This is a genomic window from Streptomyces capillispiralis (assembly GCF_007829875.1).
In the GTDB taxonomy this organism is placed as follows: Bacteria; Actinomycetota; Actinomycetes; order Streptomycetales; family Streptomycetaceae; genus Streptomyces; species Streptomyces capillispiralis.
Window position 1 is genome coordinate 4,934,404 of the sequence record NZ_VIWV01000001.1, and the last position, 230,686, is coordinate 5,165,089.

Here is a 230,686-nt window from a genome sequence, read left to right on the forward strand (position 1 = left end):
GCATAGTCAGCCGCTGGCCCGTGCGGTAGACACCTCTTGTGGATCAAGGACTGGCAGCGTTACTCGGGGCGACGGTGGGAGTGGCGGGTACCGTTCTCGCGTCGGCGATCACGGGGTGGTCGACCCGGCAACAGGTGCAGGCACAGGCCAGGGCCGAGCACGCGCACTGGCGCAGACAGGTGCGCCGCGACGCGTACGGTGCCTTCCTCTCCCCGGCGAGTGAGTCGCAGAAGGCTCTGAAGATGGCCGGCCGTGCGTTCATCGGGGAGAGGGACACGGAGGAAGTCGATCGCCGACTGCAACAGGCGCAAGACCAACTGGCGCTGGCGCAGGCCGCCTGGGCCAATCTCGCCGTCGAGGGACCCGACGCAGTGGAGCGGGCCGCCCGGAGCGTCTACACGACCCTCAAGTCGATGCACACGACGCTCCTCGCGTTGCGTGACACCCCGCCGGACGCCCCCGACGGCAACGTCCGCTTCGTGGAGCGCCATGCCGTCGAGGTGGCCCGCCTCTCGGAACGCATCGGCGAGTTCACCGTGGCGGCGCGCTCGGCCCTGGATGACATCGGGGACTGACATCGGGGACTGAGCCGGTGTGCTGCGCTCAGAGGAACGCCCCCACCCCCATGGCCACCCCGAACAGCACGAAGAAGATCCCCCAGGTCATGTTGGCCGTAGCGGAGTACGAGACCATGCCCGGCCTGCCGTCCTTCGTGTGGACGACCACCACCCTCCTCGGGTCCCGCGGGTCGTAGCGCAGGACGACCGGGATGCCGGCGTTCAGGGGGTGGGACTCGTGGTTGAGGGGGGTGCGGCGGTAGGTCTGGGTGGCGGGGGCGTCGGGGCGGTCGACGGGCGGGGCCTGGTAGCGGACTTGGGGCGGGTGGGTCGTGGGCCCCTCGCGGCGGGGGCCGCGGGCCACCTCGCCCCGGGTGCGGACGCCCCGGACACCGAGGCGGCCGAGGGCCCGGCGCTGGCGTAGGGCACCGCGCAGGATCGCGATGCCCAGGGCCGTCGCCCCGGCGGCCATGACGAGCGTGATCGTGAGCCACGGCTGGTCCACGTGGCCTCCCCCCCCGGAGCCGACGTCACCTACCCAGGGAGACGGGAGGCGTCACGCGTCGGTTCCGTGGCACTCCCCGTACGCCCGTCCCGATCCGCACCAGCACGCCGCTGCCCGCTCCGGCGGCCACGCCACCGCCCGCCCCCGCGCCGCCAGCGTCGTCGCGTACTGCGGGAGCAGGGTCGCGTCGGCCGGGGCGGCGCCCTCCGAGGCCGCGAAGGCCTCGTACGACGGGACCGTGCCCGTGACGATGCCCAGGTTCGGGGTGCCGGAGCCGGCCAGTTCGCGCAGGGCCACCTCTATCGACGCCAGGTGCTCACCGTGCGACGGGTACTCCGCCTCCAGTGTCGGGTACGCCGACAGCAGTTCCGCCAGTTCGCCGGCCGGCCAGTGGAGCACCGCCACCGGGAACGGGCGGGACAACGCCTCCCGGTAGGCGCCCAGTTCCGCGCGCAGGCGCGTGATCTCGGCCTCCAGCTCCGCCGGGTTCTCCGAGCCCAGGGACCACACCCGCTTCGGGTCGTGGAGTTCGTCGAGGGTGATCGGGAGGGTGTGGACGGTGTCCGCGAGGGCGTCCCACTCGTCGTGGGTGGCGCCGAGCATCCTGCGGACGCGGTGGCGGCCGAAGAGGAGGGGATGCGTGGCGTACGGGGGCTCCTGGACGTCGGTCAGGAGGAGGCGTACCGCCTGTGTGAACGTCTCGTGCGCCTGTTCCAGCTCGTCGTGGGACTCCAGGGCCTCCGCGACGATCACCCAGGGGGCGGGGTCGCGCGGGGACGCCGTGCGGATGCCGTCGATGATCGCGCGGGCCTCCGCCTCGTGGCCGTACTCCCAGAGGTTGGAGGCCTTGAGGGCGCGGACCAGGAACGGGCTGTCCAGGTCCGCTCCCGAGGTCAGCAGGCGGTCGTAAAGGGCGGTCGCGGCGGGGCGGTCGCCGGAGAGTTCCCGGTGGGCGGCGGCCCGCAGCAGCAGGGCCTCGGCGTCCTCGGGATACAGGCCGGCGGTCCGCTCCCAGCGGGCGGCTTCGGCGGTGTGGTCGACGTTTTCGGCAGGCGTGTCGGGGCGCATGGGGGACACCGTACTGCCGGTGGGTGACAAAAGGAGAGACAGCCGCAGGTCGCGGGCCGCCTCGCGGGAGGGCGGGGTGTCCGCCGGTAGGGGCGTGCGGGAGGGGATCGGATCGGCTTCGGCGGGCCTACGCTTCCGGGAGCGGATGGGGGGACCCACGTGTCGGTGCGGGTGACTGGGGGCGGGGGCGTGCGCAGGGGTGTGACCATCGGGTGTCTGGTGCTGCTGATGATTCCCTTCGTGCTGGTGGGCTACTTCTGGTTCACGTTCTGGCACGCGGGGCGCGAGAACGAGCGGCGCGAGCAGGCCGCGTTCGAGGCGCTCCTGCGCCGGGCCCATGACGCGGCGGACCGGACCGCCGACGCGCTGACCCGGAGCCGCGACACCGGGGCCGACGCGTTGATGGGCGTGATCTGGGAGCACACCGGGAGTCCCGTCATCTCCCATGACGAGGAACGGCGCGCGTTCACCGCCGTCGCCGACCGGTCGACGCTGGTCGAGCAGGAACCCGTCCCGCTGGTCAGCGGTCCGGTGATGGTCCAGCGCTGCTTCACCTACACCTACGTACGCCGTCCCGACGCGGAGTGGACCTGGCGGGTCACGGAGCGGGACCGCGAAGCCTGCCGGGCGAGCGGGGAGATCGGTGACTCGGTGTTCTTCGCGCGGGTGCGCATGAGGGCCATGGAGGTGGGTTCGCTGACGCGTGCCGGTCTGCAGCGCGTCCTCGAGCCCGACGGCCGACCGTTCGAGGAGCGCCGGTTCGTCGTACGGCGCGTCGACCGGGCGGGGCAGACGGTGGTCGCGCTCGTGCTGGCCCGCTACGTGGACCGGTACGGGACCTCGGGCGACGAGCCGGGGGTGGTCGAACAGTGCTACCGCTTCACCCGGGCCGTCGATTCCGACGGTGGCGTGGAAGGGCGGGTCACGGCTGCTCCCGTAGCGGCGGCGGGCTGCTGAGAGCGGTCGTCCTGCTGCGCCCGGCAGCGTTCCTCCCGGGCCGGGGCGGTTCGTGCCCGGCCGGTCCGTGCCGGTCCGTGCCGGTCCGTGCCGGTCCGTTCCGGTCCGTGCCGTGCCGTGCCGCGTCGTGCCGGTCCGCGTCGTGCCGGTCCGTGCCGGGCCGGGACATCGGCCCCCGGCTCACGTCCGCTCCCGCAGTCCCGCCACCGCCACCGCCGCCACCAGCGCCAGGGCCGCCGAGACGACCATCGCCACGTCCGTGCCCCGTGCCATCCCCCCGCTCGACGACGTCGCGACGGCGATGGTCAGGGCGACGCCGGCGCAGGAGCCGATGTAGCGGAAGGTCTGCTGGGCGCCCGAGCCCATGGCGGCCCGGGCCGGCGGGACCGATGCGACGGCGAGCAGGGGGAGCGCCGCGTTGAGGAGGCCGCTGCCGATGCCCGCCACGATCATCCCCGGCACGAAGCGGGCCGTGGAGCCCGCGCCGACCGCGCCCAGCATGGTCAGGACACCGGCCGCGTGCAGGACGAAGGCGAGGGACAGCTGGACGCGGGTCGGTACGCGGCCGGCCAGGCGGCGGGCCTGGAGGGCGACCGCGAAGGCGGGGCCCGCCCACAGCAGCGTCAGCCATGCCGTGTCCAGGGCGGACATGCCGAGGCTGCGCTGGAGCACCGCCGGCAGGAAGCTGAACAGGCCGATCACCGACAGGCCGGTGAACAGGCCGCCGAGGGAGGAGGCGAGGAAGTCCGGGCGGCGCAGCAGGGACAGGTCGATCATGGGGGTCCTCGTGCGGCGCTCCACCAGCGCGAACACGGCCAGGAGCAGCACCGTGGCCGCCAGCAGCAGCCACACCGGTGTGCGCAGCCAGCCGTCCCGGCCCAGGGTGAGGGCCGCCACCAGGGAGACGAGGGCCAGGCCGAAGGTCACCGCCCCGGCGAAGTCCGGCCGTCCCCCGCGCGGGGAGCGCGACTCCGTGAGGGCGCGGGTGCCCAGGGCGGCGACGATCAGCGCGGCGGCGCCCAGGACGCCGTACACCGCGCGCCAGCCGGGTATCCCGGCGGCGATGAGCGGGCCCACCGCGATACCGCCGGTGACGAACGCGCCCCACACCCCCGTCGCCCGCAGCCGGCCGCCCGGTGTCGGGAAGGCGTGCACGATCAGGCCGAGGCTGCTGGCCAGCAGGGCCGCACCGGCCGCGCCCTGGGCGATACGGGCCAGGGTGAACAGCCAGGTGGTGGTGGCCAGGGCGCCCAGGGCCGTGGTGACGCCGAGCGCCAGGGTGCCGGAGACGAAGACGCGGCGGCGGCCGTAGTCGTCGGCGAGGCTGCCGGCGACCAGGAGCAGGGCGGCCAGGCCCAGCGGGGTGCCGTTGAGCAGCCAGGCCTGGGCGGACAGCGGGGTGTGCAAGGCGGCCGCGGTGTCGGGGAGCGTGACGATCGGCGCGGTGTACGTCATCAGCGCCACGGCGGTGGCGGCGCTGGTCAGCGCCAGGGTGGCCCCGGGGCGCGGGGGCGGGTCCCGACGGGGGGCCGCGTCCGGTGGTACGTCCGTGGGAGCGATGGTCCCCGTGGTCGCGGGGGAGGGGTCGGTGCCGGTCATGTCGGTCGGGCGTCCTCTACGGGATCGACGGGGGGTGGGAGGGCAGCGGCGGGCTGCTCCGCGGGAGCGGCACGGCAGGCTGCGGCGAGGGCTCCCGAGCCCTCGGGTTCGTTCATTGAACTTACTGGGGCGGCTCACCGTAACATCATCGGTTCGGTGATTGAACCGTCATGGCGGGAAGTGGCTACAGTGGACGGCATGGCACTGGGCAAGGACTACGCGACGCAGGAGTGCTCGATCGCGAGCGCGCTCGAGGTGATCGGGGAGCGCTGGACGCTGCTCGTCATCCGTGACGCGTTCTACGGCGTGCGGCGCTACAACGACTTCCTCGTCCACCTGGGCATCCCGCGCGCGGTCCTCGCCGCCCGCCTCCAGGCGCTGACCGCTCAGGGGATCCTGGAGAAGCGCCGGTACCAGGAGTCGCCGCCCCGGGACGAGTACGTCCTCACCGACCGCGGGATCGCGCTGTGGCCCACCCTGCGGGCGCTCGGACTGTGGGGCCGCGAGCACCTCACGCACGTCCGGCTGCGCTTCTTCCGGCACGCCGACTGCGGTACCGAACTCGGCCCGTACGGCGAATGCCCGGCCTGCGGAACCGTCGTACCCGTGCCGGACGTTGAGGTGTTGCCGGGGCCCGGACTCAATCCGGACCCGGCGGATCCGGTCAGTCGGGCGCTGCTCAAGCCGAAGCGGCTCCTGGAGCCCGTCACGATCGATCCGGTATAACCAGGACGCGAGAACACGAGAACACGAGGACACCAGGACACCAGGACACGAGGACGAGGCTCGGCGGACACCGTGTTTCGTGACGCCGTGTTTCGTGACACCGTGTTTCGGGACGCCGTTCATCGGGGACGGCGAGGGGGACGGGGGAGGGGTGGCGAGTGAACCGTAGCCGGGCCCGCGCGCGCCCTGTCCTCGCCGCGCTCCTGCCGCTGCTCCCGGTCGTCCTGCTCCTCCTGTCGGCCGCCGGCGGCCTCTCCGCGGTCCACGTGGTGCATGTCGCGCTCGCCGCGACCGCCGCCGCCGGTGCCGCGCTCGCCCTCTGCGCCCTGGCCGCCGCCCGCTGCGCGCCCGCCGTGCCGCCCACCCGGGTGCGTACGGCCATCCGCGACCGTGACCGGCGTACGGCCTTCCTACCCCAGCGCGACCCCGACGCCAGGGGGCGCACCCGGCCCCGGGCACCGGGGCACGCCCTCCCGGCGACCGCCGCGTAGGGCGACTGTTCCCCTCCGTCCGCCCCGCCCGCGCGGGTCGTCATGCCGTCCTTCCTTCCTCCCGTCCCGGTGCGCCCGGGACGTCCGGCACGACGAGACCCCTCGGAGGGCTCACCCATGTCCGTCTTCGCCAGCCTGGTCGAGCGCCTGGCCGACCTGCTCCAGCCCCTGTTCGGCGCCTCCGCGGCGGCCGCCGCGATCGTCCTGTTCACCGCGCTCGTACGGCTCCTCGTCCACCCCCTGTCCCGGGCCGCCGCGCGCGGCCAGAAGGCGCGGGCCGCGCTCCAGCCGCGCATCGCCGAACTGCGGCGCAGACACGGCCGCGACCCCGAGAAGCTGCAGCGGGCCGTGCTGGAGCTGCACGCCCGGGAGAAGGTGTCGCCGCTGTCCGGATGCCTGCCGAGCCTGTTCCAACTCCCCGCGTTCTTCCTGCTGTACCACCTGTTCTCCAGCGAGACGATCGGCGGGCGGGCCAACGAGCTGCTCGGGCACCGGCTGTTCGCCGCGCCGCTCGGCGGACGGTGGACGGACGCGCTCGGGAACGGCGGGGTGTTCGGCGGCCCCGGCCTCGTCTACGCCGGGCTGTTCGCGGTCGTCGCCGTGGTCGCCTGGTTCGGCTACCGGCTGTCCCGGCGGATGATGGCCGCCCAGCCCGCGCTGACCGCCGCCGGTGAGGGCGAGCAGGTTCCGGGGATGGCCGCCGTGACCAAGGTGATGCCGTTCATGTCCTTCTTCACGCTCGTCACCGTCGCCGTGATGCCGCTGGCCGCCGCGCTGTACATGGTCACCAGCACGACGTGGAGCGTGGTGGAGCGGGCCGTGCTGTACCGGTGAGAGACCCGGGGGCGGTCCAGTACGTGAACGGGGTATTGCGGACTGCACCGTCCCCTTGGAGGATCGACCAGTCCTCCGATGGTTGCGCCCGCCGCATCCGGGTCGTGCGCGTCGGTCGGGCCCGCGATCGAGGGAGACAAGATCATGAAGCTGCTGCGAGTCGGTACGGCGGGACAGGAGCGGCCCGCGCTGCTCGACGACGAAGGCACCCTGCGGGACCTGTCGGGTCTCGTCGCGGACATCGACGGCGCGCTGCTCGCCGACGAGGCGGCGCTCGCCCGGATCCGGGCCGCCGCCGACCGCGGTGAACTGCTCGCGCTGGACGAGGCGGGGCTGCGGATCGGGCCGCCGGTGGCGCGCATCGGCAAGATCGTCTGCATCGGGCTCAACTACCACGACCACGCCCGGGAGACGGGCGCCGAGCCGCCCGCCGAGCCGGTCATCTTCTTCAAGGCGGCGGACACCGTCGTCGGGCCGCACGACACGGTGCTGGTGCCGCGCGGCTCGGTGAAGACCGACTGGGAGGTGGAGCTGGCGGTCGTGATCGGGCGTACGGCGCGGTACCTGGAGTCGGCGGAGGAAGGGCTCGCGTGCGTCGCCGGGTACGCCGTCGCGCACGACGTGTCCGAGCGGGAGTTCCAGATCGAGCGCGGCGGGACCTGGGACAAGGGCAAGAACTGCGAGACGTTCAACCCGCTGGGGCCGTGGCTGGTGACCTCCGACGAGGTGCCCGACCCGCAGCGGCTGTCGCTGCGGCTGTGGGTGAACGGGGAGCTGAAGCAGGACGGGACGACCGCCGAGCAGATCTTCCCGGTGGGCGAGGTCGTCCGGTACGTCAGCCGGTTCATGACGCTGTACCCCGGTGACGTCATCAACACCGGGACGCCCGCGGGGGTGGCGATGGGGCGGCCCGAGCCGAAGCCGTACCTGCGCGCCGGGGATGTCGTAGAGCTGGAGATCGAAGGGCTCGGCCGGCAGCGGCAGGAGCTGAAGGACGCCTGAGCAGGGGCCGGGCAGCGGGCCGGAACGGCCCGGTGCCCGGCCCCCGCCGGTGGTGGGCACGGACGCGGCGGGCGGGGGCGGCCTGCGAGACCGCGGCCTACGTCACCGGCTCAGCCCAGCAGCGCGGCGAGCCGGCGCCAGCCCTCCCTCGGGAGGGTGCCGGCGGGGGCGTCCTCCACCACCTGGAGGGCCACGTGGTCGGCGCCCGCGTCGAGGAAGGCGGTGACGCGGGCGCGGATCGTGTCCTCGTCGCCCCAGGCGAAGACGGCGTCGACCAGCCGGTCGCTGCCGCCGCCGGCGAGGTCGTCCTCGCCGAAGCCGAGGCGGAGGAAGTTCTTGGTGTAGTTCGGGAACTCCAGGTACCGGGCGAGGTACGCGCGGGCCGTGGCCCGGGCACGGGACGGATCGGCGTCGAGCACGACCTTGAACTCCGGCGCCAGCAGCGGGCCTTCGCCGAGGGTCTCGCGGGCCCGCGCGGTGTGCTCCGGGGTGACCAGGTACGGGATCGCGCCGGCCGCCCGGTCCCGGGACAGCTCCAGCATCTTCGGGCCGAGCGCGGCCAGCACCCGGCGGCCGGCCCGCACGCCCGCCGCGTCCAGGTCGTCGAGGTAGCCGACCATCGTCGAGTACGGGCGTCGGTAGCCGTCCACCATCGGGCCGTGGCTCACGCCGAGTCCGAGCAGGAACCGCCCGGGGTGGGCCGCCTCCAGCGTGGCGAAGCCGGCCGCGGCGGCGGGGGCCTCGTGGTCCCAGATGCTCTGGATGCTGGTGGCGACGACGAGGCGCGAGGTCGCCTCGATCAGCGGGGCGGCGTGCCGGGCGGCGCTGTTGCCGCCCAGCCATACGGCGCCGTACCCGAGCCGCTCCAACTCGGCGGCGGCCTCCGCCCGTTCGGCGGCGCCGTCCGGGTCCTCGGAGCGCAGCTGCACGCTCCAGATGCCGTACCGTCCGAGCGCTTCCCGCAGTGGAGCCGTTGTGTCGTTCATCGGCCGCGATCCCTCCGGTGGTGCGTGGTGATCGTGCGTGGTGATCGTTCTTCGTCCACCGCGTGCCAACCGGAGGGACCGGGCAGTGATTCCCGGAACGCGGCGGTGAGCGCTGACCGGGGGCGCCGGCCGTGAGTACCGGCCAGCGCTGACCGCGCGCGCCGGCCGTGGGCGCTACGCGCCGTACCGCTCGCCCAGGAACCGCTCCAGCGCCTCCACCACGAGCCGGTGGTCCGCCAGCTGCGGCAGGCCCGAGACCGTCACCGCGCCGATGACGCCGACACCCTCGACGGTGAGGGGGAACGAACCGCCGTGCGCCGCGTAGGTGTCCGGGTCGAGCCGCGAGGACTCCTCGAACGTCGTGCCCTTGGCCCGGTGGCGGGCGCCCACCAGGTAGGACGCGGAGCCGTAGCGCTCGACGACCCGGCGCTTGCGGGCGATCCAGGCGTCGTTGTCGGGGGTGGAGCCGGGCAGCGCGGCGTGGAACAGCTGCTGGCCCGCGCGGTGGATGTCGATGGCGACGGGGGCCTGGCGCTCGCGCGCCATCTCCACCAGCAGGGAGCCGAGCGCCCACGCGTCGTCGTACGTGAACCGGGGGAGGACCAGGCGGCGTTCCTGCGCCTCCAGCGCCTCCACGCTCGGGGTCGGTTCCGTGGTCTGCTTCGGGGTGGTCACAGCGTCACCGTCACCTTCTCCAGGGCCGACCGGCGGGCGGCCTCCAGTACGTCCAGGGCGGCGGCCGCCTCCCGCGCGGTCACCGGGTTGGGGGCGCCCTCCAGCAGGGCCTCCGCCACGGCCGCGTAGTAGGCGGGGTAGTCGCCCGGGACGGTCGGCACGGGGTGCCCGCCGCCGGTCACCGGGGACTCGCCGGAGCCGATGCGGCCCCACAGCTCCTCGGGTTCCGTGCCCCAGCCGGTGCCGGGGCGCAGGCCGTCGCGCAGGGCGGCCTCCTGCGGGTCGAGGCCGTGCTTGACGTAGCCGGCCTTCGAGCCCAGGACGCGGAACCGCGGGCCGAGCTGGGCCGTGGTCGCCGAGACGTAGAGGTGGGAGCGGACACCGCCGGCGTGCGTGAGCGCGAGGAACGTGTCGTCGTCGGTCCGCGCGCCCTCGCGGCGGATGTCCGTCTCGGCGTACACGGAGGTCACCGGGCCGAAGAGGACCAGCGCCTGGTCGACGACATGGCTGCCGAGGTCGTAGAGCAGACCTCCGATCTCTGCCGGGTCGCCGGACTCCCGCCAGCCGCCCTTGAGCTGCGGGCGCCAGCGCTCGAAGCGCGACTCGAACCGGTGGACGTCACCGAGCGCGCCCTCGGCGATGAGGCCGCGCAGGGTGAGGAAGTCGTTGTCCCAGCGGCGGTTCTGGAAGACCGAGAGGAGCAGGCCGCGCTCCTCGGCGAGCGCCGCCAGCTCGCGCGCCTCGGCCGCCGTGCCGGCGACGGGCTTGTCCACGACGACCGGCAGACCGGCCTCCAGCGCGGCGGTGGCGAGCGGGACGTGGGTCTTGTTCGGGGACGCGATGACGACGAGGTCCAGTTCGCCGGCGCGGGCGAACAGCTCGTCCGGGGTCGCGGCGACGCGTACGTCCGGGAACCCGGCGCGGGCCTGTTGCTGCCGCTCAGGGTTCGAGGTGACCACCGTGTCGAGGGCGAGGCCCTCGGTCGCGGCGATCAGCGGGGCGTGGAACACGGAGCCCGCGAGGCCGTAGCCGACGAGGCCGACGCGGAGGGGAGTGCCAGTCATGCCTCCTACTTTCGCAACGCTGTTGCCAAAGTGCAAGCAGGAGGGAGAATGGGCGGGTGAACAGGACGAACGGCGGCATCGGTGACGCCCACGGTGCACAGGGGGCCCCCGGGCCGCACGGCCTGCACGGGGCGCATGGGCCGCATGGGCCGCACCTCGGGGTGAATCTCCCCACCCTGCGCAGCCACAACACCGCGCTCGTGCTCGACCTGCTGCGGACCGCCGGCGCGGAGGGCATCAGCCGGCTGGAGCTCGCCGAGCGGACCGGGCTCACCCCCCAGGCGGTCAGCAAGATCACGGCCCGGCTGCGGGAGGACGGGCTCGCGGCGGAGGCGGGGCGCCGGGCGTCCACGGGCGGCAAACCGCGCACGGTGCTGCGGCTGGTCCCGGAGGCGGGGCACGCGGTGGGCGTGCACCTGGACCGGGACAGGATGCGGGCGGTGCTGGTCGACCTCGACGGCACGGTGGTGGCGGAACGGAACGCCCCGCTGGACCTGGGCGCGGGGGCGGAGGCGGTACTGACCGGGGTCGCCGAAGCCGTCGGGGCGCTGCGCCCGGAACGGTCCGGGGCGCCCCGCTCCCCGCTGGGCGTGGGGGTCGCACTGCCCGGCCCGCTGGACCACGAGCGGGGCGTGCTGCACCGGGTGACGGGGTTCCCCGAATGGGACGGCTTCCCGCTGCGGGACGCGCTGGCGGAGCGGCTGGGGCTGCCGGTCGTCGTCGACAAGGACACCAACGCGGCGGCGCTGGGCCTCGCGGTCGGCGGCGAGGGCGGCTCCTTCGCCTATCTCCACCTCGGTACGGGACTGGGGGCGGGGCTGGTGATCGGGGGGAGCGTGCACCGGGGGCCGCGGACCGGGGCGGGGGAGTTCGGGCACCAGGTGGTGCAGCTGGACGGGCCGCCGTGCGGATGCGGTGACCGCGGCTGCGTCGAGGCGCTCTGCCTGGGCGCGGTCGCGCGGGGCGAGACGGACGAGGCGGCGCGGGTGCTGGGCGCCGGCGCGGCGAACCTCGTGGGCCTGCTGGACATCGACCGCGTCCTGCTCGGCGGCCGCACCGTCGAGACGGCCCCGGAGACCTTCGTACGGGGCGTACGGGCCGTACTGGACGCCCGCTCCCGGCGCACCGGCGACACGGCGGTACCGGTCCGGATCGCCTCCGGCGCCGGGCGCGGGATCGCGGAGGGCGCGGCCCAACTGGTGCTGGCGCCGGTGTTCGGACGGGGGGACGGATAGCGGCGGACGGACGGAGGGGACACCGGCCGGGCGGGCGGACGGACGCGTGCCCCGGACAGGCGGATACGTGCCCCGGACGGGCGGATACGTGCCCCGGACGGGCGGATACGTGCCCCGGACGGGCGGACGCGACCGGGTGCCGGCGGGCGCGGGCGCCGGGCGTGCGGCAGGGTCATGTGATCATGCGACTCTGCACGCGCGCGTCCCTGACGAGTCTGACGGCGGCGGTGGTGGTGGCCCTCCTCCCGGGCGCCGCACCGGCGTACGCGGTGACCCCGCTGCCCGCCTGCATGCCCGAAGAGGACCACAGCTTCCCCCTCACCGTCCGGATCCACGGCGGCCCCGCCTCCTACCCCGCCGGCGGCGGCTTCGGCACCTGGCGGCTGGAGCTGACCAACACCACGAGGCGCCCCTGCACCGGCGTCCACCCCGTCGTGGTCCTCGTCGACGAGAAACGGGCGCTGGAGCCCGCACAGCCGCAACTGGAGTTCTACGACACCGCCGGGCGGCCCCACCCCGTCCGCTTCGAGGCGACCGACCGGGACGAACTCGTCGGGGCCTTCGCCGACGAGGACGCCGGATTCGGCGGGTTCACCGTCGGCCCGGGCAGGACCGTCACGGTGAAGGTCCGCCTCGCGCTCACCTCGGACGCCGTGGCCAACGAGGTCACCGCCAACGCGGCCGTCGTCCAGCGCCGCGACGACGACGGAGACTGGGTCGGCCAGTCGAACGACTACCGGTTCCGCATCGACGACGCCACGCACCCGGCCCAGAAGCCCGACCCCGACCCCGACCCCGACCCCGAGCCCGATCCCGAGCCGGAACCGGAGTCGAAGCGGGAGCCGGATCCGCGGTCCCCCTCGCCGTCCCCATCGACCCCCCAGCCGGATGCGGATCCGACCGCGGACCCGGACCCGACCCCGGACCCGGACCCGGACCGCGGGACCGGCCAGTTCCCCTTCCCCGACGAACTCGCCCGCACCGGAAGCGGCGCCCGGATCCTCGCCGTGGCCGCGGCGGCGCTGGTCACCGGTGCCCTGGCCATGCTGCTCGCCCGCCGCCGCCCGTGACCGCCCGACGCACACCACGGGGTATCGGCCATTCCCTCAAGATCCGGGTCTGTTTAGGCTGAGGCGCACGCAGGACCGCGTACGGCAGGAGATCCCGCACATGGCAGACCGCAAGCCCATCGAATCGTGGCTCACCGACATGGACGGGGTGCTGATCCACGAGGGCGTACCGATCCCCGGCGCCGACGCCTTCATCAAGAAGCTCCGCGAGTCGGGCCGGCCCTTCCTGGTGCTGACCAACAACTCGATCTACACCCCGCGTGACCTGCACGCCCGGCTGCGCCGCATGGGCCTGGAGGTGCCGATCGAGAACATCTGGACCTCCGCGCTGGCCACCGCCAAGTTCCTGGACGACCAGCGTCCGAACGGCTCGGCGTACGTCATCGGCGAGGCCGGCCTGACCACTGCCCTCCACGACATCGGCTACATCCTCACCGACCACGAGCCCGACTACGTCGTGCTCGGCGAGACCCGGACGTACTCCTTCGAGGCCATGACGAAGGCGGTGCGGCTGATCAACGACGGCGCCCGCTTCATCTGCACCAACCCCGACGAGACCGGCCCCTCCGCCGAGGGACCGCTCCCGGCGACCGGCGCGGTGGCCGCGCTGATCACCAAGGCGACCGGCAGGCAGCCGTACTTCGCGGGCAAGCCGAACCCGCTGATGATGCGCACAGGGCTCAACACCCTCGGGGCCCACTCCGAGAGCAGCGCGATGATCGGCGACCGCATGGACACCGACGTGCTGGCCGGCATCGAGGCCGGGATGCAGACGTTCCTGGTGCTCACCGGCCTGACCAGGCCCGAGCAGGTGGAGAACTTCCCGTACCGGCCGTCCAAGGTCGTCGACTCCATCGCGGACCTGGTCGACCTGGTCTGACGTCGTCCACCCCCACGGAACAGCAGCCGCCGCACGGAACAGCGGCAACCGCCGCACGGAACAGCGGCAACCGCCGCACGGAACAGCAGCAGCAGCCGCCGCACGCAGCGGCGGCAGCTGCCGCGCGGAGTGCGTCGCACCCTCACGCTCCCCCTCGCCCGGCCCGGCCGACGGCCCGCTCCCCGGAGGCCGCCGACCGGGCCGGTCCTCGACCGCGCGGGCACGGGCCGCGGGAGTGACCCGGCGAGCCGCGCGGGAGGCCCTGATGGCCCTGGGCGCGTGGGCGCGTGCGGGAGCACCGGCCGGGACGGGCCCCGGCCGGGGTCGGTGGGACACGACTCCATGGGGAGGAACGGGCCGGGCGCAGGGATGATTGACGCTAAGTCCCCGCGTGCTCGCGGCCCGTGACCACCGCAGGTGACCCGGCCCGGCGGCCTGCGCGGCGGGCCCGCGCCCGCGCGGGGCACCGGGCTGTAACAGCTGGACGCAGAAGGCGGGTTCGGCCTCGTGGGCGTCCCGGGACGTATGTCAGGATTGGGGCTCGGAACACTTGGCACAAGTGCACCCAAGGGGGGTTGGATGTACGGCAGCAGGGGGGTCGGGGCGTTCGCCGGGGGGCGGGCGTCCGCAGTGGTGCTGGGGGCGGCACTGCTGATCACGGGGTGTTCCTCCTCCGGCGACGGCAAAGGGGAGGACCAGGGGGACACGGCCGGCGCGGTGATCACGCAACAGCCGAAGGAGACCGACCCGTTCTGGGTCAACCCCGACGGCATCGCCGCGCGGAAGGTCGCCGAACTGCGCGAGGACGGGGAGAAGGCGGAGGCCGAGCAGATCCGCAAGATCGCCGAGCAGCCCGTCGGTGAGTGGATCAGCCCGGAGAACCCGGAGGAGCAGGCGCGCGGCTTCACCGAGGCCGCCGACAAGGCGGGCCGCACCGCGCTGCTCGTCCTCTACAACGTTCCGCACCGCGACTGCGGCCAGTACTCGCAGGGCGGCGCCGCCGACGGCAACGCCTACCGGGCCTTCGTCGACGGGGTCGCCAAGGGCATCGGGGACCGGCCGGCGACGGTGATCCTGGAGCCCGACGCGGTGCTGCACCTGGTCGACGGGTGCACTCCGGAGCAGTTCCACGAGGAGCGCTACGACCTCCTCAAGGGCGCCGTCGCCCAGCTGAAGGGCCTGAAGAACACCAAGGTCTACCTGGACGCGGGCAACGCCGGCTGGGGCAACCCCGACCAGATCTTCGAGCCGCTGAAGTGGGCGGGCATCGACCAGGCCGACGGGTTCGCGGTCAACGTCTCCAACTTCTACTCCACCGAGGACTCCATCGCCTACGGCAAGCGGCTCTCCGCCAAGGTCGGCGGCAAGCCCTTCGTCATCGACACCAGCCGCAACGGCAACGGGCCGTACACGGAGGGCGCCGCGGACGAGCGCTGGTGCAACCCGCCCGGCCGCGCCCTGGGCGAGACCCCGACGGTGAAGACCGCCGACCCGCTGGTCGACGCCTACCTGTGGGTCAAGCGCCCGGGCGAGTCGGACGGGGAGTGCAAGGGCGGCCCGAAGGCGGGCCAATGGTGGCCCGAGTACGCCCTGAAGCTGGCCCAGGGGTCAACTCCCTAGGGGCGCGGGGAACCTCGCGACACGCCACAGCGCTCCCGCGCCGCACGACCACCCGCGGGAGCGCTACGGCACCCTCACCCACTGCGCCTTGCTGGGCACACCCTCCCCGTCGTTGACGAAGAGCATGTACCAGCCGGACTGCACCAGGTTCTTGTTCTCCGGCACCGTCACCGTGATCTCGTCCCCGTCGGCCTTGAAGTCCAGCGCGATGGACCGCTGGTCCACGTCCGTGACGTGCGTGGACGCGCTCGGCCGGATCAGGCGCACGCTCTTGACGGACGCGGCGTCCTTCGAGGTGAACGTGCCGGACGCACCGCGCGCGATGGTCTTCGGCCCGCCCGACAGATCGGGCTGCTCGTTGTCGCCGTACAGGTAGGGCGGGGTGTAGATCTCGATGCGCTGCTCGAACTCGCCCGGCTTGGTGTTGGCCTTGTCGGCGTAGAGCGAGTCGGAGCCGAAGAACATCAGGCGCCCGTCGGGCAGCAGGATCGAACCCGAGTGGTAGTTGCGGCCCACCAGCGGGTCGGCGACCCGCTGGAACTCGTTCTTCTCCGTGTCGTAGATCCGCGCCTCGAGGATGTCGGAGTCGCTGCGGCCGCGGTAGTCCTCGGAGCCGCCGGACACCAGCACGTCGTCGTTGGGCAGGATCGAGGCCTGCGGGTAGCGGGTGCCCTTGTCCAGCGAGGGACCGTCCACGAACTTCGGGTCGTCCGCCTTGAGGTCGACGATCCGGGTCTTCTCACTGGACAGCTGGGACTCGCCGACCCCGCCGCCGCCGATCACCATGTACTTCTCGTCCTGCGCCGGCGGCAGCAGCACCGTGCCGGACGTCTCCATCATGTTCGGGTCGCTCAGCCCGGGGACCTTGGTGAACTTGTTGGTCTCCACGTCCCAGACGCCCGGCTCGCGGCCCACGTCGTCCGGCCCGTAGCCCGCGTTAGAACCCGAGTAGAAGACCTTGCCGTTCTGCATCAGGAACAGCGCCGGGTACGTCGGGAACTGGCGGACCTTGTCGGTGTAGGTCCACTCCTTGGTCTCCGGGTCGTAGATCTCGTTCTTGCCCGGGACCAGCTGACCGATGTCGTCGAGGCCGGAGACGCTGAGGATCTTCCCGTCGCTCAGGGTGGTGAGCGTCGGATACCAGCGGGCCTCCTTCATCGGGTCGACCTTGATGTACTTCTCGGCGACCGGGTCGAACTCGTAGGCGTCCCGGATGCCCTGGAAGTCCTTCTTGTCCAGGGCGAGTTTCTCGGCGATGCCGTACGTGTTGCGCGCGTCGGCGCCGGTCAGGCCCCGCACCTTGTAGTTGTCCTGCGTGCCCGTCTCGTACCTGGCGCCTTCCTTCTGCGCCTCGACGTAGATGCGGCCGACGCCCGGGGTGTTGCCCAGGAACTCGCCGGTCGCCGGGTCGAAGTTCTTCTTGGCGCGCGGGACGAGCACCGGGTCCTTCGAGACGAAGGTCTTGCCGTTCTCCTTGCCGGTGAACCTCGTTCCCGCGGGCAGGGTGATCGGCTTGTCCGGGTTCTCGTTGTGGACGATCATCAGGCCGCCGGCCTTCTTCACGTCACCCTTGAGCTTCTCGTACCGCTTGGTGCCGCCCGCGATCAGCAGATTGCCGTTGGCGAGCTGGGTGTGGCCGGTGCAGAACAGGTCGGTGGGCGTCGGCACCTTCTTGATGGTCCCCTTGACCGGGTCCCAGATCCGGGTGTCGTACCGCTTCGCGTCGAAGTTGTCCTGGTCGTTGCCCGACCCCGCGACGAGCAGCACCTTGCCGGTGCGCAGCAGCGCCGCGTGAATGGTGTTCTGCCGGTACTCCTCGGGGAACTCGACGATCTCCCACTTGCCGTTGGCGGCTTTGTACTCGGGCTGGTTGATCTTGTACTGGTGGTATTTCTCGGTCCCGAAGCGGTACAGCCACGGCCCGTTCATTCCGGCCAGCGCGAGCACCACCGCCGTGCCGATCGCGATCCGACGGGCGCGACGGCGGCCTGCACGGTCCTTCATTCCTTACGTCCCCCAAGTCCACCAAGGGCGATCTGCATGGTCTGGTCGTCCCCGGGGGCGCCGCCCCCGGGGTCACCCGCCGGCCCGCCGTGCGAGCCGGCCCAGCTGGGCCGGTCCTGCGGGGCGTGCGGGGCGTACTGCTGCTGCGGCATCTGCGGCAGCTCCCGCGTCCGGGCCTCGTCCGCGGCCTCCGGCTGCCGGCCTCCGGCGTGGGCGCCGGGCTTCCTGCGGTCCTGCCGCATGCCGTGCCGCCAGGCGAACATCGGCGCGGCGGTGATCAGCAGGGCGAACGTCGCCCAGATCACCATCGCCGGATGGGAGTTGCCGTAGACGAAGCCCGCGGCGATGGAGCCCGCGAAGATCAGGATGAAGTACCAGTGGTACCGGAACGTCCCGAACCAGGTGTCCGGGCTGGCCGAGTCGCCCTTGGGGGTGACCACGAACTTGCTCTTCTTGCGCAGCACCGAGTCGATCAGCGCCTTCGCGTACAGCGGCGCCGACAGCGCGGACATCACCATGCCGGCCACACCGCCGGAGCCCTCCGGCTCGTGCGGCGAGACGTTGTGCCGGCGGTTCCAGACGTACAGGCCGATCTGCAGGGCGGAGGCGTTGCCGTAGAGCATCAGCCACACCGCCGGGTCGATGTTCACACCCGAGGCGCCCAGGCCCAGGAACAGCGCACAACTCAGCGCCGCCAGGATCCAGTTCAGGGCCGACATCGGATAGAAGATGATCATCATGGTGTAGTTGAAGAGCTTGCTCGGCGGCAGCGAGTACCAGCCCTTCCAGTACTGCTTGAGGATCGTCTCGTACGTACCGCGCGACCAGCGCATCTGCTGGGTGAAGAAGTCCGTCCAGGCGTTCGGGCCCTCCCCGACCGCGAGCACGTCCGGGGTGTAGACCGAGCGCCACTTCCGGCCCGTCGCCGGGTTCTTGGCGCGGTGCATCTCGAAGCCGGTCGCCATGTCCTCGGTGATCGAGTCGTACAGACCGCCGATCTGCTTCAGCGCCTTGATGCGCACGGCGTTGGAGGTGCCCACGAACATCGGCGAGCCGTAGCGGTTGCCGGCCCGCTGGATCAGCGCGTGGAAGAGGAACTGCTGCGACTCGGCGGCCTTGGTGACGAAGTTGTCGTAGTTGCCGTACACCTGGGGGCCGATGACGAAGCCGACGTCCGGGTCGCGGAAGAAGCCGAGCATCCGCTCCAGGTAGTTGGGCAGCGGCACGTGGTCGGTGTCGACGGAGGCGAAGAAGTCGTAGTCGTCGCCGTGCGCGTCGAGCCAGGCGTTGTAGTTGCCGTGCTTGGTCTTGGCGCGGTGCGGGCCCTTCTTCTGGTTCCACTTCGCGACGCCCTTGCGGGAGAAGTGGCGCACACCCAGGCGCGCGCAGACCTCCTTCACCTCGGGGTCGTCGCCCTCGTCGAGCAGCCAGACGTGCATCAGACCCCGGTGGCGGATCTTGACCGCCGCCTCCAGGGTCTTCGTCACCATCTCCAGCGGCTCCTTGCCGGGCACGAAGGAGGTGAGGAAGGCGACCCGGGTGCCGGTCTCGGGCACCACCGGGACCGGGTCCCGGGCGACCAGCGTCGCGTGCGCGTTCGACAGCACGTTCATGCAGCGGAAGAACTCGATCAGGCCGATCGAGACGAGCATGACGACGTCGAGGGCGGGCAGCCACGCGAACTCCACGTAGTCCCGCTCGGTCCAGTGCGAGGGCTGGAGCAGCCACACCAGCAGCACCAGCGACAGCACCGGCGCGGCGGCCAGCATCAGGGCGATGCGGATGCGGTGCGGCTCCTGCCCGATCAGCGAGCGGTACTGCACCTTGTACGGCTTGTTCGGATCGGGCTGGGTGAGGGGACCCGCCAGCCGGCTGTAGTGCTCGTAGTCGTATCTGGGCAGCGTCTTCTTGATCCGGCGGAACGCCCCCGTGTTCCCTGTCCGATGGGCCGGCACCCTGAGCTGGGTGGTCTGGGACGGGTCGAAGTCCTGCCCGGCGCCCGACGGCGTCGACGTCATGAGTCATCCCCCCACACACGGCTCCGCCGCGTGTTTCGTCGCTTCCTTCCGCCCGCGCCGGTCCCCCTAGACCTTCACGGACGTGTCAGTGGTCGACCGCTGTCACCACGTCACCCACACCTTATAGACACGGCACAGCGCTCATTCCGGTTGCATGATGCCCCCCTCGGCATCGCCTCGTGGACGGGATCCCTCGTCCCGTCCCGGCGGCAACCGGTTCCTAGCCCCCCAACGGCCGCGTGTCCGCGGCATCCTGAAGAACCCAGGTTCTCCCGTGTTCATCATGATCGCAAGGTGTGAAAACGGGGTGCGCACCGGTCATACGCGCCCATTGTGACGGCCGAGGGGGACCCGTGTGACCACAGTTCCATACGTGCGGGGAGGGGATTGCGCTCAACGGGCGCGAGGGGGTATCCGGCCAAAAACCGACGGGCCCCTCGTGTGACACGAGGAGCCCGTCCTGTCGGTGCGCCGCCAGGGACTCGAACCCCGGACCCGCTGATTAAGAGTCAGCTGCTCTAACCAACTGAGCTAGCGGCGCGCGCTGACGGAGCAACTCTACAGGACCCCGGACGCTGCCCGTGACCACGCCGGTCCACCGCACCCGGGCGGCGCCGGCCGGGTCCGCCGCCTTTACATCATTCGGACCGTCAACATGCGCGCCGGAAACACAGTTGCGAAACTGACCGTCGTGCACGGACGTGGCGGAACGGACCGGAAGTGTGAGGGGAATCGCATGGAGTCTCCGGTATTCGAGGAATTCGATCCGGCGGGCGACTGCGACTGCCCCGGTTGCGCGCACTGGCGGCGCGTGCTGCCGCACGCCCCGGCCGGCCGTTTCCCGGGCCATCCGGCGGCGCACCGGGCCGCCGTCGTCGTGGCCGCCGTGACGTCGGCCACCGCGATCGGCGGCCCCGCGGCCCCGTCCCACGCGGTCGCCGCCACCGCGGTCCCGCACCCCCAGGACCCGGCCGCCCCGTACGTTCCCGCAGGTGAGGGGCCTACTACGCCCCAGGGGGCGAAGGCCCCGCTGCACGGTCCCGGCGGTCAGGCGGCCCCGCCCGCGAGCTCCGCGCGGGCGCCCTCGACCAGCCGCGCGGAGATCATGGAGCGGGCCCTGAGCTGGGTCACCCAGAGGGTCCCGTACCGGGTCACGTCGTACTGGGCCGACGGTTACCGGCAGGACTGTTCGGGCTATGTGTCGATGGCCTGGAATCTCCCGGGCAACGAATGGACCGGCAGCCTCGCGCAATACGGGGAGAGAATCACCAAGGAAGAACTCCGGCCCGGTGACATGCTGCTCTTCCACAACGCGTCCGACCCGCACGCCGGGTCCCATGTCGTCCTTTTCGGCGGCTGGACGAACTCCGCGCGCTCCCACTACGTGGCCTATGAGCAGACGCGCCCGCACACCCGCCGGGCGACCACTCCGTACGCCTATTGGAGCAACTCCGCGCGCTATGTGCCGTACCGCTACAAGGGCGTGAGCGACGGTACGGCGGGGTCCGGGACGGACGCGGCCGGGGCACCCGCCGGACCGGCCCGTACGCCGTTCCCCGGAACGGCGTATTTCGGCCCCGGCGCGCACAACAGGTACGTCACCGAACTCGGCCGCATGCTGGTCCGCCGCGGTGCGGGGCGTTTCTACTCCGCCCCGCCGGGTCCGCGCTGGACGGAGGCGGACCGCAGGGCGACCCGGGCGTTCCAGGAGGCGCAGGGATGGCGGGGGGCGGCCGCGGACGGGCTGCCCGGGCCACTGACCTGGGAGCTGCTGGTGATGGGGGAGGGCCGCGACATTCCCGGAGCTTCCGCTTCCGGCCCGCCCGGCCGGGCCTCCTCCCCGCACGGGGTGCCGGGATATCCCGGGCGGGCGTCCTTCCGCCCGGGCGCCTCCAACGAGCACGTCACCCGGCTGGGGAGGCAGTTGGTGGAGAAGGGGTTCGGCCGCTCCTACACGTCGGGGCCGGGGCCGCGCTGGGGCGAGGCGGACCGCCGCAACGTGGAGGCCTTCCAGCGCGCCCAGGGCTGGCGCGGCGGTGCGGCGGACGGCTACCCGGGCCCCGAGACCTGGCGCCGCCTCTTCTCCTGACCCGCCCCGGGCCGGGCACGGACCCGTCGGTCCCGCCCGGCCCACCGGATCCGCACGACCCACCCGGGCGCGAGGCATCCGCCGACGCCCGTCCCCCCGATGTGACGCATCTGGCGCGGAGGCTGGAGGCACGCATGACCACCACGACGTCCCCTATCCCCGACACCCCCGGTATCCCCGACACTCCCGATGTCCCTGACACCCCGGCCGTCCCCGGCACCCCCGACCACGGACACGTTCCCGAGCCCAAGCTTGTACCCGAGCCCAAGCCCGTACACGAGCCCGTAACCCGACCCGCCCCCACCCCCGCGGCGCCCCCGGACGGTGCCGTGGCGGGCGGGCGGCCGGTTCGGCTCATCCACACCGAGTCCACCACCGAGATCCCCGTCCACCTGCTGTTCCGCGACGCCTCTCAGCCGGCGCCGGTACGGCTGCGCCCCGCCGTCGTCGCCCGCCGGCCGGGTGCGGGGCGGCAGGACGCCGGGGAGCGGCCCCGCCCCGCCGCCCCCCGGGTCGATCCAGACCTGGTGGAGCGGCCCGCCCGGGTGCTGCCCGGTGCCGTGGGGGTGCTGGCCGGGATGTGCGGGGCGGTCGGCTGTCTGGCCGCCTCGTGGTGGACGGGCGCACTGCCGCCGCTCGCCGCGGAGGCGCTCGGGCTCTCGGCGCGCGCCGGGGCGGGCGCGCTCGGCCCCGGGCAGTGGGCCGCGTACGCGGGGTCCGGGGCCCTCGGGCTGTTCGGGTTCGGCGGGCTGGCCCGGGGGCGGACCGGGCGGGCCTGGGTGCTCGGCCTGTTCGGCCGCTACCGGGGGACCGTGCGGCGGACCGGGCTGCTGTGGGTGAACCCACTGCTCCTGCGCCGCCGGGTCGACGTGCGGCTGCGGCACTGGCGCGGTGAGCCGATGCAGGCCGCCGACCGCAGCGGGGTGCCGCTGCGGGTGGCGGTGCTGGTGGTGTGGCGGGTGCGCGACACCGCGCGGGCGACGCTGGGCGTGGAGGATCACGAGGGGTATCTGCGTGCCTGTGTGGAGGCGGCGCTGCTGCGGGTGCCGATGACCGCGCCGGGTGCGGGGCGGGACGCGACGCAGGCGGCACAGGACGCGCTGACCCGGCTGGTGGCGGCGGACTGCGCGCCGGTGGGGGTGGAGGTGTTCACGGTGCGGCCGGTCCGGGTGGAGTACGCGCCCGAGGTGGCCGCCGCGATGCACCGGCGCCGGATCGCCGCCCTGGACGCCCAGCACCGGGCGAGCGTGCTCAGCTCGGTCGTCGACTCGGTGGAGGACACGGTCACCCGGCTGACCGTGCGCGGGCTGGTGGAGCTGGACGACTACGAACGCAAGGCGCTGGTGAAGGACCTGACGGTGGCGTTCTGCGCGGGGCGGGGGGAGCCGGGTCCGTGACCGGCACCGGGGTCGGGTCCCGCGAGCCGGGAACAGGTCCTGCGATTGGTATGGACATGCTCAATGTCTGCCCATAATCTCGGACTTGGTCTAGACCTACCTGCACGGCTCACTGAAACTCCCCCACGTTCTCCAGGAGCGGCAGCATGCGCACACGGACCAAGATGTACGCAGCCGCGGTGGGACTGGCCACGACCGGAGCCCTCGTGCTCTCCTCCGGTGGTGCCAGCGGCCACGGCTACACCGATCTGCCGATCAGCCGGCAGAAGCTCTGCCAGAACGGCACGGTGACCAACTGCGGTTCCATCCAGTGGGAGCCGCAGAGCGTCGAGGGCCCGAAGGGCTTCCCCGCCTCCGGTCCCGCCGAAGGCCGGCTCTGCTCGGCCAACAACGCGCCGTTCGCCCAGCTCGACAGCCCGAAGACCCCGTCGGGCGGGGACTGGCCCACCACCCGGGTGACCGGCGGCCAGGACTACACCTTCCGGTGGCAGTTCACCGCCATGCACGCCACCACGGACTTCAAGTACTACGTCACCAAGCCGGGCTGGAACCAGAACCACAACCTGGCCAGGTCCGACCTCAACCTGACCCCGTTCCTCACGGTGCCCTACAACGGCCAGCGCCCGCCGCAGACCCTCTCGCACAGCGGCCGCCTGCCCACCGGGCTCAGCGGACACCACGTGATCCTCGCGGTCTGGACGGTCCACGACACGGGCAACGCGTTCTACGCCTGCTCGGACGTCACCTTCTGAGGACCGGCCCGGGACCGGTGATCCCGGTGTCCGTGCACGACAAAGGGCCTCTCGCTCCCACGAGAGGCCCTTCCAGGTGCGCCGCCAGGGACTCGAACCCCGGACCCGCTGATTAAGAGTCAGCTGCTCTAACCAACTGAGCTAGCGGCGCATGACTCCCGCCGTCCGCTTTCGCGGGCGGCGACGAAGTAAATATTACCCGGTGCCCGGGGGTGCTTCCGACCACCGCCCGCGGACCCTAGATCGTCAGCGAGAGCAGCACCGGGGCCGCGCTGCGGTTGAGGGTGTCCGCGGCCCGGCGCAGGCGGTGGGCGTGCTCGACCGGCAGGGACAGGGCCAGACAGCCCACCGAGGAACCGGCCGTGATCGGCACGGCCGCGCACACCGTGCCGACGGCGTACTCCTGAAGGTCCAGCACCGGCACGGTCGGCGGCTGCGACGCCAGCCGGGAGAGCAGCAGCCGGTCGCTGGTGATGGTGCGCGAGGTGAGCCGGGCCATCCGGTGCCGGGCGAGGTGGTCGCGCCGGCCGTTGTGGTCGAGCTGGGTGAGCAGGCTCTTGCCGACCGCGGTGGCGTGCGCCGAGCAGCGGAAGTCCACCCACTCGTTCACCTTCGGGGTGGCCGGGCTGTCGGCGTACTGGGTGACCCGGACCTCGCCGTCGATGTACCGGCTGATGTAGACGGCGGCCCCGACGCTGTCGCGGAGCCGGTCCAGGGTGTGCTGGAGCTTCTCGCGCAGCGCCTCCTGGTGCCCCTCGGCGGATCCGAGGCGGGCGAAGGCCGCTCCGGTGACGTACGCGCCGTCGGCGGTCTGCTGGACGTAGGCCTCGCGGCGCAGCATCCGCAGGAGCGTGGTCAGTCGCTCCGTGCGCAGGCCGGTCTCGCGGGCGATGTCGGTGTCGGTGACTCCTGTGGTGTGCCGCGCCACCGTCTCCAGGACGCGCAGGGCGTCCTGGACCGAGTGGTACGGCGCGGTCGGCTCGTGCCTCAGCGCCACGGTTTCCCCCTGCGCTCGCTCGTCAGGACCTGGGGCCGCAATCCGGTCGGCGAATCCCCTCCACGATAGCCGTCAAACGGCTCCCGGGAAGCGGGTGTTGACCAGATTGCGGCCCCCTCGACTGCGGCGGCGGCCCCCCTCAACTGCGGCGGCGATCCTCTGGCACATGCCGCAGGCATGAGCCACGGCGTGGACCTCGGGTGTTTCCCCGCGTACGGCGCGTGGTCACAGGACCGCGCTGAGGAACTCCCGCGTGCGGTCGTGCTCCGGCTCGCTGAAGATCTTCTCCGGCGGACCGGCCTCGATGATCCGGCCCGAGTCGAACATCAGCACCTGGTCGGAGATGTCCCGGGCGAAGTTCATCTCGTGGGTCACGCAGAGCATGGTGATGTCGGTGGAGCGGGCGATGTCCCGCAGCACGTCCAGCACGCCCGCGACCAGCTCCGGGTCGAGCGCCGAGGTCACCTCGTCCAGCAGCAGCACCTGCGGCCGCATCGCCAGCGCCCGCGCGATTGCCACCCGCTGCTGCTGCCCGCCGGACAGCTGCGAGGGGTGCTTGCCGATGTGCTCGGTCAGCCCGACCATCTCCAGCAGCTCCCGCGCCCGCTCCTCGGCGGCGTCCTTGGACATGCCGAGCACGGTGACCGGGGCCTCGGTGATGTTCTTGAGCACGGTCATGTTCGGGAACAGGTTGAACTGCTGGAACACCATCCCGATCTTCTTGCGGACCTCGCGGACCTGCTTCTCGGGCGCCGGGAACAGCTGCTCGCCGTCGACGGTGATCGTGCCCTCGTCCGGCTTCAGCAGCGTCATCAGCAGCCGCAGGATCGTCGTCTTGCCCGAACCGGACGGCCCGATCAGGGTGACGTGCTTGCCGGCGTCCACGGAGAAGTCCAGGTGGTCCAGGACCGTGTGGTCCCCGAACCGCTTGGTGACCTGCTCCAGGCGGATCAGCTCGCCGGTGCTCCGCCGCGGGTCGGGCTTGCTGTCGGTGGGGTGGATCTCAGTGGACAAGGCGTCGCTCCAGGGCTCGCAGGGCAAGGGAGGCCAGGTAGGAGATGACGATGAAGGCGAAGCCGATCACCGTCAGGGGCTCGGTGAACTGGAAGTGCTGCTGGGAGAAGAGCCGCGCCTCGCCGAGCATCTCCAGCACGGTGATCGCCATCAGCATCGGCGTGTCCTTCAGCATCGAGATGACGTAGTTGCCGAGCGCGGGCACCACCCGGCGCACGGCCTGCGGCAGGATCACCGCGGTCCACGTCCGGCGCAGCGGCAGGTTCAGCGCCGTCGCCGCCTCCCACTGGCCCGCCGGCACGGCCTCGATACCGGCCCGGTAGACCTGCATGGTGTACGTCGAGTAGTGCAGCCCGATGGCGAAGACGCCGGTGGTCAGGGCCGAGAAGGTCAGGCCCCACTCGGGCAGCACGTAGAACAGGAAGAACAGCTGCACCAGCAGCGGGGTGTTGCGGACGAACTCCGTCACCGCGCCGACCGGCCAGGTCACCCAGCGCGTCGGCACCCGCATCAGCAGCGCCCACACCAGGCCCAGGACGAACGAGATCACCGAGCCGAGGACGAGCGCCTGGAGGGTGACGATCAGCCCGTCCCAGAAGTGCGGCATGAAGTCGGAGACCGCGCTCCATTCCCACGTCACGCGACACCACTTCCCTCGGGCACCCGCACGGCGGCCGGCTTCTTCTTCCTGGACGCCTTGCCGACCCCGGCCTTCAGCTTCTTCTCCAGCCCGCGCATGAGCCGGGTCAGCAGGAAGGCGATCACGAAGTAGATCAGCAGGATGTACGTGTAGATCTCCGCGCTCTCCTGCAACGCCAGGCGCACCAGGTTGCCGCTGAACGCCAGGTCGCCCATGCCCATGATCGACACCAGGGCGGTGCCCTTGAGCAGCTCGATCAGCAGGTTGGAGAACGGCGGGATCATCTCCGGCACCGCCTGCGGCAGCAGGATCAGCTTCATCCGCTGCCACGGGGTGAAGCTGAGCGCGATACCGCCCTCACGCTGGGCCGGGTCCACCGCGGCGAGCGCGCCGCGCACGATCTCCGACCCGTACGCCCCGTAGGTCAGCCCGAGCGCCAGGGTGCCCGCCCACAGCGGCACCAGCTGCCAGCCGAAGGCGGGGGGCAGCACGAAGAACACCCAGAAGATCATCACCAGCGCGGAGGTGCCGCGGAACACCTCGGTGTAGACGCCCGCCAGGAAGCGGACGATCCACAGCCGGTGGGTGCGCGCGACACCGACCACGAACGACACCGCCGTCGCCAGCAGCGCGCTGAGCACGAGCAGCTGGACCGTGACCCAGACGCCGTTCAGTACGAGTTCCCAGAGTCCCGATGTCATCCGCCGCACAACTCCTTCGCGGTCAGATCCGTCATCTCGTCCTCGGTGAAACCGAAGGGCTTGAGGATGCGGAGCAGCTCGCCGCTCTCCTTGAGCTTGTGCAGCTCGACGTTGAAGGCGTCCCGCAGCCCGGTCTCGGTCGGCCGGAAGGCGAAGGCGCCGCCGTCGACGTGCGGCTTGCCGTCGACGATCGGCTTGAAGGGCTCCGTGACCTCGGCCTTCGCGGACTTCTTCACCACCTCGCGGGTGGTGAGCGCGGTCCCGGCGAAGACGTCGACGCGTCCGGCCTCGACGGCGTTCAGGCCGGCGACCTGATCGGGGACGATCAGCATGTCGCCCTCCTCGTACCCGGCCTCGACGGCGTACGCGATCTCCGCGTACCCGGTGCCGGTGGCGAACCTCGCCTTCTTCTCGACGACGTCCGCGTAGCTGCGCAGCCCCAGCGGGTTGCCCTTGCGCACGATGAACGAGTCGAGCATCTGGTAGTCGGGGTCGGAGAAGATGACCTGCTCACAGCGCTCGGGATTGACGTACATCCCGGCGGCCACGACGTCGAACTGCTGGGAGTTGAGTCCCGGGATCAGGGAACCGAACTCGGTGGGCACGGGCTGCACCCGGTCCACCCCCAGCCGCTTGAAGATGACCTTCGCGAGCTCCGGCGCCTCCCCGGTCAGCTCGCCGTTCCTGTCGATGTAGCCGAACGGGATCTCACCGGCGATGCCCAGGCGGACGACGCCCGCCGCCTTGAGCCGGTCCAGCAGGTCACCGCCGTCCGTGGTGGAGGCGGTGGGCACCCGCGAACAGCCCGCGGCCCCCAGTGCGCCGAGCGCCGCGACCCCCGCGAGCAGCGACCGGCGTGAGGGTCCGGAGGTCTCCCGGAGTCGTCTCAGTGGTTGTAGTGGTGGAGCCATGGCGGCGCGGCTACCCGAACGGATGCGAGTTATTCCGGCCAGATTCGGTCCCGTTCGGCGGTCGGGCGGTCGTGACCGGCGCGGGACGATGGAGAACATGGCAGAGCGATATCTCGAGATCTCCCTGGTCAAACGCGGCATCACCTGCACGGCCCGCCTCCCCGACGACCGGGCCCCGATCACCTGCGACACCGTCTGGAAATCTCAGGCCAGGGCCGATGGCCACGACCGCGAGGTCCGCCCCGGCACCACCGTCGTGGACCTGGCCCTCTTCTACGAGCGCAACAACCTCCTCCTCAACGGCGACGTCGGCTGGGTCCCCGGCATCGTCTGGGGTCAGGTGGCGGAGGGCCCCGACGCCATGGCGGAGGGCTGCACCGACCTGTGGCGCACGGGGGCGGCGGGGGAGAGCCTCAGCTTCCGGCGCGCGTGACGCCCGCGCCCACCCCCGCCTCGTACAGCGCGTGCGCCGCCCGCAGGACCAGCGCGTCCCGGTGCCGGGCGGCCACCAGTTGCAGGCCGACGGGCAGCCCGTCGGCGTCGGTGCCCACGGGCACCGTCGCGGCGGGCTGCTGGGTCATGTTGAAGGGGTAGGTGAACGGGGTCCAGCCCGTCCAGCGCCGGTGGCCCGACCCCTTCGGCACCTCCGCGCCCGCCTCGAACGCCGTGATCGGCAGGGTCGGGGTGACCAGCAGGTCGTAGGTGTCGTGGAAACGGCCCATCCGGCGGCCCAGGTCCATCCGGACGTCCACCGCGGCCAGGTAGTCCAGCGCCGAGAGCCGGGCACCGGCCGCGCAGATCTCCCGCAGCCCGGGGTCGAGCATCTCCCGCCGGTCGCGGGGGAGGCGCTGGGTCACCCGGGCCGCACCGGCGAACCACAGGGTGTGGAAGGCCTCCACCGGCTCGCTGAAGTCGGGGTCGGCCTCCTCGACGTAGGCGCCGAGCCCGGCCAGCCGCTCCACCGCCCGCCGCACCGCGGCCGCGACCCCGGGCCGCACCCGCACCTGCCCGCCCAGCGACGACGAGTACGCCACCCGGAGCCCCCGCACCCCGCCCGCCGACCCCTCGCGGAACGAGCCCGGTGCCGGTCCGAGCGCCGACCAGTCACGGGAGTCCGGCGCCCCGATCACCTCCATCAGCAGCGCCGCGTCCGCCGCGTCCCGGGTCATCGGACCGACGTGCGCCAGCGTGCCGAACGCGCTCGCCGGATACAGCGGCACCCTCCCGTACGTCGGTTTCAGCGCGAAGATCCCGCAGAACGCCGCCGGGATGCGCACGCTGCCCCCGCCGTCCGTCCCGAGCGCCAGCGGTCCCGCGCCCAGCGCCACGGCCGCCGCCGCGCCCCCGCTGGACCCGCCCGCCGTGCGCCCCGGATCGTGCGGGTTGCGCGTGACGCCGGTGAGCGGCGAGTCCGTCACCCCCTTCCAGCCGAACTCGGGGGTCGTCGTCTTGCCGAGGAACACGGCGCCGTGCTCCCGCAGCCGGGCCACCGAGGGCGCGTCCTCCTCCCACGGGCCCGCCGGGTCGACGGTCCGCGAGCCCTTCAGGGTCGGGGCGCCGCGCAGCAGCAGGATGTCCTTCACCGTGACCGGCACCCCGTCCAGCAGCCCGCATGGCTCACCGCGCCGCCACCGCTCCCGGGACGCGGCCGCCCGCTCCAGCGCGTCCTCGGCGAGCAGCCGCACGAACGCGTTCACCTCCGGCTGGATCTCCTCGGCCCGCTCCAGCGCCGCCCGGGTCACCTCCACGGGCGAGAACTCACCCCTGCGGTACCCCTCGACCAGTCGTACGGCGGTCAGCTCGGTGAGCTCGGACATCCGGCCTCCCAGGAACGTCAGTGACCCGGTACATACCCGCGCTGCTTGTCGACCACGTTCACCAGCGGCCTGCCCGCCGCCCACCGCTCGAACAACTCCACGAACTGGGCGCCGAGTTCGTCCCGCCAGCCGGCCGTGTCCCCGCTCATGTGGGGGGAGACGACCACCCCCGGGAGGTGCCAGAGGGGGCTGTCCGGCGCGAGCGGCTCGGTGGCGAAGACGTCCAGCGCGGCCCCCGCGATCCCCCGCTCCCGCACCGCCCCGGCCAGCGCCTCCTCCACGACCAGCTGCCCCCGGCCGACGTTGACGAAGTACGCGGACGGCTGCATCACCGCGAACCGGCGGGCGTCGAACATGCCGCGCGTCGCCCCGGTCAGCGGCGCCGCCGCGATCACCCAGTCCGCGCGGGCGAGCAGCCGGTCCAGGTCCTCGGGGCCGTGCACGCCGTCGCGCGCGGCGCGGCCGACCAGGGCGGTGGTGACGCCGAGCGCCCCCAGGGTGCCGGCGACCGCCCGGCCGATCGGCCCGGAGCCGACCACGCAGGCACGGGTCCCGGCGAGCCTGCGCGTCTCGCGGTGCCGCCAGGTCCGCTCCCGCTGGAGCTCCAGCGTCCGCGGCAGGTCCTTGGCGAAGGCGAGGACGAGGGCCGCGACGTACTCGGCGATCGGCTGGTCGAAGACGCCGCGCGCATTGGTGACCACGGTGTCGGAGGCGGCCAGTTCGGGGCAGAGCAGGTGGTCCACGCCCGCGCTCGCCGTGTGCACCCACCGCGGGCGCGGGCCGTCGCCGGGCCACGCCTCGCGCACCGCGTGCGAGGTGAAGTCCCACACCAGCAGCACGTCCGCGGACGGCAGCCGGGCGGCGAGCGTCGACGCGTCCGCGTGTTCCACCCGCACGCGACCGGTGAGCCGGCCGAGGCGGGGGAGCGGGTCGGTGCCCAGCACGAGGAGCGTGGGGGTGGTCATGGGCCGCCGTTCCTCCGGCCGGGGCCGGATCCGGGAGGGGAAGAAGTACGGGAGTCCGAGATGTGCGGATTGACCACGCTCGCACCCGAACCTACCGTCGTCAACACGGGCGTTCCCGCGATCCGTTGTGTGCTCGTCTCCCAGCGTGAGGCCGGTGCTGCCATGGACGTCTCCTTCCTCGGCGGTCCGGGCCCGCAGCGCGGTGTCGGTGTCGTCAGCGAGCACGAGACCCTCGGCGACGCGGTGCGCACCCTCACCGCGGTCGCCCCCGAGGTCGTCGCCTACGCCTGCGCGTCGGGCAGCTTCGTCGGCGGGACCGTCGGCGAGCGGGCGATGTGCGAGGCGATGAGCCGGGCCGGTGCGGTCCCGGCCGTCACCACGTCGGGCGCGCTGCTGGAGGCGCTGGTGGAGCTCGACGGGCGCCGGGTGGCGCTGGTGACGCCGTACACCGTGCCGGTGACGCGGGTGTTGGAGAGCTGTGTCGCGTCGGCCGGGGTCACGGTCACCGGGTGCGCGTACATGAACCTGACCCGGCACATCTGGAAGGTCACCTACCGCGAGGTGGTGGACATGGCCAGGCGGGCGGCGGTGCGCGGCCGGCTCGGCGCGGCGGACGCGCTGTTCCTCTCCCGCACCGACCTGCCGACGTACGACGTGATCCCCCAGCTGGAGGCAGAACTGCGCATACCGGTCATCTCGGCCAACCAGGTGACCATGTGGGCGGCGCTGCGCCGATTGGGTACCCGGGCGGTGGGACCGTATCAGGCGCTGATCGACGCGTCGGCGCGCTCCGGGACCGTACTGCCGGGCCAGACGTCCGGGGCCGTACTGCCGGGCCACGCGTCCGGCGCCGTACTGCCGGAAGTGCCGGAAGAGAAGCAGCAGGAAGGCTGGACATGACCGCACTGGGATTCCTCTACCCGGGCCACTCCGCCGAGGACGACTATCCGCGCATCGAGCAGTTGCTGGGCAGCGACATCCGGGTGGACCTGGTGCACACCGACATCGGTGAGGACGCGCACCGGGTGGACGCGCTGCGGGAGATGGGCTCGCCCGAGCGGCTGGCGGCCGGCCTCCAGCAGCTGCGCCTCTCGGGCGCCGAGGCGGTGGTGTGGGCCTGCACCAGCGGCAGCTTCGTGCACGGCTGGGACGGCGCGCACGAGCAGGTGCGCGACCTGGCGCGGGCGGCGGGCATGCCCGCGTCGTCCACCTCCTTCGCCTTCGTGCACGCGCTGCGCGAGATCGAGGCGCGGCGGGTCGCCGTCGGCGCGACCTATCCGGACGACGTGGCCGCGCTCTTCGCCGGGTTCCTGCGGGCCGGCGGGGTGGAGGTGGCCGGGGTGCGCGGCTCCGGGAGCGTCACGGCGGCGGAGGTCGGCCGCTGGCGCGAGGACGAGCTGTTCGCGCTGGCCCGCGCGGCCGACACCCCCGACGCCGACGCCCTGCTGCTGCCGAACACGGCGCTGCACACGGTCGCCCACATCCCCGCCCTGGAGAAGGAGCTGGGCAAGCCGGTGCTCACCGCCAACCAGGTCACGGCCTGGGAGTGCCTGCGCCTGACCGACCGGCGGGTGAACGCCCCGGAGCTGGGCGCCCTGTTCACCCGGGAGCCGATCGTCCAGGTCTGAGGCCGACAACGGGAGAACCCCGGTCCCGCTACGAGCGGGCCGGGGTTCTGATCGAGCGCCGGGCAGGCCTTGCACCTGCATTTCCCCGCAGGAAGCGGGGCGTCTTTCCTTGGACCACCAACGCGTGGACGCTGTCGGGGGTGCGCCCCGAAGCGTGCAGGATGATCATACCGCAGATTCTCCGTGCCTCCCGCCGCCTCGGGCCGGAGGCCCTCTTGCGGGGGCGCGGGACAATGGACGGTGGCCCACCCCCCTGGGGGGCCGACCGCGACGTACGCGAAGGAGACGCACATGGCGGAGCACACGCCGCGCCAGGAGCAGCCGCGGCTACGCCCCGCGCCCCTGCTGTTCGAGCCCGCGGAGGCGGCCTCGGATCCCGAGCACTTCTTCGACCTGGAGTCGATCGAGGATCCCCGTGCGCTGCTGGAGCGGGCGACCGAGCTGACGCTCGCGTTCCGTGCCGCGGCGGACCGGGCGACGGAGTTCCAGGCGCTGGCGGCGGCCCAGCTGGCCGACCCCCGGCGCTTCGACCGGCTGACGCCGGCGGACATCGCCGAGCGCGCCGAATGGACCGAGGACTACGCGAAGAAGATGGTCGAGTTCGGGCGGGACCTGATGCGCGGAGGCGAGGGCCGCGACCACGCCGACCCGGGGTGAGCCGGGCGCCCGCCGGGGGAGAAACACGGACGTGAGCCGGGCGCCCACCCGGGCCGAACAGGTGTGGCATATGCCGGGTGGGCAAGATACCTCCCTCGCCGCCCCCGTGTCCCCGGTTCGCGCAACTCTGCGGAATCGTTCCCTCACGGCGGGTAGACCTGTCCGTCATGAGCAGCACACGGAATGCCTCCGACGTCGGTGACGTCACCCCGGACGGCGCCGCCTGGCTCGCCTCGGCCGGAACCTGTCCGCGTGGCACGCTCGCGCACGGGGAGGAGCGCCCGCACGCCCCGGTCGTCCTGCCCTGCGGCACGGTCTTCGACGTGGTGAGCGTGCCCGCGATCTTCGGGCGCCGGATGCTGGACCGGATGTGGGAGGAGGGGCCGGGCTCCGGGCCGGTGGCGGAGTTCCGCGGCCGCATGCTGCTCTTCGCCGCTCCGGGCACCGCGCAGCGGCTCCCGGTGCTGATGGAGTGGGAGGAGTGGTCGGCGCACGGCCAGGACCCCGGGCGGACCGGCCGCACCGGCGCGGTCCCGCCGCTGCTGTGCCACGGCACCGGCGACGCGGTCACGGTCCCCGCCCCCGTCGCCCGGGCGCGCGCCGGCGAGGCCGCCCCCGCCGCCCGCTGGCTCGTCGCCCCCGACACCCGTCACCCCTGGCTGCCGGGCCCCGAGGTACTGCTCTGGGCGGCGGTGCGGGCGGCCCGCGAGGCCGTGCGGATATCGATTTTTCCTCCCGCCGATCGTGGTGCTAATGTCTACGACGTCAGCAGGCGCCGCTAGCTCAGTTGGTTAGAGCAGCTGACTCTTAATCAGCGGGTCCGGGGTTCGAGTCCCTGGCGGCGCACGACACGCAGAAGGCCCCTCGCGCGAGCGGGGGGCCTTCTCCGCGTCCGCCCCGTCCGCCCGCCTACCCCGTGCTGATCTTCACCGTCCAGGCCCCCGACGCCGTGCGTCCCTCCACCTCCACCCGTACGGACTCCCCCGGCACGGTGAAGCTCTCGCCCAGGGCGACCGGCGCGTCGGCGAGCGGCGGGTAGACCGAGTCCTCCCAGCAGGCCGCGGAGCGCGGATGGGCGTCGACGACCTCGACGGGGCCGCGCCCGGACCGGGTGCCGCTGCTCACCCGGTAGACCAGCACCCCCTGCCGGCAGGCCGCCGCGTCGACGCCGACCTGGCCGCGCGCCTCGAAGGCGAGCACGCTGTCCGGGCCGGTGCGCACGACCGCCAGCTTGGTTCCGCGCCCCAGCCCGAAGGACGGCGCCCCGGCCGCACCCGTCACCGGGGTCCCCGGCCCCGCCCCCAGCGGCTCCAGGGTCAGCCGCGCCGGCCCCGCGTCCTGCACGCACCGCACCTGCCGCGGTTCCAGCCAGCCCAGCTTCCACTTGTGCCAGCCGAACAGGTCGGGGGCGAGCGCGAACTGGCTGCCCATCAGGTCCCAGTCCCCGACATGGGTGTCCCAGTCCCCCTTGCCGTCCACGGGCCGGTGGTAGAGGTCGGGCAGGTCGAAGACGTGGCCGGTCTCGTGGGCGAGGACCAGCCGGTCCGGGGGGTGGTTCTCGAACACGGTGACGACCCGGCGGATGTCCGTGCCGTCGGCGCGCAGCGGACGGTCCAGGTTGACGACCTTCGTGGCGTCGGAGTCCACGCCCGGCGCGTCCGGGTCGGCGACGAAGTAGACGACGTCGTGGCGCGAGAAGTCCACGTGCGGGTCGGCCGCGGCGAGCGCGTCGCGCAGATAGGCCGCGCGGTGGGCGACGGTCCAGTCGCGCTGTATGGCGTACGCGGTGGAGGGGCGCGGCATGCGGATCCACTGCCGCAGGGCGTGCGGGCGCAGGGTGAACCGGCCGTAGGAGGCCCGCTGGAAGAAGCGGCTGGTGGCCGGGAAGTGGTCGGCGACGAGTTCGCCGGGCGTGGTCAGGGGGTGCGAGTCGGGGAAGGACAGGAACACCATCACCGCGTCGAGCCGGCCGGCCGGGCGGGGGTAGGCGGCGTTCCAGGTGTCCAGGCCCTCGGAGTGGTGGGCGTCGGTGCGGGTGAGGGCGCAGGGCGCGGCGGAGAAGGGCTCGGCGACGGAGGGGACGCTCACCAGCGAGGTCGCCGCGAGCGCCGACATGGTGGTGCACATCGCCGCCGTACTGCGCAGCCGGGGCCGTACACCCGATCGGCCCAGCCGTCCGCGCGGAGTCTCACGGCCGAGTCGTCCCGGGGTGAGCTGACGCGGCACGGGGACCTCCGGGAGACGGTTCACGGGACACCGCACCCAGATTGTGATGACTTGTCGTACTACGCCCTGTTCGGTTGCGTCGGACGAGTGAGAAGAGCGGACATTCGAGCGGGGCCGACACCCCGTTCACTCACGGAACGTCACAACCGGTCGTGGGGCTGAAGAAGCCGTCCACCCTTGAGCAGAAACGATCTGGCGGGGATGCGGGCCGGTCCTGGACACTGGACAGTGGCTGGAAGGCCCGGACACGGGCCTCTATGATCGGCACACTTTCCTGAGACTTCCCTGCACGAACAGATCGAGGGCACTGCGGGAGCGAGCGGTGAGCGGAACGTCCGAAGGGCCGGCGCCCGCAACGGAACTCGACCGGTCGGTCGTCACAGAGAGTGAGATCATCACGTCTCCCGGTACCGAACCACCGCCCCCCGAGCCCCCCGAGTCCGCCGCGCCCCCGCCGTACCGCTCGGTCTTCACGGCCGCGCCGCACGCCATGGCCGTGGTCGACCGCGAGGGCATGGTGACCGGCGCCAACGCCGCCCTCGCCACCCTGCTGGGCCGCGACCCGGACACCCTCACCGGTGCCGTCGCCGCCGACCTGGTGGACCTCTCCAGCGACGCCCGCACCTGGCACGCCTACCGGGAACTGCTGCGCGGACAGCGGGCCAGACTGCGCTGCACCCGCCGGCTGAAGCACCCCGAGGGACACGCCCTGTGGGTGCGGGTGACCGTCACCCCGCTGCCCGACCGCGACGGGGGCGTGCTGCTGTCGGTCGCCGACATCGGCGACCACCGCGAACTCCAGGCCCAGCTGCGCCACCTGCGGATGCACGACCCGGTCACCCGGCTGCCCAACCGCACCCTGTTCTTCGAACGGCTGACGGCGGCGCTGGAGGCGGAGTCGTACGAGGAGAGCGGCACCGGCCGGATCGGGCTGTGCTACCTCGACCTGGACGGCTTCAAGGCCGTCAACGACACCCTCGGCCACCGCGTCGGCGACCGGCTGCTGGCCGCCGTCGCCGACCGGCTCACCCGCTGCGCCCAGGAGGCGGGCCGGACCAGGGCGGGCACCCCGCTGGTCGCCCGGCTCGGCGGGGACGAGTTCGCGCTGCTGGTCGAGGACTCCACCGGCACCGAACAGCTCGCCGACCTCGCCGAGTCGCTGCTCGAGGCGATCCAGGCCCCCTTCGACCTCTCCGGCCGGCGGCTGTCCGTCTCCGCGTCGATCGGGGTGGTCGAGCGGCACGCCGCCGGGACCACGCCGACCGCGCTGATGCAGGCCGCCGACACCACGCTGTACTGGGCGAAGGCCGACGGCAAGGCCCGCTGGACCCTGTTCGACCCCGAGCGCAACGCCCACCGGGTGACCCGCCAGGCCCTCGCCTCCACGCTCCGCCCCGCCATCGACCGGGGCGAGTTCGCGCTGGAGTACCAGCCGCTGGTGGGCATGGAGGACGACCGGGTGCACGGCGTGGAGGCCCTGATCCGCTGGCACCACCCGAAATTCGGCACGTTGACGCCGAATCGGTTCATCTCACTGGCCGAGGAGGACGGCTCGATCGTGCCGCTCGGCCGCTGGGTGCTGCGCACCGCCTGCCGGCAGGCCCGCGACTGGCAGACGGAGCACCCCGACGAGCCGCCGATCTTCGTCAGCGTCAACGTGGCGGTCCGTCAGGTGTGGGACTCCGACCTGGTGGCGGACGTCGCCGAGACCCTCGCGGAGACCGGCCTGCCGCCCCACCTGCTCCAGCTGGAGCTGACCGAGTCGGCGGTGATGGGCTCCTCCGGGCGGCCGATCGAGACCCTGAAGGCGCTCAGCGACATGGGCGTGCGCATCGCCATCGACGACTTCGGCACCGGCTACTCCAACCTGGCCTACCTCAGCCGGCTGCCCGTGTCGGTGCTGAAGCTCGACGGCTCCTTCGTGCGCGGCTTCCAGATCGAGGACCGCGCCGCCCGGCCGAGCCCGGCCGACGAGGTCATCGTCGAGGCGATGGTGCAGCTCGCCCACCGGCTCGGCCTCACGGTCACCGCGGAGTGCGTGGAGACCTCGGCGCAGGCCACCCGGCTGCGCCGGATCGGGTGCGACACCGGTCAGGGCTGGCTGTACTCCCGCCCGGTGTCGCCGGACCGCATCTCCGAACTGCTGGGCACCCCCGGCCTTCAGGCGGGCGTCGGCAAACCGTAGGCGTCCGCGACCAGTTCGTAGGAGCGCAGGCGTACGTCACCGCCGTGCGCGTTGGCGGTGAGCATCAGCTCGTCGGCGCCGGTGCGCTTGTGCAGATCGTCCAGGCCGGCGCGGACCTCGTCCGCGGTGCCGTGGATGACGTTGGCGTTCCAGGAGTCGACGAACTCCCGCTCCATCGGGCTGAAGTCGTACGCCTCCGCCTCCTCGGGCGTGGGCACGAGCCCCGGACGGCCGGTGCGCAGCCGCACCATGCTCAGCGCCGCGGCGAGCACCTGGCGGCGGGCCTCCTTCTCGTCGTCCGCCGCGAGCGCCGAGACACCGATCAGGGCGTAGGGCGCGTCCAGCACCTCGCTCGGCCGGAACGTCTCGCGGTAGAGGTCCAGCGCGGGGACGGTGTTCTGCGCCGAGAAGTGGTGGGCGAAGGCGAAGGGCAGCCCGAGCATGCCGGCCAGCCGGGCGCTGAAGCCGGACGAGCCGAGCAGCCAGAGCGGCGGGCGGTGCGGGGACTGCACGCCGCCCGGCGACGTCGCCTGCACCGGGCCCGGCACGGCGTGGATCCGCCGGTAGGGGTGCCCGTCGGGGAAGTCGTCGTCCAGGAAGCGGGTCAGCTCGGCGAGCTGCTGGGGGAAGTCGTCGGCGCCCTCGTTCAGCCGGTCGGTGCGGCGCAGGGCGGCCGCCGTGGCCCCGTCGGTGCCGGGCGCGCGGCCGAGACCGAGGTCGACCCGGCCCGGGGCCATGGCCTCCAGGGTGCCGAACTGCTCGGCGATGACCAGCGGCGCGTGGTTGGGCAGCATCACACCGCCGGAGCCCAGGCGGATGCGCTCGGTGTGGGCGGCGAGGTACGCCAGGATCACGGCGGGCGAGGAGGAGGCCACGCCCGGCATGGAGTGGTGCTCGGCGACCCAGTAGCGGTGGTAACCGCGGGACTCGGCGAGGCGCGCGATGTCCACGCTGGTCCGCAGCGCGTCGGAGGCGGTGCGCCCGGCCCCCACGGTGACCAGGTCCAGGACGGAGAGGGGCACGGGGGCGGTGCCGTCGGCTGTGCCCCGGATCTCGTCTGCGGCCACGGTGGGGTGCCTCCTGTAAGTGCGTGACGGGTGCGGTCCCTCTTAACAGGAGGCAGTCCCCGTTTATTCCGGCAGGGACGCGCGCGGGGGGCCGACGGGCGGCGGACGCGGAGGAGCGGCCCGCACGCGGCGGGCTCAGACCGTGCCCGCCTCGATGGCCCGCTCCAGGTCGACGTCGACGCAGAACAACCGGACGGCGGCCTCCGGCGCCACCTCCCGCACGGCCACCTCCAGCCCCCGCTCGAACGCCGGCTCCCAGTGCCGGACACCCGAGACGACGACCGGGTAGTGACCCGTACGCCCCAGCACCATGTGCTCCCCGTCGCGCTCCAGCAGCGACAGGGTCACCTCGTCGTCGATGCGCTCGTCACGGATCACCCCGTGGACCGCTCGCCGCACCTCCTCGGCCTGCTCACGGGAGACGAGTCCCCGGACGTCCAGCTCGATGCGAAGGTTCACGGACATGGCGGGCACCCTACTGGCGTCGCCGGCCGGCAGCCGCACGGGGTGTCAGGGCCGCCAGGCCACCCGGTGTTCCGCCAGGTGGGCCAGCACCGCGTGGTTCGCCTCCCAGCCGTCCGGGAACTTCACCAGCGTGCCCAGCTGGACCGGTTCCGTGGACGGATAGTCGTCCAGCAGGTCCCCCACCCCCGCGCGGCACACCACGATGCACGCGTGCCGGTGCCGGGAGGCGAGCACGCACAGGCGGCCCGTCTCCAGGTGGAAGGCGGTGGCGTCGGGGCGGCCGGAGAGCGGGTGCAGGACGACCGTGACGTCGTACTCGCGGCCCTGGAGCCGGTTCGCCGTGTCGACGGTGACGTCCGCCACGCCCAGCTCCGCGAGCGCCGCCCGCACCGCCGCCGCCTGGTCGCGGTGCGCGGTGCCGACGGCGATCCGGTCGGCGGTCAGCGGGACCGGGTCCGGTGAGCGTTCGGAGACGGCCGCGCCGCCCCGGTCCAGCAGGCGCCGCACCACCAGCGCCACCGCCCGCACCGCCTCCGGGTCCGTGCGCGGGGTGTGCCGGGCGGGCAGCTCCAGCAGGCCCCAGCCGGACTCGGCCGCCTCGTCGATGACCCGGTCCGGGCCCGAACCGTCCGACGCGACCCCCAGCGCGAGCCGCCGGTCGCCGTGACCGGTGCCGCTGCGGAACGGCGTGTACGGGTAGAAGGCGTCCGACACCAGGGGCGCCGCCGACGCCGGGAGCCGCCACGACACCGGCAGCCGGTGCTGCGGCAGCCCGGGATTGTGGGCGAGCAGCGTGGTCACCGCGGACGCCGACGGGTCGTACGACAGGCCCGCCCACTGCTCGCTGCCCACGATGGAGAACGGGTCCAGCTGCCCAGGGTCGCCCACGAACAGCGCCCGCTCGAACAGGTTCGCCACGGCGAGCAGGGCGTCCGAGCGCATCTGGTATGCCTCGTCCACGATCGCGTGCTCCCACGGCTCGACGCCCTTGACGTGCGCCCACTTCGCGGCCGTCGAGAGGACCACGCCGAGTCCGGCGAGATCGGCGGCCTTCGCCGACTTGCGGACGTTGTCCAGCGCGTCGAGGGCCTTGTCGTAGGGGTCGGTGTCGTTGCTGTGCAGCCGGCCCACCGGCAGGTCGGGGTTCTTCTCCGCGAGCCGCAGCACCAGGTCGTCGACCTGTGCGTTGGTCTGCGCCACGACCATCAGCGGACGGCCCGCCTCCGCCAGTTCCAGGGCCGCCCGCACCACCAGCGTGGACTTGCCGGCGCCGGGCGGGGAGTCGACGACGACACCGCGCGCGGCGCCGCGCAGCGTGTCCCTCAGGATCGCGTCGGTGGCGCGCCCGGCCGCCGCCCCGGGATCGAACACGGCCGCTTCGGCAGGGGCGGTCACAGCACGTCCTCCTCGGTCACCGGGTCCGCGGCCTCCGGTACGGCCTCACCGGGCGGACCGCCATGGGTCCACGGGGTCTCCTCCGGGTCGGGCAGCTTCGCCCCGCCGCGCGGTTCGTGCTCGAACAGCGTGAAGCACAGGCGGTCGCCCTTCTCCGGGACCGAGCCCGCCTCCGGCTCCTTGCCCCGGCCCATCCTGTCCAGGACGCGCAGCACGAGGAGACCGCCCTCCGGACCCTCCTCGTGGCCCACGAACTCCACCGTCTGCGGCTTCCCGCCCAGCGAGCGGTACGCCCTGGCCCGCTCGCCCAGGTGCGGACTGTCGTCCGTGCGGACGGTGACCAGCGGGCGCGGGCTGGGCCGCTTGCTCTCGCTGTACGCCATCACCACGTCGACCACCTCCCCCGCGAACGCCTCCCCGGCCAGCCGCCGGCCCGCCATCACCAGCGGGTCGTCCAGCGCCTCCTGCGCCTCCAGCCGGGCCTGCTCCCGCTCGCGCACGGCGAGCTTGTTCGCCGCGGTGACCGCGTCGTCGCGGCGCGGCTGCGGCGGCTCACCGGCCAGCACCCGGTCCCGGTGACCGGTGAACGACCAGCGGTCGCGCGTCCACCGCTCCTCGACCCGCGCGCCCTCCGGCAGCTCCCGCAGCAGGTCGAGCCCCCGCCACACCGCGTCCCAGGCCGGCCGGGTACGGCTCTCCACCAGCGCGCGGATCTCCCGCTCGGCCGCGGTCAGCGCGCCGAGGCGCTCGTCGGCCTCCAGGCCGTCCTCCGCGGCGGCCAGCGCGGTGCGGGCCCGGTCGTAGCGCTCGATCGCCGGGGCCAGCAGCCTGTTGTCGAACGCCGGGTCGGTCGCCGGGCCCGCGGGCGGGCACACCAACTGGCCGTCGTCGTCCCGCGCCAGCTCGGCCTCCTGAGCGGCCTCCGCCCCCGAACGCCCCTCGGGCGGGTCGATCCAGGCGAGCAGCGCCCCCAGGTGCTGGTCCTCCAGCGTGGACTGCCCGGTCGCCCAGTGCCGGGACAGGACGTCCGTCATCGCCAGCAGCAGCGAGGAGCCGGGCACCCGGGCCCGCTCCCCGAAGTGCGTCAGCCACCGCCCGAGCAGCGGCACCCGCGGCGGCGCAGGGAACGGGGCCTCCGGGTCCTGCTCCGCCGTGCGCCGGAACCGCATGGAGCGCCCCAGCAGCCGCACCAGGTCGATGCCGGCCCGGGACGGCACGATCAGCTGGGGCGCGTCCGCGCACAGCTCGACCTCGACCTTGACCCGCTTGCCGGTCTCCGGGTCGGTCTCCGCACGCTCGGCGGCCTCCACGGCACCGGCGAAGCCGTCGACGTACGGCAGGACCACGTCGGCCAGTTCGGACAGGAACGCGAACCGCAGGTCGCGGTCGCGCGGCTGCGGCACGGCCAGCAGCCGCGGCGCGTCCCGGTCGGTGCCCACCAGCGCGCCCAGCGGGGCGCCCGCCTCACCGGCGGTGGTGAGCGGCACGAACACCAGGGGCCGCCCGGACAGATGGCGGTGCCGGACGGTGGCGGCGGGCTGGGCGCGGCCGGTGCTGACCGCCTCGAGGCGGGCGAGGGTGGCGATCAGCGACAAGGGGCCACCTCCCGCGCGGCGGCGCCCGCCAGCGCCTCCGCGCGCAGGGCGGCCGCCCTGCGCAGCGCCGCCACCGCCGGGTCGTCGGGGTCCCCGGCCTCCCCGCGGGCCGCCGCGAGCACGTCCTCGACCGTGGTCAGGGCGCCCAGCTCCGCGCGGACCGGACGGCCCAGCCGGGTCACCGCGCCCTCCGCGCGGGAGCGGTCCCGGCAGTGGAACGCCAGCTCGCACGCCGACAGGCACTCCGGCGCGTACGTCGCCGGGACCGACTCCACGGCCGCCGTCAGACGGTCGGCGGGCAGCTCCGGCGAGAAGCAGGCGCCCTCGGGAAGCGTGTCGGCGATCTCCTCGATGCGGGTGAGCCGGTCCAGCTGGCGGGCGGTCACCGCGCGCTGCTTGCGCACGTCCACGGCGGACGCGGTGGGCAGGTTGGAGAAGTCCTTGGGGCACACCAGCAGGATCCGGTGCCGTACCCGCGGGGCCGGGTCCAGCCGCGCGGCGGCCCGCTCCAGGGCCAGCACGTACACCGCCGCCTGGCGGGCCGCGGCGCCGACCTTCGCCGGGTCCGCGGCGCCGTCCAGCATCGGGAACGACTTGATCTCCACGACCGTCCAGCTGCCGTCCGGGTGCACCACCACCGCGTCCGGCTCCAGGAACGCCGGGGAGCCCGCCACGTCGAGCGCGAGCATCGGGTGGTCGAGCAGCGTCCAGGTGCCCGGGGCGGCGGCGGCCGCCTCCGTGGCCTCGCGCAGCGCCAGTTCGGTGCGCGCGGTGCGGCCCTCGGGGCCCTGCGCGGTGAGATCGGGCACCCGCGCGGCGGCGGGCGGTTCGGCCGCGCGGTCCAGCTTCTCGTGGGCCAGCCGCAGCAGCTCCGTACCGCCGTCCGCCTTGACCTTCGCCTCGAACGCGTTGCCCCGCACGAACGCGAACTGGGACTGGCCGAAGGCCGACGGCGAGCCCAGCGCGCTCGCCAGCGCCGCCTTGTCCACCCCGGCGCCGTCGAGGATCGCGCGCCGTCTGCAGCCCGGGTTGGCGGCGAGGGCGGCCAGGGCGCGCGCGTCCAGCGCCTTCGCCGGGACCTCCGGGCCGCGCAGCTCAGCGAGCCGGTGCCGGAGCGCCTTCTCCCGCGTCCGAGGGGGAGGCACCCGGTTCGGTCCCTGACCGGTACCGCGACTCGGGGTGCCGCTGCCGTGGAAATCGCTCACCCGCGGAAGTCTGGCATCCGGCACTGACAATCGGGGAACGCGAGTCGGCCGAGTCCGCCGCGACCGGCGCGGTGCGGGGCAGCAGCCGGGCCCTCGCCCGGTCCGCGTACCGCGTCACGACCGGGGCCAGCAGGAAGCCGGCGCCCATCACGGCGGCGCCCGCGGCGGCGTCGAGGAAGTAGTGGTTCGCGGTGCCCATCACCACGATCGTGGTGATCAGCGGATAGCCGACGGCGGCCGCGCGGGTCCAGCGGGTGCGCCCGTACCGCCACAGGATCACCCCGCACCACAGCGCCCAGCCGACGTGCAGGCTCGGCATCGCCGCGTACTGGTTGGTCATGCCGCCGAGCCCGCGCGGGGCGCTCGCCTCGCCGCCCCACCAGCCGTACGAGCTGTAGTGCGCCATGGTGTCGACGAAGCCGTGGCCCGCGTCGAGCAGCCGGGGCGGGCAGGTGGGCAGCAGCGAGAAGCCGATCAGGCCGATGAAGGTGGACGTCATCAGCCAGGTGCGAGCGGCGCGGTAGTGCGCCGCGTGGGAGCGGAACAGCCAGACGAGGAGCGCCGGGGTCAGCAGGTAGTGCAGCGAGGCGTACCAGAAGTCGGCGGGTATGCCGAGCCACGGTTCCCGGGTGAAGAGACGGTTCAGCGGATGCTCGGCGTTGAGGTACAGCGTCTTCTCGATGCGCAGGATCGCCAGCCCGTGGTCCACGGCGTCGGAGACGTCGCCCCGGACGATCAGCCGGCCCGCCGAGTAGCAGGCGTACACCACGAGGATGATCGGCAGCTCGGACCACCAGCGCAGCCGGGCCGTCCCGGTGCCCGGTGTCTCGGTGTGCGGCATCCGATCGCTCCCCCTGTGTGTCCTCGCGCGGCGCTCCGTCGGCGGCGAGCCACTTTACGGTGTGCGCGTCCCCCCGCGAGACGCCCTCGGCCCTGATAGACGCGGAGATCGCCCCGCGGGTTGCCCGCTATGAGGGTGCGCGATGATGGGGAAGTTACGCCTGCGAATTTCACCCGAGAGGTCTCCCATGGCACCGCGCATCCTGCTGGCACGGCACGGACAGACGCAGTGGTCGCTGTCCGGCAAGCACACCGGCAGGACCGACGTACCGCTCCTGGAGGAGGGCCGGCGGGGTGCCAAGCTGCTCGGCGAGCGCCTGCACCGGGCGCCGTACGACGGGCTGTCCGGTGTCGAGGTGCGCACCAGCCCGCTCTCCCGCGCGCGGGAGACCTGCGAACTCGCCGGCTTCGGCGAGCGCGCGCAGCCCTGGGACACGCTCATGGAGTGGGACTACGGGGACTACGAGGGCATGACCCCGGCCGAGATACAGGCGGCCCGCCCCGGCTGGCTGATCTGGCGCGACGGCGTCCCCGGCGGCGAGAGCCTGGACGCGATGACGGCCCGCGCGGACGAGGTCGTGGACTGGGCCCGCTCCGCCGACCGGGACGTGCTGGTCTTCGCGCACGGGCACATCCTGCGCTCCATCGGCGCCCGCTGGCTGGGCCTGCCCCTCGACTTCGCCGCCCGCGTCCGCCTCAACCCGACCTCCCTGTCGGTCCTGGGCTGGGCCTACGGGGAACCGGCGATCGAGACCTGGAACGACCAGGGCCACCTGACGCCCTGAGCCCCGGCCGGCCCCCGCGCGGCGGGCCGGCCCCGCTCCGTCACACCGCGCGGGGCAGCGAGGCGTGACGGTCCAGGAAGGCCGAGACGCCCGAGGCGTGGCGGTGGGGGAGCAGGACGCGGGACGTGCCCGCCAGCAGGGTGCGCACCCGGGAGGACTGGACCTCCGCGAGCAGGTCCAGGACCCGCATGCCGGCCTGGGCCGCCTCGTCGGGGCGGCCGCCGCGGGCCAGGTCGTCCGCCAGCTCCGCCGTGTAGAGGGCGATGTTGCGGGTGAAGTGCGGGTCCTGCAGCTCCGCCGCGCGCCGCGCGTGCCGGGCCGCGCGCGGCCAGTCGCCCAGGGTCGACCAGCACTGCGCCTCCAGGCCCTCCAGCTCCGCCTCCCCGTAGAAGCTCATCCACTCGGGGTCCGCCTCCGAGGGGCCCCGCTCGAAGTAGGCCTGCGCCCGGGCCAGCGCCTGCTCGCAGCCGGTGCGGTCGGCGAGCCCGGCCCAGCCGCCCGCCTCGCGCAGCGCCAGCAGCGACATCAGCCGGGGCGAGCCCAGCGGCCGCGCCACCCGCTGGGCGGCCTGCGCCGCCCGCACCGCCTCCCGGGGCCGGCCCGCGTCCCGCGCGAGGAACGCCGTGTTGCAGAAGGCGTGCGCCTCCAGGCCCGGGTCGCCGGTCACCCGCGACGTCGCCAGCGCCTCCGCGTAGTGCGAGCGGGCGTCGTCGAAGCGGCCCGAGTCGTGCGCCAGCCAGCCCACCGAGATGGCCAGTTCACCGGCGCCCGAGTACAGCCGGTCCGCGGTGCGCTGCCGGGTCGCCCCGGCGTCCAGCAGCGCGTAGGCGGCCCGCAGCGGGGCCGCCGCGCGGCGGTAGAGCCCGTCCGCCCCGTGCCGGTCGTCCAGCAGCCGGATGCGGCGGACGGCGTCCTCGAGAGCGCCCGCGTCGCTCGCCCCGGGACGGCGCACGGCGCGCTGCGCGGCCGAGGCCTCGGGGGCGAGCCCGTACGGGCTCAGTGAGGCGGCGGCCACCGTGGCGCCCCCGCCGGTCATGAATGCGCGACGCAGCACGTCGCTCTCCTCGTGGTCGTGCGTGTCGTACGTGTCGTACCGGTCCTGCGTCTCATACGGATCGTGCGTCCCGCCGTGCTCACCCGTGGCTCCCGCCGGGTCCGCGGGGGCGTCCCCGGCGGTCCGGGCCCGGCGCCCGCGGACCGAGGAGCGGGGCGCGAACCCCAGGTCGGTCAGCGTGCGGCCGGGGAACATGTGCAGGAACACCCGTTCGTAGGCGTAGTTGGGGCAGCGGATCTCGCCCGCCTCCACCCGGTGCACGTAGCGCGCGTCACAGCTGACCCGCTCGCCGATCTCGCGGGCGGCCCGCCGGACCGCCGCGGCGAACTCGGCCGGTGAGCGCGCGCCGCGCGCCTGCCGGAAGACGAGGTTCGGCCGCGGGGGCCGGTCGGGCTGGGACGAGGGCACCGTTGACGACGCCATGGCCGGGTCCTCTCTGCGAACCGTCGAACCATGCCGGAATCAGGGTGACTTGCCGTGTGCTGCCCTGTTTCCGGCGGGCATGAACGTACCTGCTGTGACGGAGTCACCACGCGAAGTTTGGCTACAAAGCGGATATGTCATCCACGATCTGCCATGAAGTGCCATCCTTTGCGGCGGACTTCCGCCGTAGCCGTTGACGGCCCCGCTCGTTGAAGTCTGTGGACCGGGAGCCCCCCGACTCCCGACCCGCTCGTCCAAGCAGGGATTTGTGTGGTGGAGGCCGGGATGATGACCAGCCGGAGCAACGATCCTTTACACCGGCCGCGCGCGGACTGCGACGTGGTCACGGTTCCGGCCCGGCAGGGCCTGGAGGCGGTCGACATCCTGCGGCGCGGTGCCGGGGACGCGGTGGGCCCGGTGCTCCACGACGGCGGTGACACGCTCGGCTTCCTGGTGCCGCCGGGCACCGCCGCCGCGTGGGACGTACCGGGCAGCACCTGCACGGGGACCGACGGCCGCGGGCTGCGGCTCGCCCCCGAGCCGCCGGTCGAGGGCTCGGACTGGCTGCTGCCGCCCGGCGAGGCGGACCTGGCGACGGATCCCGCGGTGCTGCGCGAGGCGCTGGGCGAGGCACAGCGGATGATCGACGCGGCGGACGGCCGCACCTGACGAGGCGCCCGCCGCCCGACTGCCCGACTGCCCGCCGCCCGAGCGACCGGGAACGGGCAGGTGAGGGGGCCGCGACCGGGGCCGGGGCGCTTGCGACAATGGGCGCATGGGAAGGTCCAGGAGCAGCGGGCGCGGTCAGGGCGGCGCGGAGGCGGTCGTCGAGCGTGTCGACGGGGGGCTCGCCGAGCTCGTCCCCGACCGGGACCGGCCGCGGGCCCGGACCCTGCTGATCGACGGGGCCCCGCAGTCCCACGTCGACCTCGACGACCCGGCGCACCTCTCCTTCGAGTACCAGCGGCGGTTCGGCCACGTCGTCGACCTCGCCGCCCCGCCCGGCAGGCCCCTCCAGGCGGTGCACCTCGGCGGCGGCGCGTTCACCCTCGCCCGGTACGTCGCGGCCACCCGCCCCCGCTCCACCCAGCAGGTCGTCGAGCGGGACGCGGCGCTGGTGCGACTGGTGCGGCGGGAACTGCCCCTGGACCCCAGGGCCCGCGTCCGGGTGCGCTCGGTGGACGCCCGCGAAGGGCTCGCCAAGGTGCCCGACGGCTGGGCCGGGCTCGTCGTCGCCGACGTCTTCAGCGGGGCCCGCACCCCGGCCCACCTGACCTCCACCGAGTTCCTCGACGACGTCCGCAGGGCGCTCGCCCCCGGCGGGATCTACACCGCCAACCTCGCCGACGGGCCCCCGCTCACGCACCTGCGCGGCCAGATCGCCACCGCCGCCGCCCGGTTCGCCGAACTCGCGCTGATCGCCGACCCGGCGGTGCTGCGCGGCAAACGCTTCGGCAACGCGGTCCTGGTCGCCTCCGACGCGCCCCTGCCCCTCGCCGAACTGACCCGCCGGGCCGCCTCCGACCCGCAGCCGGCCCGCGTCCAGCACGGCCGCGACCTCGTCGACTTCACCGGCGGAGCCGCCCCCGTGACGGATCTGGCGGCAGTCGACTCACCGGCCCCGCCCGCGTCCGTCTTCCACTGAACCGGACGGGCGGCGGCGGGGCGTCCGGCACGACTGCGTGCACCGACGGCGCGGACCGTTCAGTACGTGCCGACCTCCACCCGGGGCGGCCCGTCGTGCCAGGTGCAGAACACCGACACCCGGTCCGCGCCCGAGGTGAACTCCACCCGGATCCACGACTCCGTCTTCCACACCTGCATCGACCAGCCGGCCCCCGGGGTCGCCGACACCAGCGACGCGGACGTCTCGCCGAGGTCGAACACCGCCCGGCCGCCCTTGGTGTCGTACCCCTCCACCCGGCCGGTCGCGGACGGGGCGGCCGGGGAGGAGGAGGGCGTGGGCGCCGCGGTCCGGGGCGGCTCCGGGTCCGGCGCGCGGGACGGCGCCTCGGGCTCCGCCGACGGCTTCCGCGACACCTCGGCGTCCCGGGAACGCTCCGCGCCGGACGGCCGCCGCGTCGACGACGACACCGGATCCGACTGCTCCCCGGCCGGGTCGTCCTCGCCGGCCGCTGCGATGGGCAGGGCGCGCGGCGGGTCGTAGGCGGTGCCCGTCATCACCGTGCTGACACCCCACCACGACAGCGTGACCGCCGCGCCCGTGGCGAGCAGCCAGGCCAGTACGTGTACGAGTCCTCTGCGCATCGTCGGCCCATACTGCCCCACCCGCCCCACGGGTGTCCCGCCCGCGGGCGGATCCGGAGTTGTCCACAGGCCCGCACGCCGTCCGCCGGCCATGGCGTACGGTGCGGCGCATGGCAAGTGTTCTCGTGGTCGAGGACGACCAGTTCGTACGCTCGGCGCTGATCCGGCAGTTGACCGACGCCTCGCACACCGTGCGCAGCGTGGGCACGGCGCTGGAGGCGCTGCGCGAGGTCGCCCATTTCCGCTTCGACGTGGTGGTCCTGGACCTCGGACTGCCCGACCTCGACGGCTCCGAGGCCCTGAAGATGCTGCGCGGCATCACCGACGTACCGGTGATCATCGCCACCGCCCGGGACGACGAGACGGAGATCGTGCGCCTGCTCAACGCCGGCGCGGACGACTACCTGACCAAACCCTTCTCGGTGGAGCACCTCTCGGCCCGGATGGCGGCCGTGCTGCGCCGCTCCCGGTCCGGCGCGGGGGAGACCGCGCCCTCTCCCGTGATCCGGGTCGGCGGGCTGACCGTCGACCCGCTGCGCCGCCAGGCCGAACTCGACGGCGCACGCCTCGACCTGACCCGGCGCGAGTTCGACCTGCTCGCCTTCCTCGCCGGACGGCCCGGCGTGGTCGTCCCCCGCAAGGAACTGCTCGCCGAGGTGTGGCAGCAGTCCTACGGCGACGACCAGACCATCGACGTCCATCTGTCCTGGCTGCGCCGCAAGCTGGGGGAGACCGCCGCGCGGCCCCGCTATCTGCACACCCTGCGGGGCGTCGGCGTGAAGCTGGAGCCGCCCGCCGAGCAGACGCCGCACGCGCCCGGGGCGGAGCCGCCGCGATGAGGTGGGCCCTGGTGAAGGTGTCGCTGGCGGTGACCGCCATGGTCGTGGTCGCCTTCGCGGTGCCGCTCGGCCTGGTCGTCCGGGAGATGGCCCGCGACCGGGCCTTCGCGGGCGCCGAGCGGGTGGCGGCGGCCGTCGCCCCCGCCCTGTCCATCACCACCGACCGCGACCAGCTCGAACGGGTCGTCGCCTCCGCCGGCTCCGACGCCGCGATGGCCGTGCACATCCCGGCGGGCGACGGCGCCGAGGACCTCGGCATAGGGCAGCGGCGGGCCGCCACCGGGGACATCGCCGCCGTGCGGGACCTGGGCCGCGCCTCCACATCCACAGTCTCCGGCGGCTCGGCGCTGCTCCAGCCGGTCGCGCTCAGCACCGGCGAGATAGCCGTCGTCGAGGTGTTCGTCCCCGAGTCCGAGGTCACCAACGGCGTCGGCACGGCCTGGGCGGTCCTCGCCGCCGTCGGCATCGCGCTGATCCTCGGCTCGGTCGCGGTCGCCGACCGGCTGGGCGTACGAATGGTGCGGCCCGCGCAGCGGCTGGTGGAGGGCGCGCGCGAACTGGGGGAGGGCAAGCTGGGCGCCCGGGTGCCGGAGGGGGGCCCGACCGAACTGCGGCTGGCCGCGGTCGCGTTCAACTCCATGGCCGACCAGGTCGTCCAACTGCTCGCCAACGAGCGGGAGCTGGCCGCCGACCTGTCCCACCGGCTGCGCACCCCGCTGACCGTGCTGCGGCTCAACGCCGCCTCCCTCGGCGACGGCCCGGCCGCCGAGCAGACCCGCGCGGCGGTCGAACAGCTGGAGCGCGAGGTCGACACCATCATCCGCACCGCCCGCGACGCCAAGCCGCAGACGGCCGCGGCCGGGCCCGGCGCCGGATGCGACGCGGCCGAAGTGGTCCGCGAGCGGATGGCGTTCTGGTCGGCGCTCGCCGAGGACGAGGGCCGCACATGGCGGGTGGCCGGCGCCGACCGCCCGGTGCGCATCCCCGTGGCCCGCGCCGATCTGGCCGCCGCCCTCGACGCGCTCCTGGGCAACGTCTTCCGGCACACCGCCGAGGGCACCGCGTTCGCCGTCGACGTGCACAACGGCGAGGACGCGGTGATCGTGCTCGTCTCCGACGCGGGCCCCGGCATACCCGACCCCGAGGCGGCGATGGCCCGCGGCCGCGGCTCGGGCAGCGACGGCTCGACCGGCCTCGGCCTGGACATCGTGCGCCGGCTCGCGGAGTCCACCGGCGGGGACGTACGGATCGGCTCGTCGGTGCTCGGCGGGACCGAGGTGCGAATCTGGATCCAGCTCGACGGACGCGAGCGGGCTCCCCGGCGGCTCGGGCACCGGGGGAGCGTGCGCCGCCGTCGCCTGCCGGGCCGCCTGGCCGGGTCCTTTAACCGGTCCCGATCCCTTCCTTAAGCGCACCCTAAGATCCTCACCGGCCGCCCGGATCAGGAGTTTTGCCCGGATCAGGCTCGCTAGCGTGCTGCCGCACCCCCCGATCGGCAACGAAGGCAGGCACGCGATGAGCACGCACCGGCGCAGGGTCAGCGGCAGGAACAAGGCCATCGGCGGCGTGGTCGCCGCGGCCGTGGCCGGCGGCGGCGCGTTCCTGTTCACCGGCACCGCCCAGGCGGCCGGTGTCGGCGCGGCGTACACCAGGACCAGCGAGTGGTCGACCGGGTACACCGCCCAGTACGTGGTGACCAACACCAGCGGCGAGCGAGACGAGGACTGGACGCTGGAGTTCGACCTGCCCGCCGGCACCGAACTCGGCTCGCTGTGGAACGCCGAGTCCGAGGTGAACGGCCGGCACGTCACCGTGCGGCCGCCCCGGTGGGACACCGACGGCCTGGCCGCCGGCGAGTCCGTCACCGTCGGCTTCGTCGTCAAGGGCACCGCGGCCCCGACCGGTTGTGTGGTCGACGGCGCCGAGTGCGGCACGGACGGCGGACCCGCCCCGCAGCCCAGCGGCCGTCCCACCGAGGCGCCCGCCCCCACGGGACAGCCGACGCCCACCGAGGAACCCACGGCGACCGGGGAACCCGAGCCGACCGGCAGCACCGGCACAGGCACGGCGGGCGACGCCGGCTTCGCACCGTACGTCGACACCTCGCTCCTCCCCGCCTTCGACCTGGCCGCGAGCGCCGAGGCGACCGGTGTGAAGCACTACACCCTCGCCTTCATCACCGACGGCGGCGGCTGCACCCCCACCTGGGGCGGTACCGGCGACCTCGCGTCCAACCCGGTCGCCGGGCAGATCGGCGCGCTGCGCGCCCAAGGGGGCGACGTCCGGGTCTCCTTCGGCGGCGCGGCCGGCTCCGAACTCGGCACCACCTGCGCCTCGGCGGACGCGCTGGCCGCCGCCTACGGCAAGGTCGTGGACGCCTACGGGCTCACCAAGGTCGACTTCGACGTCGAGGGCGGAGCGCTGCCCGACGCTGCGGCCAACACCCGCCGCGCCCAGGCGATCGCCCGGCTCCAGGAGGCCCACCCGGACCTGGACGTCTCCTTCACCCTCCCGGTCATGCCGGAGGGCCTCACCCAGGACGGTGTCGACCTGCTCGCCGACGCCGAGAGGAACGGCGTACGGATCGACGCCGTCAACATCATGGCGATGGACTACGGACCGGCGTACAGCGGCGACATGGGCACCTACGCCGAGCAGGCCGCCACCGCCACCCAGGCCCAGCTCAAGGGCGTCCTCGGACTGAGCGACGCCGAGGCCTGGCGGACGGTCGCCGTCACGCCCATGATCGGCGTCAACGACGTCGTCACCGAGATCTTCGAGGTGGACGACGCCACCCAGCTCGTGGACTTCGCCAAGTCCAAGGGCATCGGCCGGCTGTCCATGTGGTCCGGCACCCGCGACCGGCAGTGCCCCGGCGGCACCAAGCCGTCCGCCGACGCCACGTGCAGCTCGATCCTCCAGGAGCGGTTCGCCTTCACCAAGGCGTTCGCGGCGTACCGGTAGCCCTCACGGACCACGGGGAGGCGTGTGTCCCGGCCGGACCCCCACCCGGCCGGGCCACACGCGCGCACGGGGCGGCCACGAGCCCGGTGGCAGGTCCGGACGCGCGAACGGGGCGCGGCACCCCCCTGGCGTGCCGCGCCCCGCCCCCCGTCTCCCGGAGCCGGAACCGGTCAGATGTGCTCCGCCTCCGGAAGCGTCCCCGACTTCGCCGCCCGCGCGTACCACAGGGCGCTGGACTTCGGGGTCCGCTGCTGGGTGACGTAGTCGACGTAGACCGCGCCGAAGCGCTTGTCGTAGCCGTACGCCCACTCGAAGTTGTCCATCAGGGACCACAGGTAGTAGCCGCGCACGTCCGCGCCGTCGGCGATGGCCCGGCGCACCTCCGTGAGGTGCCCGTGCAGGTAGGAGACGCGCTCCGGGTCGTGCACCCGGCCGTCGGCGTCCGGCTTGTCGTCGTAGGCGGCGCCGTTCTCGGTGACGTAGAGCGGCAGCCCGGGCGCCTCACGGGTGTAGCGCATGATCAGCTCGTGCAGGCCCGTCGGGTCGACGGACCAGCCCATCTCGGTCTGCTCGCCCGGCGACTGGTGGAAGGCGACGTCGTCCGCGGCGGGCCACGGCGAGTGCTCGCTCGCCCCGTGACCGTCGGCCCGCGGCCCCTTGGCGTCCGGGTCCGCCGCCGACACCAGGGTGGGCGTGTAGTAGTTGAGGCCGAGCGCGTCCAGCGGCTGGTGGATCAGCTCCAGGTCGCCGTCGAGGACGAACGACCAGTCGGTGAGCGACGAGGTCGCCTCCAGCAGCGTCCGCGGGTAGGCACCGTGCAGGATCGGGCCGTGGAAGATGCCGCTGGACAGGTCGTCGATCTTGCGCGCGGCCGCCTGGTCCGCCGGGTCGCTCGGCGAGAGCGGGCGCACCACCGAGGAGTTGAGGCTGAGCGCGACCTGGTTGCGGGCCGGCATCACCGAGCGCAGCGCCTTGGCGCCCAGGCCGTGCGCCAGGTTGAGGTGGTGGGCGGCCTTCAGCGCGGCCGCCGGGTCGGTGCGGCCGGGGGCGTGCACCCCGGAGGCGTAGCCCAGGAAGGCGCTGCACCACGGCTCGTTGAGCGTGATCCACTGCTCCACCCGGTCGCCGAGCGCCTCGCCGACGATCTGCGCGTACTCGGCGAAGCGGTAGGCGGTGTCGCGCTCCGGCCAGCCGCCCGCGTCCTCCAGCTCCTGCGGCAGGTCCCAGTGGTAGAGGGTGACGGCCGGCTTGATGCCCTTGGCCAGCAGCTCGTCCACCAGCCGGCGGTAGAAGTCCAGACCGCGCTGCACGGCGGGGCCGCGGCCGGTCGGCTGCACCCGCGACCAGGAGACGGAGAAGCGGTAGGCGTTCAGGTTGAGGTCCGCCATCATCGCCACGTCGTCGCGGTAGCGGTGGTAGTGGTCGACCGCGATGTCACCGGTCTCGCCGCCGGCCGTCTTGCCCGGCGTGTGGCTGAAGGTGTCCCAGATGGACGGGGTCCGTCCGTCCTCCCGCACCGCCCCCTCGATCTGGTACGCGGAGGTCGCGGCGCCCCAGAGGAAGGCGGGAGGAAAGGTCACCGGGGTCGCCGGCGTTGCGGAGTCAGACATGGAAGCGCTCCCATAGGAGGTCGTGGAAGACCGACGAGTGAGAAGAGAGAGGGGGGAAGAGGGGGGAAGAGGGGGGCCGAGGCGGCGGTGACCCGGCCCCCGGGACAGTGCGGACGGGTCCGGGCGTCAGCCCTTGACCGCGCCCTGCATGATGCCGCCCACGATCTGCTTGCCGAAGATCGCGAAGACGAGGAGCAGGGGCAGCGTACCCAGCAGCGCGCCCGCCATGATCAGGGACTGGTCGGGGGTGTACCCGCGGCCCAGGCCCGCCACCGCGACCTGCACCGTGGGGTTGCCGGTCTGGGTCAGCACCAGGAACGGCCACAGGAAGTCGTTCCAGGTCTGCACGAACGTCAGCATGCCGAGCACCGCCATGGCCGGCCGCGCGGCCGGGAACACCACGTGCCACACCACGCGCCAGCTGCTGGCGCCGTCCACCCGGGCGGCCTCGATGACCTCGTCCGGCAGCGCCTGCAGCAGGTACTGCCGCATGAAGAACACGCCGAACGCGCTCACCAGCGACGGGAAGATGACCGCCTGCAGCTGGTCCGTCCAGTCCAGCTTCGCGACCATCATGTACAGCGGGATCACACTGAGCTGCGGCGGCACCATCATCGTGCCGATGACGATCAGCATCAGCGCGTTGCGGCCCTTGAAGCGCAGCTTGGCGAAGGCGAACCCGGCGATCGTCGACAGCACCACGATGGTCGCCGCCGAGACACCCGCCACGATGGTCGTGTTGAGGAACGCCTCACCGAGGTTGGCGTCCTCCCAGGCGATCTCCAGGTTCTTGAACAGGTTGGAGCCGAACCAGAACGGCGGAGGGTTCTCCGCCAGGCGCTGGTTGTCCCGGGACGCGGCGATCGCGGTCCAGACCAGCGGGAACAGCGACACGATGGTGAACACGATCAGGATCGCGTACGCGATCGGACCGCCGTGCAGCGTGCCACCCGCCCGCGCGGACTTCGGCAGGCGCGAACGCTTCGGCGCCTCGGCGGGAGATGTCTCGGGGGGCGTCACAGTCGTCGTCACGGCCACAACTCCTTAACTGCTGGCGCGCAGCCGGCGCGAGATGAGCTGGTTGATGATGCCGATGACGATCAGGATCGCGAACATCGTCCAGGCGATCGCCGAGGCACGGCCCAGGTGCTGGTTCACCCAGCCCTGTTCGTACAGGTACAGGCCGAGCGTCTGGAACTGGTGCTCCGCGCCGCCGGACGCGCCCTTGTTGGCGTCGAACAGCAGTGGCTCGCCGAAGATCTGGCTGGCGCCGATGGTGGAGACCACCACGGTGAACAGGATCGTCGGGCGCAGCGAGGGCAACGTCACGTGGATGAACTGCCGCCAGCGGCTGGCGCCGTCCAGCGCCGCCGACTCGTACAGGTCCTGCGGGATGGCCTGCATGGCGGCGAGGTAGATCAGCGCGTTGTAACCGGTCCAGCGCCAGATGATGATCGTCGACACGGCGAACTGCGAGGGCCACTTCTCGCCCTGCCAGTCGACCGGGTCGATGCCGACGACGTCGAGCGCCCAGTTGATCATTCCGTAGTCGCGGCCGAAGAGCAGCACGAAGACCAGGGAGGCGGCGGCGATCGAGGTGGCGTACGGGGCGAGCATAGCGACCCGGTAGAAGGTCGAGGCCCGCAGCTTGTAGTTGAGGAGGTGCGCGATGCCCATCGCCATCAGCAGCTGCGGCACGGTCGAGATGATGCCGATGGTCAGGGTGTTCTTCGCCGCGTTCCAGAAGAAGTCGTCGTCGAAGATCCGCGTGTAGTTCTTCAGCCCGACCCAGTTCATGTCGGTCGGGGCGGTCAGCTCCACCTGGTGCAGCGAGGCCCAGCCCGTGTAGATCAGCGGGAACAGGCCGAAGGCGAGGAAGAGCAGGAAGAACGGGGCGACGAACGCGTACGGGCTCCAGCGCATGTCCCGCTGCCAGCGCCGGGACAGTTTCGCCCGGCGTCGCTTGTCCTGGTCCGAGGGTGCGGAGCTGCCGGGCGGACGGCCCGGGGCCGCGCCCCCCTTGGAGGGGAGCGCGGCGGTGTCGGGGCGGGTGGCCATGCCGGTCACTTGTCCAGGTTGTTGTCGATGGTCTTGGTGGCCGTCTCCCAGGCCTCCTCGGCCGACTTGCCCTTCGTCACCAGGATGACGCCGTTGTCGGTCAGACCCTGCTGGATGATCTGGTCCTTCGGGCCGATGATCTGGACCGGGATCTGCTTGGCGGCCTCGGAGAAGATCTCGCCGATCGGGGCGTCACCGGTCATCTCGTTCTTCGCGCCGGTCACCTCCGGGCTGTCGTACGCGCCCGGGGCGCTCGGGAAGCTGCCCTGCACCTTGAACAGCTTCGCCTGCTGCTCGGGCGCGGTCAGCCAGGCCACCAGCTTCTGCGCCTCCTCGACGTTCTTGCCGCTCTTCGGCACGCCGAGGAAGGAGCCGCCCCAGTTGCCGGACTTCGGCGCGACGGCCACGTCCCACTTGCCGGCGGCCTCCGGCTGCGACTTGCCCTTGATGTAGCCGAGCATCCACGGCGGGCAGGCGACGGTGGCGAACTTGCTGTTGGCGATCGTCGTGTCCCAGGCCGGCTGGAACTGCGTCTGCGACTGCACCAGGCCCTTCTCGGCCGCCGCGGCGGTCAGGTCGAAGGCGTCCTTGACGACCGGGTTCGACTTGTAGATCACCTCGCCGGAGGCGTCGTAGAACTTCTCCTTCTCGCTGCTCAGGACGGCGTTGAGCAGCCCGCCGGGGGAGTCCATGAAGAAGGTGTCCTTGCCGGCCTTCTTCTTGTACGCCTCACCGGTCTCGATGAACTTGTTCCAGTCACCGGCCCACAGCTTGCCGACCTCCTCGCGGTCGGCCGGCAGCCCGGCCTTCTCGAAGAGGTCCTTGCGGTAGCAGATCGCCATCGGGCCGACGTCCGTGCCGAGACCGATCGTCTGGCCGTCCTTGGTGGTGGCCTGCTCCCACTTCCAGGGCAGCCAGCCGTCCTTCTTCACACCCTCGACCTTGGCCATGTCCGCGAACTTGTCGGCCTGGGTGCCGACGACCTCGGCGATGTTGGCGACCTCGATGGCCTGGACGTCCATCAGACCGCTGTTGGTGGTGAGGTGGTTGACGAGCGCGGGATAGTAGTTCTCGTTCCGCTCGACGACGTTCTCGGCGATCTTGATGTCCGGGTTCAGCTTCTCGTACTCGGCGTAGAGACCGGCTTCCTTGAAGCCCATGGTGCCGAACAGACCCAGGGTGATCGTGGTCTTGCCCTCGCCGCCCGACGAGGAGTCGGAGTCGTCGTCTCCGCCGTCGTCGGCACAGCCGGCCAGCAGCCCCGTGCCCAGCGACACCACGGCCGCGATGGCCAGTGCCTTGCGGGCGATGGGCTTCCCCCCGCCCGACCGCTGCCGAGAGAGGGGGAGGGTACGTGCTCGCATTGCGTCCTCCTGTTGCCCTGACGTGCCGACCCCCCGGCCAACGGCGTTGTTGGGCCCGTATCTTGCTCGTTGCGGCTCGGGCGGGGAACGTGCGGGTTGTGTATGTGTCAGGTACTGTGGGAGCGCTCCCACAAGTGATGTGTTGAAGAGTCGCGGGTCCGGGCGAGGGTGTCAAGGGAACAGACGCGGCAAAGTGCGTTCAGTTATCTGCCTGTTAACTGGCCCCCTGGGACCCGCCCGTGGAAGCCCTGCGTCCGCGAGCCGCCCTCCCGGCGGTGGCCGGTGCCGCCTGCGGGGCTGTTACATTCCAGGCCAGCGTGACATACGAAGGAGGCGGAGCCGATGGCAAGCCACGCGGCGCGGGGCAGGAGCGGCGGTCGGCCCACCCTCGAAGAGGTGGCAGCGCGCGCCGGAGTGGGCCGCGGCACGGTCTCCCGGGTGATCAACGGGTCGCCCCGGGTGAGCGACGCCACCCGCGCCGCCGTCGAGGCGGCGGTCGCCGAGCTCGGTTACGTCCCGAACACGGCCGCCCGCGCCCTGGCCGCCAACCGCACGGACGCCATCGCCCTCGTCGTGCCGGAGCCGGAGACCCGGTTCTTCGCCGAGCCGTACTTCTCGGACATGCTCCGGGGTGTCGGCGCGGCCCTGTCCGACACCGCGATGCAGCTGCTGCTGATCTTCGCGGGCAGTGACCGGGAGCGGCAGCGGCTGGCCCAGTACCTGGCCGCGCACCGCGTGGACGGTGTGCTGCTGGTCTCGGTGCACGCCGACGACCCGCTGCCCGACATGCTGGCCCAGCTGGAGATCCCCGCGGTGATCAGTGGCCCCCGCTCGGCCGCGGAGACGCTCACCTCGGTGGACTCGGACAACTACGGCGGCGCCCGCCAGGCCGTGGAGCACCTGATCGGCCGGGGCCGGCGCACCATAGCCCACATCACCGGCCGCCTCGACGTGTACGGCGCGGAGCGGCGCATCGACGGCTACCGCGACGCCCTGCGCGACGCGGGGCACGCGGTGGACGAGCTGCTGATCGAGTCGGGCGACTTCTCCGAGGACGGCGGCCGGCGCGCGATGGCGGCGCTGCTGGAGCGCCGCCCCGACCTGGACGCCGTCTTCGCGGCCTCGGACGTCACCGCGGCCGGCGCCCGGCACGCGCTGCGCGAGGCGGGCCGGCGCATCCCCGATGACGTGGCGCTGGTCGGCTACGACGACTCGGCGATCGCCCGACACATGGATCCGCCGCTGACGAGTGTGCGCCAGCCGATCGAGGAGATGGGCCGCGCGATGATCGACCTGCTGCTCGCGGAGGTCGCCGACCGCCGCCCGCCGGTGTCCCGGGAGCTGGGGCGGCGCCAGATGGTCCTGGCGACGGAACTGGTGGCCCGCGCCTCGTCGTGACGCCTCAGCGCTCCGCGCCGTCGGGGTCCGGGGCCTTCATGACCCCGCCGGTGTGGAACGCACCGGCGGGGACGCGGTGCGCCCCGCGCTCCCACCACCGGGGGTCGGTGGCCCGCTCGTAGTCCCTGCGCGGGCCGGCCGGGATCAGGCCCGGACGCCGGTCCGGCAGTGGTCGGCCGTTGGCCCCGGCCCACGCGCTGATCTCCCCTAAGTCGTCCGCCGGTGAACCCATGACCGCGTACCCGGGGAGGCGGTCCTCGGCGAGCACGGTGCGGGCTGGGCCGGCCCGCTGACATCCCGGCGCCGGAAACGAGTTCAGCCGGTGACCTTGTCGCAAGGTCACCGGCTGACTACTCAGGGTGAGTGACGGGACTCGAACCCGCGGCATCCTGGACCACAACCAGGTGCTCTACCAGCTGAGCTACACCCACCATGGCCTTGTCGGTTGAGGTCAGTGACTTCTCCGACCGGCCGAGAAAAAGTGTACAGGGTCCGAAGGGGTGCTCGCGCACGCTTTCCGCGGCGGCCCCCGACGACCCCCCGATCCGCCTACTGAGCAGGCAGGACGTGCTTCGCGGCGATCTTCTTCGCGGTGTCCGAGTCGGGGCCCGGCTGCGGGACGAAGACGGCCTCGCGGTAGTAGCGCAGTTCCGCGATGGACTCGCGGATGTCGGCGAGCGCGCGGTGGTTGCCGTTCTTCTCGGGGCTGTTGAAGTACGCCCGCGGGTACCAGCGGCGGGCCAGCTCCTTGATGCTGGACACGTCCACGATGCGGTAGTGCAGGTAGTCCTCCAGGATCGGCATGTCCCGCAGCAGGAAACCGCGGTCGGTGCCGACGGAGTTGCCGCACAGGGGGGCCTTGCCCGGATCCTTGACGTGCTCCCTCACATACGCGAGGACGCGCTGTTCGGCGTCCTCCAGCGTCGTGCCGTTGTCCAGCTCGGCGAGCAGCCCGGACGCGGTGTGCATCGCGCGCACCACCTCCGGCATCGTCTCCAGGGCCCGCTCCGGCGGGCGGATGACGATGTCCACGCCCTCGCCGAGCACGTTCAGCTCGGAGTCGGTGACGAGGGCGGCCACTTCGATGAGCGCGTCGTCCGACAGCGAGAGGCCGGTCATCTCGCAGTCGATCCACACCATGCGATCGTTCATGTGTCTAACCTTACGGGGCGCCGAGCCCGGCGGGACCGGCCCGCGGTGCGCGGGGCGCCGGTGTGAACGTCACAGGGGCGGCCGTCTTCGGGGCCGGAGCGGCCGGGAACGGCCGAAGGGCCGGAGGCGGTGCCTCCGGCCCTTCGGTCCGCGGTCGTCTCAGGGTGCGCTGCGCTGGCCCGGGACGCCCGGGGCCGATGCCGTCAGGGACGGGCCCAGGGCGCTCGCCGCGGTGCGGCGGGACTGGTGCGGCAGCGGACTGTCCGGGTGCAGGGACGGCGGGAGCTGGTGCCCCGCGTGGCCCGGCTGGCCGGACGAGAGCGCTCCCGGGCCGCCCTGGCCGGCCTCGGTGTCCTGGCCCCGTTCGGCCTGCGGGCGCCGCGCTCGGTACGCGGCCCGGTAGGCGGCCGGGGACGAACCCAGCTGACGCCGGAAGTGCCCGCGCAGGGCGACCGGCGAGCGGAAGCCGCAGCGGCCGGCGACCTCGTCCACCGAGTAGTCCGACGTCTCCAGCAGGCGCTGCGCCTGGAGCACCCGTTGCGTGATCAGCCATTGCAGCGGCGCGCTGCCGGTCAGCGAGCGGAAGCGGCGGTCGAACGTACGACGGCTCATGTACGCGCGTGCCGCCAGCGTCTCCACGTCGAACTGTTCGTGGAGGTGCTCCAGCGCCCAGGCGACGACCTCGGCGAGCGGGTCGGCGCCGATCTCCTCCGGTAAAGACCGGTCGAGGTAGCGCTCCTGGCCTCCGGAGCGGCGCGGCGGGACGACCAGGCGCCGGGCGAGTGCCCCCGCCGCCTCGTTGCCGTGATCGGTGCGCACGATGTGCAGGCACAGATCGATGCCGGCCGCCGTACCCGCCGACGTCAGCACGTCGCCGTCGTCCACGAAGAGTTCGCGCGGGTCGACGTGCACCGACGGATAGCGTTTCGCCAGCGTCGGCGCGTACATCCAGTGGGTGGTCGCGGGCCGGCCGTCCAGCAGGCCCGCCGCCGCCAGCACGAAGGCGCCGGTGCACAGCCCGACGATGCGGGCGCCCTCCTCGTGGGCCCGGCGCAGCGCGTCGAGCGCCTCCTCCGGCGGTGGCGAGGTGATCGAACGCCAGGCCGGCACCACGACGGTGCCCGCCCGGGATATCGCCTCCAGGCCATGTGGCGCGGTGAGTTCCAGGCCCCCCGTGGTCCGCAGCGGGCCCTCCTCGCCGCCGCACACCAGCAGCCGGTAGCGCGGCACGCCGGCGTCCTGGCGGTCAACCCCGAACACCGACAGCGGTATGGAACTCTCGAAGATGGGGCCGCCGCTGAACAGCAGCACCGCGACGATCTCCTTGCGGCGGCGCCCGGAGAGTTTCCGGGCCGCGGTTTCCGGCGCGGCAGTGGAGTCGTGGCTCATACTGCTAAGCCCCCCTCGGTGGTCGCGGCTCCTCGGTTGTGTCGCTCCTGCACGTTTCCCCTCGGTCCTGCACGAGTCCCCCGCCGTAAGACATCAAGATCGAATCTACTGTGTCCCGTCGTGCACCGGTGGCCAGTTCGGCACGCGGTGCATTGTCGACTTGGCAACTTGGCGTGAAGCATTCGATCACGAAGGGTTGCACTCGTGGGCCGTGCAGGGAAGTGCGCCTCGTCGCGGTGGCCAATCCCCGTAGGGTGCGCAGGGCCCGCGAGGCCCTTTCCGTGCAGGTCGAACGAGGGGTGAGGGGTGGTTACGGCAGGGGACGCACACCGGCCAGAAGTTGGCTGAAAAGTTGCGGGGGCGTGTATGGAAACCGGTCAACCGACCGGTGTACCCGCGTGATCGCGCCGAGGGTGCCCGCCTACCCCGGTTCCGGCCCGCCGAACGCCGGCCCGGTGAGAACTCCCGCGGAACGGACGATGGCGGGCGCTTCCGTCCCCCCGCCCGCTCCCGCCCGGCCCCGCTCGGCGCGGGGCCGATCCGGGCGCGACGCGGGGCGTCTGTGGTCCGGCTCACGCGAGGGTTCACGCGAGGGTTCCCGCGAGAGCCACTGTCGCGGCCCAGTGAATCCCGTGCAAACCGCCTGTACGGGGCAGCAACCATTGCGTGACGGGCGGACCCTCGTGCATGCTCCGGGGAACCCGCCGGAGACCAGGTGCGGGATATGGGCTTAGGAGGCGTGCCGCCGTACCCTTGAGGGTATGGGGTTGGGAAGGTATTTCCCGGACACAGCTCCGCCGCACACTGTCGTCCCATCAAAAGGATCACAACCCCGAGACAGCCATGGCCGGTCACGAATTCTTCGAACCCGCGGACCGCAAGCGGCCGGTCGCCGATCCCACGGCGGCCGAACCCCTGGCGGCGGAGGAGTCGCGTCACCCCTGCGACCCCGCGTTCCGGCACGGTGTGGTCGTCGGCTTCGACGGCTCCACCTCCAGTGAACGGGCCCTCGCGTACGCCATCGGCATGGCGCGGCGCTCCGGCTCGGGACTGATCATCGTCCACGTCGCCAACCGGCTGCCCACCACGGTGTGGGCGGGCTGCGAGCCGCCGGTCTTCGTCGACGTCCCGGACCACCGCACGGAGGTGCTCGGCCTGGAGCTGGCCTGTGCGGACTACCTCGCCGAGGTGCCCTGGATCCTGGTCGAGCGCGGCGGGGACATCTGCCACGAACTCGAAGAGGTGGGGCGGGAGTACTCCGCCGACGCGATCGTCGTGGGGTCCACCCACGGTCTCGTCGGGCGGCTCTTCGGGTCCGTCGCCGGAAGGCTGGCCAAGCGGGCACAGCGCCCGGTCGTGGTCATCCCGTAAGTCGGCAACGGCCCCCGCGTGCCGGATGGCAGCGTGGGGGCCGTCCTGTGGTGCGGGCCCGTGCGGGCGCGCGAGGTGCCGGGCCGGTACTACTCGACCGTTACCGACTTCGCCAGGTTCCTCGGCTTGTCGATGTCCCGGCCCAGGGCCAAAGCCGTGTGGTAGGCGAGGAGTTGGAGCGGGATGCCCATGAGGATCGGGTCCAGCTCGTCCTCGTTCTTGGGGACGAGGATCGTGTGGTCGGCCTTCTCCTGCTCCTGGTGGGCCACCGCGAGGATCTTGCCGCTGCGGGCCTTGATCTCCTCCATCGCCGCGCGGTTCTTCTCCAGCAGGTCGTCGTCCGGGACGATCGCCACCGTCGGCATGGCGGGCTCGATCAGCGCCAGCGGGCCGTGCTTCAGCTCCGAGGCCGGGTAGGCCTCGGCGTGGATGTAGGAGACCTCCTTGAGCTTCAGGGAGGCCTCGCGGGCCACCGGGTAACCTCGGACGCGGCCGATGAAGAGCATCGAGCGGGCCTCGGCGTACTCCAGGGCCAGCTTCCTGACCTCCTCCTCCTGCTCCATGATCCCGGCGATCTGCTCCGGCAGCCGGCGCAGGCCCTCGATGATCCGCTTGCCGTCGCGCACCGACAGGTCGCGGGTGCGGCCCAGGTGCAGGGCGAGCAGGGCGAAGGCGACGCAGGTGTTGGTGAAGCACTTGGTGGAGACCACGCACACCTCGGGCCCGGCGTGCACGTAGACGCCGCCGTCCGCCTCGCGGGCGATCGCGGAGCCGACGACGTTGACCACGCCCAGCACCCGCGCGCCCTTGCGCTTCAGCTCCTGCACCGCCGCCAGCACGTCGTACGTCTCACCGGACTGGGAGACCGCGATGTACAGGGTGTCGGGGTCCACGACCGCGTTGCGGTAGCGGAACTCGGAGGCCGGCTCGGCGTCGGCGGGGATGCGGGCCAGCTCCTCGATCATCTGCGCGCCGATCATGCCCGCGTGGTACGAGGTGCCGCAGCCGAGGATCTTCACGCGGCGGATCCGGCGCGCCTCGCGGGCGTCCAGGTTGAGGCCGCCCAGGTGCACGGTGGAGAAGCGGTCGTCGATCCGGCCGCGCAGCACGCGGTCCACGGCCTCCGCCTGCTCGTGGATCTCCTTGTGCATGTAGGTGTCGTGGCCGCCCATGTCGTAGGAGGCCGCCTCCCACTCCACGGTGGTCGGCTCGGCGGTGGTGCGGGTGCCCTCGGTGGTGTAGGTGCGGAAGTCGTCCGCCTTGAGGGTGGCCATCTCGCCGTCGTCGAGGGTGACGATCTGCCGGGTGTGCGCGACCAGCGCCGCTATGTCGGAGGCGACGAACATCTCCTTCTCGCCGATGCCGAGGACGACCGGCGAGCCGTTGCGGGCCACGACGATGCGGTCCGGGAAGTCGGCGTGCAGCACGGCGATGCCGTAGGTGCCCTCGATCAGCCGGACGGTCTCGCGGACCTTGTCCTCCAGCTTCTCCGCCTGGGAACGGGCGATGAGGTGGGTGAGGACCTCGGTGTCCGTCTCGGAGAGGAACTCCACCCCGTCCGCCTCCAGCTTGCGGCGCAGGTCGGAGGCGTTGTCGATGATGCCGTTGTGGACGACGGCGACCTTGCCCTCGGCGTCCAGGTGCGGGTGGGCGTTCACGTCGGAGGGGGCGCCGTGGGTGGCCCAGCGGGTGTGGGCGATGCCCGTGGTGCCCTTGAAGCGCGCCGGGACCTTGGCCTCCAGGTCGCGCACCCGGCCCTTGGCCTTGACCATCTTCAGGCCGGAGGCCTTCGGCGACGTGACGGCGATGCCCGCCGAGTCGTAGCCGCGGTACTCCAGGCGCTGCAGGCCCTCCAGCAGCAGGGGAGCGACCTCACGCCTGCCGATGTATCCGACGATTCCGCACATAGGGGGTGTTCCTCGCTGTAGACGGTGGGCCGTAGGGATCAGCCGTAGACGATGCGGCGCAGCTGCCGGAGCGAGAGCTCGGGCGGGGCCACCGCGCGGTATCTCAGGTCCGCCTCGATCCGTTCGAAGATCGCCGCGTTCACCAGGCCCTGGGCCTGGAGCTCGCGGTGGCGGCGACGGACGTACTCCTCGGTCGTCTCGTCGAAGTAGGCGAGCACGTCCTGGACCACGCGCAGCGCCTCGCCCCGGCTGAGGGGCGTGGACCGCGTCAGATGATCAACAAGTTCGTCGTGCACCCGATGATCCTGGAGCACGGGCGGCCGTTTCGCAAGAAACCTGCCCGATATCGGGCAGGTGATGGCGGCTACGGCCTCATGCACTGCACATCGCGGTCACATGCGCTTCAGGACCGCCTGCTTGGCCAGGGTGAACTCCTCGTCCGTCAGCACCCCCGACCGGTGCAGCTCGCCCAGCTCCCGCAGCCGGCGCAGCAGGGCGTCGTGGCCGTCCTCGGCGGGCGTCGGTGTGGGTGCGGGCGCCGGGGCGAGGGCCGGTGGGCGGCCGGTCCCCGGCTCCCGGGGCGGGTCGTCGACGGGTGCGGCGGGGTGCGGCAGCCGGGCCTGGACGGCGGCGGCGACGAGCGCCATCAGCGGGTCCTTCTTGAAGCCCCACAGCTCCACCGAGTTGGGGTCGTACTTCGCCGGTGCCTTGGTGGGGGCGTTCCGCACGGTGAAACGGAGGTGGCCGTTCTCCAGGCCGGCCGCCGGCTGCCACTCCACCGCGGTCAGGTCCGCCACCGCGAGGGTGCGGGTGCCGGCGGCGGCCTTGGCGTCCTCCGTCTTCCAGTTCCACTCCAGCCGGACGCGCTCGCCGTCGAAGCTCACCGTGCCGTCCCCGGCGGAGACCGACAGCGGCACCGACGGGCCGGGCAGCAGGTACTCGGCGACCGGGTCGGCGGGGACCTGGTCCAGCAGCAGCGCGGTGCGGACCTCCTCCGCGAAGTACTCGGCGACGCCGTAGCGGTCGGAGTCGACGATCAGCTGGTAGGGGTCGTGCGGCTCGGTGAGCCGGCCGCCCGTCGCGTGCAGCAGCGGGTCGGCGCCGTCGCGCAGCCGCAGCCTGAGCCGCCCCGTCCTCTTGCCCTGTTCGAAGGAGATGCCCGCCAACGCCCTGAGGGGGAGCGCCAGTTCACCCAGGGTCCTGCGGAGCAGGCCGACGTTCTTGTCCCGTCCGGGCGTCAGTCGCAGGGCGTCCCCGTCGAAGGCCCATGTGCCGTCCTTCTGGATGATTTCCGCCATGGGGGGATTGTTTCACCGGATCTGCGGGAGAGTGGTCTATACCCCATCCTGCTTCCCTTGCGGAGCCACGGAGTTGACAGTTTTGAAGGGAGCGCGTGTGAGACGGCAACGACGGCACCACGGAACGACTCCCCGCACCGCCCGGCTGTTCGGGTCCCTGCTGCTGGTCATGGCGGCGGGTGCCTTCACCCTGGGGGCGGGCCCCGCCCCGGGCACGGACGCCGCCCCCGTCCCGCTGGACCGGGTGATCCCGGCCCCCGCCTCGGTGTCCCCGGGCGGATCCCCGTACCGCATCACCGAGGACACCCGGATCCGGGTCGACGGCTCCCCCGAGGCCCGTCGCGTCGGCGCGTACCTCGCCGAGGTGCTGCGACCCGCCACCGGCCACCCCCTGCCGGTCACCGAGCACGGCCGCGGCGGCATCCGGCTCCGCCTCGCCGACGGCCCGTACGGCGCGGAGGGCTACCGCCTCGACAGCGGCCGCTCCGGCGTCACCCTCACCGCCGCGAAGCCCGCCGGGCTCTTCCACGGCGTGCAGACCCTGCGCCAGCTGCTCCCGGCGGCCGTCGAGAAGGACTCCGTGCAGCCCGGCCCCTGGCTGGTGGCGGGCGGCACCATCGAGGACACCCCGCGCTACGGCTGGCGCGGCGCCATGCTCGACGTCTCCCGGCACTTCTTCTCCGTCGACGAGGTCAAGCGCTACATCGACCAGATCGCCCTCTACAAGCTCAACAAGCTGCACCTGCACCTCAGCGACGACCAGGGCTGGCGCATCGCCGTCGACTCCTGGCCGCGCCTGGCCACCCACGGCGGCTCCACCGAGGTCGGCGGCGGTCCCGGCGGGTACTACACCAAGGCCGACTACCGGGAGATCGTCCGCTACGCAGGCTCCCGCCACCTGGAGGTCGTCCCCGAGATCGACATGCCGGGCCACACCAACGCGGCCCTCGCCTCCTACGCCGACCTCAACTGCGACGGCGTGGCACCCCCGCTCTACACCGGCACCGCGGTCGGCTTCAGCTCGCTCTGCGTCGGCAAGGAGATCACGTACGACTTCGTGGACGACGTGGTGCGCGAGATCGCCGCGCTCACGCCCGGCCGCTACCTGCACATCGGCGGCGACGAGGCGCACTCCACCCCGCACGAGGACTTCGTGAAGTTCATGGACCGGGTGCAGCCGATCGTCGCCCGGTACGGGAAGACGGTCATCGGCTGGCACCAGCTCACCGGCGCCGACCCGGCGAAGGGCGCGCTCGCCCAGTACTGGGGGCTGGACCGCACCAGCGGCGCGGAGAAGGAACAGGTCGCCGAGGCCGCGCGGAACGGCACCGGGCTCGTCCTCTCCCCGGCGGACCGGGCGTACCTCGACATGAAGTACGACAAGGACACGCCGCTCGGGCTGTCCTGGGCGGGCCATGTCGAGGTGCGGCGGTCCTACGACTGGGACCCCGGGGCGTATCTGCCGGGCGTGCCGGAGTCCGCGGTGCGGGGCGTCGAGGCGCCGCTGTGGACGGAGACGCTGTCGGAGTCGGGGGAGCTGGAGTACATGGCCTTCCCCCGGCTGCCGGGGATCGCCGAGCTGGGCTGGTCACCGGCGGCCACGCACGACTGGGACGGCTACCGGGAGCGGCTCGCCGCGCAGGCGCCGCGGTGGGACGCGATGGGCGTGCGGTACTACAGGTCGCCGCAGGTGCCGTGGTCCTGACGGCCGCCGACCGGCCCCGGCGGTGCGGGGGCCGGTCGCCCGGTTCCCGCACCGGTAGGTGTGCGCACTGCTGACGGGCGTCCCGGAGGACCGTACTCCGGGACGCCCGTCCGTCGGTGGGTCAGAACTCCGCGAGGGGGTTCTTGAGGGTGCCGACCAGCTGGAGCGCGCCGGACGGGTCGGCGAGGTCGACCATCTGCCGGTTGTCGCGCAGCTGGAGCCGGTTGAGGCAGGACAGCGCGAACTCCGGCGCGAAGATGTCGTACCGCTCGAACTTGTCGGCGAGTTCGGGCACCGACGCCTGGTACTCGCGGGTGACCTCCGCGACCGTGCGCCAGAAGCCGTCCTCGTCGAGGATCCCCTCCCCGGCCAGGTCGGCGGCGAGGAAGCGGAAGAAGCAGTCGAAGACGTCCGTGAAGATCGACAGCAGCTTCTTGTCCTCCGGGACCTCCACGCGGATGCGGGCCACCTCCGGCGGCAGCACCGCGTCCGGGTCCATCACCGCGATCTCCTCGGCGATGTCCTTGTAGACCGCCCGCCGCACCACGCCGTCCTCCAGCACGAGGATCACGTTCTCCCCGTGCGGCATGTACACCAGGTCGTAGGCGTAGAAGCTGTGCAGCAGCGGGACGTAGTAGGCGCGCAGGTAGTGCCGCAGCCACTCGGCCGGGCCGAGTCCCGAACGCTCGATCAGCGCGCCCGCGAACGACCTGCCCTCGTGGTCGACGTGGACCAGCGACGCCATGGTGGCGAGCGTTTCGCCGTCCCCGAGCGACGGGACCGGGCTCTCCCGCCACAGCGCCGCCAGCATCTTGCGGTACGGCGAGTAGCGGTCCGTCGCCCGCTCGTACTCCAGGTGCCGGTAGCCGACCGCCGCCCGCTCCCGGATGACCGACAGTCCCGTGGAGCGCAGCACCGGGTCGCCGGCGATGAGCCGCGCCAGCCAGTCGTTGATCGCCGGGGTGGCCTCCATGTAGGCGGCCGACAGGCCCCGCATGAAGCCCATGTTGAGGACGGACAGGGCCGTCTTCACGTAGTGCTTCTCCGGGTGCGACCGGTTGAAGAAGGTGCGGATGGACTGCTGCGCCAGGTACTCGTCGTCGCCCTCGCCGAGGCAGACCAGGTGCCGGCGGGCCACCTCGGCGGCGAAGGTGACGGACAGCTTGTTCCACCACTGCCAGGGGTGGACGGGGATGAACAGGTAGTCGGCGGGGTCGAGGTCCTGCTCGCGCAGCACGCCGTGGAACCGTTCGACGGTCTCCGCGCCCAGCTCGTCCCGCAGGAACGACTCGTACTCGATGCCCGCGCCCGCGGTGAACGCGGCCCGTGAGCGGTGCGCGGCCAGCCACACCAGCTTCACCGGGTTCGCCGTCTCCGGCGCGTAGGCCAGGTACTCGTGGACGCCGAAGCCCAGCCGGCCGTTGTTGGCGACGAAGCAGGGGTGGCCCTCGGTCATCCCCGTCTCGATCGCCTGGAAGCCGGCGTCGGCCAGCTCCGCCACCGGGACCTGCGGCTTGGTCAGCTTGTAGCACGTGCCGGAGAGGGTGGAGGAGATCTCCTCCAGGTACACCGGCAGGATCTCCTCGCTCAGCCCCAGCGACTTCTGGAACTCGATGAAGAAGTCCAGCGCCGCGAGCGGCAGTTCGGCGTCGTCGCGGTGGCGGGTGATCGAGTCGGCGTCGACCTGCCAGTGGTCGAGCGCCCGGCGGGTCGCCGTGAAGGCGTACCGGGTCAGGCCGTCGTCGCTGGTGACGACGTACCCGCCGTCACCGGTGGCCTCCGGCGCGATGAGCCGCTCGTGGGCGAACTCGGCGAGTGCCTTGCGGATCAGCAGGCGGTTGGCCCGCGCCCAGCGGTGGGGGGAGAGGTGCGCCACGGCGTCGGACAGGGTCATACGGCAACTCCTCGTGCGGCCAGGAACTGTGCGCGGGTGCAGAAACTGAGCAGCGCGCGCTTCTCCGGCTTGTCGATCTCGCGCACCGCCTCGAAGCCGACGGCCTCGTTGAGCGCGTGCACGGCCTTGTTGGTCACGTCCGGCTCGACCACGACCCGCCGGGTGCGCGGGTCGGCGAACAGCTCCTCCATCACGGCGGTGATGACGGCCCGGGTGAAACCGTGGACCGGCCGGTCGGTGGGGGCGACCAGGAAGTGCATGCCGACGTCGCCGGGCTCGGGGTCGTACAGGCCGACCAGCTCGACGTACCGGGGGTCGTACTTCTCCATCAGGAACGCCGGTTCGCCGTCGTGCAGGCCCAGGTAGGCGTGGTGGTGCTCATGGGCGGCGATGCGCAGGTACTCGCGCTCGACGTCCCGCAGTCCCGCGTCCTGCATCATCCAGAACGCCGCCTTGGGGTCGGTGACCCAGCGGTGCAGCAGCTCGGCGTCCCTGAGCGGGTCGAGCGGGCGTACGGTGAAGGTGCCGATGCTCATACGGCGAACTCCTGGAACGCGATGGCCTTCTCGACCGGGTAGTACTCGGTGCCGAGCAGCTCGCGGATGATGGACGCGTTCCGGTACGGCCCCATGCCCAGGTCGGGGCTGGTGATGCTGTGCGTGTGGACGCCGGCGTTCTGCAGGAAGATTCCGCGGCCGGTGACGTCGATGGCGTAGTTGCGGCCGATGTCGAAGCGGCCGTGGCCGTCGAAGCGGAGCCGGTCGCGGACCGGGTCCAGGAAGGCCGGAGGCTCGTAGTGGTAGCCGGTGGCCAGCACCAGGCCCTCGGTGCGGATCTCGAAGTCCTTGTCCTGCTCGTCCTGGTGGAAGGCGAGCGTGTAGCCGCCGTCCTCGTACCGTGCGCCGGTCAGCGAGGAGTTGGTGAGCAGCCGGGTCGGCACCGGGCGGTCGCCGCTCGTCACGTTCTTCTGGTACAGCAGGTCGAAGATCGCGTCGATCAGCTCCGAGTTGATGCCCTTGAACAGGCCCTTCTGCTGCTTCTCCAGCCGGTAGCGGGTCTCCTCGGGCAGCGCGCGGAAGTAGTCGATGTAGTCCGGGGACGTCATCTCCAGGGTCAGCTTGGTGTACTCCAGCGGGAAGAACCGCGGGGAGCGGGTGACCCAGTTGAGCCGGTAGCCGTGGACGTCGATCTCGGAGAGCAGTTCGTAGTAGATCTCGGCGGCGCTCTGCCCGCTGCCGACGATCGTGATCGACTCCTTCTCCAGCAGCTCCGCCTTGCGGTGCGTGTACTGCGCGTTGTGGAAGAGGCCGCCGTCCAGGCCGCGGCACGGCTCGGGCACGAACGGCACGGTGCCGGTGCCGAGCACCAGGTGCCGGGCCCGGTACGTGCCACCGGCCGCCGTCGCCACGACGTACAGCCCGTCGCCCTCGTCGTACGTCACCCCGGTGACCGTCGTGCCGAAGCGGATGCTGGTCAGCTGCTCGGCGGCCCAGCGGCAGTAGTCGTCGTACTCGACGCGCAGCGGGTAGAAGTTCTCGCGGATGTAGAACGAGTACAGCCGGCCCTTCTGCTTGAGGTAGTTGAGGAAGGAGTACGGCGACGTCGGGTCGGCGAGGGTGACCAGGTCCGACATGAACGGCGTCTGGAGGTGGGCGCCGTCGAGGAACATCCCGGCGTGCCACTCGAAGTGCGGTTTGGACTCCAGGAAGACGCCGTTCAGCTCGTCGATGGGCTCGGTGAGACAGGCGAGGCCGAGGTTGAACGGGCCGAGCCCGATGCCCACGAAGTCGTAGGTCTCTTCCGTGGTGTCAGCAAGCGCGGTCAAGGGACTCTCCCAGGTACTGCTCGGCGTGGCCGGCGATCAGGTCGAGGACGGCGGCGATGTCGGCCGTCGTGGTCTCGGGGTTCAGCAGGGTGAACTTCAGGTAGTGGCGTCCGCCGACCTTGGTGCCCGCGACGACCGCGTCACCGGAGGCGAACAGGGCCTTGCGGGCGTAGAGGTTGGCCCGGTCGATCTCGGCGGGGTCGGTCACGGACGCCGGGATGTAGCGGAAGACCAGGGTGGACAGGGACGGCTCGACCACCACGTCGTAGCGGGGGTCGGCGGCCAGCAGCTTCCAGCCCTCGGCGGCCAGCTCGCAGACCTCGTCGAAGAGCTGCCCGATGCCGTCGGCGCCCATCACGCGCAGCGTCATCCACAGCTTGAGCGCGTCGAAACGGCGGGTGGTCTGCAGGGACTTGTCGACCTGGTTGGGGATGCGCTCCTGCACCATCCGGCGCGGGTTGAGGTACTCCGCGTGGTAGGTGGCGTGCCGCAGCGTGGCCGCGTCGCGGACCAGCACGGCCGAGGAACTGACCGGCTGGAAGAAGGACTTGTGGTAGTCGACGGTGACGGAGTCGGCGCGCTCGATGCCGTCGACGCGGTCCCGGTACTTCAGCGAGGCGAGCAGTCCGCAGCCGTAGGCGGCGTCCACGTGCATCCACGCGCCGAACCGCTCGCACAGCTCGGCGATCTCGGGCAGCGGGTCGATGGAGCCGAAGTCGGTGGTGCCGGCGGTGGCGACGACGGCCATGGGGACCAGGCCCGCCTCGGCGCAGCGCTCCAGCTCGCGGGCGAGGGCGACGGTCTGCAGCCGCTTGTCGTGGTCGACGGGGATCGCCACCACGGCGTCCGGTCCGAGGCCGAGCAGTTTCGCGGACTTCTTCACGCTGAAGTGGCTCACCTCGGAGGCGAAGACGCGCAGTTGCGCCAGGTCCTCGCTCTTGGCCTCCTCACGGGCGAGCAGCAGCGCCTGGAGGTTGGACTGGGTCCCGCCGGAGGTGAACACGCCGTCGGCGGCCGGGCCGAGGCCGATGCGGGCCGTCGTCCAGTCGATCAGTTTCCGCTCGATGAGGGTGCCGCCGGCCGACTGGTCCCAGGTGTCCAGGGAGGAGTTGACGGCGGAGAGCACCGCCTCGCCGAGCACCGCCGGGATGACGACGGGGCAGTTGAGGTGGGCGAGGTAGCGGGGGTGGTGGAAGTAGACCGCGTCGCGGAGGTAGACCTCCTCCAGCTCGTCCAGGGCGGCGGTGGTGTCGCCGAGCGGCCGGTCGAGGTCGATCGCGTCGATCAGGGGAGTGAGGGAGTCGACCGTGACGCCGGTGAACGGCCGGTCGGTGGTGGCGAGTTTGGCGGCCACCCGCTCGACTCCTTCGGTCACCGAGCGGCGGTACCGCTCCGCGGTGGTGTCGTTGAGCAGGTGCGAGCGCATGGGGGGTCCTCCGGTGGGGACGGTCCGGTGCGGGGCGGGGAGCGGACCCGCCGTGCGTTACTTAGGTTAGCCTAACCTAAGTAACGTGGCTCGGGTCCTGCCCCCTTCGTGACGGTGATCACTCCGGGGTCAGGGGGGACGGGGTGAACCGCGGTCGGTCTCACGCCTGTTCGCGCAGCTGCTCCTCGGTCATCCCGTGGCGCCAGTAGCCCACGAACGTCACGCGCCGGCGGTCGATGCCGCGCTCGCCCACGAAGTGCCGCCGCAGCCGCTTCACACAGCCGGACTCGCCGGCGATCCAGACGTACGGGCGTCCGTCGGTGGGGAGTTCGGCGGCGCGGACGGTGTCCAGGGCCATGGGGGAGCCCTGGTCGGAGCCGTTCCGGACGAACCAGGTGATCTCGGCGTCGGCCGCCGTGGTCAGGTCGTGGACGTCCCCGGCGTGCGGCACCTCCAGCCAGACCCGGGCGCGGGTGCCGGCCGGCAGGGCCTCCAGCACGGCCTCGGTGGCGGGCAGGGCGGTCTCGTCGGCCCAGATCAGGACGGGATCGGCGTCCTCGGGCGGACGGAAGCGGATCGCGCGGTTGTCGGCGACCGCGGGCCCGAGCAGCAGCACCCGGTCACCGGTGGCGGCCCGCGCCGCCCAGCGTGAGGCCGGGCCGGCCTCCAGGGAGGTGCCGGGGCCGATGCCGTGCAGCACGAAATCGATGTCGATCTCCGTGGTGCGCCCCTCGGCGTCCGCGCGCAGGCTCCGCAGCGTGTACGAGCGCATCACCGCCCGTACGTCGTCGGGCAGTTCGCGCCAGCCCTGCCACCAGGAGTCCCCGAGGTGCACCGGCACGACCGGCTCGCTCCGGCCCGGCTGCGGCAGGAACAGCGTCAGGGACTGGTCCAGCCCCCCGGAGCGGAACTCCCGGAGTTCGGGTCCCGTGAAGGTGACCCGGACGAGGGACGGGCCGAGCCGCCTCGTCCCTGCGACCCGGAGGGAGAAGAAGCGGAACGGGGCGGCTACGGCGGTGGTCACGGCGGGGCTCCGGAGCGCGGGGGTGGCGGTCAGCTGACCTTCTTGGCCTTCTCGATGGCCTCGGCGAGGTTGTCGAGCAGCGGGGTGCACTTGTCGTAGGACAGGATCGGCTCGGGGGAGCGGGAGATGACCTGGCCGGCCTTGACCGCGGGGAGCTTCTTCCAGGTCGCCTCGGTGACGTCGGCGGGCTGGATGGTCGAGGCGCGGTCGTCCATGATGATGACGTCGGCCGGGTACTTGTCGACGTTCTCCCAGCTCAGGGTCTCGAACCAGCCGCCGGTGGCCTTCTTGGCCGACTCGGGGGGCTCGACGAGGTTCACCCCGAGGGCCTTGAAGTACTCCAGGTCGACGGAGTAGTTCGAGCCGGAGACGTAGAAGACGTCCGGGGCGGCGGAGCCCGCCAGCACCTTGATCTCCGGCCGGGCCTTGGCGGCCTTGCGCAGCCGCTCGGCGGCGGCCTCGAACCTCTTCTTCGCCTCGACGACCTTCGCCGCCTTCATGTCCGCGCCCAGCGACTCGGCGAGTTCGGCCATGCGCCGCAGCGGCTCCGGCATCTGACGGTCGTAGACGGAGACGGCCACGCTCGGAGCGAGCTTGGCGATCTTGTCCTTGGAGGCCTCCGGGACGTACCAGAGCGTCCCGGCGTCGTCGAACGTCGTGCTGATGAGCACCTCGGGCTGGAAGGCCGCGTACTGCTCGACGTTGAAGCTGTCGAACTTGTTGCCGAAGATCGTCAGCTTGCTGACGTCCATGTCGCCGGCCTGGACGTCGGCCTTGCCGTCCGTGGTCCTGGTGGGCCCGAAGACGCCCTCCACCTCGATGCCGTAGTCGTGCAGCGCGGCGGCGACACCGGTGAACGCGACGATCCGCGTCGGCACCTTGTCGAGCTTCACGGTGGTGCCGCGGTCGTCCTTGAAGGACCACGGGCCGGACGCGGCCGCGCCGTCCCCCGCCGCGTCCGAACCGCCGCCGCTCGCGTCGTCGTTGCCGCAGGCGGTGAGCACGGCGCCGAGTCCGAGGGCGCCGCCGGCGGCGAGCAGTCCCCGGCGGGAGAAGCGGGCGGTGGTGGAGTGCGACATGGGAGGGTCTGCTTTCGTGCGTACGGAGCGGGCCTTGGCTGGAATCAGGCTTAGGTTAGCCTAACCTCATGATCTGTCCAGGGGGTGTTCGGTATCCATCCCCTCGCGGAGCGGCGACATGCGTGCCCTGTACCGTGATTCCAGTTACCCAAGGGGGCGGTCATGGGTCCGGTCCGACGATGGGGCCCCACCGTGGCCGTCAACCTGACCCTCGGGGTCTTCGCCATCGTGCCGCTGTGGCTGACGGCGCTCTTCGTGATGAGCCGCCCGCTGACGGCCCCGGGTCTCACTACCGGCGGGGACGTGGACGACGACCTGCTCTCCTGGCTGATGCTCCTGGCCCCGCCGTGGGCGGTCCTCCTCGGCCTGTGGATCCCCGCCAACATCCGGACCCGGCGCGGCACGGGCGTGTCACGGTGCCGCCACTGGGCCGTCGGATCGGCGTTGGTCCTGACACCGCTGCCGGCGCTGACGGCGCTGTTGGTCCTGGTCGAGGGCTGAGGGAACCAGCCGCGCGACGGCCGGCCCGCGCCCCGACGGACGCGGACCGGACCCCGGGGCTCAGCCCGCCAGCCCCAACTCCCGCGCGATCAGCATCCGCTGGACCTCGCTCGTGCCCTCGCCGATCTCCAGGATCTTCGAGTCGCGCCACATGCGGGCGACCGGATACTCGTTCATGAAGCCGTAGCCGCCGTGGACCTGCGTGGCGTCGCGCGCGTTGTCCACGGCCACCGTGGACGAGTACAGCTTCGCCAGCGCCGCCTCCTTCTTGAAGGGTTCGCCGGCCACCAGACGGCTCGCCGCGTCACGCCAGGCGAGCCGGGCCGTGTGCGCCTTCATCTCCATGTCGGCGATCTTGAACTGGATGGCCTGGTTGGCGCCGATCGGACGGCCGAACGCGTGCCGCTCCCTGGCGTACTTGACCGACTCGTCCACGCAGCCCTGCGCCAGACCGGTGGCCAGCGCCGCGATGGCGATCCGGCCCTCGTCCAGGATCCGCAGGAACTGCGCGTACCCGCGGCCCTCCTCGCCCAGCAGGTTCGCCGCCGGCACCCGCACGTCCTGGAACGACAGCTCCCGCGTGTCCGAGGCGTTCCAGCCGACCTTCGAGTACGGCGCCGCCACCGTGAAGCCCGGCGTGCCCGACGGCACGATGATCGCCGAGATCAGCGGCCTGCCGTCCGGCTTGCGGCCGGTGACCGCCGTGACCGTCACCAGCCCCGTGATGTCGGTGCCCGAGTTGGTGATGAAGCACTTCGTGCCGTTGATCACCCACTCGCCGGTCGCCTCGTCCAGCCGGGCCGTCGTACGGGTCGCGCCCGCGTCACTGCCGCCGTCCGGCTCCGTCAGGCCGAACGCGCCCAGCATCTCGCCCGAGCACAGCCGGGGCAGCCACTCCCGCTTCTGCTCCTCGGTGCCGAACAGGTGCAGCGGCATCGCGCCGAGCGAGACACCGGCCTCCAGCGTGATCGCCACCGACGAGTCCACCCGGGCCAGTTCCTCCAGGGCCACCCCCAGCGCGAAGTAGTCGCCGCCCATGCCGCCGTACTCCTCCGGGAACGGCAGCCCGAACAGCCCCATGCGGCCCATTTCCCGCACGATCTCGTACGGGAACTCGTGCCGCTCGTAGAAGTCGCCGATCTTCGGCGCCACCACGTCGTGCGCGAACTCCTCCACGGTGCGGCGGAGTTCTTCCAGTTCGGGGGAGAGCTTGTGGTCCATGTCGTTCACTGCTCCTGGTGGGAGAGGGCTCGGACGGTGCGGGACGGGCTGGGTCGGCCCAGGTGGGCGGCCATCCAGACGCTTGTGGCGACCAGACGGTCGAGATCGACCCCGGTGTCGATGCCGAGTCCGCGCAGCATCCACACGAGGTCTTCGGTGGCGAGGTTTCCGGTGGCGGACTTCGCGTACGGGCAGCCGCCCAGTCCGCCGGCCGAGGCGTCGACGGTGGTCACGCCCCGCTGGAGCGCGGCCAGCGTGTTGGACAGGGCCTGCCCGTAGGTGTCGTGGAAGTGCACGCCCAGCGCGGCCACGGGGACGTCCGCCCCGTCGAGCGCGCCGAGCAGCGCCGTCACATGACCGGGCGTCGCCACACCGATGGTGTCGCCCAGGCTCAGCTCGTCGCAGCCCATGTCGAGCAGCGCCCGGCACACCCGCACCACCTGCGGGACGGGCACCGCGCCCTCCCACGGATCGCCGAAGCACATCGACAGATAGCCGCGGACGTGGACGCCCTCCGCCTTGGCCCGCCGCACCACCGGCTCGAACATCGCCAGCGACTCGTCCACCGTGCGGTTGAGGTTGGCCCTGGCGAACGACTCCGTGGCACTGGCGAACACCGCGACCCGCCGGGCGCCGAGCGCCAGCGCACGGTCCAGACCGCGCTCGTTCGGCACCAGCACCGGCAGGGACACCGGCAGGTCCGCCACCGCCGCGTACAGGTCCTCGGCGTCCGCCAGCTGGGGCACCCACTTGGGGTGGACGAAGCTCGTCGCCTCGATCGTGGACAGGCCGGTGCCGGCCAGACGGCGGACGAACTCCGCCTTGACGGCCGTCGCCACGGTCGCCTTCTCGTTCTGCAGCCCGTCGCGCGCGCCCACCTCGTGGATGCGCACCCGCGCCGGCAGGCCCTGGGCCGCTACGGTCATGGGCAGGCCCAGCTCCGTGGCGTTCATGCCGTCTCCTCCTCCACGGGCGCGATCACCGCGAGCACCTGGTCCATGGCGACCGTCGTGCCCGGGGCCACGTCCAGTTCGGTGACCGTGCCGGCGTGCGGGGCGGAGATGACGTGCTCCATCTTCATCGCCTCCACCACCAGCAGGCTCTGCCCGGCGCTCACCTCGTCGCCGACGGCCACCTTCACCACCGTCACCGTGCCGGGCATCGGCGCGGTCAGCGAGTCGGCGCCGCCCTGGCCGGCCCGGGTGAGGGACGCGGCCACCGGGTCGTGGTCGCGCACCTGCCAGGCGTCGCCGTCCCGGCCGAGCCAGGTGCCGTCCGGCAGGGCGGCGAAGGTGTGGGCGACACCGTCGAGCGAGACGGTGAAGCGGTCCTCGCCGTCCGGGACCGCGGACCCCCGCAGCGGTGTGTCCGCCCCCGGCGGCAGCACCTCCGTCCCGCCGTCCGGGGTGCTGCGCACCCGCACGGTGACCGGGTCGTGGCCGGGCACCCGCAGGTGGTGCGCCGTCCAGACCCGCTCGCCGCCCATGCGCCAGCCGTCCGCGGCGGCGAACGGGTCCGCCCAGCCGGCGGCGTCGCGCACCGGCGCGAGGCGGGCCTGACGCAGCAGCGCCGCCGCCGCGTACGCCTCGGCCGGCACCTCGTCCGGCACCAGGGCGTCCACCTCGCGCTCGACCAGCCCCGTGTCCAGCTCGCCCGCCACCACCGCCGGATGCGCCAGCAGCCGCCGCAGGAACCCGGCGTTGGTCTGCACGCCCAGCGTCACCGTCCGCCCCAGCGCCGCCCGCAGCCTGCGCAGCGCGCTCGCCCGGTCGGGGCCGTACGCGATGACCTTGGACAGCATCGGGTCGTAGAGGCTGCCGACCTCGGTGCCCTCGCTCAGCCCGGAGTCGGTGCGCACGCCGTCGCCCTGCGGCTCGCGCAGCCTGAGCACCGTGCCGCCGGAGGGGAGGAAGCCGCGCGCCGGGTCCTCCGCGCACAGCCGCGCCTCCACCGCGTGCCCGGTGAGCGTGACGTCGTCCTGCCCGAACGCCAGCGGTTCGCCCGCCGCCACCCGCAGCTGCCACTCCACCAGGTCGAGGCCCGTGACCAGCTCGGTCACCGGGTGCTCCACCTGGAGCCGGGTGTTCATCTCCATGAAGTAGTACGACGACGGGTCCGTGCCCGGCACGATGAACTCCACCGTGCCCGCCCCCCGGTAGCCGCAGGAGCGGGCCGCCTGCACCGCCGCCTCGCCCATCGCCGCCCGGGTCTCCTCGTCGAGGAGCACGCTGGGCGCCTCCTCGATGATCTTCTGGTGCCGGCGCTGCAGCGAGCACTCGCGCTCGCCCAGGTGCACCACGCTGCCGTGGCCGTCCGCCAGGACCTGGATCTCGATGTGCCGGGGCCGGTCGACCCACCGCTCCACCAGCAGCGTGTCGTCGCCGAAGGAGGCGCGGGCCTCGCGCCGCGCGGCGGCGATCTCGTCGGCCAGCCGCTCCGCGTCCCGCACCAGGCGCATGCCCTTGCCGCCGCCGCCCGCGGACGGCTTCAGCAGCACCGGCATGCCGATGCCGCGCGCCGCCTCGACGAGCTGCCCGTCCGTCAGACCGCTGCCGCTGGAGCCGGGCACCACCGGCACTCCGGCCGCCCGCACCGTCTCCTTCGCCCGGATCTTGTCGCCCATCAGGGCGATCGCGTCCGCCGGCGGCCCGATGAACACCAGCCCCGCCTCGGCGCACGCCCGCGCGAACCCGGCGTTCTCGGCGAGGAAGCCGTACCCCGGGTGCACCGCCTGCGCGCCGGTGCGGGCGGCGGCGTCGAGGAGCCGCTCCACCGACAGGTAGCTCTCCGCCGCGGGCGCCGGCCCGATCCGCACCGCCGTGTCGGCCTCCCGCACGTGCCGGGCGTCGGCGTCCGCGTCGGAGTACACGGCCACCGAGCGCACGCCCATCGACCGCAGCGTGCGGATGACGCGGACGGCGATCTCGCCCCGGTTGGCCACAAGCACTGTCTCGAACATCGTTGTCCGTTCCCTCACATCCGGAAGACGCCGAACTGGGGGTCGCCCAGTGGCGCGTTGGCGCACGCGGTCAGGGCCAGGCCCAGCACCTGCCGGGTCTCCATCGGGTCGATCACGCCGTCGTCCCAGAGGCGGGCCGTCGCGTAGTAGGCGTTCCCCTGGCGCTCGTACTGGGCGCGGATCGGGGCCTTGAAGGCGTCCTCGTCCTCGGCCGGCCACTCCTCGCCGCGCGCCTGGAGCTGGTCCCGCTTGACGGTCGCGAGGACCGACGCGGCCTGCTCGCCGCCCATCACCGAGATCTTCGCGTTGGGCCACATCCACAGGAAGCGGGGCGAGTACGCCCGCCCGCACATCGAGTAGTTGCCCGCGCCGTACGACCCGCCGACCACCACCGTCAGCTTCGGCACCCGTGTGCAGGCGACCGCCGTGACCATCTTGGCGCCGTGCTTGGCGATGCCGCCCGCCTCGTAGTCCCGGCCCACCATGAAGCCCGAGATGTTCTGCAGGAACACCAGCGGGATGCCGCGCTGGTCGCACAGCTCGATGAAGTGGGCGCCCTTCTGCGCGGACTCGGAGAACAGGATGCCGTTGTTGGCGACGATCCCCACCGGGTGGCCGTGGATCCGGGCGAAGCCGGTGACCAGGGTCTGCCCGAACTCCGCCTTGAACTCGGCGAACCGGGAGCCGTCCACCACCCGCGCGATGATCTCCCGCACGTCGTAGGGGGTGCGGGAGTCCACCGGCACCGCGCCGTACAGCCCCGCCGGGTCCACCTTCGGCTCGACGGCCGGCTCCACCCGCCAGGGGAGGGAACCCCGCTCGGGGAGCGTGGAGACGATGGTGCGCACGATCCGCAGCGCGTGCGCGTCGTCCTCCGCCAGGTGGTCGGTCACGCCCGACACCCGCGAGTGGACCTCGCCGCCGCCCAGCTCCTCCGCCGTGACCACCTCACCGGTGGCCGCCTTCACCAGCGGCGGGCCGCCGAGGAAGATCGTGCCCTGGTTCCGCACGATCACCGCCTCGTCGCTCATCGCCGGGACGTACGCCCCGCCCGCCGTGCACGAGCCGAGCACCGCCGCGATCTGCGGGATGCCCGCGCCGGACATCCGGGCCTGGTTGTAGAAGATCCGCCCGAAGTGGTCCCGGTCCGGGAACACCTCGTCCTGCATCGGCAGGAAGGCGCCGCCCGAGTCCACCAGGTAGACGCAGGGCAGGCGGTTGTCGAGGGCCACCTCCTGGGCGCGCAGGTGCTTCTTCACGGTCATCGGGTAGTACGTGCCGCCCTTGACCGTGGCGTCGTTGGCGACGACCACGCACTCCCGGCCGCTCACCCGGCCGATCCCGGCGATCACACCGGCCGCCGGGGCCTGCCCCTCGTACATCCCGTCGGCCGCCAGCGGGGCCAGCTCGAGGAAGGGCGAGCCGGGGTCGAGGAGGGTGTCCACCCTCTCGCGCGGGAGCAGCTTCCCGCGCGCGGTGTGCCGCGCCCGCGCCTTCTCGCCGCCGCCGAGGGCGGCCGCGGCCAGCTTGCCGCGCAGCTCCTCCACGAGCGCGCGGTGCGCCTCCTCGTTGGCCCGAAAGGCCTCCGACGCGGGATCGGCCGCGCTGTGAAGCTCCGGTGCCTCATGCATCCTGCGGGTCCCCTCACCTTGTTAATGAGCGTTAACGCATTTCCTCCAGGTTAACGACCGCTAACCCCGCTGTCTAGAATCGTTCCCATGGCCACGAGAACCGACGCCCCCACCCGCCGCGAACAGATCCTCAGGGAGGCCGCCCGGCTCTTCGCCGAGCGCGGTTTCCACGGCGTCGGGGTCGACGAGATAGGCGCCGCGGTCGGCATCAGCGGACCCGGCCTCTACCGGCACTTCGCGGGCAAGGACGCGATGCTCGCGGAGCTGCTGGTAGGGATCAGCGACTCGCTGCTGACCGGCGCCAAGCGGCGCCTGGGGGACGCCGACGGAGCGGCACCCGAGGCGGTCCTCGACTCGCTGATCGAGGGGCACATCGACTTCGCGCTCGACGACCGCCCCCTCATCACCCTGCACGACCGGGAGCTGGACCGCCTCCGGGACAGCGACCGCAAGCTGGTCCGCCAGCTCCAGCGGCAGTACGTCGAGCTGTGGGTGGGCGTGGTGCGCGAGGTGTACCCGGAGCTGGCCGAACCGGCCGCCCGCTCGGCCGTGCACTCGGTGTTCGGCCTGCTCAACTCCACCCCGCACCTGACCCGCCCCGGCTCTCTGCCCGGCCGGACGGGGACCGCCGAACTGCTGCACCGGATGGCCCGGGGCGCGTTCGCGGCGGCGGGCGCGCCCTGACCCCGGCGGAGTGACGAGCGTTACGGGGTGTCCGGTCTGGACGGCCGCGGATACTCGCCGGTACCTTTGTCTGAGCAAGCGCTTAGACATGCCAACGGTACGTGGAGGTGGGCGTTCGTGCGCCGTACGGTGTTCAACGAGGATCACGAGGCGTTCCGGGAGACGATCCGCGCCTTCATCGAGGCCGAGGTCGTCCCCGTCTACGACGAGTGGTTCGCGGCGGGCCAGGCGCCCCGCGACTTCTACTACAAGCTCGGTGAGCTGGGCGTCTTCGGTATCAGCGTGCCGGAGGAGTACGGCGGCGCGGGCATGGACACCCACAAGTTCGAGGCCGTCCTCTACGAGGAGACCGCCCGGGCGGGCGTCCAGTTCGGCGGCTCCGGCGTGCACGTGCTGCTCGCCCTGCCCTACCTCAAGATGCTGGCCACCGACGAGCAGAAGAAGCGCTACCTCCCGAAGTTCGTCACCGGCGAGGAGATGTGGGCCATCGCGATGACCGAGCCGGGCACCGGCTCCGACCTCGCGGGCATGAAGACCACCGCCAAGCTCAGCGAGGACGGCACCCACTACGTCCTCAACGGCGCCAAGACCTTCATCACCGGCGGCGTCCACGCCGACAAGGTGATCGTCTGCGCCCGCACCGCCGCCCCGACGGCCGAGGACCGCCGCCACGGCATCTCCCTGTTCGCCGTCGACACCAAGTCCGAGGGCTACTCCGTCGGCCGCAAGCTGGACAAGCTGGGCCTGAAGACCTCCGACACCGCCGAGCTGGCGTTCGTCGACGTCAAGGTCCCCGTCGAGGACCTGCTCGGCGAGGAGAACAAGGGCTTCTCCTACCTCGGCCACAACCTGGCCTCCGAGCGCTGGGGCATCGCCTTCGGCGCCTACGCCCAGGCCAAGGCCGCCGTCCGGTTCGCCAAGCAGTACGTGCAGGAGCGCACCGTCTTCGGCAAGCCGGTCGCCCACTTCCAGAACACCAAGTTCGAGCTGGCCGCCTGCCAGGCCGAGGTGGACGCCGCCGAGGCCGTCGCCGACCGCGCCACCGAGGCCCTGGACGCCGGCGAGCTCACCCCCGCCGAGGCCGCCTCCGCCAAGCTGTTCTGCACCGAGGTCGCCCACCGCGTCATCGACCGCTGCCTCCAGCTGCACGGCGGCTACGGCTACATGAACGAGTACCCGATCGCCCGCCTGTACGCGGACAACCGCGTCAACCGCATCTACGGCGGCACCAGCGAGATCATGAAGACGATCATCGCGAAGGACATGGGCCTGTAAGCCCCGCGAAATCCCTGCCGTATACAACTGACCTCATGAGTCAGGCACTACAGGACCTCCTCGATCTGCTCGACCTGGAGCAGATCGAGGAGGACATCTTCCGCGGCCACTCCCGGACCGCCGTCGTCCCCCGCGTCTTCGGCGGGCAGGTCGCGGCGCAGGCACTGGTCGCCGCCGGGCGCACCGTCCCCGAGGACCGGCCCGCCCACTCCCTGCACGCGTACTTCCTGCGCCCCGGCGACCCCGGCGCGCCCATCGTCTACACCGTCGACCGGATCCGCGACGGCCGCTCCTTCACCACCCGCCGGGTGGTCGCCGTCCAGCACGGAAAGCCGATCTTCCACCTCTCGGCGTCCTTCCAGACGTACGAGGAGGGCCTGGACCACCAGGAGCCGATGCCGCCCGCACCGGACCCCGCCGCCCTGCCCACCTCCGAGGAGCGGCTGCGCGGCTACACCCACCTCGACCCCGAGGTCGTGGACCGCTTCCTGGAGGCCCGCGCGGCGGTCGACCTGCGCTACGCCGACGAGCCGCCCTACGGCCGCTTCGGCGAGCCCCGCGCACCGCACTCCCAGGTGTGGTTCCGCACCAACGGCAAACTGGCGGACGACCCCCTGCTGCACGTCGTCCTCGCCACCTACGTCTCCGACATGACGCTGCTGGACTCGGTCCTGCTCGCCCACGGCCGCGGCGGCTGGGCCGTCGGTGACGTCGTCGGCGCGTCCCTGGACCACGCGATGTGGTTCCACCGCCCGTTCCGCGCCGACGAGTGGCTGCTCTACGACCAGCAGTCCCCGTCGGCCCACGGCGGCCGGGGCCTCGGCCAGGCCCGCATCTACACCCAGGACGGCCGCCTCGCCGTCTCGGTCATCCAGGAGGGCGTGGTCCGCGTCCCGCGCCCCTGAGCCGGCTCCGGACGTCCTCTCCCCCTCCGCGACGCCGGAAGCGGCACCCGGCACGTGTCCCGCGCACGGGTCGGACGGCGGTCCGCGTCCCAGTGGACCGTTCCATGCGGTCGGCATCCGCGCTGGTCAGCGACCGTTCCAGCGTTCCGGCGTCCCATGATGGGCGGCTGATGTGGCGGGTGGGACGGATCACGGCACAAGCTGCGGTCATCCCAGCGGCCCGCTGGACGATCCACCTCGTCACACCAAGGAGACCCTCATGCGTTCACGCTTCACCACCCGCTCCGCCCGCATGACCCTGGCCGTCCTCGCCGCGCTCGCCCTCGGTGGCGCCGCCACCGCCACGGCCACCGCCGACAGCTCCGGCTCCGGCACCCAGGCCTGCGCGACCAGCGACCTGACCTTCTCCGTCAAGACCGAGACCGAGGCGGGCGGTTACTACCTGATCACCGCCAAGGCCAAGCCCGGCATCATCTGCCACCTGGAGGGCGTGTCCCCCTCCGCCTCCTTCGGCTCCCACCCCAACACCGGGGTCTCGCCCGCCGAGCAGAGCGCCGGCGACGACGTCGTCCTCGCCGGCTCCGCCGCCGCCTACGCCGGCATCAACCCCAAGAGCACGGCCGACGACAACGGCGTGCAGTTCGACCAGCTCCACCTCTCGGTCGCCGGCGACGAGGAGAACTCCGTCACGCTCCAGCTCCCCGACACCGCCACGGTCGACCGGCCCATCGCCACCAACTGGCACGCCGACCCCGCCGACGCCGTCCCGTTCATCGGCTGACCCTCGCGTCCACCAGCTGCCCCGTCGGCCGGGAGTGTCCCCCGCACCCGGCCGACGCGGGCGTTTCACCGCGTCAGGCCGGCCTCCGCCAGCAGATACGCCGTCATCGGGTCGTAGTGGCGGGGGCTGGTGACGTGGTCGTCGAGGGGGACCGTCACCTGTACGGTGCCCTCCGCCTCGGCCAGGAACAGGGCCGGGTCGTTGCAGTCGGCGTAGCCCACCGAGTCGACGCCGTGCTGTCCGGCGTAACCGGCCCAGCCGTGGTCGGCGACGACCAGGTCGGGCAGCGGGCGGCCCTCGCGCTCCAGGGCGGTCAGGATCGCCTTCATCGGCTCACCGGAGTGCGTGTGCCACAGCGTGGCGCCGTGCTCCAGCACCGCCACGTCCGCGAACTGCATCACATAGCCCTCGTCCGTGACCAGCCCGTCCGGGATCACCACGATCTCGCAGCCGGCGGCGCGCAGCGCGGCCGCCGTCGCCCGGTGCACGTCCAGCAGCCCGCCCGGGTGACCGGTCGCGAACAGCACCCGCTGCCGCCCGTCCGCCGCCTTCCGCAGCCGCCCGGCCAGGCGCTCCAGACCGTCCACCGTCAGCTCCGGGTCGATGGTGTCCTGCCCGTACCGGTGCTCGGGGTCGTCGTTGACGCCGACCCGCTCCGCCATCACCGCGAGCACGTCCTGCTCGTCGGTCCAGCGGTCGCCGAGCTCCAGGCCGAGCCAGTAGTGGCGGTCGCCGTTCGCCAGTTTGCGGTAGTGGGAGAGGTTGTTCTCACGCGGCGTGGCGACGTCGCCCGCGATCCGCGTGGCGACGAGGTGTTCGACGAGTTCGGCTCGGCTGGGTGTCCCGGATATCGGCATGCCCCCCATTGTGGAGCAGCGCCCGGTGCGCGTCCCCGGCGTATCGCCTCCTGGGACGTGCGTCACGTGCTCAGCCGGCTGGGTACGGATACTCAGGGCGCCCGGCCCTCACGTGCGCCGCAGCGCGAACCACAGCTCCATCCGCACGTCCGGATCGTCCAGGTCCGCCCCCAGCAGCGCGGCGCACCGCGCGATCCGCTGCCGCACCGTGTTGCGGTGCACCGCCAGCGCCACCGCCGTACGGTCCCAACTGCCGTGCAGGGACAGCCAGGTGCGCAGCGTCTCGGTGAGCGCGGGGACGGCCGCTACCGGCGCGAGCAGCGCCCGGGCGTGCGCCTCGGCGTCGTCCGGCGGGACGAGGTCGGTGAGGGCGGGCCGGCCGCCGTGCCGGACCAGCGGGGTGCGGGTGGCGCGGGCCCGGGCCAGGGCGCGGGCGGCCTCCGTGTCGGCGGCCGGCCAGTCGTGCGGGGCGACCGCCGTGCTGACGCCGAGGGTCCAGCCCGGCAGCGCCGCCACGGCCCGCTCGGCCGGCACCAGGACCCGTACGGTCCCGCCGACCGGATCCACCAGCGCCGACCCGAGCGCGGCGCCCAGCGCGGAGGCGGCCACGGCGTCCGGTGCCCGCCCGTGCGGCGCCGGCCCGTCCGGCGCGCCGTGCACCACCCGCCACCGCTCCCCGCCGAGCAGCGGCGCCACCTCCTCGGGCGCACCGCCCAGCAGCAGCCGTACGAGCGCGGACGCGCGGGCCGCGCCGGTACCGCTCGGCTGCTCACCGGTGAGCAGGGACAGCAGTACGGCGGCCACCGACGTGATCGTGTGGTCCCCCGGATCGCGCTGCGGGGCGGCGACCGCGAGCACGAAGCCCCGCCCGTTGCCGAGCGCGTGGGCGACCAGCCGGACACCGCCGGCGGTGTCGCTCGCGGAGGCGGGCCGCCCGGCGCCGGGGCGCACCACCCCCGCCAGCTCCGCCAGTGCCGCCCCGGCCTCCGCGCCCGGGTCCCGCCCCGCCCCGGCCAGCTCCGTGCCCTCCGGGCCGTACAGGACCGCCCGGCCGTCCAGGCGGCGGGCGAGCTGGTGCAGGACGGACGGCACGGGATCCGGGCGGGCCGCGGCGGTGGCCAGACCCTGCTGGGCCTCCGACACACGGCGCAGCTCCGCCAGGCGGGCCTGTGCCATCAGCTGCCACACCGCGCGCGCCACCGCGGAGAACGTGGTCCGCGGCGGCACCTCCAGCAGCGGCAGCCCGTGCATCGCGCACGCCTCCACCAGCGCCGCCGGCACCGTGTCGTGCACCGGTGCCACACCGAACCCGAGCGCCGCGCCGCCCGCCGCCACGATCCGCCCCACGTACGCGTCGAAGTACCCCGCCCCCGCCCCCTCCGGGACGTGCACCCCCGCCGTCAGCAGCAGTTCCCCGCCCAGCAGATACGGGTAGGGGTCCGCCATCTCCGAGGTGTGCGCCCAGTGCACGACGACACCGGGGTCGTCGGGCCCCGCGATCCGGCGCAGGCCGAGGTCCGCGCGTGCCAGCAGCGCGTCCAGGGGCACGGGCGGTGTGGGCGGAACCGCGGGATCCGGCATGGTGGACGTTTCCTCCATCCCGTTCGGCTGGACTGGATGAAACGTACACTTCGCAGTCGCTTTCCGGCCACCTAGGGTCGGGTCGACCGGCAGCCCGCGGGTACGGGCGGATGTCCCCGCGACGAGCCGCCGGACAGCACGTCCCCCTGCACGACACGCCACCGACAGTGCGCGAAGGAGGCCCCGCATGGCCGTCGACTACCTGGTCATCGTCGTCTATCTGGCCGGCATGCTGGCCATGGGCTGGTGGGGCATGCGCCGCGCCAGGTCCAAGAGCGAGTTCCTGGTGGCCGGCCGCCGCCTGGGCCCCGTCCTGTACTCCGGCACCATGGCCGCCATCGTCCTCGGCGGCGCGTCCACCATCGGCGGCGTCGGCCTCGGCTACCAGTACGGCCTCTCCGGCGCCTGGATGGTGTTCACCATCGGCCTCGGCCTGCTCGCCCTCAGCGTCTTCTTCTCCGCCCGCATCGCCCGCCTGAGGGTCTTCACCGTCTCCGAGATGCTCGACCTGCGCTACGGCGGCCGGGCCGGCGTCATCTCCGGCGTCGTCATGTGGGCCTACACCCTCATGCTCGCCGTCACCTCGACCATCGCCTACGCCACCATCTTCGACGTCCTGTTCGACATCAACCGCACCCTCGCCATCGTCCTCGGCGGTTCCATCGTGGTCGCCTACTCGACGCTCGGCGGCATGTGGTCGATCACCCTGACCGACATGGTGCAGTTCGTCGTCAAGACGATCGGCGTGCTGCTCCTGCTGCTGCCCATCGCCGTCGTCAAGGCGGGCGGCTTCGGCGAGATGAGGGCGCAGCTGCCCACCGAGTACTTCGACCCGCTGGGCATAGGCGGCGAGACCCTCTTCACCTACGTCCTGATCTACACCTTCGGCATGCTGATCGGCCAGGACATCTGGCAGCGGGTGTTCACCGCCCGCAGCGACCGCACGGCCCGCTGGGGCGGCACCGTCGCCGGCACCTACTGCCTCGCCTACGCCCTCGCCGGCGCCGTCATAGGCACCGCCGCCAAGGTCCTCTACCCGAAGCTCGCCAGCCCCGACGACGCCTTCGCCACCCTCGTCAAGGACGAACTGCCCGTCGGTGTCCGCGGACTCGTCCTGGCCGCCGCCCTCGCCGCCGTGATGTCGACCTCCTCCGGCGCCCTGATCGCCTGCGCCACCGTCGCCAACAACGACATCTGGTCGCGGCTGCGCGGCATCGTGCGCCCCTCCGGCGAGCAGCATGACGACGTGAAGGGCAACCGCGCGTTCATCCTCCTCATGGGCCTCGCCGTGATCGGCACCGCCATCGCGCTGAACGACGTCGTCCAGGCGCTGACCGTGGCGTACAACCTGCTGGTCGGCGGACTGCTCGTGCCGATCCTCGGCGGGCTGCTGTGGAAGCGGGGCACCGTGCAGGGCGCGCTCGCCGCCGTCGCCGTCGGCGGACTGGCCGTCGTCGCCCTGATGGCGGCCTACGGCATCCTCGCCAACGAGCCCGTCTCCTACGGCCTGCTCGCCTCCCTCGCCGCCTACGTCGCGGTCTCCCTGGCGACCCGGCCCACCGACCCGGCCGTCCTGGCCGCCTGGCGCGACCGCCTCGCCGGACGCGCCCCCGCATCCGCCCCCGAATCCGTGTCCGAGCAGGTCCCCGCCGCCCAGTAGAGTCATCAGGGCAAGCAGTGCATACGCGATGAAGCGTAGGAAAGAAGGCAGTTCCCCATGAGCAGCAACGAGACGCCCCGCGGTCCCGTCGACTCGTCCCGCGTCCCGCGCTACGCCGGTCCCGCGACGTTCGCCCGGCTGCCCCGCCTCGACGAGGTCGGCCGCGCCGACGTCGCCGTGGTCGGCGTGCCGTTCGACTCGGGCGTCTCCTACCGGCCGGGCGCCCGCTTCGGCGGCAACGCCATCCGCGAGGCGTCCCGGCTGCTGCGCCCCTACAACCCCGCGCAGGACGCCTCGCCCTTCGCCCTCGCGCAGGTCGCGGACGGCGGCGACATCGCCGTGAACCCGTTCAACATCAACGAGGCCGTCGAGACGGTCGAGGCCGCCGCCGACGACCTCCTCGGCACCGGCGCCCGCCTGATGACCCTCGGCGGCGACCACACCATCGCCCTGCCGCTGCTCCGCTCCGTCGCCAGGAAGCACGGCCCGGTCGCCCTGCTCCACTTCGACGCCCACCTCGACACCTGGGACACCTACTTCGGCGCCGAGTACACCCACGGCACCCCGTTCCGCCGCGCGGTCGAGGAGGGCATCCTCGACACCTCCGCGCTCTCCCACGTCGGCACCCGCGGCCCCCTGTACGGCAAGCAGGACCTCACCGACGACGAGAAGATGGGCTTCGGCATCGTCACCTCCGCCGACGTCTACCGCCGGGGCGCCGACGAGGTCGCCGACCAGCTCCGCCAGCGCATCGGCGACCGCCCGCTGTACATCTCCATCGACATCGACTGCCTGGACCCCGCCCACGCGCCCGGCACCGGTACCCCCGAGGCCGGCGGCATGACCTCCCGCGAACTGCTGGAGATCCTGCGCGGACTGGCCTCCTGCAACCTGGTCTCCGCGGACGTCGTCGAGGTGGCCCCCGCGTACGATCACGCCGAGATCACCTCGGTGGCCGCCTCCCACACGGCGTACGAGCTGACCACGATCATGTCCCGTCAGATTGCGGAGGCCCGCGCGAAGTGACGCACGACCACGACCTGGTGCTCCGCCCGACCGCCGCGCAGACGGAGGCGGCGCTCAGCCCCCCTCCCGGCCGCAACGGCGGTGACCTGGTCGTGGAGACCCTGGCCGGGCTCGGCGCGACCACCGTCTTCGGCCTGCCCGGCCAGCACGCCCTCGGCATGTTCGACGCCCTGCGCCGCTCGGACCTCCGGTACATCGGCCTGCGCGTGGAGAACAACGCCGGTTTCGCGGCGGACGCGTACGGCCGGATCACCGGCGAGGCGGCCCCGCTGCTGCTGTCGACGGGCCCGGGAGCCCTCACCTCCCTGGCGGCGCTGCAGGAGGCGGCTGCGGCCTCCGCCCCCGTGCTCGCGATCGGCAGCCAGGTCCCGACGGCCGGGCTGGGCGGCGGCCGGCACGGCTACCTCCACGAACTCCCCGACCAGGCGGCCTCGTTCCGCGGTGTGGTCAAGTCCGTCCACACCGTGCGCACGGCGTCCCAGATCCCCTCGGCGATCGCGGCGGCCTGGAAGTCGGCGCTGACCGTTCCGCACGGGCCGGTCTGGGTGGAGATCCCGCAGGACGTCCTCCTCGCGGAGACCGTCCTGCCGGTGGTGACGGCCATGGACGCCACCCCGGACGAACTGCCCCCGCGCCCCGAACTCACCGCCCTCGCCGCCCACTTGCTGACGCACGCCGCCCGCCCGGCGATCATCGCGGGCGGGGGAGTGGTCCGCTCGGACGCCTCCGGCAAGCTGAAGCGGCTCGCCGAGCGGCTGCGGGCGCCCGTGGTCACCACCCCCGGCGGCAAGGGCGCCTTCCCCTGGAAGCACCCGCTGTCGCTCCAGTCCTGGCTGGAGGACCGCCACACCACCGACTTCCTGGAGGACGCCGACGTCCTGCTCGTCGTCGGCTCCGGCCTCGGCGAACTCTCCTCCAACTACCACACGTTCAGGCCCCGCGGCCGGGTGATCCAGATCGAGGCCGACCTCGGCAAGCTGGAGTCCAACCACCCCGGCATCGGCATCCACGCGGACGCGCGCCTCGCCCTCCAGGCGCTGCTGGAGACGGTGGAGCCCCGCGAGGACGCGACGGCCCCGGAGCGGGTGCGCGCGCTGCTGACGAAGGTCGCCGACCGAATCGCCGCCCAGGACCTCACCCTGGAACAGCAGGTCCTGGCGGCCGTGCGGCGCGCCCTCCCGGCGGACGCGCCGTCCTTCTGGGACATGACGATCCTGGCCTACTGGGCCTGGTCCGCCTTCGACGCCCAGGGCCCCAACCACCTGCACTCCGCGCAGGGCGCGGGCGGTCTCGGCTACGGCTTCCCGGCCGCCCTCGGCGCCGCGGTCGCCGACCCCACCCGCCCGGTGCTCGCGGTCTCCGGGGACGGCGGCGCCCTGTACTCCGTCGCCGAACTCGCCACGGCCCGCCAGTACGACCTCGACGTGACCTGGCTCATCGTCGACGACGGCGGTTACGGCATCCTCCGCGAGTACATGACCGACGCCTTCGGCGAGCCCACGGCGACGGAGCTGACCCGCCCGGACTACGTGGCCCTGGCGGAGTCCTTCGGCGTCCCGGGCGTGCGCACCACCCCCGAGACCTTGGAACGGGACCTCGCGGCGGCCCTGTCGGCTCCGGGACCGTCCGTCGTCGTCCTGCCGGCGCTGCTGCGGATGTTCGCACCGACGCACGGGGGGTGACCCGGGCGTCCGCGTCCCGTGCGACACCGGGCGGCGCGGAGGGACGGTCGCGGAGCCCGGCGCCGCGGGCCTTCCCGGCGGCACTGCCCGAGGGGCGGATCCTGTCCGGCACGGTCGCCGTGACCGGGCGGTCCGGCGTTTTTCGTGGCGTTGGGCGGCGGGCCCGCCGGACTGGTCGACCCCGGCGTGGGGTTCGTCACGGAGCCGGTGGCCCGGGACCGGTCACCGGTCCCGGACCGTGCGCGGCCCGGGCGTTCCGACGGCACCGGACCCGGGAGCACCGGTCCTGCGGGGGCGCTGTGGGTGCTCCCGGTCGGGATCCGGTGGTCAGCAGCCGCCCGGGCCGACCCCGTCGATGCGGCCGCCGAAGTCGCCGCGGTAGCGGGAGCGCCAGTCGCCGTTGAAGACGTCCCGCTTCTCGGTCGGCTGCCAGTTCACGAAGCAGGCCCGGGTGCTCGCCACGAACGAGCCGACGCGGTCGTGGAGCCGGGGCGGCATGTCGCGGTAGCCGCTGCGTGCGGTCCACTCCCAGTAGTCGCCGTCGGAGCCCTCGCCGCTCCAGAAGCACACCGACCCGTCGGGGCAGGCCGGGGGTGCGGCCGGCGCGGCGGACGCCGCGTGGGCGGGCAACAGGAGCGCGGTCAGGGCGAGGGCGGCGGCGAGGGACCAGGAACGAGTCTTCACGGCACTCTCCAGTAAGGCGTCGTGGAGGCATGGAATCGCCCCGGCGGACGTGCCGGGGCGATTCCATGGTCGCGGCGGGGCGGGGCCGATCGGCCCGGGCCGCGTTCCACACCACCTGATGGAGCGAACCGGAGGATCGCCGAGGTGTTTCCCGCCGAGCGGTGGGCGCCGCACGCGCGGGGCGTACGGGGGTGGGGTCCTGGGGGTGGGGTGCTGTCTCGGGGGTGTCGTGCGTGTGGGGTGTGCGGGGGACCGGCGCCCTGCGTCATCGGGTCGGCCCTGCTGGGGTGTCGGGCGGGGACGGCTCGCCCACGGACGTCCCGCGCACGCCCGCCGACGCCGGCCGGTCGGCCACGGGCGGACCGGGACGAGTGCCCGGGCCTCCGCTCGCCTGACTGCCGTCAGGTCGTGCCGGACGTCAGCGCGTGCCGGGGGCCCAGGGGGTGAGCAGGTCGCGGACCAGTTCGGCGAAGGCGTTGTCCAGGGCGTTCTCCCGCTCCTCGTCGCCCACGGCCTCGGGGCAGAGGGCGGCGGGCCGGGCGATCCAGAGGATCTTCCAGGGCCGGGAACCCAGTTCGGGGTGGCCCCAGATGCCGCCGTTCCGGCACAGGGGGTGCAGTACGTCGCTGACGCGTTCCGTCGCCGTCCGCATCAGCGAACCCTCGGTCGCCGTGTACGCCGCGGCGAAGGCCCGGGGCGCGGTCCGGGCGACGGCGGCCGTGGTCGGGTGACGGCGCACGACCCGTACGACCTCGGTCAGGTGCGCGGTGATCCCGGGGACGGTGCCGTCACTCGGGCAGGCGCGGTCCGCCGTGTCGAAGGCCTGTGCCAGCTCCATCCGCAGCGCGCGCAGATGCAGGGCGGAGGCCGTCTTCCAGTTGGAGTAGAGGAAGTTGCGCGTGGTTCCGCAGGCGCGGGCGACGGCTGTGAGGGAAACGTCCAGGCCGCCGGTGCGCATGAGGGTGCGCACGGTTCTGATCACGTGTCCTGTGCTGTGGGGGTTGTGGTCGTAGGCGAATCGGGAGCTCATGGCGGATACCTTGGAGAAAAAGCGTGAGCACGCGGCGGGTCAACGCCGGTTGGCCACTCAAATGAGCGACGTGAGCACAGTGAGGTCCCAAGTGTTCACACGTTTCCGGTGGGTGGGTCAGTGCCAGAGCGCGAACACCCTTATGGCCGCTCTCTCAACGGCAGAGCGTCGCGCAGGGCGAGATGCCAGGCGCTCTGGAGTTGGCCGACGACAGTCGGGTGTCGTGAACTTCGGCGACCTGCACGCCTTCGGAGCAGGCGACAGGAGGCCGGTCCTCGCACCACATCGAATTTCCCCCGGCGCCCCGCCCGAGGTGCGGCGCATGGGGGTACAGACCGAGAGGGGTGAGGCAGGGCGGCCGTTTGTCGGGCGGCGGACCGTCGCGACGGGCCGGGAGCGACTCTCGATCGCCTCACCCCAGCAGCTCGCCGAACTCCTTCCTGTCCTGGGCGAGACGTGCGGCGTAACCCGCGGAGAAGGCCGCCTGCTCGTCGGGCCCCATGGTGGCGTGGGGCAGGCGTGCCGACGGCAGGAGGTCCGGCAGCTCGCGGTAGACGGTCACCGCGGCCCTCCAGTGCTCACCTCCCCGGCTTCTGGCCCGGACGAGATGGGCAGCCAGGTGGGGCAGCTCCTCGCCCAGCAACTGCGCCGGGACCTTCTTCGAGAGGAACTCCTCCGGTTCGGGAGGCGATCCCTCCGACGTGGAGAGGAGCCGCAAGGTCCAGAGGGCGGCGAGCAGTCGCCCCGAAAGTGTGTGATCGCTCGGTGTCGCGTCAGCCATGAGGAAGTCTGCCCAGGCTCCGCCTCCGGCACCGGCCACCGTGGCGGCCGGTGCCGGTACCCGGTCTACCAGATCGACTCGACCCACTCCGGGTGGTCGATGAACGGGTTGCGGTTGTGCTGGTAGGAGCTGTGGATGACCTCGTTGCGGCGCTGTTCGAACGCGCTCGGCGGGTCCTCCTGGTGCCACTGCTTCAGGACCGAGAGACGGCCGTGGTACGGGGACGTGCCGTTGGTGACGGAGTCGTTGGGCTCCAGGTCGGGCCAGCCGTCGGTGCCCTCGTAGCGGACCGCCATGTAGAGGATCATGCGGGCCACGTCGCCCTTGACGGCGTCGCGGGGCTCGAAGGAGTTCGAGTCGGTGAGGCTGCCGCCGCTGTTGGTGAACGAGCTGCCGCCGTTGTCGAAGTCCTTGTTGCCGCGGATGGAGTTGACCTGGACGTCCTCGGGGCGCAGGTGGTGCAGGTCGGTGCCGGGGCCGGTGGAGGTACCGAAGTCGCCGTGGGACTTGGCCCACACGTGCTCGCGGTTCCAGTCGCCGGTGTCACCGCCGTTGAGTGACTTGCTGCGGGAGATGCCCGAGTACAGCAGGATCACGTTGCCGCTGTTGTTCGGGTCCTGGTCGGTGACCTTCAGCGCCTCCCAGACCGCCGAGTACGACAGCTTCGTCTGGTCGCTGATGATCGTGTTCAGGGAGTCCTTGAGGGCCGCGCCGGACTTGCCGATGGCGTCGGCGTAGTACGTGTCGTCGTACGCGGTGGCGGAGGCGGTGGCGGTGGCCGCCGTGCCGGTGGTGGCGGTCGCGGCGCCGGCGGAGGACGCGGTCAGCGCGGGGACGGAGAGGCCGACCAGGACGGCCGAGGTCGCCAGGGCGAGGCTCTTCCAGCGGCGGCGTATGGGTGTCACGGGCATGTGGGGACGTCCGATCTACGCGAGTTGAGTGAGCAGCCGCTGGCAGGGTGACATGGACATGTAGGCACGGGGGTGAAGGAGAGGTGTCGGTCATGTGTCGGTCCGTGGTGACGCGCCGTCACCCGGCCGTTCTACGGTGGCGGCATGCGCCTGAAGAGCCTCCTCGCCGCCACCACCGCGGCCCTCGCCGCCGCCGGCTGTCTGACCGCCGCGGGACCCGCGACCGCCCAGCCGCGCGCGCAGGGCACGGAAGACCACTCCTGCTCCTCGTCCGTCTCCATCGACGGCTTCTCCGACGCCCTCGACAAGACGCGCTACGAGGGAACCTACGTCGGCAACCTCTCCGCCCTCGCCCGTGACCGGGACGGCGCCGTCGCCGCCCTGTCCGACCGCTCCGCCCTGTTCCGCCTCGACGCGCGCACCCTGCGCCCCGAGGGCGTCGTCCCGCTCGCCGACGAGAACGGCGCCCCGCTCGACGCCGAAGGACTCGTCGCCCAGCGCGACGGCAGCCACCTCGTCTCCTCCGAGACCGAACCCACCGTGCGCCGCTACTCCCCGGCCGGGAAGATCCTCGACCGGCTGCCGGTACCGGAGGAGCTGAGCACCCGCGCCCGCCCCAACGGCACCTTCGAGGGCCTGACCCTCCTGCCCGGCGGCCGCACCCTGATCGCGTCGATGGAATACCCCCTCACCGGCGACCCCGCAGACCAGATCCGGATGCAGAGCTGGCAGCGCACCGCGCACGGCACCTTCCGGCTCGGCGCCCAGTACACCTACCGCGTCGACCAGGGCCTCGGCGTCAGCGAGATCACCGCCGTCCCCGACGGCCGCCTGCTGGTCCTGGAGCGGGGCTACACCTCCGGCGTCGGCAACACCGTCCGCCTCTACCTCGCCCACCGGCACGGCGACACCTACGGCAAGACGCTCCTCACCGACCTCGCCGACTGCCCCACCCTCGGCGCCACCGCCAAGCAGCCCCAGCCCAACCCGCTCCTCGACAACATCGAGGGCATGGCGGTCACCGGACGTCACCACGGCCGGCTGAAGGTGCTCCTGGTCAGCGACGACAACGAGAACACCAACCAGACGACCCGCCTCTACGCTCTGCGCGTACGCCTCCGACCGTAACGGCGGGATGAAATCCGCTGCTGAGCGCGTTGGTGCCTTCCGGTAGATCAGGACCAGCAGATCAGGACACCGGAGGGCACCCGCGTGACACCGCAACGGGGATGGGCACGGCGACTGGCCGGATACGCGTGGCGTCATCCCAAGGACGTCGTCCTCGCCCTGGGCTCGTCCCTCGCCGGCATGGCCGTGATGGCGCTGGTCCCGCTGATCACCAAGGTGATCATCGACGACGTGATCGGCGACAAGACCCGGGACATGGCCACCTGGGCCGGCCTGCTCATCGGGGCCGCGCTCGTCGTCTACGTCCTCACCTACATCCGCCGCTACTACGGCGGCCGGCTCGCCCTCGACGTCCAGCACGACCTGCGGACCGAGATGTACGGGACGATCACCCGGCTCGACGGCAGACGCCAGGACGAGCTGTCCACCGGACAGGTCATCGGCCGCGCCACCAGCGACCTCCAGCTGATCCAGGGCCTGCTCTTCATGCTGCCGATGACCATCGGCAACCTGCTGCTGTTCCTGATCTCCCTGGTGATCATGGCGTCGCTGTCGCTGCCGCTCACCCTGGTCGCCGTCGCCGTCGCCCCCGCCCTGTGGTGGATCGCCCAGCGCAGCCGCACCCGGCTGCACCCCTCCACCTGGTACGCGCAGGCGCAGGCAGGCGCCGTGGCCGGAGTGGTCGACGGCGCCGTCAGCGGCGTACGCGTGGTGAAGGGCTTCGGGCAGGAGGAGCAGGAGGCGGGCAAGCTGCGCGAGGTCGGCCGGCGGCTGTTCGCCGGACGGCTGCGCACGGTGCGGCTGAACTCCCGCTACACCCCGGCGCTCCAGGCCGTCCCCGCGCTCGGCCAGGTGGCGATGCTGGCGCTCGGCGGCTGGCTTGCGGTGCGCGGGCACATCACGCTGGGCACCTTCGTCGCCTTCTCCACCTACCTCGCCCAGCTCGTCGGCCCGGTCCGGATGCTGGCGATGGTCCTCACCGTCGGCCAGCAGGCCCGCGCCGGCACCGAACGCGTCCTGGAGCTGATCGACACCGAGCCGTCCCTGACCGACGGCACCAGGGAACTGCCGGCCGACGCCCCGGCGACCGTCGAGTTCGACGACGTCTCCTTCGGCTACGACCCCGGCCACCCGGTCCTCGACGGCCTCTCCTTCACGATCCGCCCCGGTGAGACCCTCGCCGTCGTCGGCTCCTCCGGCTCCGGCAAGTCCACCGTCTCCCTGCTCCTGCCGCGCTTCTACGACGTCACCCACGGCGCCGTCCTCGTCGGCGGCCACGACGTGCGCGAGCTGACCACCGCATCCCTGCGGGCGGCGATCGGACTGGTGCCGGAGGACTCCTTCCTCTTCTCCGACACCGTGCGCAACAACATCGCGTACGGCCGCCCGGACGCCACCGACGAGGAGATCACCGCCGCCGCGCGCGCGGCCCAGGCGGACCGGTTCATCAGCGAGCTGCCCGACGGCTACGACACCACCGTCGGCGAGCACGGACTGACCCTCTCCGGCGGCCAGCGCCAGCGCGTCGCCCTGGCCCGCGCGATCCTCACCGACCCCCGCCTGCTGGTCCTGGACGACGCCACCTCCGCCGTGGACGCCCGCGTCGAGCACGAGATCCACGAGGCCCTCAAGGGCGTCATGCGGGGCCGTACGACGCTGCTGATCGCCCACCGCCGCTCCACCCTCAACCTCGCCGACCGCATCGCCGTCCTCGACGGGGGCCGGCTCGCCGACATCGGCACCCACGAGGAGCTCCAGCGGCGCTCCGCGCTCTACCGCCGGCTGCTCACCGACCCCGACGAGCTGGGCGCCGTCTCCCCGGGCCACACCCCGCCCGCCGGACCGCAGGAGGAGGACACCTCCGTCCGCGCGGAACTGGACGCCGAGTTCGACGCCGAACGCGGGGTGACGCCCCGGCTGTGGACCGGCGACCGCGAACCCAAGGACACCGCCCTGGCCGGCACCCCGGCCACCCCGGAACTCCTCGCCCAGGTCGAGGCGCTGCCCCCGGCCGACGACGTCCCCGACGTCGACGAGGAGGACGCCGTCCGCCCGGAGGACTCCTACGGCCTGCGCCGCCTGCTGCGCGGCTTCGGACTGCCCCTCCTGGTCAGCCTCGGCCTGGTCGCCGTGGACGCCGGCATGGGGCTGCTGCTGCCGGTGCTGATCCGGCACGGCATCGACCAGGGCGTCACCGAGGCCGCGCTCGGCGCGGTGTGGGCGGCCTCGCTGCTCGGGCTGCTCGCCGTGGCCGCCCAGTGGGTGGCGCAGATCGGCGAGATGCGGATGACGGGACGCACCGGCGAACGCGTGCTGTACGCGCTGCGGCTGAAGATCTTCGCCCAGCTCCAGCGGCTCGGCCTCGACTACTACGAGCGCGAGCTGACCGGCCGGATCATGACCCGGATGACGACGGACGTGGACGCGCTGTCCACGTTCCTCCAGACGGGCCTGGTCACCGCGTTCGTGTCGGTGGTCACCTTCTTCGGCATCATGGCCGCCCTGCTGGTGATCGACCTCGAACTCGCCCTGGTCGTCTTCGCCACCCTGCCCCCGCTGATCGTCGCCACCTACTTCTTCCGCCGGGCGAGTGTGAAGGCGTACGAACTGGCCCGGGAGCGGGTGTCCGTGGTCAACGCCGACCTTCAGGAGTCGGTGTCGGGGCTGCGGATCGTGCAGGCGTTCCGCCGCGAGCGGGACGGCGGACTCCGGTTCGCCGAGCGCAGCGCGAGCTACCGCAGCGCCCGCATCCGGGGCCAGTGGCTGATCTCGGTGTACTTCCCGTTCGTGCAGTTCCTGTCCTCGACCGCGGCCGCCGCGGTGCTGATCGTCGGCGGGGCGCGGATCGACGACGGGACGCTGACCACCGGCGCGCTGGTGGCGTACCTGCTCTACATCGACCTGTTCTTCGCGCCGGTGCAGCAGCTCTCCCAGGTCTTCGACGGCTACCAGCAGGCGTCCGTCTCGCTGGGCCGCATCCAGGAGCTGCTGCGCGAGCAGACCTCCACCCGGGCCCCCGAGAAGCCGCTCGACGTGACCTCCCTGCGCGGGGAGATCGCCTTCGAGGACGTGCACTTCGCGTACGGGGACGGCGAGGAGGCGCTCGACGGCATCGACCTCACCGTGCCCGCCGGGCAGACCGTCGCCTTCGTCGGCGAGACCGGCGCCGGGAAGTCCACCCTGGTCAAGCTGGTCGCCCGGTTCTACGACCCCACGGGCGGCAGGGTCACCGTCGACGGCACCGACCTCAGGGACCTGGACCTCACCGCGTACCGGCACCGGCTGGGTGTCGTCCCGCAGGAGGCGTACCTCTTCCCGGGCACCGTCCGCGACGCCATCGCCTACGGCCGGCCGGACGCCACCGACGCCGAGGTGGAGGCGGCGGCCCGGGCCGTCGGCGCGCACGAGATGATCGCCACGCTGGAGGGCGGCTACCTGCACGAGGTCGCCGAGCGGGGCCGCAACCTCTCCGCCGGCCAGCGCCAGCTGATCGCGCTGGCCCGCGCCGAACTCGTCGACCCGGACATCCTGCTGCTCGACGAGGCGACGGCCGCACTGGACCTGGCCACCGAGGCCCAGGTCAACCAGGCCACCGACCGGCTCGCCGGCCGCCGCACGACGCTGGTCGTCGCCCACCGGCTGACCACCGCCGCCCGCGCCGACCGGGTCGTCGTCATGGACCACGGCCGGGTCGTGGAGGACGGCACCCACGAGGAACTGCTCCGGCTCGGCGGCAAGTACGCCGCGCTGTGGCGGACGTTCGTCGGGGAGGACGTACCGGCGCCGGCCTGACGGGCGCCGGGCGTGCGCCCCGCGCAACCATCCGGCCTACGTCACGCGTCCGTACACGCGTACGCCGTTGGGCGCGGCAGGCGCGGTACGGGAGGACGACTGTGGGCAGTGGAGCGATACGCCGGAGACTCGCACTGGGCCTCGCGGTGCTGACGACGTCGGGACTGCTCGCCGTCGCCGCACCCGGTGACGCGCACGCCGCGGCGCCCTGTCCCGGGCGCAAGGTGCGCACCCTGCCGTTCTCCACCGGGTCGGTGGTCCTCTACAAGCGGGGCGGCTACGTCTGCGCCGTCACTTACGCCAAGAAGCCCGGTACCCAACGGAAGATGATGGTGTCCCTGCGGGCTCGTGGGGGCCGCCCCGTCGTCGACGAGGGCACCTACCAGCACCACGCCGGCCCGGTGACCGTGCACGCGGGCCGGCGCTGTGTGTGGGTCAAGGGCAGGGTGGGCGGCGGGTCCGTCAGCTCCGGCTGGATCCTGTGCTGAGCCGCGCCCGACCGAGGGTTTTCCCCAGGTCCCCTGGTGCTCGGGGGAGTTGATCCGCTAGCTTCCGGCGCACATCTGTCTCACAGGGGAGTGCGCATGCGCAAGGCGCTCAGATGGCTGCTGGCGCTCACGGTGCTCATAGGCACACTGAGTACGGCCGGGGCGGCCACCGCCGCCGAGCCGGAGGCCGGCACCACTGACATCAAGGAGAGACTGCTCTCCGTCCCGGGCATGAGCCTGGTCGAGGAGAAGCCGTACACCGGGTACCGCTTCTTCGTCCTCAACTACACCCAGCCGGTCGACCACCGCAGGCCCTCCAAGGGCACGTTCCAGCAGCGCATCACCGTGCTGCACAAGGACACCGCGCGGCCGACCGTCTTCTACACCAGCGGCTACAGCGTCTCCACGACGCCCCGCCGCAGCGAGCCGACCCAGATCGTGGACGGCAACCAGGTCTCCATGGAGTACCGCTTCTTCACCCCGTCCCGGCCCGACCCGGCCGACTGGTCCAAGCTGGACATCTGGCAGGCCGCCAGCGACCAGCACCGCATCTTCACGGCGCTGAAGGACATCTACTCCGAGAACTGGATCTCCACCGGCGGCTCCAAGGGCGGCATGACCGCCACCTACTACGAGCGCTTCTACCCGCGGGACATGGACGGCGTGGTCGCCTACGTCGCCCCCAACGACGTGGTGAACAAGGAGGACTCCGCCTACGACCGCTTCTTCGCGGGCGTCGGCACGAAGGAGTGCCGCGACCGGCTGAACGGGGTGCAGCGCGAGGCGCTGGTGCGCCGCGAGCCGCTGGAGAAGAAGTACGAGGCGTACGCCGCCGAGAACGGCTACACCTTCGACACCATCGGCAGCCTGGACCGGGCCTACGAGGCCGTCGTCCTGGACTACGTGTGGGGCTTCTGGCAGTACAGCACCGTGGCGGACTGCGAGCAGATCCCGGCGGACGCGAAGAACGCCACCGACGAGGAGATCTGGGAGTCCGTCAACACCATCTCCGGGTTCTCGTTCTACACCGACCAGGGCCTGAGCCCGTACACGCCGTACTACTACCAGGCCGGTACGCAGCTCGGCGCGCCGACCATCCACTTCCCGCACATCGAGAAGCAGTACGTGCGCTACGGCTACCAGCCGCCGCGCAACTTCGTGCCCCGCTCCATCGACATGGAGTTCGAGCCGCGGGCCATGCGGGACGTCGACAGCTGGGTGCGGCACAACGCCCGCCACATGCTGTTCGTGTACGGCGAGAACGACCCGTGGGGCGCCGAGCCGTTCCGGCTCGGCAACGGCGCGCGTGACTCCTACGTCCTCACCGCGCCCGGCATGAACCACGGCGCGAACGTGGCCGGCCTGGTCGCCGAGGAGAAGGCGTTCGCCACGGCCCGCATCCTCGACTGGGCGGACGTCGCCCCGAGCGCGGTCCAGGAGAACCCGGCGGCGGCGAAGCCGCTGGCGGCGTTCGACGCCAAGCTCGACAAGCGGGACGTCGAGCGGCAGCGCACGCTGCGCCCGTAGGGCGGGGGCGGGACTACACCGGGCGGGCGCAGCCCACCGGAGTGGTCCCGCCGAGCCGGACGTACAGGGCCGTGGACGCCGGGCAGTCGGACCGGTCGTCCACGGCCTTCGTCACCTCGAACTCCGGCTCCCGTCGGCCCGAGCCGTCGCAGGCGGTCTCGCGGACCTTGCCGTCGCCCAGGTCGTAGACGCAGTCGCCGACGATGGTGCGGGGCCCGCCCCCGCCACCCGGGTCCCCGGGGTGGGGCGGCTGGAGGTGGCGCATGCAGGCGTAGCCGCGCGGCACCGCCCCGTCGCCGTCCTCGTCGGAGGAGGGCCGCTGTTCGTGGATGTGCAGCACGAAGTCCGTGGTGGCCGGGCAGCGCGGCCCGTCGCGCACCGTGCCGTCGTGGCGGGCGACCACCCGGGCCGCCGCCCGTTCACTGGTGCACGACACCTCGGTGAAGCTCGTCCGGCCGAAGGAGCTGCACTCGTCGACCGCGAGGAACACCGCCCCGTACCCGGACGGCCGGGGCGGTGAGACCGTCGCCGTGGCCGGCCCGCCCGCGCGGCCGTCCTCCTCGGCGGCGCCGCCCGGCGCGCCCTGGCAGCCGGTGAGCAGCACCGCGCCCGCCGCCGCGAGCACGGCGAACGTCCCCCACCCACTTCTCACGCGCATCGTCATCCCCCCGGACATCCCCCGACCAGCGTGACCCGGCGAGCCGGGTGACGCCAGCCATGTGGGGTGCTTTGCGCACCTTGGGTATGGTGCGTCGGGTGTGTGACGTACGGGTGCTACGTCCAATCGGGGAGGGCGGCGCCCGCGTGTGGCGGCTAGTACCTCAGCCCGTGGCCGACGGGATACAGCACGGCCGCCGGGTCGTCGGCCCGCTGCACCGGCACCGGGAGCGTCCCGCGCGGGTCCGCCTCGCCCGCGATCACCCGCGCCGCCGCCCGCAGTTCGACGTCGGTCCAGGAGTACGACGCGACGTACGCGGCGACGCCGGGCAGGTGGGCCACGTCGTAGGGGTTGCGGATCGCCACCGCCACCACCGGGGTGCCGGTCGCCAGGAGCTGTTCGACCAGGGTCTTCTGGCCGCTGGACGCCGTGACGTTGTACGTCCCGACGACCACCGCGTCCGCGTCCCGGGCCGCGGCCACCGCCTTGGCGACGGTCGCGGAGGACGGTGCCGTGCCGGTGGACAGGGCGGTGGCGGTGAAGCCCAGCTCGGTCAGCGCGCCCGCGAGGACCCCGGTCGGCGGTCCCGTCGTCCCGGACGGGGAGGCCGGGTCGGCGCCGACCACGAGCAGCCTCGGCCGGCTGCGCGGGGACAGCGGCAGCAGTCCGCCCTCGTTGACCAGCAGGGTGGTGGTCCGCTCGGCGATCCGGTCGGCCGCGGCCAGGTGCGCGGGGGTGCCGACCGTGCGGTCGACGCCGGCGTGACTGACGTACGGGTCGTGGAACAGGCCCAGTTTGGCCTTGAGGCGCAGCACCCGCAGGATCGACTCGTCGAGCCGGGACTCGGTCAGCTCGCCGCCGCGGACGGCGTCGAGGACCGCGTTCCAGGCCACGTCCAGGGAGGGCGGGTTCAGCAGCTGGTCCACGCCCGCCTTCAGCGCCAGCACGGGCACCCGGTCGTCGCCGTACTTGGTGCGCACGCCCTCCATGCCGAGGGAGTCGGTGACCACGACCCCGTCGTAGCCCAGCTCCTCGCGCAGGATGCCGGTGAGGATGGGGCGGGACAGGGTGGCCGGGTCCTCGGAGTCGTCGAGCGCGGGGACGACGATGTGCGCGGTCATGATGGAGTCGATGCCCGCGGCGATCGCCGCCCGGAACGGCGGCGCGTCCAGCCGCTCCCACTGCTCGCGGGTGTGGTGGATGTACGGGAGCTTGGCGTGGCTGTCGTCGACCGTGTCGCCGTGGCCGGGGAAGTGCTTGGCCGTCGAGGCGACGCGGGACGACTCGTACCCCTTGACCTCGGCGGCGGCGAGCCCGGCGACCGCGTGCGGGTCGGAGCCGAAGGAGCGGACGCCGATGACGGGGTTGGCCGGGTTGACGTTGACGTCGGCCACCGGGGAGTAGTTCTGGCGGATGCCCAGGGCGCGCAGTTCGCGGCCCGCGATCCGGCCGACGGTGCGGGCGTCGGCGCGGGAACCGCCCGCGCCGAGGGCCATCGCCCCCGGGAACAGGGTCGCCGGCTCGCCCACGCGGGCCACGATGCCGTGCTCCTGGTCGGTGGAGATCAGCACGGGCAGCCCGCGCTCCAGTCCGAGGGAGGCCTTCTGGATGCCGTTGGACAGGTCGGCGATCTGGTGCGGGGCGCGGGTGTTGTGCGCCCAGGCGAAGTAGATGATGCCGCCGACCCGGTACCTGGTGAGCAGTTCGGCGGCCGTGCGCACGCCGATCTCCTTGAGGTTGGCGTCGATGTCGGCCTGGTCGGGGTCGGTGGCGGAGTGGCCGTAGACCCGCATCACGAACAGCTGGCCGACCTTCTCCTCCAGCGTCATACGGGAGATGAGGGCGCGGAGCCTGCGGTCGTCGGGGGCGGACGGGCCGGTGGCCGCGTGGACGGCGGGACCGGCCGCGAGGGCGGTGGTGACGCCCGCCGTCGCGGCGAGGACGGTGCGTCTGGACGGACGTGCGGTGCTTCCCGTGCTTCCGGTGCTGCTGTCGGGCACGTGCGCTCCTTTGGAAGGTGATCCGCGGGGACCGGGGATCCGCTGAAGGAAACTGCCGGGACGTCACCAATATCCGGGAAGTTTCTGCCAGTCAAGGGCGCGCGCAGCAACCGGGAGGGGCCGTCATCGGCGCAGTTGGAGGGGGGCGCGCCGATGACGGCGTGCTGCCGGCCGGGGCACGGCGGAGAGGGTTGGTCAGCGATCGCAGCCAGCAGCGAGGGCCGACACCGCACCACGGGGACTCATCCGGCAGCTCGCGTATGGGACGGGCGGAGACGGGGACGGGTTCCCCGCCCGGGCCCGATGTCCCGAAGTCGGGACCGGGGGTCCGCGAGGGGTCAGCGGGGCGTGTGCGCCGACACGGCCGGCCAGTGCCCGCGCAGCGTGCGGACCGTCTCCGCGATCGCCGGGCGGCGGGCCGCACCGGTCCGCCACAGCGCGTACAGCCGTCGTACGGGCATGGGGTCCAGCGGCACCTCCACCACCCCCTGCGGCAGCGGGCCGCGCCCCAGCCGGGGGATCAGCGCGATACCGAGCCCGGCCGCGACCAGGGCGACCAGGGTCGGGTTCTCGTCGGCCTGGTGGACGATCTCCGGCTCGTGCCCGGCCGCCCGCAGGGTGCGCACCAGCCACTCGTGGCAGACCCGCCCCGGCGGCTGGCAGATCCACCGCTCACCGCCCAGCTCCTCCCGCCGCACCGCCGTACGCCCCGCGAACGGATGGCCCTCCGGCACCAGCAGGTCGCACAGGTCGTCCCCGATGACCGCCTGGTCCACGCCCGCCGGTGCGGGCAGCGGCGCGATGTCCCAGTCGTGCGCGACCACGAGGTCGACGGCGCCCTTGGCCACCAGGTCCACGGAGAGGTGGGGGTCGATCTCGGTGAGCCGCGTGTCCAGCGCCGGGTGCCGGCGCGCCAGGTCGGCCAGCACGGGCGGCATCAGCCCGCGCGCCGCCGAGGCGAACGCGGCGACGGTCAGCCGCCCGGCCGGCACCCCGCGCCGCTCCTCCAGCTCGGTCTCCGCCCGCTCCACGATGGCGATCAGCTCCTGGGCGGCACGGACCAGTTGGTGCGCCTCGTCGGTCAGCCGCACGCCCCGGCCCTCCCGCTCCAGCAGCACGGTCCGGGTCTCCCGCTCCAGCTTGGCGATCTGCTGGGAGACGGCGGAGGAGGTGTACCCGAGCGCCACGGCGGCGGCCCCGACAGTGCCGTGGACGGAGACGGCGTGCAGGGCGCGCAGCCGCTGGAGGTCGAGCATGACGGCTCCCGATCAGTTAGTGATGCTTCATCCAACCATGCAGAAATCATCGCTGGTGCTGAAGTGTGGTGGGCGGTGATCCTCGACGCATGCGACCTTCCCACCTGCTCCTCGCCGTGCTCGTCGCCGTCGTGTGGGGGGTGAACTTCACCGTCATCGAGATCGGGCTCGGCCACTTTCCGCCGCTGCTCTTCTCCGCCCTGCGCTTCCTGGTGGCGGCGCTGCCCGCGGTGTTCCTCGTGGGGCGGCCCAAGGTGGCGTGGAAGTGGATCGTGGGGGTGGGGCTGGCGCTCGGGGTGGCCAAGTTCGGGCTGCTGTTCGTCGGCATGGACGCGGGCATGCCCGGCGGGCTGTCCTCCCTGGTGCTCCAGATCCAGGCCGTGTTCACCGCCCTGTTCGCCTTCGCGCTGCTCGGCGAACGGCCCTCCGGCATCCGGCTGGTGGGCATGGCGGTGGCGCTGGCCGGGATCGGTGTGGCGGCGGCCGACGAGGGCACCTCGGGCCCACTGCTCGGCTTCGCCCTGGTCGTGGCGGCGGCGGCCTGCTGGGGCGTCTCCAACATCCTGACCCGCAGGGCGGCGCCCCCGGACGCCCTGAACTTCATGATCTGGGTGAGCACGGTGCCGGTGCTGCCGCTGCTGGGCCTGTCCCTGCTGCTGGAGGGCCCGTCGCGGGACCTGGAGGCGCTGCGCGGCCTCGACTGGCAGGGCGCCGGCACGGTCCTCTTCGTGGCCTGGGTCGCCACCGTGTTCGGCTTCGGCGCCTGGGGCTGGCTGCTGCGCCGCCACCCGGCGTCCACGGTCGCGCCGTTCTCCCTGCTCGTCCCGGTGTTCGGCATGTCGTCGGCCGCGCTGTTCCTGAACGAGCCGGTGACGGACCTGCGCTGGCTGGCGGCGGCCCTGCTGGTCGGCGGGGTGGCCCTGACCTCGCTGCCGACCCACCGCTTGGCACCGACCCGCGGGCGCCGGTCGGGCCGCTTGTCGCCGACGCGGGCCCCGGAGCCGTCCCCGGCCCCGGACCCGGAGGGGGGCCCGGCCCCGACCTCGGACCCGCGTCCGGTGGTGGGTCGCCCCTGACCCGGTCAGCTCGCGGCGGCCGGAGTGCGGCCGACTCCCGCCGCACCGGCACGGCCCCGGACGGGGTTGCCGGTGTGGCGTCCGGCACCGTTCACCGGCCCCGGACGGGGTTGCCGGTGTGGCGTCCGGCACCGTTCACCGGACCCGGCCCGATCCGGACGACACCCCTGGCTGGTCACCCGGCCCGGACCCGACGGCCAGGCCGTCGAGGCCGACGGCCCCGGCCGCACCGGCCGTGTCCCCGCCCCCGCCCTCCCGGGCCACCCGCGCGTTCCCGCCGTCCCGGGCCCCCCGCGCGTCGCCGTCCTCTTGGGCTACTCGCGCGTTCCCGCCCTCCCGGGCCACCCGCGCGTTCCCGCCGTCCCGGGCCACCCGCGCTTCCCCGCCCTCCCAAGCCTCCCGGGTGGCGTCGACGGGGACCCCGGGCCCGTCCCGGGTGACGGCAGGGTGGTTCCCAGGCCCCTCGCGGGTGGCGCCGCCGGGGGCCGGAAGGCCGTCGGCGTGCGCGGGGCCGACAGGGCCCCGGGGCCCGTCGCACGAGGCGTCGGTGTGATCCGGGAAGCCGTCGGCGTCGGGCTGCTGGGCGCGGAGGAGGCGCCGGTAGTGCTCACTGCCGGCGACCAGCTGCTCGTGGCTGCCCGTGGCGACGACCCGCCCCCCGTCCAGCACGACGATCAGGTCCGCGGCGCGCACCGTCGACATCCGGTGCGCGATGACCAGCAGCGTGCACTGCGCCGACACGTCCCGGATCGACCGGCGCAGCGCCGCCTCGCTGACCGCGTCCAGATGGGCCGTCGGCTCGTCGAGCAGCAGCAGCCGGGGCCGGGCCAGCAGGCTCCGGGCGATCGCGATGCGCTGCCGCTCGCCCCCGGACAGCGCCACCCCCCGGTCCCCGGCGTCGGTGTCCAGACCGCGGGGCAACCGGCTCACCAGGTCCGTGAGGTGGACCCGTTCCACCACCCGGTCCACCTCCCCGGGCGTCGCGTCCGGCACCGCGTACGTCAGGTTCTCCCGCAGCGTGCCGTACAGCACCGGCGCCTGCTGCTCCACGAGGCCGATCCGGGCCCGGTACGCGGACCGGCCGACCGTGCGGATGTCCCGGCCGTCGAACTCGATCCGGCCGCGGTCGGGATCGTAGAACCGCTCGATCAGCGCGAACACCGTGGACTTCCCGACGCCGGAGGTGCCGATCAGGGCGACGTGGGCGTGCTCGGGCACCTCGAACGTCACCCCCCGCAGGACGGGCCGGTCCGCGTCGTAGGCGAACCACACGTCCCGGAACGCCAGCAGCGGTGTCCGCCCGGGCCGGGGCTCCGGCGCGGGGCCCGGCCCGGTCTCCCGCTCCACGGGCAGGGCCATGACCTCCGTGACCCTGCGGTACGCGCCCACGCCCTGCTCCATGGTGCTCAGCGACTGGAACACCGAACCGATCGGCCCGATCAGGTACACCATGTAGAGCAGGAACGCGGCCAGGTCCGCCACCGATCCGCCCCGTCCGGCGACCCGCATGCCCCCGACGAGCAGCACCACGACGAAGGAGCCCTTGACGGCCAGTTCGACGGCCGGTGCCACCACCGCGTCCAGCCGCGCCATCCGCACGCTCCCCGCGTACGCCGACCGGGCCCGCCCCCCGATGCGGTCCGCCTCGCGCTGCTCGGCCCGGCTGGCGCGCACGGTGCGGATGGCGCCCAGCGCCCGCTCCAGGTCGGCGGTCATCGCCCCCGTCGCCTGCTGGGTGACCAGCGAGGCCGCCGAGATGCCCCGCAGCACCGAGCCGACCAGCACCGTGGCCAGCGCCACCACGGCCAGCACGATCAGGAACATCAGCCAGTCCAGCCAGATCATCAGCGCCACCACGCCGATCAGCCCGATGCCGCCGGTCACCGCGTCCGTGAAGCCCTCCGCGACGAGCAGCCGCAGCGTGGTGCTGTCGCTGCTGACGCGGGAGATGAGGTCGCCGACGCGGTGCCGGTCGTACTGGCGCATGGGCAGCCGCAGCAGATGGCGGATCAGACCGATCCTGATGCCCAGCACGATGCCCTCGCCGGTCCGGGTGAGCGCGTACTGGGCGAGGCCCTGCACCACCGCCTGGGCCAGGAAGAAGACGACGAGCAGGGTGACGTCCGGTCCGATCGCCCGCTCGGCCGAGGCCGCCTCGATCACCCGCTTCACCAGCAGCGGCTGGGCCAGGCCGAGCGCCGAGGCACTCAGCATCAGCAGCACGGCGCCGGCGATCCGCCGCCGGTGCCCGCGCAGCAGGCGCAGGACGTCGCGGGGGCCGACCCGCCTATCCGCGGCGGCCCGCTGCCCGCTCACGGTCCCGCCCTCCCGTGGCACGGCCGGCGGACCCGCCGCACGGCACGGTGAACAACGGCCGGAAGTAGTCCGGCGGATACTCCTCGCCCACCGCCACACCCTCCGCCTCCACCCAGGCGTGCGCCCCGAACGGCGGCAGGCGCCGCGCGCCCACGCACCAGGTGGGCCACTGGCCGTCCAGGCGGCACAGCAGGGCGGTGGCCAGGGACCGCGGAAGGCAGCCCTCCCGGCCCGCGCACGCCAGGCTGACCGAGACCACCGCGTCCCGTGCCGCCCGGGTGCGCGCCACGGTGGCGGGACGGGCACCGCGGCTCACCCGGCCCAGCAGGGTGCGGATGAGCCGCGGACGCCGGCCCGCGAGCACCCGCGCGACGGCCACCACGAGCCGCACCAGCATCCGGTACGGCAGCGGCACCGCACGGGGGTCGTGGGCGACCACCTCCGGCGAGCTCATGTCCGCCGCCCGCGCGGCCGGGGCCCCTCGTCCTCCTCCACCAGACCGGCCGCGCGCAGCTCACCGATCAGCTCCCGCACGTCGTCCTCCGCGCTCACGGCGTCCACCGCGTATCGGGTGGTGAGCGCCCGCACCGCCGCGGGGATCTCCTCGCCGCCCAGCAGGGTCCGGACGACCGTGGCGGCGGTGGGGTTCAGGGTGAAGTACTGGTCGCCGTCCTCGTCCAGCAGGGCGATGCCGTACTCGGTCTCGGTCGTGAACACGCCCGCACGCAGCTTCAGCGTCATGATGTCTCCCTCGTCCGTCAGGCGTCCGTCAGGACGGCACGGCGGCGGTCTCGAGCGTCCGCAGCCACACCTCGCAGGCCACGGTCTGGTAGAGCGCGTCGAACTGCAGCGACGGCGGCAGCGGACGCTCGCACACCGCGCGCAGCGCGTGCGCGTCGATCAGGCCGAGCCGGGCCAGCCGGGAGTCCTCGCACAGGGCGAGCAGCCCGGCCCGGTGGTCACGCAGTCCGGTCTCCACGTCGTAGGAGCCCTCGTCCTTGGTGTGCCGCGCCAGGCTCTCCTCCGGCACCACACCGCGCATCGCCTCGGTGATCAGCGGCTTGTAGGCCCACGGCGTCACCCGGTCCTGGGCCCGCACGGCCATCCCCGCCTCGATCACCCGGTCGTCGTAGTAGGGGGCGGCGAGGTCCAGGCCGAACCGTCCGGCCATCTGGGCCAGTTGCCGGACCATGCGGGAGGTGCACCGCATCGCCTCCAGTTCGACGTGCTGCCCGCGCGTCGCGGCGAGCGGCCGCGCGGTGGCGGCGGCGTCGCGGACCGCCTCCCGTACGGCCGCCACCGCGTCCGGGGTGGCCCAGGGCGGCATGCGGGGCGGCATGCCCCAGTCGAGGGTGGGGGTGTTCTCGGCGGGCGGTGCGGCGGTGAGCCCGTCCGCGACGCGGGCGAGCCACGCCCCGTAGGTGCTGGTGTCCCGCAGCTGCCGTACCGCCTCCCGGTACGACCACGGCCGCTGCGCGGCGAATCCGCGCACCCGCTGCCAGGCCACGCCCGGGTGCCGGCGCAGCAGTGTGTGCAGGTGGGCCGGGGAGCCGGCGAGGAGTTCGTCCCCGCCGAAGCCGGTCAGGTGCAGGTGCGAGCCGCGGTCCGCGGCGGCCCGGGGGACGACCAGCCAGCCGGTGCGGTGCACGACGGCCGGACAGGGTTCGTCGAAGAGGTCGTCCGCGTCCGCCAGACCGTCGTACACGAGCGGCACGTCGTCCCCCGCGATGACGTGGTGCTCGACGCCGCCCAGCGCGGCCACCGTACGGCGGGCCCAGTCGGCGTCCGAGCCCATGGGGTCGCGGGTGTCGGCGGTGTAGGCGACGACCCGTGCCGGGCCGGCGGCGGCCAGGCAGCACACCGAGGTGGAGTCCAGCCCGCCCAGGTCGCAGCTGACCAGCTCCCGGCCGCCGACCCGTGCGGCGACGGCGTCCCGCAGCGCCTCCCGCAGGGCCGCGGCGCCCTCGGCCATCGGCAGGACCGGCTCGGGGGGCGTCCAGTGGCGGACGGTCCGTCCGTGTCCCCGCGCGTCGATGACGAGGCAGTGCCCGCCGGGCACGGAATCGACGCCGCGCCACACCGGACGCGCCGTCACCGGGTGCAGCGCGGAGGAATTCAACAGGCGCGGGGCGAGGCGCCGCTCGTCGATCGCGGCGCCGGTCAGGGCGGCCAGGACGTCCGCCCGGTCACCGGCCAGATGCGTGTCGTGGGCGCGGGCGTGGAATACGGGGCGAAAGCCGGTGACATTTCCCTGTACCCGGATGCGGCCGTCGACGGACGCCACGAGGTGGAAACTTCCCGGCAGGCGCGCGGCCCAGTGGTCGAGGTCGGCGAGCGTGCGGATCCGGGCGGCCGCCGCGGTCAGCCGGTCCTCCGTCAGGGCGTGGTCGCCGAGGACCGCGATCCGGGTGGCGCCCGCCGCCCCCACGGCCGGGGGCGCCCCGTCCCAGTGGCCGAGCAGCCAGGGCCGCCCGGAGGAATGGCTGATCTCCTGCACGGAACGGGCCCGCAGGGCCGCGCCGACGGGGGCCGCCGACGCGTGGTCGGGCAGTACGACGAACCAGCCCACGAGCGCCTCCCGGGGGCCGTGCGACTCCAGCCGTCAGGTCCGGGAGGCGGTGGGAAGGGGACGTGACCCGCCGCCGCCCGGGCACGTTTCCCCGAGGGGAAACAACCGATGGGTCAGAGGCTGAACCTCAGCCGGATGAGCCTTTCCGGACCCCTGAACAGACCGAGACCGGTGATGCGGAAGGAGCCGACCGGGGTGAGCGTCGGACGCTCGTAAGCGAGCATGTCATTCACCTCCCTTTCTTTTTCCTTTTGGCCAATCTCTCCTCACAGCCTAGAACTTGACCCTCCGGAATGAACAGCACCGTTAGGAATTCAAATATTGATGTGCGGACGTTTATGGATGCCGTCAGGCGGACTCGTTGAGGAGCCGGGACAGGTGCTCACGGCCGGCGGTGAGGAGGCCGGGCAGCGGGGCGGCGTCGGCGTACCACCGCTTCTCGTACTCCCAGCAGAGCCAGCCGTCCCAGCCGTGCCGGGAGAGGACCTCCACGCAGTCGCCCAGCGGCAGCACGCCCGCGCCGAGCGGCAGCGGGGTCGTGTCGTCGGCGGAGGCGATGTCCTTGACCTGGACGTAGCCGAGGTGCGGGGAGAGCGCGGCGAAGCTCTCGACGGGTTGTTCACCGCCGAGCCAGGTGTGCATCACGTCCCAGAGCGCGCCCACTTGGCGGTGGCCGACCAGCCCGAGGACGCGCATGGCGTCGGCGCCGGTGCGGTGCGAGTCGTGGGTCTCCAGCAGGATGCGCACGCCCAGGTCGGCCGCGTACTCGGCGGCGGTGCCCAGCCGGCGGGCGGCCGTCGCGTCCGCCTCCTCCGGGCTCTGCTCCGTGCCACCGCCCGGGAAGACCCGTACGTACGGGGCGCCGAGGTCCCGGGCGAGGTCGAGCAGGGCGCGGATCTCGGCGAGGACGGGCTCGTCGGCGCCGGGAGCGGCGACCCTGGAGTATCCGGCGAGGCCCAGGAGTTCGACGCCGGACGCCTTGAACGCGGCGGCGACATCCGTGCGTTGGGCGGGGGAGAGGTCCGGGTGGACGGGTTCCTCGGGATGGGCGCGGAGTTCGACGCCGTGGTAGCCGTGCGCGGAGGCGAGGGCCAGGACGTCGGAGAGGGGCAGGCCGGGGACACCGAGGGTGGAGAACGCCAGCTTCATGCCAAGGGACCCTACCCCCGGATTCCCGGCTCAAGACCGAGGCGCCAGTCCTGTCCGACCAGGTCGCGCCCGAAGGAGCGGTGCGACCGCTCGGCGACCAGTTCGAAGCCGTCCCGCCAACGGTCCACCAGAACCAACCCACACGCCCCCCTACAGGGGCGCGGGGAACTGCGCGACCAACCACACCCAACCCGCACGGCCCCCCTCACCGCACACCCCCCACTGGGGGCGCGAGGAACTGCGCGACCAACCACACCCAACCCGCACGGCCCACCCCACCGCACACCCCCCACTGGGGGCGCGGGGAACTGCGCGAACCGCCCCCACGACCCGCACCGGCGACGATCCCCCCGCCCCGGACCCGAGGTCCGATCAAGACCGCGGCGCCGCCGCGGACCCCCGCACCATCAACTCCCCCCGCACCGCCGCGATCCCCCCGAGCGGCGGCTCCTCCCGCCCCATCGCGATCCGCCCCGCCCGCGCCCCCGCCTCCGCCAGCGGCAACCGCACCGTCGTCAGCGCCGGCACCGCGTCGATGCTGAACGGCAGGTCGTCGAAGCCGGCCACCGACACGTCCTCGGGGATCCGCAGCCCGGAGTCCCGCAGCGCCGCGCACGCGCCCAGCGCGACGGAGTCGTTCGCGGCGACGACGGCCGTCAACGACGGATCCCTCCGCAGCAGTTCCAGCGTCGCCTCGTACCCCGACCGCCGGTCGTAGCGGCCGTGCACGGTCCACCGCGGGTCCTCCTCGATGCCGTGCGCGGCCAGCGCGGCCCGGTGCCCCTCCAACCGGTGCCGCGTCGTCGTGCGCTCCTGGGGCCCCGCGATGTACCCCAGCCGCCGGTGCCCGAGCCCGATCAGGTGCTCGGTGAGTTCCTGCCCGCCGCCGCGGTTGTCGAAGGTCAGCGCGATCGCGCCGGTCTCCGGGGCCGGCGGACGCCCGCACAGCACCACCCGCGTCCCCGCGTCCGCCAGCTTCCGCAGCTTCGCGTCCATCGCCGCCTTGTGCGGCGCGTCCTCGATCGCGCCGCCGGTCAGCACCACCGCCGCCGCCCGCTGCCGTTGCAGCAGCGTGAGGTAGGTCAGTTCCCGCTCGGGCGAGCCACCCGTGTTGCACACCACCGCGAGTCTCTCCCCGCCCGCGCGCCCGCCCGGCCCCCCGATCTCGCCCTGGATCGCGCTCGCCATGATCCCGAAGAACGGGTCGGCGATGTCGTTCACCAGGATGCCCACCAGGTCGGACGTGGCGGCGGCCAGGGCGCTCGCGGGGCCGTTGAGGACGTAGTCCAGCTCGTCCACGGCCTTCAGCACCCGCTCACGGGTGGACGCGGCCACGGGATAGTTCCCGTTGAGCACGCGTGACACCGTCGCGGGGGAGACCTGCGCGCGAGCCGCCACGTCCGCCAGGGTCACCGTCATCTTCGTCCTCCGCCTCGCGCGTCCCGCCGTACGTCCGTACGCCCGTACGCCGTCGTCCACACTCACACCACACCCGCACCCACACCCGTGGTTCCGAGCAGACCCTACGGCCATCCGCGCGGTTGTTCGCCCCCTCGAACAAGTCCGGTTCGCCGTGGTCTTGTCCACACCGCCGTTCAGAGGCTAGCTTCTCTCTACATAGAAAGCGCTTGCTGTCACGCTCACCAGTGGGGCGTACGCGGCGCGCGAACCGCGTACGAAGGGAATGACGTGACACGCAAGACGGTGCGTATCGCCATGAACGGTGTGACCGGGCGCATGGGCTACCGCCAGCACCTCGTCCGCTCCATCCTGGCCCTGCGCGAGCAGGGCGGCCTCGACCTCGGTGACGGCACCGTGCTGTGGCCGGAGCCGATCCTGGTCGGCCGCCGCGAGCACGCGCTGAGGGCGCTGGCCGAGCGGCACGGCCTGGAGCACGTCTCGACGGACCTGGACGCCGTCCTCGCCGACGACGGCGTCGACCTCTACTTCGACGCCCAGGTGACCTCCGCCCGCGAGGAGGCGATCCGGAAGGCGATCGCCGCGGGCAAGCACGTCTACACCGAGAAGCCCACCGCCACCGGCCTCGACGGCGCCCTGGAGCTCGCCCGCCTGGCGAACGCGGCCGGCGTCAAGCACGGCGTCGTCCAGGACAAGCTCTTCCTCCCCGGCCTGCTCAAGCTGAAGCGCCTCATCGACGGCGGCTTCTTCGGCCGCATCCTCTCCGTGCGCGGCGAGTTCGGCTACTGGGTCTTCGAGGGCGACTGGCAGGACGCCCAGCGCCCCTCCTGGAACTACCGCTCCGAGGACGGCGGCGGCATCGTCGTCGACATGTTCCCGCACTGGGAGTACGTGCTGCACGAGCTGTTCGGCCGGGTGAAGTCCGTCCAGGCCCTCACCGCCACCCACATCCCGCAGCGCTGGGACGAGAACGGCAAGCCCTACGACGCCACCGCCGACGACGCCGCCTACGGCGTCTTCGAACTCGACGGCGGCGCCGTCGCCCAGATCAACTCCTCCTGGGCGGTCCGCGTCAACCGCGACGAACTCGTCGAGTTCCAGGTCGACGGCACCGAGGGATCCGCCGTCGCGGGCCTGCGCAACTGCCGCGTCCAGCACCGCAGCGCCACCCCCAAGCCGGTCTGGAACCCGGACATCCCCGCCACCGAGGTCTTCCGCGACCAGTGGCAGGAGGTCCCCGACAACGGCGAGTTCGACAACGGCTTCAAGGCCCAGTGGGAGCTGTTCCTCCGCCACGTCTACGCCGGCGCCCCCTACCACTGGGACCTGCTGGCCGGCGCCCGCGGCGTCCAGCTCGCCGAACTGGGCCTGAAGTCCTCGGCCGAGGGCCGCCGCCTCGACGTCCCGGAGATCGCGCTGTGACCCTCCACCTCCCCGACGCGAACGGCACCCTGCGCGCCTACGAGCCCCGCACCGAGCCCCTCGCCCTCCACCCCGCAAGCGCTTTCACCTCCCGTACGGTCTTCTCGGCCGCGCACGTGGTCGCCGACCCGTACGCGGACGTGTCGCCCGACTCGCCGGCGGCCGTCGACTGGGACGCCACCCTCGCCTTCCGCCGCCACCTGTGGTCCCACGGGCTCGGCGTCGCCGAGGCCATGGACACCGCCCAGCGCGGCATGGGCCTGGACTGGGCGGGCGCCGCCGAGCTGATCCGCCGCTCCGCCGCCGAGGCCGATGCGGTCGGCGGCCGCATCGCCTGCGGCGTCGGCACCGACCAGCTCACCGCCGGCACCCTCACCGAGGTGCGCGCCGCCTACGAGGAACAGCTAGCGGTCGTCGAGGAGTCCGGCGCGCAGGCCATCCTCATGGCCTCCCGCGCCCTCGCCGCCACCGCCCGCGGCCCCGAGGACTACCTGGAGGTCTACGGCCACCTGCTCCGCCAGGCCGCCGAACCGGTGATCCTGCACTGGCTCGGCCCCATGTTCGACCCGGCGCTGGAGGGCTACTGGGGCTCCGCCGACCTCGACACGGCCACCGACACCTTCCTCGAGGTCATCGCCGCCCACCCCGACAAGGTCGACGGCATCAAGGTCTCCCTGCTGGACGCCCGGCGCGAGGTCGACCTGCGCCGCCGCCTCCCGCACGGCGTGCGCTGCTACACCGGCGACGACTTCCACTACCCCGAGCTGATCGCGGGCGACGAACAGGGCTTCAGCCACGCCCTGCTCGGCATCTTCGACCCGCTCGGCCCGCTCGCCGCCGAGGCGGTCCGGGTCCTCGACACCGGGAACACGGACGGCTTCCGCGCCCTCCTCGACCCCACCGTCGCACTCTCCCGCCACCTCTTCCAGGCACCCACCCGCTTCTACAAGACGGGCGTGGTGTTCCTGGCCTGGCTGGCCGGCCACCAGAGCCACTTCACCATGGTCGGCGGCCTGCAGTCGGCGCGCTCCCTGCCGCACTTCGCCCGCGCCTACGAACTCGCCGACGGCCTCGGCCTGTTCCCCGACCCCAAGCTCGCCGAGGACCGCATGAGGACCCTGCTCGACCTGTACGGAGTGACCCCGTGACCGCCGGCCTCGCGCGCTTCAGCATCAACCAGATGACGGTCAAGCAGCTCCCGCTGCCCGAACTCGTCGACGCCTGCCGCGAACTGGGCGTACCGGGCGTCGGCCTGTGGCGCGAGCCGGTCCAGGCGTACGGCGTGGAGGCCACCGCGAAGCTGGTGCGCGACGCGGGCCTGACGGTGACCACGCTGTGCCGCGGCGGATTCCTCACCGCGACCGACGCCGGTGAGCGGGCCGCCGCCCTGGCCGACAACCGGCGGGCCGTCGACGAGGCGGCCGCACTCGGCACCGACACCCTGGTCCTGGTCTCCGGCGGCCTGCCCGCCGGCTCCAAGGACCTGCACGGCGCCCGGGAGCGCATCGCGGACGCCCTCGCCGAACTCGGCCCCTACGCCGAGGACCACGGAGTGAGGCTGGCCATCGAGCCGCTCCACCCCATGTTCGCCTCCGACCGGTGCGTGGTCTCGACGCTCGCCCAGGCCCTGGACCTGGCGGAACGCTTCCCCGCCCACCAGGTCGGCGTCACCGTCGACACGTACCACATCTGGTGGGACGACACCGCGCCCGCGCAGATCGCCCGCGCCGGCGCCCAGGGCCGCATCCACACCTTCCAGCTCGCCGACTGGATCACCCCGCTGCCCGAGGGGGTCCTCAACGGCCGCGGCCAGATCGGCGACGGCGCGGTCGACATGCGGGAGTGGAAGGGGTACGTGGACGCGGCCGGCTACACCGGCGCCATCGAGGTCGAGCTGTTCAACGACACGCTGTGGGCCCGCGACGGACGCGCACTCCTCGCCGAGACGGCGGCACGGTTCGCCGAGCACGCGGGATGAGGTCCACCGCGCGCTGAGGCGCGGGGCACGTGCGTCCGGCCCCGGCGCGGCCGGGCGCACGTCCCCCGGGCGCGGAGCGTGCCGTCAGACCTCCGCCCCCGAGCCCGGCACACCGGCCCGCAGATGCGCCCCCAGACGGCGCAGCTCGACCAGGGCACCGGCGTCCGACCCGTCGCCCAGCGGGTAGTGCAGGGCCGGCTCGGAGGCGGGCCCCAGGACGACCGGCCGTACCGCGACGGGCGGGCGGCGGGCATGGGTGAGCCCGATGCCCCGCACGTCCCGCGCACCGAGCGTGAAGGCCACCGGGACGGGCGGCGCCTGGAGCACGGGCGCCGTGGTGAGGTCACGGGAGGCCCGCCGCACCGAGGCCAGCATCGTCGTCAGCCCGTGCTCCGCGACGAGACGCCCGGCGAGGGGCTCGATCGCCTCCAGGGGCGGTTCCTCGTCCTCCCCGTACCCGAGGGTGAGCGTCACGTCCTGCTCGACACCGGCGGTGGTCCGTGTGACCCGGATCCACGCCAGCGCGGGCCGGTCGGGGTGTCCGGTCACGATCAGATGGGTCGGCTCGGGGGCCCGGTCACGGGCCAGGCCGGTCAGCCGGCGCGGCGACCAGGGCAGGTTGACCGGTTCCGCGGTGCCCCACCCGGTCGGCGCCGCGCCGGTGAGCGCACGCCAGGCCGTCTCGAGCGCTTCCCCCAGGACGGTGTCTTCGTGCGCGGGGAGCGTCGTACGGAACGCCACGACGAGCTGCCGGTCGCCCGACGGGGCCGTCCGGCCGAACGCCTCGGCGACCGGGACCGTGCCGTCCTCCCCGGGCACGGGCGTGAACATCCCGTCCTGCCAGCGCAGCACCGCCCCCGACAGGCCGTCGTAGTAGCCCTGTGCCGGGTCCTGGACCACCCAGCGGTTGGGTACCTGGAGGAGCGTGGCGCGGGCCGGGGCACTGAGCCGGACGTGCGGCGGGGTGACGATCTGCAGGGCACGGTCCGACGCGGCGGTGTCGCGCAGCACCTCGGAGAGCCAGGTGGTCAGGGCCAGGACGGGCCGGTCGTACAGGACGACGGCCGTGCTGTCGGTGAGGACGTCCACGACCGGCTGTCCGTCGTCGGGCGCGACGGCCGTACGCACGTCCACGACCCCGGTGTCCGCCGCCGACTCGGGCCAGGTGCTGCCGCCCAGCAGCAGGGCGAGCCGCCCGCACACCGATCCCGCCAGCCGCTCGGCCCCGGGCACGGCGCCGGAGGCCCGGGCCTCGGTCCACCAGAACGGCACGGGCACCTCCCGCCCGAGCAGCCGTTCGGCCTCCCCGGGGACCTGGACCAGCAGCGGGGCCTCCACGGACACCAGGGGCCTGCCGTCCGGGGCGCACAGCCGCAGCACCGCGCCCGCGGACCCGGCGGTCACGGCCGCCTCGGGCCCGCCCGCGTACAGGCCGGCCAGCAGGGCCCAGGTGTCCGGCATCTTCGGGGTCAGGGCGATGACGTCCTTGGTCACGACTGCTCCTCCTCCTGCTCGGCTCCGGCGAGGGCGGTCTGGACGAGGCGGTGCTGCCGGCCGCGGCGGACCAGGGTGCCGCGCCCGGGCGGCTGCGCGGAGGCGTACAGGCCGGGGAAGAGCTGTCCCTCGGTGCGGTCGCCGGTCATCACCAGGGCGGTGGTGCCCGTCTCGCGCAGGGTGGTCAGCAGCGGCTCGTACAGCGCGCGGGAGGCTCCCGCGGCGCGCCGCGCCAGGACGAAGTGCAGCCCGATGTCCTGCGCGGAGGACACGTACGGCAGGAAGGGGGCGAGGGGCTGCTGTCCGGCGGTGGTGAGGATGTCGTAGTCGTCGACGAGGATGACGATCCGCGGGCCCCGGAAGGCGGGTTCGCCGGTCTCGGGCGCGTCCGGGTCGGCGGTCTCCGGCAGCCGCTTCCGCAGTTCGGCGGCGATGCCCTCGGAGAGGGCGGCGGCGAGCGTGGCGTTGTGGGCGTAGCCGCCCCGGTACGGCTCCGGGACGACGCCGCGCAGGCCGCGGCGCGGGTCGAAGACACCGAAGACCAGCTCGTCGTCGGAGTACCGCTCGACGAGCCCGGCGACGATCAGTTTCAGCAGGTTCGTCTTGCCGCACTCGTTGTCGCCGAGGACCAGCAGGTGCTGGTCGCCGCCGAAGAGGTCGAGCAGCACGGGGGCGAGGGCGTCCTGGTCGAGGCCGAGGGGTATCCGCCGCGGTTCGGCGGCCGGCGAGGGCAGCCGGGCCGCCGGCAGCCGGGCCGGCAGCACCCGCACCGGGGCGGCGGGTTCGCCGTGCCAGGTGGCGTGGACGGTCCGGGCCGCCTCGTCGAGGGCCGGGCCCAGGTCGCCGGTCGTGGGCGAGCCGTCGATACGGGGCAGGGCGGCCTGCGCGAACAGCTTGCCGTCGGTGAGCACCCGGCCGGGCACGTCCGGCGAGAGGGTCTCGGAGAGCTTGCGGTCGACGGAGGAGTCGGCGGGGTCGTTCAGGCGCAGCTCGACGCGGGTGCCGAAGAGCGACTGGGTGGCGATGCGGACGTCGTTCCAGCGCAGCATGCCCGCCACCACGTGGATGCCGTAGCCGCCGCCCCGCTTCAGCAGGTCGGCGACCGGCTCGTCGAGGTCGGCGAAGTCGTCGCGCAGCGCGCCGAAGCCGTCGATCACGAGGACGACGTCGGTGGAGCCGAGCTGTGGCAGCCGGCCCTGGGCGCGGAGCCGGCGGAGCTGGTCGACGGAGTCGATGCCGTGCTCCCGGAACACCGTCTCCCGTTCGTCGAGCATGGCGCGCACCTCGGCCACCGTGCGGGCCGCGCGCTCGCGGTCGGCCCGCACGGCGATCCCGCCGACGTGCGGCAGGGCGGCCGTCGCCGACAGGCCGCCACCGACCAGGTCCAGGCCGTACACGGCGACGTCGCGGGGCGTATGGGTGACCGCCAGGGACAGCACGAGGGTCCGCAGCAGCGTGGTCTTGCCGGACTGGGGGCCGCCGATCACGGCCACGTGACCGCCGGCCGTGGTCAGGTCCAGCACCCACTGGCCCTGCCACTGGCGGGCCGGGTCGTCGAGCACGCCGAGCGGCACCCGCATCCCGCCGGTGGCGCGCGCCAGGTGCAGTCCGTGCTCGGAGACCCGGGCCGGCCCGGCGGCGGCGTCCAGGGTGACGGCGTCGGGCAGCGGGGGCAGCCAGATACGGCGCACGGCGGGGGCGGCGCCGGCGAGCCGGCCGACCATGAGGGACAGGACGGTCGGGCCGGTCTCCCGCCGGGTGGCGGCGGGTTCCTCCGCCGGCTCCTCGGTCCGCTCCGCGGTGTTGTACGCCGGGTAGGGCAGGGCGAGCGGCTCCTCGCCCCCCTGCTCGCGCGCCGTCGGGCCGCGGTGGGCGCCGGAGACGTACCCGGCCTTGAACCGTTCGTAGGTGGAGGTGTCGACCTTGAGGTAGCCGAATCCGGGCAGGGGCGGCAGGTGGAAGGCGTCGGTGGTGTCGAGGACGGTGCGGGACTCGTCGGCGGAGAAGGTCCGCAGGCCCAGCCGGTACGACAGGTAGGTGTCCAGGCCCTTGAGCCTGCCGCCCTCGATGCGCTGGCTGGACAGCAGCAGATGGACGCCGATGGAGCGGCCGATGCGGCCGATGGACAGGAACAGGTCGATGAAGTCGGGCTTGGCGGTGAGGAGTTCACCGAACTCGTCGATGACGACGAACAGGTGCGGCAGCGGTTCGAGGTCAGGCCTCCGCGTCGCGCGCAGCTCGGCGTAGTGACCGATGTCGGCGACGTTGCCGGCGTCCTTCAGGACCTGCTGGCGGCGTGTGACCTCGCCGGCGAGGCTGGTGTGGACGCGTTCGACGAGACCGGCCTGGTTCTCCAGGTTGGTGATCATCCCGGCGGTGTGGGGGAGTTCGGCGAAGGGGGCGAAGGTGGCGCCGCCCTTGTAGTCGACCAGGACGAGCGCCAGTTGCTCGGGGGAGTGGGTGGCGGCCAGGGCGAGGACGAGGGTGCGCAGCAGTTCGCTCTTGCCCGAACCGGTCGCGCCCACGCACAGTCCGTGCGGGCCCATGCCGAGTTGGGAGGACTCCTTCAGGTCCAGCAGGACCGGCTCGTGACGGTCGGTGACGCCGATGGGCACGCGGAGGAAGTCGCGTTCGCCGCGGGGCTTCCACAGCGTGGACAGGTCGGGGTCGGCGGGATCGGTGATGCCGAGGAGCGCGGGGAAGTCGACCGGCCCGGTGACGGGGCTTCCCTCGGCGGCGGACTCCGGGGACAGCCGCAGCGGGGCCAGCAGCCGGGCGAGGCCCTCCGCCCCGGCCGCGGTGATCGGGTCGACGGTGCCCTCGGCGGCGGTGACCGGTGCGGTGGTGCCCTCGTCGGCGGGACGCCGCAGGTCCTCGACGACCACCCGTTCGCCGTGGACGGTGATGCGCACGCTCACCTCGTCGGGCTCGTGGACCTGCTCCTGGAGCAGGTGCAGCACGGTGACCCCCATGTCCGGCAGGCCGACGGCCGAGTCCGGGCGCGGGAGTTCGGCGGCCGGCTCGCCGTGGGCGTCGACGACCACCAGCAGCCGGCCCGCCAGCCGCAGCGCGTTCCGGTCGGCGAGCCCGCGCCGCACCTCCGCCGCGTACGCGGACTGCCGGCCCAGCTCGTGCCGGAGCACCCCGGCCAGCTGCCGGAGATCGGGCGCGATGCGACGGGCGGCCACCGGACCGTCGTGCGCCTGCGGATCCAGCACGTGGGGCAGCCACTTCGCCCACTCCCACTCGGCCAGCCGCTCGCCGGGCACGGCCAGGGCGAGCGCGACGTCGTCGGGGGCGTGCGTCACCGCCGTCTGCACCAGCAGGGCGCGGGCGACCCGCAGGACGTCCTCCCGGTCGCCGACGACGCTGACGTTCCCGGCGCGGTCCAGCGGCACGGTCAAGGGCATGTCGGCGGCGGTGGCGAACCGGCGCTGCAGGGCGCGCGCCTCGTTGAGCATGAACGGGTCCGGCGGCGTCAGCACCCCGCCGGCGCCGCTCTGCTGGATCGCCGGCTCCCGCACCGGTACGTCACCGAGACCGATCCGCACCCGCAGGAAGTCGGCGTCCCGGCGGCGCCGCTCCCACAGCCGGGCGGGGTCCCGCACCAGGTCGTACAGCGCCTCCGGCGCCGGGTTCAGCTCACGCTCCGCGTCCCGCAGCCCCCGCTCCGCGGCGCCGAGTTCCTCCCGCAGCTCCTCCAGGTACTCCAGGTAGCGCTCACGCTGGGTGCGCCGGGTGCGCTGCGCCTTGCCGCGCTGCGACAGGAACAGCGCCACCGCGCCCAGCAGCGCGAAGACCAGCACGATGGCACCGACCACCGCGAACCGGCTGTTGCGGATCACGGTCATCATGACCACGGAGCCCATGACGCCGGCCATCGGCAGCAGGGCGGTGGCCGCGTTGCCGGTCTTCCCCTCGGGCAGGTTGGGCGGCGCCTCGACCGTACGGGGCCGGGCGGGTTCCGGGGGCCGGGTGCTGCGGGCGGGCCGGTGGACGATTCTCAGGGTCACGGGCGGGCTACTCCGGAGCGGGTCGTGACGGAGGAGGGGCGGGACGGGTGAGGGCGGCGGCGGGTCGGGCACGGGCCGGGGCGCACCGACCGGATGCTCATCGCACCCTCACCGCGCGCCCCATCACCTCGGCGGCCAGCCGCAGGACGGCCTGCCGCGTGGCATGCGCCAGGAGATCGGTGCGGATGGGGCCGCCGCCGGCCAGATGACGGTCGTACGGCACGGTGACGACGGTGACTCCGGCCTCCTTGAGGTGCCCCGCGGCCGTCCGGTCGTCGAGGAGCGTGTCGGGGGTGTTCGACACCAGTGCCACGACCGTCGTGGCCAGCGCGGAATGCGGCAGCCGGGCCAGCCAGTCCAGCACCTGACGGGTGGCGCCGACGCCCTCCGCGGTGGTCGGCGCGACCACCACCCGGGCGTGCGCGGTGTCCATGGCCGTACGGGCCACCTCGCCGGGCAGCGTCTCGCAGTCGGCCACGGTCACGGCGAAGTAGCGGCGCAGCGCGAGCGTCACCTTGCGGTACGACGTCATGTCGAGCGGGGGACCGACCTGCCCCCGGCTGGCGGGCAGCAGCCAGCCGCCGTCCGACACCGGCACCAGATAGCCGGTGACGTCGGTCAGTTGCATGGACGGGTGGAGGATCGGCGCGAGATCGGCGCACGTCCAGCGCACCGCCTCCGCCCCCATGCGCACCGGCAGGGTGCCCAGCGCGGTGTCCGCCTCCAGGGTCAGCACCGGGTCGTGCCGGTAGTGGTTGAGGGTGCGCCCGAGCAGCGCGGAGACGGTGGACTTGCCGACACCGCCACGGATGGAGGTGACCGCCACCACCCGGCCCGTGGTGACGGGCTGCTGCAACTCGCGGGCGATCCGGGTCTGTTCGGCGACGTCCTGGGTCACGGACGAGGTGAGCTTGCGCAGGGCCCTCCCCGTGCGCCGGGTCACGGAGTCGCCGTGCAGGGGGCGTCCCAGGGCGAGGAGGAGACGGGGATCGAGGGTGGGGGCGGAGTCGGGCGCGGGGGACGCGGGGAGGCGGGGGTCACGGGCGGGGACGGAGGGCGTCGCGGGCCGCTCCGGTGCCGGCTCGTCGGCGGCCCGGGCACCGGACACGGGCTCCGGGGCCGCGGGGCCGCGCTCGTCGCGGTGGTGCCGGCCCTGCGGGCCGGACGCGTCACCTCCCCGCCCGCTGCCTCTGCCGCTGTCGCCGTCGTGACCGGGGGCCGTGAGGGCGCGGGGTGCACGAGTCGCAGCGTGGGCTCGCCGGGCCGCACCGGGGGCGCCCCGCTGCCGTCACCGGTACCGGTCCGCGCACGGCCGTTCCCCCCGGCGCCGCCGCCCAGTTCCCGCAGCACGTCCCGCTGCCAGTCCCCGCCGCCCGCCGGCGGCTGCTCGCGCCTCTGCTCCCCCTGCGTCATGCGGCCGTGCCTCCTAAGCGAAGGTGTCGAGCAGTCGCCCGTACACACCGAACACGCCGACGAGCAGGGGCAGCAGCGCGATGACCCCCACCGATTCGAGCAGATCACCGGCCCGCCGCAGCCGGACCCGTACATGCTCGGCCGGCCGCACGGCGAGCACGACGAGCGGCAGGACCGCGAGCACGGCGAAGACGGCCAGCGGTGCCGCGGCCGACGACCGCTCCGCCCACACCGTCAGCAACCGCACGACGACGACCGCCGCGGCGGCCAGCAGTACGACCACCTCGGCGACCAGCGGGAACGCCCGGGCCCGCAGGGCCAGCACCACCGCGACGAGCGCGGCCAGCGGCACCGTCCACACGGAAGGGTCCCGCAGCGCCAGTACGGCGGCCACGGCGGCCGACCCGGCCACGGTGACCGTGGCGAGCACCAGACCGCGATGGGCGGCGGCAAGGGCGGCGGACACCTGGTGGCGGCTGACGGAGACACCCCCGGCCCGGCGGTCGTCGAGCCCCGAGAGCCCGGACGCCATCAGCGCGAGCCGGGGCAGCACCCCGAGCACCACCACGCAGACGACGCCGAGGACGGCCCCGACCCGCGCCTGCTGCTCCGCCGTCCCGGCGCCGGACTGCAGGGCGACGAGGGCCTCCCAGCCGACGGCGGTCGCGGCCACGGCACCGGCGCCCACGACCCCGCCCCGCCCCAGCGGCGTGAACAGCCCGAGCAGCGCGAGGACCAGCACGCCGACGGCGGCCACCCCGGCGAGCCGCAGAGCGCCCGCCGAGGACCCGCCGACGGCGTCGACCAGGCTCCACACGCCCGGCACACCGAGCCCGCCGGCGGCACACAGCAGGGTCGCGGCGAGCCCGTGCCTGCGCACCCGCCCCAGGACCGCGCCGGCGACCGCGGCCGCACCGGCGGCGGCGAGCAGCGCGCCGGCGACCACCGAGTCGTCGTACCGCGCACGCGCGAACAGGGCGGCGACGATCACCCAGGCCACGCTCGCGGCACCCGACGTGACCCGCCGGGCGGCCGGCCCCCACACCCATGCCCGATGACCGAGGTCCTCCGCCACCACGTCGGTGACGTCGTGCACGACCGGGGCGGGCGGGGCGTCCTCCGCGCGGACGAGACGCAGCACGGCGCCGTCGCGGACGCCCGCCGTTTCCAGTGTGCTGTCGTGATCGAGCGCGGAGCCGTCCACCGTGACGAGCTGACGCGAGGCGGGCCGCCCCTCCGCGCGGTCGTCCAGCAACCGCATGATCTCGGGCAGCAGCAGCCCGACCGGCTCCCGCGCCGGAAGCACGAGGTCGACGCGGCGCCGCTCACCGACGAGCGTGACCCGGCTCAACACCTTCGGCCCCCCGGCCGTTTCCCTGCTCAAGGCCCCCGTAGACATCACGTTCGCGAACCTATCACCGGCTCGTAGGACTATTGGAGGGCGTGGAAACGCCGGGAGAGTACGCGCTGTCCTGCCCGATCAGCCGGTGGGACACGAACGACCACCCCACACACCCCGCGCACAGCACGGCCGCGATCACCATGCCGGCGAGTACCTTGCCCATCCGCTCGTCCGCGGCACGCCGTTGCCGCCGCGCCCCGAACAACAGGGCGTCCCGCAACCGCCGTCGCCGCACGGAAACGGACTCCAGGAGCTGGCTGTCGTAGTCCTGGGCGGTCATGCCGCTCGCTCACCTCGTGTCACGTGGGGAACTCTCCCAGCCAGCTCCGCTTGAGCAGGTGCTCGGGCAGATACTCCGACTCGACCTCGACGGGCCGTCCGGCGTCGTGGGCGAGGCAGGTGATGGCGAGGATCGCGAGAGGGATGTCGCCGTCACCGGATTCCTCCCGCTCCTCGTTCGCCGTCCAGTACTCCTTGTGAAGCTCCAGTGCCTGGACCAAGGCCGCGTTGAACTGATCCGCGTCCCCGCCGAGGAAGCGGTAGAACAGATTGATCGGCGGATACAGGACCTTGAGCATGGTCTCGCGGTCGAGGAAACGCAGCCGGTCGGGGTCGGTCCCCTCGAACGCGGCGACGAGCTTGTCCCCGAGTCCCGGCCGCTCCAGCCAGTACGTCTGGAGGACGTCGACCCAGTGGTAGATGTACTCCTCGAAGACGGCGCCGGAGGCCCGCAGCGTCTCGACCGGCACCTCGCACAACTGGGTCACCCGCACCTGGTCCCGGCAGACGACCGCCAGCCAGAAGGCCTCCAGCCAGGTACCCGCGTCCACGAAATGCGTGATCCCCACGGCGGGGATCGTCCGCACCTCGTGGCCGATCACGCACTCGACGGTGGAGCCCTCGGGAGCGGTCGCCGAGGCGAACAGGGCGGACCCGACCTGCATCGCCATGACCCAGGCTTCCCACGTCTCCAGTTTGTCGGCGGTGGGATCGTCCAGCGTCTGCAGGCTGGCGCTGGACACAGCACTGCTGAAGGTCAGGCCGAAGCTCTGCGGGTATGTCTCAAGACGCTCGACGCGACGGAGGGTTCTCTCGTTGATCTCTTGCCGGAGCTCGTCTGGATTCGGGTGACTACCTTCCAGCGGAGGCCGCAACACACTGATCGACAACCCGTTCACCTCCGACCTTCCAGCACACGCACATCGCCGCCACGTTCCCGCAGCCATCGCTCCAGATCGGCCCCGCCGATCTCCTTCTGGCCATCCCGACCGATCATGTGGACAGGGCCGAAAACGGTGCCGGTCATTCCCGTGAAGTCGGTCTTCTCGTCCACGGTGACTTTGAAGGTGTTCTCCTGGACGACTGCTTCGGAAAGGTCCGATCCGCAGAAGTTGACGTCGATCAGTGAGGCGCCCATGAGGCGGGTTCCCCGAAGTGAGGCGGCCGAGGCGTCGACCCCGTACAGCGATGCCTTGACCAGGTCGGCGCCGTCGAGAACCGCCCCCCGGAACACCGCGTCATCAAGGTTGACACGCACCAACGACGCCCGTGTCAGGTCGGCTCCGGAGAAGTCGGCCCCTTCGGCGTCGGACCGGTAGAGATCCACGCCGACGAGCCTGGCCCCGACCAACTTGGCATCGGTGAACCAGGACTCGTGAAAGACCTCACCGGAGAGATCCGCCCCGCTCAGATCGAGACCGATCATGTCGATCCCGCTCCGCCCTTCCTGTGACCTGGGAAGACACGTCGCGGCCAGGACGGCCGATGTCCTTGCGGCACATCTACGTGTGGTCATCCAGGCGCCATCTCTTCGTCGGCCGACCGTCCTCGTCCTGTCGGTACTGCTCACGGGGTGCTGGTCCCGTCGTCGGCAGGGCCTGCTTCTTGCTCGGTGTTCTCGGACCAAGGCAGGCGGGGCGGGCGGCGATGCCAGTACCACGGGAGGCTCGGCAAGCTCGTGATCCCCCCGCCCAGGGCTGAGCTGAGTGCCTGTCCGCCATCATCGACGGTGAAGCGCCTGTACACCTCGTCGAGTTGCTCCAGGGCGTCTCTGGCCGCGCGCGCCGTATTTTTGGGGGAAAGCCTGTCCAGTGCTTCTCCGAGGCGGTCCCGGTATTCCAGGTCCTCGCGATACAGATCCGCCGGAAACCATCCGTGAGGGGGGAAGCCGGAACTAAGCCGTGAGCACAGGCGCTCCCAGTTTCTCAGAAGACCGGCAAGATCCGACGCTTCCTTGGCGAGCTCCGCTTCCTCGACCGAGTCGGTGATCGGGGTGGGGAGTTCATATGCGCGTACCGATTCCGGGAATTGCATCACGAGAACGTTCGGAAGCCCCGGAATCCTCGACTCTGCGGCGTCGACAACGTATGCGGGACTGTCGTCCTCCGGTTGCAGGACCCGTGCCAGCGTGAAGGAGCCGTCCGGCAGGGCTGCGCCGCGGACCCACGGGAACCTGGCGTCCCAGGCCGTGAAAACCGGCGCAGAGAGGCGCTGGGCCACCGACGAGGCCAACTCCGCCTCTGTTGGCCGACGCTCGACCTCGTTGGCCGCATAGATGCTGAAGGACCAGTCCAAGTCGCCCTGCAGGCGCTCGTACTCGCAGGTGACGACAGCATCCCAGTTCCGGTCGTCATACTCCGATCCTGCCGATACATCTGTCTGTTCCAGTGCGACGTGGAACACCTCGGCGAGAATCACGGGCAGGCGTGTCGGCGCATCACTGGAGCGAACCATCAAGTGGTACATCACGAGTAGTACTTCCGGTAGAGGGTTAGTGCCTTTTGTACAGCCTCTGGGTTCTCCCGGAATTGAGGCGCTTTACTGAACATGGTCTGCAGCTTACTCATGTCTCCCTGGGCGCGCATGATGTGCTTGAGAGCCGTGTACTCGACACGGTTCATCTGCACGAATCCAGGTCCGTCGACCGGAAATACGCGGCCATGGGGTTCGATGGCGTACCGCCTGCCGTTCACGAGATAGCGTTGTGTATCGGCTTCGAAGTGTGCTCGACCGGCGGCTATTTCCGCAATGTCCTGGCGAACCAACGGCCTTGTCTCCGGAAGGATCACGGTGTTCTCCGTGTCCGGTGCACCACCACGCACCCCACTCAGCTCGTGACGGTAGTTGGGGTACAGAAGGGTCCTGCCCCGGGCCGTTCCGACGATGTCGTCGCCGGCCTTCCACTCCTTCGCGGTTGGTTCGCTGCCGGCGGAGGGAATGTCTCCCGGGTCGCCACCGTTGCCGTTCCCGTCGGCTCCACCGTGCGACGCGGTCCCCGTGGGGCCCGCGGGCCGAGGGTGTCCCGATGGCTGATCGGGCGACGAGCTGTGTGACGACCTGTCATGCGGAGTGTCCGAGGAATGGCTACTCCCGCCTTCACCGCCCGGTCCGTGCGCCGCCGCAGGGATGGAACCGCCGTCTCGGCGAGGGGGCTCCGTGTGACTGGCCGTCGGTCGAGAGTCACCGTGTGCGCCCGCCCGGTCGCCCGCCCCGACGAGCGCGCCCTCCTCGTGCGGCAGGCTCCGCTCCAGCAAGTCCCGGTCCGCCGCCGACAGTTCCACCTTCGCCGGGGCCGCCGTGCCGTCCGCGCGGACGACCGAGCCGTCGTCCAGGTTCAGCCGGGTGCCGTCCGGCCACTCCACCACGTTGTCGCGGATGACCGGCATGTCGTCGGCGACCCGCACCACGCTGCCGTCGGGCTGGACGCGCCCCGTCCCGGCGAGGATGTCGTCGTAGGCGCCCGCGTGGACGCCCCGCAGGCCGGCGAACAGGTCGGTGACCTTGACCGTGCCGAACTTCGCGGCCTTGCCCAGGTACGTCATGGGATCGACGAGCCGGGCCGTCTTGCCGAGCGCGCCGACCGTGCGGGCCACCGCGCCGCCCTTCGCCGCCGCTCCGGCGCCTCCAGTGAAGACGGTCGTCAGGACGTTGAACGTGACCGCGCCGCCCGCCCGTGCGGGGTTCTCGCCCCACTGGTCCCAGGCGACCAGCGCCTTGCCCGCCTCCTTGACCGTGGTGCGGGAGTCGCGCAGATAGGAGGGCAGCTTGTCCTCGGGCATCTGCCAGTACGCCACTCCGACCACGGGTATCGCGGTGATGAGCACGCCGGTCGCGAGCTTGCCGAGCCCTTTCCACGCCTCGCCCGCCGCGTCCCAGCCGTCCACGCCGACGAGGGTTCCGAGGCCCCGGATCGTGCCCCACACCCCGTCGACGACGAAGCCCTTGCCGAACTCCATGATCTGGTGGCCCAGCCAGTCGAGCCCGTGCCGCTCCTTCTCCACGGTCTTGCCCCAGGGCAGTTCCTCGGACTGGTTCAGCAGGTCCGCGGTGAAGCCGTAGGTACTGGTGCCGCGCTTCAGCAGGCGCTTTTGCGCGCCGTCCTCGATGATCAGCGTCGAGCCGCCCACCAGCGCGGTGATCTTGTTGTGGCAGGTGATCTCCGCCTGCCAGAAGGCCGCCGTGGTGGCGTTGACGTCGTGCATCAGGTCGTTGTTGAGCTGGACGTTGTCGTCGTCCTCGCGCCAGTCGTCGTCCCCCGCGATCTGCTGCCGGAAGGCCTCCGCACGGCGCTTGAGGCTCTTCAGCCGGGCCACGAGCGGCTGGATCTCCGTCTCGTACGAGCCGAGGGCCGCCGCCACCTTCTCCAGGTCGTCGGCGAACTCGTCGGCCTTGGCCGCCACCGGCGCCGTCGTGGCGAACAACTGCTCCGCCTCCGGCGCGGTGTAGCACGACGACAGCCCCTGGAACCGGGTGTGCACGTCCGATCCCGACTGGCGGAAGACGAGCGCTTCCCCCGTCAGGAGCATGGAATCGATGCCCAGTTGCTCCAGGTCGCCGGTGAACTGCGGGATGTTCTGCGGATCGATGAGGTCCGCGCTCACTGGCCCCCCTGCCCGCCCGCTCCCGGCAGGTCGATCTTCGGTTCCTTCAGTGCGTTCGCCTGGGCCTGCGCGGCCATGTCCAGGTCACCCTTGACGTACGCGTTGGTCGCGGTGGCCGCCCCGTTGAGCGAGTTCGACGTGCGCACCGCGACGTACATCAGCTTCTCCTGGTAGGCGGTGAAGAACTCGCCCAGTGCCGCCGCGACCGGCCCCTGGACCCCGCTCTTCTCCACGCCGCCCTGCTGGATCGTGCCGGCGGACTTCGCCGCGCTCGGCATGGTCTCCTGAAGGGCCTTTCCGGTGTCCGAGAGGCCCTCGGCCGCCTTCGCCGTCTGTGTGAGCACGTGCTGCACGCCCGACGGCGAGATGTCCCACCCCGTCATTGGAATCCCCGTACTCCCGTGTGCCGTCGTCCCGCCGACGCGCCCGCGTCAGCCGATGTTGTCGACCGCCGCGCGCGCCTTCGCCAGCGTCGACTGGGCCGTCCCGTCGTTGTCCTCGAGAGTCGTGCGCACCAGTTGGATGATGCTGCGCACCTCGTTGGCCGCGCGGTTCCAGCGCAGTTCCTTGCCGTGGTACTCCTCGGAGACCCCGTCGGCCCGGAAGTCGGCCATGGCGGCCTTGACGGCCTTGTCGCGGTCGGCCAGCACGCGCTCCAACTGCCCGACGATTCCCTGCAAGCCGCCCTGCACCTCGCTCGACGCGCCGGTGTCGTAGGAGCGGCGGTCCAGATTCTGGCCCATCTCAAAACCCCCTGTGGTTGTCGGCCCCTGTCCCGGTGGGCGGCCTAGCGCGCGCCGAAGCGGGCCGCGTCGAAGTTGGCCGCGCCCATGTTCTTCTGGGCGTTGTCGTGCTGTTCGGTCTCACCGGTGGTGAACGCGGTGTCCATACCGCCCTGGCCCTCGAGGATCGCGCCGAGCGACTCGTTCAGCGCGGCGGTGATCTCGTCCGCACGCGTCTTGAAGGAGTCGAAGGCGACCTTTCCGGAGCCGTTGAACTTGCCCTCCAGCGGCTCGGCCGCCTGGATGAGCATGCGGATCAGCGTGCCCAGGTCGGTGCTCGAACCGACCGTGCTCTTCCCCAGATCCGACAGGGTCGTCGACCCCATGTCGAACTTCACGTGTGTCACCCCCGTGCGTCACGTACGCATCACAGAACCGTTCGAACATGCTGTCGCACAACGCGTTGCGGACGCAATGTCATTGATCACGGTGTGACAGGATCCGGACACGCCGGGGACACGACCGACGCCGATACACGTCGGACCAGGACTCGCCGAGACCGCGGCACGGCGCGTGGAGCGCGCGGGACAGGCCCGTCGTGCGCGGCCCCGAGCGGCGGGAGCGGCGCACGCAGTGCGGGCCCGGTACGGGGCGCAGTCCGTACGGGCCCGGCGCGGAGCGCGAGCGGTGCGGTGCCGGACCGGACGCCGACGTTCGCCGGCACCGCACGGTGCTTCCCCCCTGCTCCCCGCAGTGCACAGCCCCCACTGTGCACGGGCACCAGCATGAGGCAGCCGGGAGCTTGAATCCTTGACGGTCCGTGCAGGGATCTTGTCGATTCCGGCAGAAGCGGAACGGCCCCTACCCGCCGGCGTGGTGGTGGCGGTGGTCCGTGGGTGTCATGCCGTACACCCGGCGGAAGACGCGGCTGAAGGTCGCCGGGTCGGTGAAGCCCCACCGCGCCGCGATCCAGTGCACGGCGCGGCCCCGCAGCCGGGGGTCGGCCAGGTCGCGACGGCAGCGCTCCAGGCGGCGGTGGCGGATCCAGGCCGCCGGCGCCTCCCCCTCCGCCGCGAACAGCTGGTGCAGATGGCGCACCGAGATGCCGTGAGCCGCCGCCACCGTCACCGGCGACAGCGACGGATCGCCCAGGTTCCGTTCGATGAAGTCCCGGATCCTGGTGTGCAGGGCGCGCCGACGGGACTCCGGGGGCAGCGCGTCCTCCGAGTCCGCGCAGCCACCGAGCACGGAGGCGATCAGATCCGTCGTCACCGACGCCAGCGCGGGCGCGTCCGCCTCCGTGAACTCCCCCGCGCGCCGGGCGACATCGGCCAGCCAGCGGTGCAGCGCCCCGCCCATGCCCCGGTCCACCGTGACGGACGTGGCCAGCAGGCCCCGCACCACACGCGGCGGCAGCGGCAGCCGCGTCCTGGGCATGCTGACCACCACCGTCGTCGACCGCTCGGACGTCCGGTTGATGAGGGCCTCGTAGGGCAGGCTGGTGTCGGCCACGACGAGCTGCCCCACCCGGAACGCCGTCTCGTTGCCGTCCTGCGCCATCCCGCCGTCACCGTCGAGCTGGCAGTTGATCTGGAGGAACTCCGGGTCGAAGCGCCGGATGGTCCGCGGCGTGCGCACCGTGTCCAGGTGCGGCAGCCTCAGCTCGGCGATCTGCACGTCCCCGAGCGGCAGCACCCGCATCGTGGCATCGAAGTCGTCCCTGCGCTCACTGCGCAGCAGATTGGGCACATGGGTCCGCGTCGCCACGTCCTGCCACAGGTCCCACCGCTCGGCGGGCCGCACGACATCGGTCCGGAACTCCTGCACCAGCATCGCCTTACGCCCCCAACGCGTACCGGACGGCTGCGTCCTGCCCGACAGCCATCGTAGGGAACCGGCGCCGGAAAAATCCCGCGGAGACCGTGCAACCCTCCCCGCACCTCACGGGTCGTACTCGGTGTCAGGACTCCTGGGAGGGGACCCGGGGGGCTTGAGGGGTTCTGACGGGGAGGGATCCGAGGGGGCCCGGTCGACGGACCGGGCCCCCTCGAAGTACGCGCGTCCGCGTTCCTCGCAAGAACAGTCAGAAGCACACGTCAGAAGCACACGTCAGAAGAGCACGTCAGAAGAACACCCCGCAGCGCAGCAGCACGTTCGCGTACGGCCGTGCCTCGCCGGTGCGCACCACCAGCCGCGCGCCGGCGCTCAGCTCCTTCAGCCGCTCGTGCGGCACCAGTTCGAGCCCCGGGAAGCGCTCCGTCAGCAGCCCGGCCGCCGCCGGATTGGCGTCCCGCACCTCGGCGGCCGCCGTGGCGCCCTCGACGACCAGCTCCTCCAGCAGCCCCTCGACGACCTCCGCGAACGACGGCACGCCCGCCCGGAACGCCAGGTCCACCACGCGCGGCCCGTCGGGTATCGGCATCCCGGCGTCGCACACCAGCACCCCGTCGCCGTGGCCGAGTTCGGCCAGGGCACCGGTGAGGTGCCGGTTCAGGATTCCGTGCTTCCTCACAGCGCCGCGACCTCCGCCGCCGTCGGGAAGGACACCTGCGCGCCCTCCTTGGTGACGGTCGCCGCGCCCACCCGGGCCGCGAACGCCGCCGCCTCGGCGAGCGGCTCGCCCGCACCCAGCCGCCACGCCAGCGCGGCCGTGAACGCGTCGCCCGCACCGGTGGTGTCCACCGCGCGCACCGCGACCGGGGCGACCCGCGCGACCCCGTCCCGGGACGCCACCAGCGCGCCCTCGCCGCCCAGCGTCACCACCACCGACCGCGGGCCCTTCGCCAGCAGCAGCCGCGCCCAGTCCTCCGGCTCGTCGCTCACCGTGGCACCGTCACCCAGGATGACCTTCGCCTCGTGCTCGTTGACGATCAGCGGATCGCAGGCCGCCAGCACCTCCGGCGGCAGCGGGCGCGGCGGGGACGGGTTCAGTACGAACCGGCTGCCCGGCGCCAGGCTCCGCACCGCCTCCACCACCGTCTCCAACGGGATCTCCAACTGCGCGGACACCACCCGGGAGGCGTGGAAGAGACTCCCCGCCGCCCGCACGTCCGCCGGCGTCAGCCGCCCGTTCGCGCCCGGTGACACCACGATGCTGTTGTCACCCGACGGGTCCACCGTGATCAGCGCGACCCCGGTCGGCGCCCCGCCCACCAGTACGCCCACCGTGTCCACACCGGCCGCCCGCAGCGAGTCCAGCAGCAGCCGGCCGTGCCCGTCGTCGCCGACCCGGGCCAGCAGCGCCGTACGGGCGCCGAGCCGGGCGGCCGCGACCGCCTGGTTCGCGCCCTTGCCGCCTGGGTGGACGGCCAGGTCCGACCCCAGCACCGTCTCCCCGGCGTCCGGCCGGCGCTCCACACCGATCACCAGGTCGGCGTTGGCCGACCCCACGACCAGCAGGTCGTAGTCGTACATGTAGTGGCTCCCCACGTGGTCACGTGGGGCGGGCGGTCGTCGTGACCGCCCGCCCCCGGTCTTCTCGCCGGTGTCAGCCGCCGAAGCCGGCCACGTTCTCCTTCGTGACCACCTTCACCGGAACCTTCACCGTCCCGCTGACCTTCTCGCCCTCGATCGCGCGCAGCGCGTTGTCCACCGCGATCCTGCCGAGTTCCCTCGGCTGCTGCGCGACGGACGCGTACAGCGTGCCCGCCTCGACCGCCTTGAGCCCGTCCGGCGTGCCGTCGAACCCGACGACCTGCACCGACGTGCCGGCCTTCGCGCCGAGCGCCTTGATCGCGCCGAGCGCCATCTCGTCGTTCTCGGCGAACACGCCGTCGACGTCCGGGTGGGCCTGGAGGAGGTTCGTCATCACGTCGAGGCCCTTGGTGCGGTCGAAGTCCGCGGGCTGCTTGGCGACCACCTTGATGCCCGGGTAGTCCTTCAGCCCCTCGGCGAAGCCCGCGCCGCGCTCCCGGCTCGCGGAGGTGCCGGCCTGGCCCTGGAGGATCACGATGGTGCCCCGGCCGCCCAGCTTCTCGGCGAGCGCCTTCGCGCCCTGCCGGCCGCCCGCGACGTTGTCGGAGGCGACCAGCGCGTCCGTCTCCGCCTCGTTGACGCCCCGGTCGACGGCGACGACGGGGATCCCGGACCGGTTGGCCGAGCGCACCGACGGGCCGGCCGCGTCCGAGTCCACCGGGTTCACGACGATCGCGCCGAGGCCGCCACTGGTGAAGTTCTGCAACTGGTTGGCCTGCTGCGAGGCGTCGTTCTGCGCGTCGGTGACCGTGAGGTCCACGCCCCGCTTCCTCGCCTCCTCCTCGGCACCGGCCCGGATCTGCACGAAGAACGGGTTGTTCAGCGTCGACAGGGACAGACCGATCCGCTCGTTCCTCGCCGCCGGCGAGCCGTTGTGCAGGAAGGACATGGCGCCGACGACCGCCGCCGCGACCACCGCGGCGAGTACGTACGTCGCCGCCTGCTTCTTCCCGCCCCCGGCGCCCGGCGTGCCGGCCGCCACCGGAGTGGCCCCCGCCTTGCGCCGCAGCGTGTCGAGGAGCACCGCCAGCGCGATCACCACACCGATGACGACCTGCTGCCAGAACGCCGACACCGACAGCAGGTTCAGGCCGTTGCGCAGCACCGCCAGGATCAGCGCGCCGATCAGGGTGCCCGACGCCTTGCCGGTGCCACCCGCCAGCGAGGCGCCGCCGATGACGACCGCGGCGATCGCGTCCAGCTCGTAGCCCTGCGCGGCCTGCGGCTGCGCGGACGACAGCCGGGCGGCGAGCACGATGCCCGCGGCGGCGGCGAACAGGCCGGACAGCGCGTAGATGGCGAGCTTCTGCTTCTTCACCCGCAGCCCGGACAGCCGGGCCGCCTCCTCGTTGCCGCCGATCGCGTACATCGAGCGGCCGATGTACGTCCGGCCCAGCACGAACGCGGTGAGCAGCCCCATGGCGACCATCACCAGCACCGGCACGGGCAGCCAGCCGCCGAGCGTGTCACCCAGGTGCGAGACGGAGTCCGGGAAGGGGATCGGGGAGCCCTGCGAGATCACCAGGGACAGACCGCGCGCCACCGACAGCATGGCCAGCGTCGCGATGAACGACGGCAGCTTGCCGTACGAGACGAGGAAGCCGTTGACCAGGCCGCAGGCGATGCCGGTGGCGATGGCGAGGACCACCGCGAGCACCACCGGGACGCCCTGCGAGGTGGCGCTCCACGCCAGCACGGTGGCCGACAGCGCGGCGACCGAACCGACCGACAGGTCGATGCCCGCGGAGACGATCACGAAGGTCACGCCGAAGGCGAGGATCGCCGTCACGGCCGCCTGGACGCCGACGTTCAGCAGGTTGTCGGCGGTCAGGAAGTCACCGGACAGCGCCGACATGGCGATGACCAGGACGATGAGCGCGGTGAGCGCCCCGTTGTCGAGGAGCAGCCGGCGCAGGCCGCCCGGGGCGCCACCCGCGCCCGTGGGCTTCTTGAGCGTGTCAGTGGCCACCGGTGGCCTCCTTGTCGGTCGTGTCGTCGGTGTCGGTGTCGGTGTCGTCGTGGTCGTGGACGCCGGTGCCGACGGCGAGTGCCATCACGGCGTCCTGCGTGGCCCGTTCGGCGGGGAGTTCGCCGGCGATCCGGCCCTGCGCCATCACCAGCACCCGGTCGCTCATGCCGAGCACCTCGGGCAGATCGCTGGAGATCATCAGGACGGCGGCGCCCTGCGCGGTGAGCTCGTTGACGAGCTGGTAGATCTCGACCTTGGCGCCCACGTCGATGCCGCGCGTGGGCTCGTCGAGGATCAGCACCCTGGTGTCGGCCAGCAGCCACTTGCCGATGACGACCTTCTGCTGGTTGCCGCCGGACAGGGTGCGCACGTGCTGCCCGAGGCCCGCCATCCGCACCCCGAGCTGTTCGGCGATCCGCGCGGCCGCCGCGTGCTGCCCCTTGAGGTCGACGAGCCCCGCACGGGTGGCGGACCGCAGGGTGACCAGCCCGAGGTTCTCCGCGACGGAGGCGTCGAGGACCAGCCCCTGCCCCTTGCGGTCCTCCGGCACGAGCCCGATCCCGGCCGCCATGGCCGCGCCCACGTCGTGGCCGCGCACCGGCGTGCCGTCGACCTTCACGGCCCCGCTGTCGTACGGGTCCGCCCCGAACACGGCCCGCACGACCTCCGTGCGCCCGGCCCCGACCAGCCCCGCGATGCCGACGACCTCACCGGCGCGCACCTCGAAGCTCACGTCGTGGAAGACGCCGTCGCGGGTGAGCCCCTCCACCCGGAGCAGCGCGTCGCCGGTCTCCGGCCGCGCACGCGGGTACTGCTGCTCGATCGACCGTCCCACCATGAGGCGTACGAGCTCGTCCTCGGGCGTGGAGGCGGGCACCTGGCCGACGCTCCTGCCGTCCCGGATGACGGTGACCCGGTCGCCCAGGGCGGCGATCTCCTCCAGGTGGTGGGTGATGAACACGATGCCGACGCCGTCCTCGCGCAGCCGCCGCACGATGGCGAACAGCTTCTCGACCTCCTCCGAGGTCAGCACGGCCGTCGGCTCGTCCATGATGAGCACGCGCGCGTCCAGGCTGAGCGCCTTGGCGATCTCGACCATCTGCAGCCGCGCGATCCCGAGGTCACGGACCCGCGCGCGCGGCGACACGGTGACGCCGACGCGCTCGAGCAGCACCGCCGCGTCCGCCTCCATCGTCTTCCGGTCGATCATCCCGAAGCGGCGCGGCTGCCGCCCCAGGAAGATGTTCTCGGCGACCGTCAGATCGGGGACGAGGTTGAACTCCTGGTAGATGGTGGCGATCCCGAGCCGCTCGGAGTCCTGCGCATCGTGGATGCGCACCTCCTGGCCACCGGCCAGGATCCGGCCGGCGTCGGGCGTGTAGGCACCGGAGAGCATCTTGATCAGCGTGCTCTTGCCGGCGCCGTTCTCACCGAGGAGGACGTGCACCTCGCCCCGGCGCAGGTCGAAGTCGACGTTGTCGAGGGCGACCACGCCCGGGAAGGTCTTGCGGATGCCCTCGATGCGCAGCAACTCGTCCGGGTTGCTCACGGCGTACTCCTTCGTACGGGGGACGGGGACTGTGGGGGTACGGGCTCGCCGCACGAGCGGCGCACGACGAGCCGGGCGGGAAGGGTGACGGACTCACCGGGCCGGCCCTCGATGCGGTCGACCAGCGCGCGCACGGCGGCCCGCCCGAGCGCGCCCGTGGGCTGGGCGATCGCGGTGACCGGCGGGTCGGTGTGCACGAACCAGGGGATGTCGTCGAACGCCGCCAGCGCGATGTCGTCGGGCACCCGCAGCCCGCGCGCGCGTACGGCGTCCAGCGCGCCGAGCGCCATCAGGTTGTCGGCGGCGAAGACGACCTCGGGCGGCTCGGCCAGGTCGAGGAAGCCCTCGGTCACCCGGCGCCCGCTGTCGGCCTGGAAGTCGCCCTGGCCGATGTAGGCGGCGGGCAGTTCCAGGCCGTGCTCGCGCAGCGCGGCGCGGAAGGCGTCGACGCGTTCGCGGCCGGTGGTGGTGGCCGCCGGGCCCGCGATGATGGCGAGCCGGCGGTGCCCGAGCCGGTGCAGATGCGCCACGAGGTCCCGTACGGCCGTTTGCCCGTCGGAGCGCACCACCGGCACGTCCACGCCCGGGATCCACCGGTCCACGAACACCATCGGTGTGCCGGCGCGGGCGGCGTCCAGCATGCGCGGCGAACCGCCGTCGGTGGGGGAGACGAGCAGCCCGTCGATACGGCGGTCCAGCAGTGTCGTCACGTGGTGGTCCTGGAGTTCGGGCCGCTCGTCGGCGTTGCCGATGATCACGCTGTAGCCGAGCGCGCGGGCCTCTTCCTCGACGGAGCGGGCCAGTTCGGTGAAGTACGGGTTCATCACGTCGCTGATGACCAGGCCGAGGGTGCGGGTCTGGTCGGTGCGCAGCGACCGGGCGACGGCGTTCGGGCGGTAGCCCAGCGTCTGGACGGCGGCCAGCACGCGTCCGCGGGCGTCCTCGCTGACCGACGGGTGGTCGTTCAGGACGCGCGACACCGTGGCGACGGAGAGGCCCGCCTCGGAGGCGACGTCCTTGATGCTCGCCATCGCCGCTCCACCTCCTTGTGGAATCGATTACACGGAGGATTGGAATCGATTACACGGGAGGGGAGCAAGGGGGCGGGGGTGGCCGATACGTGATTGTGACCGGGGTGGTGGGGGTCAATCGGGGCGGTCGGCCCGGGCGTACCTGCTGTTCACCGCCGGCAGGGGCAGGGGGTGGCTCCCGCCGGGGTTGGCGGCCGGAGTCCACGGATGAGGTGGGGTGGCCGAAAGCCGCCTCCCTCCTGGAGTCCCCCTCGCCGGGCGGCGCCCGCAGTCCCCCTCGCCGGGCGGCGCCCGCAGTCCCCCTCGCCGGGCGGCGCCCACGACCGACCGTGATACTAATACCGGTATAAGTATTGGGTCGACGTGCTCCGAGGAGTCGAACACATGGTGGAGATCAAGACCGATGCCGCGCTGGACGCGATGCGGGAGGCCGGGCGGGTGGTGGCCCGCGCCCTGGCCGCGGTCCGTGACGCGGCCGACGTGGGGGTGTCCCTGCGGGAACTGGACGAAGCGGCCCGGGCGGTTCTGGACGAGGCTGGAGCCGGCTCCCCGTTCCTCGGTTACCAGCCGTCCTTCGCCCCGGTCCCCTTCCCCGCCGTGATCTGTACGTCCGTCAACGACGCGGTGTCGCACGGCATCCCCACCGGCTACCGGCTGCGCGACGGCGACCTGGTGAGCGTCGACTGCGGCGCCCAGCTCGACGGCTGGGCGGGCGACGCGGCCATCAGCTTCACCGTCGGCACGCCCCGCCCCGGTGACCGCGATCTGATCGACGCCACCCAGCGGGCCCTCGACGCGGGCATCGCCGCCGCCCAGGTGGGCGGTCGCATCGGCGACATCTCCCACGCCATCGATTCCGTGGCCCGCGAGGCGGCCTGCGGCATGCCCGCCGACTTCGGCGGCCACGGCATCGGCCGCAGCATGCACGAGGACCCGCACGTCCCCAACCGCGGCCGCCCCGGCCGTGGTTTCCCCCTCCGCCACGGCCTGGTCCTCGCCATCGAACCCATGCTCATGGCCGGAGGCCGCGACACCTACCGCACCGACGCCGACGGCTGGACCCTGCGCACCACGGACGGCAGCAGGGCCGCCCACTTCGAACACACCGTCGCCATCACCGACCAAGGCCCGCGCATCCTCACCCTCCCCTAGAAATCAACGCCAGACGGAGAACGCCGCCCCGCTAGGAAGCTCGTGCGTCGTGGCTCTCGCGATGGGCGAGGACTTGTTCCATGTGGATCTGGGCCCACTGCCTGAGCCCGCGTGTCAGGTGGTGGAGTGAGAGGCCGAGGTCGGTCAGCTCGTAGGTGACGGTGACAGGGACCGTGGGTGTCACGGTGCGGATGAGCAAACCGTCGCGTTCGAGAGCCCGCAGGGTCTGGGTCAGCATCTTCTGGCTGACGCCGGCCAGTAGCCGGGCCAGCTCGGAGTAGCGCATCGCCTTCGGGGCGTGCGATGCGCCGGACTGTTCGGGTGTGTCACCGCCCAGTGCGCACAGGATCAGGACGACCCACTTGTCCGAGATCCGGTCGAGGAGCTGACGGCTGGGGCACACCGCCAGGAACGCGTTGTACTCCGCCTTGGCCTGTGCTTCCTTGTCGGCCTTCGTCGTCACTGATCTCGCCTCTCACCTTCTGGGGTGTTACGCACTTCGAAGTGCCTACTTCCCTGCGGGAAGTTCCTCTCCAACACTGGTGCAAGGGGGTTGGAGATACCACCCCTTGCATGAAGTGAAAGGCCCCACGATGAACACGCCCTCCGCACCTCGTCCCGGCGGAACCTGGACGCTGGGTGACTCGTCCGTCACCCGGTTCGGCTACGGCGCGATGCAACTCGCCGGTCCGTGGGTCATGGGGCCGCCCGCCGATCGCGACGGCGCTCTGGCCGTGCTGCGCGAGGCGGTCAGCCTCGGGATCACCCACATCGACACCAGCGACGCCTACGGACCGCGCATCACGAACGAGCTGATCCGTGAAGCGCTGCACCCCTACCCGGAGCCGCTGTTCATCGCCACCAAGGTGGGTGCGGCCCGCGACGCGCAGGGCGGCTGGCCCACGGCCCGGCGTCCCGAAGACCTGCGCAAGCAGGTCCATGAAAACCTCGAATCCCTCGGCGTCGACACCCTCGACCTGGTCAACATGCGCATGGGCGACGCCCAGGGCCCGCAGGCCGGCTCGATCGCCGAAGCGTTCGAGACGCTCGTCGACCTCCAGCAAGAGGGACTGATCCGCCACCTCGGCGTCAGCAATGTCACCGGAGAGCAGGTCGCTGAGGCGCGCGGCATCGCCCCGATCGTGTGCGTACAGAACATGTACAACCTCGCCCGCCGCCACGACGACGACCTCGTGGATCATCTCGCCGCCGATGGCATCGCCTACGTGCCGTTCTTCCCCCTGGGAGGCTTCACGCCGCTCCAGTCCGAGGCCCTCTCACGGGTCGCGAACCGACTGGGGGCGACGCCCATGTCGGTCGCCCTGGCCTGGCTGATCCAGCGCTCGCCGAACATCCTGCTCATCCCCGGTACTTCGTCCACCGCCCACCTGCGCGAGAACATCGCGGGCGCCGGTCTCTCCCTCTCGGACGAGGATGTGGCCGAGCTGGACAGCATCGGCCGCTGAACGGGAAGACGCCCGCGATGGGTTGGACCGGCAGGGCGTCGTCGTCGAGCGGGTCCCGACCGGCAACGCCCGACTACCACCGACCCCACACCGGCATCGGCGGCCACTGAACGCCCCGTGGACACGTACTGCCTCCCTGTTCACGGTTTTCGCCCACCCCCGTCCCACCCGACACGGACCCCTCCGCACAACCCACCCCACCACCCCCAAAGCCTTCAGCCCCTGTCACCCCCCACCGGTACCGTCGGATCATGACCAACCAGTCGGAGACCTCCCCCGGCGAACGCCGACTCGCCGTGCTCGAAGGCGTCCTGGAGCGCATCACGTACGCCAACGAGGAGAACGGCTACACGGTCGCCCGCGTCGACACCGGCAGGGGCGCCGGTGACCTGCTCACGGTCGTCGGCGCCCTGCTCGGCGCCCAGGCGGGGGAGTCCCTGCGGATGGAGGGCCGCTGGGGGTCGCACCCGCAGTACGGCAAGCAGTTCCACGTGGAGAACTACACGACCGTCCTGCCGGCCACGGTGCAGGGCATCCGCCGCTACCTCGGCTCCGGCCTGGTCAAGGGCATCGGCCCGGTCTTCGCCGACCGCATCACCCAGCACTTCGGGCTGGACACGCTCCGGATCATCGAGGAGGAGCCGAAGCGGCTGATCGAGGTCCCCGGCCTCGGCCCCAAGCGGACGAAGAGGATCGCCGACGCCTGGGAGGAACAGAAGGCGATCAAGGAGGTCATGCTCTTCCTCCAGTCCGTCGAGGTGTCGACGTCGATCGCGGTCCGGATCTACAAGAAGTACGGTGACGCCTCGATCTCCGTGGTGAAGAACCAGCCCTACCGGCTGGCCGCCGACGTCTGGGGCATCGGCTTCCTCACCGCCGACAAGATCGCCCAGTCCGTCGGCATCCCGCACGACAGCCCGGACCGGGTCAAGGCGGGCCTGCAGTACGCCCTGTCGCAGGCCACCGACCAGGGGCACTGCTATCTCCCCGAGGAGAAGCTGATCGCCGACGCGGTCAAGCTGCTCCAGGTCGACACCGGCCTGGTCATCGAGTGCCTGGCCGAACTCGCCGCCGAGCCCGAGGACGGCGAGGACCCCGGAGTCGTACGGGAGAAGGTCCCCGATCCGGAGGGCGGCGACCCCGTGACCGCCATCTACCTCGTCCCCTTCCACCGCGCCGAAGTCGCCCTCTCCGCCCAGCTGCTGCGCCTCCTGCGCACGGACGAGGACCGGATGCCCGTCTTCCGGGACGTGGTCTGGGACAAGGCGCTCGGCTGGCTGAAGGGGCGCACGGGCACGGAGCTAGCGCCGGAGCAGGAGGCGGCCGTCAAGCTGGCGCTGACCGAGAAGGTCGCCGTCCTCACGGGCGGGCCCGGCTGCGGCAAGTCGTTCACCGTGCGCTCCATCGTGGAGCTGGCCCGCGCCAAGCGGGCCAAGGTCGTGCTCGCCGCCCCGACCGGCCGCGCCGCCAAGCGGCTCGCCGAGCTGACCGGCGCCGAGGCCTCCACCGTCCACCGCCTGCTGGAGCTGAGGCCCGGCGGTGACGCGGCCTACGACCGTGACCGCCCGCTCGACGCCGACCTGGTGGTGGTCGACGAGGCGTCCATGCTGGACCTGCTCCTCGCCAACAAGCTGGTCAAGGCCGTGCCGCCGGGCGCCCACCTCCTCTTCGTCGGCGACGTCGACCAGCTGCCCAGCGTCGGCGCCGGCGAGGTGCTCCGGGACCTCCTCGCCGACGGCGGCCCCGTCCCCGCCGTCCGGCTCACCCGTGTCTTCCGCCAGGCGCAGCAGTCCGGCGTCGTCACCAACGCGCACCGCATCAACGCCGGGCAGCACCCGGTCACCGACGGCATGAAGGACTTCTTCCTCTTCGTCGAGGACGACACGGAGGAGGCCGGCCGGCTCACCGTCGACGTCGCGGCCCGGCGCATCCCGGCGAAGTTCGGCCTCGATCCGCGCCGGGACGTGCAGGTGCTGGCGCCCATGCACCGCGGTCCGGCCGGCGCGGGCACCCTGAACGGTCTGCTCCAGCAGGCCGTCACCCCGGGCCGCCCCGACCTCGCGGAGAAGCGGTTCGGCGGCCGGGTCTTCCGTGTCGGCGACAAGGTGACGCAGATCCGCAACAACTACGACAAAGGGGAGAACGGAGTCTTCAACGGCACCGTGGGCGTGGTCACCTCGCTCGACCCGGTCGACCAGCGTCTGACGGTGCTGACCGACGAGGACGAGGAGGTGCCGTACGACTTCGACGAGCTGGACGAGCTGGCGCACGCCTACGCCGTGACCATCCACCGCTCCCAGGGCAGCGAGTACCCGGCGGTCGTCATCCCGGTGACCACGGGCGCGTGGATGATGCTCCAGCGCAATCTGCTCTACACGGCGGTCACCCGGGCCAAGCGGCTGGTGGTCCTCGTCGGCTCCCGCAAGGCGATCGGGCAGGCGGTGCGCACGGTCTCGGCGGGCCGCCGCCGCACGGCGCTGGACTTCCGCCTCGCCGGTTCCCGCCTCTCCACGGGCCCCGGTGCGGCGGTGAGGGGGCCGTCACCAAAAAATGATCGATCAAACGAGTCGTAAAGGTCACAGAGCCCTTCCGGATGGGGAACACAGGGGGCAGGATGGGCAAGTTGGCGGCACTGAGTGCCGCCAATAGGCCCGATGGGCGACCCCGAGTGCACTCACCTGAGCCGAGTGGGGGATGGTAGAGACAGTCAGGGCACCTCGAAGATGAGGCACTACGTCGGTGAGGGAAGACGTGAGCGACAACTCTGTAGTACTGCGGTACGGCGACGGCGAGTACACCTACCCGGTGATCGACAGCACCGTCGGCGACAAGGGCTTCGACATCGGGAAGCTCCGCGCCCAGACCGGTCTGGTGACGCTGGACAGCGGCTACGGCAACACCGCCGCCTATAAATCCGCGATCACCTATCTCGACGGCGAGGCCGGCATCCTCCGGTACCGCGGCTACCCGATCGAGCAGCTGGCCGAGCGCTCCACCTTCCTGGAGGTCGCCTATCTGCTGATCAACGGCGAACTGCCGACCGTCGACGAGCTGGCCGCGTTCAAGGGCGAGATCACGCAGCACACCCTGCTGCACGAGGACGTCAAGAACTTCTACAAGGGCTTCCCGCGCGACGCCCACCCGATGGCCATGCTGTCGTCGGTGGTGTCCGCGCTGTCCACCTTCTACCAGGACAGCCACAACCCGTTCGACGAGCGTCAGCGCAACCTCTCCACCATCCGGCTGCTCGCCAAGCTCCCGACGATCGCGGCCTACGCGTACAAGAAGTCGATCGGCCACCCGTTCGTCTACCCGCGCAACGACCTCGGCTACGTCGAGAACTTCCTGCGCATGACCTTCTCCGTCCCCGCGCAGGAGTACGAGCTCGACCCGGTCGTCGTCTCCGCGCTGGACAAGCTGCTGATCCTGCACGCGGACCACGAGCAGAACTGCTCGACCTCCACGGTCCGCCTGGTCGGCTCCTCGCAGGCGAACATGTTCGCCTCGATCTCCGCCGGCATCAACGCCCTGTGGGGCCCGCTGCACGGCGGCGCCAACCAGTCGGTGCTGGAGATGCTGGAAGGCATCCGCGACGCCGGCGGTGACGTCGACTCCTTCATCCGCAAGGTGAAGAACAAGGAGGACGGCGTCCGCCTGATGGGCTTCGGCCACCGGGTCTACAAGAACTTCGACCCGCGCGCCAAGATCATCAAGGCCGCCGCGCACGATGTGCTGTCCGCCCTCGGCAAGTCCGACGAGCTGCTGGACATCGCGCTGAAGCTGGAGGAGCACGCGCTCTCCGACGACTACTTCGTCTCGCGCAGCCTCTACCCGAACGTCGACTTCTACACCGGTCTGATCTACCGGGCCATGGGCTTCCCGACCGAGATGTTCACGGTCCTGTTCGCCCTCGGCCGCCTCCCGGGCTGGATCGCCCAGTGGCACGAGATGATCAAGGAGCCGGGCTCCCGCATCGGCCGTCCGCGCCAGATCTACACGGGCATCGTCGAGCGGGACTTCGTCCCGGTCGAGGAGCGCTGACCGCCGCTCCGAGCCGCACCGCCGGACCCCGCGCACGCCCGTCGTGTGCGGGGTCTTCGGATGCCGGGGTCGGCGGATGTCAGGGGTCTGCGGATGCCGGGGTGCGCACGAGGCAATGAAGAAGGCGCCCCGGCGCCGGTCCCCCCACGGGCCGACGAACCAGGGCGCCTTCCCATGTCCCGGTGCGGATTCCCCCCACGGGATCCGGCCGGGCGCCTGTGAGAACAGCGCCTGAATCGCTGTGTGAGCGCGGACGGAATCCGCCGCACTCGTCGTATGCGGTCTGCCGGGACAGCGCACGTTCGGGAGGGCCGCTCAAAGCTCCCCGCTGGTACGTGCCCCGGCAACGCAATCTCTGGGAACGTCCCCCAAGACATTCCCCAGATGTCAGGAAGCGCCCCCCAAGACGCTGCCCGACATCGTCAACTTAGACCTTCGAACCCCTTCGATGGTTACGTTCAGATCACTGTGATCTGCGTCTCTTGCATATGACCCTTTGGTGCGCAAGAGCCCGCAAACCGCTCAACGGGACTCAAGCGTAAGGATGATGCGCGAGCCTTGTGAAGAGCTTATGTGAGGCTCGTGGCGGACTCCAGGGGTTCACCGCACTTGAGACCTCAATGAAACGCCCGGAGCCGCAGGCTGTTCGTCACCACGAACACCGAGGAGAACGCCATCGCGGCACCGGCGATCATGGGGTTCAGCAGCCCCGAGGCGGCCAGCGGCAGCGCGGCGACGTTGTAGCCGAAGGCCCACACCAGGTTGCCCTTGATCGTGCCGAGCGTCCTGCGGGACAGCCGGATCGCGTCCGCCGCCACCCGCAGGTCGCCGCGGACCAGGGTCAGATCGCCCGCCTCGATCGCCGCGTCCGTGCCGGTGCCCAGGGCGAGACCCAGATCAGCGACGGCCAGCGCGGCCGCGTCGTTGACGCCGTCGCCGACCATGGCGACGCTGCGCCCCTCGCCCTGAAGCCGCCGTACGACGCCGGCCTTGTCCTCGGGCAGCACCTCGGCGATGACCTCCTCGATGCCCACGCTCCGCGCCACCGCCTCGGCCACGGTCCGGTTGTCACCGGTCAGCAGCACCGGAGTCAGCCCCAGGGCGCGCAGGTCGCGCACCGCCTCGGCGCTGGTGTCCTTCACGGCGTCGGCGACGGCGAGGACACCGCGCGCCTCCCCGTCCCAGCCCGCCACCACGGCCGTACGCCCGTCCCGCTCGGCCTCCCGCGCGGCCCGGGCCAGCTCCGGCGGCAGGTCCCCGAAGAGCCGCCCCACGGCCACCTCGTGGCCCTCCACGCGCCCGCGTACGCCCCGGCCGGGGACGTTCTCGAAGCGCTCGGCGGACGGCAGCGGGCCGACGCGCTCCTCGGCGCCCGCGGCGACCGCCCGGGCGACCGGGTGCTCGGAGGCGTGCTCCAGGGCGCCCGCGAGCCGCAGCAGCTGCCGCTCGTCGGTGCCGTCGGCGACGTGCACGGCCTGGAGGGTCATCCGGCCGGTGGTGACGGTGCCGGTCTTGTCCAGCACGACGGTGTCGACGCGGCGGGTGGACTCCAGGACCTCCGGGCCCTTGATGAGGATGCCGAGCTGGGCGCCGCGCCCGGTGCCCACCATGAGCGCCGTCGGGGTGGCCAGCCCGAGCGCGCAGGGGCAGGCGATGATCAGTACGGCGACGGCGGCGGTGAACGCGGCGACGGTGTCGCCCGTCGCGCCGAGCCACACCCCGAAGGTGGCGACGGCGATCAGCAGCACCACGGGCACGAACACCGCGGAGATGCGGTCGGCCAGCCGCTGCACCTGCGCCTTGCCGTTCTGCGCGTCCTCGACCAGCTTCGCCATGCGCGCGAGCTGCGTGTCGGCGCCGATCCGGGTGGCCTCGACGACGAGCCGCCCGCCGGCGTTCACCGTGGCGCCGGTGACGGTGTCGCCGGGGGCGACGTCCACCGGCACGGACTCGCCGGTCAGCATGGAGGCGTCCACGGCGGAGAAGCCCTCCAGCACCGTGCCGTCGGTGGCGATCTTCTCCCCGGGCCGTACGACGAACCGGTCGCCCACCGCCAGCCGCTCCGCCGGGATGCGCACCTCGCGCCCGCCCACCCGTCTCCCGGCACCGCCCTCGGCCGAGAGCGCGTCGCGCTCGCCCTCCTCGTACCGCAGGACGGTCACGTCCTTGGCGCCCAGTTCCATCAGGGCCCGCAGGGCCGCTCCCGCGCGGCGCTTGGAGCGGGCCTCCAGATAGCGGCCGAGCAGGATGAACGCGGTGACGCCGGCCGCGACCTCCAGGTAGATCGTGGAGGCGCCGTCGGCGCGCGAGACGGTGAGGTCGAAGGGGTGCCGCATGCCGGGCATGCCCGCGTCGCCGAGGAACAGCGCCCACAGGGACCAGCCGAACGCGGCGAGGGTGCCGACGGAGACCAGCGTGTCCATGGTGGCCGCGCCGTGCCGGAGGTTGGTCCAGGCGGCCCGGTGGAAGGGGGCGGCGCCCCAGACCACGACGGGCGCGGCGAGGGTGAGCGAGAGCCACTGCCAGTTGTCGAACTGCAGGGGCGGGACCATGGCCAGGAGGACGACGGGCAGCGCGAGCAGCGCGGAGACGGACAGGCGCCGGCGCAGTGCGGCCAGTTCGGGATCGGCCTCCGCGGCGGCGGGCGCCTCCTCGGTGGGCGGCGCGGGTTCCTCGGCGGTGTAGCCGGTGCGGACGACCGTGTCGATCAGGTCGGCGACCTCGACGCCCGGCGGGTAGGTGATCCGGGCCTTCTCGGTGGCGTAGTTCACCGTGGCGGTGACGCCGTCCATGCGGTTGAGCTTCTTCTCGACGCGGGCCGCGCAGGAGGCGCAGGTCATCCCGCCGATGAGCAGCTCGACCTCCGAGGCGGCCGGCCGCGCGGCGGTCGTCGCCCCGGCGGCGGTGGCGGTGGTGCTGGTCATGTCCGTACTCCTGGGGCGTCCGGGCTCCGGGTGGGCGGAGGGGTGTGCCGGACCGCGGGGGACGGGTGGCCGCTGCGGCCCGGTTCACGCCCGTGCGGTGGCTCAGGCGGTGCCGGCGAGCTCGAAGCCGGCCTCGTCGACGGCGGCGCGGACCGCCGCCTCGTCGAGCGGGGCCGCGGAGACCACGGTCACCTCGCCGGAGGAGGCGACCGCCGTCACCGAGCTGACGCCGGGGAGCTGCGAGATCTCGCCGGAGACGGAGCCCTCGCAGTGTCCGCAGCTCATCCCGCTCACCTTGTAGACGGTGGTGACGGAACCCTGGGTGTCGGTCTGGGAGGTCATGTCGTTGCTCCTCGTCGGGACGCTGGGGGTGTGAAGGTGGGTCGTGCGGGGCCCCTGGGGGCCTCCACACCCCAGACTATACCCCTAGGGGGTATGAATCCAGGACGGGGGGCGGCCGGTCGCGGCGACCGCCCGGGCGCCGGAGGCCCTCGGCGTGCGGGATAGCGTTCCGCCGGTAGGGCGACGACCGGCGGAAAGGCGGGCCAGCGATGCGGGCGGTGGTGTTCGAGCGGTACGGGGAACCGGCCGAGGTGCGGGAGGTCGCGGACCCGGAGCCCGCGCCGCACGGCGTCGTGGTCCGGGTCGAGGCCACCGGCCTGTGCCGCAGCGACTGGCACGGCTGGCAGGGCCACGACCCGGACATCGCGCTGCCGCACGTTCCCGGCCATGAACTCGCCGGGGTCGTCGAGGCGGCCGGCGCGCGGGTCACCGGGTGGCGGGCCGGGGACCGGGTCACCGTCCCGTTCGTCTGCGCCTGCGGGAGCTGTCCCGCCTGCGCGGCCGGGGACCAGCAGGTGTGCGAGCGGCAGACCCAGCCCGGCTTCACCCACTGGGGCTCCTTCGCCCAGTACGTGGCGCTGGACCACGCCGACGTCAACCTGGTCGCCGTCCCCGGGGAGATGTCCTTCGCGACGGCGGCCTCCCTCGGCTGCCGGTTCGCCACCGCCTACCGCGCCGTGGTGCTGCAGGGTCGGGTGGCGGCGGGGGAGTGGGTGGCGGTGCACGGCTGCGGCGGAGTGGGCCTGTCCGCGGTGATGATCGCGGCGGCCTCGGGCGCCCGGGTCGTCGCCGTCGACGTGTCGCCCCGCGCCCTGGACCTGGCGCGCGAGTTCGGTGCGGCGCACTGCGTGGACGCGGCGGCCGTGGCCGACACGGCCGGGGCGGTCCGCGACCTCACCGGCGGCGGCGCCCACCTCTCCCTGGACGCCCTCGGCTCACCGGTCACCTGCGCCGCCTCCGTCAACGGCCTGCGCCGCCGGGGCCGCCACGTCCAGGTCGGCCTGCTGCCCTCGGAGACCGACACCACCCCCGTCCCGATGGCCCGCGCCGTCGCCCTGGAACTCGAACTCCTCGGCAGCCACGGCATGGCCGCGCACACCTACCCGCCGATGCTGGAACTGGTCCGGGCGGGCGTGCTCCGCCCCGATCTGCTGGTCACCTCCACCATCGGCCTGGACGCGGTACCGCCCGCCCTCGCCGCCATGGGGACGGCGGCGGGGGCGGGCGTGACGGTCATCGAGCCCTGGGGCTGAGCCCCGGGCGGGGCGGCCGGAGGGTCAGCCGGTTCCCCGTCCGCGGTTGCCGGGCCGGGAGGCGACCCAGGTCCGGATGGTGTCGGCGTACCAGTAGGGCTTGCCGCCCTCCACGTGGTCGGGCGGCGGCAGCAGTCCGTGCTTGCGGTAGGAACGTACGGTGTCCGGCTGCACCTTGATGTGTGCGGCGATGTCCTTGTAGGACCACAGCCGTCGGTCGGTCATGGAACGCACCTCCCCGCGCGCACCGCGGCGGCGGCCGGGGCGGCCGTCAGGGGGAGCCGGGTGCTGCGCTGGCGATCAGCAGGTGTCCGGTTGAACGAGACCGGACGGGTACGGGGCAGGGGCTGTGCGCCGGGTGTGACGGGAGGCCCGCGCACACGTGACATGTGTGACAGTTCGCGGGTGTTTGTGACAGAAGTGACGCACAGCCGCGCGCCGGCCCACCGGCGCGGCGCTTTGACTCCCGCGGCCCGCTCCCCGCGCCACGACCGGTGGGCGAACCGGGTCGGAGGCCGGGCGCACCGTCAACTTGTCGTCCGAATGTCCGGACAAAACATTGACAGGGCTTCCCGCCCGGGGCTAGAAACCGGGGAGAGGCGCGTGGCGCCGCACCAGCCGTAGGGAGGGAACGCGATGGCGTACGACCTGATCACCATGGGGCGGATCGGAGTGGACCTCTATCCGCTGCAGACGGGCGTACCGCTGCCGCAGGTCACGTCGTTCGGCAAGTTCCTCGGCGGCTCGGCGGCCAACGTCGCGGTGGCCGCGGCCCGCCTGGGACGGCGCACCGCGGTGGTCACCCGGACCGGCGACGACCCCTTCGGCACCTATCTGCACCAGGCCCTGCGCGACTTCGGCGTCGACGACCGCTGGGTCACCGCCGTCCCCGGCCTGCCCACCCCTCTCACCTTCTGCGAGGTCTTCCCGCCGGACGACTTCCCGCTGTACTTCTACCGCCGGCCGAAGGCACCCGACCTGGAGATCGACGCCCACGAACTCGACCTGGACGCCCTCCGCGAGGCGGGCGTCCTCTGGGTCACCGGCACCGGGCTGAGCGAGGAGCCCAGCCGCACCGCGACCCTCGCCGCCCTGGCCCACCGCGCCCGGTCCGGCACCACGGTCTTCGACCTCGACTGGCGGCCCATGTTCTGGACCGACCCCGACGCGGCGCGCCCCTTCTACCGCGAGGCCCTGCGCCACACCACGGTCGCCGTCGGCAACCTGGACGAGGTCGAGGTCGCCACCGGGGAGCGCGACCCGCACGCCGCCGCCCGCGCCCTGCTCGCCGCCGGGGTCGAGCTGGCGGTGGTCAAGCAGGGGCCGAAGGGCGTGCTGGCCGTGGACCGCGAGGGCCGCAGCGCCGAGGTCCCGCCGCTGCCCGTGACCGTGCTCAACGGCCTCGGCGCCGGTGACGCCTTCGGCGGTTCCCTGTGCCACGGCCTGCTGGCCGGCTGGGACCTGGAGAAGACCATGCGGCACGCCAACGCCGCCGGAGCCATCGTCGCCTCCCGCCTGGAGTGCTCCTCAGCGATGCCCACCCCGGACGAGATCGACGCGGCGCTCACCGCGGGGGCCGTGACATGACCGCCGGGGCGACCGCCGCGCGCCGACTCGCCGACTCCCGGTGTTCGTCACGCCGTTCCCGTCCCGTCGGGACCCGGACGGGCGCGTGCGCGAGGCTGGGGGCGCCGCAGCCGTCGCCCCGGAACCCGGCGGCACCCGCGCCGACACCCGGCCGCGCACCGCGCTCACCGGGCAGGGGCGAGGCACGCCCCGGCGGTCCGCCGAGCACGGAACCCGCCGCACCCGCCGCACCACCGGCACCACCGGCACCACCCGCACCGAACCGTACGTCCACCGGGGTGCCCCCGCAGGCTCCCCGGCCCCGATCGCCTCCGGCGCGGGAGGCCGCTTCGCTTTGGCAGGAGCGAAGTGCGAGCGACGACTCCCCGCCCGCCTCGGCCCCGCGCCGGAGGTTCCGCCGCACACCCCCACGGCCACCCGGGCCCCGAGGGGGTCCCATGTGTCCACTCGGGGACCCGAACGGCCGACACTGTGTCGGGCCCGTCCGACGGCCCGTCCCTGGTGGGATGTACGCAGGGCCCCCACCGCGGCGCATCCCCCCGCGGCCGGGGCACGTGAGCTGTACGAACGGCACGTCTCCACCCGACGCCGCCATCTGTGAAGGAGTTCTCGGTCATGACGAAGATCGTCAACCACTGGATCGGCGGCAGGACCGCCGAAGGCGCCTCGGGAACCTACGGGCCGGTGACGGACCCGGCGACCGGCGAGGTCACCACCAAGGTCGCGTTCGCCTCCGTCGAGGAGGTGGACGCCGCGGTCGCCGCCGCCAAGGAGGCGTACCTGAGCTGGGGCCAGTCGTCCCTGGCCGCCCGCACCTCGATCCTCTTCAGGTTCCGTGCGCTGCTCGACGCGCACCGCGACGAGATCGCCGAGCTGATCACCGCCGAGCACGGCAAGGTGCACTCCGACGCGCTCGGCGAGGTCGCGCGCGGCCTGGAGATCGTCGACCTGGCCTGCGGGATCACCGTGCAGCTGAAGGGCGAGCTGTCCACCCAGGTCGCCAGCCGCGTGGACGTGGCGTCCATCCGCCAGCCGCTGGGCGTCGTCGCCGGCATCACGCCGTTCAACTTCCCGGCCATGGTGCCGATGTGGATGTTCCCGCTCGCCATCGCCTGCGGCAACACGTTCGTGCTGAAGCCGTCCGAGAAGGACCCGTCCGCCTCGGTCCGCCTCGCCGAACTCCTGGCGGAGGCCGGTCTCCCCGACGGCGTCTTCAACGTCGTCCACGGCGACAAGGTGGCCGTCGACCGCCTCCTCACCCACCCCGACGTCAAGGCCGTCTCCTTCGTCGGCTCCACCCCGATCGCCCGCTACATCCACACCACCGCCTCCGCCAACGGCAAGCGCGTCCAGGCCCTCGGCGGCGCCAAGAACCACATGCTGGTCCTGCCCGACGCCGACCTCGACGCGGCGGCCGACGCGGCCGTCTCCGCGGCCTACGGCTCGGCCGGCGAGCGCTGCATGGCGATCTCCGCGGTGGTCGCCGTCGGCGCGATCGGCGACGAGCTGGTGGAGAAGATCCGCGAGCGCGCCGAGAAGATCAAGATCGGCCCGGGCACCGACCCGGCGTCCGAGATGGGCCCGCTGATCACCAAGGCCCACCGCGACAAGGTCGCCTCCTACGTGGCCGGCGCCGCGGACGAGGGCGCCGAGGTCGTCCTGGACGGCACCGGCTACACGGTGGACGGCCACGAGGACGGCCACTGGATCGGCATCTCCCTCCTCGACAAGGTGCCGACGTCCGCGAAGGCCTACCAGGACGAGATCTTCGGCCCCGTCCTGTGCGTGCTGCGCACCGAGACGTACGAGGAGGCACTGGAGATCGTCAACGCCTCGCCGTTCGGCAACGGCACCGCGATCTTCACCCGGGACGGCGGCGCCGCCCGCCGCTTCCAGCTGGAGGTCGAGGCCGGCATGGTCGGCGTGAACGTCCCGATCCCGGTCCCCGTCGGCTACCACAGCTTCGGCGGCTGGAAGGACTCCCTCTTCGGCGACCACCACATCTACGGCAACGACGGCACGCACTTCTACACCCGCGGCAAGGTCGTCACCACCCGCTGGCCCGACCCGGCCGACGCGCCCGCCGGCGTCGACCTGGGCTTCCCGCGCAACCACTGAGCCACCCGCCCGGGCAGCTCCGGGGCCGTCCGTCATGCGGACGGCCCCATTTTTTTGCACCCGGCCCCTGCGGTTCCCGCACGCCCCGGATCGGCGGTACTGACGGGCCTGTTACTACCGTAAACGGCACTCCGACCCCACTCTGCCTACTGATTCCGCAGCCAAACACCCATTGACGCCTCGGTTTTCGTCGGTGTTCGATGCTGCGCAATCCCTGCGCCACCTGCTGCACGAGTCGATCGGATACCGCCGTATGACCGACACGCTCCGCCCTGCCGAGACCGCCGTCCCCGACGCGGCCCCGGACAGCCCCCAGAAGCTCAAGCGCTCCATCGGGGTGGTCGGCGGCACCCTGCTCACCCTCTCGTGCGTGACCCCCGCGTCCACCCTCTTCGTGGTCGTGCCCGACCTGTTCGGCTCGCTGGGCACCGCCACCGCCCTCACCATCGCCATCGGCTCGCTGCTCTGCGTGGCGGTGGCGTTCTGCTACTCCGAGCTGGGCACCCTGATCCCCAGCGCCGGCGGCGAGTACGCGATGGTCTCCACCCTGGCCGGACGCCTCGCCGGCTGGCTGGTGTTCGTGCTCTCCCTGCTGGTGGTGATGATCGTCCCGCCGGTGATCGCGATGGGCACCGCCGACTACCTCGAACCGGTGCTGCACCTCGACGCCTCCGCGGCGGGCGCCGCCGTCATGCTGCTGGCCACCCTCGCCGGACTGCTCGACCTGCGCGCCAACGCCTGGATCACCGGCGTCTTCCTGGTCCTGGAGGTCATCGCGGCGGCCGTGGTGGCGGTCCTCGGCTTCGCCCACGCCGAGCGCGGCCCGGGCAGCCTCGCCGCCATGGAGGTCGCCGGCGCCGACGGCCGCCCGGACACCGTGACCGCCCTGCTGGTCGTCTCCGGACTCGCCGTCGCCCTGTTCATCACCCAGGGCTTCTCCACGGCCGTCTACCTCTCCGAGGAACTGGAGAACCCGCGCCGCACCGTCGCCCGCACCGTGCTGGCCACCCTCGCCATCTCCACCGTGATCATCCTGGTGCCGGTCGTCGCCATCACCCTGGGCGCCCCCGACCTCGCCGCACTGACCGGCGGCGACATCGGCTCCATGGTCACCGCCTGGTCCCACACCGCCGTCGGCACCTTCGTCAGCCTCTGCGTCGCCCTCGCCATCATCAACGCCGGCATCGTCATGGTCATCCAGAACTCACGCGTGCTGTTCGCCTCCGCCCGCGACAGGGCCTGGCCCGAGCCGGTGAACGCCCTCTTCTCCAGGCTCGGCCGCTTCGGCTCCCCCTGGGTCGCCACCCTCGCCGTCGGCGTCCCCGGCGCCGCCCTGTGCTACGTCGACCTCGACACCCTGTACGGCGTCACCGGCGTCTCCGTCACCGGCATGTACCTGCTCGTCGCCGTCGCCGCCCTGCTCTCCCGCCGCGGCACCCACCGCCACACCCGCGCCTGGCGCATGCCGCTGTGGCCCGCCGTACCCGCCCTGCTGATCGTCGTCCTCGCCTACATCCTGACCCAGCAGGAACCCGTCCACCTCCTGTGGACCGGCGGCATCACCGCCGCCGCCACCCTCTACTGGGCCCTCTACCTCCGCCCCCGCCCGCACACCCGCTGGCTGGTCACCCTGCCGGAGGACGCCCGCGCGTAGTCGTCGCCGTACCGCGGACGCGGTATGCCGGGTCCCTCCGTACGCCGCCGGGAGGTGGTCCGGTTCGGTCTCCGGTCGACATCTCGGCGACAGGTTCGCCCCGTACGGTTGACGCATGGATCTTCGACTGCCCGGATCGCGGTGGCTGCGGTCACGGCGGCCGCGACGGGCCCTCGCCGCCGCGGCCGCCGTCGTCGTGCTCGCCGGTGCCGGTACCTGGACCGCCGTCGCCTCGGACGAGGTGCCCGCGGTCCACCGCGCCGACCGGGTCATGGCCGTGGGCGACGGGGTGCGCATCGACACCTCGTACTTCACCGCGGGCCCGGACGGCCGCCGCCCCGCCGTCCTGCTCGGGCACGGTTTCGGCGGCAGCAAGGACGACGTGCGGCAGCAGGCCGAGGACCTCGCCCGCGACGGGTACGCGGTGCTCACCTGGTCCGCGCGCGGCTTCGGGAAGTCGACCGGGCAGATCGGGCTGAACGACCCCGAGGGCGAGGTCGCCGACGTCTCCCGGCTGATCGACTGGCTGGCCGAGCGGCCCGAGGTCCGGCTCGACGAGGACGGCGACCCGCGGGTCGGCATGGCCGGCGGGTCGTACGGCGGCGCCATCGCCCTGCTCACCGCCGGACACGACGGCCGGGTCGACGCCATCGCCCCCGCCATCACCTACTTCGACCTCGCCGACGCCCTGTTCCCCGGCGGCGTGTTCAAGAAGCTGTGGGCCGGCATCTTCGTCAACTCCGGCGGCGGGTGCGAGGAGTTGGAGCCCGCGCTGTGCCGGATGTACGAGCGGGTCGCCGAGTCCGGCGTCCCCGACGCCGAGGCGCGCCGGCTGCTCGAGGAGCGCTCGCCGTCCGCCGTCGCCGACCGCATCGACGTGCCCACCCTGCTGGTGCAGGGGCAGTCCGACTCCCTCTTCCCGCTCGGCCAGGCCGACGCCGCCGCGAAGGCGATCCGGGCCAACGGCGCCCCCGTCGACGTCGACTGGATCGCCGGCGGCCACGACGGCGGCGAGATGGAGACCGACCGCGTGCGGCAGCGCGTGGGCGCCTGGTTCGACCGCTACCTCAAGGGCGACGAGAGCGCCGACACCGGCCCCGCCTTCCGCGTCACCCGCACCGGAGGCGTCGACTCCACCGACGGCCGGGCGCTGCTGCGCGGCGCGAGCGCCGACACCTACCCGGGCCTCGGCGACGGCGGCCGCTCCGTCCCCCTCACCGGACGCGAACAGAGCTTCGCCAACCCGGCAGGCGCCGGCCCGCCCGCCGTCTCCGCCCTGCCCGGACTCGGCGGCTCCGGCGGCCTCTCCCAGCTCTCCTCGCTCGGCGTCGGCATCTCCCTGGACTTCCCGGGCCAGTACGCCCGCTTCGTATCGGCGCCCGTCACCCGCGATCTGCGCATCACCGGATCGCCGACCGTCACCGTGCACGTCGAGTCGACCAGCGAGGACGCCGTCCTCTTCGGCAAGGTGTACGACGTCGGCCCCGACGGCCGGCAGCAGGTGCTGCCCTCGCAGCTGGTCGCCCCGGTCCGCGTCGAGGACGCCAGGTCCGGCCAGGACGTCACGCTCACCCTCCCGGCCGTCGACCACGAGGTGCGGCAGGGCCACCGCCTGAGCCTCGTCCTCGCCTCCACCGACCTCGGCTACGCCTCCCCGGCCGCCCCGGCGACGTACACCGTCTCCCTGAAGAGCGACCTGACCGTGCCCACCGCGCCCGGCGTCGACACGGCCGCCACCCCGCTGCCCACGTGGGTGGTGTGGCTGCCCGCCGCCGGCGCCGCGGTCGCCGTCCTCCTGCTGCTGACCGGCCGCCGCCGCACCACCGCCCCGGCCCCCGACCCCGCACTCGCCGACGTCCCGCTGGTCATCACCGGCCTGAGCAAGCGCTACGCCCGCTCCTCGGACCGCTACGCCGTGCGGGACCTGTCGTTCCGCGTCGGCAAGGGCCAGGTGCTCGGACTCCTCGGCCCCAACGGCGCCGGCAAGACCACCACCCTGCGCATGCTGATGGGCCTGATCAAGCCCGACGGCGGCGAGATCCGCGTCTTCGGGCACGCCATCCGGCCCGGCGCCCCCGTGCTGTCCCGGGTCGGCGCCTTCGTCGAGGGTGCGGGCTTCCTGCCGCACCTGTCCGGCCGGGAGAACCTCGAGCTGTACTGGAAGGCCACCGGCCGCCCGCCCGAGGACGCCCACCTGGACGAGGCGCTGGAGATCGCCGGCCTCGGCGACGCCCTCGCCCGCGCGGTGCGCACCTACTCCCAGGGCATGCGCCAGCGCCTCGCCATCGCCCAGGCCATGCTCGGCCTGCCGGACCTGCTCATCCTCGACGAACCGACCAACGGCCTCGACCCGCCGCAGATCCGCGAGATGCGCGAGGTGATGATCCGGTACGCGGCCGCCGGACGCACGGTGATCGTCTCCAGCCACCTGCTGGCGGAGGTCGAGCAGTCCTGCACCCACCTCGTCGTCATGGACCGCGGGCGACTGGTCCAGGCGGGCCCGGTGCACGAGATCGTCGGCTCCGGCGACACCTTGCTCGTCGGCACCGTCACGCCCGTGGACGAGCCGCTCGCCGAGAAGATCTCCGCGCTGCCGGGCATCGCCTCCGCGGTGCGCACCGACGAGGGGCTGCTGGTCCGGCTGGACGCCGGCGGCACCGCCCCGCGCCTGGTCGCCGAACTCGTCCGGCTGGAGGTGCCCGTGGCGTCGGTCGGCCCGCACCGCCGCCTCGAAGACGCCTTCCTCACCCTGATCGGAGGTTCCGCATGAGCACGCTCACCGAGCGGGACAAGCCCGCCGGGCCGGCCGGGACCGCCGGGCCCGTCGAGGTCGCCCCCGGTTACCGCGCGGGCCGCACCCTGCCGTTGCGCGTCGAACTGGCCCGCCAGCTCAAGCGCCGCCGCACCCTCGTCATGGGCGGGATCCTCGCCGTCCTGCCGTTCGTCCTGGTGGTCGCCTTCGCGATCGGCGGCGAGCCGGGCGGCCGCGGCGAGCGGATCAACCTGATGGACACGGCCACCGCGTCCGGCGCCAACTTCGCCGCCGTGAACCTGTTCGTCTCCGCCGGCTTCCTGCTGGTCATCCCCGTCGCCCTGTTCTGCGGGGACACGGTCGCCTCGGAGGCCGGCTGGTCCTCCCTGCGCTATCTGCTCGCCGCGCCCGTGCCCCGGATGCGGCTGCTGTGGTCCAAGCTGGTCGTCGGCCTCGGGCTCAGCCTCGCCGCGATGGTGCTGCTGCCGGTCGTGGCGCTCGCCGTCGGCACGGCCGCCTACGGCTGGGGCCCGCTGCGGATCCCCACCGGAGGCGCGCTGGACCCGGGCACGGCGGCGCAGCGGCTCGTGGTCGTGGTGGCGTACCTCTTCGTGTCGCAACTGGTCACCGCCGGGCTCGCGTTCTGGCTGTCCACCCGCACCGACGCCCCGCTGGGCGCGGTCGGCGGGGCGGTGGGCCTGACCATCGTCGGCAATGTGCTGGACGCCGTCACCGCCCTCGGCGACTGGCGTCACTTCCTGCCCGCGCACTGGCAGTTCGCCTGGGCGGACGCCGTGCAGCCGACCCCGGAGTGGTCGGGCATGATCCAGGGCTCGGCGGTGTCCGTGACGTACGCGCTGGTGCTGTTCGCACTGGCGTTCCGCGGGTTCGTGCGCAAGGACGTGGTGTCCTGACCTGGGCCCGCGCGGCTGCCGCGCGGGCCAACCGGGTGAACCTGCGCAACCGATTCCCCCGAGTCGGGTTGATGAGGGAGTAGGCCACTCTCCATGCCGGGGCCGGCCACTCCGTCATTCTTCAAGCAGGAAGACAACTACATTGCGACAGACCCTGAGCAGGGGAGTGTTCGCGGCGGCAGCCGCCACGGGCATTCTGTCCCTGTACGGAACCCCCGCTTTCGCCGACTCGTTCGCGGGGGGCGGTGCCGAGGATTCTCCCGGTGTGCTGTCCGGGAACAACGTGCAGGCGCCGGTCCACATCCCGGTGAACGTGTGCGGCAACACCATCACCGCGGTCGGCGCGTTCAACGGCGCGTACGACAACACCTGCGTCAACGGCTCCTCGTCCGGGCACGGCCACGGGCACGAGCGGTCCGCCGGCGCGCACGCGGAGGGCGGGACCAAGGGCTCGCCCGGTGTGGGCGCCGGGAACAACGTGCAGGCGCCGATCCACCTGCCGGTCAACGCGTGCGGCAACGGTGTCCACGTGGTGTCGCTGTTCGGCGAGACGTCCGGCAACACCTGCGTCAACGGCTCGCACGGCGGCGGGCACGACGGCTCGCACGAGGCCGCGGACCGCTCGTCCGACTCCGCCCACGGACACTCCTCGTACGGGGACTCCTCGTACGGGGACTCCTCGTACGGCGAGTCGTCGGGCGCCCACGCGGAGGGCGCTGCCCACGGGTCGCCTGGCGCGATCGCGGGCAACGAGATCGACCTGCCGCTCGGCATCCCGGTGAACGCGTGCGGCAACGGCGTCGACGTGCTCGGCCTGTTCGGCGACGCCTACGGCAACACCTGCGTGAACGACGCCGGTTACGGCTACGGCGAGGAGGACGTGCCCGAGAAGGAGACGCCCGAGCCGCCGGCCAAGGAGAAGACGCCTCCGGCGCCCGGCGCCGAGGAGCCCCCGGCCGAGGAGCCGCCGGCGGCGGAGGAGCACGGCAACCCGCCGCACATGGCCGAGACCGGCAGCGAGGGCATGATCGCCGCTTCGGCGGCCGGTGCCGTGCTGATCACGGGCGGGGCGATGCTGTACCGCCGCGGCCGCCTCGCCGCCCGCCGCTGACCACCCCGCCCCGGGTGCCGGACCCGCCCCACCCGGCACCCGGGAACACACCACGTCCCCCGGACCGACCCCGCTGCGAGGTCGAGCCGGGGGACGCGGTGTTGCGCCCCCGACGAACGGGCGCCCCCGTCAGCCAGGTGGCCCAGGGGCCCGGCGTCCGGCGCCCCCGCGCCTCAGTGGCTCACCGGTGACGGTGTCCCGCTGCGGCTGCTGCCTCCGGGGCCGACCGGGACGGGCACCGTTCCGCGTGCCGGGGTCGCCCCGAGCCGCCGGCGCACCCCCTGCACCAGCGTCGACGCGGTGAACGTGGCGCCGTGCACGAAGCGCATCGCCGGGCCGAAGCCGGACGCCGTGACCAGGCCGGCGAGGAACAGGCCGGGCTGCGAGGACTCGAAGCTGCGGCCGAGTGCCGGGGACCCGTCGGGCAGCACCGCCAGCGTCCCGCGCAGTTCGGCGGAGAGCAGGCCGAGCCGGTCGCGGTGCGCCTTGAACCCCGTGGCGGCGATGACGTGTTCGGTCTCCAGGCTGCGCCGGGCGCCGTCGCGGCCGGTCAGGTCCAGCCGCAGCCCGCCCGGCACCGCGGCGGCCGCGGTGACCTCGTGCCCCGGCAGCAGGTCCACCGCCCGCTCCACCCGCTCCCGCACCCACCAGGCGCCCGCCGGACCCAGCGCCGTCGCCGCGATGCGCGACCGGGTCGTCTCGGGCAGCCGCCGGAACAGGCCGGGGCGCTCGGAGTAGAACCAGTTCCGCCAGCCGGGGCCCAGGCCGCTGTGCGGCGAGCGGACCGACTGCCACCAGGGACGCTCCCACGGCGGCGGCACATCGTTCCAGCGCAGCCGCTCCGCCCGCGCCAGCACCCGTACCCGGGTGCCCTGTTCGGCGAGGAGCGCCGCGGTCTCCAGGGCCGCCTGACCGCCGCCGATCACCGTGACGTCCTTGCCCTGGAAGGCGCCGAGGTCGTTGTGGTGACTGCTGTGCGTCACCAGCGTCGGGTGCAGTCCGCGCAGGGCCGGCGGCACCTCGATGAACGGCATCACCCCGACCGCCAGCGCCACCGTCCGCGCGTGCAGCGCCTCCCCGTCCTCGGTGACCGCGGTGAAGCAGCCGGGCCCGGACGCCACCCGCGTCACCGTGCGCTCGTCGACGTCCGGCACGGCGTTGCGGGCGAACCACAGGCCGTAGGAGGCGAACGCCTCGACCGGGATGGGCTCGGCGTGCCGTGCCGCCATGCCCTGCTCGGCGCAGTACGCGTCCAGCCGCCAGCGCCCGGCCGGGTCGGAGAGGTTGGACGCCCACGGCTCGGATTTCAGGAACATGCCGCCGGGCATGTGGTCCCGCCAGGACGCCATGGGCCGTCCGAACACCTTCAGGCTCAGCCCGGCGGCCGCGGCGTGGGAGGCGATCGACAGACCGTACGGACCGGCGCCCACCACCAGGAGGTCGTACATCATCAACTGCTCGCTTTCTCGTTGTCGGTCAGCAAGGGCGTGGCCGTCCGGGGTGCCGGGACGACTGCCGCCGTGCCCAGCCGCCGGCGCAGCCGGCCGGACACATGGCGGGCCCACAGGGCCCACATCACCCAGCCGGGGACGCGGTCGTCCCGGGCGTACCAGGCCAGTTCGCGTCCGCCGGGCGCCGTGCGCAGCGCGGCGAACGGCGCGTAGTTCTCCACCACGAACGACCGCCCCGTCACCGGCTCTCCGTCCGGCAGCGGCCGGCCGGTCAGATCCAGGTGCAGGGCGCGTACGACGTCCAGTCCGGCGCCGTCCGCGAAGAGCCGGAACTGGGCGCCGGGGCGGGGGTTGAAGTCCAGGAGGTGGTAGCGGCCCGTCGTGCCGCAGCGGCGGAAGTCGAGGTCGAGGACGCCCCGGTAGCCGAGTGCCCCGATGAGCCGTCCGGCGAGCGCGCACACCTCGGGGTTGGGGGTCCAGCGGCCCACCGCGGTCAGTCCCGCGCCCCGCGGCCAGGCCAGTTCCTTGCGGCCGGGGCCGCCCGCGCGCACGGTGCCGGAGCGGTCGGCGTAGCCGTGGAAGAACCAGTCCCGGTCCGCTCCCGGCGCGAGGTACTCCTGGAGCAGCAGTGGGCTGCCCGCCTCCGCAGTCCGCAGGTACAGCTCACGGGCCTCGTGCGGGGAGTGCACCAGCCGGGTGCTGCGCAGTCCGCCGCCGGCCGGGAGCAGCCAGGGCCGGCTCCACTTGGCGACGAGCGGCAGCCCCAGCCGTCGTGCGTCGTCGGCGGCGCCCTCCGCGCTGTCCGGGATCAGCGTCCGCGGGTGCGGGAGGCCGGCGGCGGCGCACACGGCGGCCAGCTCCGCCTTGTCGGCGACGCGTTCGGGCAGGGCGGGCGGGACCTCGGGCAGCAGGTAGCCGGGGGTGAGGTCCGCGCGCAGGCGTGCCGCGGCGATCGCGGTCGCGTCGTCCAGCGGGACCAGCACGGCCGGGCGCCCGACCCGCGCGGCGACGCGGCGCAGCACGGCGAGGATCTCCCGCGCGGACGCTCCCGGGCCGGGCGGTTCGTGCATGCCGCGGACGTAGCGCGAGCGGCGGACGGGGCTCCCCGTGGCATCGGCGACGAGGTGCACCTCCACTCCCGCCCTGCCGAGCGACCGCACGGCGCCCAGCGTTCCGTGGTGAAAGGGGTTCCGGTCGGTCCGCAGCAGTACGGCGGGGACGCGGGTGTCGAGCTGCGACACGCATTCTCACTTTCTTCTGGCATCGGCTCACCCGCACGGGCGAGCCCGGCACTCGAAAGCCGCAGTGACATTGGCACCGTCGGATTTCCTGTGTCTGACTTCATATGACTGTCCGTCAACAGCGAGGACCTCAGGCAGAAGGCGGACGAGCGAGAAGAGGAGCAGCCAATGGCCCCACAGCACAGGCGGGTCCGGGCCCGTGGAATGGCCGTGGGGGCGGTGGCGGTCGCCGTGTCGGCCGCCCTGGCGGCCGGCCCCGCGGCAGGGTCCGTGCACGCCGACGACTCCGGCCCGGCGGTGCCCGCCCCGGCGGAGCCCGCGGTCACGCCCACCGTCCCCGCGGCACCGGCCGTGCACCCGCCCCCGGCCGGCGCGCCGGCCGCCCCCGTGCCGTCGGCCGGCGCCCCGGGCCCCGTACTCCCGGCCGTACCGGACCGGGGGGTTCCGGCCTTCGGGGCCTTCCTGGCCTCCGACGACCGGGGCGTGGCCCGTATGGAGCAGCTCAGCGAGTGGCTGGGCGGCTCGGAACTCCGCGTCGGCCACACCTACCTGCCGGGCAACCACTGGAGCGACATCGAGGGCGACATCCGCTTCCTGGAGTCGTGGGCGCGCTGGCGCACCGCCCGGGCCGACCGGATGCTCGTCCTCAACGTGCCCATGCAGGAGCGCAACGAGGCGGGCGTCTCCGACGACGAGGTCCGCCGGCTGCTGCGGCGGGGCGCGGCCGGCGAGTTCGACCACCACTTCCGTGCCCTCGCCGAGCGGCTGGTCGAGCTGAAGGTGCCGGACACCGTCCTGGTGCTCGGCTGGGAGATGAACGGCGTCACCTACACCCACCGGTGCGGCCCCGACCCGGAGTCCTGGAAGAAGTACTGGAACCGGATCGTCACCACGATGCGCGCGGTGCCGGGGCAGAAGTTCCGGTTCGACTTCACGCCGAGCCGCGGCCGGGACGCCGTGCCCTGGACGGAGTGCTACCCGGGCGACGACACGGTCGACATCATCGGCATGGACTCCTACGACCAGCCGGCCGGACGGTCCTTCGACGAGCAGGTGACGGAACCGTACGGGCTCCAGGCGCACGTGGACTTCGCGAAGGCCCACGGCAAGCCGATCTCGTACCCCGAGTGGGGGCTCTTCCGCAACGGCGACAATCCCGAGTACATGCGGCGCATGCTCGCGTGGATGGAGGAACACAGGCCCCTCTACAACACGGTGACGGACTACTGCCCGCACGGGGTCTGGCAGTGCGGGGACAACCCGGACTCCTCCCGCGTCTACCGGTCCACGCTCTTCGGCCGCACCCCCGGCGCGGACCCGGAGCCCACGGGGGAGGCGACCCCGCAGCCCACTCCGGTACCGGACACTCCCGTTCCGACCGCGCCGCTGCCCCCGGAGAACTGCTCGCCGCTGGACCTGGGCAGGTGGGTGGAGTACTGGCTCGGCGGGAAGCTCTGCCTCCGCTTCGACTGGTGGTCGCGCACCCGCTAGCGCCGCCGCCCCGGCCCCCGTCACCGCCGTCACCGCTGCACGTCGGCGGCGGTGGCCGGGCCGGGCACCGAGGCGGCGGGCGCCGGGTCGTCCCCCCGGCCGGCCCGCCGCGGCCGGGCGAGCAGGGCCAGGCCGCCCAGCAGCCCGCCCGCGCCGGCCCCCACCAGGGCGGTCACCGCCGGGGAGGCGGAGGCCGGTTCGCCCGGCCGCACCGCGCGCGAGAACTGCACGAGCCGCACCTGCGTGCTGCCCCGGGTGTCCTCCGCGTGCCGGGTCAGCGCGCGGGAGACCGCGTTCGCCATGTCGACGGCCAGCTCGGGCTGCGAGGAGGTGGCCGTGACGGAGACCATCGGCGCGTCCGGCGAGGTCGCCGTGCGCACGCTGTCCCGCAGCGTGCGCACCGGCACACCGGCCCACACCTGCGCGTCCCCGAGCACCGCGAGCTGCGTGGCCACCCGGCCGTACGCCTGCGCGAAGCCGCGGGCCGCCTCCGGGGTCGCCTTCTCGGTCGGTACGGCGACGACATAACTGGTGGCCGCGTACGCGGGCGGCGTGAGCAGGCCGTACGCGCCGCCGAGCACACCGCCGGCGAGCGTGCCCGCCACCAGCGCGGACCAGGCCGGCAACTTCCTGACACGGTCCAGGGCCGGACGCGTCCGGCGGGTCGGGGTGTCGGTCATGACGGGGGTGCTCCCTGGGATGCGGGGGACGGCGACGAGCCGGTGACGGCTGCCGCGTACACGTCCATGAGGCGGGCGGTGCTGCGGGTGATGCTGTAGTGGCGGGCGGCCTCGCCGGGCATGCGCGGGCGCGGGCCGGCCGCGCGGACCTCGGCGATCGCGCGCGCGTACGCCTCGGGGCCGCCGCGCACCCGGCGGGCGCCGGCCCCGGCGTCCGCCGGCAGGTCCTCGATCGCCGGGCAGGAGGCGTAGAGCACGGGCAGTCCCGCCGCCAGCGCCTCCACGGCCGCCAGGCCGAACGCCTCCTCGGCGGACGGGGAGGCGAACAGGTCCATCGCCGAGGTGAGCGCCGGCAGATCGGGGCCGGGCGAGCCGTCGGGGACGCAGGGGCGTTCGCCGGTGAACAGGACCCGCCCGGCCACCCCGGCCTCCTGGGCCGTGCGGCGCAGCAGGTGCTCCTCGGGGCCGCCGCCCACCAGCAGCAGCCAGTGGTCGCGCGGCAGCAGGGCGAGGGCGCGGACCAGGACGTCGAACCGCTTGCCCGGGGTGAGCCGGCCGACCCCGCCCACGACGAACGCCCCCTCGGGCAGCCCCAGGCGCCGCCGGGTGCGTTCCCGCCGTCGCGGGTCGAAGCGGAAACGGTCCAGGTCGATGCCGTTGGGCACGACCTCGATGCGCGGCGCGGGCACCCCCCAGCGCTTCAGCCGGTCCGCCACCGTCGGGGAGACGGCGACCGTCGCCGAGCCGAGCCGCTCGCTCGCCAGGTACAGCGCGCGCACCCCCGCCGTCAGCCTGCGCCCCTCCATCTGCGAGTCGCCCAGGGAGTGTTCGGTGGCGACGACCGCGCGGACCCCGGCGACCCGGGCGGCGAGCCGGCCGTAGACACAGGCCCGGTACAGGTGCGTGTGGACCAGGTCGTAGCCGCCGGCCCGGATCACCCGGACCAGGCGGGGCAGGACGCCCAGGTCGCGGTTGCCGCCCATGTCCAGGTGCACCACCCGCACGCCGTCGGCGCCGAGGCCGGCGGCGACCGCGCCGGGATTGGTGAGCGTCACCACGTCGCAGTCGACGGGCAGATGACGCAGCAGCAGCCGCAACTGCTGCTCCGCCCCGCCGACGCCCAGACCGGTGATGATGTGCAGTGCCCTCATCTCACACCCCCGCCACCGGGCGCCGGCGCAGCCGGTGCAGCCGGAGCTTGAGGTGCAGGCGCCACGCCGTGTCGTTCTGGCCGACGTGCGCCCGCGGCAGGGCGTGCGGGCCGGTCAGCGGGCCCGGGTCGATGGCGCAGGCGTAGCCGTAGCCCGCCTTCCGCACGGCCTCGACGGCCCGCGCGTCGACCGTGCCGTACGGGTAGCAGAAGCCGTCGGCCGGTACGCCCGTCAGCTCGGCGAGCCGGGCGCGGCTCTCGGCGACCTCGGCGGTGAGGGTGGCGTCGTCGGCGCGGGTGAGGTCGACGTGGGTCAGTCCGTGCGAGCCGATCTCCACGCCCTCGGCGGCGGCCCGCCGGATGCCCTCGGCGGTCAGCAGCGGCTTGCGCGGGCCGAGCGGGTCCCAGGCGTTGTCGCCGCCGAGCCGTCCCGGCAGGACGAACAGGGTGGCGCCGCAGCCGAAGCGGCGCAGCACCGGCAGGGCGCCGGTGAGGAAGTCGGTGTACCCGTCGTCGAAGGTGAGGCCGACCAGGCCCCGCCCCTCGCCCCGGGCGCGGGCGGCGAGCAGCTCGGCCACGGACACGCCGCGCAGCCCGCGCCGGCGCAGCCACGCCAGCTGCCGTCCGAGCCGTTCGGGCGTGACCGTGATGCGGTACGGGTCGTCCGAGCAGTCGCCCACCGAGTGGTACATCGCCACCCATGGGACGGGCCCCGGACGGGGGGCCGGGAGTCTGCCGGTGCCGACGGGTTCAACGGGTGCGGCCATGGGTGAACCTTCGTGTGACGGTGCGCAGGGAGCGCCGCGCGGACGCGGCTCCCCCGGCGGCGAGGACGGACAGGGCGAGGGGGACGAAGACGGCGGTCACGGTCAGGCAGCCGGCCGCGAGACCCGCCACCGGGGAGGCGAACCGGCTCGCGGCGAACGCTCCGGCGGCGATGGCGAGGGCCGAGGCGAGCACGGGCCGGCCGAGCTCGGCCAGCACCTCGCGCACGCCGACCGACACGCCGGGGGAGCCGCCGGGGGAGCCGTCCCGGCGGGTGGCGCGCAGGCCGGTCAGCAGCAGGGCGGCCGTGACGGTGATGCCGAAGGCGTTGGCGGCGGCGATCCCCGCGACCCCCCAGTGGCCCACGGTCACCGCGCCGATCAGGGACGTCGCGGCGATGCCCGCCGCCATCACCCCGACCGGGTACCAGCTGGGGCGGCCCGCCGAGAAGTAGCAGCGGACCAGGGCGCCCACCAGGGTCTGGCCCAGCAGCCCGAGGGCGTACACGCGCATCACGTCGGCCGTCGCGGCGGTGTCGGCGGCGGTGAACGCGCCCCGCTGGAAGAGCAGTCCGATCATCTGCGGGGCGCAGGCGATCACCGCGCACATGCCCAGCAGCACCACGCAGGAGGCCAGCACCAGGTCCCGCTCCACCCGGGAGCGGGCCCGCCCGGTGTCGCCGTCGGCGAGCGCCCGCGCCACCACCGGGAAGGTGACGGTGCACACCATCAGCGACAGCGTCATCGGGATCTGCGCGACCTTCTGGGCGTAGTTCAGGTGCGAGATGGCGCCGGCGGGCAGGGAGGAGGCCAGGAAGCGTTCGACGAGGACCTGCGACTGGCGGCACAGCGCGAACAGCAGCACCGCGGCGATCAGGGCGAGCCGCACCGGCCGCCCCTCGGCGTCGGCACCGGCCCCGGCGGGCGCCGGTGCGCGCGAGGCCAGCTGCCGCCACAGCGACGGCAGCTGCACCGCCACCATCAGGCAGCCGCCCACCGCCACGCCCACCGCGGCCGAGCGCACCCCCCACTCCCCGCCCAGCAGGAACATCGCCGCGACGATGCCCGTGTTGTAGGCGACGTAGATGGCGGCCGGCGCGAAGAAGCGGCGGTGCGCCCGCAGGAAGGCGCTGCAGTACCCGGCGAGCCCGAAGGCCAGCAGACTGATCGCGGTGAGCCGGGTGCAGTCGACGGCGAGGCGGGGGTCGGACAGGCCCGGCGCCAGCACCCGGACCACGTAGGGGGCCCCGGCCGCCACCAGCGCGGCCACCGCGGCGAAGGCCAGGCACAGCCGGGGCAGGGTGGCCCTGACCAGGTCGCGCACCGGGTCCCCGGGCACGCCCCGCGCGCGGCGGGCCAGCGCCATGCTGAACGCGGGGATGAGCGCGATGGCCAGCCCGTCCTCGATCAGCAGCGTGGCGGCGATCTCGGGCACGGTCCACGCGACGAGGAAGGCGTCCGTGTCGCTCCCGGCCCCGAACAGCCGGGCCAGCGACTGGTCGCGCACCAGCCCGAGCAGCGACCCGGCGATGGACAGCGAGGCCGTGACCAGCGCGGCCCGGGCGAGGAACCGGCGGGACGACGACCCCGGATCACCGCCGCCGGCCCGCTTCGCCCGCCCGCCCGCCGCCACCTCGGTCCTCAGCCCACCGGCCTCGGGCGCGTCGGCCCCGGATCGAACGGCCCCGGACCCCGGAGTCATGGACCCGGGGGGCTGTGAAGGCACCACCGTCATCGCGTCACGTCCTCCGCCACCCGCGCGGGCACGCCGTCCCGTCCCGCGACGTCCCCGGCCGGCTCGTCGCGGAACAGCGCCCACCACGCCACCAGGCCCAGGGCCAGGCCGGTCAGTACGGTCGAGGGGCCGCCGATGTCGCCGTACACGAAGTCGGTCAGCTGCCACAGCAGCAGTCCGCAGGCGACGAGCCCGCAGTCGAGGCCCGGCCCGCGCCGGCGCACCCGCAGCAGCCCCCGCACCGCGCACACCAGCAGCGCCAGCCAGCTCCCGCCGAGCGTGAGCAGCCCGACCAGGCCCTGTTCGCTGAGCACCAGCAGGTACATGCTGTGCGGCGACAGCAGCGCCTGCCGGTGGTACGTCTCGCCCGCGCCCTCGATGTCGCTGCCCGACGACAGCGCCAGGGTCGCGTAGCCGTCGCGGTACTCGGGGAAGCCCTTCAGTCCCACACCGGTCAGCGGGTGTGCGCGCCACATGCCGGTGGCCGCCGCCCACAGGGTGTACCGGTCGACGACGGACTGGTCGGGGGCGTCGGCGACCGCCGCGATGCTGTCGACGCGCTCCTGCAGCATCGCCGTACCGACCCCGAACCCGCCCACCAGGACCACCGTCGCGGCGGCCACCGCCGCGACCGCCTTCAGCGCACGCCGCAGCCCGGTCAGCGCCAGCTGCGCGGTGCACGTCAGGGCCGTCGCGATCCAGGCGCCCCGGCTGAAGGAGAGCGCCAGCGGCAGCACCAGGACCACGGCGCACCCGGCGGCGACCGCCCGCTGCCGCACCGGCCCCCGGCCCAGCGCGATCCCGGCCGCGCACACCACGCCCAGCGACACCGCCGTCGCCATGCCCATCACGTCCTGCGCCCCGAAGGTGCCGACCGCACGGACGGTCTCGCCCTGGTAGGAGGCGCCGGTCCCGGTCAGGTACTGGTGCACGCCGACCGCCCCCTGCCACAGCGCGAGTCCGACGAACGACCAGGCCAGCACCCGGAAGTCGGCCCGGTGGCGCAGCAGTACCAGCACCGCCGCCGGAACGAGCACGAAGACCTGCAGATAGCGGCAGAGACCGCCGAACCCCGCCGCCGGCGAGGCCGCGCCCATGGCGGCGAGCGCGATCCCCACGACCGGCAGCCCCAGCACCACGGCGGCGACCGGGGACAGCGGCCGCCGCCGTTCGCGCAGCAGACGGAGCACGCAGTACCCCACCACCAGCGCGGACACCACGTCGGCCGGACCCGCGCCGTCCCCCGTCGGCGGCAGCGCCAGCAGCACGGGCACCGCCACGAGCGGCAGGGCCGGCACCAGTGCGGCGGCCCGGCGCGGCAGCGGCGGGAGGGCGAGGGCGTGGCTCACGTGGCGTCAGCTCCCCGTCGGGCGGACCAGCGTGGCCGCGGTGCGCAGCAGGATGCAGACGTCCCGCCACAGCGACCAGTCGTCGATGTAGGCGTTGTCGAACCGGCAGCGGTCCTCGATGGAGGTGTCCCCGCGCAGCCCGTGGACCTGCGCGAGACCGGTGATGCCGGTGCGCATCCGGTGCCGGGTCGCGTAACCGGGGTACGTCTGGCTGAACTGCGCGACGAAGTAGGGCCGTTCGGGACGCGGCCCGACCAGGCTCATGTCGCCGCGGAGCACGTTCCACAGCTGGAGCAGCTCGTCGAGCGAGGTGCGCCGCAGCATGCGGCAGAACCGGCGCATCTCGTGCTCGTTGGCCACGCTCCACCGGGTCGCCGACTCGTGCTCGTCGACCGGGCGGTGGGTGCGGAACTTCAGCAGCGTGAACGGTTTGCCGTCCCGGCCGATGCGCTCCTGGCGGAACACCACGCCCGGCCCGTCGGTGACCCGCAGCGTCACCGCGCACACCAGCAGCAGCGGACTGACCAGCAGCAACAGCGTCCCCGACACCAGGATGTCGAGCAGCCGCTTGCCGATCCCGCCCCCGCGCACGGGGGCGAGGTCCAGCCGCCGGCAGGAGAACCCGGCCAGCCGTTCGCGCGCCGGGTACGGCGCGGAGTCGGCGTCGACCTCCCAGACCACGCAGCCCGACCCGGCCAGCGCCCGCAGCAGCGGCCCGTGTTCGGCGCGCGCCGAGGGGCCGACGGCGAGCACCGCCCGCACCCCGTTCTGGATGACCGCCCGGTCGACCTCCTCGTCCGTGCGCAGCACGGGCAGGGCGTCGCCGCCGTCCGGTCCCTCGGCGACGATCCCCACCGGCCGCACCCCGCACCGGGGGTGGCGCAGCACGGCGGCGGCCACCCGCTGCGCGCCCGCCACCGGGCCGACGACGAGCGCGGCGAGCGGGTGGCGCAGCAGCGCTGCGCGCCGCCGGCCGTGCACGGCGGCGCGCAGCGCACAGCCCGCCGCGGCCTGCACGGCCGTCCCGGTCAGCACGGTGGAGGCGGACAGCGCCTGCTCCGGCCGGTACGCCGCCCACAGGGCCGCGGTCGCCAGCCAGGCCACCGCGACCCGCCCGCTCACGGCGGGCAGTTCCTCCAGCAGCCCCGGCACCGGCCCCCGGACCTCCCGCGGGCGCAGCAGCAGCGACGCCCCGATCAGCAGGGCGACCAGCAGGGGGTCGAGCCGGGCGCCGGTGAGCACCGGGACGGCCGGCGCGACGGCGGCGGCGTCCGCGACGAGCAGTGGCAGGGGAGAGGCCGGCCGGGAGGGGGCGGGGGGCAGCCGGGGGCCGGTGCGGCCGCCCCGGGGCGGCACGACGGACACGGGCGGGAATCCGTGGTCCCGTGGCGGTACGCCGGGGGACGGCACGGTACGTTCGGCGGTCACGAGTGGATGGACTCCCTGTGCTCGGAGGGCTCGGCGCGCTGGGTCGCCCGGTCGGCCCCGGCGCCCCCGACCGTCCGGTGCGGGCGCGCTTCCGTCGTGTCGGGCCAGGTGCCGAGCAGATCGCGGTAGACGTCGGTGACCGCCCGGGCGGTGTGCCGTACGTCGTGGAGGGACAGCACATGCCGGCGGCCGCGGTCGCCGAGGGACGCGCGCAGCGTCGGGTCGAGCAGCAGCGCGCCGACCGCCGCGGCCAGGGCCCCCGGGTCCTCCGGCGGCACCAGGCACCGGTCGGTGAAGGCGGGCGGCAGGCTCTCGCGGGCGCCGTCGACGTCCGTGACGACCACGGGCCGGCCGCACGCCATCGCCTCCAGCGGGGCCAGCGCCATGCCCTCCCAGCGGGACGGCAGGACGACGAGGTCGGCGGCCTGGTACCAGTGGGAGGCGTCCGAGACGGCCCCCGCGAACAGCACGGACGCGGGGGCGGCGGCACGCAGCCGGTCCCGTTCCGGCCCATCGCCGACCAGCACGAGGCGGGCGTCGGGCACCCGGCGGACCACGGTGTCCCAGGCCCGCAGCAGGACGTCCTGCCCCTTCTGCCGGCACAGTCGGCCCACGCAGACGGCGAGCGGAGCCTGCGCCCGCAGACCGGCCAGCGGTGCGAGCGCGGCCCGTACGGCGTCGGCGGGGGCCGGACGGAAGCGCTCGGGGTCGATGCCGTTGGGGATGACGGTCCACCGGCCGGTGATCCCGGCGTGCGCGCCGGTGGCGCGCTCCGCCTCGCTCACGCACACCACGCGCGCGGCCCAGCGCGCCGCCCACCGCTCCCAGCGCAGCGCGAGGGCCGCGGTGCCGCCGCCCACCGCCTCGAACGACCAGGCGTGCGGCTGGAACACGGTGGGGATGCGTCCGCGCACCGCGAGGCGCCCGGCGAGCCCGGCCTTCGCGCTGTGCGCGTGCACCAGATCGGGACGCACCTCGTCGATCAGCCGGGCCAGCTGCCGCACCTCCCGCGCCAGCGCGGCGCCCGGCGAGCGGGTCGCCCGCCAGTGCCGCACCTGTGCGCCGAGCGAGCGGAGCTGGGAGGTGAGCGCGCTGTCGGGGCAGGCGGCGGTGACGTCCAGGCCGTCCGCCAGCTGGGCCCCGACCAGGTCCGTCACGACCCGGGCGACCCCGCCGTCCACCGGCTGGGTGAGGTGCAGGACCCGCGGCCGGCGGCCGCGCGACGACAGGTCCGTGGGCACGGTTTCCTCGCTCCTGGGAAGGCTGGGGACGGGAGGTGGGGCGGTCACTGCCGGGCGTCGACGGCGGCGAAGAGCACGCCCGCCCACGCCGCGTCCCGCTGGGACGAGAGCCGGAAGGCGGCCTGGTCACCGGCGTGCGGCAGGCCCCCGGCGAGGTCGAACACGTCGGAGTCGTAGCCGAGGGTGTTGGTGTACGCCGGAACCCGCGCCGGGGCGGTGTTCCCCGGGTCGGCGATGGTGGAGTTCAGGACGTCGTCGAAGGGGTTGGCCGGGTCGGTGAACGCGGTGGAGTGGGAGCCGCCGGCGGTCAGGACGAGCGAGTCGCCCGCGGTGCCGCGGTCGCCGTTGTACGCCACCAGACCCACCCGTCCCCCGGCGCCCGCGGCGAACGGCACGTCGCGCAGCGGCATGGTGACGCCCTCGCGGGACGCCAGCGGGGCGAAGCCGTCCCAGAGCGCGAGGTGCCGCAGCGGCTCCGCCGCGTTCTCGTACGCCACCACCAGCGTCCAGCCGCCCCAGCCCCCGGCCGTCGACCGGCCCCCGGCCACGTTGACCTGGGCCACCGTGTACAGACCGGGCACGCTGTCGCGTACCAGCCGGGTCACGTCGGCCGAGGCCTGGAAGGCGTCCGCGCCGTCCGCCACGCGGTGTCCCACCAGCGTGTCCGCGAGCAGTTCCTTGTACTCCCCGCCCGGTTCGGCGATCAGCACCCGCCCGTTGTCCTCCGACGGCTTCTGCTCGCCCACCCGCAGGTTGCCGCCCCAGTACAGGCGCGCGTACGTCACCCGGGAGCCGGCGGGCAGACGGACCTCCGCGCGGGAGGAGTTGTAGGTGAGCGGGTCCCGGTCGACATCGATGTAGCCCATGTCGAAGTCGCCGTTCACCCCGGACCCGGTGCGCGCGTCCCGGCACGCGGACTGGCCGGTGGTGCGGCAGGTGGCGGAGGAGTTGGCCGCGCGCACGATGCCGCCGTGCTGGACCGCCCGGTACCGCTCGGCGAAGGGGAGGCTGTCGGCCTCCGGCGCGGGCGCGGCCGGCGCGGCGCCCGCGGTGGCGCAGGGGGCCCACATCGAGGCCAGGGCGAGGGCGCCCACCGTCGCATGGCGGAGTAGCTGACCCAGGGAATGACGCATGACCGTCGGAGCCTTTCGGAAGGGTGGCGGCGCCAGGCAGCGGGGACGGGTGCGTGCGTCCGCCGGTGGGGATGCATTCGGAGATTCGCAACTCTAGTCACCAAACGGACAAATTCACTGAAATTCAGTGAATGGTGCGAAGTGTGTTGAAATCGTGAAGCCATCCGGCCTCGTGCCGCCGGACGCGAACCGGGGCGCCACGGCCCCGAGGTGCCGCCCCATCAGGCACGACCGGGCAACGGGGTGAGCGGGCGTCCGCGAACGGCGCATGATCGGTTGCGGGAACCCGGGGGCGCTCCCACGGTGGGCTCAGGATCCGACGTTCACCGAAAGGAACACCCATGCGTGCTCTGCCTGCACGGCGCATCGCCCTCGGCGCCTGCTGCGCCGCCCTCCTGGTCGGGATCACCGGCCCCACCGCCATGGCGGCCGACGCGGCCCGCGTGGCGTCCTCCGACACGCTGCTCGTGCAGGCCAGGAACCTCGCCGCGCACGACCGTGACCTCGCCCCCGTGGCCGACCTGGTGGAGGCGGTGCGCGAGGCGGACGGCGGCCACCTTCCCCCCGGTGAGGCCCGACAGCTCGGTGAGGCCGCGCAGGAGGCCCTGGAGGCCGCGATGACGAGGACCCGGGCCGCGGTCCCGGGCGACACCGACACCGACGCCGAGGGCGGTCGGGCGGTGACGGCCCCCGCGACGGAGACACCCACCGCCGAAACCGAGGCCGACGTCGAAACCGAGGCCGACGTCGAAACCGAGGCCGAGACCGAAGCCGAGGCCGAGGCCACCAGCGACCTGCTGGACGCTCTGCGCGAGGCCGTGCAAGGCCTGGTGGACCTGCTCCTGTCCACCGACGAGGAGGACACCGCCCAGGTTCCCTCCTCGGTCGACGGCCTGCTGACCCACCTGGGCAACCTCGTCGACGCGCTGATCGGCACCGAGCCGCAGGCGTCCGTCCTGCCCGCCCCCGCCACCACGGCTCCCCAGACGCAGGTCCCGCTGCTCCAGGGCGTCACGCTCCCCGTCCTCACGCCCCTGACGTCGCTGCTGCTCCCGCGCTCCTGAACCCGGCGCTCCGGCACGCGGCCCGACACACGAACCGGTACGACAACCGGTATGACGACTGGTAGGAGAACCGACACGAGGGCTCATATGAGGACTCCCCCATCTTCGGTGCCCCCGGTTTCCGCCCGGGTCGTCCATCGTTGGGCACGGCGACCCCATTCCCCTCCGGCTCCTCGCGTTGCCGAAGAAAGGAACACGATGAAGTCCCTGAAGGCCGCCGTCGTCATCGCCGGTTCGTTGATCGTCACCGGTGCCGCCGCCCCCGCGTTCGCCAGCAGCTCCGCCGACCCGATGCCCGTCCGCAACGACCGGATCCTGCCGGCCCAGGACGTGTCGGCCCTCGACACCCGGCTGCCCACGGACGCGCTCGCCATCGAGAGGGAGAACCCCTTGCTCGGCGCCGTCGTGGACGCCATGACCGCGATGAAGGACAGCGGTTCGGAGCGCCGCACGCTCACCCAGCAGAGCTGAGCCCACGCCCTCGGCGGAAGGACGGCCCCCGGTGCACACCGGGGGCCGTCCTTCCGTGTGTCCGGACGCCCTCCGCGAGCCCGGGGCCGGCGGCGCCGCCGGTCACCGTCCCGGCCGCGTGGCGGTGACCGTGCGAGCCGTTCGGCGGTTACGGCTACGACAACCGCACGGACGAGGGAGTTACACCATGGTCCTCCACACTGGCGGGGCACCGGACCCGTTGCCGCCCGCACCGGGCGGCGGCACCCGACGTGAGGTGGTGCGCGCCCTGCGCGCCGGGGTGTTCGCCGCCGGCCTCGCCCCGGCACTCGCCGGCTTCCGCTTCCCGCGCTCCGGGCCGCCGCCGACGGGAAGCGCCCCGGACGGCACCGCCTTCGCCCAGACGTACCGGGGCCGCCGCATCCGGGGCGTCCGCAGGGCCGCGCCGGGCGCGGCCGAGGACGTCCGGTGGCACGTCACGGTGGACGGCCGCCCCCTGCACCTGATGCGCCGTGCCGACGGCACCTGGCTGAGCATGGTCGACCACTACTGCTCCTACCCGACACCGCTCGAGGCCGCCCGCGCCGCCGTGGACGCGCTTCCCCCCGGCGAGCGGCTGCGGCACGACGCGGCCCCGGCCCACACCGGCGCCGGCCGGCCGCACGAGCACCGGGAGGGCCGGCATGGCGTACGTGCGTAAGGACGCCGCCACGCTCACCGCGGACGAGCGACGCCGGTTCGTCAACGCGCTGCTGGAGGTCAAACGCCGGGGAGAATACGACGAGTTCGTGCGCATGCACGTCGCGTACTACGCCTCCGACGGTGAACGCGGCCTGCGCACCGCGCACATGGCGCCCTCCTTCCTGCCCTGGCACCGCAGGTTCCTGCTCGACCTGGAGGACGCCCTGCGCCGGGTGGACTCCTCGGTGACCCTCCCGTACTGGGACTGGACCCGCGACCGCACGACCACCTCCGCCCCGTGGACGGCGGACCTCCTGGGCGGCAACGGCCGTGCCTCCGACCAGCGGGTGACGACCGGCCCGTTCGCCCACGGGACGGGCAACTGGACCATCACGGTGGGCGTGACCGAGGGGGAGCATCTCACCAGGGACCTCGGCCGCCGCCGCGACCCGATCGGCCTGCCGTCGAAGAGCGACGTGGAGTGGGCGCTCAAGGAACCGGCGTACGACGTGTCGCCCTGGGACTCGACGGTGACGCGGGGGTTCCGCAACAAGCTGGAGGGCTGGGGCACCGGCCGGGGCAGCGTCTCCTGGCGCAACCACAACCGGGTGCACCGCTGGGTCGGCGGGGTCATGCTGTCCGCCGCCTCCGTCAACGACCCCGTCTTCTGGCTGCACCACGCCTACGTCGACCTGTTGTGGTCCCGCTGGCAGCGCCGGCACGGCAAGGCCCGCTACCTGCCCGCCGCACCGCCGGGCCCGGGCGACGCCCAGCATGGCCGCGTCGTGGCACGCGACGAGAAGCTGCCGCCGTGGGACGTGACACCCGGCGACCTGGAGGACGTCGGCGCCATCTACCGCTACGCGTGAGGTGGCCCAGCCCGACACGACGCGCGGCGGCGACCCATCCGGTTCATGTTCATCCATGCCGTGACGTGCTGATTCTCAAAGAATTTACGCAGATGGGCGTTTTGAACCGGCGAACGCGGCGCACGTCGCCTAGTGTTGCCACTGTCAGTGACCAGTCCGGCACGGACTGTGTCCCTTGCAAGAAACGGAGAGGTAATGCGCAAGATCCAGAAGGCTGCTGTCGTGGTGGCCATGCTCGGTTCGGTCGGCGCCCTCGGGGCCGGCACGGCGGTTGCCAACGACAAGCCGTCCAACGAGTTCAAGGTGTCCGGCGGCGGCTGCACCGTCGAGGGCGACTCGGTGAGCGTTCTCAGCAACATCGGTGTCCTGAACGGTGGCATCATTTCCGGCATCCTGCACTTCGGTGAGGACCAGGACGGCACCACGAGCCTGGACCAGGGCCACGAGGTCGACTGCTCGACCCGCGGCTTCACCGGCTGAAGCCGAGCCGACTGAGGACAGGTCCCGGGGCGCAAGCCCCGGGGCCTCTCCCCGACACTCCTCACGAACCCGAGCGTTGCTCTCGCGCACCTCTTGAGGGAGCACGCACTCAGTGGCCACTTGGCTCGAGATGTGCAGCGCCTGGGGGGAACTACCGCAAAAAGGAAACAAGCGGATGCAGAACTTGAAGAAGATCGCAGTTGTGGCGAGCATGCTGGGAAGCTCCGTTCTGATGGGGCTCGGCGGCACCGCCCAGGCCAACGAGCCGGCCACCCTCCCCGCCTGCGACGAGCAGGCCAGCGACGGCCACTGCGGGCAGAAGCGTGAATACCGGTACACCACCGAGGACGGCCAGCACGTCCACGTCGTGGTCGAGCGCGAAGCCTGCGCGGTCCGGGGCAGCAGCACCGTGGACTGCTCCATCCACCACCCCTGACGCATGGCCCCCGCCGCGACGCGGTGAGCAGTGACTGTACGAACGGCAGATGGCCGGACCCACCTCCCGGGTCCGGCCATTTCGGCGTGGCGCGGCGGCACCCGAACCGGCAGCGATCCGGACGGGCGGGGGGCCGGACGGTGGGGGCGGGCCCCGGACGCGCACATGAGGGTGAGCCGCCCGCTCGACGCCGACGGCTCACCCGTACGTCCCCAGGCGCCGCAGTCCGGCGCCGTCGCCTCACCCGGCCGAGAAGCCCAGCGACTCCACGGCGTTGCAGTACGGGAGGTCCTCCACGGAGCGGTCGGTGCAGAACCGGCCGATCAGGTCCGCGGACTCCTCCCGGCGCTCGACCGTGACCAGGTGGTCCGTCTCCTTGACCGTGGTGAACAGCGCCGCGGGCATCGTCGCCGCCAGTTCGCGGCCCATCTGCGGGGTGCACAGGGTGTCGTACTCGCCCGTGAACACCAGGGAGGGCACGGCGGGGACGGGCAGCGGCTCGTAGCAACCGTGCGACACCAGCCGCGTGTTGTGCTCGACCGCCTTCTTGATCTCGTCCGGCGTCTGGTTCAGGAACTGCCGCTGCAGCAGGCGGGCCACGGCCGCGTGCCGGCGGACCTGGCCGGCGCCCGGGTTCGACATGAACAGCCGGACCAGTCCGTCGGCCGCCTTCTCGATCTCGTCGCGCTCCAGGGCGCGCGACAGGCGCGGTACGGCGTCGGTGTAGATGTCCGGAAGGCGCTTGGCCGCACCGCAGAACAGGATGCGGCGGACGAACTCGGGATACGCCTGCGCGAACCGGAGTCCGACGACCTCGCCGAAGCAGCCGCCGAAGAGATTGACCCGCGGCATCCCGATCTCGGTCAGCATGTGCCGGACGGCGGCGGCGAGGAAGTCCATGCCGTAGCGGGCCGGCAGGAAGTCCGCGCCGCCGTACCCGGGAAGGTCCACCGTGACCAGCGTGCACAGCGGCGCCAGCCACTTCTCGTGACCCTGCCAGGAGTACCGGTTCTGGGACGAGCCCCCGAGCAGCAGCAACGGCTCGGTCCGCGGGGCGTCCTGGTGGACGATCCGGCACGTGTACGCGAAGCCCTCGAAGGCCAGCCGCCGCTCCTCCACCTGTTCCGGCACGGGGGGAACAGGCCCGGAGCGCCCGGCGATCGGTGGGTCCTGGGCGACGACAGCAGTGCGCATGAGCGGCTCCGGGGAGGGCGGAACGACGGCGAACCGTTCCATGATTACCAGGAATCGCGCTGTTCAGGCGTAATCACTCAAATGTGGGCGATCCTGACTATGGTGTGGGGTTCGGGCCCCGGCCGCACACCGCCACGGGCACGGGGCACCGGGGTCGCTCAGGTGGGGGTGGGGCGCCGGGCCGGGTCCTGGCCGGGGATGCCGGTGGTGCCCCGGGTCATCCACGGGCAATGCCCGGTTCACGCCGCCGCGTACAGCAGCCGGGGGCTGCTGGCGGTGGCCGAGCACGGTGCCCGCCTGTTCGACCCCGCCCGCGGCACGCGGCCGGTCTCCCTCGCCCCCGCGGGGCGCCCGGTGACCGCGGTGGCCTTCAGCCCGGACGGCGGGCTGCTGGCGCTCGGCGGCGCCGACGGCCGGGTACGGCTGTACGACGTGTCGGACGCCCGCCGCCCCGAGACCCTGGCCGTGGCGTCCGCGGCGGCCGACCGCGGGGAGGTCCTGGTCCTCCTCTTCACCACCGGCGGACGGCTGTTCGCCATGACGGACAAGGGCGGTTCCGTCTTCGAGGGGCGGGACCTGAGGCGTTCGACGACCCTGGACTCCCTGCCCGACGCCCCGGTGTCGGCGAGCCCGACGGGCGATCTCGTGGTGACGCAGGCGCCGCTGACGGACCGTCTGCGACTGTGGACCCTGTCGGGCTCCGCCCGGCCGCGGCACGTCGCCACGGTCACGTCACCGTCCGTCCCGTCTTCCGGTCGCCGCAGCGGGTGCTGTTCAGCCCGGACGGCCACAGCCTCGCCGCCGCCGGCAGCGACAGCCGGGTGCGGCTGGGGGACGTCGCGGATCCCGCCCGCCCGGTGGCGAGGGCGGACCTGCACATGCAGAGCCGCCACAACGTCCACACCGTCGCCTTCTCGCCCGACGCGGCCACCCTGGCCACCGGGGACAGCGACGGCACGGTGGCGCTGTGGGACGTGTCCGATCCCCTCCGCCCGCGGTCCGGGGCCCGGCTGACCGGCCACACGGCGATGGTGGGCAGCCTCTCCTTCAGCCCGGACGGGCAGACCCTCGCCTCGGTCAGCACCGACGGCAGCGGGCCCGACAACGCCACCGTGCGGGGACACCATGGCAACCGGCTCGTCGCGCCTCGTCCCGCTGACCGCCTGCCTGGCGATCGCGCTGCTGACCGGAGCGTGCGGGACACCGAGTCCGGATCCCCCCGTCGAGCAGTCGGCCTCCGGGCCCGGCGCCTCCGACGCGGGCTCCGCGGACGCCTCCGGCACCCCGCGGCCGTCGGCCGCGCCCCGGGTCCTCGGACCGGCGTCGGCCGATCTGCGTGACGTGGACCGGGCCAACGCCCCCGCTCCGGGCGACTTCGTGCGCTTCGGCGCGCGGGGCGAGGCCACGGCCACGTCCACGGTGTGGGGAACGGTGCGCGTCAGGCGCGGGACGACCGTCCTCTACGGCGACACCGACGGCGACCACCGCGACGAGGCGGCCGTCTACGTCGGCTGCGACGACAACGGCGCCACCCAGAACACCCAGATCGCGGCCGGGTACGTGGTGTACACGCACGCGGGCGACGACCTCGCCGTCCTCGGCTCGATCACCCCGCAGCAGGACGGCGAGTACCTCACGGCGCTCACGGGCGCCGAGTTCGCGCCGGGCCGCATCACCGTGCACGAGAAGTGGTACCGCACCAATGACGCCCACTGCTGCCCGAGCGGCGACGCCGTCACGGTCTGGACCCGGGAGGGCGATCGGCTGACCGCGGGGGTGCCGCGTATCACCTCGTGAGGGGGAGACGGACTCCGGCGAGGCGGCGATCGGCATCGAGGTGCCGGATGTGGGCAGGACACTTCCCTCGGGCCTCACCGAAATGACCAAGGAGGAGGTTGAAGGGCGGAAGGTCAGGCAGTGTGGGAGGTGCAAGGCGTGGGCCGGTGGGCTGGCGGGGACAGGAGCCGGGCGGACCTGGACCTTCCCCATCTGGCGGGGCCCCGCAACCGAACGCCGACGGACGTGTAGTCCTGCACTAGGAGGAGATGTGGCGACCGAGACTTTCAGCATCGACAAGCGGCCCTTGAGGGATTTGCTGGGGCAGGTCGAGGCGGGGAAGATTCAGTTGCCCGAGTTCCAGCGTGGCTGGGTCTGGCCCTGGCCCAACATCGCGAGTCTGCTGGCCTCGGTGTCCCTCAACTACCCGATCGGGACCGTGATGCTGCTCGAGGGCGGCGGGGACGTGCGGTTCAAGTACAGGCCGATCGAGGGAGCGGCCCCGAGCGAGCAGGTGAAACCGGAATCGCTGGTCCTCGACGGGCAGCAGCGGCTCACCTCGCTGTTCCAGTCGCTTGCGATGGACAGCCCGGTGGAGACCCAGGATGAGCGCAAGCGTCGGGTGGGCGGCTGGTTCTACGTCGACATGGTCAAGGCACTCGACGAGAATGAGGACCGCGAGGACGCGATCCGTTTCATCCCGCCCTCACGCAAGGTGGTCAACTTCCGTGGGGAGGTACTGGAGGACTACTCGACTCGGGAGTTGGAGTACCGGCACCGCGTCTTCCCGCTGCGATGCCTCTTCGACAACTCCTGGGGCGACGGCTTCGCCCGCCACTGGGGTTTCGCACCGGATGCGATGGAGCTCTGGTACAGCTTCCGGGACGGCTTCATCCGGTCGTTCGATCTCTACCACTTCCCGGTCATCCAACTCGGCAAGGACACCCCGCGTCAGGCCGTCTGCCAGGTCTTCGAGAAGGTCAACACGGGCGGAGTCACGCTCACCGTCTTCGAGTTACTGACGGCGACGTACGCTGCCGACGAGTTCGACCTGCGGCGTCACTGGCATGAGTGCCGTTCCGCCTGGGAGGCACCCGAGTACGCCATCCTGCGGGAGGTCTCCAACACCGACTTCCTCCAGGCGGTCACTCTCCTCGCCACCGCCGAGCGGCGGCGTCGAGAGGAAGAGGCTGGCACGGACGAGGAGCGCCTGCCGCGCATCGGCTGCAAACGCAAGGACATGCTCGCGCTGGGTCTGGAGGACTACCGGCGGTACGCGCCCGACGTCGTCGCCGGCTTCAAGGCCGCCGCCAGATTCCTGCGTCAGCAGTTCGTCTTCGATACGCGTTTCCTCCCGTACGGCACGCAGCTCATCCCGCTGGCGGCGATCTTCGCCCTCGCCGGCAAGGACGCGGAGACCGCGGGTGCGCAGGAGAAACTGGCCCGCTGGTACTGGTGCGGGGTGTTCGGCGAGCTGTACGGCGGAACAACCGAGACCCGGTTCAACCTCGACCTCCCCGACGTCGTCGACTGGATTCGCGGCTCCACATATGAACCTCGTACGGTCACCCAGGCACAATTCGCGGCGAGTCGCCTGCTGACCCTGCGGACCCGGCAGAGCGCCGCGTACAAGGGCATCTACGCGCTCCTGCTCAAGGCGGGTGCCGCGGACTGGAGGACGGGGGAGAAAGCGGAAGTCAGCGTCTACTTCGACGAAGCGATGGACATCCATCACATCTTCCCGCAGGTCTGGTGCCAGAAGAACGGTTACGAGCGCTCCGTCTACAACTCCATCGTCAACAAGGCACCGTTGACCGCACGCACCAACCGGATCATCGGCGGCCACGCACCGTCCGAGTATCTGCAGCGGCTCGCCAAGGCGGCCGAGACCAGTCCGGAGGGCGTCGAGCAGCGGGTCAGGACACACCTCGCGGACCCCGGGCTGATGCGGGCCGATGACTTCGACGCCTTCTTCGAGAAGCGGCGGAAGGCGCTGCAGGAACACATCGCCGCGGCGATGGGCAAACCGGTGGTGGACGACCACATCCCGGGCCAGCGGCCTGAGGCGGCGGTCCGAGTCGCGGAAGACGGGCTGGAAGCCGGCATCTCCGTCCCTGCGGAGCCGTGACACCCTGGCCCGTGGCTGAGCGCCGGGCACGTGCTGCTCGAGCACGGGCTCCCCAGGAAGCTGGTCCGGTCTGTCGCGGTACGACCGGCACGGATCGGGTCTTCCCGGAGGGCTACGGTCCGGGTCTTCCCGGACGGCTGAGGTCTGTTCAAATTTCCGGCGAGAGCCGGCGCGCGGGCTGATCCGCTGGCCGGGAGCTTCGACACGAATGCGACACGGTGACCCGGTAAGACCCGATGGCAGTTGCGCAGCCCCGGAACTCGCCCTTGACCCGCAAGGGGGCGTCCGGGGCCTGGCTCTCCTGGCCGGCACTTGCTCTGACCAGCAAAAAAAGCCCTCCCGAAAGGGAGGGCGGAGACTGGCGCCCCCGGCAGGACTCGAACCTGCGGCCAAGCGCTTAGAAGGCGCCTGCTCTATCCACTGAGCTACGGGGGCCGGGTGTGGTGGCCTCTGTCGCGGTGCCCGGGTGTGGGCCGGTCCTTGACGTTGCCGGAGACAAGGATAGGGCTCCCGCATCCTTGTCCCTGTTGCCTCGCCTCCGTGCCTCGATGTGGAGGTTCGGTGAAGCGGTCCTGATAATCGCAGGCAGGTACGAATCGTGCACCGCTTTTGGCCTCTCGCGCATCGGGTGTTGTGTACTCGTTATGCCTCGACTGTGTCCGTGTCGCAGTCGTCCCTTCCGCCCCTTGTGTCCTGTCGGCACGCAGACATGCTCATATGCTTCAGAATTCCCCTAAAATTGGGCATTCTTCGCATGTGGTGACCTTGGACGTACGGCCTCAGCTGCTCGACGCACTCTCCGCCCTGCGCGACCGTGTCGCCGCCGCACGCTTTCCGCTGCCCCTGGCGGGGGCCGCACGCGCGCGTGCCAACCGCGACGAACTGCTCGCCCAGCTCGACGACTACCTGGTGCCGCGGCTGAGAGACCCCGAGGCGCCCCTGCTCGCCGTCGTCGGAGGGTCCACCGGAGCCGGGAAGTCCACCCTGGTGAACTCCCTCGTGGGCCGGCGGGTCAGCGAGGCGGGCGTGCTGCGGCCGACCACCCGGACGCCGGTACTCGTCTGCCATCCGGAGGACCACCACTGGTTCAGCGGCATGCGGGTGCTGCCCGACCTCACCCGCGTGTGGGTGCCACACCACCAGGACCCGCCGGACGACCTGCTCCTGCCGGGAGAGAACCCCGCGCGGGTGCTGCGCGTCGAGACCGCCGACACGCTGCCGCCCGGCCTCGCCCTCCTGGACGCGCCCGACATCGACTCCCTGGTGTCCGACAACCGGGTCCTCGCCGCCGAACTCATCAGCGCCGCCGACATCTGGGTCATGGTCACCACCGCCGCCCGCTACGCCGACGCCGTCCCCTGGCACATGCTGCGCACCGCGAAGGAGTACGACGTCACCCTGGTGACCGTCCTGGACCGCGTGCCGCACCAGGTCGTCTCCGAGGTGTCCCGGCAGTACGGCGCCCTGATGACCAAGGCCGGGCTCGGCCACGTACCGCGTTTCACCGTGCCCGAGCTGCCCGAGTCGGCGTGGGGCGGCGGACTGCTGCCCGCCACCGCCGTGGCGGCCCTGCGGACCTGGCTCGTCCACCAGACGCTGGACCCCGCCGCGCGGCAGCACGTGATGGCCCGGACCGCGTACGGCGTCCTCGACTCCCTCAAGGCGCGCATGCCCGAACTGGCGGGCGCCGCCGCCGCCCAGTACGCCGCCGCCCTGCGGCTCACCCACGCCGTGGACGGGGCGTACGACAGCGAGCACGCGCGCGTGCGGGGGCGGCTGCAGGCCGGAGCCGTGCTCGCCGGCGACGCGCTCAAGCGGTGGCGCGCCTTCCCCCTTGACTGCACCCCGGGCGAACTCCTCGACACCCTGGTGGAGAGCCTGTGCGCGCTGCTGCTGTGCGCCGTCGCCGCCGCCGACGAGCGCGTCGACGACGCCTGGCGGCGCGAACCCGCGGCGGACGCCCCCGAGCTCACTGTCCGCGACCCGGCCCCGGAGAGCGCCGAGCACCGCATCGGCCTGGCCGTACGGCGCTGGCGGCGCGAGCTCGAGGAGTACGCCGAGGACGAGGTGCGCGAGCTGGACCGCGGTGTCGCACCGGACCCCGAGCTGGTCGCCGCCCTGGTCGCCACGGTGCTCCTCGGCGGCCGGCGGGCCCGCACCGCCGGGGAGGGGCTCGCCGAGCGGATCGGCGCCCACGGGGCGCTGCGGCTCCGCGACCGGGGCGGACGGCTGCTCCTCGCGGTCGTGGACCGGGTCATGCACGCCGAGCGCGAGCGCCGGCTCGCCCCGCTCGACGCGCTGGAGGTGCACGCGGAGCCCCAGGCCGAACTGATCGCCGCGTTGTCCGTACTGCAGAAGGAGAGGTGACCGGTGACCGCCGTCACTGACCAGGACCACACCGAGCACCCCGATCACTCCGAGCACCCTGATCCCGCCGATCACCCCGCGCACTCGGATCACTCCGAGCGCCCTGAGCGCTCCAATCCCTCTGATCACTCAGAGCACTCTGATCACCACCAGGCGCGTCACGATCACTCCGAGCGGCCCGGGCGCGACGCCGTGCGTGCGGAGGCCATGAGCCCCTGGGACGACGGGCTGATCGCGCGGCGGGTGAACGGCGGCGGCGAGGAGGAGCAGCGCGCGGTGAGGGAGTCCCGGGCGTCCGGGCCGCAGACCGTGACCCCACTGGCGTACGACCCGCAGCTGGGGTCGCGTCTCGACGCGCTGCGCGAGCTGGTGGGGCTCTCCCGCGCCCGGCTCGACCACCGGACCCTCGCCCAGGCGGGCCGGGTCCTCGAGGAGTCCTCCGCGCGGCGCAGGCTCTCCGGGCAGCACACCGTCGTCGCCATCGCCGGCGCCACCGGCAGCGGCAAGTCACAGCTGTTCAACGCGCTGGCCGGAGTCCCCATTTCGGAGACCGGCGTACGGCGGCCGACCACCGCCGCGCCCATCGCGTGCAGCTGGAGCGACGGCGCGGCGGGCCTCATCGAACGCCTCGGCATCCCGCCCCGGCTCAGGCGGCGGCCCCTGCAGGCCACGACGGACGCCGACGAGCGGCTGCGCGGGCTGGTCCTGGTCGACCTGCCCGACCACGACTCGGCGGCCGTGCAGCACCGGGAGCAGGTGGACCGCGTGCTGGGGCTGGTCGACGCGGTCATCTGGGTCGTCGACCCGGAGAAGTACGCCGACGCCATGCTGCACGAGCGCTATCTGCGGCCCATGGCGGCCCACGCGGAGGTCATGTTCGTCGTCCTCAACCAGACCGACCGGCTGCCGGGGGAGGCCGCCGAGCAGGTCCTGGACGATCTGCGGCGGCTGCTCGACGAGGACGGGATCGTGCTGGGGGAGTACGGCGAGCCCGGCACGAGCGTGCTGGGCCTGTCCGCGCTGACCGGGGACGGGGTGGGGGAACTGCGGGAGGCGCTCGGCCGGTTCGTGGCCGAGCGCGGGGCCCCGGCCCGCCGGATCTCCGCGGACGTGGACATCACGGCGGCCCGGTTGTGGCCGGTGTACGCGGCACGCCGGCGCACCGGGCTGAGCGAGGAGGCGCGGGAGGAGTTCGCGGACCGGCTCGCGGACGCCGTGGGTGCCACGGCGGCGGGCGAGGCGGCCGAACGCGCCTGGCTGCGCAACGCCAACCGTGCCTGCGGCACGCCCTGGCTGCGGCTGTGGCGCTGGTGCCAGGAGCGGCGCGAGCCGTCCACCGGGCGGCTGGCGCTGCGGGGGCAGCCCGACGAGGAGGTGACGGCGCGGCAGCGGGTGGAGCAGGCGGTGCGCACGGTGGCGGACCGTGCCTCGGCCGGGCTTCCTGCGCCCTGGGCGCAGGCGGTGCGCGAGGCGGCCGCCCGCGGCTCCCAGGGGCTGCCGGAGGCGCTGGACGAGCTGGCCGTCCGGGCGGGACTGCCGCCGGGGAGGCCGCCGCGACCGGGGTGGTGGCCCGTGGCCGTGCTCGCCCAGGCGTCGATGACGATCCTTCAGTTCGTGGGCGGGCTGTGGCTGCTGGGCCAGATCGCCGGGGTCATGGCGCCGAACCTGGGGGTGCCGGTGCTGCTGATGGTGATCGGCATCGTGGGCGGGCCGCTCATCGAGTGGAGCTGCCGCATGGCGGCCCGGGGGCCGGCCCGCCGGTACGGGCTGGAGGCGGAGAGACGGTTGCGGGAGGCGGCCTCGGGGTGCGGCCGGGCCCGCGTACTGGACCCGGTGGCGGCGGAGTTGCTGCGGTACCGGGAGGTCAGGGAGCAGTACGGACGGGTCGCGGGAGTGCCGACGGGGACGGGGACGGGGACAGGCGTGGGGGTGGGGGTGGGGGCCGGGGGGAGGTAGCTCGGCGGTCCTGCGTGCGGGGTCGTGCGAGCGGGGTCGTGCGTGCGGGGTCCCGCGGTCGTGCGAGCGGGGTCGTGCGTGCGGGGTCCTGCGGTCGTGCATCCGGGTGGGCCCGCGGTCCTGCGTTCGGGTGGGCCCGGGGTCCTGCGTCGGGTCGTCCGGAGTGCCTCGTTCGGGTGGCGGGGATGTCCACAGGCTCGTGGTGGTCCACAGCGTCCAGCGGGCCCGGACCGGCGGAGGCAGTCTGGCTTCGAGGCGGTCGCGGAACGGTTCGCGGCCGCCGTGCCAGACGGCAGCCGTACGGGACGGGCCCGTACGCGTGTCCGCCCGGCGTCGGCGCGGGTGCCGACGGGTCCGGGCAGGGAGGGAAACGGGATGAACGAGACGATGGTGTGCGTGGTGGGAAACGTGGCGACGCGGCCGGTGTACCGGGAGACGGCGTCCGGCCCGGCGGCGAGGTTCCGGATGGCGGTCACCTCCCGGTACTGGGACCGGGAGAGGAACGCCTGGGCGGACGGGCACACCAACTTCTTCACGGTGTGGGCCAACCGCCAGCTCGCCACCAACGCGGCGGCGTCGCTGTCGGTGGGCGAACCGGTGATCGTCCAGGGCCGGCTGAAGGTGCGCACGGAGACGCGTGAGGGGCAGCAGGGCTGGATGTCGGCGGACATCGACGCGGTCGCGCTCGGCCACGACCTCGCCCGGGGCACGACCGCCTTCCGCCGCGCGCAGCGACCGGAACCGGCTTCGGTGACGGATCGTTCCGAGCCCAACTGGGAGAGCCCGCGGCCGGATTCGCCGGCCAAGGACGCCGACGCGGCACAACAGGCGCCGCAACCGGCCGCGGTGACGTGAAACAGGTGATCACCGCTCGGCGCGGACGCTGACCGAAGCGAGGCTTATCGACGGATGCGTGCCGAACCATCCCGGGTGGATTTGTCGATAAGCCCTGCCCGTGAACGCTTCTGCGATAACGATTCCGAGTCGGATCACCGCTCCGACGCGATCACCGGCAAGCGTGGTACGCCGCCTCCTTAGGATTCCGGGCATGGCTCCCGGGACTCTCGGGGCCGGTGATTCTGCTGGTGGGACCGTCCCCCCACGTCAACGGGTCCTGCTCGGAAGGGATTTCGGTGTTTGCTTCGTTCTCCGCGTGGTCCGCGCGCGGACGTGGGTCGGCCCGCATCACCGCGGGGACGCTGGTGTCCGGTCTCGTCACCACCGCCGTACTGGCCGGCGCCGGTACTGCGACCGCCGACGACGGTGACGCGACGGAACCGGGCCACAGCGGAGCCGCCGCGACCATAGCCGGGCTCAAGACCTACGGCGCGGCCGTGATCCACGGCGCCACCGGCGACCAGCAGGTGTCCGCGGGCCTGTTCGAGATGTCCGTCGAGGGCGGCGGCATGCTGCAGACGTACTGCGTCGACATCCACACGCCCACCCAGAAGGACGCCAAGTACCACGAGACCGCCTGGAGCGGGACCTCGCTGGGCGCCAACGACGACGCGGACAGGATCCACTGGATCCTGCGGAACTCCTACCCGCAGGTGAACGACCTGGCGGCGCTCGCGAAGAAGGCGGGCGTGCGCGGCCAGCTCACCGAGCAGGACGCGGCGGCGGGCACCCAGGTGGCCATCTGGCGCCACTCCGACGGTGTGGACGTGGACGCCGTCGACCCCCAGGCCGAGCAGCTCGCCGACTATCTGCACAAGAGTGCCCGCAACCAGCCGGAGCCGAAGGCCTCGCTGACCCTGGACCCGCCGGCGGTCTCCGGCCGTCCGGGCGAGCGGATCGGCCCGGTGACGGTGCGCACGGACGCGCGCGGCGCGACGATCCTGCCGCCCGCGGACGCCGCCACCAGCGGGGTGCGGATCGTGGACCGCGACGGCGAGCCCGTCACGACCGCGGCCGACGGCGGCCAGATCTTCTTCGAGGTCCCCGAGGACGCGGCCGCGGCCACCGCGGAGCTCACCGTGCAGGCCTCGACCACGGTGCCCGTGGGCCGTGCCTTCGTCTCCGACAGCCGCAGCCAGACGCAGATCCTGGCCGGCTCCAGCGAGTCCACCGTCTCGGCGACCGCGAGCGCCACCTGGGCGCTGCAAGGCGCGATACCCGCGCTGTCCGCCCGCGAGAACTGCGCCAAGGGCGGTGTGGACGTCACCGTCGCCAACCAGGACGACGAGCCGTTCACCTTCGAGCTGGCGGGTGCCGAGCACACCGTCGCGGGCGGCGCGTCCCGCACGGTGACGGTCGCGCTGAGCGAGGACCAGCCGTACGACTTCACGGTCAAGGGGCCGGGTGGCTTCGAGCAGCGGTTCACCGGCATGCTCGACTGCCTGACCCGGGCCGCCGAGATCGGCACCACCACCCACACCCTCACCGGGTCGAGCCCCGCTCCCGTCGACGGCACGCCCACCGACACCAACCTCGCGGAGACCGGCGCCGCCGCCGTCACCCCGTGGATCGCCGGCACCGCCATCGCCCTGGTCGTGCTCGGCGGGGCCGGCCTGGTCGTCACCCGCCGCAGGAGCTCAGCCTCCGGCGACTGACCGGTCATGGCCGCCCCTGCGGGAGCCGGTACGCCACCCTCCGCGCGCTCTTCGACAGCGGAGGGCCCGGGGACGGTGCGCTAGCGTCTGGCCCCATGAGAGCAACAGGGGTGGGATTACGGCCGGTTGCCGCCGTGGCCGTTTCGGCATCGGTGCTGGTGGGTCTGCCGGCGCTGTACTTCCTGACCGGATACGGCTGCGGCGCGGACGAGGACCGGCTGGCCGAGGTGATGGCCGCCGAGACGGTACTGGACGGCGCTCCGGAAGGGGCGCGCCGGGAGGACCGCTACCAGGAGTGCGATGACGACGACCGCTTCGTCGTCGTGGCGGCGCAGTACCGCTATGACGGTTCGTCGGGAGCGGCCCTGCGGCACTACGGGGAGGCGGCCCGTGCCGACGGCTGGCGGCCGCGGGACGGGGCCGGGAGCGGGACGGCCCCCAGTTGTTTCGCCAAGTCGCTGGGCGGCACCACCGCCTACCTTCACGTGGAGGGCCCGGAGCACGGCCTTCTCCATGTGTCGCTCGTCGCGGACGCCGCGAAGTCGCAGTGGTGCTGAACCGCCGTTCAGTCCCGCCAGCCGCGGAACGTCCCCGAGTCGTCCACCTCGTCGGCGAAGTCGGCGAAGTCCATGTTGGCAATGCTGAGGTTGGCTGAGATCTCGGGATACCACTGGGCCGGGACGCGGAACTGCCGCCCGGGCTCGTCATGGAGATCGACAGCCAGGAGCGGGACCGAAGGGTTGGTCATGGTGATCGCGTCGGCGAGGAACACGTAGCCGGGGTGATCGTCGTCCTCGGCGGCCGAGGCCTCGTCGATCAGCGTCTCGATGCTGATCCCGGCGAAGCGGGGATGGCTCACGTACGTGGCGTGCTGGTGTCCGTCCGCCGCGTCGATCGCCGTCCGCACGGCGAGCCAGGCCGCCTCGTCGTCGAAGTCGGTTCGCAGGACCATCGAGGTCAGGTCTTCCGGGACGGGCAGGGGCATGTCGGTCATCCTGTCATGTGCAGGTACGGCTGGAGTCCGGGCGGCCGAGCGGGCCGGGCGACGGATCACCCCGCCTTTCCCCGGCCGGCATCGGGCTCAGGCTTCCTCCTCCTCGACCAGGCCGCAGGCGAAGGGGAACGACTCCAGGAACTCGCGCCGTGCCGGGTCCGGTTCCGCTTCGGCCAGGTCGGCGAGCACCCGCAAGAAGCGGTCGCGCTGGTCCGGAGGCAGCCGCAGCAGTGTCCAGCCCACGCTCTCCATCATCTTCACGGCGGCGTCGGGATCGACTTCGTCGTCCTCGCAGCTGTCGAGGAACCAGACGACGTCGACGACCAGCCCGGCGAGGGCCGGCACCAGCGGATCCATGGCAGTCATGCCCGCAACCTAGCCGCCCCCGGTGACAACGGGTGTCCAGCTCGGCGCCCGTTGTGTGCTTGATCACAAGCACTGTTACTGGGCAGTTGATGTCCGCCATCGCCATGCGATGGACATAGCCGCGTCGATGGCTACGTTCTGATCCGAGTCCCGCTTCCCTCACATGTCGTATCCGCTTTCCATGATCTCCCCATACGCGTTCTCTGCTCGTCGGGCCCATGCCATACCTCCCTGCTCACGTGGTATCGGCTCGTCCCGTACGAAGGCTCCTGGCAAGACGCTCGAGAAGGCCGGGCATCCCGCCCGAGACCGGCTCGGAAGGACCTTTGCGCTGGGCAAAAGCAGGGGAGATCGGGGAAGGTGACGATGCAGGCACGAGCCGTCCCAGTGTTCATGAAGCGGAGACAACTCCATGATCACGGACGCTCGTCCCTGTACTGCCTCCTACCCTCGCCGGCCGACGGGCCGTCAACTATCGGACGCCGGCCGACTACGCCGAAGCCCTGGCGTGGACGCCGCTTCCTTTCGCCCGCCCGCGCCGTGGGTATTGATACGGTCGGGGATCCGTACGGAAAGAATTCAGGGGGACACCGGAAGTGACGGCAGAGGCAGCAGATGTGACGCCGGGGAACGGCGGCGTATCGCGCGCGGAGTGCCCCTTCTGCGCGATCCTGGAGGGGCGGGCACCGGCCAAGGTGGTCCGGAGCTGGCCCGATTCGCTGGCGATCGCGCCGCTGACCGCCGTAACCGCCGGCCACACCCTGGTCATACCCAGAATTCACGTGGCGGATGTGGGTGTCGATCCGGCGGTCTCTGCCGCCACTATGCGGCGCGCTGCCGAACTGGCGTCCGAAATTGGATCCTGCAACATCATCACGTCGCGCGGGGAGTTGGCGACACAGTCGGTCTTCCATCTCCATTTGCACGTTCTTCCCCGCCGCCCTCGGGACGGACTCGCTCTGCCTTGGTCGTCCGGCAGTGGTGAGTGGATGCTCCGAGAGAAGGTGGCAGGCGCATCTGATATCGCGATGCCCGCCGCGTTTCAGGTGCTTCCCATGGGATAAGACGGCAGTATCACCGCGGGGGTGCGGAGGTCCGAAGGGGCCTCGGTCGCGGAGGGGGGCGAGGGCGTGGGACACAGTGATTCCTTCGGTGTCGCGTTACGGAGAACCCGGGAGGCCGCGGGCCGGTCACTCGGAGACCTGGCCCGATCGGTCAATTATTCGAAATCGCATGTGAGTAAGGTCGAGCGGGGGCAGAAGAACCCCAGCCCGGATTTCGCGCGGGCCTGTGACCGAGCCCTGGACGCGGGGGGCGCGCTGAGTGCGATGGTCCCGGCAAGGGGGACTCCCGATCTTCCTGTCCCGGAGGCACCCACGGAATGGACCATGCCCTGGATGCTTCGTATGTCGCTCGACCACGGGAACGACTTCGTGGCGTACGAGGAGAAATCATGGGCCGACCCGTCGCTCAAGCCGGGCATCATGTCCTGGCCGCTGGTTTCCGCCCCCGTATTCGACGGTGAATCCCGGGAAGCGCTGTCTCACTTCTCCTCCCTGTTCGCCGAATGCCGAAATCTTGGTCAGTCGTTCGGGCCGGCGGTTGTCACGCAGATTCTCGTGACGTCTATGAACGCGATGCGCGGACTTGCCCGTTCGGCGACGCGGGACACCGACCGGCAGGCGGTCCTGCGGCTGGCCGCCCGTTTCGCCGAGTACACGGGCTGGATGAGCCAGGAGGCCGGTGACGACAGGGCGTCCCTCTGGTGGACCGACCGCGCGGTGGCCCTGGCGAACGCCGGCGGGGATCCGGAGTTCGCCGCGTACACCCAGGTCCGCAGGGCGGATGTCGCGCTGTACCGGATGGACGGACGGGCGACAGTGGACTACACGCGCGCCGCGGAGGAAGCGTCGCGCAGTACCCGGATCCGAGGCCTCGCCGCGCAGCGCAGGGCGCAGGGGCACGCTCTCTTGGGCGAGGACGCCGAGTGTTTCCTCGCCCTGGACCGGGCCACGGAGCTGCTGAGCCGCGCGGCCCGGGAGAGCGAGACGGACTCGTCCGGCGAGCCGGTCATCGGAAGCATGCATCTGGCCCAGCTGGCCGACTTCGTCGCGGGGTGGTGTCTGCATGACCTCGGCCGTACGGAAGAGGCGGTGGGGCGGCTCGCGGGCGGGCTGGACGCGATCCCCGTTCACGCCCGCCGGGCACGGGCGCGTTACGCGGCCCGGCTCGCCCTGGCCCTCGCCGAGGCCGGTGAGTTGCAGTCCGCCTGTTCGGTCGTCGAGGCGGTGACCTCCTCGGTGTCGGTGGTCGACTCTGCCACCATCCGCGCCGACCTCCAGCGGCTGGCGCGCAGGCTCCATCGCCGGCCGCGTGATCCGGATGCTCGGCTCGCCGCGGCCCGTATCGCCGCGGCGCTGAACACGGAAAGCCGCTGATTCGCCGCACCCCGGCGGTCGGGCGTCCCGGCCTGATTCTTCGATCCTTTGATTCCCGCATCCTGCCGGCAGGGCGCAGCTGCGCACGGCAACCACACAGGGAAACCCCCTGTGGCCAGTCACCGGATCCCGAAGGCGTGTTCCGTTTCCCTGAGGAATGGGCTCGGGAAACGCGTTGACCAGTTCTTCCCGTACTGAAAATCTTGCCAGTGGCGCACGATGAGCGAGGAGTCTCCCGATGGCCGGAATCTTCATCAACTACAGGACAGGCGACGGTGACAAGGCGGCAGAACTGGTCGACCGAGAACTCGTCGACGTGTTCGGGGAGGGCCGGGTTTTCCGTGACCGCCGGAGCATGCCGGAGGGGACGAATTTCCCCCCGGCGCTCCTCGCGGAACTGCTGGACTGCACTGTTCTCCTGGTCCTGATCGGACCGAACTGGCTCACGATCCGCGACGAGAAGACCATGGAGCGCCGGATCGACACGCCCGGTGACTACGTGCGTGTCGAGATCACGGCAGCGATCGAACACCACAAGATCATCATTCCGGTGCTCCTCGACACCCCGTTCCCCGAGGAGGAGGAGATTCCGAAGCCTATCGTCGGGATCCGTGACCGGCAGGCGGCGCACCTCCGCGCGGGATATTCCCATCACGACCTCCCCATTCTCGTGGAGCGGCTCAAGGAATTCGTCCCCGAGGTGAAGAAAAAGCGGGGCGAGGACACGGGACGCACCGAAATAAAGATTCGCAACAAGCGAGGTGCGACCTCGATCTATGGAGACGCCACCTACAACGAGGGGCGTTCCGGACAGATAAACGGGGATCTGTGATGAGCGAGCAGACACACGAGTCGGATGCCGTCGGCGCTGAGGACAACTCCGAGGCGTCGGGGAGCGCTTCCGGCGCCGACCACCCCACTCACCGGGAGAGCGGCGACTCCGCGGACTCCGGGTCCAACGAGGAGACCGGGACCGGCGGGAGCGACGCAGGGCAGGACGGAACGGCGCCCACCGGCGAACCCTCCCCGAAGGAGAAGAAGGACAAGGAGAAGGAGGCCGATCAGGCCGCCTCCTTCGAGGAGGAAATCGAGAGTCAGCAGCACAACCTCATCAAGACCCGCCGCGGAGCCGCCAGTGCCCATGGCTCTGCCACGTACATCGAGAACATGTACAGCGGTGGCGGTGGCTCGGCGAAGACTCCGGTCCAGGCGGTGTCCTTCACCGCGGACATCGTCGGGGCGCTCCACCTGCCGGTCCCGCAACAGGCCGAGATGGTGCGCATGCTTCGGCAGCGTCATGTGGTGGTCCTGAGCGGTGAGGAGGGCACCGGCCGCCGGGCCACGGCCCTGGCTCTGCTGACGGAGGTCAGCCGGCCCCGTTACGCCGTGAGCGCCCTTTACCGCGACGACGCCGATGTCGTCCGAGGCGTCTGTGCACGTGCCGAGGTGCTGAAGGAGGACCACGGCTATCTGATCGAGTCGGTGACGCACCCGGTCACCGAGCAGACGCTGGACCGGCTGACCCAGCTCGCGGCCCGGTCCGGGGCCTACCTGGTCATCACCGGCGTGCCGTCGGTCTTTCCCGCGCCGGACGGCGCCCAAGTCTTCGCACACCAGGGCCCCGATGCCCGGGCAGTCTTCGAAGCTCATCTGAAGACGCTGATCGCCAGGCATCCGCTGCCGTGTGAACAGAAGGGCGACACGGCTCCGTGCCGCGGGGTCGACGCCTCCCGGTTCCTCGACCGGGTCTCCCGCGAGGAGCAGGTGTGGGAGAAGCTGAGCCGCGCCCGCTCGATCACCGAGGTCTGCCAGTTCGCCCGCTTCCTCGCCGAGAACCTTCACGCGGCGGAGGCCGACCTCGGTGAGGTGGTCGGCCGGTGGGACGACCGGCTGCGACACCTGGCACGGGAGATGCTCGGGCTGAATCCCACCGTCGGCCCGGACCAGGGGCCGGCTCCGTACCACCAGGTGTTCCGCTTCTCGTACGCGCTCTTCCACGAGCACCCGGTGTCCGACGTGGTCGAGGCGGCCGACCGGCTCGGCAGGATCATGCTGCCGCACTTCGGCATCACCCGGGACGAACTGACGCATCACACGGCCGAGCACAACATCGACAGGCTCGTGCCGAAAGAAATGCGTGCGCCCGAGACGACGGGATCCGGCAGCTCGCAGCGGCGGGCGCTCCTTGCCCATCCCGACCTGCTCGACCACGTGCTGGAGGGCGTGTGGACCACCTACGGCAGGCTGCAGAGGCCGCTGCTCGGCTGGTTCGACGATCTCGTCAGCGATCCGGGTGGGGAGAGGATCAGGTTCCGGGTCGCCCAGCTCGTCGGGCTGCTCATGCGGCACGATTTCGATTTCGTCTACCGAAACCGTGTCAAGCCGTGGGCCGAGGGCTCCGCCGCGCGCCACAGATGTGCCGCCCTGGCGATGGAGATGGCCGCGGCCGACGCCGAAGCCCACGGCGGATCGGCGGAGCGTGTGCTCGCCCAGGTGCAGTCATGGGCGGGCAGCCCCCGCACCGAATTGCAGGACAGCGCGGCCCGCGCCTACGGAACCACTCTCGGCCTGCGTGATGTGCCCGCCACCCTTGCGGAGCTGGGACGGCTGGGAAGGAAGCGCGATCTGGCGCGCTACAACTCCGTACCCCACGCCATGGCCCGGGTGTTCCTGGCCGGCCATGAGCAGGAGGTGACCATGGAGCTCATCCAATGGGTGCAGGCCCGGGACGAGTTCCTCCCCCGGCAGGCTGTCCGCGCCATGCTCGCCCTCGGCCGGAGCGTGGTCAGCGCCGACCGGCCGGACCGCCCCGCGCTTGCGGAGCTCGCGCTGGACGACGGCAAGAAGGCAGAGCTTCTTGTCGCCTTCCTGAACCGAGCGCTGATCACCAGGGAGACCTCCACCCGGGCCTGGGACCTCCTGGGCCGCTGGCTGCTCGCGGCAGACGCTGAGGACCACCAGGACCTCTCCGATCTGTACGAGCGACTGGCCCCGCGGATCTTCACCGGGCCGCTGAGGAGCCGAGGACGGTTCCAGCTGCAGTGCCTCTGGCTGCCCAGCCATCCGCACTCCGTGACCTTGCGCCGCGTGCTGGGCGCACTCACGAGCGGCCCCCACACGACCAACGAAGGGATACGTCGATGACCACCAGCCGCAGTGGACTGCTCGGGAGGTGGCGCGCCTGGCGCGACGCCCGTCGCGCCCGCCGCGACACGCGTCCGGCGGTAGCTCAGGAGCCGAAGCCGGACTGGCAGTCGCCCGTCTCGGTGGTGGAGCCCGTGCGCCCGGAATGGTCGGTCGCGCTGGCCTCGGACGACGAGCCGCTCCTGCTGGAGGCGAAGGGGGGTGTTTTCCAGTTCGAGGTGTTCGCACACTTCAGCTTCCGGAGCAACGAGATCTCCGTCGAACATCTGCGGGAGCGAGCCGACGCTTCCCTGAGGGAGGCGCGGGCCGACCTCCTCAGGATGGCCTGGCCGCTGGCCCGCACATGTGAGGCCGGTGACCCGGTCGCCGCCGAGGACCTGATCAACTCGCACGTCGCTCAGGGCTGGTGCTACGAGCAGGACGGCGCCCGCATCAGGTGCCGGCCCACTGTGCGGGTCCGCATCGACCCGGCTCTGCGCGACCGGATGCGGCCTTCCCAGCTGGACAAACAGGGGATGAAGGAGGAGCTGGAGCTGGGACTTCTGAAGGCCGCGCACGCGAGAGAGCTGACCGAGACATGGCTCGATGTTTTCGCGCGGCTCGAAGGTGTGGAGGAGGGCGCGGACGAACTCACCGCCGTGCAGCGCCAGTTCCTCGTGCCGTTCGCGGCCACCCTCGCGGACCGCGAGTTCGCGGGCATGGCCCAGGCGGTCCGGGCCGCCAGGCGCAAGGGCACGGACGACCTCGCGAACGTGCTCAAGAAGGCTTCCGAGGGTCACGAGAAGATCGGGATGTTCGAGTTCGCGAACGCCTACGACAAGGCTCTGAATGCCTTCTCCCAGCAGATGGGACTCACCCCGTTCTCCTGGATCGAGGACGGTCCGCACAGCATGGAGGGGGCGGAATGACCACCTCACCGGTGAGGAGACTCGCCACCGCGCTGCTCCTCCCCACTCTCATGGCCGGATTGCTCAGCGGCTGCGGAATCGCCGACTCCCTCGACAAGGCCAAGTGCGACTGGATGACCGAGCGGGCGGACGGGACATCGCCCGGCCCGGCCGGGCACACCCTGATCCTCGTCGATGCCTCGGCCTCCGTGCGGGGGACCACACAGCGGTCCGCAGGGGTGGACCACAGCGATGTCGTCGGCGAGAAGGCCGCCGACTGGCTCAAGGACGCGGGCACCGTGTCGGTTGCCGCCTTCGGAGGCGACGCGCGCGACCTCCGGTGGAGTGCCCGGAACTGGAGCGCGACGCCCCTCGCGGACGACGAGGGAGGCCAGGAACGTCAGCGGAAGAGCGTGCCCGAATGCGTGGGGCGGGCGGTGGCCGACGCGCAGAAGACGGTGCCCGCCCGCGGGGGGAGCGACATCCTGGGGGCCATGCGCGAGGCGAGCGCCGCGCTCGGCTCCGCCGAGGGCCCCCGAAGGCTGATCGTTCTCACCGACGGGCTGTCCACGACCGGGTGCGCGGATCTCACCCAGGCGCGCTTCGCGGACAAGGCCGAGCGGGACGCGATCATCGATGTGTGTCTCGACACGCGGGAGATGGCGCCCGACACGCTGGCCTCCGTACAGACAGTCCTGGTGGGGCTGGGACGGACAGCCCGGGATGAACCCCAGGCGATGCCCGCGCACACGGAGTGGCTCGGCGAGCTGTGGAAGGGCATCTGCGCGGCAGCCCACCCGCAGCCGGACCGGGACGACTGTGTCCTGAACGACGTCACGCCGACGGACTCGCGCGGGACGGAGGCCTCCCTTGAGCGCCCCTCCGAACCGAAGGTGGATTTCCCGCAACGCGTGTACAGGATGGCGGGATTACGGGCGCTCTTCGATCCCGGATCCGCCGAGTTGCGACCGGCGGCGATCGCGCAGCTCACGAAGATCGCCGTCGAGCTGCGCGCCGAGAAGGGGGCTCGCTTCCTGGTCTACGGCTACGTCGACCCGCGCGGCGGCTCCGCCAACAACCGCAGCCTGTCACAGGCCCGCGCCGACGCGGTGCGGGACGAACTCACCGGGCTCGGGGTGCGCGACGTCACCGCCCTCGGCAAGGGCGTGGCCGTGGGCTGCCCGGGAGCCCGGGGAGAGCTGACCACGAAACAGAAACTGCAGTGCGACCGCCGGGTCGACATTCGGGTCGTCCGGTGAAGGGGGACGTCGGATGAGTACCGAGAACGGGCGGGTGCGCCTCCCTGCCGTGTTGAAGGCCCCGGTGCCCTGCCCGGGAGTGAACGGCACGGGGGAGCCCCCGGCGGAGCCGCCGGCCCGGAGGGTCGACCGTACGGACAGCCGCGAGCGAGCCGTTCTGATGCGGGCCTTGAGCGATGCCAACTCCCTGCTTGCGAGGGGGCAACGGGAACTGGGCGCCGCGTGCGCGGCCGTCGTCAAGTCCGCCCACGACGTGGACCGGGGCATCGGCGCGCTCGTCCGCTTCCAACGCATCGGGGGCGCCCTGCCTGCCCCCGGCACCAGTGACGCCCCCTCTCACCGCACCCCGCTCGTGAACGCCGTACCACCACACCGACCGCGACCCGCGCGGCTGTGGAAGTGGCTCGTCTGGCCCATGTCCCTCCTCGCGGCCTTCTTCGACTCGGTGTTCGTGGCCTCCACGATTCACGAGGTGCTGGGACTGAGCGAGGACGAACAGGTGCAGTACTGGCTGGCGTATCTGCCGGGCGTCGGCATCACGGTGTGCCTGCTGGCCGTCGGATCGTTCCTGGCGGAGCGGCTCGCCGCCGAGGCCGTCCCCGGCAGGCGACGCCGGCTGGTAGAGCCCTGGGCGTGCGTCATCGGTCTCCTCCTGCTCGTCATGGCGTGTGGTGCGGTGCGGATCCTGATAGCGGCGGAGAGCGACGCGTACCTGGTGGTGTACGCGCCGGTGATCCTCGTACTGCTGCTCCTGCTCGGCATCGCGGCCATCGTCACGAAGGTCCGGTCGTATGACCCCGCAGGGGTCGCAGAGGCCGAGGAACGGAGGGCTTCCCGGAAGGCGGTGGAAGGCGGACGCAAGCACGCGAAGGCTGTAGGGAGAGGACTCGCCGAGCGGATGAAGGCGGCCGACGACCTCTCCGACCGGACACGGAAGGCGCTCACCGCCCATGTGACGGAGTGGTTCGCCCTCAAGACCGCCTTCGACTCGATGGAACAGGCGGCACGCAGGCACGTGGAGGACGCCGCGACCGGTCTCGTGGAAGAGCGCGCGCGCACGGGCCTGGCCGGTGCGTTCGACTTTCCGCTGGCAACGACGGACTGGCCGGAGGAGCCAGGGCTCCGGGAGGCACGGGGGCAGTACCCGGAGCGTCGGCGGGAAGGTCCCGGGATCGAGTGGGACCTGCTGGCAGAGGCGGAACACGTGCTCGACCTGTACCACCCGGACGGCTTCGCCGATCGCCTCCGCCGCGTACTGGGTGAGCTGGACCGGCAGTGGAGCGCACACGGTCCCGCCGAGGAGGCCGTCATCGCCGAGGTGGAGGCGCCCGGGGCGGAAGGGGAGAAGGGCGGAGAGAAGGAGAGGACCGGATGACCACCGCACCGCCGGACGAGATGAGGGTGCGGCATCTGGAGATACTCCAGTCCACCATCAACCGGCTCGGCATGAATTCCTTCCTGGTCAAGGGCTGGGCCATGACCATCAGCGGGGGACTGATCACAGTCGCGACGGGAGGCGCCGGATGGAGCGTGGCGTTGATCGCCCTGTTGATGACTACGGGGTTCTGGCTCCTGGACAGCTTCTATCTGGAACAGGAACGGCTCTTCCGCTCTCTCTACGACCGCTCTCTCTCCGGCCCTTCGCGGATTCCGGTCTTCAGCATGGATGTGGGGCGCTACGCCCAGTCCGTTCCCTGGCGGACGGTGGCCCTCTCCCGGACGATGACCCTGTTCTACGGAACCTTCGCCCTTGTCGAGGTGGCGGTCGCCGTGGCGCTGCTGGCCGGGGGCTGAGGCTGGGGGAGCGGTACGTACGCGGTCCTGGGCGGTCTGCCCGGGACCGCTCGGCTCCGGGCCCCAGCCGAGGTCGCCGACGCCCCGCTGCCCGAGGTCGACGTACTGGGCGTCGATGAGACCCGCCGGGGCGAGCCGCGCTGGGAACAGGACCCTGACACCGGCAGATGGGTGCGGACACGCGACCGGTGGCACACCGGCTTCGTCGACGCCCTCGGCACCGGCGGGCTGCTCGGCCAGGTCGAGGGCCGCAGCGTCGCCGATGTCCTGGCTTGGCTCGCCACCACACCGCTGACCTGGCGAAAAAGCATCCGGCACATCGCCATCGACATGTCTGCCACCTACCGCGCGGCGGTCCGCACCGGCCTGCCGCACGCGCGTCGTGGTCGACCACTTCCACGTCGTCCACCTCGCCAACAAGAGGCTGTCCATGGTTGCGTCCCCGGCTCCGACCCCCATCACGTGCCGGCCGCGGGCGGTCGCACTCGCGGCTGTGTGACCGTCGCGTTCGTCCAAGGCCGGGCCGTCCCTGGGCCGTGCGAGGGTGCCCGAGGCCGACCGGTGGCGACCGGTGGCGACCGGCAGTCACAGGCGAGGCTCCGGCGGCACCCGGGAAAGGCCAGGTCAGGGCCACTGGACGGAACGGGTTTCCCCCCAGGGGTGGCGGTCGGGCAAGATGGGGTGTATCTGCCCACTGCCAGATTTCAAGCTGCCGGACGGTTTCTCTTGGCTGAGTACATCTACACCATGCGCAAGGCGCGCAAAGCGCACGGCGACAAGGTGATCCTCGACGACGTCACCCTGAGCTTCCTGCCCGGGGCGAAGATCGGTGTCGTCGGTCCGAACGGCGCTGGTAAGTCGACGGTCCTGAAGATCATGGCGGGCTTGGAACAGCCGTCGAACGGTGACGCCTTCCTCACCCCCGGTTACACCGTGGGCATCCTGCTCCAGGAGCCCCCACTGAACGAGGACAAGACCGTCCTGGAGAACGTCCAGGAGGGTGTGGCCGAGGTCAAGGGCAAGCTCGACCGGTTCAACGAGATCGCCGAGCAGATGGCGACCGAGTACACCGACGAGCTCATGGACGAGATGGGCAAGCTGCAGGAGCAGCTCGACCACGCCAACGCCTGGGACCTCGACGCCCAGCTCGAGCAGGCCATGGACGCCCTGGGCTGCCCGCCCGGCGACTGGCCGGTCGCCAACCTCTCCGGTGGCGAGAAGCGCCGCGTGGCGCTGTGCAAGCTGCTCCTCGAGGCGCCCGACCTGCTGCTCCTCGACGAGCCCACCAACCACCTCGACGCCGAGTCGGTGAACTGGCTGGAGCAGCACCTCGCCAAGTACGAGGGCACCGTCGTGGCCGTCACCCACGACCGGTACTTCCTGGACAACGTCGCCGGGTGGATCTGCGAGGTCGACCGCGGCCGACTGCACGGCTACGAGGGCAACTACTCCAAGTACCTGGAGACCAAGGCCACCCGCCTCAAGGTCGAGGGCCAGAAGGACGCCAAGCGGCAGAAGCGGCTCAAGGAAGAGCTGGAGTGGGTGCGCTCCAACGCCAAGGGGCGGCAGGCCAAGTCCAAGGCCCGTCTGGCCCGGTACGAGGAGATGGCCGCCGAGGCCGACAAGATGCGGAAGCTGGACTTCGAGGAGATCCAGATCCCGCCGGGCCCGCGCCTGGGCAACGTGGTCGTCGAGGTCAACAACCTCACCAAGGGCTTCGGCGAGAAGCTCCTCATCGACGACCTGTCGTTCACGCTGCCGCGCAACGGCATCGTCGGCATCATCGGACCGAACGGCGCGGGCAAGACCACGCTGTTCAAGATGATCCAGGGCATCGAGGAGCCGGACTCCGGTTCCATCAAGGTCGGCGACACCGTCAAGATCTCCTACGTCGACCAGAGCCGCGAGAACATCGACCCGAAGAAGACGCTGTGGGCCGTCGTCTCCGACGAGCTCGACTACATCAACGTCGGACAGGTCGAGATGCCGTCGCGGGCGTACGTCTCCGCGTTCGGGTTCAAGGGCCCGGACCAGCAGAAGCCCGCGGGCGTGCTCTCCGGCGGTGAGCGCAACCGGCTGAACCTCGCGCTCACCCTCAAGCAGGGCGGCAACCTGCTGCTCCTCGACGAGCCCACCAACGACCTCGACGTCGAGACCCTCAGCAGCCTGGAGAACGCCCTCCTGGAGTTCCCCGGGTGTGCCGTGGTCGTCTCCCACGACCGGTGGTTCCTGGACCGGGTCGCCACGCACATCCTCGCCTACGAGGGCGAGTCCAAGTGGTTCTGGTTCGAGGGCAACTTCGATTCGTACGAGAAGAACAAGGTCGAGCGGCTCGGCCCGGACGCGGCGCGTCCGCACCGTGCCACCTACAAGAAGCTGACCCGGGGCTGATCTCTTGCGGCACATCTACCGCTGCCCGCTGCGCTGGGCGGACATGGACGCGTACGGCCACGTCAACAACGTGGTGTTCCTCCGCTACCTGGAGGAAGCCCGTATCGACTTCCTGTTCCGCCCGGAGAAGGACTTCAAGCAGGGGTCCGTGGTGGCGCGCCACGAGATCGACTACAAGCGGCAGCTCGTCCACCGGCACACGCCCGTGGACATCGAGCTGTGGATCACGGAGATAAGGGCGGCGTCCTTCACCATCACCTACGAGGTGAAGGACGGCGACCAGATCTACGTCCGCGCCTCGACGGTCATCGTGCCGTTCGACTTCGAGAGGCAGCGCCCGCGCCGGATCACCGACGAGGAGCGCGAGTTCCTGGAGGAGTACATGGACACCGCCGAGGAGGAGGCCGTCGCCGCATGACGGTGCTCCACCTCGCCGACGAGGGGGAGGCCGCGGACCTCGCGGCCTTCCTCTCCCGGCTGCTGCACTACGACCGTTCGGCCGCGGTGCGGCTGCAGGCGGCCGGCACGGCGCTCGCCGTGTTCGGCCGGCCGCCGTCCTTCGAGGTGCTGGCGGTCCGCGCCGTGCGCCTCGCCAAGCCCTACGAGCACGGGCTCGACGTCACGCTGGACGTGACCGTGTCCGCCGGTGAGCTGCTGGAGTCGGTGGACGAGACCGCCGCCACGGCCGCCGTGCCGGGCGCGGTGACCGGGCCGCCGTGGGCCGGTGTGCTGCCGCCGCGCGGCGGCTGGCGGGCCGAACCGGGGCTGCCGGGGCCCGCGGACCTGCGGGCGCTCGTCACCGCGTCGGTCGCGGAATTCCGTTCCCGTACGGGCGAGTTGGCGCCCGATCGGCGTACCCGGGCCGAACTCGACCGGATCGGGCGGGAGATCTGGTCCCGCACGGTCGCGGAGACCGGGCTTCCGGTGCGTGCGGTGCATGCCGCGCAGTCGCTCGGCTTCCTGCGGGGGGAGGAGCAGGCGCTGTTCTCCTCGGGTTCCTGGCTCCGGCTCCGTACGCCCTTCGGGTCCGTCGCCGTGCGCCGGGCGGGGCTCGGGGCGCTGGGGCTCAGCGTGCGCTGAGACCGGCCCCCTTCCTGCGGCGCGCCGTCGTCGGGGCGGACGGCGACGCGGTCGGGTTCCGGTTCCAGCGCCACCCGGTCGCGCATGCCCGGGGCCTGCGGGTACTCGGCGGGCAGCAGGAGGCGGGCGGACGCGTCAGTCCGGGGTGTTGATCATCGAGGCCGCCGCGTACGTCAGGTACTTCCACAGCGTCTGCTCGTGCTCCTCGGACAGGCCGAGCTCGTCGACCGCGTCCCGCATGTGCTTCAGCCACGCGTCGTGCGCCGCCCGGTCCACCGTGAACGGGACGTGCCGCATCCGCAGCCGGGGATGGCCGCGGTTGTCGCTGTACGTGGTCGGGCCGCCCCAGTACTGCATGAGGAACAGCGCGAGCCGCTCCTCGGCCGGGCCCAGGTCCTCTTCCGGATACATGGGCCGCAGCAGCGGGTCCCCGGCCACTCCCTCGTAGAAACGGTGGACGAGCCGACGGAAGGTCTCCTCCCCGCCGACCTGCTCGTAGAAGGTCTGCTCCTGCAGCGTGCCGCGCCGAATCTCTGTCACGCCGTCCATGGTCTCAGACGGCACGGCATAGGACTCCAGGCCTAGGACCGTCCTACTGTGGAGTCATGGACGGGCCGGACCCCGGTGACGGTGGCGGCCTCGCCGTCCCGGCGCGGGCCGCGCTGGTGCGCGAGATCGCCGCGAGCGGGGCGTTCGACGCCGACCCGGTGTGGCGGGAGGCGTTCGCCGCCGTGCCCCGCCACCTGTTCGTGCCGTCCTACTGGGTGGGCGTCGTCGGCGGCTACGCGCACCGGTGGGCCGAGGACCCCGACCCCGCAGGGCGCGAGCGATGGCTGCGCGGCGCCTACCAGGACGCCCCGCTCGCGATCCGGCTCCACGACGACGAGCTGCTCTCCTCCAGCAGCCAGCCCTCCCTGATGGCGCTGATGCTGGCCGGCCTGGACGTCCGGGACGGGCAGCGGGTCCTGGAGATCGGCACCGGCAGCGGCTACAACGCCGCCCTGCTCGCCCACCGGCTCGGCGACGACGACCTGGTCACCACCGTCGACCTCGACCCGGAGCTCACCGGGCCGGCCCGCCGGCACCTCGACGCCGCCGGGTACCACCCGGCCGTCGTCACCGGCGACGGCGCGCGCGGGGTGCCCGCACGCGCCCCCTTCGACCGGATCATCGCGACCTGCGCCCTGCCGTCCGTCCCGCGCGCCTGGCTCGCCCAGTGCCGCCCGGGGGCGCGCGTCGTCGCCCCCTTCGCCACCGGTGTGGTCGCCCTCACGGTGCGCGACGCCGGTCACGCCGAGGGGCGCTTCCTGCACACGCCCGCCTACTTCGTGCCGCTGCGCGGCACGGGCCGGCCGCGGCACGAGCGGCCCGATCCGGACGGGCTGCCGCCCACGGCCCGGGGCAGCGACCTGTTCCGCTTCCTGCTGGCGCTGACCGTCGGCGCCCTCGCCCCGCGGGAGGCGTACGACCTGTGGGAGCGCGAGGGCAGGCCGCGGCGCGAACGCTACGGCCTGACCGCCGACGTCGAGGGCGACCGGACCTGGCTGGACGACCCCCGGGGGCCGTACGTCTGGCCGGTGCCCTCCTGACGTCGTCCCGCAGGTCGGTCCGTCTCAGCCCCGGCGGATGGTGATCGTCGTCCAGGCGCCCACGTGGACCCGGTCACCGTCCTGGAGCGGGATCGGGACGAACGGCTGGATCGGCTCGTCCGAGCCGTTGACCGTCGTGCCGTTCGTCGAGTTCTGGTCGACGACCGCCCAGGTGCTGTCCGGCTGCTGGACCAGCACCGCGTGCTGGTGCGAGACGCCCGGGTCCTCCGGCGGTGTCGACAGATCGATGTCGGGGGTGTCGCCGGTGGAGTGGCGGCGGCGGCCGATGGTGATCTGGTTGCCGGTGAGCGTGCGCTGCTGCTCGGGCGAGTACGCGGGCAGGTTCAGGCCCGCGGCCTCGGGGCCGGAGCGCTGCATCATCGCCATGAAGTAGTCGCGGTCCGGACCGATGGTCGCGGTCCAGGTCGCCGGGCCCTGCGGTGGACGGGGCTGCTGCGGGAAGCCACCGGGGGCGCCGGGCGCCGGGGGCGCCTGGGTGCCGCCGGGCTGCGGGTAGCCGTAACCGCCGTGCTGGCCGGGACCGGGGCCGGGGCCGTTCGGGCCGCCGGGGGCACCGTGCCCACCGGGGCCGCCGTGCCCACCGGGGCCGCCGGGTCCGCCGGTCGGCGGGGAGATCACCCAGTCGTCGTCACCGCCGCCGAAGGCCGGGCCGCCCGGCTGCGGGCGACCGGTCTCCTGCGGGTATCCGGGCGGGGCGGGCGGTCCGGACTGGAACGCCTGGGGGGCACCGGGGTGATGCGGACCACCGGGACCCCCAGGGCCGCCGGGACGCCCGGGTCCGCCGGGTCCGCCGGGACCACCGGGACCGCCGTGTCCACCAGGCCCGTTGGGGCCACCGTGTCCACCAGGCCCGTTGGGGCCGCCGTGGCCTCCGGGACCGCCCGGGCCGCCGTGGCCGCCCGGGCCGGGCGGCGGGGGGACCGGGCGGGAGGGGTCCCCGCCGAAGCCGGGCGGGCCCGGCGGAATCGGTTCGGCGGGCCGGTTCATCTGCGAGGGGCGCGAGCCCTGGTAGTCGTAGGAGTCACCGCCGCCGTACGACGGGCCGGGCGGCTGCTGGTACGGCCCGCCGGGGCCGGGGCCCGGACCGGGGGCGGGCGGACGCGGGGCCGCCGGGGTGTACGAGGTCGCCGTGTTCGTCAGGAAGTTCCACCGGCACTCCTCGCAGAACGGCGCACCGCCCTCACGCGGCGTACGGCACTGCGGGCACAGCTCCGGCGGGCCGCCGTGGCCGCCGTGGCCGCCGGGGCCACCGAAGCCGCCGGGGCCCTGCGGACCGCCGGCGGGACCGCCGGGCGGAGGCGGGAAACCGTAGCCGCCGCCGGGCGGGGGCGGTGGGGGAGGAGGTGGGGGCACGGCACCCGCCATGCGGTGACCGCACACCTCGCACCAGTCGTCGGAACCCGACTGGTGTCCGTTCGGGCAGGTCGGCATGTCGGCGCTTCCCCCTCTCCTGGTCCGGCCGCTTCCGGCCGGAGTTCTCCGGCCCCGAAGGGCCGGGCTCGTTCATTTCCGGGTCACTTCTTCACACGAACGGTCTTGGTGGACCGGGTCTCGAGCGTCATCTCGTCGGCCTCCTCCACCTTCGCCTTCAGTCGCACAGTACCCGCCGCGGCATCGACCACGTCCACCACCTTCGCAAGCAGTTTCGCAGTATCCGCGTTGCCGGACGCGCTCGCGAGCTGAACGGCGCGGCCCAGTTTGGCCGTTGCTCCGTCGGTATCGCCTTCTTTACGCAGATCGAGACCCTGTTGGATGACTTGGGCCAGTTCCGCTTGCCCCGTGTAGTGGGCGACTTGGGGGTTGATCGACGTCGAGGCGGCCATGTCGTCCGTCCACACGGCCCGGACCAGACCCTGCGCGCCGAGGTTCCGCGCACTGCCCCCGGGCTGCGGGATGACCAGCGACAGCCGGGCCGCCAGCATCTCCCGGCCGATGCCGGCGGGCGGAACCTCCACGCAGACGTGGTAGTCACGGGACTCGTCCCCCCAGGAACCCAGGGGATAGTCGCCCGCGCGCGGGCCCGCCTCGACGCGGCGGCCGGTCAGCTCCTCGACGGTCGGCGCGACCTGCTTGACGAACCTCACCGTCGTACCGACCGGGGTCCACAGCCGCAGCGAGACGTCCGCGACCTCCTTGCCCATCGCCGTCTCCATCATCCGCGTGAAGTCGTCGGCGAGGCCCGCCGGGTCGGCGACGATGTCGGCGGAGCCGAGGAGGGCGGAGGCGACGGCTGTGACTTCTTTCACGTCCCAGTCGGTGCCCACCCCGCGGGCGTCGCAGGTGAAACGCCCGGCGCAGGCGTCCAGGGCCGCCTTCAGGTCCTCCGGCGACTCGTGCTCGTTGCGGCCGTCGGTGAGCAGGATGCCGTGCCGGATCGCCACGTCCGCCGACGCCAGCAGCCGGTCGGCCAGCCGCAGCCAGGTGCCGATCGCGGTGCCCCCGCCCGCGCTCAGCCCGCGCAACGCCTGCCGGGCCCGTTCGCGGGTGTCCGCGTCGGCGACCGCGAGGGCGCCGCCACCCGGGTACACCTCCCTGGCCAGGTGCGTGCCGCCGACCACCGCGAAGTGCACGCCGTCGCGCAGCGCGTCGATGGCGGCGGCCGTCGCGTCGCGGGCGTTGCGCATCTTGGCCGGCGGGTAGTCCATCGAGCCCGAGCAGTCGACCATGAGGACCACGGCCGCCGACGGCCCCTCACCGGGCGAGTAGAGGTAGGGTGCGGTCACCGTGCTGCCGATGGTGCCGCCGCCGGTCGCCGTCACCGTGACGATGGCGTTGACCTCGCGGCCGCCCTCCGGCAGGAACTCGTTCTGGTAGACGTCCACCGAGAACTGCGGCACGTTCGATTTCGAGAAATTGGCCATGCCTGTGTCGATCCCCCTTGGAGCCCCGACGGCGCGGGGCGACGACGGATGACGGACCGGTCCCCTCCGGTCCGTTGAGGCTTCCCCCGGAGGGGCGTCCCGTACGCGGCCTCAGGCCGATCCTGCCCCCTGCGGGACGGCCGGGAACGGCACGAGGGCCACTGTTACGTTGTCGTGGCCCCCGCCGTCGAGGGCGTGACCGACCAGGACCCGGGCGGCGTGCAGCGGGCGCGCGGCGGCGTCGACGGGCACGGCCTCGGCCATCTCGTCGGCCGATTCCGCGTAGTTCCACAGGCCGTCCGTGCAGACCACGACCACTCCGGGCCGGTCCGGCTTGAAGGCCGCGGTGTGCGGTTCCAGGTCGTAGGCGTCGGCGCCGAGCCAGCCGGTGATGGCGTGGGCGCGCTGGTCGGCGTACGCCTCGGCCTCGCCCATCAGGCCCGCGGCGACCATCTGCGCGGCCCAGGAGTCGTCCTCGGTGAGCCGGGCCGCCGGGGCGGAGCGGTCGACCGGGATCCAGTAGGCGCGGCTGTCGCCGACCCAGCCGACGATCAGCAGGCCCGCCGTCACCACCGCGCCGACGATCGTGCACGCCGGGGCGTTCTGGTGCGGGGCGTGCTCGCGGGCCGCGGCGGGCTCGTCGGCCAGCGCGTTGACCGCTTCGGCGGCGGCGATGATCGCGTCGTGCATCGCCTGCTGCGGGTGGGTGCCGTGCGGCAGCGCGGCGAGCAGCGACTCGCTCGCCGCGCGGGAGGCGGCCAGGGACGCCTCGTCGGGGCGGGTCGCGGAGGAGACGCCGTCGCACACGATCGCCACGGAGGCGGGGGAGCCGTCGGGCAGCGCCGTGGTGGTGACGGTGAAGGCGTCCTCGTTGCGGTGGTGGCGCAGACCGCGGTCGCTGACCGCGGCCACGGGGCCGCATTCCTGTTCCATGTGGTCCCGTTCGCGCGGCTGGGCGTGGCCGCAGTTCTCGCAGTAGCCGTCGTCGTCCACCCGGCCCGCGCGGCAGGCCACGCACACCGCCGTGCCGCCGGCGGCCCGCGCGGGCTCGGCGGCCACGCGCGGGTCCGGCGCCTGGAGCGGGTACTCGTCGGGCTGCGCGGGCTGGTGGACACCGCCGGGCCGCTGGGCGGGGGAGGAGGGGGCGGGTTCCTCCGCGGGCGCGCCCGGCTGCGCCCGACGGTCGAACCGCACACCGGACGACGGAGCGGGGGGCGCCGCCGGCGGCGGCGGAGGCGGAGGCACCGGGGCGCCCTGGGGGGAGGGCGGCGGTACGGGGGCGCCTTGGGGCTGAGGGGGCGGCGGTACGGGGGTGCCCGGGGCCGGAGGCGCGGTGGTCGTGTCGTCCCGGCCGGGCGTGGGCCAGGACGGTGCGGCGGGCGGCGGCGGGGGCCCGGCGGGGGCAGGGCCGGCCGAACCCTGATGCGGCACCGAGCCGTTCATCACGATCGTCGGCTCGTCCGTCGGCCGCGCGGGAACCACCGACAGGTCGTATCCGCACGCACCGCAGAAACGATCACCCGACTCGAGGGGCTCCTCGCAGCTCGGGCACTTCGACAGAGCGGCCTGCTGGGGCATCTGCGACATCAACTACACCCACGTCCGGGGGCGGTAACGATTGGCACGTTCCACCAGGTCGATCCTCTCCTCGCCGCTCGGCGCCAGCCGGGCCAGCGTGCGGTACGTACGCTCCAGGCCGAAGCGCAGACCCCGTTCGTCCAGGCCGCTGCCGAGCAGCGTCCGTCCCCCGGCGGCGTGCGGGGCGGAACCCTGGCCCTCGGAGAGTACCCAGTCCAGGCCGCAGCCGAGGACTTCGGCCGACAACAGCTCCCGGCGCGCCGGATCCAGACCGTACGCCCGGAGGGCCTCCACCTGCCCCGCGGCCGCGGCCAGGTCGTCCAGGAACGGTACGCCGGCGGCGGCCGCGGACCGCCCGCGCAGCCGCGCCCTGACCGCCGCCACCCGGGCGGCCGTGTAGTGGATGGAGGACTCCGGCACCGACTCCAGCGTCCGCACGGCGCCGCGCCGGTCCCCCGCCGCGAGGTGGACCCGGGCCAGCCCGAACGCCGCGCTCACATGGCTCGGGTCGGCCGACCACACCAGGCGGTAGTACTCGGCGGCGTTGTCCAACTGACCCAGCACCTCCGCGCACAGACCGAGCGCCAGCTTCGGCGCGACCTCGCCGGGGAAGGCGTCGTAGATCGCGTCGAAGGCGAGCGCGGCGCCCTCGTGGTCCCCGGTGACCAGCCCCGCCAGGCCCCGGTACCAGACCACCCGCCAGTCGTCGGGGTCCCGCGCCTCCAGCGCGCCCAGCGCCTCCAGCGCGGTGGACAGGTCACCGGTCTCCAGCCGGGCGCGGATCTCGCGCAGCCGGGTCTCGGCCGACGGGGCGGGCGCGGCGGCCAGCGCGTTGATCAGCTCACCGGGCGCGGACGTCAGCAGACCGGCGAGGAAACCGGCGTTGGGGTCGGCGGGGTCGACGCGCGGCACGGGCAGCGCGAGCGCGGCGGCGGCGCAGTCGACGGGCCTGACGAGCGCGGCGGCGGCCGCCGGGACGGGAGGGGCGGCGGGGGAGCCTGCGGCGGCCGGCGACGCGCCCCGCGCTCCCTTCCGGGGACGCAGGGCGCGGGTGCCCAGGCGGGAGACGTCACCGTGCAGCGGCGGGAACAACTCCGTGTCCGTCACCCGCAGTTCCGGGCCGAACAGGGTGGACAGCGCGGGACGGGCCCGGCCCGACTGGAGGGAGACGACCTCGCGCAGCACACCCGTCAGCTGCTCGGCCATCTCCTGCGCGGAGGCGAACCTGCGCCCCGGGTCCGGGTCCGTGGCCCGCACCAGCAGCCGGTAGAAGGACTCGTACTGCCGGAACACCTCGATGGAGTCCGGGTCGGGCAGGGAGTCCACGTAGACGTTCGTGTAGCCCTGGAAGTCGAACGTGAGGACGGCCAGCGTCCGGGCCACCGTGTACAGGTCGGACGCCACCGAGGGGCCCACCTCGGCGACCTCGGGCGCCTGGTAGCCGACCGTGCCGTAGATGGCCGACTCCTCGTCGTCCGTCCGGCGCACCGCGCCCATGTCGATCAGCTTCAGCTGGTCCTCGGTCTGGATCGCGTTGTCGACCTTGAAGTCGCAGTACAGCAGGTTGCGGCTGTGCAGATGACCGAGCGCCTCCAGCGCCTCGACCCCGTACGCGCACGCCTGCTCCACCGGCAGCGGATCGCGCCTGCCCTCCGGGGTGCGGCGGCCGTTGGCGATCTCCTTCAGGGACTTGCCGCCGAGGTACTCCATGACGATGTAGCCGTCGAGGGAGCCGGTGCGCTGGTCCAGGTGCTCCACGAAGTTGTAGATCCGCACGATGTTGGCGTGCTCGATCTCCGCCAGGAAGCGGCGTTCGGAGATCGCCGCCGCCATCGCGTCCTGGTCGCCGGTGTCCAGCAGGCCCTTGAGGACCACCCAGCGGTCCGACACCGCCCGGTCCACGGCGAGGTAGATCCAGCCCAGCCCGCCGTGCGCCAGACAGCCGACCACCTCGTACTGGCCGTGCACGACGTCCCCGGTCCGCAGCTTCGGGACGAACGAGTACGGGTGACCGCACTTGGTGCAGAAGCCCTCCGTGCGCCCCGGCCGGCCGCCGCGGGCCCGGCCCACCTGCGCCCCGCAGTCCGAACGCGAGCAGAACCGCTTCCGCTCGGGCACCTCGGGACGCTCCAGCACCATCGCGCGCGGATCGGGGCGCGGGATCGGCGGCACCTCGACCAGTCCGGCCCCCAGCCGGCCCCGGCCGGAGGAACCGGCGGCCGCGCCGGAGCTGCGCACCGACACCGAGCGGCCCGTGGACCGGCCCGACAGCGCCCGCGAGAGCCGTCCGGAGACCGAGCGGCGGGACTTCGACGACTGCGACGAGGTGCGCGCACTGCGGCCGCTGGAGCGGGAGCCGTGCGAGCCGGCGCTGCCCGAGCCCCGCGAGCCGCGGCCGCCCACCGTGATGCCGGTCGGGGGCGAGGAGACCACGCCGGTCGGCGACACGACCGGTGCGAGGCCGCAGGTGTCGCAGTACAGCTCGCCGCCGCCGACGTCCTCGTACGTGCCGTCGCAGTCGGGGCGCTGACAGGTGCGCCGTGCCGGGTCGGTGCCCTGGGGGCCCGGTCCGTTCATGATGCTGCCTCCCCCTCGTCGCTCATGCGCCGGGCCCCCTGCGGTCGTCGGCCACGCCCTGTCCCGGCACCCGCGGTGCGCCGCCGAGCAGTTCGACGGCCGCGTGCTGGTAGCGCAGCACCGCCTGTTCGGCGGCGCGCAGGTCACAGGGCGCGCTCCACAGCATCCGGCGCGCCTTCTCGTACCGCTCCACCAGCTCGGGATCCTCCGCGAGGCCGTGCCGGGCCGTCTTCGCCTTGTACGCGTCCAGCCGGCCGCGCAGCTCGGCACGGACCGCCAGCGGCGCGGTGACCGCGCTCAACGACTCGCGGGCGCGCAGCAGTTCGTCCTCCGCCTTCTGCTCCAGGGACTCCAGGAGCGGGGACAGACGGTGCCACTGCGCGTGCCTGCGGTACTCGGCGGCCGTCGACAACTGCTCCTGCAGCACCGTCGGCGGCCCGCTGACCACCGGGACCTCCGTCGCCGCGATCTTCGCCAGCACCTCACCGCGTGCGGTGCGGGCCTCGGCGAGGGTGCGGTCGGCCCGGGACAGCACGTCCCGCAGCCTGACGATGCGTTTCTCGGCGTCCTGACGGACCGTCAGCACCGCGTCGATCTCCCGGCGTACGTCCTCCAGCGCGCGCGCCTCACGGTCGTAGACCGTCGTGTCGGGGCGCCCGCCGCCCGGTGCCGAACTGCCCTCCGCGGGCCTCCAGAACGCCAGCGGGTCGGACACCACCTGCTCCCGCAGCCTGGTCAGTGTGCGGGTGATCCGCTCCAGGTCGTCGCCCGCCGGGTGCTCGCCCGGGCGCACGCCGACCGAGTGCGCGAGCCTGCTGGTGCGCTGGAGCTCGGCCGCGAGTAAATCGATCCGCGCGGGCAGCGCGGACCACACCGCGTCCGCGGCGACCACCATGTCCAGCGACGACGCGTACAGTTCGTTCATCCGGTCGACGAGCGCGGCGAGCGAATAGCGTTCGCTGAGCCTGCCGGGCGTGGCGTGGAGCGTCGGCGCGTTCGCCGTCGCGGCCGTGGACGCGGACGCGGCCGCCGACGCGCTGCCGGCCACCGTCACCGGCTCGCCGCGCAGCAGCTCCGTCAGCTCGGCCAGGTCCTCACGGCTGGACCAGCGGCGGCGGGACCGGACGGTCCGGGCGGTGCGCAACGCGTCGGTGTAGGCGTCGAAATAGGTCCACAGCAGCGTGATCGACGCCTCCGTGGCCGTCCACCGCTCCTCGGTGACACCGGTGAGCCGCGCGCCCTCCAGGAGTCTTCGGCCCGCGTGGTCCTGCAGGGCGAGGAGCGAGGTCTCGATCGCCTCGTGCTCCGCGCCGAGCCGCGCCAGCGCACGGTCCACCTCGTCCCGGTCCATCACCGGCCCGGTGGGATCCGTGTCGGCCATCGATCACCTCTCGCTGGGGTTGGGGGTGGGTGTTGTCGGTCTCGGGGGTGGGTGCCTTGTCTGCCCCGGTGGGGGTGGGGCGGTCGGGGATCAGCTCTTGCGGAGGTACTCCGGGGCCGGTGGCTCCGACCTGGAGGGGTCGTCCCCCAGGGTGGCCGACAGCCACCGCGTGTACGAGGCCTGCCAGCCGTCGGCGGTGTCCTCGCGGAAGTCCACCAGGATCCGGTTGACCCGGCGGACCAGGTCGTCCGCGTCCTTCCTCATCGCCACGCCGTAGTACTCGGTCGTGAACGCCTCGCCCTTGAGCTGCACCGTCGGATCCTGCGCGGCCTGGCTGGCCGCGAGCGCGCCGTCGGTGACCACCGCGTCCACCTCGCCCAGTTGCAGCCGCACCAGGCAGTCCAGCTGGTTGGGGACGGTGGTGCGGAGGTCGGCGGACTCCGGGAGACGGCCCGTCTCCTTGTCCTCGGCCAGCCGCGCGTACGCCGTCGAGCCCGCCGCCGTGCAGATCCTCCGGTCCGCGAGGGTCTCGTCGTACCCCTCGACCGGGGAGGACTTCGGGGCCAGGACCTGCTGGCCGGTCCTGAAGTACGGTGCGGAGAACGCCACGTCCTGGACGCGCGCGCAGTTGATCGTCATCGTGCGGACCACCATGTCGACCCGGCCGTCCTCGATCGCCGGGATGCGCTGGTCGGTCGGGATCGCCTTGAACTGGACCGCGTTGGGGTCGCCGAGTATGTCCTCGGCGATACGGTGCACCAGGTCGATGTCGAAGCCCTCCAGCGTGCCGCTCTCACCGCTGTTGGGGTTGCGGTAGCCCCAGCGGTAGCTGTTCTGGTCCACCCCGACGATCAGCTTGCGCTTCTCGCCCTCACGGCTCTTGATCGCCTCGATCGTGGGACCGTCGGCGTCGGAGGGGGGCAGGGTCTGCTTCTCCGGGGCGGTGCACTCCTCGTCCGCCTGTGCTTCCGTCTGCGCGGCGGGGGACAGGGACTGGCCGGCCGGCCGCGTGGCGGTGGGGGAGGGGGAGGTGGTGCAGGTCAGGAGCAGGGCGAGGACCAGTGCCACCGCGCAGGCGGTGGCCATCGCGCCCACGCCGCCCCAGCCCCTGAGGCGGGCCCGCAGGTGACGGGCCGCCCGTAGCCATGACTGTCGCGGGTGCGGGTGCGGGTGCGGGCGGTGTGGTGCGGTCATCCTCGGGGCCCCCTTCGGCAGTGGCGCGCGCCTCTTCACCGGTACTCCGACAGCCTGCGGCCGATGCCCAGTACGGCGCCTGCCGCGCCCAGTACGGCGAGGACGGCCGCGCCCAGCGGCAGGCCCGCCAGCGCGTCCCGGCCGTCACCCGCGGCCTGCTGGAACTCCCTCTCCTCGTGCGCCAGCGCGGTGGCCAGGTTCGCGTCCACGTTGTCGAAGCACTCGCCGGTCGCGCCCTCGGGTCCGATCACCATGGCCAGCGCCTGGTGGTAGTTGCCGTTCTCGTCCTCCTCGCGGGCGGCCTCGTGACGCTTCTTCCACTCCGTCATGTTGCCCAGCGCCGAGGTGACGGGGCGTGCGCCGCTGTCGTCGTCCGCCAGGTCCGCCGCGCGGGTCAGGCCCTCGGCGAGCGAGTCCATGTCGCGGTCGAAGTCGTGGTCGTAGGCGTCGAAGGTCTCGTCGCCGACCTTCGTCGTCTCGGCGCCCCGGGCCACCAGGGTCAGATTCTCGTTGCCCCGGGCCTTCAGGGAGGCGATGCGGGCGTCGTGCAGCACGTTGAGCGAGCGGACACCGTGGTCGTAGGAGTCGTCGAGGTTCGAGCGGGCCAGGGTGTGGCCGACGGTCAGCCAGAGCAGCACCACCGTCGCCGCCGCGGTGGCCGCGACCAGGCCGTGGTTGAACACCCGGTTGGTGCGCAGGTAGGTGCGGCGCTGGGCCCAGGCGAGCGCGGCCAGGGTGAGGACGCCGAGGGCGAGGGCGGGCCAGGGGTAGGGGGTCGCGTCCGCGTAGTCGGAGCGCAGGCGCTGGTTCTCCTTGGTGTAGAGGTCCTCCGCGGCCGGGAGCATCTCCTTCTGCATCTTCTCGTTCGCGTACCGCAGGTAGGCGCCGCCCACGGGGAAGCCCTGGCGGTTGTAGGTGCGGGCGCGTTCCACCAGGCCCTTGTACTCGGGCAGGAGGCGGTTGAGTTCGGTGATGGTCGCCGCGGACGGGGAGTCGGGGGCGGAGTTGGCCGCGGCGTTGACGAGTTTGGCGGCGGCGGTGCGGATGTCCTTCTCGTAGCGGTCCCTGGACGCGGCGGTCTCCTGACCGCCGGCGAGGAAGCCGCTGGACGCGGCGGTGTTGGCGTCCGCGAGGGAGCGGTAGATGTCGGCGGCGTCCGAGCTGAGGGGCTGGCTGCTGGTGAGGACGTCGTCCGCGGCGGCGGCCCTGTCGGTCATCTGCCAGGCGGTCAGGGCGCCGAAGGCGACGACGAGGGCGGCGAGGAGCGCGCCGATGACGCGGAGGCGGCCGGGTTCCGTGGTGGCGGCCTCGCGGAGGCGGGTGGCGCCCTCGGCGAACGCGGTGCGGCGTGGGGGTGGGGGCGGTGGGGGTGGGGTCGTGCCGGTGCCGGGGCCTGCACCGGTGCGGGTGGGTTGCGGGGGGAGGGTGGGCGTGGCGGTGCCCGGTGGGGCCGTGGTGCCCGGTGTGTGTGTCATGTGACCTCCCCCGTGGTCATCCTTCGCGGCAAGTATTGCCGCCGTGGCTGACATCTGCACCGGCCTTGGCACGATCTTGATCCGATTGCGGCGTGATGGCCGGGTATTTCGGCGGGACGTGCCGGGCCGCACCACCCCCTGCCCACGAACACGCCCGGGCCGTCTGTTCGGTTCCCGCGCATGCCTGCGGTACGGGGTTCGGCGGGGTGGGGGTGCGCGCGGCGCCCACGGGTGGGGGGTGGGGCGGGGCCGGGGCGGGGGTGGGTGCGGCGGCACCCCGGTGGTGCCGGGTTGCGCGACCTGCCCGACCCGCCCCCGGCTCACCGCTCGTACTGCCCGCGCAGCCGCTCGTGGGACTCCACGGGGGCCGCTATGTCGTCCAGGCCCAGGAGGGCCGCTCCCAGGACGGGGGCGGTGGTGACGGTCCGGGGGGCCGCCTTGGGGGCCCGTTCGGCGAGGAGGGCGTGGATCCGGTGGGTGAGCAGGGGGTGTTCGGCCGCCAGTACGCTGCCGCCCAGCAGGACGGGGGTCTCCTCCCCGAGGAGGTCCAGGCGGGTCAGTGCGACCGTCACCATCGTGACGATCTCCTCGGCCTGGCGGTCGACGATCGCCCGGGCCACCCCGTCGCCGTCGGCGGCGGTGGTGAAGAGGACCGGGGTCATCTCGTGACGGCGGTGCGGGGGCACCTGTTCGAGGTGCAGGGCCTCGATGAGGGCCGGCATGCCGGTCAGGCCGAAGTGGGCCGGGAGGGTGTGGGCCAGGGCGGTGGCCGGGCCGCGGCCGTCCTGGGCACGGGCGGCGTGCCACAGGGCCTCCTCGGCCAGGTGCCAGCCCCCGCCCCAGTCGCCGGAGATGCGCCCCAGCGCCGGGAAACGGGCCGTGCGGCCGTCCGGGCGCATGCCGACGCAGTTGATGCCGGCGCCGCAGACGACGGCCACGCCCCGGGGTTCGGTGACGCCGGCGCGCAGGACGGCGAACGTGTCGTTGCGGACCCGGGTGGTTGCACCCCAGGCGCGGGTGCTCAGTGCCTCGGTGAGCCGGTCCTCCTCGACGGGGAGGTCGGCGTTGGCCAGGCAGGCCGAGACATGGGCGACGGTGGGGGTGCCGGCGGCGGCGAGGGCCCGGGTGACGGTGGCCGTGAGGGTGCTCATCGCCGCCTCCAGGCCCACGGCGGGCGGGCGGAAACCGCCGCCCCTGGCCGTGGCCAGGACCGTGCCGTCGTGCGCGATGACCGCCACGTCGGTCTTGCTGTTGCCGGCGTCGATGGCCAGGACGCCCGCGGTCAGGCCCACGTGAGGTGCTCCCGGTTGTGTGCGACGAGGGCGTCGGTGAGGTGCTCGGCGTACTCGTACTGGGCGATCAGGGGATGCGCGAGGAGGGCGCGGAGGACGCGGTCCCGGGTGCCGTGCAGGGCCGCTTCCAGGGCCAGGTCCTCGTACGCGGTGACGTTGGCCATCAGGCCGGCGAAGAGCGGGTCGACGGGGGCCACGGGGAGCGGGGTCGCGCCCTTGGGGCCCACGGTCGCCTGGACCTCGATGACCGCGTCGTCGGGGAGGAAGGGCAGGGTGCCCTTGTTGTACGTGTTGACGACCTGGTGGGGGGAGCCGGCGCCGCGGAGCAGGGCCGCCGCCAGGTCGACGGCCGCCTCGGAGTAGTAGGCGCCGCCCCGTTGGGACAGCAGGGCCGGTTTCTCGGCGAGGGCCGGGTCGGCGTAGAGGGCCAGGAGGCGGCGTTCCATGTCGGCCACCTCGGCGGCGCGGGAGGGCTTGGTGCGCTGTTCCCGTACGACGGTGTCGTGCGCGTAGAAGTAGCGCAGGTAGTAGGACGGGACGACGCCCAGGTGGTCCAGGAGGGGGCGGGGGAGGTGCAGGTCGGCGGCGATCGTGTCGCCGTGGGCGGCCAGGAGGTGGGGGAGGACGTCCTCGCCGTCCGGGCCTCCCCGGCGGACCGCCGTCTCCCAGGTGAGGTGGTTCAGGCCCACGTGGTCCAGGTGGATGTCGGTGGGGTCGGAGCCCAGGAGCGCCGCGAACTTGCGCTGGAGGCCGATCGCCACGTTGCACAGGCCCAGTGCCTTGTGGCCCGCCTGGAGCAGGGCCCGGGTGACGATGCCGACGGGGTTGGTGAAGTCGATGATCCACGCGTCGGGGCTGGCGCGGCGGACCCGGTCGGCGATGTCCAGGACGACCGGGACCGTGCGCAGCGCCTTGGCCAGACCGCCCGCGCCGGTCGTCTCCTGGCCGACGCAGCCGCAGTCCAGGGGCCACGTCTCGTCGTTCAGGCGGGCGGCCTGGCCGCCGACGCGGAGCTGGAGGAGGACCGCGTCCGCGCCGTCGACCGCCGCGTCCAGGTCGGTGGTGGTGGTGATGGTGCCCGGGTGGCCCAGGCGGGTGAAGATGCGGCGGGACAGGGCGCCGATCAGCTCCAGCCGGTCCGTCGCCGGGTCGGTGAGGACCAGCTCGGTGAGCGGGAGCGTGTCCCTCAGACGGGCGAAGCCGTCGATGAGTTCGGGGGTGTAGGTCGACCCTCCGCCGACCACGGTGAGTTTCATAGTCATCCCTTTGCTCCGGTGAGGGTGACACCCTCGGCGAACGCCTTCTGGGCGAGGAAGAGGACGAGGAAGAGGAAGAGGGTCACGGGTCATGACCCGTACCACTAGCGGGTGGTGTCGAAGACCTCGTCACGGGTGGCCGCCAGCGCGCTCTCCAGTGCGCCGCGCAGTACGGGGTGCTCGCGGACGTCGCCCACGACGAGGCGGGGGCGGGGGGCGGCCAGTTCCTCCAGTTCGGCCTGGACCAGCGCGCGCAGCACCTCGCCGCCGGCGGTGAGGCCGGTGCCGCTGAGCACGACGAGTTCGGGGTCGAGGACGGAGACCAGGGAGGCCAGACCGGTGGCCAGGCGGGTGGCGTAGGCGCGCAGCAGGCGGTGGTGGGGCTCGTCGTCGTCCGGGGCCGCCGCGGCCCGCTCGATGAGGGCGGCGGCCACCTCCGGGTACGGGCCGCGCGGGATGTCCTCGATGCCGAGCTCGCGCGCCAGCACCGGGACGGCCTGGGAGCCGGCCAGCTCCTGGTAGCCGCCGCTGTTGGCCCTGGTGACCTGGCGGACCAGGGGCGCGCCCGGCACCGGCAGGAAGCCGACCTCGCCGGCGCCGCCGGTCCAGCCCCGGTGCAGCCGGCCGCCGAGCACCAGGGCGGCGCCCAGGCCCTCCTGGTTCCACAGCAGGACGAAGTCGGTGTGGTTCCGGGCCGCGCCGAGGCGCTGCTCGGCGAGGGCGACCAGATTGACGTCGTTCTCGTACTCGAACGGCATCGGCAGCGCGGCGGCGAGTTCGCCGAGCAGCGTGGGGGAGTGCCAGCCGGGCAGGTGGGAGGCGTAGCGCAGCCGGCCGGTGTGCGGGTCGAAGGCGCCCGGTGTCCCGATGACCAGGCGGTGGATGTCGGCGCGGGACAGTCCCGCCGCCTTCACCGCGCCGTCCAGGGCGTCGGTGACCTGCTGGACGACGGGGGCGGCGGAGCGGCGGCCGGGGGCGGGCAGTTCGTGGTGGCCGACCGTGCGGCCGGTGACGTCGGCGACGGCGGCGCGGATCCGCTGCGGCGTGACGTCGAGCCCGGCGGCGTACGCGGCGGCCGGGTTGACCTCGTACAGCTGGGCGTTGGGGCCCGGGCGGCCCTCGGTGGTGCCGGTGGCGAGGACCAGTCCGGCCGCTTCCAGGCGGGCCAGCAGCTGGGAGGCGGTCGGCTTGGACAGGCCGGTGAGCTTGCCGATGCGGGTGCGCGACAGCGGGCCGTGCTCCAGCAGGAGGTCCAGGGCGGTGCGGTCGTTCATGGCGCGCAGCACCCGCGGGGTGCCCGGCGTACCGGCGGTTCCTGCCATCGGGTGCGACACCTGCCCTTCGTCGGCTGCCCAGCTTCTCAGCGGCCGGTGCGGGGCGTCCATCCCGGGCCGGGCGCCGACCGGAGGTTCTGTTAGGAAAGTTTCCTGTTGGATGGGGGGAACGTAAGCCCGGCGCGGAGGGAGCGTCAAGAGGGCCGGTGGGGAGGGTGGAGGAGGGGGACGGGAGAGGGCGGGGACGGAAGAGGGCCGGGGCGGAAGAGGGCCGGAACGGGAGTAGGCCGGGACGGGAGAGGGCGGCACCCGGGAGTTCCGGGTGCCGCCCTCTTCGGCCGGCGGGGTGCGCCGGTGGCTACTTCGTGGTGCTCGGCGGGGGCAGGGGGGAAGCCGCCGCCGACTGCGGGGAGATGGAGCTGGAGTACACGGACGGGGGCGCGACGCCCGCCGTCGGGTCGGCGGCCTCCGTGGCCTCCGCGGCCGTGGCACCGCCGACGATGCGGATGCCCCGGGCGTCGAAGGCGCGCTTGACGCGCCAGCGCAGCTCCCGCTCCACGGTGAGCGACTTGCCGGGCATGGTCTTCGCGGAGACGCGGACCACCATCGAGTCCAGCAGCACCGAGTCCAGACCGAGCACCTCAATGGGGCTCCACAGGAGCTCGTTCCAGGGCTCCTCCTTGCCCATCTTCTCGGCGACCTCGACCAGCGTGGCCTTCACCCGGTCCAGGTCCTCGTCGTAACGGACCGTGACGTCGACGTGGGCGGTCGCCCAGCCCTGGGAGAGGTTGCCGATCCGCTTGACCTCGCCGTTGCGGACGTACCAGATCTCGCCGTTGTCACCGCGCAGCTTGGTCACCCGCAGCCCGACCTCGATCACCTCGCCGGAGGCCACGCCCGCGTCGACGGTGTCGCCGACGCCGTACTGGTCCTCCAGGATCATGAACACGCCGGAGAGGAAGTCCGTCACCAGGTTGCGCGCGCCGAAGCCGATCGCCACACCGGCGACACCGGCCGACGCCAGCAGCGGCGCCAGGTTGATCTGGAAGGTGCCGAGGACCATCAGCGCGGCGGTGCCCAGGATCACGAACGACGCCACCGAGCGCAGCACCGAGCCGATCGCCTGCGAGCGCTGGCGGCGCCGCTCGGCGTTGACCAGCAGGCCGCCGAGCCCGGTGCCGTCCACCGCCTGACCGGTGCGGGACATCCGGTCGACCAGCTTGGTGATCGCCCGCCGCACCACGACGCGCAGCACCATCGCTATCACCAGGATCAGCAGGACCCGCAGCCCGATCGCGAGCCACGTCGACCAGTTCTCCTCCACCCAGCCGGCGGCGTTGGTGGCGCTCTCCTGGGCGTCCTGCAGCGAGGGCACCCGGGGTGTCCCGGACTCCGTGGGTGTCGGCGACGGGTCGGCGGCCGACAGGACGGCGGACAAGGACACGGCAGGTACCTCCAGGTGCACAAGCTGCCCCGGTGCGGCGAGTCAAGGCCGGTGAGGTCACGGAAGGGTCACCGGTAGGGGCAGAACCACCACACTAACGGGGCATTGTGGGGGAACCGGCGGCTCGCGTGAAGAAGAGACAGGCCTCACCCGTGCTTGAACAGGCCATGATCCTGGGGATGAATCGGGATGTGGTCGAAAACACTCTCAGCCCGTTACCGGGACATGGTGGCGCTTCCACCAGGCATGAGGGGAGACTGACTACGGATCGTCCCGGCGCGAGCCACGCGCCGCCGGCGTACAAGGAGGCCGTCCGTGCCGCATGTCCTGGTCCTCAACGCGTCGTACGAGCCACTCGGCGTCGTACCGCTCCGCCGCGCGCTCGTGCTCGTCCTCGAGAACAAGGCAGTCTGCCTCGAGGAGACCGGCGCCTATCTGCACAGCGCGACCGTCACAGTCCCCGCACCCAGCGTGGTCCGGCTCAAGCGATTCGTGCGGGTTCCCTACCGGGGGCCCGTTCCTCTGACCCGTCGGGCGCTGTTCGCCCGTGACGGGGGCCGGTGCATGTACTGCGGTGGCGTCGCAACCAGCGTCGACCACGTCATCCCGCGCAGCCGCGGGGGCAAGCACGTCTGGGACAACGTGGTGGCCTCCTGCCGCCGCTGCAACCACGTGAAGGCCGACCGCCACCTGATCGAGCTGGGCTGGCGCCTGCGCCACAAACCGGCTCCGCCCACCGGACTGGCCTGGCGCATCATCGGCACCGGCCATAGGGACCCGCGCTGGCTGCCCTACCTGCAGCCGTACGGCGCGGACGACGCGATGGCCCGGATCGACGGCATCTCCGCCTGACGACGATCCGGGCCCTTTGCGTGGGGCATCCGTGCGGTGGCGTAGCGGCGCGACGACGCTGTGGCGCAATGGCCGATCGGCGCATTGGCGCATCGGCGCATCGGCGCATCGGCGTATTGGCCCGGCGGGCGTTGGGTGCGTGGTGCGCCGGGCGTGCGGGGCGTGTTCGGTGCGCCGGGCGTGCGCGTGTGCTCCATGCGGGTCACACCGGTCACACCGGTCACATCCGCCACGCCGGGCATGCCGGTCACGCGGTCACTTCCATCACCCCGGCGGCACCGGCCCGCGTGCCGCGCAGCCCCCGGCCGGCCCCGGGAACCCCCGTCCCCCGGGGCCGGACGTGTTCAGGCGTACCGCAGCTCCGCCGGGTGGATCGTGCGGCGCAGCAGGGGCAGGGCGGTGGTGGCGGCCAGCAGGCAGGCCGCGTAGACCGCCGGGGGCACCAGCAGCGACGTCCACGGCAGCGACCAGCCGCCGCCGTCGGCGAACAGGGCGTACGCGAAGCCGATGGCCGCGCCCCCGGCGCCCGCGAGCAGCACCGCCGGCGCCAGCGGCAGGGCCGTCTCCAGGAGCAGCGCCCGGCCGAGCACCGCCCGCGGCACACCGGCCGCGGCCTGCGCGGCCAGGCCCCGGCGGCGGTTCGCCAGCGACTCGGCGGTGCCGACGGCGAGACCCGACAGGGTGATCGCCAGGGCGACCGCGATGGCGACGGCCGTCAGGTCGAGGCCGGTGGTGTAGAAGGACCGGCCCTCCGCGAGGTGCTTCCGCGAGTCCAGCACCTCCAGGAGCATCTGCCGCACGCCCACGAACCCCGTGCCCACCACCGTCACCAGCAGCACCGCCGCGTGCGTGCGCGCCGCCGCCCAAGGGTCGTCGCGCAGCCGTTCCGCCGCGATCAGCGTGGCCGCCGAGCGCGCCCGGGCGGCGAGCACCCGCCCGGTGAGCCGCGCCGCGGCCCCCGACAGCCAGATCGCCCCCGCCCCGACCGCCACGACCGCGCCCAGCACCATCAGCGGGGGCGGCGGGCCGGGCCGGTACGGCCCACCCGAGGACGTGACGGCCACCGCGAGCACCGCGGCCGCCGCCAGCAGCAGCACGCCCGCCAGGAACAGCAGCCCCGGCCCCCGTCCCGTACGCGGGCCGGAGCGCCGCACCCGGCCGAGCGGGGAGGTCACCACCCGGCGCAGCGCCAGCGCGCCCGCCGCCGCGCCGAGCGCCGGCACACCGGCGGCGACCAGGACGACCCCGGCCCAGGCCGGCGCCGTCGGGTCGTCCCACAGGCGCAGCAGGAGCAGCACCGAGAAGACGGTGGCGACGGCCGAGCCGAGCAGACCGGCCAGCCCGGTCTCCAGCGCGGCGATCCGCCGCACCTGCCAGGGCGTCGCCCCGGCCAGCCGCAGTCCGGCCAGCCGGCGGTCGCGGTGGACGGCGCCGATGCGGGCGCACTGGCCGAGGAACCCGAGGACCGGCACCAGCAGGAGCAGCAGGGTGACGATCGCCCCCGCGCGGGTGCCCGGCTGGTCCAGCAGGCCCGCGCCGACGGACACGTGGTGGCTGCCGCGCAGGCCGGCCAGGCTGACGGCGGCCAGCGCGAGCCCGGTCGCGAGCGCCGCGCCGGTCGCGGTGAGGGTGATCCGCCACCACTCACGCCGGTCGGAGCCACGGGTCAGCTGCCAGGCCAGCCGCAGATCGGAGCCGAGGGAGGTCATGCCGTCACCTCCAGCGACGTGACCGCGCCGTCCCGCAGCCGCACTTCGCGGTCCGCGTACGCCGCCACCTGCGCGTCGTGCGTGATCAGCAGCACCGCCGTGCCGGCCTCGCGGGCCGTGTGCACCAGGGCCGACATCACCTGCTCGCCCGCGAGCGAGTCCAGCGCGCCGGTCGGCTCGTCCGCGAAGACCACGCTCGGTCCGGTGACGAGGGCGCGGGCCAGCGCGGCCCGCTGCGCCTGGCCGCCGCTCATCTCGCCGGGCCGCAGCTCCCCCTGTCCGCGCACCCCGAACCGCTCCAGCCACTCCCCGGCCGCCGCCCGTGCCGCGCGCCGGTCGGTGCCGGCCAGCATCAGCGGCAGCGCCACGTTGTCCAGCGCGGTCAGCTCCGGGACCAGCTGGCCGAACTGAAACAGCACCCCGAAGTCGGTGCGCCGCAGCTCGCTCAGCCGGCTCTCCGGCAGTTCCTCCAGCCGCCGGCCGGCGTACGTCACCGACCCCTGGTCCGGGCGGACGATCCCGGACAGGCAGTGAGCCAGCGTCGACTTGCCGCTGCCGCTGGCGCCGGTCACCGCGAGGATCTCCCCGGCGTACAGCTCCACCGAGACGCCGCGCAGCGCCTCGGTCCTGCCGTACGCCTTGACCAGCCCCCGGCCCGCGAGCAGCGGACCCGTCGTGTTGTCCCCGATGCTCATGCTGTGTCGACCTCCGCGGTCAGGTTGGTGAGCCGGGCCGCCGTGGTCGTCATCCAACGGAGGTCGGCGTCCAGGTGATTGAGGGCGAAGTCCGCCGAGAGCACGGTCGCCAGGTCCGCGCCCCGCGCCGCCTTCACCGCGGTGAGCTCCCGCATCCGCTCCATGTGGGCGGTGCGCTGGGCGCGCAGGTAGGCGGCCGGGTCGCCGCCGGACAGGATCGACACCACGACCTTGGCGAAGATCTCGTTCGTCACGAACGGCGCGGGCGGGGCGATCTCCCCGGCCCAGCGGGACAGTTCGGCCGTCCCGTCGTCCGTGGTGCGGTACGTCGTCCGCTCCGGGCCGCCGTCCGAGTCGGTGCCGTCGACCTCGGCCAGTCCGTCCCGGACCAGGCGTTGCAGGGTCGTGTAGACCTGCCCGTAGGCCAGCGGGCGGGCTTGCGGGAAGCGTTCGTCGTGGCGTCGCTTGAGGTCGTAGCCATGGCTCGGCCCCGAGGCGAGCAGGCCCAGCAGGATGTGGCGGGTGCTCATGACCGTCATTATGTACTGAGTACATGTACTGAGTGAATAGTGGGGCGTCGAAAAGATCCACGGGCGCATGGGCGCACAGGCGTGCGGCGGGAGCCGCGGACGGTGACGGTGGCGGTGGCGGTGACGGGAAGGGCGCGGCTCAGTCGGCGACCGCGTACGCCTCCACCGACCACAGGGAGTAGCCGTACCGGGTGGCCCGCTTCTCTCCCCGGACGCGCAGGTGACGGACGTCGGGCTCGTCCATGCGGACGGTCTCCCGCCCGCCCTCGCTGTCCCGGACGGCCGCCGCGGTGCGCCAGGTGCGGCCGTCCGCCGAGACCTCCACGCGGTACGCCGACGGGTGCGCCTCCTGCCAGTGCAGCGCCACCTTCCCCAGCCGCACCGGCCGCTCCAGCTCGACCTGCCACCAGGCGTCGTCGTCGACCGGGGACGACCAGCGCGTGGCCGGGTCGCCGTCGTTCGCCGCCGAGGCCGGGAAGTCGGGCGTCTCGTCGGCCGAGGAGCCCGCCCGGCCGCCGCGGGCCAGATCGGGGCCCCCGGTGCGCGGAACCGCGTGCACCGTCAGGGTGCGGGTCACCCCGCCGAAGCCGAGCCGGACGTCGTACGGCCCGGCCGGCGTGCCCGGCTCCACCGTCACCTCGACCGGCACCTCCACCGGCGTGCCGCGCGGCACGGCCAGCGCCTCCTTCGGCACCCGGACCTCCACGCCGCCCGGCGCCGTCACGGTCAGCCTGCCGCGCGCCTCCTCGGGGCGCAGCGAGCCGAGGGTGACCGTCAGCCGCGTGGTCGCGCCGATGTCGGCGTCCGTGCGCTCCTCCGGCAGCTCCAGGGAGGCGGCGGGCGCGTCCGCGAACCACGGGACCAGGTGCCGCACCCGGGCGGGGTCGGCGCCGGTGACCCGGACGGCGTCGGCCGGGGCGCCGCCGGCCCGCAGCTCGGTGGCGCCCGACGCCGACAGCGCGCCGAGGCCGCGCCACCCCCGGTCCGCCGTGCGGACCTCCACGGTGCCCCGCGTGCCCGGATCGGTGAGGACCGTCACGGCGTGCAGCGCGCGGGCGCGCGGGAGGTGGAGCGCGCGGTCCCCGGCCGGGCGTGCGGGCGGCTCGTGGCCGAGGCCCGCCCAGCTCTCGTACGCCTTCCGCGCCCGGCTCAGGAACGGGTCCAGCACGCCCTTGCCGACCGTCACCCGGGCGGACGCCAGTCGTTCCCGCTGCCCGCTCAGGCTCCGGTACGCCGTCCAGGCCGCGCCCGCGTCCCCGGCGTGCTGGGCGTCCAGCATGTCCAGGGCGGCCGTGCCGGCGTCGCCGTAGCGGGCCAGCCGTTCGCTCCAGGGGGCCACCTCGGCGGCGAGCGGGGTGCCCGACAGGCGCCCCGGCAGCTCGCGCAGGACCGTGAAGGCGGCGCGCAACCGCTGGGCCGCCGCGGCCGCGTCCTTGCTCCGGGGGGCCGCGCGCGTGCGCCAGAACTCCTCCAGCAGCGGACGCAGGTACGCCGACTCCTCGCCGCCCAGCACCGAGGACGCGTCGTTCCCGGCGAGCGCGGTCAGGGCCTCCAGTCGCCGGGCGTCACCCCCGGCGAGGTCGGCGATCGCGGCCCGCCAGGACTCCTGGGGGCGGTAGTCGCGCGGGTTCCAGGCGAAGTCGGCTGCGGTGAACAGGGGGATGCGGGACGCCTCCGGCTGCTCCATCGCGTTGGCGAGCAGCCCCGCCGAACCGGCGGCCACGGCCGGCTCACGGCCCTGGTAGGGGCCGAGGAAGATCCGGCCGGGCGCGTAGTCGTTCACCGGGTAGTTGTCCATGGTCACCAGGGGATGCCCGAACACCTGCCGCGCCTCGGCCAGTTCGCCTCCCGTGATGGTGCGTGGCACCACCCCGACCCCGGTCCACGCCACCTCCACACCCGGGTCCAGGGCCCGGGAGAGCGCCCGCCGGTACGCGGTCGAGCCGTCCTCGTAGTACTCGGTGGGCATCAGGGACAGGGCCGCCGCACCGGGGTGGCGCCCGGCCAGGTGGCGGGCGACCGCGTTGGCCACCCGCGCCTGGGCGCGGGCGGCGGCCCCGGGTCCCGATCCGAACCGGTCGGCGTCCGCCCCGCAGTGCCACTCGCTGTAGCTGACGTCCTGGAACTGGAGCTGGAAGGCGCGGAAGCCCAGCGCCCACATCGCGTCCAGCTTGCGGGTCAGCGCGCGCAGGTCGTCGTCCGAGGCGAAGCACATCGCCTGGCCGGGAGCCACCGCCCAGCCGAGGGTGACGTGGTGGTGCCGCGCCCGCTCGGCCAGCTCCCGGAACTCCGCCCGCCGCTCGGCCGGATACGGCTCCCGCCAGCGGGCCTGCCGGTGGAGGTCGTCGCCGGGCGCGTAGAGGTATCGGTTCTGCTTGGTGCGGCCCATGAAGTCCAGTTGAGCCAGCCGCTGTTCGTGGGTCCACGGGGTGCCGTAGAAGCCCTCGGTGATGCCGCGCACGGCGGTGCCGGGCCAGTCGCGTACGACGGCGGCGGCCAGGCGGCCGTCGGGGCGCAGGAGCTGCCGCAGCGTCTGCACGGCGTGGAACAGCCCGTCGCCGTCCGCGCCGGTGAGGGTGACGGCCTCCGCGCCGGTGGTCAGCGTGTAGCCGCCGGCCGGAAGGGCGCGCCGGGGGTCGCCGGAGGCGCGTTCAGCACCGACGCGCACTACGAGCGCCCCCTCGGGCACCTGTGCGCCGGGAGCGGTGAACCGGCGCGCCCCGGCCTCCCGCAGCAGCGCCCGGAGCGCGTCGAGGGTGGGGGCGTCGGCCGTCGCGTCGGCGATCAGCGCGACCTCGTCGGTCACCTCGACCGGGGCGCCGTTCGCGCGCAGGGAATGGGGGCGCGGCCACACGGACAGGTCCGCGGCCCCGGTGGTCTCGGGGGCGGTGGGCGCGGTCGTCCCCGGCGCTGTCGTCCCCGGCGCGGGCGGCGCCGCCACGGCGGCGGGCGCGGCGCCGAAGGCCCCCGCGAGGACCGCGAACGCGAGGGCCGCCCTTCCGGCGGCCGCCGTCCTGCCACCCCGCAGCTGCACCGGGCCTCCTGGTTGCTCGACGGGCCACCGCCCGGCGGCCGTGTCCATTCCGTTATCGAGAGGGCATGAGCCCACCACTTCTGCGGTGAACGTGTCAATGACGGTGGCCGTTGTGGCGTATTTGTCCCACTGTGGAGTGAGGGGAGGGGAAGAGAATGTGACCAAGAGCACGTTGCGCGGCTTTGTGCGTCTGCCCGCGCGCCCGCTGGGTAGGGCTGCGACATGAGCCGCACCCCGCTACCCGGCCCCTCCGGGCGGGGGAGCGGGACGACCCGCACGCCCACCCACCCGCACGACCGACGCCCGGCCGCCAGGCCGTGCTCGACGAGGAGGCCACCGTGGCTGCACCCGCATACGTTCCTTCCCCGCACCTGTCCAAACCCGCGGCGGACCCGTCCGCCGCCGACCCGCACCTGTGCGTCTTCAGCGCCGAGGGCCCCTGCGCCGAACTCCCGCTGACCAGCGAACCCCCGCTGCCCGACGCCGAACCGCTCACCAGCGAACCGCCGCTCGCCGACGCCACCCCCCTGACCAGCGAGTCCGACGCCTTCCTGGACGCCTCCGACTCCTCCGGACTCGACGCCTTCCCGGCCCAGTACCGCCCGGAGGACTGAGTGACCGCGCCACGGCCGGCCGAGCCCCCTTCCGGGGAACTGTCCCGGCTCGCCGCCCTGCATGGCGTCGCCACCTCCTACCACCCCTCCCCGGACCGCACGGTCACGGCCCCGGCCGCCGCCGTCGTCCGCGCGCTGGCCGCCCTGGGCGTGGACGCGGCCACCCCGGGGGCCGTCCGCGCCGCCCTCACCGCCCGCGAACGGCACCTCGCCGAGCGCCTGCTGCCCCCCACCGTCACCGTCACCGCCGGGGACACCCGCGTCCCCGCCCCGCTCACCGCACTCCCCGAGGGCACCCGGCTCGACATCCGCACCGAACAGGGCGAGACCCGCCCCTCCGCCGAGCACCTCCCGCCCGGCGTGCACCGGGTCACCGCCACCGCCCCCGACGGCCGCACCGCGCACACCCACCTGATCGTCGCCCCGCCCCGGCTGCCCGCGCCCCCCGCCCGCACCCACGGCC

The 230,686-nt window shown here is 72.9% G+C and carries 193 protein-coding genes, 5 tRNA genes and 6 pseudogenes (1 of these 204 cut by a window edge); 88 read left to right on the forward strand and 116 right to left on the reverse strand.

What is annotated here, in order from left to right:
- Positions 1–38 precede the first annotated feature (38 nt).
- Positions 39–575, forward strand: coding sequence for a hypothetical protein (locus FHX78_RS21445; protein WP_145869046.1), 537 nt, complete (start codon positions 39–41; stop codon positions 573–575).
- Positions 576–603: 28 nt separating this feature from the next.
- Here FHX78_RS21445 and FHX78_RS21450 read toward each other — a convergent pair whose 3' ends face one another.
- Both FHX78_RS21450 and FHX78_RS21455 read right to left on the reverse strand, forming a co-directional pair.
- Complete coding sequence (locus FHX78_RS21450) at positions 604–1,062, reverse strand: DUF3592 domain-containing protein (RefSeq protein ID WP_145869047.1); 459 nt, start codon at positions 1,060–1,062, stop codon at positions 604–606.
- A 51-nt stretch (positions 1,063–1,113) separates the two neighbouring features.
- A complete protein-coding gene (locus FHX78_RS21455) occupies positions 1,114–2,130 on the reverse strand; it encodes an SEC-C domain-containing protein (protein WP_145869048.1) in 1,017 nt (338 codons plus the stop codon).
- Between the two features lie 189 nt (positions 2,131–2,319).
- Between FHX78_RS21455 and FHX78_RS21460 the strand changes: the two genes are divergently transcribed.
- Positions 2,320–3,087, forward strand: a complete 768-nt coding sequence (locus FHX78_RS21460) for a hypothetical protein (RefSeq protein ID WP_145869049.1) — start codon at positions 2,320–2,322, stop codon at positions 3,085–3,087.
- A gap of 180 nt (positions 3,088–3,267) precedes the next feature.
- On the opposite strand, the gene FHX78_RS21465 is transcribed toward FHX78_RS21460, so the two are convergent.
- Positions 3,268–4,686: an MFS transporter gene (locus tag FHX78_RS21465; protein ID WP_145869050.1), complete on the reverse strand. Its 1,419-nt coding sequence runs from the start codon at positions 4,684–4,686 to the stop codon at positions 3,268–3,270.
- A 198-nt stretch (positions 4,687–4,884) separates the two neighbouring features.
- On the opposite strand from FHX78_RS21465, the gene FHX78_RS21470 reads away from it, so the two are divergent.
- The 4 genes from FHX78_RS21470 (at position 4,885) to FHX78_RS21485 (ending at position 7,739) form a co-directional block, all read left to right on the forward strand.
- Entirely contained in the window at positions 4,885–5,412 is a 528-nt protein-coding gene (locus tag FHX78_RS21470) for a winged helix-turn-helix transcriptional regulator (protein WP_145869051.1), read from the forward strand.
- Between the two features lie 158 nt (positions 5,413–5,570).
- Positions 5,571–5,903 (forward strand): DUF6412 domain-containing protein, encoded by a 333-nt coding sequence (locus FHX78_RS21475; protein WP_145869052.1) that lies wholly within the window; start codon positions 5,571–5,573, stop codon positions 5,901–5,903.
- 117 nt (positions 5,904–6,020) lie between these two features.
- Positions 6,021–6,737 (forward strand): YidC/Oxa1 family membrane protein insertase, encoded by a 717-nt coding sequence (locus tag FHX78_RS21480; RefSeq protein WP_145869053.1) that lies wholly within the window; start codon positions 6,021–6,023, stop codon positions 6,735–6,737.
- 144 nt (positions 6,738–6,881) lie between these two features.
- Positions 6,882–7,739: a fumarylacetoacetate hydrolase family protein gene (locus FHX78_RS21485; RefSeq protein ID WP_145869054.1), complete on the forward strand. Its 858-nt coding sequence runs from the start codon at positions 6,882–6,884 to the stop codon at positions 7,737–7,739.
- Positions 7,740–7,849: 110 nt separating this feature from the next.
- Here FHX78_RS21485 and FHX78_RS21490 read toward each other — a convergent pair whose 3' ends face one another.
- The 3 genes from FHX78_RS21490 to FHX78_RS21500 form a co-directional block, all read right to left on the reverse strand.
- Positions 7,850–8,725, reverse strand: coding sequence for an LLM class F420-dependent oxidoreductase (locus tag FHX78_RS21490; RefSeq protein ID WP_145869055.1), 876 nt, complete (start codon positions 8,723–8,725; stop codon positions 7,850–7,852).
- 174 nt (positions 8,726–8,899) lie between these two features.
- Positions 8,900–9,400: a heme-degrading domain-containing protein gene (locus tag FHX78_RS21495; RefSeq protein ID WP_145869056.1), complete on the reverse strand. Its 501-nt coding sequence runs from the start codon at positions 9,398–9,400 to the stop codon at positions 8,900–8,902.
- Complete coding sequence (locus FHX78_RS21500; protein WP_145869057.1) at positions 9,397–10,464, reverse strand: Gfo/Idh/MocA family oxidoreductase; 1,068 nt, start codon at positions 10,462–10,464, stop codon at positions 9,397–9,399. Before FHX78_RS21500 ends, FHX78_RS21495 begins: the two co-directional genes overlap by 4 nt.
- A 122-nt stretch (positions 10,465–10,586) precedes the next feature.
- Here FHX78_RS21500 and FHX78_RS21505 point away from each other — a divergent pair, with 122 nt between their 5' ends.
- From FHX78_RS21505 to FHX78_RS21525, 4 genes are all read left to right on the forward strand, one after another.
- The gene (locus tag FHX78_RS21505) at positions 10,587–11,699 is read left to right on the forward strand and encodes an ROK family transcriptional regulator (RefSeq protein WP_145872093.1); all 1,113 of its coding nucleotides are present in this window, start codon (positions 10,587–10,589) and stop codon (positions 11,697–11,699) included.
- A 182-nt stretch (positions 11,700–11,881) separates the two neighbouring features.
- Complete coding sequence (locus tag FHX78_RS37160) at positions 11,882–12,769, forward strand: hypothetical protein (protein ID WP_229923998.1); 888 nt, start codon at positions 11,882–11,884, stop codon at positions 12,767–12,769.
- Between the two features lie 100 nt (positions 12,770–12,869).
- The gene (locus tag FHX78_RS21520) at positions 12,870–13,649 is read left to right on the forward strand and encodes an HAD-IIA family hydrolase (protein WP_145869058.1); all 780 of its coding nucleotides are present in this window, start codon (positions 12,870–12,872) and stop codon (positions 13,647–13,649) included.
- Positions 13,650–14,228: 579 nt separating this feature from the next.
- Entirely contained in the window at positions 14,229–15,269 is a 1,041-nt protein-coding gene (locus FHX78_RS21525; protein ID WP_145869059.1) for a glycoside hydrolase family 6 protein, read from the forward strand.
- A gap of 63 nt (positions 15,270–15,332) precedes the next feature.
- On the opposite strand, the gene glxA is transcribed toward FHX78_RS21525, so the two are convergent.
- The 3 genes from glxA to FHX78_RS21540 all read right to left on the reverse strand — a co-directional run bounded on the left by glxA (position 15,333) and on the right by FHX78_RS21540 (position 19,832).
- On the reverse strand, positions 15,333–17,273 hold the full coding sequence (gene glxA / locus FHX78_RS21530) for a radical copper oxidase GlxA (protein WP_145869060.1): 1,941 nt from the start codon (positions 17,271–17,273) through the stop codon (positions 15,333–15,335).
- Positions 17,270–19,291, reverse strand: coding sequence for a glycosyltransferase family 2 protein (locus tag FHX78_RS21535; protein ID WP_145869061.1), 2,022 nt, complete (start codon positions 19,289–19,291; stop codon positions 17,270–17,272). Before FHX78_RS21535 ends, glxA begins: the two co-directional genes overlap by 4 nt.
- Positions 19,292–19,758: 467 nt before the next feature.
- A tRNA-Lys gene (locus FHX78_RS21540) sits at positions 19,759–19,832 on the reverse strand.
- A 195-nt stretch (positions 19,833–20,027) separates the two neighbouring features.
- Here FHX78_RS21540 and FHX78_RS21545 point away from each other — a divergent pair.
- The 3 genes from FHX78_RS21545 (at position 20,028) to FHX78_RS21555 (ending at position 23,529) form a co-directional block, all read left to right on the forward strand.
- Positions 20,028–21,380 carry a peptidoglycan-binding protein gene (locus FHX78_RS21545; RefSeq protein WP_145869062.1) on the forward strand — a complete coding sequence of 451 codons (1,353 nt, stop codon included), beginning with the start codon at positions 20,028–20,030 and terminating at the stop codon, positions 21,378–21,380.
- A gap of 134 nt (positions 21,381–21,514) precedes the next feature.
- A complete protein-coding gene (locus tag FHX78_RS21550) occupies positions 21,515–22,777 on the forward strand; it encodes an SPFH domain-containing protein (protein ID WP_145869063.1) in 1,263 nt (420 codons plus the stop codon).
- Between the two features lie 146 nt (positions 22,778–22,923).
- Positions 22,924–23,529, forward strand: a complete 606-nt coding sequence (locus tag FHX78_RS21555) for a lytic polysaccharide monooxygenase auxiliary activity family 9 protein (RefSeq protein WP_145869064.1) — start codon at positions 22,924–22,926, stop codon at positions 23,527–23,529.
- A gap of 77 nt (positions 23,530–23,606) precedes the next feature.
- On the opposite strand, the gene FHX78_RS21560 is transcribed toward FHX78_RS21555, so the two are convergent.
- The 6 genes from FHX78_RS21560 to ehuB form a co-directional block, all read right to left on the reverse strand.
- A tRNA-Lys gene (locus FHX78_RS21560) sits at positions 23,607–23,680 on the reverse strand.
- Positions 23,681–23,767: 87 nt separating this feature from the next.
- Positions 23,768–24,526 carry an IclR family transcriptional regulator gene (locus tag FHX78_RS21565; protein ID WP_145869065.1) on the reverse strand — a complete coding sequence of 253 codons (759 nt, stop codon included), beginning with the start codon at positions 24,524–24,526 and terminating at the stop codon, positions 23,768–23,770.
- Between the two features lie 225 nt (positions 24,527–24,751).
- Entirely contained in the window at positions 24,752–25,540 is a 789-nt protein-coding gene (gene ehuA, locus FHX78_RS21570; RefSeq protein WP_145869066.1) for an ectoine/hydroxyectoine ABC transporter ATP-binding protein EhuA, read from the reverse strand.
- Positions 25,530–26,180 carry an ectoine/hydroxyectoine ABC transporter permease subunit EhuD gene (ehuD, locus tag FHX78_RS21575; protein ID WP_145869067.1) on the reverse strand — a complete coding sequence of 217 codons (651 nt, stop codon included), beginning with the start codon at positions 26,178–26,180 and terminating at the stop codon, positions 25,530–25,532. Before ehuD ends, ehuA begins: the two co-directional genes overlap by 11 nt.
- Positions 26,177–26,881 (reverse strand): ectoine/hydroxyectoine ABC transporter permease subunit EhuC, encoded by a 705-nt coding sequence (ehuC, locus tag FHX78_RS21580; protein ID WP_145869068.1) that lies wholly within the window; start codon positions 26,879–26,881, stop codon positions 26,177–26,179. Before ehuC ends, ehuD begins: the two co-directional genes overlap by 4 nt.
- Positions 26,878–27,792, reverse strand: coding sequence for an ectoine/hydroxyectoine ABC transporter substrate-binding protein EhuB (ehuB, locus tag FHX78_RS21585; RefSeq protein WP_145869069.1), 915 nt, complete (start codon positions 27,790–27,792; stop codon positions 26,878–26,880). Before ehuB ends, ehuC begins: the two co-directional genes overlap by 4 nt.
- A 220-nt stretch (positions 27,793–28,012) precedes the next feature.
- Between ehuB and FHX78_RS38185 the strand changes: the two are divergent.
- A pseudogene (locus tag FHX78_RS38185) lies at positions 28,013–28,225 on the forward strand (DUF3830 family protein); the annotation flags it as partial.
- Here FHX78_RS38185 and FHX78_RS21595 read toward each other — a convergent pair.
- Positions 28,206–29,609: an amidase gene (locus FHX78_RS21595; RefSeq protein ID WP_145869071.1), complete on the reverse strand. Its 1,404-nt coding sequence runs from the start codon at positions 29,607–29,609 to the stop codon at positions 28,206–28,208. The pseudogene FHX78_RS38185 and the gene FHX78_RS21595 sit on opposite strands and share 20 nt — an antisense overlap.
- 17 nt (positions 29,610–29,626) lie before the next feature.
- Positions 29,627–30,574: a D-2-hydroxyacid dehydrogenase gene (locus FHX78_RS21600; protein WP_145869072.1), complete on the reverse strand. Its 948-nt coding sequence runs from the start codon at positions 30,572–30,574 to the stop codon at positions 29,627–29,629.
- Between the two features lie 162 nt (positions 30,575–30,736).
- Here FHX78_RS21600 and FHX78_RS21605 point away from each other — a divergent pair, with 162 nt between their 5' ends.
- From FHX78_RS21605 to FHX78_RS21625, 5 genes are all read left to right on the forward strand, one after another.
- Positions 30,737–31,474, forward strand: a complete 738-nt coding sequence (locus FHX78_RS21605; RefSeq protein WP_145872094.1) for a maleate cis-trans isomerase family protein — start codon at positions 30,737–30,739, stop codon at positions 31,472–31,474.
- A complete protein-coding gene (locus FHX78_RS21610) occupies positions 31,471–32,202 on the forward strand; it encodes a maleate cis-trans isomerase family protein (protein WP_145869073.1) in 732 nt (243 codons plus the stop codon). Before FHX78_RS21605 ends, FHX78_RS21610 begins: the two co-directional genes overlap by 4 nt.
- A 291-nt stretch (positions 32,203–32,493) precedes the next feature.
- A complete protein-coding gene (locus FHX78_RS21615; RefSeq protein WP_145869074.1) occupies positions 32,494–32,859 on the forward strand; it encodes a hypothetical protein in 366 nt (121 codons plus the stop codon).
- A 167-nt stretch (positions 32,860–33,026) separates the two neighbouring features.
- Positions 33,027–33,641, forward strand: coding sequence for a hypothetical protein (locus tag FHX78_RS21620; protein ID WP_145869075.1), 615 nt, complete (start codon positions 33,027–33,029; stop codon positions 33,639–33,641).
- Positions 33,632–33,705, forward strand: a tRNA-Lys gene (locus FHX78_RS21625). Before FHX78_RS21620 ends, FHX78_RS21625 begins: the two co-directional genes overlap by 10 nt.
- A gap of 63 nt (positions 33,706–33,768) precedes the next feature.
- On the opposite strand, the gene FHX78_RS21630 is transcribed toward FHX78_RS21625, so the two are convergent.
- Entirely contained in the window at positions 33,769–34,986 is a 1,218-nt protein-coding gene (locus FHX78_RS21630; RefSeq protein ID WP_145872095.1) for a M6 family metalloprotease domain-containing protein, read from the reverse strand.
- Between the two features lie 421 nt (positions 34,987–35,407).
- Between FHX78_RS21630 and FHX78_RS21635 the strand changes: the two genes are divergently transcribed.
- Complete coding sequence (locus FHX78_RS21635; RefSeq protein WP_145869076.1) at positions 35,408–37,270, forward strand: putative bifunctional diguanylate cyclase/phosphodiesterase; 1,863 nt, start codon at positions 35,408–35,410, stop codon at positions 37,268–37,270.
- On the opposite strand, the gene FHX78_RS21640 is transcribed toward FHX78_RS21635, so the two are convergent.
- The 6 genes from FHX78_RS21640 to FHX78_RS21665 form a co-directional block, all read right to left on the reverse strand.
- Positions 37,246–38,337, reverse strand: coding sequence for an LLM class flavin-dependent oxidoreductase (locus FHX78_RS21640; protein WP_145869077.1), 1,092 nt, complete (start codon positions 38,335–38,337; stop codon positions 37,246–37,248). The genes FHX78_RS21635 and FHX78_RS21640 overlap by 25 nt on opposite strands.
- Positions 38,338–38,472: 135 nt before the next feature.
- Positions 38,473–38,802, reverse strand: coding sequence for a hypothetical protein (locus FHX78_RS21645; protein ID WP_145869078.1), 330 nt, complete (start codon positions 38,800–38,802; stop codon positions 38,473–38,475).
- 45 nt (positions 38,803–38,847) lie between these two features.
- Entirely contained in the window at positions 38,848–40,197 is a 1,350-nt protein-coding gene (locus tag FHX78_RS21650; RefSeq protein ID WP_145869079.1) for an AAA family ATPase, read from the reverse strand.
- The gene (locus FHX78_RS21655; RefSeq protein ID WP_145869080.1) at positions 40,194–41,792 is read right to left on the reverse strand and encodes a hypothetical protein; all 1,599 of its coding nucleotides are present in this window, start codon (positions 41,790–41,792) and stop codon (positions 40,194–40,196) included. The genes FHX78_RS21650 and FHX78_RS21655 overlap by 4 nt, the downstream gene beginning before the upstream one ends.
- A complete protein-coding gene (locus FHX78_RS21660; RefSeq protein WP_145869081.1) occupies positions 41,783–42,937 on the reverse strand; it encodes a hypothetical protein in 1,155 nt (384 codons plus the stop codon). Before FHX78_RS21660 ends, FHX78_RS21655 begins: the two co-directional genes overlap by 10 nt.
- The gene (locus tag FHX78_RS21665; protein ID WP_145869082.1) at positions 42,888–43,838 is read right to left on the reverse strand and encodes a phosphatase PAP2 family protein; all 951 of its coding nucleotides are present in this window, start codon (positions 43,836–43,838) and stop codon (positions 42,888–42,890) included. The genes FHX78_RS21660 and FHX78_RS21665 overlap by 50 nt, the downstream gene beginning before the upstream one ends.
- Before the next feature lie 187 nt (positions 43,839–44,025).
- Between FHX78_RS21665 and FHX78_RS21670 the strand changes: the two genes are divergently transcribed.
- The gene (locus FHX78_RS21670; protein WP_145869083.1) at positions 44,026–44,622 is read left to right on the forward strand and encodes a histidine phosphatase family protein; all 597 of its coding nucleotides are present in this window, start codon (positions 44,026–44,028) and stop codon (positions 44,620–44,622) included.
- A 40-nt stretch (positions 44,623–44,662) separates the two neighbouring features.
- On the opposite strand, the gene FHX78_RS21675 is transcribed toward FHX78_RS21670, so the two are convergent.
- Entirely contained in the window at positions 44,663–46,099 is a 1,437-nt protein-coding gene (locus FHX78_RS21675; protein WP_145869084.1) for an NsdA family TPR-like regulatory protein, read from the reverse strand.
- 285 nt (positions 46,100–46,384) lie between these two features.
- Between FHX78_RS21675 and FHX78_RS21680 the strand changes: the two genes are divergently transcribed.
- Together FHX78_RS21680 and FHX78_RS21685 are read left to right on the forward strand one after the other, a co-directional pair.
- On the forward strand, positions 46,385–46,768 hold the full coding sequence (locus FHX78_RS21680) for a hypothetical protein (RefSeq protein ID WP_145869085.1): 384 nt from the start codon (positions 46,385–46,387) through the stop codon (positions 46,766–46,768).
- A gap of 106 nt (positions 46,769–46,874) precedes the next feature.
- Positions 46,875–47,744: a spermidine synthase gene (locus FHX78_RS21685; RefSeq protein ID WP_145869086.1), complete on the forward strand. Its 870-nt coding sequence runs from the start codon at positions 46,875–46,877 to the stop codon at positions 47,742–47,744.
- Positions 47,745–47,803: 59 nt separating this feature from the next.
- On the opposite strand, the gene FHX78_RS21690 is transcribed toward FHX78_RS21685, so the two are convergent.
- Positions 47,804–48,367 (reverse strand): hypothetical protein, encoded by a 564-nt coding sequence (locus FHX78_RS21690; protein WP_145869087.1) that lies wholly within the window; start codon positions 48,365–48,367, stop codon positions 47,804–47,806.
- 110 nt (positions 48,368–48,477) lie between these two features.
- Between FHX78_RS21690 and FHX78_RS21695 the strand changes: the two genes are divergently transcribed.
- From FHX78_RS21695 to FHX78_RS21705, 3 genes are all read left to right on the forward strand, one after another.
- A complete protein-coding gene (locus tag FHX78_RS21695; protein ID WP_189908617.1) occupies positions 48,478–49,206 on the forward strand; it encodes a response regulator transcription factor in 729 nt (242 codons plus the stop codon).
- Positions 49,203–50,615 carry a sensor histidine kinase gene (locus FHX78_RS21700; protein WP_145869088.1) on the forward strand — a complete coding sequence of 471 codons (1,413 nt, stop codon included), beginning with the start codon at positions 49,203–49,205 and terminating at the stop codon, positions 50,613–50,615. The genes FHX78_RS21695 and FHX78_RS21700 overlap by 4 nt, the downstream gene beginning before the upstream one ends.
- A gap of 106 nt (positions 50,616–50,721) precedes the next feature.
- Positions 50,722–52,170 (forward strand): cellulose binding domain-containing protein, encoded by a 1,449-nt coding sequence (locus tag FHX78_RS21705; protein WP_145869089.1) that lies wholly within the window; start codon positions 50,722–50,724, stop codon positions 52,168–52,170.
- A gap of 170 nt (positions 52,171–52,340) precedes the next feature.
- On the opposite strand, the gene FHX78_RS21710 is transcribed toward FHX78_RS21705, so the two are convergent.
- The 4 genes from FHX78_RS21710 to FHX78_RS21725 all read right to left on the reverse strand — a co-directional run bounded on the left by FHX78_RS21710 (position 52,341) and on the right by FHX78_RS21725 (position 57,202).
- The gene (locus tag FHX78_RS21710; protein WP_145869090.1) at positions 52,341–53,780 is read right to left on the reverse strand and encodes a GH1 family beta-glucosidase; all 1,440 of its coding nucleotides are present in this window, start codon (positions 53,778–53,780) and stop codon (positions 52,341–52,343) included.
- A 126-nt stretch (positions 53,781–53,906) separates the two neighbouring features.
- A complete protein-coding gene (locus FHX78_RS21715) occupies positions 53,907–54,812 on the reverse strand; it encodes a carbohydrate ABC transporter permease (RefSeq protein ID WP_145869091.1) in 906 nt (301 codons plus the stop codon).
- Positions 54,813–54,824: 12 nt separating this feature from the next.
- Positions 54,825–55,838: a carbohydrate ABC transporter permease gene (locus tag FHX78_RS21720; protein ID WP_145872097.1), complete on the reverse strand. Its 1,014-nt coding sequence runs from the start codon at positions 55,836–55,838 to the stop codon at positions 54,825–54,827.
- 5 nt (positions 55,839–55,843) lie between these two features.
- Entirely contained in the window at positions 55,844–57,202 is a 1,359-nt protein-coding gene (locus FHX78_RS21725; RefSeq protein WP_145869092.1) for an ABC transporter substrate-binding protein, read from the reverse strand.
- 342 nt (positions 57,203–57,544) lie between these two features.
- Here FHX78_RS21725 and FHX78_RS21730 point away from each other — a divergent pair, with 342 nt between their 5' ends.
- On the forward strand, positions 57,545–58,600 hold the full coding sequence (locus FHX78_RS21730; protein WP_145869093.1) for a LacI family DNA-binding transcriptional regulator: 1,056 nt from the start codon (positions 57,545–57,547) through the stop codon (positions 58,598–58,600).
- A gap of 358 nt (positions 58,601–58,958) precedes the next feature.
- Here FHX78_RS21730 and FHX78_RS21735 read toward each other — a convergent pair.
- The 3 genes from FHX78_RS21735 to FHX78_RS21745 all read right to left on the reverse strand — a co-directional run bounded on the left by FHX78_RS21735 (position 58,959) and on the right by FHX78_RS21745 (position 61,141).
- Positions 58,959–59,031, reverse strand: a tRNA-His gene (locus FHX78_RS21735).
- A 118-nt stretch (positions 59,032–59,149) separates the two neighbouring features.
- The gene (gene orn, locus FHX78_RS21740) at positions 59,150–59,752 is read right to left on the reverse strand and encodes an oligoribonuclease (protein ID WP_145869094.1); all 603 of its coding nucleotides are present in this window, start codon (positions 59,750–59,752) and stop codon (positions 59,150–59,152) included.
- A 159-nt stretch (positions 59,753–59,911) separates the two neighbouring features.
- Positions 59,912–61,141 carry a helix-turn-helix domain-containing protein gene (locus tag FHX78_RS21745; RefSeq protein ID WP_145869095.1) on the reverse strand — a complete coding sequence of 410 codons (1,230 nt, stop codon included), beginning with the start codon at positions 61,139–61,141 and terminating at the stop codon, positions 59,912–59,914.
- An 843-nt stretch (positions 61,142–61,984) separates the two neighbouring features.
- On the opposite strand from FHX78_RS21745, the gene FHX78_RS21750 reads away from it, so the two are divergent.
- Positions 61,985–62,512: a universal stress protein gene (locus FHX78_RS21750; RefSeq protein ID WP_145869096.1), complete on the forward strand. Its 528-nt coding sequence runs from the start codon at positions 61,985–61,987 to the stop codon at positions 62,510–62,512.
- An 89-nt stretch (positions 62,513–62,601) separates the two neighbouring features.
- Here FHX78_RS21750 and glmS read toward each other — a convergent pair whose 3' ends face one another.
- From glmS to FHX78_RS21765, 3 genes are all read right to left on the reverse strand, one after another.
- Positions 62,602–64,419 carry a glutamine--fructose-6-phosphate transaminase (isomerizing) gene (gene glmS / locus FHX78_RS21755; protein ID WP_145869097.1) on the reverse strand — a complete coding sequence of 606 codons (1,818 nt, stop codon included), beginning with the start codon at positions 64,417–64,419 and terminating at the stop codon, positions 62,602–62,604.
- Positions 64,420–64,457: 38 nt separating this feature from the next.
- Positions 64,458–64,715, reverse strand: coding sequence for a hypothetical protein (locus FHX78_RS21760; protein WP_145869098.1), 258 nt, complete (start codon positions 64,713–64,715; stop codon positions 64,458–64,460).
- Positions 64,716–64,811: 96 nt separating this feature from the next.
- Entirely contained in the window at positions 64,812–65,717 is a 906-nt protein-coding gene (locus FHX78_RS21765; RefSeq protein ID WP_145869099.1) for a DUF4429 domain-containing protein, read from the reverse strand.
- 97 nt (positions 65,718–65,814) lie between these two features.
- On the opposite strand from FHX78_RS21765, the gene FHX78_RS21770 reads away from it, so the two are divergent.
- Positions 65,815–67,422: a beta-N-acetylhexosaminidase gene (locus FHX78_RS21770; protein WP_145869100.1), complete on the forward strand. Its 1,608-nt coding sequence runs from the start codon at positions 65,815–65,817 to the stop codon at positions 67,420–67,422.
- Positions 67,423–67,543: 121 nt separating this feature from the next.
- Here FHX78_RS21770 and FHX78_RS21775 read toward each other — a convergent pair whose 3' ends face one another.
- The 6 genes from FHX78_RS21775 to FHX78_RS21800 all read right to left on the reverse strand — a co-directional run bounded on the left by FHX78_RS21775 (position 67,544) and on the right by FHX78_RS21800 (position 74,670).
- Entirely contained in the window at positions 67,544–69,316 is a 1,773-nt protein-coding gene (locus tag FHX78_RS21775) for an IucA/IucC family protein (protein ID WP_145869101.1), read from the reverse strand.
- The gene (locus FHX78_RS21780) at positions 69,313–69,852 is read right to left on the reverse strand and encodes a GNAT family N-acetyltransferase (protein WP_145869102.1); all 540 of its coding nucleotides are present in this window, start codon (positions 69,850–69,852) and stop codon (positions 69,313–69,315) included. Before FHX78_RS21780 ends, FHX78_RS21775 begins: the two co-directional genes overlap by 4 nt.
- A complete protein-coding gene (locus FHX78_RS21785; RefSeq protein ID WP_145869103.1) occupies positions 69,849–71,141 on the reverse strand; it encodes a lysine N(6)-hydroxylase/L-ornithine N(5)-oxygenase family protein in 1,293 nt (430 codons plus the stop codon). Before FHX78_RS21785 ends, FHX78_RS21780 begins: the two co-directional genes overlap by 4 nt.
- The gene (gene desA, locus FHX78_RS21790; RefSeq protein ID WP_145869104.1) at positions 71,125–72,567 is read right to left on the reverse strand and encodes a lysine decarboxylase DesA; all 1,443 of its coding nucleotides are present in this window, start codon (positions 72,565–72,567) and stop codon (positions 71,125–71,127) included. Before desA ends, FHX78_RS21785 begins: the two co-directional genes overlap by 17 nt.
- A 160-nt stretch (positions 72,568–72,727) precedes the next feature.
- Entirely contained in the window at positions 72,728–73,591 is an 864-nt protein-coding gene (locus FHX78_RS21795) for a siderophore-interacting protein (protein ID WP_145869105.1), read from the reverse strand.
- Positions 73,592–73,620: 29 nt separating this feature from the next.
- On the reverse strand, positions 73,621–74,670 hold the full coding sequence (locus FHX78_RS21800) for an ABC transporter substrate-binding protein (protein WP_145869106.1): 1,050 nt from the start codon (positions 74,668–74,670) through the stop codon (positions 73,621–73,623).
- Between the two features lie 192 nt (positions 74,671–74,862).
- Between FHX78_RS21800 and FHX78_RS21805 the strand changes: the two genes are divergently transcribed.
- The gene (locus FHX78_RS21805; protein WP_167531817.1) at positions 74,863–75,171 is read left to right on the forward strand and encodes a hypothetical protein; all 309 of its coding nucleotides are present in this window, start codon (positions 74,863–74,865) and stop codon (positions 75,169–75,171) included.
- 60 nt (positions 75,172–75,231) lie between these two features.
- On the opposite strand, the gene FHX78_RS21810 is transcribed toward FHX78_RS21805, so the two are convergent.
- The 4 genes from FHX78_RS21810 to FHX78_RS21825 are packed head-to-tail and all read right to left on the reverse strand — an operon-like array spanning position 75,232 to position 80,982.
- Entirely contained in the window at positions 75,232–76,392 is a 1,161-nt protein-coding gene (locus FHX78_RS21810; protein ID WP_145869108.1) for an acyl-CoA dehydrogenase family protein, read from the reverse strand.
- Positions 76,393–76,397: 5 nt separating this feature from the next.
- Entirely contained in the window at positions 76,398–77,345 is a 948-nt protein-coding gene (locus tag FHX78_RS21815; RefSeq protein WP_145869109.1) for a hydroxymethylglutaryl-CoA lyase, read from the reverse strand.
- Positions 77,342–79,351, reverse strand: coding sequence for an acetyl-CoA carboxylase biotin carboxylase subunit (locus FHX78_RS21820; RefSeq protein ID WP_145869110.1), 2,010 nt, complete (start codon positions 79,349–79,351; stop codon positions 77,342–77,344). Before FHX78_RS21820 ends, FHX78_RS21815 begins: the two co-directional genes overlap by 4 nt.
- A 14-nt stretch (positions 79,352–79,365) precedes the next feature.
- Entirely contained in the window at positions 79,366–80,982 is a 1,617-nt protein-coding gene (locus FHX78_RS21825; RefSeq protein ID WP_145869111.1) for a carboxyl transferase domain-containing protein, read from the reverse strand.
- 87 nt (positions 80,983–81,069) lie between these two features.
- Here FHX78_RS21825 and FHX78_RS21830 point away from each other — a divergent pair, with 87 nt between their 5' ends.
- From FHX78_RS21830 to FHX78_RS21845, 4 genes are all read left to right on the forward strand, one after another.
- Entirely contained in the window at positions 81,070–81,666 is a 597-nt protein-coding gene (locus FHX78_RS21830) for an SACE_7040 family transcriptional regulator (protein ID WP_145869112.1), read from the forward strand.
- 117 nt (positions 81,667–81,783) lie between these two features.
- Entirely contained in the window at positions 81,784–82,941 is a 1,158-nt protein-coding gene (locus tag FHX78_RS21835) for an acyl-CoA dehydrogenase family protein (protein ID WP_145869113.1), read from the forward strand.
- A 35-nt stretch (positions 82,942–82,976) separates the two neighbouring features.
- Complete coding sequence (locus tag FHX78_RS21840) at positions 82,977–83,846, forward strand: acyl-CoA thioesterase (RefSeq protein ID WP_145869114.1); 870 nt, start codon at positions 82,977–82,979, stop codon at positions 83,844–83,846.
- 259 nt (positions 83,847–84,105) lie between these two features.
- The gene (locus tag FHX78_RS21845) at positions 84,106–84,627 is read left to right on the forward strand and encodes a DUF4232 domain-containing protein (RefSeq protein ID WP_145869115.1); all 522 of its coding nucleotides are present in this window, start codon (positions 84,106–84,108) and stop codon (positions 84,625–84,627) included.
- Positions 84,628–84,692: 65 nt separating this feature from the next.
- Here FHX78_RS21845 and FHX78_RS21850 read toward each other — a convergent pair whose 3' ends face one another.
- Together FHX78_RS21850 and FHX78_RS21855 are read right to left on the reverse strand one after the other, a co-directional pair.
- Positions 84,693–85,484 carry a phosphatase gene (locus tag FHX78_RS21850; RefSeq protein ID WP_145869116.1) on the reverse strand — a complete coding sequence of 264 codons (792 nt, stop codon included), beginning with the start codon at positions 85,482–85,484 and terminating at the stop codon, positions 84,693–84,695.
- 108 nt (positions 85,485–85,592) lie between these two features.
- On the reverse strand, positions 85,593–87,065 hold the full coding sequence (locus FHX78_RS21855) for a PucR family transcriptional regulator (RefSeq protein WP_189908616.1): 1,473 nt from the start codon (positions 87,063–87,065) through the stop codon (positions 85,593–85,595).
- 187 nt (positions 87,066–87,252) lie between these two features.
- Here FHX78_RS21855 and FHX78_RS21860 point away from each other — a divergent pair, with 187 nt between their 5' ends.
- The 3 genes from FHX78_RS21860 to FHX78_RS21870 are packed head-to-tail and all read left to right on the forward strand — an operon-like array spanning position 87,253 to position 91,433.
- The gene (locus FHX78_RS21860; protein WP_145869118.1) at positions 87,253–88,725 is read left to right on the forward strand and encodes a sodium:solute symporter family protein; all 1,473 of its coding nucleotides are present in this window, start codon (positions 87,253–87,255) and stop codon (positions 88,723–88,725) included.
- 57 nt (positions 88,726–88,782) lie between these two features.
- The gene (speB, locus tag FHX78_RS21865; protein ID WP_145869119.1) at positions 88,783–89,751 is read left to right on the forward strand and encodes an agmatinase; all 969 of its coding nucleotides are present in this window, start codon (positions 88,783–88,785) and stop codon (positions 89,749–89,751) included.
- Positions 89,748–91,433 (forward strand): thiamine pyrophosphate-binding protein, encoded by a 1,686-nt coding sequence (locus FHX78_RS21870; RefSeq protein WP_145869120.1) that lies wholly within the window; start codon positions 89,748–89,750, stop codon positions 91,431–91,433. Before speB ends, FHX78_RS21870 begins: the two co-directional genes overlap by 4 nt.
- Positions 91,434–91,760: 327 nt before the next feature.
- Here the strand turns inward: FHX78_RS21870 and FHX78_RS21875 are convergent, their stop codons facing one another.
- The 4 genes from FHX78_RS21875 to FHX78_RS21890 all read right to left on the reverse strand — a co-directional run bounded on the left by FHX78_RS21875 (position 91,761) and on the right by FHX78_RS21890 (position 94,839).
- Positions 91,761–92,117: a peptidase inhibitor family I36 protein gene (locus tag FHX78_RS21875; protein WP_145869121.1), complete on the reverse strand. Its 357-nt coding sequence runs from the start codon at positions 92,115–92,117 to the stop codon at positions 91,761–91,763.
- A gap of 418 nt (positions 92,118–92,535) precedes the next feature.
- Positions 92,536–93,147, reverse strand: coding sequence for a hypothetical protein (locus FHX78_RS21880; protein WP_145869122.1), 612 nt, complete (start codon positions 93,145–93,147; stop codon positions 92,536–92,538).
- A 412-nt stretch (positions 93,148–93,559) separates the two neighbouring features.
- Positions 93,560–93,928: a hypothetical protein gene (locus tag FHX78_RS21885; RefSeq protein ID WP_145869123.1), complete on the reverse strand. Its 369-nt coding sequence runs from the start codon at positions 93,926–93,928 to the stop codon at positions 93,560–93,562.
- Positions 93,929–93,993: 65 nt separating this feature from the next.
- Complete coding sequence (locus tag FHX78_RS21890) at positions 93,994–94,839, reverse strand: endonuclease I family protein (RefSeq protein ID WP_167531818.1); 846 nt, start codon at positions 94,837–94,839, stop codon at positions 93,994–93,996.
- A gap of 144 nt (positions 94,840–94,983) precedes the next feature.
- On the opposite strand from FHX78_RS21890, the gene FHX78_RS21895 reads away from it, so the two are divergent.
- The 4 genes from FHX78_RS21895 (at position 94,984) to FHX78_RS21910 (ending at position 101,774) form a co-directional block, all read left to right on the forward strand.
- Positions 94,984–95,967 carry an esterase-like activity of phytase family protein gene (locus FHX78_RS21895; protein ID WP_145869124.1) on the forward strand — a complete coding sequence of 328 codons (984 nt, stop codon included), beginning with the start codon at positions 94,984–94,986 and terminating at the stop codon, positions 95,965–95,967.
- 84 nt (positions 95,968–96,051) lie between these two features.
- Entirely contained in the window at positions 96,052–99,759 is a 3,708-nt protein-coding gene (locus tag FHX78_RS21900) for an ABC transporter ATP-binding protein (protein WP_145869125.1), read from the forward strand.
- A gap of 101 nt (positions 99,760–99,860) precedes the next feature.
- Entirely contained in the window at positions 99,861–100,247 is a 387-nt protein-coding gene (locus FHX78_RS21905; RefSeq protein WP_145869126.1) for a hypothetical protein, read from the forward strand.
- A gap of 96 nt (positions 100,248–100,343) precedes the next feature.
- On the forward strand, positions 100,344–101,774 hold the full coding sequence (locus FHX78_RS21910; RefSeq protein WP_145869127.1) for a S28 family serine protease: 1,431 nt from the start codon (positions 100,344–100,346) through the stop codon (positions 101,772–101,774).
- 13 nt (positions 101,775–101,787) lie between these two features.
- Here FHX78_RS21910 and FHX78_RS21915 read toward each other — a convergent pair whose 3' ends face one another.
- The 3 genes from FHX78_RS21915 to FHX78_RS21925 form a co-directional block, all read right to left on the reverse strand.
- Positions 101,788–102,432, reverse strand: coding sequence for a hypothetical protein (locus tag FHX78_RS21915; RefSeq protein ID WP_145869128.1), 645 nt, complete (start codon positions 102,430–102,432; stop codon positions 101,788–101,790).
- A 155-nt stretch (positions 102,433–102,587) separates the two neighbouring features.
- Positions 102,588–104,432, reverse strand: a complete 1,845-nt coding sequence (locus FHX78_RS21920) for a glycoside hydrolase family 3 protein (protein ID WP_145869129.1) — start codon at positions 104,430–104,432, stop codon at positions 102,588–102,590.
- Between the two features lie 338 nt (positions 104,433–104,770).
- Positions 104,771–105,688 (reverse strand): LysR family transcriptional regulator, encoded by a 918-nt coding sequence (locus FHX78_RS21925; RefSeq protein ID WP_145869130.1) that lies wholly within the window; start codon positions 105,686–105,688, stop codon positions 104,771–104,773.
- Between the two features lie 89 nt (positions 105,689–105,777).
- Between FHX78_RS21925 and FHX78_RS21930 the strand changes: the two genes are divergently transcribed.
- Entirely contained in the window at positions 105,778–106,764 is a 987-nt protein-coding gene (locus FHX78_RS21930; RefSeq protein ID WP_229923997.1) for an EamA family transporter, read from the forward strand.
- A gap of 135 nt (positions 106,765–106,899) precedes the next feature.
- Here FHX78_RS21930 and FHX78_RS21935 read toward each other — a convergent pair whose 3' ends face one another.
- The 8 genes and pseudogenes from FHX78_RS21935 to FHX78_RS21965 all read right to left on the reverse strand — a co-directional run bounded on the left by FHX78_RS21935 (position 106,900) and on the right by FHX78_RS21965 (position 114,217).
- Positions 106,900–109,080 (reverse strand): ABC transporter ATP-binding protein, encoded by a 2,181-nt coding sequence (locus FHX78_RS21935; RefSeq protein WP_229923996.1) that lies wholly within the window; start codon positions 109,078–109,080, stop codon positions 106,900–106,902.
- Complete coding sequence (locus tag FHX78_RS21940) at positions 109,052–109,534, reverse strand: lasso peptide biosynthesis B2 protein (protein WP_145869131.1); 483 nt, start codon at positions 109,532–109,534, stop codon at positions 109,052–109,054. The genes FHX78_RS21935 and FHX78_RS21940 overlap by 29 nt, the downstream gene beginning before the upstream one ends.
- Positions 109,531–109,821, reverse strand: a complete 291-nt coding sequence (locus tag FHX78_RS21945) for a lasso peptide biosynthesis PqqD family chaperone (protein WP_145869132.1) — start codon at positions 109,819–109,821, stop codon at positions 109,531–109,533. The genes FHX78_RS21940 and FHX78_RS21945 overlap by 4 nt, the downstream gene beginning before the upstream one ends.
- Before the next feature lie 28 nt (positions 109,822–109,849).
- Positions 109,850–111,649: a lasso peptide isopeptide bond-forming cyclase gene (locus FHX78_RS21950; RefSeq protein WP_280117371.1), complete on the reverse strand. Its 1,800-nt coding sequence runs from the start codon at positions 111,647–111,649 to the stop codon at positions 109,850–109,852.
- A gap of 113 nt (positions 111,650–111,762) precedes the next feature.
- Positions 111,763–111,873: a keywimysin-related RiPP gene (locus FHX78_RS37555; RefSeq protein ID WP_229923995.1), complete on the reverse strand. Its 111-nt coding sequence runs from the start codon at positions 111,871–111,873 to the stop codon at positions 111,763–111,765.
- 124 nt (positions 111,874–111,997) lie between these two features.
- Positions 111,998–112,798 (reverse strand): sugar phosphate isomerase/epimerase family protein, encoded by an 801-nt coding sequence (locus FHX78_RS21955; protein WP_145869134.1) that lies wholly within the window; start codon positions 112,796–112,798, stop codon positions 111,998–112,000.
- An 11-nt stretch (positions 112,799–112,809) separates the two neighbouring features.
- A pseudogene (locus FHX78_RS21960) lies at positions 112,810–112,914 on the reverse strand (MarR family transcriptional regulator); the annotation flags it as partial.
- Between the two features lie 256 nt (positions 112,915–113,170).
- Positions 113,171–114,217, reverse strand: coding sequence for a LacI family DNA-binding transcriptional regulator (locus FHX78_RS21965; RefSeq protein ID WP_145869135.1), 1,047 nt, complete (start codon positions 114,215–114,217; stop codon positions 113,171–113,173).
- Between the two features lie 270 nt (positions 114,218–114,487).
- Between FHX78_RS21965 and FHX78_RS21970 the strand changes: the two genes are divergently transcribed.
- From FHX78_RS21970 to FHX78_RS21980, 3 genes are read left to right on the forward strand one after another with little or no spacing between them, the layout of a single operon-like run.
- Entirely contained in the window at positions 114,488–115,639 is a 1,152-nt protein-coding gene (locus FHX78_RS21970; RefSeq protein WP_167531819.1) for a Gfo/Idh/MocA family protein, read from the forward strand.
- Positions 115,636–116,787, forward strand: a complete 1,152-nt coding sequence (locus tag FHX78_RS21975; protein WP_145869136.1) for a dihydrodipicolinate synthase family protein — start codon at positions 115,636–115,638, stop codon at positions 116,785–116,787. The genes FHX78_RS21970 and FHX78_RS21975 overlap by 4 nt, the downstream gene beginning before the upstream one ends.
- Positions 116,788–116,819: 32 nt before the next feature.
- Positions 116,820–117,617 carry a sugar phosphate isomerase/epimerase family protein gene (locus FHX78_RS21980; protein WP_145872101.1) on the forward strand — a complete coding sequence of 266 codons (798 nt, stop codon included), beginning with the start codon at positions 116,820–116,822 and terminating at the stop codon, positions 117,615–117,617.
- A gap of 84 nt (positions 117,618–117,701) precedes the next feature.
- On the opposite strand, the gene FHX78_RS21985 is transcribed toward FHX78_RS21980, so the two are convergent.
- The 18 genes from FHX78_RS21985 to FHX78_RS22070 form a co-directional block, all read right to left on the reverse strand.
- On the reverse strand, positions 117,702–119,111 hold the full coding sequence (locus tag FHX78_RS21985; RefSeq protein WP_145869137.1) for a DUF6177 family protein: 1,410 nt from the start codon (positions 119,109–119,111) through the stop codon (positions 117,702–117,704).
- Positions 119,108–123,124 carry a type VII secretion protein EccCa gene (eccCa, locus tag FHX78_RS21990; protein ID WP_145869138.1) on the reverse strand — a complete coding sequence of 1,339 codons (4,017 nt, stop codon included), beginning with the start codon at positions 123,122–123,124 and terminating at the stop codon, positions 119,108–119,110. Before eccCa ends, FHX78_RS21985 begins: the two co-directional genes overlap by 4 nt.
- Positions 123,125–123,221: 97 nt before the next feature.
- Positions 123,222–124,232: a CpaE/TadZ family protein gene (locus FHX78_RS21995; RefSeq protein ID WP_229923994.1), complete on the reverse strand. Its 1,011-nt coding sequence runs from the start codon at positions 124,230–124,232 to the stop codon at positions 123,222–123,224.
- Positions 124,233–124,550: 318 nt separating this feature from the next.
- Positions 124,551–125,936, reverse strand: coding sequence for a type VII secretion integral membrane protein EccD (gene eccD / locus FHX78_RS22000; protein WP_145869139.1), 1,386 nt, complete (start codon positions 125,934–125,936; stop codon positions 124,551–124,553).
- 16 nt (positions 125,937–125,952) lie between these two features.
- The gene (locus FHX78_RS22005; protein WP_145869140.1) at positions 125,953–126,219 is read right to left on the reverse strand and encodes a hypothetical protein; all 267 of its coding nucleotides are present in this window, start codon (positions 126,217–126,219) and stop codon (positions 125,953–125,955) included.
- Between the two features lie 19 nt (positions 126,220–126,238).
- Positions 126,239–126,961, reverse strand: a complete 723-nt coding sequence (locus tag FHX78_RS22010) for an immunity 49 family protein (RefSeq protein ID WP_229923993.1) — start codon at positions 126,959–126,961, stop codon at positions 126,239–126,241.
- A 152-nt stretch (positions 126,962–127,113) separates the two neighbouring features.
- A complete protein-coding gene (locus FHX78_RS22015) occupies positions 127,114–127,644 on the reverse strand; it encodes a pentapeptide repeat-containing protein (protein WP_167531820.1) in 531 nt (176 codons plus the stop codon).
- Between the two features lie 140 nt (positions 127,645–127,784).
- Entirely contained in the window at positions 127,785–128,636 is an 852-nt protein-coding gene (locus tag FHX78_RS22020) for a hypothetical protein (RefSeq protein WP_145869143.1), read from the reverse strand.
- A 47-nt stretch (positions 128,637–128,683) separates the two neighbouring features.
- Complete coding sequence (locus tag FHX78_RS22025; protein ID WP_145869144.1) at positions 128,684–130,819, reverse strand: hypothetical protein; 2,136 nt, start codon at positions 130,817–130,819, stop codon at positions 128,684–128,686.
- Positions 130,816–131,202: a DUF6507 family protein gene (locus FHX78_RS22030; RefSeq protein WP_145869145.1), complete on the reverse strand. Its 387-nt coding sequence runs from the start codon at positions 131,200–131,202 to the stop codon at positions 130,816–130,818. Before FHX78_RS22030 ends, FHX78_RS22025 begins: the two co-directional genes overlap by 4 nt.
- Positions 131,203–131,250: 48 nt before the next feature.
- Entirely contained in the window at positions 131,251–131,562 is a 312-nt protein-coding gene (locus FHX78_RS22035; protein WP_145869146.1) for a pore-forming ESAT-6 family protein, read from the reverse strand.
- Between the two features lie 44 nt (positions 131,563–131,606).
- A complete protein-coding gene (locus FHX78_RS22040) occupies positions 131,607–131,939 on the reverse strand; it encodes a hypothetical protein (RefSeq protein WP_145869147.1) in 333 nt (110 codons plus the stop codon).
- A gap of 463 nt (positions 131,940–132,402) precedes the next feature.
- Positions 132,403–133,374, reverse strand: a complete 972-nt coding sequence (locus tag FHX78_RS22045) for an AraC-like ligand-binding domain-containing protein (RefSeq protein ID WP_145869148.1) — start codon at positions 133,372–133,374, stop codon at positions 132,403–132,405.
- A 289-nt stretch (positions 133,375–133,663) separates the two neighbouring features.
- Complete coding sequence (gene rbsD, locus FHX78_RS22050) at positions 133,664–134,053, reverse strand: D-ribose pyranase (protein ID WP_145869149.1); 390 nt, start codon at positions 134,051–134,053, stop codon at positions 133,664–133,666.
- Positions 134,050–134,955: a ribokinase gene (locus tag FHX78_RS22055; RefSeq protein WP_145869150.1), complete on the reverse strand. Its 906-nt coding sequence runs from the start codon at positions 134,953–134,955 to the stop codon at positions 134,050–134,052. Before FHX78_RS22055 ends, rbsD begins: the two co-directional genes overlap by 4 nt.
- Positions 134,956–135,028: 73 nt before the next feature.
- The gene (locus tag FHX78_RS22060; protein ID WP_145869151.1) at positions 135,029–136,984 is read right to left on the reverse strand and encodes an ABC transporter permease/substrate-binding protein; all 1,956 of its coding nucleotides are present in this window, start codon (positions 136,982–136,984) and stop codon (positions 135,029–135,031) included.
- Entirely contained in the window at positions 136,974–138,533 is a 1,560-nt protein-coding gene (locus FHX78_RS22065; protein ID WP_145869152.1) for a sugar ABC transporter ATP-binding protein, read from the reverse strand. The genes FHX78_RS22060 and FHX78_RS22065 overlap by 11 nt, the downstream gene beginning before the upstream one ends.
- Positions 138,530–139,564, reverse strand: a complete 1,035-nt coding sequence (locus FHX78_RS22070) for a LacI family DNA-binding transcriptional regulator (protein ID WP_145869153.1) — start codon at positions 139,562–139,564, stop codon at positions 138,530–138,532. Before FHX78_RS22070 ends, FHX78_RS22065 begins: the two co-directional genes overlap by 4 nt.
- A gap of 384 nt (positions 139,565–139,948) precedes the next feature.
- Here FHX78_RS22070 and map point away from each other — a divergent pair, with 384 nt between their 5' ends.
- Positions 139,949–140,716 carry a type I methionyl aminopeptidase gene (gene map, locus FHX78_RS22075; protein ID WP_145869154.1) on the forward strand — a complete coding sequence of 256 codons (768 nt, stop codon included), beginning with the start codon at positions 139,949–139,951 and terminating at the stop codon, positions 140,714–140,716.
- Between the two features lie 31 nt (positions 140,717–140,747).
- On the opposite strand, the gene FHX78_RS22080 is transcribed toward map, so the two are convergent.
- On the reverse strand, positions 140,748–141,179 hold the full coding sequence (locus tag FHX78_RS22080; protein ID WP_145869155.1) for a winged helix-turn-helix transcriptional regulator: 432 nt from the start codon (positions 141,177–141,179) through the stop codon (positions 140,748–140,750).
- Between the two features lie 130 nt (positions 141,180–141,309).
- On the opposite strand from FHX78_RS22080, the gene FHX78_RS22085 reads away from it, so the two are divergent.
- The 3 genes from FHX78_RS22085 to FHX78_RS22095 all read left to right on the forward strand — a co-directional run bounded on the left by FHX78_RS22085 (position 141,310) and on the right by FHX78_RS22095 (position 146,223).
- Positions 141,310–142,182 (forward strand): aldo/keto reductase family oxidoreductase, encoded by an 873-nt coding sequence (locus FHX78_RS22085; protein ID WP_145869156.1) that lies wholly within the window; start codon positions 141,310–141,312, stop codon positions 142,180–142,182.
- Between the two features lie 251 nt (positions 142,183–142,433).
- Complete coding sequence (gene recD2 / locus FHX78_RS22090; RefSeq protein WP_145869157.1) at positions 142,434–144,755, forward strand: SF1B family DNA helicase RecD2; 2,322 nt, start codon at positions 142,434–142,436, stop codon at positions 144,753–144,755.
- Between the two features lie 178 nt (positions 144,756–144,933).
- Positions 144,934–146,223, forward strand: a complete 1,290-nt coding sequence (locus tag FHX78_RS22095) for a citrate synthase (RefSeq protein WP_145869158.1) — start codon at positions 144,934–144,936, stop codon at positions 146,221–146,223.
- 617 nt (positions 146,224–146,840) lie between these two features.
- Here the strand turns inward: FHX78_RS22095 and FHX78_RS22100 are convergent.
- Entirely contained in the window at positions 146,841–149,147 is a 2,307-nt protein-coding gene (locus FHX78_RS22100) for a heavy metal translocating P-type ATPase (RefSeq protein ID WP_145869159.1), read from the reverse strand.
- 102 nt (positions 149,148–149,249) lie between these two features.
- Positions 149,250–149,489: a heavy-metal-associated domain-containing protein gene (locus tag FHX78_RS22105; protein ID WP_145869160.1), complete on the reverse strand. Its 240-nt coding sequence runs from the start codon at positions 149,487–149,489 to the stop codon at positions 149,250–149,252.
- 209 nt (positions 149,490–149,698) lie between these two features.
- On the opposite strand from FHX78_RS22105, the gene FHX78_RS22110 reads away from it, so the two are divergent.
- Complete coding sequence (locus tag FHX78_RS22110) at positions 149,699–150,742, forward strand: zinc-dependent alcohol dehydrogenase family protein (protein WP_145869161.1); 1,044 nt, start codon at positions 149,699–149,701, stop codon at positions 150,740–150,742.
- Positions 150,743–150,766: 24 nt separating this feature from the next.
- Here the strand turns inward: FHX78_RS22110 and FHX78_RS22115 are convergent, their stop codons facing one another.
- On the reverse strand, positions 150,767–150,967 hold the full coding sequence (locus tag FHX78_RS22115; protein ID WP_145869162.1) for a helix-turn-helix transcriptional regulator: 201 nt from the start codon (positions 150,965–150,967) through the stop codon (positions 150,767–150,769).
- 411 nt (positions 150,968–151,378) lie between these two features.
- Here FHX78_RS22115 and iolC point away from each other — a divergent pair, with 411 nt between their 5' ends.
- The 7 genes and pseudogenes from iolC (at position 151,379) to FHX78_RS22150 (ending at position 160,878) form a co-directional block, all read left to right on the forward strand.
- Positions 151,379–152,329 (forward strand): 5-dehydro-2-deoxygluconokinase, encoded by a 951-nt coding sequence (gene iolC, locus FHX78_RS22120; RefSeq protein ID WP_145869163.1) that lies wholly within the window; start codon positions 151,379–151,381, stop codon positions 152,327–152,329.
- A 298-nt stretch (positions 152,330–152,627) separates the two neighbouring features.
- Positions 152,628–152,726: pseudogene (locus FHX78_RS37560) on the forward strand (5-deoxy-glucuronate isomerase); the annotation flags it as partial.
- Positions 152,727–152,944: 218 nt separating this feature from the next.
- The gene (mmsA, locus tag FHX78_RS22130; protein ID WP_145869164.1) at positions 152,945–154,447 is read left to right on the forward strand and encodes a CoA-acylating methylmalonate-semialdehyde dehydrogenase; all 1,503 of its coding nucleotides are present in this window, start codon (positions 152,945–152,947) and stop codon (positions 154,445–154,447) included.
- Between the two features lie 253 nt (positions 154,448–154,700).
- Complete coding sequence (locus FHX78_RS22135; RefSeq protein WP_145869165.1) at positions 154,701–156,101, forward strand: APC family permease; 1,401 nt, start codon at positions 154,701–154,703, stop codon at positions 156,099–156,101.
- Positions 156,102–156,216: 115 nt separating this feature from the next.
- A complete protein-coding gene (locus FHX78_RS22140; protein ID WP_145869166.1) occupies positions 156,217–158,871 on the forward strand; it encodes an alpha/beta fold hydrolase in 2,655 nt (884 codons plus the stop codon).
- A complete protein-coding gene (locus FHX78_RS22145; RefSeq protein ID WP_145869167.1) occupies positions 158,868–159,767 on the forward strand; it encodes an ABC transporter permease in 900 nt (299 codons plus the stop codon). Before FHX78_RS22140 ends, FHX78_RS22145 begins: the two co-directional genes overlap by 4 nt.
- A gap of 142 nt (positions 159,768–159,909) precedes the next feature.
- Positions 159,910–160,878, forward strand: coding sequence for a chaplin (locus FHX78_RS22150; RefSeq protein WP_229923992.1), 969 nt, complete (start codon positions 159,910–159,912; stop codon positions 160,876–160,878).
- A 173-nt stretch (positions 160,879–161,051) separates the two neighbouring features.
- On the opposite strand, the gene FHX78_RS22155 is transcribed toward FHX78_RS22150, so the two are convergent.
- Both FHX78_RS22155 and FHX78_RS22160 read right to left on the reverse strand, forming a co-directional pair.
- Complete coding sequence (locus FHX78_RS22155) at positions 161,052–162,326, reverse strand: FAD-dependent oxidoreductase (protein WP_145872104.1); 1,275 nt, start codon at positions 162,324–162,326, stop codon at positions 161,052–161,054.
- 2 nt (positions 162,327–162,328) lie between these two features.
- Positions 162,329–163,570: a carboxylate--amine ligase gene (locus FHX78_RS22160; protein ID WP_145869168.1), complete on the reverse strand. Its 1,242-nt coding sequence runs from the start codon at positions 163,568–163,570 to the stop codon at positions 162,329–162,331.
- Between the two features lie 168 nt (positions 163,571–163,738).
- Between FHX78_RS22160 and FHX78_RS22165 the strand changes: the two genes are divergently transcribed.
- Positions 163,739–165,061, forward strand: a complete 1,323-nt coding sequence (locus FHX78_RS22165) for a glycoside hydrolase family 26 protein (RefSeq protein ID WP_145869169.1) — start codon at positions 163,739–163,741, stop codon at positions 165,059–165,061.
- A 29-nt stretch (positions 165,062–165,090) separates the two neighbouring features.
- On the opposite strand, the gene FHX78_RS22170 is transcribed toward FHX78_RS22165, so the two are convergent.
- From FHX78_RS22170 to FHX78_RS22205, 8 genes are read right to left on the reverse strand one after another with little or no spacing between them, the layout of a single operon-like run.
- Entirely contained in the window at positions 165,091–165,741 is a 651-nt protein-coding gene (locus FHX78_RS22170; protein WP_145869170.1) for a YveK family protein, read from the reverse strand.
- A complete protein-coding gene (locus tag FHX78_RS22175) occupies positions 165,738–166,892 on the reverse strand; it encodes a glycosyltransferase (protein WP_145869171.1) in 1,155 nt (384 codons plus the stop codon). The genes FHX78_RS22170 and FHX78_RS22175 overlap by 4 nt, the downstream gene beginning before the upstream one ends.
- 1 nt (position 166,893) lies before the next feature.
- Positions 166,894–167,658, reverse strand: coding sequence for a polysaccharide deacetylase family protein (locus tag FHX78_RS22180; RefSeq protein ID WP_145869172.1), 765 nt, complete (start codon positions 167,656–167,658; stop codon positions 166,894–166,896).
- Entirely contained in the window at positions 167,642–169,390 is a 1,749-nt protein-coding gene (gene murJ, locus FHX78_RS22185) for a murein biosynthesis integral membrane protein MurJ (RefSeq protein ID WP_229923991.1), read from the reverse strand. Before murJ ends, FHX78_RS22180 begins: the two co-directional genes overlap by 17 nt.
- Positions 169,387–170,739 carry an O-antigen ligase family protein gene (locus FHX78_RS22190; protein ID WP_145869174.1) on the reverse strand — a complete coding sequence of 451 codons (1,353 nt, stop codon included), beginning with the start codon at positions 170,737–170,739 and terminating at the stop codon, positions 169,387–169,389. Before FHX78_RS22190 ends, murJ begins: the two co-directional genes overlap by 4 nt.
- Before the next feature lie 6 nt (positions 170,740–170,745).
- Positions 170,746–172,167, reverse strand: a complete 1,422-nt coding sequence (locus FHX78_RS22195; protein WP_145869175.1) for an exopolysaccharide biosynthesis polyprenyl glycosylphosphotransferase — start codon at positions 172,165–172,167, stop codon at positions 170,746–170,748.
- Positions 172,164–173,408: a glycosyltransferase gene (locus FHX78_RS22200; protein WP_189908615.1), complete on the reverse strand. Its 1,245-nt coding sequence runs from the start codon at positions 173,406–173,408 to the stop codon at positions 172,164–172,166. The genes FHX78_RS22195 and FHX78_RS22200 overlap by 4 nt, the downstream gene beginning before the upstream one ends.
- A 44-nt stretch (positions 173,409–173,452) precedes the next feature.
- Positions 173,453–174,541, reverse strand: coding sequence for a DUF3344 domain-containing protein (locus tag FHX78_RS22205; RefSeq protein ID WP_145869177.1), 1,089 nt, complete (start codon positions 174,539–174,541; stop codon positions 173,453–173,455).
- 341 nt (positions 174,542–174,882) lie between these two features.
- Here FHX78_RS22205 and FHX78_RS22210 point away from each other — a divergent pair, with 341 nt between their 5' ends.
- From FHX78_RS22210 to FHX78_RS22235, 6 genes are all read left to right on the forward strand, one after another.
- Entirely contained in the window at positions 174,883–175,605 is a 723-nt protein-coding gene (locus FHX78_RS22210) for a hypothetical protein (protein WP_145869178.1), read from the forward strand.
- Between the two features lie 198 nt (positions 175,606–175,803).
- Positions 175,804–176,076, forward strand: a complete 273-nt coding sequence (locus tag FHX78_RS22215; protein WP_145869179.1) for a hypothetical protein — start codon at positions 175,804–175,806, stop codon at positions 176,074–176,076.
- 187 nt (positions 176,077–176,263) lie between these two features.
- Complete coding sequence (locus FHX78_RS22220) at positions 176,264–176,755, forward strand: tyrosinase family oxidase copper chaperone (RefSeq protein ID WP_145869180.1); 492 nt, start codon at positions 176,264–176,266, stop codon at positions 176,753–176,755.
- Positions 176,739–177,605 (forward strand): tyrosinase family protein, encoded by an 867-nt coding sequence (locus FHX78_RS22225; RefSeq protein ID WP_145869181.1) that lies wholly within the window; start codon positions 176,739–176,741, stop codon positions 177,603–177,605. The genes FHX78_RS22220 and FHX78_RS22225 overlap by 17 nt, the downstream gene beginning before the upstream one ends.
- A gap of 195 nt (positions 177,606–177,800) precedes the next feature.
- Positions 177,801–178,085 (forward strand): hypothetical protein, encoded by a 285-nt coding sequence (locus FHX78_RS22230; RefSeq protein ID WP_145869182.1) that lies wholly within the window; start codon positions 177,801–177,803, stop codon positions 178,083–178,085.
- 175 nt (positions 178,086–178,260) lie between these two features.
- On the forward strand, positions 178,261–178,521 hold the full coding sequence (locus FHX78_RS22235; protein WP_145869183.1) for a hypothetical protein: 261 nt from the start codon (positions 178,261–178,263) through the stop codon (positions 178,519–178,521).
- Between the two features lie 240 nt (positions 178,522–178,761).
- On the opposite strand, the gene FHX78_RS22240 is transcribed toward FHX78_RS22235, so the two are convergent.
- Complete coding sequence (locus FHX78_RS22240; RefSeq protein ID WP_229923990.1) at positions 178,762–179,715, reverse strand: alpha/beta fold hydrolase; 954 nt, start codon at positions 179,713–179,715, stop codon at positions 178,762–178,764.
- 878 nt (positions 179,716–180,593) lie between these two features.
- Here FHX78_RS22240 and FHX78_RS37565 point away from each other — a divergent pair.
- The 3 genes and pseudogenes from FHX78_RS37565 to FHX78_RS22255 form a co-directional block, all read left to right on the forward strand.
- Positions 180,594–180,770: pseudogene (locus FHX78_RS37565) on the forward strand (WD40 repeat domain-containing protein); the annotation flags it as partial.
- Positions 180,771–180,840: 70 nt separating this feature from the next.
- Positions 180,841–181,512: a hypothetical protein gene (locus FHX78_RS22250; RefSeq protein WP_145869185.1), complete on the forward strand. Its 672-nt coding sequence runs from the start codon at positions 180,841–180,843 to the stop codon at positions 181,510–181,512.
- A gap of 250 nt (positions 181,513–181,762) precedes the next feature.
- A complete protein-coding gene (locus tag FHX78_RS22255) occupies positions 181,763–183,619 on the forward strand; it encodes a DUF262 domain-containing protein (RefSeq protein ID WP_145869186.1) in 1,857 nt (618 codons plus the stop codon).
- Positions 183,620–183,978: 359 nt separating this feature from the next.
- On the opposite strand, the gene FHX78_RS22260 is transcribed toward FHX78_RS22255, so the two are convergent.
- Positions 183,979–184,054 (reverse strand) — tRNA-Arg (locus FHX78_RS22260).
- A 321-nt stretch (positions 184,055–184,375) separates the two neighbouring features.
- Here FHX78_RS22260 and FHX78_RS22265 point away from each other — a divergent pair.
- The 5 genes from FHX78_RS22265 to FHX78_RS22285 all read left to right on the forward strand — a co-directional run bounded on the left by FHX78_RS22265 (position 184,376) and on the right by FHX78_RS22285 (position 191,051).
- Complete coding sequence (locus FHX78_RS22265; RefSeq protein WP_145869187.1) at positions 184,376–185,986, forward strand: dynamin family protein; 1,611 nt, start codon at positions 184,376–184,378, stop codon at positions 185,984–185,986.
- 3 nt (positions 185,987–185,989) lie between these two features.
- Positions 185,990–187,942, forward strand: coding sequence for a YfjP family GTPase (locus tag FHX78_RS22270; RefSeq protein ID WP_145869188.1), 1,953 nt, complete (start codon positions 185,990–185,992; stop codon positions 187,940–187,942).
- 375 nt (positions 187,943–188,317) lie between these two features.
- Positions 188,318–188,797 carry a single-stranded DNA-binding protein gene (locus tag FHX78_RS22275; protein WP_145869189.1) on the forward strand — a complete coding sequence of 160 codons (480 nt, stop codon included), beginning with the start codon at positions 188,318–188,320 and terminating at the stop codon, positions 188,795–188,797.
- A gap of 278 nt (positions 188,798–189,075) precedes the next feature.
- Positions 189,076–190,494: a Cys-Gln thioester bond-forming surface protein gene (locus FHX78_RS22280; RefSeq protein ID WP_145869190.1), complete on the forward strand. Its 1,419-nt coding sequence runs from the start codon at positions 189,076–189,078 to the stop codon at positions 190,492–190,494.
- A gap of 134 nt (positions 190,495–190,628) precedes the next feature.
- Positions 190,629–191,051, forward strand: coding sequence for a hypothetical protein (locus FHX78_RS22285; RefSeq protein ID WP_229923989.1), 423 nt, complete (start codon positions 190,629–190,631; stop codon positions 191,049–191,051).
- Positions 191,052–191,059: 8 nt separating this feature from the next.
- On the opposite strand, the gene FHX78_RS22290 is transcribed toward FHX78_RS22285, so the two are convergent.
- Together FHX78_RS22290 and FHX78_RS22295 are read right to left on the reverse strand one after the other, a co-directional pair.
- On the reverse strand, positions 191,060–191,479 hold the full coding sequence (locus FHX78_RS22290) for a DUF6924 domain-containing protein (RefSeq protein ID WP_145869191.1): 420 nt from the start codon (positions 191,477–191,479) through the stop codon (positions 191,060–191,062).
- Between the two features lie 96 nt (positions 191,480–191,575).
- Positions 191,576–191,854 carry a hypothetical protein gene (locus FHX78_RS22295; protein ID WP_145869192.1) on the reverse strand — a complete coding sequence of 93 codons (279 nt, stop codon included), beginning with the start codon at positions 191,852–191,854 and terminating at the stop codon, positions 191,576–191,578.
- A 596-nt stretch (positions 191,855–192,450) separates the two neighbouring features.
- Here FHX78_RS22295 and FHX78_RS22300 point away from each other — a divergent pair.
- The 12 genes and pseudogenes from FHX78_RS22300 (at position 192,451) to FHX78_RS22355 (ending at position 204,847) form a co-directional block, all read left to right on the forward strand.
- Positions 192,451–192,918 (forward strand): HIT family protein, encoded by a 468-nt coding sequence (locus FHX78_RS22300; protein ID WP_229923988.1) that lies wholly within the window; start codon positions 192,451–192,453, stop codon positions 192,916–192,918.
- A gap of 66 nt (positions 192,919–192,984) precedes the next feature.
- Entirely contained in the window at positions 192,985–194,292 is a 1,308-nt protein-coding gene (locus tag FHX78_RS22305; protein ID WP_167531821.1) for a helix-turn-helix domain-containing protein, read from the forward strand.
- A 238-nt stretch (positions 194,293–194,530) separates the two neighbouring features.
- Positions 194,531–195,124, forward strand: a complete 594-nt coding sequence (locus FHX78_RS22310; protein ID WP_145869193.1) for a toll/interleukin-1 receptor domain-containing protein — start codon at positions 194,531–194,533, stop codon at positions 195,122–195,124.
- Positions 195,124–197,436 carry a hypothetical protein gene (locus tag FHX78_RS22315; protein WP_145869194.1) on the forward strand — a complete coding sequence of 771 codons (2,313 nt, stop codon included), beginning with the start codon at positions 195,124–195,126 and terminating at the stop codon, positions 197,434–197,436. The genes FHX78_RS22310 and FHX78_RS22315 overlap by 1 nt, the downstream gene beginning before the upstream one ends.
- Positions 197,433–198,344 carry a hypothetical protein gene (locus FHX78_RS22320; RefSeq protein ID WP_145869195.1) on the forward strand — a complete coding sequence of 304 codons (912 nt, stop codon included), beginning with the start codon at positions 197,433–197,435 and terminating at the stop codon, positions 198,342–198,344. The genes FHX78_RS22315 and FHX78_RS22320 overlap by 4 nt, the downstream gene beginning before the upstream one ends.
- Positions 198,341–199,582, forward strand: coding sequence for an OmpA family protein (locus tag FHX78_RS22325; RefSeq protein WP_145869196.1), 1,242 nt, complete (start codon positions 198,341–198,343; stop codon positions 199,580–199,582). Before FHX78_RS22320 ends, FHX78_RS22325 begins: the two co-directional genes overlap by 4 nt.
- A 169-nt stretch (positions 199,583–199,751) precedes the next feature.
- Entirely contained in the window at positions 199,752–200,957 is a 1,206-nt protein-coding gene (locus FHX78_RS22330) for a hypothetical protein (protein ID WP_145869197.1), read from the forward strand.
- A complete protein-coding gene (locus tag FHX78_RS22335) occupies positions 200,954–201,376 on the forward strand; it encodes a hypothetical protein (protein WP_145869198.1) in 423 nt (140 codons plus the stop codon). Before FHX78_RS22330 ends, FHX78_RS22335 begins: the two co-directional genes overlap by 4 nt.
- Positions 201,377–201,547: 171 nt before the next feature.
- Positions 201,548–201,745, forward strand: a pseudogene (locus FHX78_RS38195) (transposase); the annotation flags it as partial.
- A 357-nt stretch (positions 201,746–202,102) separates the two neighbouring features.
- Positions 202,103–203,767 (forward strand): energy-dependent translational throttle protein EttA, encoded by a 1,665-nt coding sequence (gene ettA / locus FHX78_RS22345; RefSeq protein ID WP_145869199.1) that lies wholly within the window; start codon positions 202,103–202,105, stop codon positions 203,765–203,767.
- A 4-nt stretch (positions 203,768–203,771) separates the two neighbouring features.
- Positions 203,772–204,185 (forward strand): acyl-CoA thioesterase, encoded by a 414-nt coding sequence (locus FHX78_RS22350; protein ID WP_145869200.1) that lies wholly within the window; start codon positions 203,772–203,774, stop codon positions 204,183–204,185.
- Positions 204,182–204,847 carry a DUF8185 domain-containing protein gene (locus tag FHX78_RS22355; protein ID WP_145869201.1) on the forward strand — a complete coding sequence of 222 codons (666 nt, stop codon included), beginning with the start codon at positions 204,182–204,184 and terminating at the stop codon, positions 204,845–204,847. Before FHX78_RS22350 ends, FHX78_RS22355 begins: the two co-directional genes overlap by 4 nt.
- Positions 204,848–204,873: 26 nt before the next feature.
- Here FHX78_RS22355 and FHX78_RS37570 read toward each other — a convergent pair.
- Positions 204,874–204,984, reverse strand: a pseudogene (locus FHX78_RS37570) (ABC transporter ATP-binding protein); the annotation flags it as partial.
- Positions 204,983–205,396: a globin gene (locus tag FHX78_RS22365; protein WP_145872108.1), complete on the reverse strand. Its 414-nt coding sequence runs from the start codon at positions 205,394–205,396 to the stop codon at positions 204,983–204,985. The pseudogene FHX78_RS37570 and the gene FHX78_RS22365, both read right to left, overlap by 2 nt.
- 56 nt (positions 205,397–205,452) lie before the next feature.
- Here FHX78_RS22365 and FHX78_RS22370 point away from each other — a divergent pair, with 56 nt between their 5' ends.
- Positions 205,453–206,436, forward strand: coding sequence for a methyltransferase domain-containing protein (locus tag FHX78_RS22370; protein WP_145869202.1), 984 nt, complete (start codon positions 205,453–205,455; stop codon positions 206,434–206,436).
- Positions 206,437–206,460: 24 nt separating this feature from the next.
- On the opposite strand, the gene FHX78_RS22375 is transcribed toward FHX78_RS22370, so the two are convergent.
- The 11 genes from FHX78_RS22375 to FHX78_RS22425 form a co-directional block, all read right to left on the reverse strand.
- Positions 206,461–207,888, reverse strand: coding sequence for an FHA domain-containing protein (locus tag FHX78_RS22375; RefSeq protein WP_145869203.1), 1,428 nt, complete (start codon positions 207,886–207,888; stop codon positions 206,461–206,463).
- Positions 207,889–207,971: 83 nt separating this feature from the next.
- On the reverse strand, positions 207,972–209,318 hold the full coding sequence (locus FHX78_RS22380) for a vWA domain-containing protein (RefSeq protein ID WP_145869204.1): 1,347 nt from the start codon (positions 209,316–209,318) through the stop codon (positions 207,972–207,974).
- A 111-nt stretch (positions 209,319–209,429) separates the two neighbouring features.
- Positions 209,430–210,905: a PP2C family protein-serine/threonine phosphatase gene (locus tag FHX78_RS22385; protein WP_145869205.1), complete on the reverse strand. Its 1,476-nt coding sequence runs from the start codon at positions 210,903–210,905 to the stop codon at positions 209,430–209,432.
- 3 nt (positions 210,906–210,908) lie between these two features.
- Positions 210,909–213,473, reverse strand: coding sequence for a serine/threonine-protein kinase (locus tag FHX78_RS22390; protein WP_145869206.1), 2,565 nt, complete (start codon positions 213,471–213,473; stop codon positions 210,909–210,911).
- 22 nt (positions 213,474–213,495) lie between these two features.
- Positions 213,496–214,854: a hypothetical protein gene (locus FHX78_RS22395; protein ID WP_145869207.1), complete on the reverse strand. Its 1,359-nt coding sequence runs from the start codon at positions 214,852–214,854 to the stop codon at positions 213,496–213,498.
- A gap of 90 nt (positions 214,855–214,944) precedes the next feature.
- Positions 214,945–216,048, reverse strand: a complete 1,104-nt coding sequence (locus FHX78_RS22400; protein WP_189908614.1) for a glutamate ABC transporter substrate-binding protein — start codon at positions 216,046–216,048, stop codon at positions 214,945–214,947.
- Between the two features lie 35 nt (positions 216,049–216,083).
- On the reverse strand, positions 216,084–217,523 hold the full coding sequence (locus tag FHX78_RS22405) for a hypothetical protein (RefSeq protein ID WP_145869208.1): 1,440 nt from the start codon (positions 217,521–217,523) through the stop codon (positions 216,084–216,086).
- A gap of 320 nt (positions 217,524–217,843) precedes the next feature.
- Positions 217,844–218,815, reverse strand: a complete 972-nt coding sequence (locus FHX78_RS22410; protein ID WP_145869209.1) for an N-acetylglucosamine kinase — start codon at positions 218,813–218,815, stop codon at positions 217,844–217,846.
- On the reverse strand, positions 218,806–220,071 hold the full coding sequence (locus FHX78_RS22415) for a 6-phospho-beta-glucosidase (RefSeq protein ID WP_145869210.1): 1,266 nt from the start codon (positions 220,069–220,071) through the stop codon (positions 218,806–218,808). Before FHX78_RS22415 ends, FHX78_RS22410 begins: the two co-directional genes overlap by 10 nt.
- 104 nt (positions 220,072–220,175) lie before the next feature.
- A complete protein-coding gene (locus FHX78_RS22420) occupies positions 220,176–221,393 on the reverse strand; it encodes an ROK family transcriptional regulator (RefSeq protein WP_145869211.1) in 1,218 nt (405 codons plus the stop codon).
- Positions 221,394–221,703: 310 nt separating this feature from the next.
- The gene (locus tag FHX78_RS22425) at positions 221,704–222,789 is read right to left on the reverse strand and encodes a mechanosensitive ion channel family protein (RefSeq protein ID WP_145869212.1); all 1,086 of its coding nucleotides are present in this window, start codon (positions 222,787–222,789) and stop codon (positions 221,704–221,706) included.
- A 315-nt stretch (positions 222,790–223,104) separates the two neighbouring features.
- On the opposite strand from FHX78_RS22425, the gene FHX78_RS22430 reads away from it, so the two are divergent.
- Entirely contained in the window at positions 223,105–223,641 is a 537-nt protein-coding gene (locus tag FHX78_RS22430) for an HNH endonuclease (protein ID WP_125506459.1), read from the forward strand.
- Between the two features lie 344 nt (positions 223,642–223,985).
- Here the strand turns inward: FHX78_RS22430 and FHX78_RS22440 are convergent, their stop codons facing one another.
- The 4 genes from FHX78_RS22440 to FHX78_RS22455 all read right to left on the reverse strand — a co-directional run bounded on the left by FHX78_RS22440 (position 223,986) and on the right by FHX78_RS22455 (position 229,609).
- Positions 223,986–225,350, reverse strand: a complete 1,365-nt coding sequence (locus tag FHX78_RS22440; protein ID WP_145869213.1) for an FtsX-like permease family protein — start codon at positions 225,348–225,350, stop codon at positions 223,986–223,988.
- Positions 225,347–226,045 (reverse strand): ABC transporter ATP-binding protein, encoded by a 699-nt coding sequence (locus tag FHX78_RS22445; RefSeq protein ID WP_145869214.1) that lies wholly within the window; start codon positions 226,043–226,045, stop codon positions 225,347–225,349. The genes FHX78_RS22440 and FHX78_RS22445 overlap by 4 nt, the downstream gene beginning before the upstream one ends.
- Complete coding sequence (locus FHX78_RS22450) at positions 226,042–226,575, reverse strand: PadR family transcriptional regulator (RefSeq protein WP_145869215.1); 534 nt, start codon at positions 226,573–226,575, stop codon at positions 226,042–226,044. The genes FHX78_RS22445 and FHX78_RS22450 overlap by 4 nt, the downstream gene beginning before the upstream one ends.
- A 139-nt stretch (positions 226,576–226,714) precedes the next feature.
- Positions 226,715–229,609: a glycoside hydrolase family 84 protein gene (locus FHX78_RS22455; protein WP_229923986.1), complete on the reverse strand. Its 2,895-nt coding sequence runs from the start codon at positions 229,607–229,609 to the stop codon at positions 226,715–226,717.
- 338 nt (positions 229,610–229,947) lie between these two features.
- Between FHX78_RS22455 and FHX78_RS22460 the strand changes: the two genes are divergently transcribed.
- Both FHX78_RS22460 and malQ read left to right on the forward strand, forming a co-directional pair.
- A complete protein-coding gene (locus FHX78_RS22460; protein WP_145869217.1) occupies positions 229,948–230,223 on the forward strand; it encodes a hypothetical protein in 276 nt (91 codons plus the stop codon).
- Positions 230,224–230,686, forward strand: partial view of a 4-alpha-glucanotransferase gene (malQ, locus tag FHX78_RS22465; RefSeq protein ID WP_145869218.1) — the 5' portion only. 1,748 nt of this gene lie beyond the right edge of the window; only the first 463 of its 2,211 coding nucleotides appear in the window; the start codon lies at positions 230,224–230,226; the stop codon falls past the right edge of the window.

Bases quoted from the DNA above. Each gene is read 5' to 3' on its own strand.
- FHX78_RS21965 (WP_145869135.1), bottom strand. From the start codon at position 114,217: ATGACGGTGACCCTGGCGGACGTGGCGGCTCGCGCGCAGGTCTCCCCC.
- FHX78_RS21915 (WP_145869128.1), bottom strand. From the start codon at position 102,432: ATGCGCGTGAGAAGTGGGTGGGGGACGTTCGCCGTGCTCGCGGCGGCG.
- FHX78_RS22180 (WP_145869172.1), bottom strand. From the start codon at position 167,658: ATGGCCGCACCCGTTGAACCCGTCGGCACCGGCAGACTCCCGGCCCCC.
- FHX78_RS22110 (WP_145869161.1), top strand. From the start codon at position 149,699: ATGCGGGCGGTGGTGTTCGAGCGGTACGGGGAACCGGCCGAGGTGCGG.
- FHX78_RS22005 (WP_145869140.1), bottom strand. From the start codon at position 126,219: ATGACCGCCCAGGACTACGACAGCCAGCTCCTGGAGTCCGTTTCCGTG.
- mmsA (WP_145869164.1), top strand. From the start codon at position 152,945: ATGACGAAGATCGTCAACCACTGGATCGGCGGCAGGACCGCCGAAGGC.
- FHX78_RS21710 (WP_145869090.1), bottom strand. From the start codon at position 53,780: ATGTCTGACTCCGCAACGCCGGCGACCCCGGTGACCTTTCCTCCCGCC.
- FHX78_RS21670 (WP_145869083.1), top strand. From the start codon at position 44,026: ATGGCACCGCGCATCCTGCTGGCACGGCACGGACAGACGCAGTGGTCG.
- FHX78_RS21810 (WP_145869108.1), bottom strand. From the start codon at position 76,392: ATGGACCACAAGCTCTCCCCCGAACTGGAAGAACTCCGCCGCACCGTG.
- FHX78_RS21895 (WP_145869124.1), top strand. From the start codon at position 94,984: ATGCGCCTGAAGAGCCTCCTCGCCGCCACCACCGCGGCCCTCGCCGCC.
- FHX78_RS22170 (WP_145869170.1), bottom strand. From the start codon at position 165,741: ATGACCGACACCCCGACCCGCCGGACGCGTCCGGCCCTGGACCGTGTC.
- FHX78_RS22105 (WP_145869160.1), bottom strand. From the start codon at position 149,489: ATGACCTCCCAGACCGACACCCAGGGTTCCGTCACCACCGTCTACAAG.
- FHX78_RS21645 (WP_145869078.1), bottom strand. From the start codon at position 38,802: ATGTCCGTGAACCTTCGCATCGAGCTGGACGTCCGGGGACTCGTCTCC.
- FHX78_RS21800 (WP_145869106.1), bottom strand. From the start codon at position 74,670: ATGTCGCACTCCACCACCGCCCGCTTCTCCCGCCGGGGACTGCTCGCC.
- FHX78_RS22030 (WP_145869145.1), bottom strand. From the start codon at position 131,202: ATGACGGGGTGGGACATCTCGCCGTCGGGCGTGCAGCACGTGCTCACA.
- FHX78_RS21545 (WP_145869062.1), top strand. From the start codon at position 20,028: ATGGAGTCTCCGGTATTCGAGGAATTCGATCCGGCGGGCGACTGCGAC.
- FHX78_RS37555 (WP_229923995.1), bottom strand. From the start codon at position 111,873: ATGCTCGCTTACGAGCGTCCGACGCTCACCCCGGTCGGCTCCTTCCGC.
- ehuB (WP_145869069.1), bottom strand. From the start codon at position 27,792: ATGGCTCCACCACTACAACCACTGAGACGACTCCGGGAGACCTCCGGA.
- FHX78_RS21595 (WP_145869071.1), bottom strand. From the start codon at position 29,609: ATGTCCGAGCTCACCGAGCTGACCGCCGTACGACTGGTCGAGGGGTAC.
- FHX78_RS22140 (WP_145869166.1), top strand. From the start codon at position 156,217: ATGGATCTTCGACTGCCCGGATCGCGGTGGCTGCGGTCACGGCGGCCG.
- murJ (WP_229923991.1), bottom strand. From the start codon at position 169,390: ATGACGGTGGTGCCTTCACAGCCCCCCGGGTCCATGACTCCGGGGTCC.
- FHX78_RS22215 (WP_145869179.1), top strand. From the start codon at position 175,804: ATGAAGTCCCTGAAGGCCGCCGTCGTCATCGCCGGTTCGTTGATCGTC.
- FHX78_RS21855 (WP_189908616.1), bottom strand. From the start codon at position 87,065: ATGCCGGATCCCGCGGTTCCGCCCACACCGCCCGTGCCCCTGGACGCG.
- FHX78_RS21600 (WP_145869072.1), bottom strand. From the start codon at position 30,574: ATGACCACCCCCACGCTCCTCGTGCTGGGCACCGACCCGCTCCCCCGC.
- FHX78_RS22240 (WP_229923990.1), bottom strand. From the start codon at position 179,715: ATGCGCACTGCTGTCGTCGCCCAGGACCCACCGATCGCCGGGCGCTCC.
- FHX78_RS22395 (WP_145869207.1), bottom strand. From the start codon at position 214,854: ATGGCCGACACGGATCCCACCGGGCCGGTGATGGACCGGGACGAGGTG.
- FHX78_RS21470 (WP_145869051.1), top strand. From the start codon at position 4,885: ATGGCACTGGGCAAGGACTACGCGACGCAGGAGTGCTCGATCGCGAGC.
- FHX78_RS21745 (WP_145869095.1), bottom strand. From the start codon at position 61,141: ATGAGCCACGACTCCACTGCCGCGCCGGAAACCGCGGCCCGGAAACTC.
- FHX78_RS22390 (WP_145869206.1), bottom strand. From the start codon at position 213,473: ATGAACGGACCGGGCCCCCAGGGCACCGACCCGGCACGGCGCACCTGT.
- orn (WP_145869094.1), bottom strand. From the start codon at position 59,752: ATGAACGATCGCATGGTGTGGATCGACTGCGAGATGACCGGCCTCTCG.
- FHX78_RS21775 (WP_145869101.1), bottom strand. From the start codon at position 69,316: ATGACCCTGTCCGACGCCGTGGCGCACCTCTCCCCCCACCGCTGGGCG.
- FHX78_RS22175 (WP_145869171.1), bottom strand. From the start codon at position 166,892: ATGAGGGCACTGCACATCATCACCGGTCTGGGCGTCGGCGGGGCGGAG.
- FHX78_RS22295 (WP_145869192.1), bottom strand. From the start codon at position 191,854: ATGACTGCCATGGATCCGCTGGTGCCGGCCCTCGCCGGGCTGGTCGTC.
- FHX78_RS21890 (WP_167531818.1), bottom strand. From the start codon at position 94,839: ATGCCCGTGACACCCATACGCCGCCGCTGGAAGAGCCTCGCCCTGGCG.
- FHX78_RS22310 (WP_145869193.1), top strand. From the start codon at position 194,531: ATGGCCGGAATCTTCATCAACTACAGGACAGGCGACGGTGACAAGGCG.
- FHX78_RS22400 (WP_189908614.1), bottom strand. From the start codon at position 216,048: ATGACCGCACCACACCGCCCGCACCCGCACCCGCACCCGCGACAGTCA.
- FHX78_RS21700 (WP_145869088.1), top strand. From the start codon at position 49,203: ATGAGGTGGGCCCTGGTGAAGGTGTCGCTGGCGGTGACCGCCATGGTC.
- FHX78_RS21695 (WP_189908617.1), top strand. From the start codon at position 48,478: ATGGCAAGTGTTCTCGTGGTCGAGGACGACCAGTTCGTACGCTCGGCG.
- FHX78_RS22100 (WP_145869159.1), bottom strand. From the start codon at position 149,147: ATGACCAGCACCACCGCCACCGCCGCCGGGGCGACGACCGCCGCGCGG.
- FHX78_RS22375 (WP_145869203.1), bottom strand. From the start codon at position 207,888: ATGCCGACCTGCCCGAACGGACACCAGTCGGGTTCCGACGACTGGTGC.
- FHX78_RS21525 (WP_145869059.1), top strand. From the start codon at position 14,229: ATGTACGGCAGCAGGGGGGTCGGGGCGTTCGCCGGGGGGCGGGCGTCC.
- FHX78_RS21485 (WP_145869054.1), top strand. From the start codon at position 6,882: ATGAAGCTGCTGCGAGTCGGTACGGCGGGACAGGAGCGGCCCGCGCTG.
- FHX78_RS21610 (WP_145869073.1), top strand. From the start codon at position 31,471: ATGACCGCACTGGGATTCCTCTACCCGGGCCACTCCGCCGAGGACGAC.
- FHX78_RS21830 (WP_145869112.1), top strand. From the start codon at position 81,070: ATGGCCACGAGAACCGACGCCCCCACCCGCCGCGAACAGATCCTCAGG.
- FHX78_RS21490 (WP_145869055.1), bottom strand. From the start codon at position 8,725: ATGAACGACACAACGGCTCCACTGCGGGAAGCGCTCGGACGGTACGGC.
- FHX78_RS21605 (WP_145872094.1), top strand. From the start codon at position 30,737: ATGGACGTCTCCTTCCTCGGCGGTCCGGGCCCGCAGCGCGGTGTCGGT.
- FHX78_RS21780 (WP_145869102.1), bottom strand. From the start codon at position 69,852: ATGAGCATCGGCACCTTCACCGTACGCCCGCTCGACCCGCTCAGGGAC.
- ehuC (WP_145869068.1), bottom strand. From the start codon at position 26,881: ATGACATCGGGACTCTGGGAACTCGTACTGAACGGCGTCTGGGTCACG.
- FHX78_RS21680 (WP_145869085.1), top strand. From the start codon at position 46,385: ATGATGACCAGCCGGAGCAACGATCCTTTACACCGGCCGCGCGCGGAC.
- FHX78_RS21910 (WP_145869127.1), top strand. From the start codon at position 100,344: ATGCGCAAGGCGCTCAGATGGCTGCTGGCGCTCACGGTGCTCATAGGC.
- FHX78_RS21765 (WP_145869099.1), bottom strand. From the start codon at position 65,717: ATGGCGGAAATCATCCAGAAGGACGGCACATGGGCCTTCGACGGGGAC.
- FHX78_RS21720 (WP_145872097.1), bottom strand. From the start codon at position 55,838: ATGGCCACCCGCCCCGACACCGCCGCGCTCCCCTCCAAGGGGGGCGCG.
- FHX78_RS21630 (WP_145872095.1), bottom strand. From the start codon at position 34,986: ATGTGCACCACCATGTCGGCGCTCGCGGCGACCTCGCTGGTGAGCGTC.
- FHX78_RS21480 (WP_145869053.1), top strand. From the start codon at position 6,021: ATGTCCGTCTTCGCCAGCCTGGTCGAGCGCCTGGCCGACCTGCTCCAG.
- FHX78_RS21550 (WP_145869063.1), top strand. From the start codon at position 21,515: ATGACCACCACGACGTCCCCTATCCCCGACACCCCCGGTATCCCCGAC.
- FHX78_RS21705 (WP_145869089.1), top strand. From the start codon at position 50,722: ATGAGCACGCACCGGCGCAGGGTCAGCGGCAGGAACAAGGCCATCGGC.
- FHX78_RS21850 (WP_145869116.1), bottom strand. From the start codon at position 85,484: ATGCCGATATCCGGGACACCCAGCCGAGCCGAACTCGTCGAACACCTC.
- FHX78_RS22385 (WP_145869205.1), bottom strand. From the start codon at position 210,905: ATGTCGCAGATGCCCCAGCAGGCCGCTCTGTCGAAGTGCCCGAGCTGC.
- FHX78_RS21840 (WP_145869114.1), top strand. From the start codon at position 82,977: ATGAGTCAGGCACTACAGGACCTCCTCGATCTGCTCGACCTGGAGCAG.
- FHX78_RS22405 (WP_145869208.1), bottom strand. From the start codon at position 217,523: ATGACACACACACCGGGCACCACGGCCCCACCGGGCACCGCCACGCCC.
- FHX78_RS22355 (WP_145869201.1), top strand. From the start codon at position 204,182: ATGACGGTGCTCCACCTCGCCGACGAGGGGGAGGCCGCGGACCTCGCG.
- FHX78_RS22035 (WP_145869146.1), bottom strand. From the start codon at position 131,562: ATGGGCCAGAATCTGGACCGCCGCTCCTACGACACCGGCGCGTCGAGC.
- FHX78_RS22370 (WP_145869202.1), top strand. From the start codon at position 205,453: ATGGACGGGCCGGACCCCGGTGACGGTGGCGGCCTCGCCGTCCCGGCG.
- FHX78_RS22045 (WP_145869148.1), bottom strand. From the start codon at position 133,374: ATGCTGGTGCAGGAGTTCCGGACCGATGTCGTGCGGCCCGCCGAGCGG.
- FHX78_RS21615 (WP_145869074.1), top strand. From the start codon at position 32,494: ATGGCGGAGCACACGCCGCGCCAGGAGCAGCCGCGGCTACGCCCCGCG.
- recD2 (WP_145869157.1), top strand. From the start codon at position 142,434: ATGACCAACCAGTCGGAGACCTCCCCCGGCGAACGCCGACTCGCCGTG.
- FHX78_RS22145 (WP_145869167.1), top strand. From the start codon at position 158,868: ATGAGCACGCTCACCGAGCGGGACAAGCCCGCCGGGCCGGCCGGGACC.
- FHX78_RS21955 (WP_145869134.1), bottom strand. From the start codon at position 112,798: ATGAAGCTGGCGTTCTCCACCCTCGGTGTCCCCGGCCTGCCCCTCTCC.
- FHX78_RS21535 (WP_145869061.1), bottom strand. From the start codon at position 19,291: ATGACGTCGACGCCGTCGGGCGCCGGGCAGGACTTCGACCCGTCCCAG.
- FHX78_RS22275 (WP_145869189.1), top strand. From the start codon at position 188,318: ATGAACGAGACGATGGTGTGCGTGGTGGGAAACGTGGCGACGCGGCCG.
- FHX78_RS21690 (WP_145869087.1), bottom strand. From the start codon at position 48,367: ATGCGCAGAGGACTCGTACACGTACTGGCCTGGCTGCTCGCCACGGGC.
- FHX78_RS22315 (WP_145869194.1), top strand. From the start codon at position 195,124: ATGAGCGAGCAGACACACGAGTCGGATGCCGTCGGCGCTGAGGACAAC.
- FHX78_RS22415 (WP_145869210.1), bottom strand. From the start codon at position 220,071: ATGAAACTCACCGTGGTCGGCGGAGGGTCGACCTACACCCCCGAACTC.
- FHX78_RS21730 (WP_145869093.1), top strand. From the start codon at position 57,545: ATGGCAAGCCACGCGGCGCGGGGCAGGAGCGGCGGTCGGCCCACCCTC.
- desA (WP_145869104.1), bottom strand. From the start codon at position 72,567: ATGCGCTCGCACCTGCTCAACGACACCACCGCGGAGCGGTACCGCCGC.
- FHX78_RS22070 (WP_145869153.1), bottom strand. From the start codon at position 139,564: ATGGCGAGCATCAAGGACGTCGCCTCCGAGGCGGGCCTCTCCGTCGCC.
- FHX78_RS21675 (WP_145869084.1), bottom strand. From the start codon at position 46,099: ATGGCGTCGTCAACGGTGCCCTCGTCCCAGCCCGACCGGCCCCCGCGG.
- FHX78_RS22290 (WP_145869191.1), bottom strand. From the start codon at position 191,479: ATGCCCCTGCCCGTCCCGGAAGACCTGACCTCGATGGTCCTGCGAACC.
- FHX78_RS21880 (WP_145869122.1), bottom strand. From the start codon at position 93,147: ATGAGCTCCCGATTCGCCTACGACCACAACCCCCACAGCACAGGACAC.
- FHX78_RS22155 (WP_145872104.1), bottom strand. From the start codon at position 162,326: ATGTACGACCTCCTGGTGGTGGGCGCCGGTCCGTACGGTCTGTCGATC.
- FHX78_RS22165 (WP_145869169.1), top strand. From the start codon at position 163,739: ATGGCCCCACAGCACAGGCGGGTCCGGGCCCGTGGAATGGCCGTGGGG.
- FHX78_RS22440 (WP_145869213.1), bottom strand. From the start codon at position 225,350: ATGACCTCCCTCGGCTCCGATCTGCGGCTGGCCTGGCAGCTGACCCGT.
- FHX78_RS21555 (WP_145869064.1), top strand. From the start codon at position 22,924: ATGCGCACACGGACCAAGATGTACGCAGCCGCGGTGGGACTGGCCACG.
- FHX78_RS21750 (WP_145869096.1), top strand. From the start codon at position 61,985: ATGGCCGGTCACGAATTCTTCGAACCCGCGGACCGCAAGCGGCCGGTC.
- FHX78_RS21940 (WP_145869131.1), bottom strand. From the start codon at position 109,534: ATGAGCTCGCCGGAGGTGGTCGCCCACGACCCCCGTGCGGTGCCGCTG.
- FHX78_RS22420 (WP_145869211.1), bottom strand. From the start codon at position 221,393: ATGGCAGGAACCGCCGGTACGCCGGGCACCCCGCGGGTGCTGCGCGCC.
- FHX78_RS21845 (WP_145869115.1), top strand. From the start codon at position 84,106: ATGCGTTCACGCTTCACCACCCGCTCCGCCCGCATGACCCTGGCCGTC.
- FHX78_RS21465 (WP_145869050.1), bottom strand. From the start codon at position 4,686: ATGACCGGCACCGACCCCTCCCCCGCGACCACGGGGACCATCGCTCCC.
- FHX78_RS22230 (WP_145869182.1), top strand. From the start codon at position 177,801: ATGCGCAAGATCCAGAAGGCTGCTGTCGTGGTGGCCATGCTCGGTTCG.
- FHX78_RS21685 (WP_145869086.1), top strand. From the start codon at position 46,875: ATGGGAAGGTCCAGGAGCAGCGGGCGCGGTCAGGGCGGCGCGGAGGCG.
- FHX78_RS21930 (WP_229923997.1), top strand. From the start codon at position 105,778: ATGCGACCTTCCCACCTGCTCCTCGCCGTGCTCGTCGCCGTCGTGTGG.
- FHX78_RS21500 (WP_145869057.1), bottom strand. From the start codon at position 10,464: ATGACTGGCACTCCCCTCCGCGTCGGCCTCGTCGGCTACGGCCTCGCG.
- FHX78_RS22205 (WP_145869177.1), bottom strand. From the start codon at position 174,541: ATGCGTCATTCCCTGGGTCAGCTACTCCGCCATGCGACGGTGGGCGCC.
- FHX78_RS21725 (WP_145869092.1), bottom strand. From the start codon at position 57,202: ATGCGAGCACGTACCCTCCCCCTCTCTCGGCAGCGGTCGGGCGGGGGG.
- FHX78_RS22450 (WP_145869215.1), bottom strand. From the start codon at position 226,575: ATGAGCACCCGCCACATCCTGCTGGGCCTGCTCGCCTCGGGGCCGAGC.
- FHX78_RS22250 (WP_145869185.1), top strand. From the start codon at position 180,841: ATGGCAACCGGCTCGTCGCGCCTCGTCCCGCTGACCGCCTGCCTGGCG.
- glxA (WP_145869060.1), bottom strand. From the start codon at position 17,273: ATGAAGGACCGTGCAGGCCGCCGTCGCGCCCGTCGGATCGCGATCGGC.
- FHX78_RS21815 (WP_145869109.1), bottom strand. From the start codon at position 77,345: ATGAACGCCACGGAGCTGGGCCTGCCCATGACCGTAGCGGCCCAGGGC.
- FHX78_RS21665 (WP_145869082.1), bottom strand. From the start codon at position 43,838: ATGCCGCACACCGAGACACCGGGCACCGGGACGGCCCGGCTGCGCTGG.
- speB (WP_145869119.1), top strand. From the start codon at position 88,783: ATGAGCAGCAACGAGACGCCCCGCGGTCCCGTCGACTCGTCCCGCGTC.
- FHX78_RS22115 (WP_145869162.1), bottom strand. From the start codon at position 150,967: ATGACCGACCGACGGCTGTGGTCCTACAAGGACATCGCCGCACACATC.
- FHX78_RS21520 (WP_145869058.1), top strand. From the start codon at position 12,870: ATGGCAGACCGCAAGCCCATCGAATCGTGGCTCACCGACATGGACGGG.
- FHX78_RS21885 (WP_145869123.1), bottom strand. From the start codon at position 93,928: ATGGCTGACGCGACACCGAGCGATCACACACTTTCGGGGCGACTGCTC.
- map (WP_145869154.1), top strand. From the start codon at position 139,949: ATGGTGGAGATCAAGACCGATGCCGCGCTGGACGCGATGCGGGAGGCC.
- FHX78_RS22235 (WP_145869183.1), top strand. From the start codon at position 178,261: ATGCAGAACTTGAAGAAGATCGCAGTTGTGGCGAGCATGCTGGGAAGC.
- FHX78_RS22225 (WP_145869181.1), top strand. From the start codon at position 176,739: ATGGCGTACGTGCGTAAGGACGCCGCCACGCTCACCGCGGACGAGCGA.
- FHX78_RS21980 (WP_145872101.1), top strand. From the start codon at position 116,820: ATGACGGTCAAGCAGCTCCCGCTGCCCGAACTCGTCGACGCCTGCCGC.
- FHX78_RS22085 (WP_145869156.1), top strand. From the start codon at position 141,310: ATGAACACGCCCTCCGCACCTCGTCCCGGCGGAACCTGGACGCTGGGT.
- FHX78_RS21820 (WP_145869110.1), bottom strand. From the start codon at position 79,351: ATGTTCGAGACAGTGCTTGTGGCCAACCGGGGCGAGATCGCCGTCCGC.
- FHX78_RS22325 (WP_145869196.1), top strand. From the start codon at position 198,341: ATGACCACCTCACCGGTGAGGAGACTCGCCACCGCGCTGCTCCTCCCC.
- iolC (WP_145869163.1), top strand. From the start codon at position 151,379: ATGGCGTACGACCTGATCACCATGGGGCGGATCGGAGTGGACCTCTAT.
- eccD (WP_145869139.1), bottom strand. From the start codon at position 125,936: ATGTCTACGGGGGCCTTGAGCAGGGAAACGGCCGGGGGGCCGAAGGTG.
- FHX78_RS22015 (WP_167531820.1), bottom strand. From the start codon at position 127,644: ATGATCGGTCTCGATCTGAGCGGGGCGGATCTCTCCGGTGAGGTCTTT.
- FHX78_RS22320 (WP_145869195.1), top strand. From the start codon at position 197,433: ATGACCACCAGCCGCAGTGGACTGCTCGGGAGGTGGCGCGCCTGGCGC.
- FHX78_RS21860 (WP_145869118.1), top strand. From the start codon at position 87,253: ATGGCCGTCGACTACCTGGTCATCGTCGTCTATCTGGCCGGCATGCTG.
- FHX78_RS22220 (WP_145869180.1), top strand. From the start codon at position 176,264: ATGGTCCTCCACACTGGCGGGGCACCGGACCCGTTGCCGCCCGCACCG.
- FHX78_RS22335 (WP_145869198.1), top strand. From the start codon at position 200,954: ATGACCACCGCACCGCCGGACGAGATGAGGGTGCGGCATCTGGAGATA.
- FHX78_RS21945 (WP_145869132.1), bottom strand. From the start codon at position 109,821: ATGACGCTGAAGCTGCGTGCGGGCGTGTTCACGACCGAGACCGAGTAC.
- FHX78_RS21455 (WP_145869048.1), bottom strand. From the start codon at position 2,130: ATGCGCCCCGACACGCCTGCCGAAAACGTCGACCACACCGCCGAAGCC.
- FHX78_RS22210 (WP_145869178.1), top strand. From the start codon at position 174,883: ATGCGTGCTCTGCCTGCACGGCGCATCGCCCTCGGCGCCTGCTGCGCC.
- FHX78_RS21825 (WP_145869111.1), bottom strand. From the start codon at position 80,982: ATGCATGAGGCACCGGAGCTTCACAGCGCGGCCGATCCCGCGTCGGAG.
- FHX78_RS21925 (WP_145869130.1), bottom strand. From the start codon at position 105,688: ATGCTCGACCTCCAGCGGCTGCGCGCCCTGCACGCCGTCTCCGTCCAC.
- FHX78_RS22365 (WP_145872108.1), bottom strand. From the start codon at position 205,396: ATGGACGGCGTGACAGAGATTCGGCGCGGCACGCTGCAGGAGCAGACC.
- FHX78_RS22380 (WP_145869204.1), bottom strand. From the start codon at position 209,318: ATGGCCAATTTCTCGAAATCGAACGTGCCGCAGTTCTCGGTGGACGTC.
- FHX78_RS22445 (WP_145869214.1), bottom strand. From the start codon at position 226,045: ATGAGCATCGGGGACAACACGACGGGTCCGCTGCTCGCGGGCCGGGGG.
- FHX78_RS22055 (WP_145869150.1), bottom strand. From the start codon at position 134,955: ATGTACGACTACGACCTGCTGGTCGTGGGGTCGGCCAACGCCGACCTG.
- FHX78_RS22135 (WP_145869165.1), top strand. From the start codon at position 154,701: ATGACCGACACGCTCCGCCCTGCCGAGACCGCCGTCCCCGACGCGGCC.
- FHX78_RS21620 (WP_145869075.1), top strand. From the start codon at position 33,027: ATGAGCAGCACACGGAATGCCTCCGACGTCGGTGACGTCACCCCGGAC.
- glmS (WP_145869097.1), bottom strand. From the start codon at position 64,419: ATGTGCGGAATCGTCGGATACATCGGCAGGCGTGAGGTCGCTCCCCTG.
- FHX78_RS37160 (WP_229923998.1), top strand. From the start codon at position 11,882: ATGCGACTCTGCACGCGCGCGTCCCTGACGAGTCTGACGGCGGCGGTG.